This is a genomic window from Rhizobium sp. Root491 (assembly GCF_001427205.1).
Classification (GTDB): domain Bacteria; phylum Pseudomonadota; class Alphaproteobacteria; order Rhizobiales; family Rhizobiaceae; genus Agrobacterium; species Agrobacterium tumefaciens.
On the sequence record NZ_LMFF01000015.1, the window covers coordinates 55,583 to 284,929 of the forward strand.

Consider the following 229,347-nt stretch of genomic DNA (forward strand, 5'->3'; position numbering starts at 1 on the left):
CCTCCGGTCATGGCAATTATCCGGTGCTGGCGAAGTTCCGTTCTGCGACGCTGCTTTCGCAGAAGGGCGATGCGGCCGGCGCCATCGCTGCCTTCACCGCGATCGGCAACGACACGTCTGCCCCGCAGGTCTTCCGCGATACGGCGAAGGTGCGCGCGGCGTGGCTGCTGGTTGACAACGGCACGTATGATCAGGTCGTTGCACTTGCGGAGCCGTTGAGCGGCGAAGGCCAGACCATGCGTGCATCGGCTCGCGAAGCCCTTGGTCTTGCCGCCTACAAGGCTGGCGATTTCACCAAGGCCAAACAATGGTTCGAGCAGATCGTCAGCGACGCGCAGGCGCCACGCAATGTGACGAACCGCGCACAGATCATGCTCGACAATATCACTGCTTCGGGCAAAGCTGTCTAACACGGCTTTCCCACCTCCAAGGATTAACAATCAATGAGCTTCACCGTCGCCATAGTCGGGCGCCCCAATGTCGGCAAGTCCACGCTTTTCAACCGTCTGGTCGGAAAGAAGCTGGCGCTTGTCGACGATACGCCGGGCGTAACCCGTGACCGCCGCCCCGGCGACGCGAAGCTTGTCGACCTTCGTTTCACCATCATCGATACTGCCGGTCTGGAGCAATCCGGGCCGGAGACGCTTCAGGGCCGCATGTGGGCGCAGACCGAAGCGGCGATCGACGAAGCCGATGTGACGCTTTTTGTCGTTGACGCCAAGGCAGGCCTGACGCCCGCCGATGAAACGCTGGCCGAAATGCTGCGCCGTCGTGGCAAGCCGGTGGTTCTGGTGGCCAACAAGTCCGAGGCGCGTGGTTCCGATGCGGGGTTCTACGATGCCTTTACGCTTGGTCTTGGCGATCCGTGCGCCATCTCGGCCGAACATGGCCAGGGCATGATCGACCTGCGCGACGCCATCGTCGAGGCGATTGGCGAAGACGTTGCCTTCCCGCCTGAAGTGGATGAGGCGGAGACCGATATCGTTCTTCCGCGCACTGAGCCAGGCAGCGAAGAAGAGGAAGAAGAAGAGCCTGTTTATGATGAGACCAAGCCGCTGCGCGTCGCCATCATCGGCCGACCGAATGCGGGCAAGTCCACCCTCATCAACCGTTTCCTTGGTGAAGACCGCCTGCTAACCGGCCCGGAAGCGGGCATTACCCGCGACAGTATTTCCGTCGAGTGGGACTGGCGCGGCCGCACCATCAAGATGTTCGACACGGCCGGCATGCGCCGCAAGGCCAGGGTAACGGAAAAGCTGGAGAAGCTCTCTGTCGCGGATTCCCTGCGCTCCATTCGTTTCGCCGAAACGGTGGTGATCGTGTTCGACAGCACCATTCCGTTCGAAAAGCAGGACCTGCAGCTGGTCGATCTCGTTATCCGCGAAGGCCGCGCCGCCGTGCTTGCCTTCAACAAATGGGACCTGGTTGAAGATCCGCAGGCGTTTCTGGCCGATCTGCGTGAAAAGACCGAGCGGCTTCTGCCGCAGGCCCGCGGCATTCGTGCCGTGCCGATGTCCGGCCAGACGGGCTATGGCCTTGACCGGCTGATGCAGAACATCATCGATACCGACAAGATCTGGAACCGCCGCATCTCGACCGCCAAGCTCAACCGCTGGCTCGATGCGCAGACCACGCAGCATCCGCCGCCGGCCGTTTCCGGCCGCCGCCTCAAGCTGAAATACATGACGCAGGTAAAGGCGCGCCCGCCGGCCTTCATGATTTCCTGCACCCGACCGGAAGCCATTCCGGAGAGCTACACGCGCTACCTCGTGAACGGTCTGCGCAAGGATTTCGACATGCCGGGCGTGCCGCTCCGCGTGCATTATCGTGGCTCGGAGAATCCATTCGAGAGCAAGGCGAAGAAGAGGCGGTAATCGGCTGCTGAAAACCTCTCCTCCGTTATTCTCGCGCTAGTCCCGAGAATCTGCAAACTTTCGATTTTGCGACACGGGAGGTAGATCCTCGGGACAAGCCCGAGGATGACGTTGCGTGGGGCAGAGGTCTCACCAATATCGAGATCGACGGTGAACCGGTCTCTCCCGTTGCCTTCCGATAACCATAAAACCGGCGAGTAAAAAACCATGTTGATCAAGCAGACCGACTATCACCGGATTTACCGCGTCATCAACAGCCTGCTCGTCAACGACAATGCCGACCCGGCTACGGCCTGCATGTATTTCAGCACCTTCGTCGCCTTCATCCTTCAGCAGCATTACAAGGTGAAAGCTGTGCCGAAGGGCGGGCTTGCCGCTTATAATCTGGGTGGAACGGTCATGCTTTTTGCGGACCATCGTGACGATGGTTACGTAACGGGCGCTGGCGATAATTTCCATTGCTGGGTCGAAGCGGACGGATGGGCTATCGATTTCATGGCGCCCGCTTTTTCGCAGAGCGCACGCGAACTTTCCGTGCCCCCGAAGATGTTTCAGCGTCCGCTATCGGCCATGGCGGCTTCCATCAACGATCTCGATCAATCCGGCGATTTCTTCTACCGCTCCGAGCCGGAAGCCACCGCGCGGCGTTTTGCCGACTGGCATAAACAGGCGATGATTGGCGATCTGGCGAGCGTCGCCGCAAACTGGTTCCGCAAGTCGCCGAAACAGATGTCCCCGTCGCTTTCGGTCACGGAGCGGAACGGCAAGGCGCGGACGGTGCCGCTTTCCGGCCAGGCGCTCGTCGGCGCGTGGTGATCTGAGACGGGATAAGTCTTTGTGAAATTAGGACGGCCAGCGTGATCTCGCGGCAGCCGCCTGACGTCAATCAGCAGCCCGACCCCGTTCTAAAGATAACGGCGGTCGCGTCCAGATCGTCTTGTGACACTCCTGCTTTGTTTCGTCCACCGTTCCCCGATAAAATGTCGGGGATCAATGTGTCTCCACGTCAGGCAAGTCGTGAGCGGGACAAAAGCGGCAGGGATTTTCCGGCGGCGTGAATGACGTTGTCGAGGAATTGCCGCGATGCCTTTTCCCAGCTGTAGCTTTTGGAAAGCGCCAGGGCCTCCTGCGATGAACAATGGAGCGCTGCAAGACACGCGTCGCGAAGATTGTCATTCAGCGCGCCTGCCCCGGGATTGCCGCCGAGAATATCGATCGGCCCGGTAACGGGGAAGGCGGCCACCGGCACACCGCTCGCCAGCGCTTCTAGAATGGTGTTGCCGAATGTGTCGGTCTTGGACGGGAAAACGAAGACATCGGCCTGCGCATAGGCAGCCGCGAGTTCTTCCCCGGTCTTGATGCCGGTAAACAGCACGTCCGGATATTTTTCCTGCAATTCATGGCGGGCCGGGCCATCGCCGATCACGACCTTCGATCCGGGCAGCTCGAGGTCGAGGAATTCAGGCAGGTTCTTTTCCACCGCCACACGACCGACCGTCATGAAGATCGGTCTTGGCAGATCGAAAGGCAGCGACGTTTTCGGACGTGGATGGAACAGTTCGGCATCGATGCCGCGGCTCCAGCGCTTCAAGTTGCGAACCCCGCGGGCCTCAAGCTCGGTCTCGAGGCTTGGCGTCGCCACCATGCAGGTGTTGCCGCCATTGTGAAACCAGCGCACGAAAGCGTAAAGCCAGCTTTCCGGGATGGGGAAGCGCGCCGCGACATATTCGGGAAAGCGGGTGTGATAGCTGGTGGAAAAACGCATCCTGTTCTTCACGCACCAGCGCCGCGCCATGAAACCCAGCGGACCCTCGGTGGCGATGTGCACGAAGGAGGGCTGGCTTTTTTCAATCTCCGCCGCGACACGGCGATAGCCGGCGACTGACAGGCGGATTTCCGGATAGGTCGGGCAGGGGATGCTGTAGAAACTCTGCGGTGTCACCATGTGCACATCCACGCCCAGCCGCGCGAGTTCCGTATTGGTATTTTCGATGGAACGAACCACGCCGTTGACCTGCGGGTGCCAGGCATCTGTGACAATCGTGATTCTCGTCATGAAACACCGATCCTGCTCGACTGCGCGCGGGCGATTCCCCACCACCCGGCTTCCGCCCGTATATGCGGCGTGCGTGTTACAGGATCATGTCAGGGCGGATAAGGGTAGAGAAGTGTCCTTTGCACACACAAGCTTGCTCTGTCCGTAATACCCGCTCCTGGTCATCCCTGTGACAAGCACAGGTGTCAAGAAGCCGGTTCCGTCTGGCATCATCCGACCAGCGGAAGAAGCTCGGGGCTGATCAGCGCGCCGTGATGGCCGATGACGGTTGCCGCTGCCCGTGCGGCAAAGACGGCGGCGTCATGCGGCGAACTGCCGGTTACATATCGGGCGAGAAACGCGCCGTTGAAACTGTCGCCTGCACTTGTCGTATCCACCACATCCACGGCTTCTACCGCCGGAGCGTGGCTGCGTGCGCCGCTGAAATCGAGTGTCGCACCCTTTGCGCCATCCTTGACGACGATGTTGGCGACGCCGAGCGCACGGTAACGCTCGATTGTGGCCTCGACAGATGTGTCACCGAAATGGCTGGCTTCGTCATCGAAACTTGGCATTACCAGCGTTGCGGCGCGTGCGCCGTTGGTAATCGTCTCCAGCATCGTGTCCTTGTCGGACCAGAGGCGCGGGCGGATGTTCGGGTCGAAGACCACGGGCTTGCCCGCTGCCTTGGCGCGGCGCAGTTCCGCAAGGAAAGTATCTACATCGTGCGGCGAGGCGAGAATGGCGAGCGTGATGCCAGAAAAATAGATGACGTCGGCGCTTTCCACCGTCTTGCGCAGGTGGTCCGCATCTGCTGCGAGTTGCCTTGCTGCGGCGGCGTTGCGCCAATAGCTGAAGGTGCGCTCACCATCCTTGAGGTTGATGAGGTAAAGGCCGGGTGTGCCGCCCTTGATGCGGCGGATTTTTTCCGTGCCGATACCGGCATCTGCAATGAAGGCCAGCATGTCCTGCGAAAGAGGATCGTCGCCGAGTGCCGTGAAATAATCGACGGACCAGTCTTCTGGCAGACAGGCACGTGCATACCATGCCGTATTGAAGGTATCACCGGCAAAACCCTTGCGCAGCAGCCCGTTTCCGGCCTGCGACAGTTCCACCATACATTCGCCAATCGACAGAAACCGTCCGCCCACGCCGTCATCCTCCACTTGCTTTACCTTCGGGATTACGACGACAGGAGGTGCCTGACAAGCCCGCTTCGAGGTGATTTTGGGCATTTGCGAAGTTCCGGTTTACGCAGGGACAGCTGCTTTATATTCTCGGACCAACCCTCATCAGGAGATCGCTCATGCCGACAACCCATGCCCCGGTCCACAAATCCCAAGCGCAATCGGACTGGTGGAAGGGGGCGGTGATCTATCAGGTATATCCGCGATCCTTTCAGGACACGACCGGCGACGGTTACGGCGATCTTGCCGGGGTGACGAAGCGGCTGTCCTACATCGCCTCGCTCGGCGTCGATGCCATCTGGCTCTCGCCTTTCTTCACCTCTCCCATGGCCGATATGGGCTATGACGTATCCGATTATTGCAATGTCGATCCGATGTTCGGCACGCTTGCCGATTTCGATGCATTGATGGCCGAGGCGCACCGGCTGGGGCTGAAAGTCATCATCGACCAGGTGATTTCGCATACATCCGATAAGCATCCCTGGTTCGTGGACAGCCGTGCAAGCCGCATCAACAGCAAGGCGGACTGGTATGTCTGGGCCAATCCCAAACCGGATGGCACGGCGCCCACCAACTGGCTTTCCGTTTTCGGCGGGCCGGCATGGGAATGGGATGGCGTGCGCAAGCAATATTACATGCACAGCTTTCTCGCCTCGCAGCCGGATCTCAATTTTCACAATCCGGATGTTCAGGATGCGCTTTTGGAAACCGTACGGTTCTGGCTCGATCGCGGCGTGGACGGTTTTCGTCTCGATACCGTCAATCACTATTTCCACGACAAGCTGTTGCGCGACAACCCGCCGCTTTTGGACGACGAAAGCTTTGGTCTCGATGCGTCCGACGTCAATCCTTACGGCATGCAGGATCATCTCTACGACAAGACGCGGCCGGAAAACGTGGCCTTCCTCCAGCGCTTCCGCGCGCTTCTCGATGAATATGAGGGCCGCGCCACCGTGGGCGAGGTGGGGGACGGCGCACGCTCGCTGAAGACGGTCGCGGCCTACACATCCGGCAACGACAAACTCAACATGTGCTATACCTTCGATCTGCTTGGCCCGGATTTCAGCGCAAAACACCTGCGGGGCTCGGTCGAGACCTTTGGCAAGGTGGTGACGGATGGCTGGGTGTGCTGGGCTTTTTCCAACCACGATGTGGTGCGCCATCTGAGCCGGTTTTCCGAAGGCTCCGAGGAGCAGACGCGGGTTGCGAAGCTCGCCATCTGCGTTCTCGCCAGCCTGCGCGGCTCGATATGTCTGTATCAGGGTGAGGAGCTGGGCCTGACCGAGGCCGAACTGGCCTTCGAGGATTTGCGTGACCCCTACGGCATTCGCTTCTGGCCCGCCTTCAAGGGGCGTGACGGGTGCCGCACGCCGATGGTGTGGGAAACCGGCAAGCCGAATGCGGGTTTTTCAAGCGCGGAAAAGCCGTGGCTGCCGGTGCCCTATGCCCACGCCATGCAGGCGGCGGATGCGCAGGAGCGCAAGCCGGACTCGGTTCTTAACCACTACCGCGCGGTCTTGTCCTTCCGCAAAACCCATGGAGCATTGCGCGACGGCGATATGGACTTCATCAAGACCAATCTCGATCTGCTGGCCTTCACGCGCCACAAGGGTGACGAAAAACTGCTGTTCGTTTTCAACCTGACCCGTGAGGCGGTTGAATTTCCTGTCCCGAAGGGTATGGAGGTCACGGATATCCTGCCGATGCCGGGTTTTGAGCCGCTGTTCGACGCCGGGATCGTGAAGCTTGAGGGGTTGGACGTGTTTTGCGGGGTCGTCGCTTGAGCCTGCAATTTTCCATCAGGGACGCCGCAGCATTTCTGGACGACTGGTCCCTTTTGCGCCACCGTTTATGGCCCGATGCCTCTGTTGCCGAACACAGGGCGGAATTGCAGAACCTCTCCGACAACGACGCCGGTTTCATTGCCTATGATCTGGTCGGAATGGCCATCGGTTTCGCCGACATCAGCCTCCGGCGGGATTATGTCAACGGATGCGATACCTCGCCTGTTGCGTTTCTCGAAGGCGTTTATGTGGAAGAAGAATTCCGCGGTCAGGGCGTTGCCGCGGCATTGATCGCCGAGGTCACCCGCTGGGCGATCAGCAGGGGCGTGAGCGAGCTTGCCTCCGATGCCGATATTGCCAATGTCGATTCACACCGTATGCATGCGGCGCTGGGGTTTGAGGAGACCGAACGGGTGGTTTATTTCCGCAAGCTGCTGCCATCGCATTCATGACTTGCCGATGCTGTAAGTCAGCCGATTTAGCAATCCGTCCGTTTCGCCTTGTCTGAACCGGCATTTTCATGCGGACGTCGCTCGGCTCTTTTATGCTTATTCTGGGAACTTGCGCCACGCCTATTTTGGCAGGGTCGCGGGCAAATATTATTACGTGACCTGGCCTGCAGAAACGAAAACCTGAGACGGCTCGCGCCGTCTCAGAAACGCGGCATAAGCAGATTACGCTGTTTCCGGCCGATAAACTCCATCGTCAGATCAGTGCAAACCGATCCACATCCACCATGCCCATGTCGGAAATCTTCAGGTGCGGGATGACGGGTAGCGGCAGGAAAGCCACCTGCAGGAAGGGCTCCTCGAGCGTCGTGCCGAGCGCATAGGCTGCCTTTCGCAGGGTGTGGAGCGTGTCTCGCACCGTTTCGTAAGGTTCAAGGCTCATCAACCCGGCAACCGGGAGCGCAATCTCGCCCGTCACCTTGCCGTCTTCGACCACCACGAAACCGCCCTTGATTTCGCCGAGCCGGTTGGCGGCCAGCGCCATGTCGTCCTCGTTAACGCCGACAACGCAGATATTGTGGCTGTCATGACCGACAGTGGAGGCGATGGCGCCCTTCTTCAGCCCGAAGCCCTGCACGAAGCCGTTGGCGTGGTTGCCGTTCTTGCCATGGCGCTCGATGACGGCGACCTTGATGATGTCGTTTGCGAGATCGACAGTCGTCTGGTTGCCGTCCGTCGGCAGCGTGTAGCGGCGATGTTCGGTTATGATCTTGCCGGGGAGCACGCCCATCACCGGGGTCTCGCCTTGCGCGACCGGCACGCCGAAATGGGCGGCGAGCACGGGTCTTGCCTTGACGCTGTCAAGACCGACGGGCGCGACCGGCTTGCGGGTGGCAAACAGCGCGTCATCGACGATACGGCCGCCGGAGAAGACCATGCCGGCCTTGCAGTTCTGCAAGGTGTCGATCACCACGAGGTCGGCGCGCCAGCCCGGTGCGATAAGACCGCGATCGCGCAGGCCGAAGGCCTTTGCGGCGGAAATCGAGGCGGCGCGGTAGATGGCGAGCGGTTCCACGCCGTTGGCGATTGCAGTGCGGATCATATAATCGAGATGACCCTGTTCGGCGATGTCGAGTGGGTTGCGGTCATCGGTGCAAAGCGCAAGATAAGGCGACAGACGCTCGGTGATAACAGGCATCAGGGCGTGCAGGTCTTTTGAGACCGAGCCTTCGCGCACGAGAATATGCATGCCCTTACGGATCTTTTCCAAAGCCTCGGCAGCACTGGTGCACTCATGTTCGGTGCGGATGCCGGCTGCCAGATATCCGTTCAGCGCCGTTCCCGACAGAAGCGGCGCGTGTCCGTCGATATGCTGTCCCTGAAAGGCTTCGAGTTTTGCCATGCATACCGGGTCTTTGTGGATGACACCCGGAAAATTCATGAATTCGGCAAGGCCGATAACCTTCGGATGATCACGGAACGGCAGCAGTTTTTCGATCGGCAGATCGGCGCCCGAGGTTTCCAGATGGGTTGCGGGCACGCAGGACGAGAGCTGCACGCGGATGTCCATGATGGTTTCCATGGAACTGTCCAGGAAGAACCGAAGCCCCTCCGCGCCCAGAACATTGGCGATCTCATGCGGGTCGCAGATGGCGGTGGTAACGCCGTAGGGCAGAACGCAGCGGTCGAATTCGTGCGGCGTCACCAGCGATGATTCGATGTGGAGATGGGTATCGATGAAACCTGGAACGACGATTTTCCCCGAAATGTCGATTTCCCGGCGACCCTTGTAGCTTTCGCAAGTTCCAACGATGGTATCGCCGCAGATGGCGATGTCGGAGGCAACAAGTTCTCCAGTTACGAGGTCGAAGAATCGTCCGCCCTTGAGAACTATATCTGCCGGTTCACGGCCCGTACCCTGATCGATGCGCGTTTCAAGTTTCGAATTCATGCGGCTTTTCTTCGGCTCCTGGTTTACGTCGTTCGCGAGAATTTTCAGTATTTACATTCTTAGGTTGTTTCTTGGCTTAATCGAATTGATTCTTTGCGTTTTAAATATATCCAGAGTAAAAAATTTTCATATTCGTGCTATCTTATGTTTAAGTTCCAAAATTGAACAATGTTAGGAATGCGTAACTTACCCTTGGAGGGATACCGGTTGGTTCCGGTCTTTTCAGCAATTGCCAGTGCAGGTTACCATTCCCGGGAAGGAAAATAAAAGCGTCTGATGCTCAAACGAATTTCTACCCAGCAATTGACGGTTGGCATGTTTATCGAAGCGGTCGAGGGAGCGCTTTCGAACAGCGAATTTTTGCAGCGATATCGATTTCTTCTGCGCCATGAAGAGTTGATGCGTCAATTGAAATTGAGCGGCGCTGAAAGCATCATCATCAATACGGCCAAGGGAAACGATATCGAGGGTAGGCCGTACTCTGGAACCGTCCCGCCGCGATTAAACAATGGCCCCGAAACCATGGCTGCCATCACCCATGCCGTGCGCTCCGCCGCCGATGCCATTGCCGAGACATTTGCCGTTGCCGAAGCCGGTGGCTGCGTGTCGCTCAAGGGCATGACAGCGGCGGCCGGCAAGATTTCCGATGCGGTCCAGTCGAACCCGGCGATTTTCATCGGCGTTACCCGGTTGAAGTCGAAGGACGAGACGACCTTCGTGCATTCGGTTTCGGTCAGCGGGTTGATGATCCATTTTGGCAATTATCTCGGGCTGGACAAGGGAACGGTCGATCTGCTCGGCATCAGCGGCCTGCTGCACGATATCGGCAAGGTGGAAATTCCTTCGTCGATCCTCAACAAGGCGGAAGGTTTAAGCGCCACCGAGCGGGAAATCATCAATCTTCATCCAACGTTTGGCCGGGATATCTTGTCTCGCAACGAGCAGATGCCGGCCATGGTTCTGGATGTCTGCTTCAATCATCACGAGCGCATTGATGGCGGCGGTTATCCCAGCGGCTGCGCCGGAAACGAGATCAGTCTTCACGCGCGCATTGCGGCGATCTGCGATGTCTATGACGCCGTAACCTCGGTTCGGCCCTACAAGAAGCCGTGGACGGCAAACGAAGCGCTGACGTGGATGTTGCGCCGGGAAGGCCACTTCGACATGCAACTTTTGAAGAAATTCGCGCTGTGCATTTCAACATCGCTGCCGCGTAGCTAGGCAGCAAGCGATCTCGAAGTCGCGCTGTTTGAGGCTTGCCCGGCGGCGCCGAAGTGACGCCGCCGATGCAGGATGTTTACGCTGCCTTGGTTTTCGCCTTGCGGGTCAGATGCACCACCACGTTCTCGATCATGCGCATGCCGGCATCCTGGCCGAGAGTCATGATCGATTCCGGGTGGAACTGAACGGCGGCTACCGGTTCCTTGGCGTGTTCGATGCCCATGATCGTGCCGTCTTCACTTTCCGCGGTGATGATGAAATCACGCGGAAGGGTGGAAGGGTCGGCGAAGATCGAGTGGTAGCGACCCACGGTCACTTCCTTGCCGAGACCGGAGAAGACCAGGCCTGGCTCCAGCACGCGGATGCGTGAGGGCTTGCCGTGCATTGGTACCGCAAGTTGGCGAAGTTCGCCGCCATAGGCTTCCGCCAGCGCCTGAAGACCGAGGCACACGCCGAAGATCGGCAGCTCGCGGGCGCGGGCGGCCTTGATCGTCGCCTTGCAGTCGAAATCCGTCGGGCTGCCCGGTCCGGGCGAAAGCACGACGAGATCGGGCTGGAAGCGGTCGAAGACCTCCGCTGCAACCGGCGTTCTGACGGTGGAAACCGTGGCGCCCGTCTGGCGGAAATAATTCGCCAGTGTGTGCACGAAACTGTCTTCGTGATCGACCAGCAGGATCTTGACGCCGGTGCCCACCTTGGCGGCATCGCGCTTGGTGGCGGCCGAGTTTGTAGCTTTTGCATCGCGAATGGCCGCGATCATGGCGGATGCCTTCAGTTCGGTTTCGGCTTCTTCTTCTTGCGGATTGGAATCATTGAGAAGCGTCGCACCGGCGCGGACTTCCGCGATGCCATCCTTGATACGGATGGTGCGCAGCGTAAGCCCGGTATTCATGTCGCCGTTGAAACCGACCATGCCGATTGCACCGCCATACCAGGCGCGCGGGCTCTTTTCATGACTTTCAATGAAGCGCATGGCCCAGAGCTTCGGTGCGCCGGTGACGGTGACGGCCCAGGCGTGGCTGAGGAAGCCATCGAAGGCATCCATGTCGTCGCGCAGACGGCCCTCGATGTGGTCGACCGTGTGGATGAGGCGCGAATACATCTCGATCTGGCGGCGGCCGATGACCTTTACCGAACCCGGCTCGCAGACGCGGCTCTTGTCATTGCGGTCCACATCCGAGCACATGGTCAGTTCGGACTCGTCCTTCTTCGAATTCAGCAGCTTCAGGATCTGCTCGCTGTCGGCAATCGGGTCGTCGCCACGCTTGATGGTGCCTGAAATCGGGCAGGTCTCAATGCGACGGCCGGAGACTCGCACGAACATTTCCGGCGAAGCACCGACCAGATATTCCTGATGACCGAGATTGATGAAGAAGGAATAGGGCGAAGGGTTGATCGCCTTCAGGCGGCGGGAGATCGCCGATGGATTGCTTTCGCAGCGCTCCATGAACTTCTGGCCGGGAACGACCTCGAACAGATCGCCGCGTCGGAAGCTTTCCTTGGCTTTCACCACCAGCTCGGAATATTCGCCGGGACGGTGATCGCCCTTGGGCGGGATCGTGTCGGTGGTCTTGAAGGGATCGGGCGCGATCTCTGAGGACTTGCCGTCCGTCGTTACACCGTCCTTCTCGAAATCGTAACGGTCGATCCAGGCCTTGGCGGAATAATGGTCCACGACGAGAATTTCGTCAGGCAGATAAAGCACCATGTCGCGCTGGTCTTCCGGGCGCGCGAGCGAAAGCTTGATCGCGTCGAACTGGAAAGCGAGATCGTAACCGAAGGCGCCGAACAGGCCGATGGCCGAATCCGCATTCGAATAGAACAGGTCGACGATGGCGCGCAGCGCCGTGAAGACGGTCGGGATTTTGGAGCGTTCTTCTTCTGTAAAGACGCGGTCCGGCTCGTTGACCGTGAGGTCGAGACGGCGGACGGAGGATGCGCCCAGCGTCAGATCGGGCGTCGCCTTCAGCTTTTCGGTGATGAAGTCGAGCAGCACTTCGCCGCGACCGTTATAGGCTTCGATCCACATCTGGCGACCGAAGCAGGAAATGCCGAGCGGCGGATCGATGATGGCCGTATCCCAGCGCGTGTAGCGGCCCGGATATTCGTAGTTGGACGAGAAAACCGCGCCGCGATGGGCATCGAGCTTTTCGATGTAGTTGTCGATGGCGCTGGCATATTCGGCGGCGCGACGCTTTCGGCTGACCTTTATGCCGCCTTTCGTCTCGTAGGTTTCCGCTCCGTCATCCTGAATGATCGTTACCATTTCTTTCGCACTTCCCGTTTTTCAGGCCCGATGACAGGCGGCAGAATAACAAAAAAGCCGCCTGAAAATTCGGGCGGCTTGGACTTTGTCTGAAGACATGACTGGTCAAGGCCGCGTAAAGCTGCTCCACCACCAGTTAGCAATGTTCATAGACACGATGTTCATGGGAAAATTGTTAGCCTGCACAATTCGCCTTGGCAAGCGGATTCCGGCGACGGAATGAACCTTACCGGCGCGAGTTGCGTTCCTGTCCTGCCGAAACAGTCAGGAGTGCCCCGGAAAATGCTTCATCGCCTGTGTCTTCTGATGACGAGTCTCGCCCTTATTTCCGCCTCCGAACCGCCGCCACAGGTGCCGGTGCCACAGCCGAAGCCTGGCGAACAGCAAGCACCCACCACAACGGAAAAGCCGGCCGATAAGGGCGCGCAAACGCCCGAAGACACACCGAAGCCGACCCCCAAGCCGCAACCACCTGAAGAAGGAAAATCCGACGCGGAAGGGAAGGGTGCCGAGGACAAGAAGAAAGACGACAAGGGGCAAAACGGCGGTGAGACGGTAGCTCCGGCTGTCGAAGCAACGAAACCCGAGGAAAAACCGCCGGAGCCTGTGAAGCCGGAAAACCCGGCAGAGCTTCAGGCCTGCCTTGGCGCATTGAAGGAAATCGGCGCGGAATTCAAAGAGCTCGAGCCGATCCGCGACGAAGAGCAGGGGTGCGGTATCGAAGCGCCGATCGAGCTTTCCGTGGTGCTGCCGGGCATCAAGCTTGAACCATCTGGCACCATGCGCTGCGAAACGGCCCTTGCGCTATCGCGCTGGACAAAGGAGATGATGCTGCCGGCTGCGGCTCTCGCCCTGCCGGACAAAAAGGTAACGGCGATTGCCAATGCCTCGGCCTATATTTGCCGCAACCGCAACAGTGCCGAAACCGGCAAGATTTCCGAACATGCCAAGGGCAATGCTGTCGATATTTCCACCATTTCCTTTGACAAGGGCGATCCGCTGGTGATGAAGCCGCGCGGCGAGGATGGAACGGTGGAAGGTGCCTTCCAGCGGACGATCACAGCCGCCGCCTGCCTGTTCTTCCGAACCGTTCTTTCCCCCGGCAGCGACGCGACTCATCAGGATCACCTGCATCTCGACGTGCTGGAGCGAAAGGGAGGTTATCTCTACTGCCGCTGATAAAAAGGGGGCGACCCGAAGGCCGCCCCGACTGGAGATGACGTTCCGACCGGGTTTAGAATTTCTGGGTCAGAGAGATTTTGAAGGTGCGTCCCGCTTCCGTATAGAAGTCGACAGGCTGGTTGACGGTACTGACGGCATTGGGGTTGACGTCACGAACGCCGACGGCGTTCCAGTATTGCTTGTCGAACAGGTTGTAGACGCCGGCCTGAATACGCAGGCCCTTGGTCTGTTCCGGCTCCCACCAGCCGGTCAGGTTGAATATGCCGTAACCGGGTGCGTCGTAGGTTGTGGCCACCTTGTCGTCACGCATATGCGAGGAGAAGATGCCGGTGAATTCCGTGCCCCACGTCTCCTGTGCGTAGCCTACGCCGAGGACGGACTTGAACGGCGCCACCGTGCGGATGAATTCGTTGCTGTCTGTATCTTTGCCATAAGCATAAGCAAGCGACGCATGGGCGAAGAAGCCGTTTGCGAGTTCCTTGCGGACCTTGGCTTCCACGCCGGAAATTTCAACATTGTTGCGGTTGCGATAGGTAAAGAGCGATCCGTTGCCCCTGCCGCCGAAGCCGGGGAACAGCGTCGTCGAGGTCGTGTATTGCTCGATGAAGTTCTTGTACTTGTTGTGGAACAGCGTCAGGCTCCCCGTCAGATCGCCGGATGCGTAATTGGCGCCGATTTCAAAGCCATTGCTGGTTTCGGGGTTGAGTGCGGAGTTGCCGACCACGGCATAACCCGAGCTGATATTCGAGAAGTTCAGATAAAGCTCGTTGATGGTCGGAGCGCGATAGGCCATCGACCATTGTGCGAAGAGCTGCAATTCCGGTGTCACGTCGTAGGTGGCGAGCAGCTTCGGCGAGAAGCGCGAACCGCTATTGCCGCTTGGCAGGCCAAAGGTGTTGTAACCGCTGTTGCTAGATACCGAGCCATCCGGATCGTAATCGTAGGAATCGAAGCGCAGTCCGGGGGTCAGCCTGAAACCGTTTCCAAACGCGATTTCGTCATCGAGATAGAGGCCAAGGCTCTTGCCGCTCACGTCAGGCATGTCCGACTGTGACGATGAGGTCACTCCGCCTGTGTTGGCATAAAGCGCCTGGCTGAAATCGGTTGTCATGGCGTTGCCGCCGAAGCGCACGGTGTGCTGCACGCCGCCGAGTTCGAAGCCGGATTCAAGGCCGCCGACGATGCCGAAAGCGCTGTTGCGCATGCTGTCTTCGCGGATATAGAGCGAGTTGTTGGTCAGCCGGTTGCCAGCGCCGGATTCCTTGGAGAGGCGCGTCCAGTAGAGCGACAGATTGGCTGCATCGATCAGGCTGTCTGTCGACGGCGCTTCATATTCGTAATCAAGCGATACGCGGTCGCGCTCCGTATCCTCGTAGCCGCTGTAGTCGCCAATGCGGTAAGTCGATCCCGATACGCTGACGCCTTGCAGGGTTCGCATGTCGCTGCGATCTCTCAATGAATAACGCTCGGCCGTAAGTCCGATGCGGTGGCCGCCTTCCAGATCCTGGCGGATCTTGAACATCAGGTTGCTTTCGTAGGTATCTGCCGGGTTGGGCTTGGTGCGGCGGGTTCCGTAGATATCGGCGAAGCCCTTATTGTCCGTTTCGTTGCCGCGCTTGTAGGAGCCCTGGAACAGAACCGAGGTGTTTTCGATCTTCTTTGCAACGGCGAGCGATCCGCCGACGCTTCTGTCCTCGCTGTCATAGGTGGTCTTGGCAACACCGCCCCAGTCCTTGCCTTCACCGATCAGGTCTTCCGGCTCAAGCGTGCGCAGAACGAGTGCGCCGCCAAGGGCGCCGGAACCGATGCGGCTGGAATCGGCGCCGCGTACAACGTCAACCGTGGAAAGCGATGAAAAATCAAAGCTCGAACTGGTATCACTCAGGGTCGTCGTGGCCTGTCCCTGACGGGCGAAATTGTTGAAGTAGGGAACGGGAATATTGTCGATCAGGGTCACGACACGGGCGCCGCCCAGACCGCGAATGAACAGGCCGCCGGGCCTGCCGGGCTTGGCATCCACATAATCGACGCCCGGCTCGGTGGAGTTTCCGAGGTCCTTGATGCTGCCGATGTCTTTCTTCCTGATGTCTTCCGCCGTCGTCTGGCTTGCAAGCGGTGTGTCGGCGGCTGCATTCGCGCTTTTGACGCGCTTGCCCTTGACCACGATCTTCTCCAGCGTGGTGGTGTCGTTCGTCTGCGACGCGGCATCCTGCGATTGCGCAGGTCCGGCAAAGGGCAGAAGAGACATGGCAGTGCACAAAAACAGCGCCGAATGTGTGCGCGAGATGGACATTAAATACCCCCGGATAAGGCGCGCGCAGAAGCTATGGCGCGCAAAAACGCGCCGCGCTTGCTGTCGCGGCTGAAACTGTTTTGATTTGTTACGGGCAAGCCGATTGCTGAGGACTAAAAAACATGATCATAACTGTCAACATATTATATATGACTTTTATCATCATGTTTTAAAGCATAACGGTGCGTGGCAAAAATGTGACGCTCCGTGAGACTGCATCCGGACCGGTGGAGAGGCCCGAAAATGCCGGGTTCCGGCCAAAGTCCCGACATTGACGCTTGCTAGGATATTCGCAGCCAGTTTAGATGGCGGAAGAATGCATGCTCCAACAATATACAAAAAAGTAATCGGATACGGAAATGAAGTCACTTGAACTGCTCGTCGAGCGGATCATTCTCTCCAGCCGCTGGCTGCTTGTCGTGTTTTATCTCGGGCTCGTTGCGGCGCTGGCGGTTTATGCATTTTCCTTCGTGCTGAAGTTCCTGAAGGTCGCCAAAAACGTTTTCACTTACGACGAATCGGACATGATCCTCGCCATGCTCGGGCTGATCGATGCGGCACTGGTCGCAAGCCTCATCGTCATGGTGATGATCTCCGGCTATGAGAATTTCGTCAGCCGTTTCGATGAGGCGGATGACGAGGTTTCATTTCTGGGCAAGCTTGATGCCGGCAGCCTGAAAATCAAGGTCGCATCGTCGATTGTGGCGATTTCGTCGATCCACCTGCTACAGATATTCCTCAACGCCAGTCAGTATACGGATAGCCAGTTGATGTGGTTCACCATCATCCATCTGGCCTTTGTCGTCTCGGCGGTCATGCTCGGTTTCCTGGAGAAACTGATGGCCAAGCCGAAGGATAAACCCGAAAAACCGGCACTTTAGTCAAGGTGGTCCGCCCGATATGAAGGTTGCAACACTGTTTGCCCATGCCGCCTGGTCGTCGCTTCTGGGTGTCCTGCGCCCACCGCCGGGTGGCGCCTGAATGCCAAAGACGGAGCGCCAGGCCAGACTTTGCCGCGACCTTTCTGCTGCCATTGACAGACCCCAATGGCTGGCGGCGCTGCAGCAGGTGATGCAGGCGTTCAGTTATTCCTACGTGACCTTGCTGAAGCTGCCGAGCATTCGCAATGCCTATGCCCTGCCGATAGTGGTGGAAAGCAGCCTGCCGGTGTGGGTGGTGAATGCGATGACCCGGGACGGTGAACTTGCAGATTGCCCCGTCATAAAGCGCGGCGCTTCATCGATGATGCCGCAATACTGGTCTCTTGATGATAAGGACATCAACTCCGGCTCGCTGCTGGAAGTCTCAACCCTGCTGCGCGGCATGGGCATCACCTCCGGTCTTCTGGTGCCGGTGAACGGCATGGACGGAAACCGGCATCTGATGAATTTCGCAGGCGATTGCGATGTCCTGTCGCAGGGTTCGCTGAACGAGCTGTGCATGATCGCCCTTCACGCCCTGGAGGCCTATGATCGGCTTTGTCGTGCAGGCTCAAAACTCCCCTCACCACTGACGAAGCGGGAACTCGACGTGGTTCGCTGGACTGCGCAGGGCAAGACCTCCGTGGAGATTGCCGAGCTTCTGTCCATCTCGGAGCACACCGTCAATACCTATATGAACAACGCCATTCGCAAGCTGGATTGCGTCAACCGCGCGCAGCTGGTGGCCAAGACAATACGCCTTGGCCTGATAAGCTGATTTTCATGCCGGTCCAAGCCGTTGACTTACCTGTCGAGAACGGAGCGGAGCTCGACGAGGTTGGAGCGAACGCGCAGAACGTAAAATCCCATGGTGGCAAGGTGCGAGGGCATGATCCAACCGCTTTCGTCGCCGTTGGAAATGATTGCCGGCTGGATGCGTAGCGCCGCACGGGTCTGCCCCAGGGTGTCATTCCACAGATTGGTCAGATTGCGTTCGCGAATAACCTGCGCGAAGTCCGATCCGGCTGCCGACAGCACGCCGTAATAACCATAGAGCTGGCCATAGGCGAACCAGAAACGGTCGTCGGCGCGAGTGTCGAACCAGCCGCCATTATAGTTTTCCGAACGCTCGCGCAGAATGGCCGATGTCGAGCCGATATCGCCGGCAATGCGGTCGATGAACTGGATGAGGTTATCGGCGCGTGTATCGAAGACGGCCTTGCAGGCGGTCAGCTCACCGTTAAAGGCCTGGAAGCTGCGGATGGCGGCGCGATAGTAGCTCGGTGTCGGTGTTTTTGGGCCAAACGGATCGAGGCCGAAATACCAGGAATATTCGCTGAACTGCATGTTCCCGCGCGCTTCCTGGAGATTGTTGTTAATACCGGATGTTCCACGAACGCGACCGAGCGTATCCACCAGTTCCACCGCGGTGCGGCGCACCGCCTGGTTCACGCCGCGCTGGAAGGACGCCTTGTTGTCCAGGAATGGCGTGCTGTCCCAGTCCATGCCGAAAAGGCCGAGACGATAGAGCAGCATGGAGGAAATCCATGCATTCTGATTGACGTTGAAATCGGTGAGATCGGCGGCGGCATCGACGATAGCCGAGCGCTGGCATACCGGTGCGGAGGTGTTTGCCGCAGCACCGGTGGCGCCGGCGGCGGCCGTGGGTGTTGCAGCCGGCAATTCCTGCCCGGGCGGCACCGTGCGTTCGGCAAGCTTGTAACGGGAAATATAATCCGGGTCGAAATTCGTCCAGACCTGCGTTTGCCAGAAGAAGTATCCGTAAAAGCCGGCCAGAAGGATGAGCACGAGAGCGATCGGACCCTTGATGATCCAGTTGCGGTCGCGATACCAGCCGTGGGCGGCCATGAAAGGCCACAGAAGCCAGGCGACGACGAGACCGGCGGCCTTGCCGATGGCGTTGAAGGCTGCCTGAATCAAAGCGGTTATCCGGTCGATCATGTCGTCATAGTCTCCTCTGCCCGTGGGGCTGAACGCCGGAAGGAACAACCGCGGTTCGGCCATGCGCCTTTTGGCGCTTCGCAACAACCGCGGTCGTTTACTGTCTTCCAGATATGTCCCTACCCACCGGGATACAACACGATTGCGAAACTTTTCTCAACCTGCGGTCCGCGCGGGTCGTTCCCGTGTTCCGGAACTACGCGCGGAGCATGTATCGCCTGGACAAGGTGACAGGCGGTTACAGACCGAGCTTGGCAATTTCGGCGTCCAGCCGCTCCCGCGCCTTTTTCGGCAGCTTGCCGGTCTTTATGGCATCCAGATTGGCCGGTGCGGCATCGCCGACCACAACGAGGGCGACCATGCCCATGCCGAGATGCGGCGTGCATTTGACGACGTATGCGCCGTCCTTCTCGACGGTCAGTTTCACCGTCTCGTTCATCTTGCCCTTGAAGTCCGCAACGCCCTCGGGAAGCATTTCCTTGACGGCAGCCGCATCATGACCCTTGTCGACGGGCACGAAGGAAATGACGTCGCCGACAGCTGCCTTGACGGTTGCCGGTTCAAAGACCATCGCCTGGCCATCGCTGCCCTTGTTGAGCATCTTCACCTCGATTTCGGCCGACAGGGCGGGAAAGGCAAGGAGGGCAGCAGCGATGGCAAGGCTGGCGACGGTGGCAGTTTTGTTCTGCATATCTTTTGCTCCTGAGAGAAAGCACATCCACGCGAATGTGTCCGCATGGTCTTAGCGCAGGAGCAGGGGAGCCATCCTTGCGAAAAATCAAATGCGGCAACCGGCCGCAGACGATCAGTCGCCCTTGACCGTTTCTACCCAGTGGCGGCGGCAGAAGGAGACGTATTTTTCGTTGCCGCCGACATCGATCTGCGCGCCTTCCTTGACCACATTTCCTTCATTGTCGAAACGGGCGACCATCGTCGCCTTGCGGCCGCAATGGCAGATGGTGCGGATTTCGCGAAGCTCGTCGGCAATGGCGAGCAGTTCCCTGGAGGCCGGGAAAAGCTTGCCCTGAAAATCCGTGCGCAGGCCGTAGGCCATCACCGGAATGTTCAACCGGTCGGCAATACCGGCAAGCTGCCAGACATGGTGTTCGGACAGGAAGTTGGCTTCATCGATGAAAACGCAGGCAACGGGCGCTTCGGCATGCAGGGCCTCCACTTCGGAGAAGATATCGGTGTTTGCGTCGAAGGTCCGTGCGTCGGACGACAGGCCGATGCGCGACGCGACCCGGCCGAAGCCGGCCCGGTCGTCAAAGGCGGCCGTGAAAATCAACGTGCGCATGCCGCGCTCGTGATAATTATAGGATGCCTGTAACAACATGGTCGACTTGCCGGCGTTCATCGCCGCATAATTGAAATAGAGTTTTGCCATCGTCCACTCCCTGTACACCTTCGCGTCTTTTGACGGCGAAGGGCCGGGTTGAAAAGTGCCGCAACGGGAAAAACACAGATTTCCGCATCCCGCAGCTGTCCGTATCGCGGACTAAAAAGCCGGAGATTTTCATCGTCGTGTCGCAAACGGCGGGCCAAAGCACGCAAATGCACGCGAGTTGATTGTGTCCGGCAGATATTGATAATGGCAAGGGAACGAAAAAAAGGGAGCAAGCGATGTTTGCAAATAGAAGTCGCTGTCTGGCTTTGGCCGCAGCAATCTCCGTCATGACGTTCAATGCAGCCGGCGCTGCGGAGCCGGCAAGTTGTGGCAAGGTTCGTTTTTCCGATGTGGGCTGGACCGACATCACTGCCACCACAGCGACTGCCACGGTGCTGCTGAAGAGCCTCGGTTATGAAACCGACGTCAAGCTTCTCTCGGTGCCCGTTACCTATACATCCCTGAAAAACAAGGACATCGACGTCTTCCTCGGCAACTGGATGCCGACCATGGAAGGCGATATCGCGCCTTACCGCGACGACAAGTCGGTTGAAACGCTGCGTGAAAACCTGACCGGCGCGAAATACACGCTCGCGACCAATGCCAAGGGTGCTGAACTCGGCATCAAGGATTTCAAGGATATCGCGGCCCATAGCGGCGATCTCGGCGGCAAGATCTACGGCATCGAGCCCGGCAATGACGGCAACCGCCTGATCCTCGACATGGTCGCCAAGGACACCTTCGGGCTGAAGAGTTTCGAGGTGGTCGAATCCTCCGAACAGGGCATGCTGTCGCAGGTTGCCCGCGCGGGGAAATCCGGCGAACCGATCGTGTTCCTCGGCTGGGAACCGCATCCCATGAATACGAATTTCAAGCTGACCTATCTGACCGGCGGTGACGAGGTTTTCGGCCCCAATCTCGGCGGTGCGACAATCTACACCAATGTCCGCAAGGGTTACACCGAGGAATGCCCGAATGTTGGCGTCTTTCTCAAGAACCTGGAATTCTCCCTGCCCATGGAAAACGAGATCATGGGCAAGATCCTGAATGATGGCCTCGAGGGCGAAGCGGCGGCGACTGCCTGGCTGAAGGCCAACCCGGCCGCGATCGAACCCTGGCTTGCCAACGTCAAGACCAAGGATGGCAGCGCTGACGCCTTGCCCGCCGTCAAGAAGGCCTTGGGCCTCTAGGTTGCAGACAACGCATGTATCCGGCCTAACCTTTTAAACAGGCCGGATACTGCAGGAAATTACGATGTCCTTTGCATGATCTCGGTCCGCGAATTTTTCTCGCATCCGGGGTCACGCGCGATCCCGGTGTCCGGCAATGCTGTTGCCGGCCGTCGTTTCTGCATTAGCGGCATTTCCGGTGAAACGGGATCACCTTCAATGCCTGTTCTTCTTATTTTTTTGCAATTCCGGGCCCAAAACCGTTACGCATTTTTACTGGAATTGCTCTGGTTCACGAAAGGTCTTGTCTTACCGTGGAATGGCTCAGCGCTCCTGAAAACCGCCTGCCCGTCGGCCGATATGCCAAGGAGGCCATTGACTGGCTGACCGGCAATCTCGCTTTTTTTTTCGATTGGCTTTCTTTCATTTTCCAAAGCGTCATTAACGCCCTGCTTTACGTTTTGCAGGCGCCGCATCCGCTGGTCATCGTCGCGATTGTGACGGCTCTTTCAGCCTGGACGAGGCGGTCGGTCGGCATGCCGGTCTTTACGGCGCTTGGTCTGCTGTTCATCATCAATCTCGGGTACTGGAAGGCGACGACGGAAACGCTGGCGCTCGTTCTTGCCTCCAGCGCGGTCTGCATGATCATCGGCATACCGCTTGGAATACTGGCGGCGCGGCGCAAGTGGATCTATGCCGGCATGCGCCCGGTGCTGGATCTGATGCAGACCATTCCGACCTTCGTCTATCTCATTCCGGCGCTAGTGCTGTTCGGCCTCGGCATGGTTCCCGGACTTATCGCCACCGTCATCTTCGCAATTCCCGCGCCCGTGCGACTGACCCGTCTCGGCATCGTTTCGACGCCGCCGGCGCTGGTGGAAGCGGCCATCGCCTTCGGTGCCACGCCATCGCAGGTTCTGCGCAAGGTGGAGCTTCCCTTCGCTGCGCCGCAGATCATGGCGGGTCTTACCCAGACGATCATGCTTTCGCTTTCGATGGTGGTCATTTCCGCCCTCGTCGGCGCCAACGGCCTGGGGGTGCCGGTGGTACGCGCCTTGAACACCGTCAACATCGCCATGGGCTTCGAAGCTGGGTTGTGCATCGTCATATTGGCGATCGTTCTCGACCGACTTTTCCGCCTTCCCGGCACGGAGCATGATCTATGAGTGATGCAATCATCTTCGGAAATGTCGATATCGTCTTCGGCGACCGGCCCGAGGCGGCGCTGGCGCTGATCGACAAGGGCAGCACGCGTGACGAGATCAACGAGCAGACCGGACTGGTCCTCGGCGTTGCGAATGCCTCGCTTTCGGTAAATGAGGGCGAGATACTCGTGCTCATGGGGCTTTCGGGCTCCGGTAAATCGACGCTGCTCAGGGCCGTTAACGGCCTTGCGCCTGTGGTGCGCGGTAATGTCAGCGTGAAGACGGCGTCCGGTTTTGTCGATCCCTATCGGGCGACGGCGAAGGCGCTGCGCGATCTGCGCATGCATACTGTTTCGATGGTCTTCCAGCAATTCGGCCTGCTGCCCTGGCGAAACGTTGCCGACAATGTCGGTTTCGGGCTGGAGCTTTCCGGGACGCCGGAAGCGGAGCGCAAGCGCATGGTGGCCGAGCAGCTTGAGCTGGTGAACCTGTCCGCCTGGGCTGACCGCAAGGTGGGGGAGCTTTCCGGCGGCATGCAGCAGCGCGTGGGACTGGCGCGCGCCTTCGCGACCGGAGCGCCCATTCTCTTAATGGACGAGCCGTTCTCGGCGCTCGACCCGCTCATCAGAAGCCGCCTTCAGGACGAACTTCTGGAGTTCCAGAGCCGGTTGAAGAAAACCATCCTCTTCGTCAGTCACGATCTGGACGAGGCATTCCGCATCGGCAACCGCATCGCCATGATGGAGGGCGGGCGTATCATCCAGTGCGGCACGCCGCAGCAGATCGTCAAGCAACCGGCTACGCAATATGTCGCGGATTTCGTTCAGAACATGAACCCGATTTCCATGTTGACCGCCGCGGACGTGATGAAGCCAGGCGTGGACGAACAAAACGGCCGGTTGAATGTGGCCGCCACCGCCCGTCCGACATCGCCGCTTATCGATATCCTCGATGCGCTCTCGAAACATTCCGGCGCGATCGGTGTTGTCGATAATGGCGCAATTATAGGCACGATTTCCGCAGACGAAATTGTGACAGGCCTCACTCGCCACCGCAAGAAATGAGAAACACTCGCATTGGTCGAGAAAACGAAAGGCCTTCCTCCCCGGAAGGCCTTTTTGTATTACCTAATGCTGGTATAAAGAAAAAGAATACCCAAGACATTATAAGTTATGCATTAAAATAATTACGAATAAAAAGCATATTGCAAACTTTGAGAAAATTGCGCAAAGTAAAACTAGATTCTGTACCTCCTTGCTAAATTTAAGGTGGTGTAAGGTAGTGGTCACGAAGCCAGACATTGGAAGACAAGATTTGTGTGCTCAATTTTTGATTGTTTTTTGCTCCAAATACTACTGAGAATGTAGCAGTTTGTTGCTAAAATGACGAAAAACAGGCGAAAGTCTGAAAATTTGATCAAGATGTCCAGGTAAATGATCAATGAAGAATAGTCTTGGAGGGGGACACGATATAAGCAAGATTTAGGTATATACAACGTATCGACTGAATTATAAAAAACACCTTTTGGACCACCTATAATAGCCACCATGACGGTCTTTCCGACTGTCATCAGGAGACTTGAGCGTATGGATAACCAATCTCTGTCGGAACATAGCATCGCCGCTGCAGACTTGCTCTCAGCGATGGCAAATCCCAAGCGCCTGATGATCTTGTGCACGCTTGTGGATACGGAAGTGCCGGTCGGTGTTCTCGCCTCCCAAGTTGGTCTCAGCCAGTCCGCGCTCTCGCAACATCTTTCGAAATTGCGTGCCCAGCGGCTGGTGAAAACAAGACGGGATGCTCAGACCATCTATTATTCCAGCAATTCCGAATCCGTCAAAAAAATCCTCGCTTCCCTCGAGGAGATTTATTGCCAGGTGCAGAAGAGCAGCAAGACTGCTGCCGCTTGATCTAACGGCCATCCCACGGCCCGGCGGTGCCATTCCGTTGAAACCGGCGCAGGACGCCGGTTTTTTCTTTTTTTGGCGTCTGGCTCGCATGTAATGCGGTGAAAAGTCGCCCGCCCCACTCACGGCGAAGACGCAGCCTGTATCTGTTGCTTTAGCCGGCTTGCCGCAGCCGCATATCCACCGTCGGCACCATCGACGAAATGCATATGGTCCTTCGAAAGCGGGGAGGGCACGATACAGGTCATCAATGCGGCGTCCTGCTCGTGCAGGCCGAAATAGCAGGTGCCGGAGAGGCGCCCCTGCTCCAGCCGCGCGCGGATCTTTTCGAGCCTCTCGGCGTCGATATCAACCGTCATTTTCAGGCCATCGTCGAATTTCCTGAAATCGGTGTTGCTGGCAACCGAGCGCCGATAGCGATCCGCATTAAACCGTCCGAGCGACAATCCCGTCATGCCGAGGAAATTCACGAGGAAGCTCTCGCCGAGAATGCGGAGCGAACGGCGCACCTTGCCCCAGTTATCGTGATAGGCCGCACCTGCCCTGGCTTCCAGACCGAGGCCTTCCCGCACGAAGCCCAGTTTCGGCCCATCCTCCGGCACGGGGTGGCCTTGTCTTGCGTCCTGCGTGGCCAGATCGACGAGATCGATGACCAGCTGGCGGAATGCCGGCATATCCAGTGAGGGTCCCGGCATGGCGATGATCGACACCACCTTGCCATGGGTTGCCGGAATGGGGTTCCAGCGGCATGAAAGGCCGGTCAGGTCCGGCCGCCCGCCTGTCGCAACTGCGGGCAGGGCATATTGCCCCTCCTTCATCCGCGCCTCGGCCCAGCTGTTGCCACCGCCCGAAAACATGGCGTAGGAAACATCCTCGCTTGCCTGAAAGCGCGCGACGCGCACATCGAAACCGTTGTTGCGTATATCCTCCACCGGAACAAGCGCCACACGCATCGAAAGATCGAGATCGTCCTTCACCCAGCGCTGCACGTTCGAAAGGGCGGTGCGCGCAAGGGATATCCCGTTCGGTGGCACCGCAACGGCGGCTCCATCGCCACCGAACACGAAGGGCAGGTCGTGACGCCCGAGGCTGTTCGATATGCCTGAGATGACCGCAGCGCCCGCCATGTTGACGGACTTATATCTGCCGGTGCCGATCGCCCCTGTCGAATCGATGATATCGGCAATGGCCAGCGCCCATCCCGGCGGCAGGGCGCGATAAAGCGCCGGGTCGGCCACGTCTTCGAAATGTCGGAAGACGGGCAGACCCGTCAGAAATTCGTCATCTGCTGTTATCATGCCGCCATTATCCTCCTGCGGCGACCAAACGCCAAGCGTTTACGCCGTTGCGCTCGCCCGTTTCGATGACACGATCGAGGCTGGCCTGACGATAGATTTACCGCGAATAGACCTTATCCAGCAAAGGTGACTTGCATAAGCCATCAAACCTTCCGTATGAGTTGAAATGAAGGCTCGGAATTCAAAAATGGAACGGGTTTTCGCCGGGAGGCGTCCGCGAAGTTTCATTCGGTTGGCGCCCAAGGCGCTCATCGGGGCTGAGACCCCATTTCCAAGGAGACACCAGGATGAAACTGAAGACATTGACCAGCGTGACGCTTGCAGCGTCCTTCGCATTCGCACCGCTTGCCCATGCCGAAATCGTCATCGGCCTGATTGCGCCGCTTACCGGTCCCGTCGCCGCCTATGGCGACCAGGTCAAGAACGGCGCCCAGACGGCAGTCAATGAAATCAACAAGAAGGGCGGCATTCTCGGAGAGCAGGTCGTTCTAAAGCTTGCAGACGATGGCGGCGAGCCGAAGCAGGGTGTGTCGGCCGCAAACCAGCTGGTTGCCGAAGGCATCCATTTCGTCGTCGGTCCGGTCACGTCAGGCGTTGCCATTCCGGCATCGGACGTGTTTGCTGAAAACGGTGTCCTGATGATCACCCCCACGGCGACCTCGCCGGGCCTGACGAACCGTGGCCTTACCAATGTTTTCCGCACTTGCGGTCGGGACGACCAGCAGGCAGAAGTTGCGGCGAAATACGTTCTTGCCAAGCTTAAGGACAAGAAGGTCGCCATCATTCACGACAAGGGCGCTTACGGTAAGGGTCTGGCGGATGCCTTCAAGACCACGCTGAATGCCGGTGGCGTTACCGAAGTTCTCTATGACGCGCTGACACCAGGCGAAAAGGATCTCGGCGCGCTGACGGCCCGCCTGAAGTCTGAAAATGTCGATATCGTCTATTTCGGCGGTTACCATCCGGAAGCCGGTCTTCTGGTGCGCCAGTTGAACGATATCGGCGCCAAGGCTGCCGTTATCGGCGGTGACGGCCTGTCGAACAGCGAGTTCTGGAACATCGGTGCCAAGGCTGGTGAAGGCACGATCTTCACCAACGCCTCCGACGCCCTGAAGAACGAAGATTCCAAGGCTGCTGCCGAAGCTCTAAAGGCCGCCAACATTCCTGCGGAAGCCTTCACCCTTAACGCTTACGCTGCCGTCGAAGTGCTGAAGGCCGGCATCGAGAAGGCTGGAAGCGCAAAGGATTCCGAAGCGGTGATCACGGCTCTGAAGAGCGGTGACGCTTTTGCCACGGCGATCGGCAAGGTCACCTATGGCGAGAGTGGCGACCTGTCATCGCAGGCTTTCTCGCTCTACAAGTGGCAGGACGGCAAGATCGTCGCAGCCGAATAAGGATAAGGCGTACTGGCCGCATCCGTTGCGGCCGGTACCATCTCCGTTGCGTGACTAGGGGCAAGCAGAATGGGCAGTGACGTGGACGCCCGGGACGCAAGCGCGGCGGGTGGGGAAAACCTTCCTCACATTGGCTTTGCGCGGATATTCCCGATTCTCAGAATTTTCGATGAGGCCAAGGCGCGGGAATTCTATGTTGATTTTCTCGGTTTCAAGGTCGACTGGGAACACCGCTTCGGCGAAAACTTCCCGCTCTACATGCAGGTTTCGCGGGCCGGAATGGGGCTTCACCTCAGCGGCCATCATGGCGACGCGACGCCGGGCTCCAATATCTTCGCCACCATGCACGGCGTGCATGCCTTCCAAAAAGAGCTGGCGGGCAAAGACTACCGCTTCCTGAAGCCTGGTGTCGAAGAATTGCCCTGGGGCGATGTCATGGAAGTCATCGATCCATTCGGCAACCGTATCCGTTTCTGTGAGCAGAAAAGCGAGGGGTGACGTCTTCGACGTGACCTCATGGGTCTTGACCTCGGCTGCGGTTTGAACGATAGGAAGCGCAAATAACGAACCGCGTGCACGGAGACCCCGTGCGCGCGGTTCGTGCGTTTTGGCGGTTAGTTCTGCAATTCGTTCGCATCCGCACGGGGGCAAAAAATGAACACTGAAGGCAATGCACTGGTAAGGAAGCTCGCATTCTGGGGCATTCCACTTTCTTTCGGCGTGCTTGGCCTCAAGCTCGTGGCCTGGTGGGTCACAGGGTCGGTAGCGCTGCTGTCGGACGGTCTGGAATCGACCGTCAACGTTGTTTCGGCCTTCATTGCCTATTTCGTCATCCGTTATGCGCAGAAGCCCGCAGATGACGATCACCAGTTCGGCCATCACAAGGCGGAATATATCTCGGCTGTCGTCGAGGGCGTGCTGATCGTCGTCGCCGCACTTCTCATCGTGCAGGAAGCCTGGGGTGGTCTCTTCAACCCGAAGCTGCCGGAAGCGCCGGTTCTCGGTCTTGCCATCAACGCGTCAGCGGGCGTCATCAACGCCGTCTGGGCGACAATCCTCATCCGCGTCGGCCGGAAATACGCTTCTCCCGCCCTCAAGGCGGATGGTCATCATATCATGTCGGATGTCGTAACGTCGGCAGGCGTGCTGGTCGGCCTGGTTCTGGCGCTTCTGACGGGTTACGCCATTCTCGATCCGCTGCTCGCCATTCTGGTGGCCATCAACATCCTGTTCCAGGGATCGAAGGTCATTTTGCATTCGCTCGGCGGGTTGATGGACCGGGCGGTGGAACCGGAAGAAGACGAGGCGATCAAGAAGGCGATCGCCGAAAATTCCGTCGGCATCATCGGCGTGCATGATCTTAGAACCCGCCGCGCCGGTTCGGCCGCTTTCATCGATTTCCACGTGGTCGTTCCCGCCCCGATGACGGTGCGCGAGGCGCATGATATTTGCGACCGCCTTGAAGATGCCATAAGGGAAGTCATACCGGGTGCCAGCCTTGCCATTCACGTTGAGCCGGAAGGCGAAAAGGCGCATGGCGTCAAAGTGATCGTTTGAATAAGCAGGAGTTTTCCATGTCCGTGACGGATGTTTCCAGCCTGTCGCAGCTGGGCGCGAAGGTCGATACGCCCGAGAGCCCGGAAAAGGCCATTCTCGAAAAGGTGCCGAACGGCAATGCCGGTACCGATTACGTGGTGCGGTTCACAGCACCCGAATTCACCTCGCTTTGCCCGATGACCGGACAGCCGGATTTCGCCCATATCGTCATCGACTATATTGCTGGTGATTTTTTGGTGGAATCGAAGTCGCTGAAGCTGTTCCTGCAATCCTTCCGCAACCACGGCGCATTTCACGAGGATTGCTCGGTCTATATCGCCAGGCGGCTGGTGGAGCTGTTGCAGCCGAAATGGCTGCGCATCGGCGCTTACTGGTATCCACGCGGCGGTATTCCGATTGACGTTTTCTGGCAGACCGGACCGGTGCCCGAGGGCGTGTGGTTGCCGGATCAGGGTGTGCCGACCTATCGCGGCCGCGGCTGATCCGGCTTTTCACGGTTGAAAACGTTCAGGCGAACGACCCGTCGTCGCCTTGATCGAAATCGTCATCGGCGCTGTCGTCGTAGTCGGCCTGCTGGACATCGTTACTATTGTCCGGCTGGGAGGAACTGTCGCCGTAGTAGTTGTTGATGACGGTTTCTTCGACCGGTGCATTGTTGCCCAGCGGATTGCCGCCGCCGAATGGCGAGCCAATGCCGAGCGACGATGCGTGGTTCCCGAAAATACCGCTCAGCGAATTGGCGAGCAGCATGCCGCCGGCAACACCTGCAGCAGCGCCGAGCGCACCTTGCAGGAAACCGCCGCCGGAGCGTCCGGCTGCTGCGGGTTGCTGGCTCCAGAGGTCACCGGGCTGCTGATCAGGTGCGCGGCCGGCTGGTGAGCCCCAGGGACCGGTGGTCTGACCTGCGGTATCGTTGCGCCATGATGTCTGGGGCGGTGGCGAGACGGGCGCCGGAGCAGGTGATTGCTGTTGGCCGGTGCCGAAGATCGAACTCAGAAAACCACCCTGTGCGGCTGCTTGCGGGGCCGCATTACCGCTTTCCAGCGCATGGATGCGGTCTTCGAGCTGTTGGATGTGTGCTGCTGCCGCTTCCAGACCTTTTTCCTGAACAATCACCGCCTGGGCGAGATAATAGGGGGCTGCGGGCTGATCGCGCACGGCATCTGCGATCAATATTTCCGCCTCGCGGTCGCGCGGAGTGGCGGATGCGGCTTTTGTCCTGTCGAACAGGGCCTTGAGAAGTTGGCTTTCTTCCGGTGACATATGATGCCTCCTTACCGTGAAGCGGAAATCAACGATAAGGAGGTAGGTCCAAATTCAGGCTTTTCAAAGCGGCCGAAACTTTAAATTTCGGTAATGATCGTCACCCGCCGAAGGCAAGCGAAAGGCCCGCTATTGCCGTCAGCGCGCCGGCGGTACGGCTTGCGGCCGAGCCGAAACGGGCAATGCGCAGGCCAAGCACGATGCCTGCGAGATGCAGGATCGCGGTTGCTATCATGAAACCGATGCCGAATTGCAGGGCGCCGGCGCTCCCGAGTTCACCGCCATGGGCATGGCCGTGGAAAAGGGCAAAAGCGCCGACCACGGCCGCAGCGGCTGCCGTCGGCAGCTTTGCCGCAATCGTGACCAGCAGGCCGAGGCCGATGACGGAGGCCAGGATGGCCGGTTCAACAAACGGAAGGCCCATGCCATAAACGGCCATCAGGAAACCAATGGCCATGGTGCCGACGAAGGCGGCAGGCACGATCCACAGCGCCTTGCGGTCATTCTGCGCCATGGCGATCTGCGATGCCCAGAGACCGACGGCAACCATTGCCAGAATATGATCCGCACCGAAGAAGGGGTGGGAGACGCCAGCCATGAAGGAGCCGTGTTCTTCCGGGTTCAAATGGGCGAAAGCGGGCAGGGCGGTGGCGCCGAGCGCTGCGGCAGCAAGGCTTAGTCTTTTCAGCATGATTCCCTCTTTTGATTATCGCCGCCAGCAAGGGGATCTTGGGGTTCCCGCAATCGGCGGCACTGCAATGAGGACCTGACGATACCGCGAACCCGGAGAGGCTGTCCATGCGTCATCTGCCGGGGGCGATGTTTATTGTTGGGGCGCAAACCTTGCCTTTTTTGCTCATTGCCTTACGTAACAAGTCGCACTATGTCCGAAGGGCATGCATGAATTACGCTGGAGAGCCGCTGATGAACGAAGACGAAGACGACAAGAGCAAGGAACTGCCGATCGGCAAGGAAACGGAAGCGAATCTTTTCAAGTCGCGTTCGATCTTCATCTATGGTGGCATCACGCAGGAACTGGCGCAGAAGGTCTGCACGCAGCTCGTGGCACTTGCCGCCGCCAGCGACGACGACATTCGCGTTTACGTCAATTCGCCGGGCGGCCATGTCGAATCGGGTGATTCGATCCATGACATGATCAAGTTCATCAAGCCGAAGGTTTATATCATCGGTACGGGCTGGGTCGCTTCCGCTGGCGCGCTGATCTATGTTTCGGTGCCGAAGGAACGTCGCCTTTGCCTGCCGAACACCCGCTTCCTGCTGCACCAGCCCTCCGGCGGCACGCGCGGCATGGCATCCGACATCGAAATCCAGGCCCGCGAAATCATCAAGATGAACCAGCGCCTGATCAAGATCTTCGCCAAGGCCACCGGCCAGAGCGAAGAAAAGATCGCCAAGGACATCGATCGCGATTACTGGCTCGGCGCTGAAGAAGCCAAGGGCTACGGCCTCGTCGGCAAGATCGTTGAGAGCCAGTCGGAAGTTTAAGGTTTTGATTTGTAGTTGAGAGAGCCCGTGCCGGTGGAAACCGGCACGGGCTTTTTTCATTCAGGCCGGATGATACGTGCCGCTTCCGGTCATGTGCATTGAATGTTCGGCCGGCATCACTTCATCGTGTTGCAGGCCTTCATCATGTCGGCTTTTTTCATCTTGTTCATTTCCATGTCAGCCTTGTGCATGCAGTCCTTTTTGGATGCCATGGACATGTCGCTTTTTTTCATCGTCTGCGTCTTCATGGTGTCGTTGTGCATTTTCGTCATATCGGTTTTCATGCCGTCGGCATGGGCGATGCCTGCGAAAGAAAGAACAGACAGCATGGAAGCGGTGGCGATGGCGGTAAAAATGCGGGTCATGAAAAATCTCCTCTGGACGTCATTAAATGTCCGCCGGCGTTGCACCGGGGCTCACGATTGTCCATTCGGTGGGGATCCGTGTGTCGTTACACGCTCACGCGCTTGTGACATCATATTCGGGCGAGATTCTTTTCACGCCATTATGTAACAATATCCCGCCGATTGCGAATAACCCGATAGTGACGATGACAGGCAGCCTTTCGGAAGTGACATTAAAAATGCTGATGCTGCGTTCCCTCGATGGGGACGAGGGCGCTTACAGGCATTTGCTCTATGCCCTACGCAGGCTGCTGACAGCCTATTTCGACCGGCGCATGAGGGCCGCTTCACGGGGGGATGTGGAAGATCTCGTTCAGGAAACCCTGTTGTCGCTTCACGCCAAACGCGAGACCTATGATCGAGCAAGGCCTTTTACCGCCTGGTTCTTTTCGATAGCGCGCTACAAACTCATCGATCACTACAGGGGCAGGGGTGCGCGCCAGCTTTCGGAAGTGGAACTTGATGAGACGCTGGAAGCGGGATCGTCCGTCGATCAGGTCACGGCACGTATGGATGTGGAACGGTTGCTCGACGAGTTGCCGCAGCGGCAACGCGACCTCATTCGCAGGGTGAAACTCGAGGGTCAGTCAATCGCCGAAGCGGCCCAAAAATCCGGCCAGACCGAGCTTGCGGCGAGGGTCGGCATTCACAGGACGCTTAAGATGCTGGCGGCAAAGTTGCGAGGCGAAACGTGAGGAAGACGGAAGACATCATTGAACAACTGGCAAGCGGCCTCAAGCCCGTGCCTGCCTTGTCACTGGAGCGTCGGCTGGCGCTGGCCGTCCTGCCCGGCCTTGGCGTTTCGCTGTTGCTGATGCTTGCCATTCTCGGGCCACGGGTCGACATGCACGACGCTTTGACCGAGCTGGGTTTCTGGATCAAGTCCGCCTATAACGCCCTGCTGGCCATGACTGCGTTTTTCGCGGTCGGCCGCCTTACCCGCCCCGAGGGGAACAGCGGCTGCCTTTTCGTTTGGCTTGCGCTAATTTTCGTTGTGATGGCGGCGATAGCGCTCGTACAGCTGGGGTTTGCCTTTCCGGACAATTACAGGACGCTTGTTCTGGGGTCGTCCGCACTGCATTGCCCGTTTTTGATCGTCGCTTTCGCGCTTCCGGTATTCCTGGCGAATTTTTCAGTTCTCAAACGCTCAGCCCCGGCTGATCCAGCCCTGGCAGGTTTTGTGGCTGGCATTGCGGCGGGTGCAGCCGGAGCCTGGGTTTATTCCTGGTTCTGCACCGAAAACGGCATGGCTTTCGTGCTGATCTGGTATTCACTTGGCATTTTCATCACCGGCCTGATCGGCGCTTTTGCCGGTTCGCGTTTTCTGCGCTGGTAAAAGGCGTACCTGTTCAGCCTGCGGGCATCTTGCCAGCGGTTGGGTTTTTTGATCTTCAAGGGAAACAGAAGATCCGGGAACCGCCATGTTGATGAAAGACCTTTCCGTACAGAGCCTGTTCATGGGGTGCCTGACCGCCTTTGTCGGCTTTGCCAGTTCTTTCGCCGTGGTGTTGCAGGGCCTGAAGGCTGTCGGTGCTACGGATTTCGAGGCGGCGTCTGGGCTGATGGCGCTTTCGGTGGCGATGGGGGTTTGCGCGATAGCGCTTTCAGTCGCGACGCGGATGCCTGTCAGCATCGCATGGTCGACACCTGGTGCAGCCTTGCTGGCGACCACGGGCGTGATCGAGGGCGGTTTTCCGGCCGCCGTGGGCGGGTTCATCATCTGCGCCATATTGATCATCATTGCCGGCCTGTTCCGGCCGCTCGGAAAGGCGGTGGCCTCCATTCCAGCGCCACTTGCCAATGCCATGCTTTCCGGGGTCATCATCGGCCTGTGTTTTGCGCCGATCAAGGCGATCGGCTTTAACCCGGCGCTCGGATTGCCGATCATTCTTGCCTGGATCGTGGTGGGAGCCTTTAAACGACTTTTCGCCGTGCCTGCGGCACTTGCCGCTTTCGTGCTGGTGATGATCTTCGGTGTCGATATTCCGGCGGGGGCGCTTGACCGTGTGGCGCAATCGCTGACGCCTCCGATGGAGTGGGTGACGCCCGTCTTCAGCCTGCACGCCGTCATTTCCATCGCGCTGCCGCTCTTCATAGTCACTATGGCCTCGCAGAATATTCCCGGTATCGCAGTGCTGAAGGTCAATCACTACGATCCGCAGCCCGGACCGCTTTTCGCGGCGACCGGCTTCTTCTCACTGCTTTCCGCACCCTTCGGCGGCCATGCGGTCAATCTTGCCGCGATTACGGCGGCGATGTGCGCTGGCGAGGACGCCCATCCTGATCCGAAACGGCGCTATTGGGCGGCGATCATCGGCGGTGTGGGCTACATCGTCTTCGGCCTGCTGGCGGGCGCGGTCACGGCTTTCGTGGCACTGGCGCCGCCTGTCCTCATTCAGGCGGTGGCGGGGCTTGCACTGGTGGGCGCCTTTTCCGGCTCTGCCGTTGCGGCTTTCAAGGATCCGGAAACACGCGAGGCAGCGGCGATCACCTTCCTCATCACCGCCTCCGGCCTTTCCTTCGCCGGTGTCTCCGGTGCCTTCTGGGGGCTGATCGGTGGCGGGTTGATGATGGCTTTGACTGGTTTCGTAAAAGGATTGAAGAGACAATAGCCCTTGCATCCAAATATTTCGCCGATTATAAGCTTGCCCATGAGCAACAGCATCGCAACCATTTCCGGCATGAGCGCGCAGATTTCTGCGATTGCCTCTCCGTGCGGTGCACTCTCGCTTCTTAGCCTTGACCTTACACGCGGTTGCCGGGTCCAGTGAGGAGCGCCCGGCGGCCGAAAGCCCGCTGGCGCAAACGCTCCTCATCTCGAAATCTCATTTTATACTGGATTTAGGCCCTTGAGGGCCGCGCATCCGCCGATGGCTCGAGAAACCCGCGGAATGCGCAAGGAGGAAGCGAAATGGACGGAAAGATCACCAATATTTCCAAAGGCATGTCGGACGCGAACGTCAAGTATCGCCCTTACCCGACCATCAATATTCCTGACCGCACGTGGCCGGGCAAGACCATCACCAAGGCACCGATCTGGTGTTCGGTGGATCTGCGTGACGGCAACCAGTCGCTGGTCAACCCCATGGGCCACGACCGCAAGGCCCGCATGTTCAAGCTGCTGCTCGAAATGGGCTTCAAGGAAATCGAGATCGGTTTCCCTTCCGCTTCGCAGACGGACTTCGATTTTGCCCGCTGGTGCGTGGAGCAGGGCAATGTGCCTGAGGATGTTTCCCTGCAGGTGCTGGTGCAGTGCCGTCCGGAACTGATCACCCGCACCTTCGAAGCGCTGGAAGGCGCCAACAAGCCGATCATCCACTTCTACAACTCCACCTCGGAATTGCAGCGCCGCGTGGTATTCGGCAAGGACGTGCACGGCATCAAGCAGATTGCCGTCGATGCCGCCAAGATGATCACCGACATGGCGGCCAAGGCCGGCGGCGGTTTCCGCTTCGAATATTCTCCGGAAAGCTTTACCGGCACCGAGCTGGAAGTGGCGCTGGAAATCTGCAATGCCGTGGTCGAGGTGGTGAAGCCGACGGCGGATAACAAGCTGATCCTGAACCTGCCTTCCACTGTCGAAATGGCGACACCGAACATCTATGCCGACCAGATCGAATGGATGTGCCGCAATATCGACAATCGCGAAAACGTCATCATTTCGCTGCATCCGCACAACGACCGCGGCACTGGCATCGCTGCGACGGAGCTGGCTCTGATGGCCGGTGCGGACCGTGTCGAGGGCACGCTGTTCGGCAATGGCGAGCGCACCGGCAATGTCGACGTCGTGACGCTGGCGCTGAACATGTATACGCAGGGCGTCGATCCTGAGCTGGATTGCCGCGATATTGAGCGCATCAAGGCGGTCTACGAATATTCGAACGAGATGACGATCCCCGAGCGCCACCCTTATGTCGGCGAACTGGTCTATACGGCGTTTTCCGGCTCGCATCAGGATGCGATCAACAAGGGTATGAAGGCGATCAAGGTTGCCAATCACCCGGTATGGGAAGTGCCCTATCTGCCGATCGATCCGAAGGATGTCGGCCGCTCCTACGAAGCGATCATCCGCATCAATTCGCAGTCCGGCAAGGGCGGAATCGCCTATATTCTCCAGCAGGATTACGGCATCAACCTGCCGCGCAACCTGCAGGTGGAGTTTCGCGAAGACATCCAGCGCATCACCGATGAAGAGGGCGTGGAACTGCCGGCCAAGCGCATCTACGAGCGCTTCATGGAGCGTTACGTGACGCAGCCGAATGCGCGCATCAAGTTCGTCGATCACCACACCTATCCGGCGGGCGATTTCAAGGGCGTACGTATTGTCGCCGCCGAAATCACCGATAACGGTGAGGTGAAGCGCATCGAGGGCAAGGGCACCGGTCCTATCGACGGGTTCATCAATGCGCTGTCGGTCTATCTCGGCATCGATCTGTCGGTGAATGACTATTCCGAGCATTCGCTGCAACATGGGTCCAATGCTTCCGCCATTGCCTATGTTGAGATGGAGCATCCGGGCGGAAAATTGTTCGGCGCCGGGGTGAATACGAATATTGTTGGCGCTTCGCTGGAGGCGATTGTTTCGGCGGCCAATCGGGTGCTGGAAGAGCGAGCTAGGTAAGTGGGGGTTTGAGGGTGGGTTTACCCCCTCTGTCCTGCCGGACATCTCCCCCACAAGGGGGGAGATCGACCTGAGGCACGGTCTCGCCCATCTCAACGTTCAGAATGAATTGACGAAAGAGCGTCTTGCCGATCTCCCCCCTTGTGGGGGAGATGCCCGGCAGGGCAGAGGGGGGTGAGCCACAGACTCTAACCTCAACACTCCGGAGTTTATCCCCCCAGCCGCGAAAACCCCAACGGCCTACCATTCTCATAAAATACCCTGATATCTTCAAGCCCGATACCCATTCCGGTATCGTTGAGACTGTGGCGTTCGCAGGCGACGTTCCAGGTGCCGGGGCCACCGGAAATATGGAAGAGATTATAGGCCGCGCGCGGTTTTTCGCCGCCCGGTCCCTGGCTGGCGGAGGCGATGCCGACGACCGGGATGTGCTCTTGCCCGTGGTGAGTGTTCAGCCAGTATACGGTGTTCAAATGGGTGTGGCCATGCAGCACGAGCTCGGCGCCGCCAACGCCAAGCGCTGCCGCGAAACGGCGAATGCCGAACATGCGCTTGTGCGCAGCCGCCGCACCGCGGATCGGTGGGTGATGGATCATCACCACGCGGAACAGCCCCTGTTCACCGGCTTTTTTTAAGAGTTCCGCGGTTGCGCGTGCTTGACGGTTGCCGAAATAGCCGGTGGCAGAGAAGGGCGGCGTTGCAATCGAGGTGGAGCAGCCGATCAGTGCGACGGGACCGCGCACGCGCATGTAGGGGAAAATCTTGCGGTCATCGTCCCATTCCGCCGGGTCGCCATCGCCCCGCACATAAGGATACCAGGCGCGCATGGCCTTGTCGTGCGCGCCGGAAACATAGGCGTCATGATTACCGGGAACGACCGAGATCTTTTCAGGGTCGCCGACTTCTTCCAGCCAGTCGGCGGCGGCACGAATTTCAATGCCTGTCGCAAGATTGACGAGATCGCCGGTAATAGCCAAATGATCCGGCGATTTGGCTTCGAGATCATCGAGCAGCTTTTCCAGCGTGTCGGTGAAAAGGTGCTTGCGGCGGTTGCGGTGCCAGTTGACGAAACCGGTGATACGCTTGGATGCAAGTTCCCGGAAAGTGAGTTTTGGCAATGGCCCGAGATGGACGTCTGAAATATGCGCAAGTTTGAACATGGCGGCAGAGATAACCTATGATATGCGGCACGTCCAATAAAAGCCTGCCGGCAGGGAGAAACCAGGGTGAATGACGAGAGAACCGAGCGGCAGGCCCGTCCGTTCCACACGCGTATCCTTATCCGACTGCTTCATTTCGTTTTTCTGTTCACACGCGGTGCCACCCTCGGTGTGCGTGCGCTCTGCTTCGATGATGCGGGACGGATTTTTCTGGTGCGGCACACCTATCTGCCCGGCTGGTATCTGCCCGGCGGCGGGGTGGAACGCGGCGAAACGCTGCTGATGGCGCTCAACAAGGAAATCCGCGAGGAAGGCAATCTCGAGGCTGCGTCGATCCCCGAGCTTGTCCATGTCTACCTCAATCTGGAAGGCAGCAACCGCGATCATGTGGCGCTCTACCGGCTTCAGGTCACCCAGACCACGCCAAAAAAACCGGATCATGAAATCACCGAAAGCGGTTTTTTCGATCTCTCGGACCTGCCGGAAAATGTGACGCCCGCCACCCGCCGCCGCCTTGCCGAACTTTCCGGCAAAGTGGCGATTGCCGACTACTGGTAGCGGCTGCGTCTCTGCCGTCAGGCAAGCGTCTCACGGCCATGGGCCATGGTAAGGTCCAGTTCCGGGCCAACGGGCACGATACCTGTCGGGTTGATGGTGAGGTGGCTGCGGTAATAATGTTCCTTGATGTGGCGGATATCGACTGTGTCCGGCACGCCTGGTGTCTGGTAGAGGTCGCGGAGGTAACCCGTGAGATGCGGGTAATCGTGAATGCGGCGGATGTTGCACTTGAAGTGGCCGACATAAACAGGGTCGAATCGCACCAGCGTGGTGAAGAGACGCCAGTCTGCTTCCGTCTGTTCTGCACCGAACAGGAAACGGCGGTCCTCCAGCCGGTCTTCCAGCATATCAAGCGTTTCAAACACCTTCACGGCATTTTGCTGATAAGCATCCTGGGTGGTGGCGAAACCGGCCTTGTAGACGCCGTTGTTGACGGTGTCGTAGATAACGTCGTTCAGCGCATCGATGTCGGCGCGCAGTGCTTCGGGATAATAATCCGCCGCCGATCCGGTGAGGTCGTTGAAGGCCACGTTGAACATGCGGATGATTTCGGCCGATTCATTGGAGACGATGGTGCCGTGTTCTTTGTCCCACAGTACCGGCACGGTCACCCGTCCCGAATATTTGGCATCCGCTTTGGTATAGACCTGCCACAGTGTGGAGAAGCCGAAGAGGTGGTCCTCGGTTGCACCCGGAGTGCGTTCGCCTTCCGGTCTGAACTCCCAGCCGTTTTCCAGCATCAGCGGATCGACGACGGAGACGGAAATCAGGTCTTCCAGCTTTTTCAGTTTACGGAAAATCAGGATGCGATGCGCCCAGGGACAGGCGAGCGACACATAGAGGTGGTAGCGATCCTTCTCGGCCTTGAAGCCACCTTCGCCGGAAGGTCCGGGCGCGCCATCCACCGTTACCCAGTTGCGAAATTGCGAGGCGCTGCGCTTGAAGTGCCCTTTGGTTTCCTTGGTGTCGTACCAGACGTCTTTCCATACGCCTTCCACCAGCATGCCCATGATGATCTCCTTGATTGTTTCCTTGACCGCAATCCTAACCGTTTAGCGCGGTGCCGCGAACCCGTGGCGCATTGAACAATGCGTTTCCGGTCTCGCATGGGCTGAATGGGATAGTGCCGAGATTTGTTCTGGACGGGTGGGAATTTTCCTGATAATTGCGATTTTCACAAATCTGAGGAAATCGTAGATTATGATCGAAACACGGATGCTCCGACGACGCTGACGCTCCTGAACGCCTTTACCGGCGCAGCCGTCATCTATTGTCGCATCCGCATTTTGGAAGTTTCGGTCTCTTCATGTCCAAGCACGATCTTGTCTACCTCACCGAGGACGCGTCGCACGACGCCATCATCGAAATCATCAACGAAGAAGCATTCGGCCCCGGTCGGCACACCCGTGCCGCCGCGCGCATTCGCGAGCAGGGTCCGCATGATCGGTCGCTGTCCTTCGTCTGCGCCGATGATGGCGAGACGATCGCTTCGGTGCGCATGACGCCGGTTCTGGCCGGTGGGGTGAAAGGCCATATGCTCGGCCCGCTTGCCGTGCGGCCTTCGCACAAGAACATGGGCATCGGTCGTGAACTCGTCCGGATTGCCATCGCTGCCGCCCGGCGGAAGGGTTCGGAGGCCGTCATTCTGATCGGCGATCCGCCCTATTACATGCCGCTTGGTTTCGAAAAGGTCGCCTACGCCGCGCTTGATTTTCCAGGCCCGGTGGATCCGAACCGGGTGCTGGTCGTGCCTGTTGGTGACGACGTGCACCAGCGGCTGAAGGGCAAGATCGGCTGGCGCAAATGCGAGGCCGCCATGCCTGCAGCCCAGGCGGAAGACGACGGCTTCGAAGAGCCTCTTCGGGTTTACGGCTGACGGATTTCGTTACGTCGGATTTCCCGCCCTTCAGCAGTGCGCACTTTTTCCCTCATCAAATACGACTGACTTGATGAGGGACGGGGCGTTGAGTCGCCCATATACTGGCCGGTTATTTCGCTAAAGATGACGGGATGGTGTTCTGCCTTGAAACCACGCACCGTACTTCGCAAAATTCAATTCCGTTTCTTTCCCCTATGCGATAGCACTCGATAGTCGATTTCGGCACGGGGGCGAGCATATGACGGCAATCACCATGAACGATGCGCTGGAACGCGCCGGTGCGGGCGCCTATCAGCGGCGGTTGATGGGTATTTTCGGCCTCGTCTGGGCAGCGGATGCCATGCAGGTGCTGGCGGTCGGCTTCACTGCCGCCTCGATTGCCCTAACGTTTGGCCTGACTGTTCCGCAGGCCCTTCAAACCGGAACGGCCTTCTTCTTTGGTATGCTTTTAGGTGCTGCCGGTTTCGGGCGTCTGGCGGACCGTTACGGTCGCCGCCGTGTGTTGATCGTCACCGTGGCCTGCGATGCCGTGTTCGGTGTACTTTCCGTCTTTGCGCCGAACTTTGCCATTCTTCTTGTCCTACGCTTTTTGACGGGTGCGGCTGTCGGCGGCACCCTGCCGGTGGATTATGCGATGATGGCGGAATTCCTGCCCGCAAAAAACCGGGGGCGCTGGCTGGTTATGCTGGAAGGCTTCTGGGCCATCGGAACCCTGATCGTGGCGCTTGCAGCGTGGGGCGCCAGCCTTGCCGGTGTTGTCGATGCCTGGCGTTATATTTTCGCGGTTACGGCTTTCCCAGCCGTTGTGGGTCTGGGTTTACGGTTCATGGTGCCCGAATCGCCGCTTTACCTCGTGCGGAGAGGTCGATCGGACGAAGCCAAGGTCATCGTCAACCGCATGCTGGTGGTAAACGGCCGCGCGCCACTTGATGCCGGGACAGGGCTTTTTCAGCCCGAGGTTTCAAAAGGGCAGGGGATATTTTCGCCGGCGCTCAGACAGCGCAGCATCATGATCCTTGCCATCTGGTTCCTTGTCTCCGTTTCCTATTATGGGATCTTCACCTGGATGCCGGCAAAACTGGCGGGAGACGGTTTCGGCTTCGTGCGCGGTTATGGTTTCCTCGTGCTGGTGGCACTGGCGCAGATCCCCGGTTATGCGCTTGCGGCCTATGGCGTTGAAAAATGGGGCCGCAAGCCGACGCTGATCGGTTTCTGCCTGCTGTCCGCCCTCGGTTGCCTGCTCTTCACGCTCGCTACAGGCGGCGCAATGATCGCCACATCGCTTCTGATCATGAGCTTTGCGCTGCTTGGCACCTGGGGTGCGCTTTATGCCTTCACGCCCGAATTGTACCCGACGGAATCGCGTGCGACCGGCATGGGGGCTGCGGGCGCCATGGCAAGGCTGGGCGGCCTTCTGGCGCCATCGTTGCTGGGTTATGCCATCGCGCAGGGCTTCGGTTTCGCCATCGGCATTTTCGCTGGGCTGCTGGTGCTGGCTGCGATTGCCGCAACGATGATCAACGCGGAAACGCGGCGGGTGGCGCTCTCCTGACACTGCTGCGCCAACCGCTTTCTTTCGAACGGATTAGAAACGCTTTTCAAGCCATGTGATCGCCTGGCCGCTGGAGAGCGGGGCAAGCGAGCCGATCCTGGTGAAACCGCAGCGCTCATAAAGCCTCAGCGCATCCGGGTTCATCGTGTCGATGTAAGCGCCCATGCAGCCGCGCTTTTTCGCTTCCTCTTCCGCCATGCCGAGAAGCTTCGCGCCTGTGCCTTGACCGCGTAAGGTCTCGGGGATGAAGAGAAGCTGCACATAAAGCCAGCCGCGGCCGGTATAGCCGACAAGACCGCCGGTGACGGTGTTCTCATCGTCGCGGATTGTGATGATGAGTTCGCGTTTGTCGCTTTCGCCAAAACGGGCGAGATTATAGGCCACCAGGGGATCGCGGATGGCCTTTTCAGCTTCTGCATCCGCGATGTCGCTCAAAACGAAATTCATGATTATCTTTCCCAGGTCGCCGAGCGGCGGCCGTTTCTCGTTTCCACTGCGAGACGTGAAAGCGCCTGAGCTTCCACCGGAAAGTTCCTACCGGCCCTCACGCCACCAGAGCGCGGAGAAAGCAAGGAGCAGGGCGGCAAGCCCGGCAAAACCGGCAAACAGCGGTAGGGTGTTGACACCTTTCAGCACAGTCTCGTCGGTCATGCGTATCAGCATGCGATCCTCATCGGCAACCCTGATATTACCCCTGACAGGCAGGATATCGGGCAGTGCCACGCGGCCCGAATTGTCGGCGACACGGTGCACGCTGCCCTTGGTGGCGTCGGCAAGCGGCTTCAGCGTTTCGGTTGTCGAAATCATTGCCTTGAATTCCGGCGCATCCACCGCGCCGACATGGACGAGCGTAGTGAAATCGCCGTTCTTGATTTCGAACAGGCCGGTCTCGTCCATGCGACGCTCGATCTTGTAGAGACCGGGCTCGGTATTGTTGAAGGCCATGTTTTCGGTTTTGCCCGAGGGGAAATGCACGCTTGCCTGACCGGGGTCGTCGCCGATGGTCTGGCGGGTAATTTGCAATGTGCGGCCGTTGGCGCGCGCCGTCAGCGCCTCTTCCTCAAGCTCCGGTTCCTTCATCAGCCAGTGGGCGATGCGCCGGTAAAGTGCCACATGCGGGCCGCCGCCTTCGTAGCCACGCGCCCAAAGCCAGCCTTGATCGGAAAGCAGCATGGCGACACGGCCTTCACCCTGGCGGTTCAGCACCAGCAGCGGGTCCTGCCCGTCACCCAGCATCACGGTCTGGCCCTGCGGCGGCTCGACGCTGACGGTGCGGAACCAGCGGCCCCAATGCGGCGGCTCATCGCCCGACCCTTCCAGCCCACGGGTAACGGGGTGTTTCTTGCCCGCTTCCGAGAGGCGGGGATAAAAGGCGGACTGATGCACTTGGCCTGTCGGCTGGGCCGGCAGCACGGATGCAAGCGGCGTCATGGCGATCGAATCCTGACCGGCATGTTCCGGGCCAGCTGCGATCAATAGCGCGCCGCCCTTTTCGACATATTGCGCGATGTAATCGTAATAGAGGATCGGCAGCACGCCGCGATGCTGGTAGCGGTCAAAGATAATGAGGTCGAAATCCTCGATCTTTTCCACGAACAATTCGCGTGTGGGGAAGGCGATCAGCGACAGTTCGTTGATCGGCGTACCGTCCTGTTTTTCCGGCGGCCGCAGAATGGTGAAATGCACCAGATCAACCGAGGCGTCGGATTTCAGGAGGTTGCGCCAGGCGCGCTCGCCCGCATGCGGCTCGCCGGAGACCAGCAGCACGCGCAGGTTCTGGCGGATACCTTCTATCAGGTGAACCGCACGGTTGTTCGCGGCCGTCACTTCGCCGGGAAGCTCGGCGACGGAAAATTCCATGACATTGTTGCCGCCGCGCGGAACCTTGAAAGTAAAGGGTGTCGGCTGGCCGGGTGTGGCCTGCAAGGTGGCGATTTCTTCGCCGTTCATTTTCACGGTTACTTCCGCCGAACCACCGCCTGCGGCTGCACGGCCATCATCGAAGACGCGCAGCGTCAGTTGCTGTTCCTCGTTGACGATGCCAAAGCGGGGCGCGCGGACAATCTCGATACGGCGGTCGAATTCATCGGCCTTGCCGGTGATCAGCCCGTGGAGGGGAGCGCGGAAACCAAGCGCCTGTTCGGCATTGGGCAGAGCATTCGGAATATCGTGGATCTGGCCATCGCTGAGGAAAATCGCACCGCCGACGCGGGAGGGCGAAACATCGGAGACGGCGGAGGAGAGGGCCGAGAAAAGCTGCGTCGAAGGTGAATCGCTCTCACCATCATCACGCACTTCCACGATGCGCGGTTCGATGCGCGGGAAGCGGGACAGACGGTCTTTCAGCGCGGCAAGCGCCGTATCCGTCATTTGCGGTCGGTCCTGCACGTCCTGGCTCTGCGATCGATCGACGATAACGGGGACGATTGTGGAGAGAGGCTCGCGTTCCTCCTGCGTCAAAAGCGGATTGGCGATGGCGGCAAGCAGGGCGACAAGCGCCAGCCCGCGCAGCCATGCGCCGCGCACGCCGCGCCACAGGCCGATGAAGGAGAGAAGAAGGGCGGCGACGGCCAGAACGGCAATAACGATCCACGGCAGGAAGGGGGCGAATGTCAATGTCATGTCACTGCCCCAACCGTTCGAGAAGTGCGGGAACGTGTACCTGATCGGCCTTGTAGTTGCCGGTCAGCATATACATCATGATGTTGACGCCAGAGCGAAACGCATGTTCGCGCTGCAACTCGTCCGGCGGCACAGTGGGCAGCACCGGTGCGCCCTGCGCATCGACGGCCCATGCGCCGGCAAAATCATTGCCTGTTATCATGATCGGCGTCACGCCATCGCCGGAGGAAGAGAGGCCGGATGTCGTCTTTGCCGCCCCCTGGCGCGATTCCACCCAGAGCGGCGAGCCGTTGTAGCGGCCGGGGAAATTGGTGAGCAGGTAGAAAGACCGCGTCAGGACGTGGTCTTCCGGCACGGGCTCCAGCGGCGGAATATCGATATTGGCGAGGATCGCCTGCAAACGTTCGCCATTGGGGCTGGTCGCGCCGGTGTCGAGCGACGAAAACTGATCGCGCGTGTCGAACAGAACGGTGCCACCGGCGCGCATATAGGCATCGATACGCGATATGGCAGCGCTCGACGGCATGGGGGCGGAGGCCGACACCGGCCAGTAGATGATCGGGTAAAAGGATAATTCGTCCTTGGATATATCGAGGCCGACCGGCTGGCCGGGCTCCAGCGTCGTGCGCCAGGTCAGGAATTCGCTCAATCCCTGCAAACCCTGTTCGGAAATGCGGTCGACATCGTCCTCGCCGGTGCGGACATAAGCGAGATGCGTCGTGTCCAGCCGCTCGAAAATCTGCTCGTCACCGGGTTTGGGGTCGTCGGCGCGCGCATCGCTCGAGGACATTGCGGCGAAGGCGCCAATGGCCAGCAGCACGGTGGCAGCTGTGGCGCTGCGGGCTTTCGGCAGGCGTGCGAAGGCGCCGTTCATAAAGAGCACAATGAGACTGTCGGCAATCAACATCAGGAAGGCGGCGATGAACAAGGCCGGGCGCAGCGATTTCGCCGTTTCGCCGATCAGTGCTTCGCTGGTGGTGTTGACACCGGCGAGCGAGGTATCGAGCGGGCGAAGCGTGGCGCCAGCCGGTAGAAGATTGAGAGCCACGAAACCATCCTCTGTGCCATAAAGGCCGGGGGGATTGTCGAAACCGGTGCGGGGAGCCTGACCGGGGCGCATTTCCAACGGCCGGGCGGAGCCGACATCGGCTGACAAAGCACCTTCGGCCGTCAGTAGCCGGAAGGGCGGTAATGCTGCGGCCGGGGCATTCGCGGAGGTGGAAGCACCGCCTGCCTTGGACAATTGCACGATACGGCGCAACATATCGACGAAGTGGCCTGATATCGGCAGGTCGGACCAGCTTGCCTCGGCGCTGACATGGAACAGCACGATGCGGCCCGCTTCGACATTGCGGGTGGTGACGAGTGGCGTGCCGTCGGCAAGGCTCGCCCAGGTGCGCTCGGCGAGGTCCGGTGTCGGTTCGGCCAGAACCTGCCGTTTTACGAGCACGCCATCGGCCTTCGGCATTCCGGCAAAGGCGCCGAAATTCGGGAAATCGGCAAGCGGCTGGGGCTCGGCCCATGAGAGCGCGCCGCCAAGTGCGCGTTCACCCTGCCGCAACGTCACCGGCACCAGCGGATCATTGGTGGGGGCTGCGGCAAGGCGCGGTCCGGCAAAACGGATCAGCGTGCCGCCGGCGGCAAGCCAGCGCTGCATCGGCTCATAGGTCTCTTGCGGCAGACGTCCGATATCGGCCATGACGATAACGGAAGGATTGGATTGCAGGATTTCCGGGATTGCCTGCGCAAGATCTGCCTGTCGTTGCGGGATGAGATCGACAAAAGGCTGAAGGGCGCGGCTGATGTAATAAAGCGGCTGCAGCAGCGGCTGGAAATCATTTCCGGTTTCACCGGCCAGCAGCGCCACGCGGCGGCGGCGGAAACCGTCATCCAGAAGATGCACCGCGCCCGCCGTCGAAACTGCTTCGATGGAGAGGCGGGCGAAGTCGTTGCGCAATTCGAAAGGCGCTTCCACCGTCGCCGTCGTTTCCGCTTCGCCGGGAGCGAAACTGGCGGTGCCAGTGGCAAGGATGCGGCCCTGGCTGTCCTGCGCATTGACGGTCAACCGGCTGGGGGAGGCCGTGTCGAGCCGCGATAGCGTGACGCTCATCGCATCGGCATTGTTGGCGGCGCCGGTAATGGCGGCGATGGATTTCCCATCACCCGTCACGATGCGGAACTCGGCAGCTGAGAGGCTGGCCAGCGTTTTGAGTGCGCTTTCATCCTGCGCGGTGGCAACGCCGTCGGCAATATAGGCGAGCGTGCCGGGGGAGGTGCCGTTCAGCGCCTCGGTAATGGCTTCCGCAGTGCGCACGCGGTCCGGCGCAAGCGGCTTCGGCTTGGCGGCGGCGAGCTTGTCCAGCGCCACCGCCGTGGTGGCCGGCACGGCGTCATGTTCGGCATCTGCGGTGAAGCTGATGGAAACGGGGCGATCGGCCCTTTCCGCGTCGCCGATCAGGGCCTGAGCGGTTTCGACGCGTCTCTGCCAATCAGTTGCGGAGGCCCAGCTATTATCGACCACAAGCACCAGGGGACCAGTGCCGGCAATGCTGTTGTTGCGGGGGTTCACCACCGGATCGGCCAGCGCGAAAATCACGGCGGCGGCGAGCGCGATGCGCAGCAATGTCAGCCACCACGGGCTTTTCGAGGGCGTTTCCTCGCGCTTCAGCACGGTGGCCAGAATTTTCAGCGGCGGAAAAACCTCCGCCTTGGGGCGCGGCGGGGTGAGCCGCAGCAGCCACCAGATGGCTGGCAATGCCAGAAGGCCGAAGAGAATATAGGGGCTGGTGAAGACGAAGGGCAATGCGCTCATCGGTTGCCACCGCCTTGCGCGGGCGCACCGGACAAATACATGTGAACAGCCACAAGCGCCTCGGAGGCGAGATGATCGGTGCGGTGAAACACGAAATTCCAGCCTAGACGGCGCAGCGAAGAAGACAGCGCTTCGCGGCGGGCGAGATAGGCGCGGGTATAATCCTCGCGAATCGTTTCCGCGCGGCCGGAGACGAGTTTTTCACCGGTTTCCGGGTCGGTAAATTCGGTGCGGCCCGAATAGGGGAAGGTTTCTTCGGCCGGATCGGCGATTTCCACCACATGGCCGCGCAAGCCGCGCCGCGCGAGTGGCGAAATCCGCTCCATCACATTTTGCGCATCGTCGAGAAAATCGCCTATGAGGACGATGTCGCTTGCACCGCGGATCATGCCCGTTTCCGGCATGCCTGTGGTGAGCGGCGCGTGCATGATGGCGGCAGCCAGACGTTCGGCGGCGTTTCTGGCCGAGATGGGCTCCATGATACCGGGACAACCTATGCGCTCGCCCGAGCGCGCAAGGATTTCCGCCAGCGCCAGCATCAGCACCAATGCGCGGCTTTCCTTGGAAACGGAGCCGAGTGTGGATTTGAACATCATCGACGGCGACATGTCGGCCCACAGCCAGATGGTGTGGGCAGCTTCCCATTCCCGATCGCGCACATAGGTGTGGTCGTCGCGGGCCGAGCGTCGCCAGTCGATGCGCGACAGGCTCTCGCCTTCGGCATAGGGGCGGAACTGCCAGAAATTCTCGCCGATGCCACGCTTGCGGCGGCCGTGCCAGCCGGCGGTGACGGTGTTGGCGATGCGCTTGGCTTCGACCATGCAGTCCGGCACCAGTGCGGCACGCTGGCGCGCGCGCGCCAAAACTTCGCTACCCGGTGTCTTATCTACGATCTGGCCGATGGATGCCACAGGCACTCCTTTCGAGAAAGCTTAGGCAGATGTCAGAGCGGCGGGCCGCTCCGAGTTTTTGTCGAGCATCGGATTTTCCGAAAACAGCGTCACACTTTTCGGTTCGATGCCTTAGTTCTTCGCCTGCTCCACAAGGGCTGCGATGACATCGCGCACCGACATGCCTTCGGCGCGGGCGGCGAATGTCAGCGCCATGCGGTGCTCCAGCACCGGTTCGGCCAGCGCATAGACATCGTCCAGCGACGGCGCGAGCCTGCCTTCGTAAAGCGCGCGGGCGCGTGCCGTCAGCATCAGGGACTGGCCGGCGCGGGGACCCGGGCCCCAGACAACGTGTTTGTCGGTCAATTTGTTGCCGTGGCCGGGGCGGGCAGAGCGGACAAGTGAAAGGATCGCGTCCACCACCTTGTCGCTGACCGGCATCTGGCGGATGAGGGCCTGGATTTCCATCATGCGTTCGGCGTCGATAACCTTGCGTGCCTCGCCCGATGCGGTGCCTGTCGTGTCGAGCAATATCTGGCGTTCGGCGGCAAGCTCGGGATAGCCGACATCCACCTGCAGCAGGAAGCGGTCGAGCTGCGCTTCAGGCAGTGGATAGGTGCCTTCCTGTTCCAGCGGGTTCTGGGTTGCGAGAACGTGGAAGGGTTTCGGCAGATCGTAACGCTGGCCGGCCATGGTGATGTGATATTCCTGCATGGCCTGCAGCAGCGCGGACTGCGTGCGCGGGCTGGCGCGGTTGATTTCATCCGCCATCAGCAATTGCGCAAACACCGGACCTTTTATGAAGCGGAAGGAGCGCCGCCCGTTTTCATCCTGATCCATGACTTCGGAGCCGAGAATATCCGATGGCATGAGGTCCGGTGTGAACTGGATGCGGTTGGCATCGAGCCCGAGAACCGTTCCGAGCGTGGTGACGAGCTTGGTCTTGGCAAGCCCGGGAACGCCGACGAGCAACGCGTGGCCACCCGAGAGTATGGCGAGAAGCGTGTTCTGCACCACTTTTTCCTGGCCGAAGATGACCTTGGATACCTCCGCGCGGATCGCGGCAATATCCGAAAGCGCCTTTTCGGCCGAGGCGACGATGGCTTTTTCGTCGAGGGTTTCGCCGGTATTCATCACGCCCATGTCGCTCTCCTCATACCTTTGCCGCCGACCCATTCCTGCCCCAATCTTGATGGCCATTGGCCGGGGCGGATTTCGCGCTGCAACTAGCTTATTGCTCTCTTGGCCGCTGACAAGCGCCATTCGAATGACTATGTCGTGACTTAGTATTTCCTTATCGGCAAAGCGAGACTCGAATATGGCAGCGGAGACGATAAATTCGGCAAGCGATGCAGCAGGGCTTGCGGCGATGATTTCCCGCGCCGCCGAGCAGACCGGCGACGCCAAACGTGGACCTGCGCCGGTGGAGCGCTGGAATCCCCCCTTTTGCGGCGATCTCGACATGGAAATCCGCGCAGACGGCACCTGGTTCTATATGGGTACGCCCATTGGCCGGGCGCCGCTGGTGCGGCTGTTTTCCACGGTCCTGCGCAAGGATGACGACGGCAAGACCTATCTTGTAACTCCTGTGGAAAAAGTCGGCATCCGCGTGGTGGATGCTCCTTTCGTGGCCGTCGAGATGAAGGTGACGGCGGGCGAGAAGGATGGCGGGCCGCTGCTGACCTTCCGCACCAATGTCGGCGATGTGGTGGAGGCCGGGCCGGAGCATCCGCTACGCTTTACGATTTTCGGAGAAAACCGCGAATTGAAACCCTATATTCTGGTGCGCGGCAGGCTGGAGGCGCTCGTCTCGCGGGCGGTGATGTATGATCTCGTGGCACTCGGCGAGGTGATCGATGTGGACGGTGTCGAGATGTTTGCCGTGCGCTCGGGCGGGGTTGTCTTTCCCGTGATGCCCGCCAAAGAACTGGAACGGCTTTCGCAATGACAATGACGACAACCCGCCTTGAAACTTTTACCGCCGCCGATTTCCGCCGCCGGGTGCTGGAGGAAGGCGAGGGCGTGGCGGAACGCGAGGGCGTGGCGGAACGCGAGAATGGCGATCATCTGCTCAATCCGGGCGTGGTGCTTTCGGGAAACGGCATAAGGCTGAAGGACGCCGCCGTGCTGGTGCCTGTCATCGACGACGGCAACGAAGCGCGGGTGATCTTCACCCAGCGCACCGCAACCCTGCGCAAACATTCCGGCCAGATTTCCTTTCCGGGCGGTGGCATCGATGCCGGGGACCGCACACCGGAAGAGGCCGCCCTGCGCGAAACGGAAGAGGAGATCGGCCTCTCGCGATCTTTCGTGGAAACAGTCGGGCGTCTGCCGGATTATATTTCCGGTACCGGTTTTCGCATCAAGCCGGTGCTGTCGGTCGTTCGTCCCGGCTTTGACCTGACGCTCAATCCCACGGAAGTGGATGAGGTTTTCGAGGTGCCGCTGTCTTTCTTGATGGACCCCGCCAATCACGGGCGCGGCAGCCGCATCTTTCAGGGGAAGGAGCGGTTTTTCTACGAAATGCCCTATGGCGAGCGCTACATTTGGGGCATTACGGCGGGCATCGTACGGACGATTTACGAGAGGTTTTATTCATGAGCAGCCTTGTCGGGCGGGACTGGTTTGAAAAGCCGGCGCTGAAGCGCATCTTCGCGCTGTTGAACGCCGATGGCGGCGAGGTGCGGATCGTCGGCGGCGCCGTGCGCAATGCGCTGATGGAACAACCGGTCGTCGATGTCGATATGGCGACGACGCTTACCCCCGATGTGGTGGTTGAGCGCGCCAAGGCGGCGGGCATCAAGGCGGTACCGACCGGCATTGAACACGGCACGGTGACGCTGGTGATCGACGGCGAGGGTTTCGAGGTGACGACGCTGCGCCGCGATGTCGAGACCAATGGCCGCCATGCGCAGGTCGCTTTTGGCACAGACTGGCAGACCGATGCCGAGCGGCGCGATCTCACTATCAACGCACTTTACGCCGACGAGAAAGGCGAGATCATCGACCTCATCGATGGTCTGCCCGACATTGAAACCGGCACGGTGCGCTTCATCGGCGATGCGGCAATGCGGATTTCGGAAGATTATCTGCGGATTCTTCGCTTCTTCCGCTTTTTCGCCCATTATGGCTCCGGTCGTCCTGATGCCGATGGCTTGCGCGCCAGTGCGCGGGCCAAGGACAAGCTGGGGACGCTCTCGGCCGAGCGGGTGTGGAGCGAGCTGAAAAAGCTGCTTTCCGCGCGCGATCCCTCCCGCGCCTTGCTGTGGATGCGGCAATCCGGCGTGTTGGCGGAAATTCTTCCCGAAACGGAAAAATGGGGTATCGACGCCATTCACGGGCTGGTGGCAACCGAACAGGCGCTCGGCTGGACAGTTGACCCGATGCTGCGGCTTGCTGCCATAGTGCCGCCCGACAGGGAGAGGCTAACGGCGCTTGCTGCGCGGCTGCGGTTGTCGAAGGCTGAAGCTGCATATCTCGCCCACTGTGCTTCCGCGCCGGTGATCGATCCGGAGATGAAGGAGACGGCGCTCGACCGGCTGCTTTACCGGCAGGGCGTTGACGGTGTGAAGACGCGGCTGAAACTGGCGCTTGCCTCGGCCCGCGCCGACCTTTCGGGCGGTGAGGCGGCGATGCAGAAAGTCGCGCGGCTTTCGACGCTGCTGACGAGAGCGAACAAGTTCCACAAGCCCGGCTTTCCGCTGAGCGGCGCTGATGTGATGGCCGCGGGCGTGGAGTCCGGTCCGAAGGTAGGCGAGGTGCTGAAAAGCCTCGAAGAAAAGTGGATCGACGTCAATTTCTCGCTAGACCGGGCAGCGCTGACCGCCCGGCTGAAGGAAATGCTGGAGAATTGAGATCGCAGTGTCGGAGGCGTTGCGGCTCAGGCCGCATTTGCCTCGTCGCGGATGCGGGATTTGATGTTTTCGATCATGTTTTCGCGGATGATGGTTTCGCCGTGGGCCGATCGCATATGTTCCACGGTGCGGCGCACGACTTCCGCGTCGTCATCCGCGCGGGTGTGCCAGGCACAGCCGGGCACGAGCGTTCCACATTCAAACAGTCTCATGGTCTTGCCTCCCTGTTTTAGACAGAGGGACAGCCTGCAAATGCCTGCTGTCCCTCTGACAAGAAACGAACGGTCGCCGCTAATGTTCCAGAGCGGCGTCCGCTGACCCTGTTCAGGCCCTATTCGGGCATCGCCCAGCACTGGAAAACAGAGGATGTGCCGGCTGCCGGGATTTTCGTACGAGGCATTTCGTCATTGTCGGCCCGCGTCACCGCTTTTCCGGCAAGCGTGCGTTTTACTTGTTCGACATAAAAGGAATGCGGCAGTTCGCGATCGCCGGTGGCACGCATTTCCGCTGCCATGCGGTCGATCAAATCAGGGGTATCGATGGAATGCGAGGCTCCCTCAGCGGAAGCGGATATAGGCATGCTGTTCGAAGTAATCATGACGATAGCTCCTCCAGTACGTCTGCACGCAGGAGATTATCATTGCCTTTATTTTTCCATAAGTCCTAATTTGCGCGATTTGCGCCCAAATTCCTGACGGGCGTCAAATTTACGTGAGTATTTCAGGGCCACCGGACCACGGGTGGCAGGGAAGACAGAATCGATTCGACATTGCCGCCGGTCTTGAGGCCGAAGATCGTGCCGCGGTCGTAAAGCAGGTTGAATTCCACATAGCGGCCACGGCGAATGAGCTGCTCGTCGCGGTCCTCTTCCGTCCAGGGCTGGTTGAAATTGGATCGCACGATTTTTGGGTAGACCAGGTTGAAGGCGCGGCCAACATCCTGCACGAAGGCGAAATTGGCGTCCCAGCCGCCCTTTTCCTCTTCCGGGTGCAGCCAGTCGAAAAAGATGCCGCCGGTGCCGCGCGGCTCGTTGCGGTGCTTGAGGAAGAAGTACTCGTCGCACCACGACTTGTAGCGCGGATAGTCGGCCACGGGATGGCGGTTACAGGTGATCTCGAAGCCGCGGTGGAAAAGCTGGGTGTCCGGATCCTGTTCCGTCCGCCGGCGTCCAAGCACGGGCGTCAGGTCCGCGCCGCCGCCGAACCAGTGGCTGGTGGTGACGACCATGCGGGTATTCATATGAACAGCCGGCACATTGGGATTGACCGGATGGGCGATCAGCGAAATGCCCGAGGCCCAGAAGCTGGGGTCTTCTTCCGCACCCGGTATCTGCTGGCGGAATTCCGGCGAGAACTCACCATAGACGGTGGAGGTGTGGACGCCGACCTTTTCGAAGACGCGGCCCTCCATCATCGACATCTTGCCGCCGCCGCCCGCGCCATTGTCGCGCAGCCAGTCCTTCTGCACGAAGCGTCCCGGTTCCTGATCGGCGAGCGGGCCACTCAGCTCGTCTTCAAGGTTTTCGAAGGAGGTAACGATGGTGTCGCGCAGATGCTGGAACCAGGCCTGGGCGGCGGCCTTCTTGTCTTCTATGTCCTCGGGCAAGCCCTTCGGCAAAGATGGCCGTTCCATGCATGTTCTCCTTTGGTGAAGTCGATTCCCTGTCGCATCTAGCAGGTGCTGGCCTTGCGCACAAATTCGACTCGCCAAGTTCACATGCGGGCACTATCTTTAGCGATGTAGGTGCCAGAGGTGAATATCATGACGAAATTTGCCGGACCGCCGCCCCTGGACGGGCTGAAGCGCAGGATCGCCAATCACCGCAAGGCGCGTGAAAGTGACGGCGGCGATCCGATGCGCAACGGTATGTTCGTGCGGCAGACCTTTTGTCTCGACCGTGAAGAAGCCCGTGCCAAGGCGCGCGAGTGGTTCGACAGTTTTCCGAAGGCCGCCTATTGGACCGAAGTGGAAAGCTGGCGGCAGCTGGAAGGCGACCGCATCGAATTCACCATGCGGCGGCTTCCTTCGGCAGACTAAGCTTTAAGCACGCGGTTCGGCGTAACGCAGGCGGCTTTCGATCAAAACGCCGCTTTCATCCAGAATGGGATGGGCAACAGACACGATATGGGCGTTTATGCGCTTCAGGTCGCGCAGCATGTCGAGATGCAGTGAACTCGTCTGCATGCTTTCCGTCAGCCCATCGCGCAGCCGCTCCAGATGGCGGTTGGACGACTGTTTTTCGAGGCGGCGTATATCCACCTTACTTTCCATCAGCCGGCGGGCGAGATCGAAATCGCCGGTCACCAGAATGCTCTGGGCGGCCCGCAGATTTTCGATTGTCATGTCGAACAGCGTCTTCAGCTCCTCATAACCGTCGTCGGAAAATTTGAAGCTGTTCAGCACCTTCTTGCGGATTTGCTCGCAAATGCCTTTTTCGATGATGTCGCCGATATGTTCGAGATTGATCGCGTAATCGATGATGGCGATCGAACGGCGCGCTTCGTCGTCTGCAAGCCCTTTGCGCCCCAGTTGGGAAAGATAGACCTTCACCTCCTGCTGACGGCGATCGACCTTCTTTTCGAGTAGGGACACTTCCTGAAGGGGTGCCAGATCATTATGCTTGAAGGCGTTTTCGGCGCGGATCAGCATGCGCTCGATAGCATCGCCGACGCTCAAGACCTCACGCGTGGCATTGGCGAGCGCCACAACAGGCGTATCCAGCGCCTGCTGATCGAGGAAATTCGGGCCATCTTCGGTTTTCGGATCGCCCGGCACCAGCTTTGCCATCAGGTCGGATATGAGGGCTGAGAAGGGCCAGGCAACCGCTGCCAGAATGACATTGAAGATGAGATGCGCATCAACAGGCAATTTGGCGGGCGAAAGCGGCAATTGCTGCAAAAGCGTTGCGCCATAGGATGCGAGTGGCATGGCGATGAGGCAGCCGATGGTGCGCACCACAAGGTTGCCGATGGTGATGCGCCGCGCCGAGGCCGGGCCGGAGAGCGTGGCGATGACCGGCGGAATGGCGCCGCCGAGATTGGCGCCGAGAATGAGAACGATGATGAGACCGGCGGACAGCGTGCCGGTAGCAGCAAGCGACAGGATAAGCACCACGACAGCGAGGCTGGAGGAGGAGACGAAGGCCAGCACGGCGGAGAAGATCAACGCGACGGGCCATGCGCCATCAAGCAGACCGATGAAGACGCCAAGGGCTGGCGAGGCACGCATCGGTTCGGTCGCGCCGCTCAACAGATGCAATGACAGAAGCATCAGGCCGATGCCGATGACGGCGGTTCCGCCACCTTGTCGGGCGTTTGAGCTACCCTTTTTGAGCACGATACCGGAGAGGATCAGCAGCGGCGACAGCCACTCCACACCGGCCGCGACAATCCAGGCGGTGACGGCGGTGCCGACATTGGCGCCGAGCAGCACGACCTGCGCCATGCGCGGCTTTATGAGATCGCGTTCTGCGAAGGAGGCGACGGTAAGCGCGGTTGCCGTCGAGCTTTGCAGCGCGACAGTGGCGAAAAAGCCGGAAAAGAAGGAACGCGGGCCGCTCTGGGTGCCGGTCGCCAATACACTTCGCAGTTTCATGCCGAAGGCACGGGTAACCCCGTCCTTGACCTGGGCAAGACCAAAGAGCAGCAGCGCGACTGCGCCGAGAAGGTTGACGATGACAATGGTGGATTGCATGCGACGTCTCCTCACACCCGCCGGCGGATGGCTGCGGCGAGGGCGATTTTTGTTGTCCGGCTAATAAGTATAGGAGCCTGAAAGCCTTCGGTACAGGCCGGGTTGCGACAGTTTTGAAGCAAAAACGGTCAATTTTTGTATTTGCACGAAAAAATGGCGCTAAAAAAGGCGCTTAAGACCATGCAGTCTGGCGCAAAGCCTCGCCGGTGATCATCGCGGCGGACATTGCGACGTTGATGGAGCGCTGCCCCTCGACCATCGGGATGATGATTCGCTCCTGCGCCTTCTCATGCACGTGGTCCGGCACACCAGCACTTTCACGGCCGAAAAGCAGGATATCGTCGTGGCGATAGGCGATTTTCGTATAGGGCAGGGCGGCCTTGGTGGAGGCGAGAACGAGGCGGCGGCCGGTGGTTGCGCGCCACTCCTCAAACCGGTCCCAGCTGACGTGGCGTGTCAGCGCCGCCGCTGCGATATAATCCATGCCTGCCCTTTTCAGGTTTCGGTCGGAAATATCGAAACCTGCCGGCTCGATGATATCGACGCCGAGGCCGAGACAGGCCGCCAGCCGCAGGATCGTGCCGGTATTGCCGGGAATATCCGGCTGGTAGAGGGCAATCCTGATTTCGGGTCTGATGTCGCTCATTGTCTTCTCACCGCGTTTGGAATGCCGGAGCGCTTATCACGGGCGGCGGGTTTGTGACAGATGCAGCCCGAGAGGACCGTTTCGAAGAGTGCCGTATTCATTCGCGTGACAACACAGTCGGGCTACCCATTAACCATCGTGTCGTCAGGCCGATCCGGCATATCCGGTTGCGTCGGATCGGCGTTGTTTCGATCCGGATCCCGCGCAGCAAAAACAGGAAGATATCATGTCCGAACGGGCGAATTTCGTCCATTTGACCGACCTGCATGTGGGCAATCTGCAGGTGCAGGACGATGATCTTTATTCCGCCACCTCGGCCACGCTGGCCGATACTCTGGCGCAGATCAAGGCGCTCGGGCAGGCGCAGGAAGCCGCCGAGTAAGCTGTGCATCCAGGCATCACGACGGGCGGAGACCTTCGCGGGTCATCTCCGCCCGTTCGGCAGAATCGGTCGCAATCGAGAGCTTTTCTGACGCGTTCGGCATCTTTGCGGCTGGTCAACGATTAATTTTTGCGCTACAAGGCGACATCTTCAACACCAGCTAGGGAGGTTCTGATGCAAAATGACATTCGTATTCGCCTCCCGGCCCCAGTAGTGCTGCTGCTGGCCTAGGTGTTACCCCCGCGGTTCGACCGCGTTTCCCATAGTCTGATTCGTCATGTGGCTGTTGCGGCCATATCCAATACTTTTCTGTTCCGTCGTGAGCCATATTTGCGTTTGCTCACGTTTCACGATGGGGCGATTGCTTGCCGGAGCTTGGCCTATGTTTGGCTGGTTTGAAAAACGCCTTGATCCTTTTCCCTCTTCGGCGCCGTCTGTGCCGCCGAAGAAGCTTTTGCCGTTCGTGTGGCATTATGTGCAGCCCGCATGGCCGTGGCTCCTGCTGCTTGGCCTGATGTCCATGGGTATCGCCGTTGCGGAAGCCATGCTCTACAAATTCCTCGGCAGCATCGTTGACTGGCTTTCCACGGCCAATCGCGAGACGTTCTTTGCCGATGAGGGCTGGCATCTGATTGTCATGGCTGGGCTGGTGCTCTTCCTGCTGCCACTGATGGGCGCTATCCACACCATGACGATGCACCAGACGCTTGCCGGCAATTTCGGCATGATCGCGCGCTGGAAGATGCATCGTTTCCTGCTGCGCCACTCCATGAACTTTTTCGCCAACGAATTTGCAGGCCGGGTTTCGACCAAGGTGATGCAGACGGCGCTGGCGATCCGCGAAGTGGCGCTGAAGGTGATCGACGTGTTCGTCTACGCTATCAGCTTCGTCGTCTCGATGCTGTTCATGGTTGCGGCCGCAGACTGGCGGCTGGTCATTCCGCTGCTGGTGTGGCTCGGCATCTATATGGGTATCCTCACCTATTTCGTGCCGAAGCTCGGCCGGCTCGCACAGGAGCAGGCCGATGCGCGCTCGATGATGACGGGGCGTATCGTCGACAGCTATACAAACATCTCGACGATCAAGCTGTTTTCGCATGCGGGCCGCGAGGAAAGATATGCGCGTGAGGGCATGAACGTGTTTCTCGGAACCGTTCACCGCCAGATGCGCAAGATTTCCGGCTTCAACATCCTGATCGACCTCAACAATGCGGTTGTGCTGTTTTCCACGGCCTCGCTCGGTCTTTATTTCTGGATGCAGGGTTCGGTCACGGCCGGCTCGGTTGCCATTGCCATAAGCCTTGCCATGCGCGTCAACGGCATGTCGCAATGGATCATGTGGGAAGTCACCTCGCTGTTCGAAAACATCGGCACCGTCTATGACGGCATGTCGATGATGACGAAGCCGCACGATATCGTCGATGCTCCGAAGGCGCCGCAGCTTGCGGCACCGCAGGGCGCGATCCGTTATGATAACGTCCGCTTCCACTACGGCAAGAACAAGGGCGTTATCGACGGGCTGACGCTGGATATCAAGCCGGGCGAGAAGGTCGGACTGGTCGGGCGATCCGGTGCGGGCAAGACGACGCTGATGAACCTGCTCCTGCGTTTCTACGATCTGGAAGCGGGCAAGATCACCATCGACGGGCAGGACATCTCCAAGGTGTCGCAGGACAGCCTGCGCGAGTTGATTGGTGTGGTGACGCAGGATACTTCGCTGCTGCACCGTTCGATCCGCGACAACATCGCCTATGGCCATCCAGAGGCCACCGACGAGCAGGTGATCGCGGCTGCAAAGCGGGCGAATGCCTGGGACTTCGTGGAAACGCTTGTCGATATGCATGGCCGCCAGGGCCTTGATGCCCAGGTGGGCGAACGCGGTGTAAAGCTGTCCGGTGGCCAGCGTCAGCGTATCGCCATTGCCCGCGTGTTCCTCAAGAACGCGCCGATCCTGGTACTTGATGAGGCGACCTCGGCGCTCGACTCAGAAGTCGAGGCGGCGATTCAGGAAAATCTGTTCTCGCTGATGGAAGGCAAGACGGTTATCGCGATCGCCCACCGTCTGTCGACGCTGACCGAAATGGACCGGCTCATCATCCTCGACAAGGGCCAGATCGTGGAATCGGGCAGCCATGCGGAACTGGCGGCGATGGGCGGTATCTATGCCGATCTATGGCGGCGCCAGTCCGGCGGCTTCATAGCCGACCACGAGGCGGAAGTGGCTGCCGAGTAAGGAGAGCTCGAAGGGCGGGAAGCATGGTTTCCCGCCCTTTCGTTTGCGGTTCGCGTTTATCTATGTAGGCGAGTTAAACCTCTCCTCCGTCATGCCGGCCTTGAGCCGGTTTCCATTCACGGCGCGTCTGCGCCGTGAATGGAGTCTCCCGCGATCAAAGACTTGAATCGCGCTTTACCCCGGATCTAGTCCTTGGTGACGGAGTGAGGATGCTGCGAGTGCGCAAAATCCAAGTGGGTCTATCCAGAGCCCGGTGGAACATTCTTCGCCCTTTTTCATTTCCCGAACGTTACCGAAATATAATCTCTTCCCGAACGCTCTGCGGCTGTTCCCGCTCCGGGAATCCGCCTATATCCGGATCATGGTCATTACCCGCATCTTCGAGTTTTTCGAGAACTGGATAAAGCCCTTCGCCCGCAAGGACGATTTGCGGCCGCCGGAAAAGACGTCCGGTTTCGTCTGGTTCTATATCTCGCAGGCCAAGGCGCCGTTTCTTGCCATGCTGGTGCTGGGCGGGTTGACGGCTGCCATTGAGGCTGCGCTTTTCTGGTTCGTCGGGCGGCTGGTCGACATTCTCTCGACCGTCAAGCCGGAAGAGGGCTGGGATGGACTGCTGGCAGCCCATGGCGGCGAACTCGTCGGCATGCTGGTGTTGATCGGCATCGTGCGTTTTATCGTCACCATGGTAACCGCGCTGGTGGACCAACAGATCATCACGCCCGGCTTTTACAATTTGGTGCGCTGGCAATCCTATATGCATGTGGCGCGGCAATCGCTGACCTTTTTCCAGAATGATTTTTCCGGCCGCATCGTCACCAAGGTCTGGTCGGGCGGGCAGGCGGCAGGCGATCTTGTCACCTCGCTGATGGAAAGCGTCTGGTTCGTCGGCATCTACTCCGTCTCGATGCTGCTGCTGATCGGCGGGCTGGACTGGCGGCTTGCCGTCGTCGTCCTCGTCTGGGTGCTTATCTTCTCGCTGCTGGCGCGTTATTTCGTGCCGCGCATCCGCTCCCATTCGAAAGAAACGGCGGAGGCAGCCTCCATGCTTTCCGGCCGGATGGTGGATGCGTACAGCAATATCCAGACGCTCAGGCTGTTCGGGCGCGACGATGCCAATGACCGCTACATGCGGCAGGGCTTCGATATCTTCCAGAACGCCACGATGACGTTCACGCGGTTCATCACCGGTGTGCGCGCCTCCATGGCGCTGCTGTCGGGTGTGATGATCACGTCGATGGCGGCGCTGTGTATCGACCTTTGGCTGTCCGGCAAGATCAGTTCCGGCGCTGTCGCCTTCACGCTGGCACTGGTTCTGCGCCTCAACTTCCTGCTCGGGCGATTGATGACGCAGTTCAACGGCATCATGCGCAATTTCGGCACGGTGCAGAATGCGGCGGAGCTGATTTCGCAGCCGATCGGCCTTGTGGACGCGCCGGATGCGACAGTGCTGGACGTGAAAAGTCCAAGTATCCGCTTCGAAAACGTCAGCTTCCATTATGGGCGGGCGAACGGGGTCATCGACAATCTTAATCTCGATATCAAGGCGGGGGAGAAGGTTGGCATCGTCGGACGCTCCGGCGCGGGCAAATCCACCCTCGTCAATCTGCTGCTGCGGTTTTACGATGTTGAGAAAGGCCGCATCCTCATTGATGGGCAGGACATCGCCAAAGTCACCCAGGAATCACTGCGCGCCCATATCGGCATGGTCACGCAGGATACGTCGCTGCTGCACCGTTCTATCAGAGACAACATCATGTTCGGGCGCACGGATGCCACCGAAGCGCAATTGCTGGAGGCGACGCGCCGGGCCAAGGCGGATGAGTTCATTGCACGGCTGGAAGACCAGCGTGGACGCACGGGTTTCGACGCGCATGTCGGCGAACGCGGCGTGAAATTGTCCGGCGGCCAGCGCCAGCGCATCGCCATTGCCCGCGTGATGCTGAAGGATGCGCCGATCCTCGTCCTCGACGAGGCGACGTCTGCGCTTGATTCGGAAGTAGAAGCGGCGATCCAGAGCAATCTGGATGAGTTGATGCAGGGCAAGACAGTGCTGGCCATCGCCCACCGTCTTTCAACGATTGCTGCTCTCGACCGGCTGATCGTCATGGATCAGGGCCGTATCGTCGAGCAGGGCAGCCATTCAGATCTCGTCTCGCAGGGCAGACTTTATTCGGAACTCTGGGCGCGACAGTCGGGCGGCTTCCTTGCTGTGGACGAGGCGGCCCAATAGGGCCTGTCGCCAGCTATTTCCCGATCATGAAATCCGCCATCAGGCCGAAATGATTGGAACCGAGGCTGTCGGGCAGACGGGTGGTTTTCAAGAGCGTGGCCGGTTCGCGGGCGAAGATATGGTCGATGGCGATGCCGAAGCGACCTGCCTTCGTCGGCCATGTGGCGGGTTCCCATGGCGCTTTCTTCAGGTCGTTGGCGGCGAGGAAGTCGCGCATGTCGGGAGCGATGCTGGCCGAATTGAAATCTCCGGCCAGAATGAGCGGCCCGGTGACACGAAAGAGAATTTCGCTGACTTCGTCCAGCTCGTCCCGGTGATAGTCGTCGAAATAGGGTTTGGTGATGTGACCTGCAGCGAGCGTCAGCTTCGTGCCGTCGAAATCGATGCTGGCGATGGCGAAACGGTCGCGGCGCAGATCGCTGAGGCTATGGAAACGGCCCTCCAGCAGCGGCCGCTTCGATAGGATCAAAAGATCACACGTCGGTGTTCCCGCATAGCAGCCCAGCCTGTGGGGGTAGGTTTGCTGCAGACGCGGCAGAACCGATTCCAGCGCAGCCGCCTCAAACAGATAGACCGCATCCGCGTCTGATTCGAGAATCCTGTCGGCAATCGCATCCGCATTGGCGGCGTTATCCATCAATACGTTGAAGGACAACAGCCGGAAGGGTCTGGCGCCAGGTGCCGCATTGGCGCTTGTCGACAATTCCATGAGCATGGCGACGGCGTGGATGGCGAGTGCAAGCGACCAGATGATGAGGAAAGCGGAAATCGCGTCACGCGTCAGCCAAAATACCAGGCATGACAGCAGGATACAGACGAAGGCGATGTGAAGCTGGAAACTGGTGACGAAGGCTAAAAGCCAGAAATCCGTCACATAACGCAGGCTGGCGATGAAAAGTACGGCAGCCACGACCGTGGAGACCATGCACGAGAGCTTCGCTGTCATCCGAATCCCTGCTTTCCAAGCTCTCCCTTGATGTCTCGTAACATGCCGCAAGGGTGGGCACAATGTTGCCCGCTTGCCGGGGCTTAGGAAAAAATGAGAAACAAATCCGCCCCTTCTGGCAGAATTACGGCAGCTTTGTGTGCTTTGCTCTTGCCAAGTCAGTCAATATTTTGCGATCAAACAGAATGACGCGGTTTCTCAAACGCCGCGAGGATGACCGAGACGGTGGGACGGAGATTGTCTTGGATCAAATCATAGCGGGGGGACTCATGCGATTTACGGCAAAAACAGCGCAGAGGATGGTGTAGCGGTGAGCGAGCACGTAACCAATCACGACGCCTCGGGTGAACCGACCCGTCGCGATTTTCTTTATCTAGTAACCGGAATGACGGGCGCCGTTGGTGCCGCCGCAGTGGCGTGGCCCTTTATCGACCAGATGCGTCCAGACGCATCGACGCTGGCGCTTGCCTCCATCGAGGTAAACGTCGCGGCGGTCGAGCCGGGCATGTCGCTGACCGTGAAGTGGCGCGGCAAGCCGATTTTCATCCGTAACCGCACGGAAAAGGAAATCGGCGAAGCCAATGCGGTCGCTCTTGCCGATCTCAAGGATCCGGTGGCGCGCAACGCCAACATTGCCCCCGACGCGCAGGCGACGGACATTGACCGTTCCGCCGGTCAGGGCAAGGAAAACTGGATCGTCATGATCGGTTCCTGCACCCATCTCGGTTGCGTTCCGCTCGGCCAGGCCGGCGATTTCGGCGGTTGGTTCTGTCCCTGCCATGGCTCGCATTACGATACGGCGGGCCGCATACGTAAGGGTCCGGCGCCGCAGAACCTCGCCATCCCGACATTTGCATTCACATCCGATACCGTGATCAAGATCGGATAAGGGGACAGATATTTATGAGTGGTCATTCCAGTTATCAGCCGTCCACCGGCATCGAGAGGTGGATCGATTCGCGGCTTCCCTTGCCGCGCATGATCTATGACAGCTTCGTTGCCTATCCTGTCCCGCGTAATCTGAACTACGCCTACACATTCGGCGCGATGCTGGCTGTCATGCTGATCGTGCAGATCCTCACCGGCGTCGTGCTTGCCATGCATTACGCCGCTGAAACAACGGTTGCCTTCAATTCCGTCGAAAAGATCATGCGCGACGTCAACCACGGCTGGCTGTTGCGCTACATGCACGCCAACGGTGCGTCGTTCTTCTTCATCGCGGTTTACCTGCACATCGCCCGTGGACTTTATTACGGCTCCTACAAGGCGCCACGCGAAATCCTCTGGATTCTCGGCTGCGTGATCTACCTCCTGATGATGGCGACGGGCTTCATGGGCTACGTGCTGCCGTGGGGCCAGATGTCCTTCTGGGGCGCCACGGTCATCACCGGCTTCTTCTCGGCGTTCCCGGGCATAGGTGAGTGGATTCAGCAGTTCCTGCTCGGCGGCTTTGCGGTGGACAATCCGACGCTCAATCGCTTCTTCGCGCTCCACTACCTGCTGCCCTTCATGATTGCGGGTGTCGTCATCCTGCATATCTGGGCGCTGCATGTGACCGGCCAGACCAATCCGACCGGTGTGGAAGTGAAGAGCAAGACCGATACGGTGCCCTTCACGCCCTATGCGACGTTGAAGGATGCACTCGGTGTTTCGGTGTTCCTCATCGCTTATGCGTGGTTCGTCTTCTACATGCCGAACTTCCTCGGCCACCCTGATAACTACATCATGGCGGATCCGTTGAAGACACCGGCGCATATCGTGCCCGAATGGTACTATCTGCCGTTCTACGCGATGCTGCGCGCCATCACCTTCAATATCGGGCCGATCGATTCCAAGCTCGGTGGCGTTCTCGTCATGTTCGGCGCAATCATCGTGCTGTTCTTCCTGCCCTGGCTCGATACGTCGAAGGTTCGCTCCGCCGTCTATCGTCCCTGGTACAAGCTGTTCTTCTGGCTGTTCGTGGTCAACGCCATCCTGCTCGGCTGGCTGGGTTCGCGTCCGGCGGAAGGCCTTTATGTCATCATGTCGCAGATCGGCACGCTTTATTACTTCGGTTTCTTCCTCGTCATCATGCCGATCCTCGGTCTGGTCGAAACGCCGCGGCGTATTCCGAATTCGATTACCGAGGCCGTTCTGGAAAAGAACGCCGCCAAGAAGACTGCCGCGCCAGCGGCCGCCCAAGTCTGAGCGCGAAGGAAGGATGACGACAATGAAGAAGCTTGTAACGAGCATCGCGCTTATCGCTGCCATCGGCTGTTCCGCCGCCGCTTTTGCGGCGGAGGAGAGCCACGATCTCGCCACCAAGACCGAGCATGCGATCGCCGGCGGGCACTTCCCGGTCATCAAGCCCGAGGAGCAGAGCTGGTCTTTTGCCGGACCTTTCGGCAAATACGACAAGGGCCAGCTGCAGCGCGGCCTGAAGGTCTACAAGGAAGTCTGCTCTGCCTGCCATTCGATGAGCCTCGTTTCCTTCCGCACGCTGGGCGATCTCGGTTATTCGGAAGAGCAGGTGAAGGCCTTTGCTGCGGAATATGAAGTGCAGGACGGGCCGAACGCCGACGGCGAAATGTATAATCGCAAGGCTGTGCCTTCCGACCATTTCCCCTCGCCATTCCCGAACCACGAAGCGGCTGCTGCTGCCAATGGCGGAGCTGCACCACCGGACATGTCGCTGCTTGCCAAGGCGCGCGGCGTGGAGCGTGGCTTTCCGCAGTTCGTCATCGACATGATTCCGATCATCGGCGGTTATCAGGAAGGCGGCCCGGACTACATCCATGCCCTGCTGACCGGATACCAGGACGCGCCCGCCGGCGTTGAAGTGTCGGAAGGCACGCATTTCAACCCGTATTTCGCCAGTGCCGTGGCGCTGAAGATGGCGCCGCCGATCAGTGCCGATCAGGTGACTTACGACGACGGTGCGCCGCAGACGGTGGATCAATATTCCAAGGACGTGTCCGCTTTCCTGATGTGGGCCGCAGAACCGCATCTGGAAGCACGCAAGCGCACCGGCTTCATGGTCATGGTGTTCCTGTTCATCTTCACGGCGCTGATCTATCTCACCAAGAAATCGGTCTACGCCAACAAGGAACATTGAGCGGCTTCAAATGCCTGCAATCATTGGCCCCCATGGTCCTGCCCTGGGGGCCTTTTCATGTGTCGAAGGAGGATGAGAAATGGCGAAAGTCCGGAGCGGTGGCTGCCTGTGCGGTTCCGTCCGTTTCGAGGCCACGGGTGAACCCGGCAATCCGCACAGCTGCTCCTGCGATATCTGCCAGCGGCACTCCGGCGCTTCCAGCCTTGCCTGGGTGGAGTTTGCGAGCGATGCAGTGGTCTGGACGGGAGAGGGCGGTGCGCCCATGGTTTTCCGGTCTTCCGATTATTCCAGCCGTGCGTTTTGCGCAGTCTGCGGCAGCACGCTCGGCGCCATAGACGATGTACCGACTGTCGCCCTCGTTTCCGGCTCTTTTGACGACAGAAATGACGAGGCGCTACGGCCTCTGTCGCATTCCTTCGCGGATGTCTGCCCGGTCTGGGCGCGGATCGAGGGAATGTCGGGGCAGGAATGAGCGGCGGTCCTTTTTAGTTGGTCCGCAGCCACCAAGTTGATAGGGTGGCCCGAACCTTCTGATCCATTTCCCAATCTAACTGGAAATACCATGACCGTTATCGCTTCGGAGCTTTCCGCTGCCATCCGCTCCATTCCCGACTATCCGAAGCCGGGCATCATCTTCAGGGACATCACGACTCTGCTTGGCAATCCGCGCGCTTTCCGCCGTGCCGTGGACGAGCTTGTGCAGCCCTATGCGGGAACGAAGATCGACAAGATCGCCGGCATGGAAGCGCGTGGCTTCATTCTGGGCGGAGCGGTGGCGCACCAGCTTTCCGCCGGTTTCGTGCCTATCCGCAAGAAAGGCAAGCTGCCGCACACCACCGTGCGCGTGGCCTACAGCCTTGAATACGGCGTTGACGAGATGGAAATGCATGTGGATGCCGTGCAGCCGGGCGAAAAAGTCATTCTGGTCGACGACCTAATCGCGACCGGCGGCACCGCCGAAGGTGCGGTGAAACTCTTGCGGCAGATGGGCGCGGAAATCGTTTCGGCCTGCTTCGTCATCGATCTGCCCGATCTCGGCGGCCGCAGGAAGCTGGAGGACCTCGGTGTGGAAGTGCGGACACTGGTGGAGTTTTCAGGCCATTGAGGCCGGTTTCCGGCTAGGAATGTTGCGACAGGCCGGTGTTTTGTCCGGTCTTTCGTAGTGCGATCCATGTCCAGTGGACGCCCATGGCGCGATTACTCGCCTGAATGGAAGCAACTTCTACCTGTCGTATCAACGTGAACCCCAGACGGGCTGCATTGCCCGTCGTTTCCGCTGGTGAAATGGGAAAAGCACGGCGGCCTTCGGGTGCGGGGCCGTGACGCAGGGACATTATCAGCAATCCGCCCTCTGCCGTCATCTCCGAGAGGCTTTCCATGGCGGTCTGCCGTGCCTCGTCATCGATATGGTGCCAGACGCCGCACAGCGTAACCAGATCGAACGGGCCGTGACGGCGCGCTTTCATCAGATCGGGCAAACAGTCGTCAAGCCAGGTTATCTTGTACGAGAGGTGCAATCTCTTTCCGGGTTCACGCAGTTCCTTGACCGGCTCTATCGCCAGAACATCATGGTCGCATTCGGCAAACCAGGCGGCATCGCGACCGGTGCCGCTGCCAATATCCGCGACGCGGGCCGGTGTGACCGGCAACAGATCGATGACCGGTGCGTAGATTTCCCGGCAATCCAGTCCATCGAACCTGGCAATCAAGTCCGGCGTTGCCGCTTCAGCATAACCCTGTAGGATATCGTTCATTCTTGCCTTCCCGCCGCGACGCCGATTCCGAGGGTATCGCGCGCGGGCTATCTCGGCCAGCCGCTATTCGAACTCCAGAACCCCGCTCTGGAAGGTCATCACGGTTTCTCCGGACTGGTTCACGCCCTCGTTGAAGGTGGTGTTCAGCCAAACCCCGGCTCTTGATTCCAGCGGTCGGGCATCGAGCAAGGTGACGAAATAGGTCACGTCGTCTCCGGCGAAAACCGGCTTTTTCCATTTGAGTTCACGAAAGCCGGGGGAGGGGCCAAGTTTCGGCGGTTCAAGGCCAAGTTGTTTCAGCCTCTTCACTTCCTTGCCCCAATGGGAAAGGAAACATTTCATCCAGCCAGCGCCGGTGTGCCAACCGGAAGCGCAGAGCGCTCCGAAGACGCTGTTTTTCGCCGCTTCGGCATCGAGATGAAAGGGCTGCGGATCGAAATCGCGGGCGAAACGAACAATGTCTTCGGCGGAAAAATGCAATGTGTCGAGGGTGACGCGTTCGCCGATCGGGGAAAGTTCTGCCAGTCTCATGCCGCAAGGCCTCCGTCCGCACGCATCAGGAACATCACGGTGTTTTCGCCGTGCGATACCAGAACGCCGCGCTGGTTATAAAGCTCATGGCGAAACTTCACGAGGCCGATGCCGGGGCGTGAGCTGGAGGTGCGCTGTTCCAGAACAATGGATTTTCCCGAAAGCGTATCGCCAGCCAGAACCGGCTTTTTCCAGTCGACATAATCGATGCCGGGGCTGCCTTGCGATGTCGAATTGCTGATATAGCTCTCCGCCATCATTCGCATCAGCAGGGCGCAGGTGTGCCAGCCGGATGCCGCCAGCCCGCCGAGAATGCTCTGGCGGCCAGCCTCTTCGGACAGATGCATGGGCTGAGGATCGAACTCGCTGGCGAATTCGATGATTTGTGCTGCAGAAATCGATTGCGGTCCCAAGGGAAATTCCCGTCCAACGGAAAAATCCTCATAGGCATATGTCGCGACCGGCGCCATGGCTTCCTCCCTTGCCTAGTCGATGTCACCGGCATCTAAAATGATTTTTCCCTTTACGTAAAGGTCAAATCGAGAGTGCGTTTGCGGCGTAGGGAGATCCTATTGAGAGAGCGAGTGCGGCATGCTGCCTTCTCGCAGAGGAGGAGAAGGTCGCGATAGCGGAATGAGGGGCAAGGGTCGTGAGATTCGCCAGCCTTGCCTCCTCATCCGATCCTCCGGGCTATCTTCCCCCGCCGGGAGAAGAAACAAGCCATAGGTCTGTGTCACTTCGGTCAGCGCGTCAAAAGACGCGATGTGACCGCCGCCGCGCTCAAGACCAGATCAGGTATTAAAGCGGAAGTGGATGACGTCGCCGTCCTGGACGACATATTCCTTGCCTTCGTCGCGTCCCTTGCCGGCTTCCTTGGCACCAACTTCGCCCTTGTAGGCGATGTAGTCGTCATAGGCGATGGTGAAGGCGCGGATGAAGCCGCGTTCGAAATCGGTATGGATGACGCCGGCGGCAGCGGGCGCTTTGGTGCCGCGCACGATCGTCCAGGCGCGCGTTTCCTTCGGGCCGACGGTGAAATAGGTGATGAGGTCGAGCAGGTGATAGCCGGCGCGGATCAACCGGTCGAGACCGGCTTCGGTGAGCCCGAGGGCTGAGAGGAATTCTTCGGCTTCATCGGCCGGAAGCTGCGCGACTTCGGCCTCGATCGCCGCCGAGATGATTACGCATTCGGCGCCCTGTTGCTTTGCCATCTCCGCGACAGCCGCGGTGTGCTCGTTGCCGGTGGATGCGTCGGCTTCAGAGACGTTGCAGACATAAAGCACCGGGTGCGACGTCAGGAGATTGAGGCCCTTGAGGATTTCGATTTCCTCGTCCGCCAGTGTCTTCAAAAGCAGACGTGCCGGTTTTCCGTCGTTGAGCAGGGCAATTACGGCTTCCATCACCGGCAGTTGGGCCAAGGATTCCTTGTCCTTGCTGGTGGCGCGCTTGCGCGTCTGCTCGACACGGCGTTCCAGGCTTTCGAGGTCGGCGAGCATCAGTTCCGTCTCGATCGTGTCGGCATCGCCAACCGGATTGATGCGGCCTTCCACATGGGTGATGTCGTCGTCCTCGAAGCAGCGCAGCACATGTACGACGGCATCGACTTCGCGGATATTGGCGAGGAACTTGTTACCGAGACCTTCACCCTTCGATGCGCCGCGCACCAGGCCGGCAATGTCCACGAAGGAAATGCGGGTCGGAATGATTTCCTTCGATCCGGCAATGGCCGCGAGCTGCTGCATGCGGGGGTCCGGCACGGCAACTTCGCCGGTGTTGGGCTCGATGGTGCAGAAGGGATAGTTGGCGGCCTGCGCGGCCGCCGTTTTCGTCAGCGCGTTGAAGAGGGTGGACTTGCCGACATTCGGCAGCCCGACGATACCGCATTTGAAGCCCATGGCTTGAAACCTGTCCGTTTGAAAGAATTCGTTGAGGAGCCTTTTGCGGAAAGGGCAGGGCAAGGTCAAGCCCGGGGGCCGATTTGGGCGGGCAAAGCCCCGCGAATGGCGCGGAATTCTGCGCAAGTTCGGCGCTGGGGTTGTCGATGCTGCGGTTGCGGCGCAATATGCGCCGGTCGAGCAACCGATCTTTCGTCATCAACGGGGATTTTCCCCATGGGCTACAATTGAGTGACAATCACGGGCGACAATGATGAGTGACAGTCCTGTTGATCTCAAACCGAAACCGAAAGTCAAACCGAAGCTGGAGCGGCCTAAGCTCTACAAGGTCATTCTGCTGAATGACGACTATACGCCGCGCGACTTCGTCACCCTGGTGTTGAAGGTCGTCTTCCACATGGGCGAGGACACCGGCCACCGGGTGATGATGACGGCGCATCGCTTCGGAAGCGCGGTCGTCGTTGTCTGCGAGCGCGACATTGCCGAGACCAAGGCCAAGGAGGCGAACGATCTTGGCAAGGAGGCCGGGTTTCCGCTGATGTTCACCACCGAGCCGGAGGAGTGACGGTTTTATGCTCAATCCCGCCGGATCTGAAAACCCGTCTTGTTCTGAATGAAACCGCAGCTTTCGTAGAAGGCATGCACCTCAGGACGCTGCCGGCCGGTCAGCAGCATCACCTTGTAGCAATTTGCGGCAAAGGCGGTCTCGATGGCGTGGCGCACGACTGCGCGGCCATATCCCCGGCCGCGACGGGTTTCCAGCGTCACCACATTTTCGATGAAGGCATAGGGACGGGCAGCGCGCGTCAGGTTCGGGATGACGAGAAGCGTGGCGGTTGCAACGGGTTCCTGGTCTTCCATGGCAAAGAACACGGTGAGGCCGGGTTGGCCGAGCATGGCGGCGAAAACCGTGCTTGCCTCTTGCGCCGTCAGTTGCGGGTCGGAAGGGTTCAGCGCCTGGTAAAGTTCGAGCAGTTTCGGCAGATCGTCCGGGCCAGCTTCGCGAAGGCTCATGGTCTCTGAAGACATCTGCGCTCAATCCTTCTTGCCGAACATCCGCTTCAGCATCTCCGCCATCGGCCCGGTTTCCGGCAGTTTTTTCGGTTGGGCGTTGTTGCGCGCCTGATGGATGTGGGATTGCGCGGCGGGCTTGGCCGCCTTGGCCGGTTTTTCCGTTTCCGGCTTGCTGCCGGTGGCAAGCGCCAGCTTGTTCATCAGCTGCGAATCCTCTGATTTCACCAGCATGGCGGCATTGTCGGCAATGGCGTCCAGCAGCGGATCGAGCCAGACGCGGTCGGTCTTGGCGAAATCACCGAGAACGTGGCCATGCACCCGCTCCTTGTCGCCGGGATGGCCGATGCCGAGGCGCAGGCGGCGGTATTCCTTGCCGCAATGGGCGTCGATCGATTTCAGGCCATTATGGCCGCCATGGCCGCCGCCGGTCTTGATGCGCGCGCGGCCTGCAAGCAAATCGAGTTCATCATGGATGACGATAATGTCTGCCGGTGCAAGCTTGAAGAAACGCATGGCCTCGCCGACGGATTCACCCGACAGGTTCATGTAGGTGAGGGGCTTCATCAGCAGAACTTTCTCACCGCCTATTTCGCCTTCGGAAATCTCCGCCTTGAATTTCCGCGCCCAGGGCGAGAAGGAAGGCAGGCGCTGCAGCGCATCCACGGCCATGAAGCCGATGTTGTGACGGTTTCCCGCATATTGGGCGCCGGGGTTACCAAGGCCTGCGATGATCTTCATGGGGCATGTCCGCTTTTTTGCCTGACGATGCTGTTGTCACCACCCCGAAATGTTCCGGCTGTCAATCTTTTTATGGATTTTTTGATGTCGCGAGCGGGCGCTCAAGGGCTGACGAGTTTGTAGCGGTCGAATATGCTCTGTTGCGTTCCATCGGCGATCAGTCTGTCCAGGCGCGCCTGCAATTTTGCAATGACCTCGTCTGGAACGCTTTTGTTGCAGGCAAGACCCAGCTGTTGCCGCGCCAGCGTTATCACTTCCCTGAACTTGCCTGGGGGTTGGCTTTTGAAAGTGCTTTCCGACATGGGCATCAGGTCGATGCGGCCTGCGTTCAGCTTGTGAAGCGTGATCTGGAAATCAGCACCGACATCCACATGCTCGAAACCGAGGTTGCCAAGAAGGACCTCGGTGTAGTCGCCACGCTGGGTGCCGACCCGGTATTTTCTCGCGTCTTCCAGACTGGAGACGTTGATATCCGCATTCTGGCGCGCCACGAGGATGTTGCGGTCGCTATGGATCGGCGAGACCCATTTGAAAAGCTTTTCCCGTTCGGACGTTCTCGCCGTGGCAAAGACGCAATGCATGGCCTTCGTTGTGGCCAATGCGATCGCCCGCGCCCAGGGCATGACGGCGACCTCGTAATCGGTGCCGGTATCCTCAAGTACGATCCTGAGCTGGTCGATATAAACACCCGCCACGCTGCCGTCGTCGTTTTGCAGATTATAAGGTGGGTAAACCTCGGTGGTCAGGAAAAGCTTGGCTGCGCTGGCCGGGCCGGCAAGAGCAAGAAAGATCAGACAAAAGCGGATCAATCCCATGGCTGCTCCCACCCGTTTACGCCTGTCGCGCCGCGGCGCGGTCTGCGCCGTTATCCGCATTCAATGCGGCGATCAGCCGTTCAATGGGCTGCGGTCGCGCAAAATAATAGCCCTGTCCGTAATCCGCGCCTATCACTGTCAGAAGCTCCTTCTGCTCTTCCGTCTCGACGCCTTCGGCGATGACGGAGCAATTCATCTTGTGTGAGATTGCGGCGATACCCTCGACCAGCATGCGGCTGCGCTGCCTTATCTCCACCGTGTCGTCGCAGATCGAGCGCGTGAAGGACTGATCGATCTTGACGATGTCGACCGGAAAGCGGCTGAGATAGCTTAGCGACGAATAACCGGTGCCAAAATCGTCCAGCGCGATGCGGCAGCCCAGCTGGTGAATGGCATTGAGGATCGCCCGGATTTGCGGATCGTCCTTCATGATGACCGCCTCGGTTATCTCGATAATCAGCCGTTTGGGAAGAATGCCGTAGCGGTGAAGGACGCCGGCGATACGGGTCGGCAATCCCGGTTCGAACTGCAGCGGCGAAAAATTCACCGCCACATAGGATTGCTCCATGCCGGGCAGGTGCGACAGTCTGGCCAGATTGGCGATTGACTGGTCGAGGATGACATTGCCGATGCGATGGATGGTACCGTTTTCTTCCGCAAGGCTGATGATCGTGGCGGGAGAAAGCAATCCCTTTTCCGGATGGTTGAGACGCAACAGCGCCTCGAAACCCGCCGTCTGGCCCGTTGCAAGATCTTGAATCGGCTGGAAATAAGCCTCGAACCAATTGTCGGAAAGCGCCTGCGCGATATCCCGTTCCAGTTCCGCATGTTCGCGCGCCCGGTCCATGATCGAGCTGTCGAAGATCTGCGAGCCGTTCTTGCCCGTTCTCTTGCGGGTATACATGGCCATGTCGGCATTCTGCAAAAGTTCGGACGCGCTTGCGGCATGCAGCGGGTAGATCGCCATGCCGATGCTGGCGCTGAGACGGATGCTGTTGCCTTCGATCTCGAAGGGCGTGTCCAGCATGGTGCAAATCCGCTCGCAGAACAGCTGGGCGCGCTCCTCCACCTTGTCGCCGGCAAGCAGGATGGCGAATTCGTCGCCGCCCAGACGCGACGCGCTGTCCAGCGGTGTCAGCAGTGGTTCGATTTTCAGCGTGAATTCCCGCAGAACCGCATCGCCCGCCGCATGGCCGAGATTGTCGTTGATGGCCTTGAACCGGTCGAGGTCTATGAAAAGGCATGCCAGTTCGCTGCCGTTCCTGTCGGCGTCACGGATCTGCACGTCGAGAATGGCCTCGAAACCCTGGCGATTGAAGAGGCCGGTCAAATGGTCGGAAATAGCCTGCTGGCGGTTGCGCTTTTCCGACTGGCGCAACTCCGTCACGTCAGTCATGACGCAGAGATATGTGCCCTGATGTGCGTTGCCGGAATCAAGGGCTTTTTCAAGGATGAGGGCGTCCATAACGCTGCCATCCATGCAATGAAAACGCACCGTGATACCCGCCTGTGCGGCGTCGTGCGAATGTTGCGCCGCCTTGCGCTGCAGGAAAAGGGACCGGTCATCCGGGTGGATGAGGTCGGCGAAATTCAGGCCGAGTATTCTGGCCCGATCATAACCGGTCGCCTGCACCCAATAGTCGCTGACCGCGGCAATCCTGTCGTATCTGTCAAGCGAGAACAGCATGGCGGGTGTGCGATTGTAGATTTCCGTTTTCCGCTCATGGGCATGCTTGATTTCCAGCTCTTCCTTTTCAAGCTGGGTCTGCATTTCGTTGAAGCTTTTTGCCAGCCTGCCGATCTCGTCCTTCGAGCGCCAGTCGACATGGTGGCGGGAGCCGACGCGGCGTGTCGCTTCTATCGCTGCCGCCAGCCGCATCAGCGGGCGGATGACCATGAAGCGGTTGCCGGCGATGGCCGCAAGAACGGTGGTGAGAATGGCGAGAATGAAAATTGTGATGAAGGCCAGTTCGGTGCGGCTGAGAGAGGTCAGAAGACCGATATCGTCGTAATAGACTGTCAGTTGCCCGACGGTGACGACACCGTTTGTGGTTTTGTAGGTCACTTCGCGGGTCGTGGAGGCTGCATCCTGAATGATGTCGCTGCCGGCCGTCTGGATGATGTCCAGCTGGCCAGAGGTATCCTTGACCTCGACCATGCGGATCACGGGGTCGGAGACGAGGGTGCCGGTAATCTGATTTATGGTGTCGTCGTCGAGATCCCATAGCGGGCGGGCAAGCGCCTGCGCATTGGTTGACAGCAGAATCTCAAGGTGATTGCGCTGGCTACGGATAGCCTCGTGATAGGAGAGGGTCAGCAAAAGGGTGAAAAGCGGGGCGACCACTGTGAGAAGTGCACCGGAAACAATCGCGATAAAGCGACTTTCGACGGAATGAGCCATGTTCTATTGCAGTACCCTCTACCCCAGATAACTGCGCCCCGTTTCCGCCCCGTCCGGAGAGACATCCTTGAGGTTTTCGGCAACGGCCTTGTATCCTCACTGTATTTCTTCAACCCGTCCGGTGTTTTCACGATAACGCAATGGGCATCGTTTCATGGAATTGTTAATTCACGCTGAAACGGGACCGGCATCCTGCACGCGGCGAGAGGTTTTTGCTTTTAAAGTTCATAAAAACTAAAAGGCCCGTTCCGAAAAACGGAACGGGCCTTTTAGCTCAAATCTATCTGGCCTTATGGCCGCAGATTATTATTCAGAAGCTTCGCCGGCTTCTTCTTCTTCTTCAGCAACGCCGCCAGCCGGAGCAACGATCGTTGCGATCGTGAAGTCACGGTCGGCGATTACAGGGGTGATGTTCTTCGGCAGCTTGACATTCGAAATGTGAACGCTGTCGCCGATCTTCAGACCGGAGAGATCAACCGTGATGAATTCCGGAATGTCGTTGGCCGGGCAGTGGAATTCCACCGTGTGGCGAACGATGTTCAGAACGCCGCCGATCTTGATTTCCGACTTTTCTTCGTTTTCGAAGTGAACCGGAACTTCAACGTTGACGAGCGTGTTGCCCGAAACGCGCAGGAAGTCGACGTGCATGGTGAAGTCGCGGACCGGATCAAGCTGGTAGTCCTTCGGCAGGACCTTGATCTTCTTGCCGTCGACGTCGATTACCGCCACAGTCGTCATGAAGCCGCCAGCGTGGATACGCTTGGTTACTTCGTTGGTCGACAGAGCGATGGAAATGGGGGCCTGCTTGTCACCATAGATGACAGCGGGAATCAAACCGTTGCGGCGAAGTTCACGAGAGGACCCCTTACCAACTCGTTCGCGCGCCTCGGCCTTGAGCTCATACGATTCTTTGCTCATGGCAATTCCTTTCGAGGTTATATGGAGAGTTCATGCCCGCGGGCGCTGAACTGGAGAGGCTAAAAGCCATCTCGCCCGCGTTGCCTCCAAGGGTGTCTACACGGGTGCGGGCGCTATAATACAAACGGAAGACAAAGACAAGAGCGGCCGTTTTCCACGGATGCTATGCTGTGATTTTATTAGACTTGTCTAATTCACTCGTGCATTGCAACTTTTAATATATGCTTATCCATTCATATAAACCGGCTGCAAACTTGGCAAGTGATAAGGCTGCCTGGAATTCCAATTGCGTAGATGACAATGCTTAAAGTTCTCCAGTGCCTTACCGTCGATCATGACTTCCGATACACCACAGCAGCGGTCCTCGTCTGCATGTTGGGAAGCTTCGTCACGATGCGTCTTTTCTCGAGGGCGCGTCAGGCGAGGGGTTGGCAAAAGGTCAACTGGCTGTTTCTGGCTGGTGTCAATGGTGGGTCGGCGATATGGACCACCCATTTCGTGGCGATGCTGGGTTATGTCGCTGCCGGGGAGGTGGGGTACGATCCCTATCTGACCGGGCTTTCGCTTCTTATCGCCATTGCTACAACGACAACCGGCTTTGCCATTTCCGCCTATGGCGGACGCACAGCCCTGGTGGAAGCGGGTGGTGCGACAGTCGGTCTCGGTATTGCGGCCATGCATTATACCGGCATGGCTGCCTATCAGATCCAGGGCATGATTTTCTGGAACCAGACCTACGTCATCGCTTCGCTGGTGCTCGGGGCTGTATTCGGCGCGCTCGCGGTCAATCGCATCGCGCGCCCAGTCAACCGGTTTTGCCAATATAGCTCGGTTGCGTTCCTGATCCTGGCCATCGCCTCCATGCATTACACCGGCATGGCCTCGATGTTGTTCGAGTTCGATCCGCGCATCGTCATTTCGGAAAGTCTGCTGCCGCCCGCCATCATGGGTGGGGGCGCCATCGCCGTGACGCTTCTCCTGCTGGCGCTCGGGCTTTCCACCTATGTCATCGACGCCCAGTCCACCCAGCAGGCGGTCGCCCGCTATCGTCATCTTTCGCTCCACGATCCGCTGACGGGCATTCCGAACCGCGCGGCATTTATCGAACATCTCAACCGACGCACGCGCCATCTCTCCATGGGCGCACACACGGCGCTTTTGTCCATCGATCTCAACCGCTTCAAGGAAATCAACGACGTTCACGGCCATGCGGCGGGCGATGCCGTGCTGCGCGCCATTGCCGACCGCGCAAGTTCCGTTCTGAAAGCCGGGGAGTTTCTGGCGCGTATGGGCGGGGATGAATTCGTGGCGATGACCCATTCCTATTATACCCGCGCCGATGGTGCGGAATTCGCCCAGCGGCTGATCGAGCAGATCAGCAGGCCGGTCGAATGGAACGGGCAGACATTTTCGGTCGGCGCGAGTGTAGGCATATCGGTGCGCAATACCGGCGCCATCGACGCCGACACGCTGATGGCGCAGGCCGATGTCGCCATGTATCGGGCAAAAGGCGGGACTTCCGACACGATCTGCTTTTACGACAAGTCCATGGATGAAGCCGCACGCGAACGCAACGCGCTTGCCGTGGCCATGCGCAGCGGTCTCGCCAACAGCGAGTTCGAGCTTTATTACCAGCAGCAGAATGATACCAAGAGCGGCAGCATCGTCGGTTTCGAGGCACTGTTGCGCTGGAAACATCCGGAACGCGGTATGATCTCGCCCGTCGAATTCATTCCGATCGCGGAGCAGACCGGCTTTATCGTCGAATTGGGCGAATGGGTTCTGCGCGAAGCCTGCGCGCAGGCGGCTCTCTGGAAAAAATCGCTTTCCATCGCCGTCAATGTCGCCCCGCAGCAGCTTGCGGACAATGATTTCCCCGAGAAGGTCGAGAAGATTCTTAGGGAGACGGCGCTTGCGCCTGAGAGGCTTGAGCTTGAAATCACCGAAGGCAGCATCATCGCCGACCACCGCCACGCGTTGATCACGATCCGCAAACTCAAGGCGCTCGGCGTCAAGATCGCCATGGACGATTACGGCACGGGCTATTCCTCCCTCTCGACCCTGCAGAGCTTTCCCTTCGACAAGATCAAGATCGACCGGGCCTTTATCGATGGCCTGTCGACCAATGTTCAGTCGGAGGCGATCGTTCGCTCCACGCTCATTCTGGCGCATAGCCTCAATATTCCGGTGCTTGCGGAAGGTGTCGAGACGAAGGCCCATATCGAGTTCCTTCGCCGCGAAGGCTGCCTGCAGGTGCAGGGCTTCTTCTTCGGCAGGCCCGGTCCCTTGACCTCCATCGCCAATCTCGTCGACGACACGTTCCTCTCGACGGAGGACGAGCCGGAGGTCACCACCACCGGCCAACGCTATTTCAAGGCGGTATGATATCAGGCGCAGCCCGCGGTTGCGCTGACGGATGCGGGTCGCAAAGTTTTTAGTTGAAACGTGAACGCTTCCAGCGCACCATTGCCGAAAAGCTTTGGGAGGAGCGAATGCCGACAGACATCGCCCATGCGGACCGCGTGTATGAAACAGCGCGCCAACGTTCCGCAGCCGCAAGTTCTCCGATTATCGCCTCATGGCGCCGTTGCATGGTCACGCACCGTCTTGCGCCGGAGGAAAACCGCAAGCCGATCTTTCTCACCGACGTCGAATTCCGCCGCGCACGCGAAAGTGCGGCGGGCCTGATTGCCGAAAGCACGGATGAACTCGACCGCATTTTTCACAGTGTCGGCAAATCCGGCTGCTGCCTGCTTTTGACCGACGCCCAGGGCGTCGCGCTGGAGCGCCGGGGTGCTGCCGGCGACGATCGTGATTTCCGGGCGCTCGGTCTCTGGTCCGGCGCCGTCTGGAGCGAAGCGAGCGTCGGAACCAACGGTATTGGAACGGCACTTGCCGACGAGCGTTCGGTGGTGGTCTATCGCGACCAGCACTTCTTCACATCGAACACGGAACTCTGCTGCACCACGGCCCCGATCCGCGACCATACCGGCCGGGTGACGGGCGCTCTCGATATTTCCACGTGCCGCGACGACATCAACGAAATGACGTTTTCTTTCGTCACGCAGGCGGTGCGGGATGCCGCGCAGCGTATCGAGGGCAATCTCTTCCGCCGGGCCTTTCCCGGCGCGCGCATCGTCGTGGTGCCTACGGGTTTCAGTCCGGCACTTTCCTTGCTTGCCGTCGATCAGGACGATCTCGTGCTTGGGGCGACGCGCGCGGCGCGGCTTGCGCTGAAGCTCGATGACCATCGCATTGCGCAGGGGCTGCCCGCCGCCGATGTGTTGCAGGAACAGCGTCACGACGGCGGTTCCGATCTTGAGGAGGCGGAACGTTCGGCTTTGCGCCGGGTTCTGTCGCGCACCAATGGCAATGTCACGCAGGCCGCGTCCCTGCTCGGCATCAGCCGCGCCACGCTTCATCGCAAGATGAAGAAATTCGACGTGCATTGAGGCTATCCGAGACGATACCCGCTCAATTCAGCGGGATCGGAGCGGGTTTGTCGCAGATGTGAGACAATGTGCGCTGCGGAACCGCGCGGTGCCACTACCCGCCACGATCATCTAGGCCCACCTTCCTGTCATGCGGTCCGTCGCGGATCGTTTTCATCAGGGAGGATGAAATCATGAATATTCAGGTTCAGCACAAAGCTGGCGAAGCGCCCTTCAAGCTGAAATACGGAAATTTCATCGGCGGCAAATGGGTGGAGCCGAAATCCGGCCGCTACATGGACAATCTGTCACCGGTAACGGGTCACAAGATTTGTGAGGTTCCGCGCTCCGATGCGGCCGATATCGAACTCGCACTGGATGCCGCCCACCAGGCGCGGGAGAAGTGGGGCAAGACGAGTGTTACCGAACGTTCCAACATCCTGCTCAAGATCGCCCAGCGCATCGAGGACAATCTAGATCTCATCGCACGGGCCGAAACCTGGGATAACGGCAAGCCGCTACGCGAGACCACCAATGCCGATATTCCGCTGACGATCGACCATTTCCGCTATTTCGCGGGCTGCATCCGCGCGCAGGAAGGCACGATCGGCGAAATCGACAATGACACTGTCGCTTATCATTTCCATGAGCCTCTCGGCGTCGTCGGCCAGATTATTCCGTGGAACTTCCCGATCCTTATGGCCGCATGGAAACTTGCACCGGCACTCGCCGCCGGCAACTGCGTGGTACTGAAGCCGGCGGAACAGACGCCTGCTTCTATTCTGGTGGTGATGGAGCTTATCGAAGACCTGCTGCCGCCGGGCGTGCTCAACATCGTCAACGGCACTGGTGTTGAAGCGGGCAAGCCGCTGGCGCAGAGCAAGCGCATCGCCAAGATCGCCTTCACCGGCTCCACCCCGGTCGGCAAGGAAATCATGCGTTATGCGGCCGACAATGTCACAAACATCACGCTGGAACTGGGCGGCAAGTCGCCGAACATCTTCTTTGCCGATGTGATGAATGAAGACGACGCCTTCCTTGACAAGGCGCTTGAAGGTTTCGCCTTCTTCGCGCTCAACCAGGGCGAAGTCTGCACATGCCCGTCGCGTGCGCTGGTGCATGAATCGATCTACGACCGCTTTATGGAAAAGGCGATCAAGCGCGTTCAGGCCATCAGCCAGGACGACCCGCTCAATCCGTCGACCATGCTGGGTGCGCAGGCCTCGCAGGAACAGTTCGACAAGATCATGCGCTATCTGGATATCGGCAAGAAGGAAGGCGCAAAGGTTCTGACCGGCGGTGACCGCAAGACGCTCACGGGCGATCTTAAGGACGGTTATTACATTCAGCCGACGGTCTTCGAAGGCAACAACAAGATGCGGGTTTTCCAGGAGGAAATCTTCGGTCCTGTCGTTTCGGTCACCACCTTCAAGACGGTGGAAGAAGCGCTCGAAATCGCCAATGACACGGTTTACGGTCTTGGCGCTGGCGTCTGGAGCCGCGATACCAATATCGCCTATCGCGCTGGTCGTGGCATCGAAGCGGGCCGCGTGTGGACCAATTGCTACCACGTCTATCCGGCCGGTGCCGCCTTTGGCGGTTACAAACAGTCCGGCATCGGTCGCGAGACCCACAAGATGATGCTCGATCACTACCAGCAGACCAAGAACCTGCTCGTATCCTACAGCCCGAACAAGGTTGGCTTCTTCTGAGTTCCTCCCCGGAAGCCGGCGACGGATCGTCCTGATTTCCGGCCGCCGGCGAGTTCCCAGGGGCTTCGGTCCCTGGGAACCCGGATGAAGTTCAGCAAAATAAAAGGCCGGAGGTTTTGCCTCCGGCCTTTTTTTGCTGCGGACTATGCCGCGTAACGCTGGTCGCGGTTTCGGGTGGCACCTACGGAGAACTGGCCCACCTGTTCGGTCAGGCCATCAGCTTCGCTTGCGAGCGAGAAGGCCGCAGCCGTCGTTTCCTCCACCATCGCCGCGTTCTGCTGCGTCACATGGTCGAGTTCGTTGACGGAGGCGTTGATTTCGCCGAGGCGGCCGGATTGTTCGCGCGAAGCTGTGGCGATTTCGCCGATCTGATCGTTGACCGACTGGATGCGTTTCTGGATCTGCTCGAGGCTTTCTCCAGTTTTCAGCACCAGTGCCACGCCGCTTTCCACATCGCCCGCAGAGGTGGCGATTAGCGTCGTGATATCCCGTGCGGCAGCCGCCGATTTCTGCGCGAGTTCCCGCACTTCCTGTGCCACGACCGCAAAGCCCTTTCCGGCCTCACCGGCGCGGGCGGCCTCAACCCCGGCGTTCAGCGCCAGAAGATTGGTCTGGAAGGCAATCTGGTCGATGACGTCGATGATCTGGCGGATCTTGGACGACGACGTCTCGATACGCTCCATGGCGACGATTGCTTCTTTGACAACAGCGGTTGATTTATGGGCATCTTGCATGGTTTCCGCCGTCGTTCCGACTGCGACGTCGCAGCGGGAGAGGGAAACGTTGACGGCCTGCGTCATGTCTCCAAGTGCGGCGGCTGCTTCTTCGAGGGCGGCCGCCTGGCGTTCCGTGCGCCGCGACAGATCTTCCGATGCACTTTTCAGCTCGCCGGAGCCGGAGCGGATGGCATTGGCGCTTTCGCCGATGCTGGAGATAGTCGCATCCAGCCCCGCTATGGAGTTGTTGAAATCGACGCGCAGATGGTCGAGCGACGGCACGAAGGGTTTTTCAATGCGAAGATCGAGCCTGCCCGCAGCAAGATTGGCAAGGCCGGTCGCAAGCGCATCGACTGCTTCTTCCAGCTCCTTTGCACTTCTTGCCTTTTCCATCTCACGCTGTGCACGTTCCTCGTCCAGTTCCTCGCTTTTGCGATGGGACTCGGTTTCCATGCGCTGCTTGTCGAGAATGCCCTGGCGGAAGGATTCCAGTGCGCGCGCCATGGTGCCGATTTCGTCACCACGGGAAACGGCCTTGATCTCAATATTATGGTCACCACCGTTCAGACGTTCCATCAACCCGGCAAGGCCGGTCAGCGGCTTGGTCAGGCTGGCGGAAACGAAAATGCCGATGAGTGTCATGACGGCAAGCACCGCAAGTGTTGCAAGCGTTGCCCAGAAGGCGAGATCATTGGCCGCTGCCAGCACCTTGCTCTCCTGCTGGCCGATGGCCAGAAGATGCTTCTGTCCGAAAACGGAGACCGGACGATAGGCGTAGAAGATGCTGCCCGCAGGGGTCTTCGCCATGACCGTTCCGGCTTCGCTGGCACCTGTAAGTGCCGCGAGGCTTTCGGAAACGGCGACACCAGCCCCACCGGAGAGCACGCCCGCGCGAAGTTTGCCTTCAGCGCTCAGAAGAACGGCGTCGTCGATTGACTTGCCGGTTTCCTCAGGTGTTACCACCGCACCGATACGGTCTGCGGAAATGCGCATGATGACGGCGCCCTTGCGCTGCAACTGGCCCCAGTTCGAGACCGCGAGCGGCATGCCGATCAGGGCCGAGTCATTGGTGCCGCCATCGCTGAACCCAGTTGTGCTGATGACACCGTCCTTGCCGGCCTCGATGCGGTCGAACAATTCCTTGATCGTGCTGTTTTGCGGCTCCGTCACATTGGTCAGGAAGTTCTTGCCCTTGGTCACGGAATAGATAATGAGGCCTGCCTTGTCGATGACGTAGATGTCGCTGACCCGGGTGTTGCGCCAGACGCTGGCGATGGCCGCGTTGATCGTGGCGTGGCGAATAGCATAGAGCAGCCGCAAGCCTTCACCGTTGAAGGAGGCGCGCTCCTCTTCGGATACGCCCTCGCGGCGGAATGCCTGAATGATCGCATCCTTTTCCGTCGGTACGACCGTGGTCATGGTTTCCAGCGCCTGAGCGATCGCAGCGTTCTGCGACAGCTCGGAAATGCTTTGTTCGACGCGCAGCGTATAGGCATCAAGCTGTTTGGACTGGTTTCCCGCAACCGTCTCGAGCCTGATCTTGCTGGCGTCGATCAGGCCGGACTTGCCCATTTCGTATGACAGCAGCCCAACGGCCAGGCACGAAACCAGCGTCGCGCCCGTGACGAGCGCTGCGAATTTGGCCTTGATTGACAATGATTTAGCTTTGACAGCAGTCGGATTTGCACCCGGCATCCTGTTTCCTCCCCCCAAAAGAACGTTGCGGTACCGTCGCAACAATTGTTTACGGTCGCGTTAAGCTTGGTGGGGAATTGTATGATTATTTCCCGCATACCGTGAAAAAATCCAAGGCCCTGGCCGGCCATTCTCCGTAATAAAACTGCAATGGAACGGGCGCATACCGTGCGAAGTTCAACGGCTGTTCATATTCATGCAAGCTTTTCGCGCTCCTGCTCTTGCCACTATCGACGATGTTTGCGGAACACCCGCGGATGGATATGACGGAGCCCCTTTGAGATCTATTCCGGATTTCGCGGTTATCGTACCCATGCACAATGAGGAAGCGAGCGTTGAAACGCTTGTCGCTGAGATCGTTGCTGCCTGCCAGCCGGTCGGTCCGTTCGAGATTATCGTGGTGGACGACGCATCTTCCGATCGCACGGCGGATGTGGCGCTTTCGCTTGCCGGGCGTTATCCGATGTTGCGGCTGGTGCGGCATGACCGGCAGGGCGGGCAATCGGCTGCGATCCACAGCGGTGTGCAGGCAGCGCGCGCGCCGGTTGTCTGTATGCTTGACGGAGACGGGCAGAACCCGCCGGACAATCTGCCGGCGCTTCTTGCGCCGCTTCTTGCCTCGAACGCGCCGAGCCGGCTTGCGCTTGTGGCCGGGCAGCGCGTCGGCCGGCGCGATACGCTTGCAAAACGTCTTTCCTCCCGCTTCGCCAATGGCTTGCGGGCGCGGATATTGAAGGACGGCACGCGGGATACCGGCTGCGGCCTCAAGGCTTTCCGTCGCGACGCCTATCTCGCCTTGCCCTATTTCGATCACCACCACCGCTATTTTCCGGCGCTCTTCAATCGCGACGGCTGGCAGGTTGCCCATGTCGACGTCACGCACCGGGCGCGCCTGCATGGCAATTCCCATTACACCAATATCGGCCGCGCGCTTGTCGGCATCCACGATCTGATCGGCGTTGCCTGGCTGTTGCGGCGGCGCAAGCGGGCAAGTTGGGCCGAAACCTTCAAAACGGAGACATCGCCGTGAACGCACCGGCCTTATGGTCCATGCTGCATGTGAACAGCTGGAAGGAATTTCTCTGGGTCTGCACCGGCTTTATGGGCCAGATGCTGTTCACCATGCGTTTTCTGGTTCAATGGATTTCGTCGGAACGGGCGAACCGCTCGGTCATTCCGGTAGCCTTTTGGTATTTCTCCATCTTCGGCGGCCTTGTGCTGCTATTATACGCGATCTGGCGTCGCGATCCGGTTTTCATTCTGGGACAGGCTTCCGGCCTGTTCATTTATGCTCGAAATCTCTGGTTGATCCATGCAGAACGCCGCCAGCATGCATGAGGCCGCAGTTCTGCCTTACGCGCAGGCGAATGAGCAGCGCCAATGGATAACGTTTGCGCTTGCGGCAATCGTGCTCGTCACCGTGCTGCGCGTCCTCGGGCTTGCTTTCAACCGCACCGATCTTTTCGTTGATGAGGCGCAATATTGGCTGTGGGGCCGGGAGATGGCGTTCGGCGCCTATTCCAAGCCACCGCTGATCGGCTGGATCATTCGCGCCGCCACCACTCTGAGCGGCGCCGAGAGCACCTTCGACGTGCGGCTCGCCGCCCCGGTCATCCATGGCATAGCGGCCGCGGCGATCCTTGCGCTCGGGCGCATGATCTATGATGCGAAGCTCGCCTCGCTGGCTGCCGTCATCTATCTGACGCTGCCCGCCGTGACGCTCGGCAGTCTGCTGATCTCGACCGATACGCCGATGATGCTGTTCATCGTGCTGTCGATGATCTGCGTGCGCAAGCTTGCGGAAGCACGCGCTGCCGGTGTGTCCGCGATGCTCTGGAGCATTGCGCTCGGTCTAAGCTTCGGCCTCGGGCTGATGTCTAAATATGCGATGATCTATTTTCCGCCCTGCTTCATCGCTGCCGGCTGGCTGTGCAAGGGCTGGCGCGTCCGTTGGCGTGACGCCGGTATTGCTGTAGTTGTCTGCGCCGCCGTCATCGCTCCCAATCTCTGGTGGAATGCTGCGCATGATTTCATGACCGCGCGCCACACGGCGGACAATGCCAACTGGCATGGCGTTAAGCTGAAAATCGGTCCGGCGCTCGAGTTCTTCTTCTCGCAGGCGGGTGTTGTCGGGCCGTTCGTCTTCATCGGCATGATCGTCGCGACGTTCAGGGCGAAAACCGCTGAAACCCGGGCGCTTGTCGCCCTTTCGGTACCGATCGTGCTTCTGATCACGGGACAGGGGCTGATGTCGCGGGCGCTCGCCAACTGGGCGGTGGGGGCTTATGCCGCGGGCGTGCTTCTGGCGGTGCCTGTCCTGGCATCCCGGCGTTGGCTTGCCGTCGCCACCCTTGTGCTCGGCGGCATCGTTGCCATCGCACTGCCGTTGATGACGATCGCCGGAACGGAATTGCGCTTGCCGAATGGCGACCTGGCGATGAAGCGCTATCTCGGTAGCTCGGAGCTTGTGTCGACCGGCCTTTCAAGGGCGCGAGAGGCGGGGGCGGATGCAATCGTCGCTGCAGATCGCTCCATTCTGGCCGAGCTTTTTTATCAGCTGCGGGACGAAAAGCTGCTCATGCCGCGCGCTCTGCCTGAAACCGGCGTTCCTTCCAGCCACTACGCGCTTCTTTACCCGCTGAAAGCCGGAGAGGCGACAAATCCCGTCTATCTTGCGAGGGCGGACAGCCTGCCGGGCTGTCTCAATGGCGAGGCGCCGCTGTCGACATGGGTTGCCGGGCCGGGCTCGTTCGAGGGCAAGGAAATCGGTCTCTGGCGTCTGCCGCCACAATGCATCCCGAGGGTTGCCGATGGACAATGATCTTTCGCATATGCGGATCACGATCTGGGTTACATTGGCCACATTGGCGCTCGTCATCCTGTTCGCGACCTTCCCGTCCATCGACCTCGAGTTTTCTTCCCTGTTTTTCTCGCCCGAAGCGCGCCTGTGGGCTGGAAGCCTGCCGGTTCCGGAATGGTTTCGCGATACGTTGCGGGAGTTAACGGAACTGGCCGCACTTCTGGCCTTCATCGTTCTGGTCGGCAACATCAGGCTGGGGGCGCTGCAGCGCACGGGCTGGCGCGTCTGGGCCTTTCTCTGCGGGCCTGTGGTGCTCTGCGCCGGGCTTCTGGTAAACGGGGTGCTGAAGGCCAATATCGGCCGCGCCCGCCCGTTCAGCGTCAGCGATTTCGGTGGACATCAGCTTTTTACGCCGCCTTTCCAGTTCAGCACGCAATGTTATTCAAACTGTTCGTTTTCCTCCGGGGAAACGGCGCTCATAGCGAGCTTTTTCCTGCCGCTCTGCGCGCTTGTCTGGAACCGCCTGCAATGGGGCGGGCGTCTTTTCATGGGCAGCACTGCCGCCGGCGCCATCATCCTCATGTCCGGTCTGCGTATTGCAGCTGGCGGGCATTTTCTCAGCGATGTGGTGATGTCCGTGCTGTTTTCCGCACTGACGACGCTGTTCCTTTACCGGGCGCTGGCAATTGCCCGTCATCGTCATCTATTTACCGGCGATGCCGTTACGGCCGATGCCATAAGCCTTTGGCGCAATGGCAGCCATGCTGTTCGCACCCGCGCTCGGCGCTGGTGGCCGAAAATCAAGGCCGCCGCCACACGGCTGCAACGACCGCCGGATGCGGGCACGGCATCTTCCTGAGTGGTGCAGATGGAGTGCTGCGATCTGTGCGGATGCTGAGATAGCTGGCAAAATTGATAAGCTTTCTTCTCATCATGCCAATCTTTAACCAGCATCCAGCCACGGCGCGGACGCGCTGTAAGAAAGGGTCTCACGCGATCAAAGACTTGATCGCACTGGACCCCGGACTAAATCCGGGGTGACGGTATGCGGATGCAGTGATTTTGCAGATGTGCGAGAGAAACGATTGCTTCAGTCGAACAGGCCGGAAACCGACTGTTCCTGCGCGGTGCGGTTGATCGCTTCGCCCAGAAGGCCTGCAGTGCTGATCACGCGGATATTGTGCGCGGACTGGACGCTGGTGGTCGGCTGGATGCTGTCGGTGATGACGAGTTCGCGCAGCTTCGATGAGGCCACGCGGGCAACGGCGCCGCCGGAAAGCACGCCGTGCGTGATATAGGCGGTGACGCTGGTTGCGCCCTTTTTCAACAGCGCTTCGGCAGCATTGCAGAGCGTGCCGCCGGAATCGATGATATCGTCGATCAGGATGCAGTCCTTGCCGGATACGTCGCCGATGACGTTCATGACTTCGGATTCACCCGGACGGTCACGGCGTTTGTCGACGATGGCCAGCAGACAGTCCAGACGCTTCGACAGGGCACGGGCGCGCACCACACCGCCAACGTCAGGCGAAACGACCATGACGTTGTTGGTGTCGTAGTGGTCCTTGATATCGCGGGCCAGAATGGGCGCTGCGAAGAGGTTGTCGGTCGGAATATCGAAAAAGCCCTGGATCTGGCCGGCGTGAAGATCGAGCGTCAGAACGCGGTCGGCGCCGGCTTCGGTGATCAGGTTGGCGACGAGCTTGGCGGAAATCGGTGTGCGGGGGCCGGCTTTGCGATCCTGGCGGGCGTAACCGAAATAGGGAAGTACTGCCGTGATGCGTTTTGCCGAGGAGCGGCGCATGGCATCGATCATGATGAGCAGTTCCATCAGATGATCGTTTGCCGGAAACGAAGTGGACTGGACGAGAAAAACGTCCTCCCCGCGTACGTTTTCACTGATTTCTACGAAAATTTCCTGGTCAGCAAACCGCTTTACGGTGGCATTTCCCAAGGGAACGTTGAGATACTTGCAGATCGCTTCGGCAAGGTGCCGGTTCGAATTGCCTGCGAAAACCTTCATTGCGCCCGCCTGTTTCCATGCAATCGCCTTGCGCCACGGGAAAGTGTCTGCCGTAACCAAGCGTCGTTCAAGGGGAGGAACATCCGGCTGAAAAGCTCTTGCCGGATACGCCTTGTTGCCATGCGCGCCTTAATAGCGTTGTTGCTTCCGATTGCAAGAGGACTCCGTGCTTTCGCAATGATTTTCATGAAATCTCTGTGACTTCTCCCGCCGTTTCATCTCATCCCCTTTGAGACTGCTTCCATGACGAATACTCGTTGAGCGTTTTTGCGGCGATATCCTGCATGACCCTGTCGGTCGCGGCGGCCCAGGGATCGCTGCCCTTGGCTGCCACCGTTTCCTGCCCCTGCAGGCGATGGAGCCTGACACCATTGGCATCCAGAACGTCCCAGACGTAGATGATGTTGACCTTGCTGCCATCGGCGAAGGCGGAGAAATATCCCTTGAGGATGTTCTCTGCCGAATTGTCGTTGGAGGCGCGGATTGTCAGCCCCTTTGCCCGCGCCTCGGCGCCCAGTTGCCGCGAAAGCGGCGTGACGGCCTGAACGGGCGCGCCGATGATCGGCAGGAAGCGGATGGTATTGCCGGAAGCGGCGGGGGCAAGTGCGGCCGTCTGCTGTGGAGGCGGCGGCTGGGTGCTGGCGGGTGAGTGGCCTGCAGATTGTGCGGTAGACTGGGTCTGACCAAGAGGTTCGCCGTACTCATTGCCGTTGGAAAGCGCCTGTGCCTGCGCCTGCAGGGAGTTCTGCGGTGCGTAAGCGGGCACGGAAGAGGCGGTTGCCGGTGCGCCTGCGGGCGCGCGGTCGGCAGCGGCAGCCATCTGGTCGAGATCGCCCTGCGTCACCGGTGTCGATTGCGAGCTATTGTGGCCGACATTCACCTGCGGCGTCAGCGCCTCCGTGGTGTTGCAGGCCGACAGGGTCAACGCCAGCGCCGGAATGACGAGGACCGAAACGACAAACGTCTGGAAAGGGCGGGTAAACCCTGTCCGGCTCATGCGACGTTTCCTCTCATGTTCCGCTCCTTCTTGCCCAAGGTGGCGGCAATGTAGGGCCGGTTTTCCCGCTCTGTCAAACCCGGTGCAGATTTAAGCTGTGAGAAGATCGAGGCTATGGCGCGAGAGCGGTTCCGGCGCGCCTTCCGTGGTGAGGTAGGTCTGGCCGAGGGTCATGGCGGTGCCGGAATCAGAATCCATCACGATCATGTGCACGAACAGGGTCATGTCGCTGGCGATTTCCTGCGAGTTGCCGGCATGGAACATCTGATGCTCCATCCATGACGGTGAGAAACGCGCGCCCAGCGAATAACCGCAGGAGTTCAAACGATGGCGGGTCAGGCCACGCTCGTCCATGACGCGGGCGTGCACGTCGAAGACATCGCCGAAGGTCTTGCCGGGCCGCAGCACCTCTTCGATGTCGGTGAGGTTTTGCAGGCAGGCGCTGTAAAGCTCCTTCTGGCGGAAGTCCTGTTCGCCGATCACCACCGTGCGCATCATGGCGGCGTGGTAGTGGGCGCTGACACCCGCCCATTCCAGCGTCAACTGATCCTTGTCATCGAGCCTGCGGCGCCCGGCCTTGTAACGGCACAGCAGCGCGTCCGCGCCGGAGCCGATGATGAATTCATTGGCGGGATAGTCACCGCCGCCGGCCAGAACCGCTCCCTGCATTGCCGAGAGGATCGCGGCTTCGTCCGCACCGGGCTTGATGAGTTCCAGTGCAGCGTCCAGAGCCTCGTCCGCAAGTCTGCCTGCCTTCCTCGCATAGGCGATCTCGGCTGGGCTCTTGATGAGCCGCAAGCTGCTGACCAGATAGGAGGCGTCGATCATCTGGCAGAAGCTGGCAAGCTGGTTGTCCAGCAGGCGGGCGACGCGCCCGGTCATGCCGTGGGTGTCGTATTCCACGCCGATCTTGGCGCCAAGGAGATCGAGATCGCTGAGGAGGTTCTTAAGATCGAGCGTCGGGTCGGCATTGGGCCGGTCGACCCAGACGAGAATATTTTCGATCGTCGAAGTATTCCGGGCCTGCCGCATATCCGCCGAACGGGTCAGAAGCATCATGGAGCCGTCCGACTTGACCACCAGCGTCTGGAAGAAGCAGTAGCCGAAGGTGTCATAGCCGGTAAGCCAGTACATGCTTTCCTGGGCGAAAAGCAGAATGGCGTCCAGCTTCTCTTCCGCCATCTTCGCAATCAGCCGTTCGCGGCGGGCATCGAATTCCGAGAGCTCGAAGTGCAGGGCCATTTAGTCCTCCAGAATTGCGATTGCGGAAATCTGCCGCCCGTAGTCGGGCTCGGCACGGTGGGTCGTGCGGCGGTAGGAATAGAAGCGTTCTTCATCGGGATAGGTGCAGAGGCCGAGGTTTTCCGCTCTCACGCCCGCATTGACCAGCCGGTCCACCGTAAATTGCTTGAGGTCGAATAGCGCATGGCCGCCTTTGTCCGAAGCGGTGAAATAGGCCGCATAGGCAGGATCGAAATCGGTGAAGCGCGCCACATATTCAGGCCCGACCTCATAATTGGCCTGGCTGATGGAGGGGCCGAGGGAGGCGGAGATGCGTTCGCGGCTGGCGCCCAGCTTCCTCATGGTCTCGATCGTGTTTTCGAGCACGCCGAACAATGCACCCTTCCAGCCGGCATGGGCGGCACCCACAACGCCCGCTTCAGCGTCCGCAAAAAGGATCGGGCCGCAATCGGCGCTCAGAACGCCGAGCACGAAACCCGGTGTCGCCGTTACCATCGCATCGGCCTGCGGGCGGCTGCCGTCATAGCTTTCATCGACCACAAGGACATCAGGAGAATGGACCTGATGCACGGTGGCGAGACGTTCCGGAGACAAGCCGAACCATTGCGTGACGCGCCGGCGGTTTTCCTGCACCAGTTCCGGCTCGTCATTCGAACCGAGGCCGACATTGAGGCCCTGATAAAGCCCCTCGGAGACACCGCCTTGCCGGGTGAAGAAACCGTGACGGACACGGTTTTCACTCAAGGCGGCAAGCAGGGGGCTCTGGATGGGGAGCGGCAGCGTTTCGTTCTGCATGGTGCGGGAGTTCCTTGGAGAATGTCGCTGTTGGCCAGTGGGATGCGTTAAGCGAGATGTTTCCTGTTGCCGCGGCGTTGCGCGGCGTTTGTCTGGTGCAGTGTGTCTGCGTTCGCTTGTTTCGTTCTGGGCCGATGTTGGCCCAGAGGTGATTGCACTGTCAATCCACCGCGCGAAACGGCATGAGATGGAGCGCGGGACTTGAAACGGCGATGACCTTGAAAAGTTCCCCCATCCTTCCAGCCCCTTCGCCAGCGAGACGGTTGACCGCTTCGGCGATTTCAAGCGTCTGGTCGGGTGTAGCTTTTGCGGCAAGGGCGGTTGCCCGTTCCTTCAGGCCAAGACCATAAAGAAAGTCGCCCTGCCTGATGCCGCCGTTGACATGAACGCCGTTTGCCTCAGCCGTCCTGATGAGGCTTTCGAAATCGACATGGCTGGTCAGATCGGCTTGCCCGGGATGAGAAAGCGGCGGGTCGAAGGCATGGTTGCGCATGGCCTGCAATGTGTCGCCATATCCGGCGACCAGATGGCCGTAGTCGATCGCGAGTGCGGTGCCGCCATATGCGGACAGGCGCTGGCAGATTGCGGTCATTACGGCTTCGCGGGCGGGTGAGATCTCGAATATGCTGCCAATCGGCTGCCGTTCCGGGCCGGGCGGCAGCAGCGCCGGGTCGATGCCGGCAAGCCCGGTCGAGAAGACCAGTTCACCATCGGTACCAAGACTGACCACCCGTTCGCGGAAACCCTGCGGCGTCTTCACGAATTGCCGGATTGGGATGGCGTCGAAAAGCTCGTTGGCGACGAGGAGCAGGAAACCTTCCGGCACCGCATCGAAACTGTCATGCCATGTCAGCCGTTCGGCATGCGCAGCGAGCGTCTCTTTCTGGATGGCGCAAAGGCGAGGGCTGGTCTCCACCAGATGCACCCGCATCGTCTCGTAAAGCGGTGGGGCGATGCGGCGGATGACGCGCAGCATGTCAGACATCATGGTGCCACGGCCGGGGCCGATTTCCACCAGACGAATATCTGCGGGTGCGCCATGGCGCTGCCAGGCGTGAACCACGAAAACGCCGAGCATTTCGCCGAAAAGCTGACTGACTTCCGGAGCGGTGATGAAATCACCCGATCGGCCGAAAGGCTCGCGGCTCCGGTAATAACCGTGTTCAGGATCGGCAAGGCAAAGCGAGAAGAAATCGGTGACGCTGAGCGGGCCGTTCAGGCGGATGAGGGATTTGATGCGTTGCGCAAGCGGTGTCGTCATGGCAGGCCATTCCGCTTAAGCGCGTATTTTCGCGCGCCGCGCACGCAAGACGGCCCAGAGGCCAAGAAGGAACATCGGCGTGGAGAGTACCATGCCCATGGTCAGCCAGTTGCCCGCGAGATAACCGATCTGGGCGTCCGGCTCGCGGAAGAATTCCACGAAGATGCGCGACAGCGCGTAACCGCAAACGAAGATGCCGGTTACGATGCCAGGTGTCTTGAGCGCCCTGAAAACGTAGATTGTGACCGCCAGAATGACGAGGAGAACGAGGCCTTCAAGTCCCGCTTCGTAAAGCTGGCTGGGGTGACGCGCAAACGGCCCGCCGGTCGGGAACACGACGGCCCAGGGAACGTCGGCGATACGTCCCCACAATTCGCCATTGATGAAATTGGCGATGCGTCCGAACAGCAGGCCGACAGGTGCGACGGCTGCGATGATGTCGAACATGCTCCAGACAGGGATGCCGTTCTTGCGGGCGAAGAGGATCATGGCTATGGTCGTGCCGATCAGGCCGCCATGGAACGACATGCCGCCGTTCCATATCTCAAGTGCTCTTATAGGGTTTGCGGCGACGGCGCCAAGATCGTAAAACAGGATGTAGCCGATGCGCCCGCCAAGCACGATGCCGCCGGCTGCCCACAGGATGAAGTCGTCAAGATGCTGCGCCGAGATCGGCGATGTATCGTTTGGCCACAGGCGAGGCGTAAGCGCAAGGCGGCGGGCATAAAACCAGCCGAGCATGATGCCGGCGACATAGGCAATGCCGTACCAATGGATCGCCAGAGGCCCGAGAGACAGGGCAACCGGATCGATATTCGGAAATGGCATGATGGCAAGTTGGGTGGGAGCGGCTAACAATCCGTATATTCCGTCATCGTTGCTGGGCGGACAACAGAATGACCCATTGCCTCAAGGAGCCGGGCGATGATGCTCTCCGGTCTCTTTACGCGAGGAAAATGGCGATTGCCGCAGCGCCGGTCAAGATTATTCTTCAAGGGACGCTTTGCGATGCCGAAGGCCATTGCAAGCCATGTGGATTTTTCGATTTTGCTTGCAAGGCGGCTGTCGAGTGCCTACCTGAAAGGCATCAACAGCAGGGAACGGAACGCTCCCTGAACCGACGAAGGAACAGGGCCATGACCACGACAGGCACCAATCGTTTTCTGGATGAATTCGCCAAGCTGATGACCGATGCGGCGGGCGCTGCGCAGGGAATGCGCAAAGAGGCCGAGGCTGCCTTGCACGCACAGGCGGATCGCTGGCTGAACAGCCTCGACGTGGTCAAGCGCGAGGAATTCGACGCGGTGCGCGAGATGGCGATCAAGGCGCGCGATGAAAACGATGCGTTGCGCGCTCGCGTCGAGGCTCTGGAAGCAAAGCTTTCTGCTGCCAAGGATTGATTCTTTTCGCGCTTTTTCATCAAGAGGTCCCGGATCGCCTGCGATTCCGGGACTTTTTGTTTGCGGGCCATGCAACCCGAAATTATTCTCTGTCGATCCGGACCTGCCTCCATCGTTAATTTTTTGAGGCCTGTGGACACTTCCAAAAAACGCAATTGCCAGAGTCGCTTATGTATCTCGCCTGAGGTGATGGGGGAGAAGATATCCACTGTTCAAAAAGTAAAAATGCTGCCCGAGGGGTGGCAGCAGGACTCGGCCATTATACACTGATTTTAAATGATGATTCGAAACGAACCTGGTAAGCTCCACACAGGGTGAATGTGTAACTCTGTTGGTGTCGGGCAATCGTCTCAAGTGTTGAATCCGGTTTGTGTGTGCGTTTTGTGCCCGGCGTTCAAAACAGAACATCCATACCGGATGAGAAGGTGCCGCATGAGCCTGATAGAATTTGAAATTGAGCGCCAGTCCAATCCCGTGGACATGATCGAGATTGTCGCCGCCTCGAACGACTGGTCGTTCGAACGTTCCGGCGAAGACGAGATCGCCATGACGGTGGCGGGCCACTGGGCCGATTATCACGTCTCCTTTTCCTGGATGGAAGATTTCGAGGCACTGCATCTGGCCTGCGCCTTCGACATCAAGGTGCCCGATCAGCGCGTCAACGAAGTCATTCGCCTGTTGTCTCAGGTCAACGGCCAGGTACTGATGGGTCATTTCGATCTATGGCGGCAGGAAGATGTCGTGATCTTCCGCCAGTCGCTGCTTCTGGCTGGCGGTGCGGAGCCTAACAACCAGCAGGTGGAAGTGCTGCTTTCCAGCGCGCTTGAGGCATGCGAACAATATTATCAGGCATTCCAGTTCGTCGTATGGTCGGGGCTGGATGCGAAAAGTGCAATTGAAGCGGTCATGTTCGAGACCGTCGGAGAAGCTTGAAAATGGTCTACAGGGCTTCCGGTCCTCTCGTCCTCGTTGGGGCGGGCAATATGGGCGGCGCTTTGCTTTCGGGCTGGCTGAAAAAGGGCGTGCCGGGTTCGCAGGTGATCGTCATCGATCCGCGCCCCTCCGACGCCATGCGCACGACAATTGCGGAAGCGGGCGCCACGCATAGCGAAAGCGTGCCTGACGGCGTGAAGGCGGGCATTCTGTTTGTCGCGGTAAAACCGCAGATGATGGAAGCAGTGCTACCCTCCCTCAAGCCCTTGCTCGGACCCGAGACCGTCGTGGTTTCGATTGCGGCCGGCACCACCATCGGCACTTTCGTTTCGCATTTCGGCTCGGTCGCCGCCGTGCGGGCCATGCCGAACACGCCGGCCATGGTTGGCCGTGGCGTGACGGGCGCCTATGCCAACGAATTGGTGACGCCGGCACTTAAAGCCGTGGTGGATGGATTGCTGAAGGTCAGCGGTCCGGTCGAATGGGTGGAAACCGAAAGCGATATCGACGCGGTTACCGCGGTTTCGGGAAGCGGTCCGGCCTATGTCTTCTATCTGGTTGAATGCATGGCGGAAGCCGGTCGCAAGGCCGGTCTGCCGGCGGATATAGCCATGCGGCTGGCGCGTGAAACCGTGGCCGGTGCGGGCGAACTCCTGCATCAGTCCTCTGACGAGGCGGCGCGCCTGCGCCAGAACGTGACCTCGCCGGGCGGTACAACGGCCGCCGCACTTTCGGTGCTGATGGCCGAAGACGGCATGCAGCCCCTGTTTGACAAGGCGATCGCTGCGGCGAAAAATCGCGCCGAAGAACTGGCTGGTTGAAAACGAGCAGGCTGGCGGGAGCAGGGCATGAGCAGTGAAATTTCCTATGCCGATTTCGAGAAGGTCGATATCCGTGTCGGCACGATCGTTGAGGCAGAGCCATTTCCGGAAGCACGCAAGCCTGCGATCAAGGTGAAGATCGATTTCGGCCCCGAGATCGGCATCAAGAAATCCTCGGCGCAAATCACGGTGCATTATACCCCGGAAAGTCTGATCGGCCGGCAGGTGCTGGGTGTGGTGAATTTTCCGCCGCGCCAGATTGGCCCCTTCCGCTCCGAAGTTCTGACATTGGGGTTTGCCGATGGCAACGGCGACATCGTGCTTGCCGCGGTCGAGCGGCCTGTGCCGAACGGCGAGAAAATGTGCTGAGAAAGCGCAACAACACGCAACCCGAAGATTGCGCAGGCTGAACACTCTTTCTCCGTCATCCCGGTTCAAGGCTGGAATGACGGATGCGGGCGAGCCGCATCACATTTTTCTTTCCGCTGCTCTACGCCGGAATTTTGACGATTACCCGCAATCCGCCCATCGGGCTGTCGTCCAGCGATACGTCACCGCCATGGCTGCGGGCGATGTCGCGGACGATGGAGAGGCCGAGCCCGGTGCCAGAGGCGTTGAGGTTGCGTGCCTCGTCCAGCCGGAAGAACGGCTTGAAGACATCCTCCCTTGACGCTTCCGGAATACCCGGCCCGTCATCATCAAACGTCATGATGATGGAGCGTGGCGCCTTGCGGATGTCGATATGGAGCTTGCTGGCATAGCGCCGGGCATTCTCCGCGAGATTGGCGACGAGGCGGGAGAGGGCATTCGGGCGCGCGATGATCTGGTCGATATTATAAAGCTCGTAGCTGAATTTCTTGCCGTGCAGCTCGAAATCATAGTCGATTTTTTCCAGAAGTGCCGGAAGCTCCAGCGTGCCGACATCCTCCTCGACATCGGTGCGGGCAAAGGTGAGGTAGGCCTCCAGCATCGACTGCATATCCTCGACATCCTTGTCCAACCCTTCCAGATCAGGATTGTCGCCGGCAAGCGCGAGTTGCAGCTTGAAACGGGTGAGGATGGTGCGCAGGTCGTGGCTGACACCGTTCAGCATGGCAGTGCGCTGTTCCATCTGCCGCTCGATACGTTCGCGCATCAATATGAAGGCAAGACCCGCCCGCCGCACCTCGTCTGCGCCGCGTGGGGAATAGGCGCTGATCTTCTGGCCCCTGCCGAAATTTTCGGCCGCCTTGGCAAGCGCTTCGATAGGCTTGATCTGCCCGCGCAGGAACAGGATGGAAATGGCGATCAGGACCAGCGAAGCACCGACCATCCAGACAAGGAAGATATGCGTGTTGGAGGCATAAGCGGCGCTGCGACTGGTAAAGACGCGGAGCGTCTTGTCTTCGAGCTGGACACGTATTTCCACCAGGGAGCCGTTGCCATAAGTATCGATCCAGAATGGCCGGCCGATTTGCTGGGTCAGCTGATTGGCGAGGATCGTATCCAGAATGGAAAACAACGGTTCTGGTCTCGGGGCCGGCAAATCGGCCTTCGGCTCGATGTAGATGCTGAGACCCAGCTTCTCGCGAGCGATGCGGATGACGCGCTGATAGTCGTCTTCTTCCTCATCAGTTTGCAGAAGCTCGATGATCGCTGCGATATCGCGCGTTACGGCGGAGGAAAGGCGCTCGGTAACCAGCTGCCAGTGACGCTCCATGAAAACGGCCGCGACAACGCCCTGAAGCAGGATCATCGGCAGGATGATGATCAGCAGCGAGCGCGTATAAAGCCCGGTGGGCAGCCAGTGGCGAAGCCATCTGGTAAATGCGCGCCAGGTCTTCGCTACGCCGCTATTCCTGACAGTGATTAGAAAATCGAGGCTCGCCATGGCTGTGCGCCCGCCTTTCGTTTGTCCTTGTCAATCCACGCTCAGGCGGTAGCCGATACCACGCACCGTTTGCAGATAGACCGGGTTGGCAGGGTCGTCCTCGATCTTGCGGCGAAGGCGGTTGATCTGCACGTCGATTGTTCTTTCGCCCACTTCGGATTCCGCCTCGACCAGCTCGTGCCGTGGAATGGTATCGCCGGCGCGAAGTGCAAAGAGCAGCATGATCTCCTGTTCGCGATCCGTCAGGCGGATCGTTTCAGGGCCGCGCCGCAATTCCTTCCTGGGGATAGAGAAGCTGTAGGGGCCGAACATGATCTGTTCGATCTTGGGCGTATCCGGCGAAGTGTTGCGCCGCAGGATGTTGTTGATACGAAGGACAAGTTCGCGCGGATCGAAAGGCTTCGCGAGATAATCATCCGCGCCGGCTTCCAGCCCAGCAATTCGGGAATCCGCCTCCGAGCGGGCGGTCAGGAGAATGACCGGCACGGATTTGTTCTCATTCAGCGACCGGGTGAGCGAAAGCCCGTTTTCCCCCGGCATCATCACGTCGAGAATGAGAAGGTCGAAACGGATGCCGACCATCTTGCGCCGGGCTTCTGCCGCATCTGCTGCGACGGAGATGCGGTATCCCTTGTCGCCAAGGAAACGTTGCAGAAGATTGCGAATGCGGGCGTCGTCATCGACGATCAGAAGGTGGGCCGCATCGTCATCGGCGGGAGGGAGTTTTGTCGTTGCCGTGGCCATCGTCAGTCGCCTTCCCCCGGTGTCGGGCTGCGCATCTGCGCCAGAAACTTGCGAACGCTAGCGCGGGCGTCGGGTCCAAGCCCTTCCAGCGCACGGTCGATCCGGCGCGACTGCGGCTCGCTCAGCGCCAGCGCCAGTTCGCGCCCTGTCAGCGTCGGATAGAGCCTGCGCTGGCGGCGGTCTTCCGGGCCAGCCATCTGGCGGATATAACCGTCGTCGATCAATTGCTTGAGCACGCGGGCAAGGCTCTGCTTGGTTATCTGCAGGGTGTCGAGCAGATCCGCCACCGTCATGCCGGGCTGCCTGCTGACGAAATAGACCACCCGGTGATGCGCGCGCCCATATTCCAGTTTCGAAAGAATGACATCTGGATCGGAGACGAAATCGCGATACGCGAAGAACAGCGCCTCTATCGTATCGAAGTCGATCTTGCCGTCGTCAACCTTCGGGAGTGCCGGTGTCTGCCTGGCGGCTGCGGTTTTGAGCGATTGCGGTGGCACTGCGGTTCCTTCATATTCTGCGGCTGACATACGTCGATGCGCCAATATTCTGTAAACATAGCCGAAAATGCGTCCGCTCGGGAGGATGCCGCGATCATTTTCTGTTGCGGTGGATAATATGCTGCGGGTGCCGGTGCAACTGGAATCCTGACTGGCCTTTACCGGAAATAGAAAAGAGCGCGGAAAGCCCGCGCTCTTCATTGGTTTCATGCTGCCGGTATCGAGTTCGCGTCTACTGGTAGACGTAGACAATCCGGCGCGTCGATGGCTCCACCAGAACCGGCACGTCGTTCACCTGAACGTAGCGATACTGGTAATCAGGGATTTCCACGAGCCGGGTATCGGAGGGCAGGGTGCTGCCGACCGCTACCTCGCCATCAAAGGTGACAGTGTCCGCAGGGTGCTCGTCAATATAGGAGATGACGGTTTCGGGCGGATTGACTTCACCGACGCGGCCAAGGTTCGGATCGCCGGGGTTGGGTTCTGCCTGTACGCTCGAGGTCTTCTCGTAAGTCACGACCGGCACGCTGATATCGGAGCGGCGCTGTTCGAGAATGACGGGAGAGCCCTCATACATGACATTCAGATAATCCGCATGTGCCCAGCCGCGCAGGCCGTTGACTTCGATGCGGCACCAGCTGCTGCCGTCCATGCAGCCATCCAGAACCGCATTGCTGCCACGGGTCGCAAGGCCAAGCTCGGGATAATCCTCGCCTGGGCCCGAACGAACGGAAACGTCCGATGCTGTTGTGGCGACCATGGCGGCGTTAGCGTAACCGGCCATCAGTGCGAAAGCGCCGCCAGCCATGAGCATTTTAAGCGTCTTGTCCATGTGTCTCACTCCTTTTAAGACTGGACCTACAACGTCGCAGCCTTCAGGGCGTTCCACATTTTTCACAGATACCTCCCGTCTCGAGCGGGAAAATTTACGATATCTAGTTGAATTAACTCATAGTTTTGAAAGTGGCAAGGTCACCGGAAACCGTTGCTTTTTCCTCCGCCATTGTGCCGGAACCGGCCGCAGGCTATAGGAGGCGGGATTTGTCAGACAGGGAGACACGGGATATGGGAAAGTTGCAGGCGGGCATTATTCCGGTCACGCCGTTCGAGCAGAACTGCACCATTCTCTTCGATGAGGATACGAAGGAAGGCGTTGTCGTCGATCCCGGTGGGGATGTGGATGTCATTCTTCAGGTGGTTTCCGAAAACGGCATCGCGCTCAAGGAAATCTGGCTGACGCACGGCCATCTCGACCATGCCGGCGGCGCCAAGGAACTGCGCGAGAAGCTTTCCCTGCCGGTGATCGGCCCGCATGAGGACGATCGACCGCTGCTCGAGAGGATCGAGACCCAGGCCGAGAAATACGGCATCAGCGGCCTTCAGAACGTTTTGCCGGACAGGTGGCTGAATGAGGGCGACACGGTATCGTTCGGGGATCATGTCTTTGAAGTCTATCATTGCCCGGGTCACGCTCCAGGTCACGTCATCTATTATAATCGCGACCAGCAATTCGCCCATGTCGGCGATGTGCTGTTTGCGGGGTCGGTGGGGCGTACCGACCTGCCGGGCGGAAACCACGAGCAATTGATGGCGTCCATTCGCGACAAGCTGCTGCCGCTGGGTGATGATGTCGGATTTATCTGCGGCCATGGCCCCGGCGGGCGGCTTGGCGAGGAGCGGCGCACCAACCCCTATCTCAAGGGGATCTGAGTTTCCGGGCGCGTATTGGCGCCTCCGGATTGGGCATAAAAAAACCCGGCATTCCTGCCGGGCTTCAACTAGAAATGAAAGCCGTTTTACGGTTAGCCAGCAATCTGCAGATTGACTGCCTTCGGGCCCTTGCCGCGACGATCCGGTTCCGTGTCGAAGCTCACTTTCTGATTTTCTGAAAGTCCGGACAGGCCGGAAGCCTGTACGGCAGAGATATGAACAAAGATATCAGCGCCACCATTGTCTGGCTTGATGAAGCCGAAGCCTTTGTCTGTGTTGAAGAATTTTACGGTGCCAGTTTCGGCCATGCATCAGGTCCTTTTCGCTCTGCCCGCGTTCAGCTACAGGCAGCATTACAGTTTTGCCCCGCGAGGGCGTTGGCAGGCAGCTCTTGACTATTGAGAAAAAGGACCTTCACAGCGGGAAGTAATGGCGTTCTCATCCAACGTTTTTCGTCCCACCGCCCGAGGTTTATAGCGTCCCCAGTGCGCAAATTTATAGGCCTTCCCATGCTCGCAAATTGCCCGAACCGCAGTAGATTGCTGCGTTTATGGAAAATTGGCAAGCAAAACTTTTCACGGGCTTTTTGTCGGATAAAAACCTGCGGTAGAATTCCTGCGCGTAGTCGCACATTTTTTCCGCATATTTGATAATTGATGAAATAATTGCCGGTTGCCTTCGGTTTCCGGGCAAAATTTTGAATGCGGCGGTACGATTTTTTCTCGAAACAGAAAAATCAGTTCTTTCTGCCTCAGGCCGTTCCAACGACGGTTTTTTGCCGTTTACGCGTCAGTTCCGGCACCAGTTCGACGATCAATATAGCGGCGAAAATGATCACGCAGCCGATATAACCGGCGTTGGAAATGGTTTCCTTCAGGAAAATCGACGCCAGCAAGGCACCGAAAAGCGCCTCTGAAGAGAGAAATATCGCAGCCTGCGGCGCGGTCGTATACCGCTGGGCGACGACCTGCAAAACGAAGGCGAGGCCGGAGGATACGAGGCCGACGTATAGAATTTCCGCCAGCGACCCTTCTATGGACGCCATGCTGATGGGTTCTACCGCAAGGCCGATCATGCAACTCAAGAGAGAGCAAATCGCAAACTGAGTGCATGAGAGCGCAAGCGGCCGTCCGCTTTCGGAAACGAAACGTCCTGCAAGCGTAATCTGGATTGCCCAGAAGAAGGCGCAGATGATGCTGAGAATATCGCCCTGCGTCAGCGCCTCGAATGCGCCGCCCGAGAGCAGGAATATTCCGCCCAGCATCATCAGGGCGCCGGGCCAGACGATCCAGTGGGGATGGCGCCGGTAAAGAATGACGGCGATCACGGGCACGAAGATGACGTAAAGTCCCGTCAGGAAGCTGGAATTGGTGACGGTTGTAGTCAAAAGCCCGACCTGCTGCGTCGTCGCGCCGCCGAACAGGGCGAGGCCCACAAGGATGAAGCCGCCAATTTCCCTGCGACGTGGCGGCGATTTTTTCGAGCGGTTTTCCATCAGGGCGAATGGCAGCACGGCGATGGCGGCAATGGCGAAGCGCAGACCGACGAACCAGAATGGCCCGATCGAGGCCATGGCGGATGATTGTGCGACGAAACCGCCTCCCCAGATCGCCGCGGCGAGCAGAAGCAGCATGTTGGCCTGAATACGCGTCATTGATGGCACCAGCACAGCAGGGGCCCGAAGATCATTCCGTCGCGGCCTTGGCATTTCGGGGATTTTTGAAACGTCGTTCTGACGACTTCCCCTGTGCTTTAGCAGCAACACGCCGATGCCGCAAGTCGAGGAGAGGGCGGCTTACTTGTGGCGGCGGGCCTCGTCCTTCAGGCTTCGCCGGGTAAGCGCGAGGCCGCCTATGCCGAGGCTGATGAAGGCTGCGGCCGAGAAGATAACCAGCAACAGGTGGCCGCCCGCCCGCGCGGTTGCCGTCACCTGCGGAATAGAGGATGTCTGCAGGGTGTCGACTGCCTGAGGGGCTGCATTGGCCGAGGTTGCGATCCCGGCGGCCATGGTGACGACGACAAGAAAGGCGGCAATGGCCATCCAGAGCGAAAACAGCGTTCTCTGCGCCCTTAACCGTTCAACTGATGTCCTGTCGTTGGTAAACATGGCGATCGCCTCTTGTCCCTGTTCTCAAAGGATAAAAGAGGCTTCGAAATGGACGGCTTGGAGACCGAATTCAGGCGTTCCGCAGTATTTATTGTGGCAATATCGTGGCAAAGCCGATTTCGGGACAATTTCGCTGTCAACCGCCTCAAAGGCCGCGTTTTCCGAAGGTTCTGGTCTGGCGCAGGGTATGCGGCTCGGCGAGGCGGTCTTCACGCGGGAATGCCGGTGTCGCAGTACTTCTATCCGACCTTGGCGAGGGTGAAAAATATCCGCTGCCGAGTTCGGGAAAGCGCGCATCGAAGCTCGTCGGTGCTAGTTCGGGTTTTGCCAACACGTATCCCTGCATCAGCAGGACGCCGAGGTCCTCGCAGATATCCACCTGCCTGCCGGTTTCCAGTCCTTCGAACACCGGCTCTATCCCATCGTCGCGAAACTGGCTGACGATGACGCGCAGAAGGGCGGCCCCTGCCGAATTCTGCATGAAATCACGCACCCAGCCTGCCTCGAATTTCACATAGTCCGGCTTGATGAGTTTCACCCGGTCAATGTCGGAATCGCCCGCGCCATAATCGTCCAGCGCCACGCGAAAACCGATGTCATGCATATGATAGGCGAAGTCGGCGACCATCTGCGTATCGGAGACTTTTTTCTCGGAGATTTCGCAGACGATGCGGTCTGCCGTCATGCCGGCCTCGTGGGCGGTAAGGCGCATGCGCTCCACTTCCTGACGCATCTTGGCCGGGGTCTGGAACAGGCCCGGATGGAAGTTGACGAAAACGCGGGCGCGCGAACGATTGAGCCTGCCGGTATTGAGAATGTGGATCGTGCGCAGAATACTGTCGATATTCTCTATATCTTCTGGCGCCACCAGCGAGAAGAATTCACCGGGTGTCACAGGTTCGCCGTTGCGATGGGGACGCACCAGGCCCTCGAAGGAATCGATGTCGAGAGCGCCGTTCATCGTTCGGCGAAAAATGGGCTGCAGGGCTGATTTCAAGTTGAAGGTGCCATAGGCCGTGGACCATGTGCCATCGACCTCGCGGACAAGACTGGAAAAGATGCTTTTGGGCGCCATTTTTCAACCAGCTACAGAGACACGACCTCTAGCCGGAGAATATAGCGCATCAAGCGTTACTTCCGGGTTAAGGAAGGTTTAAATTCTTCCCCGTGTCACATATGCTGCTTTTGACCTTGAAAGAGCGCCTGTCTTTCGACATAGAAAATGCCGCAGAAGACAGGATTTTCCGCCTCTGCCGATGTCAACCACAACAGGACCGATTAAAAATGGCCTTCCTTGCCGACATTCTCTCCCGCGTAAAGCCATCCGCCACCATCGCTGTTACCCAGAAAGCCCGTGAGCTTAAAGCGAAGGGCCGCGATGTGATCAGCCTTGGCGCCGGCGAGCCGGATTTCGATACGCCCGAAAACATCAAGGAAGCCGCCATTGACGCCATTAAGCGCGGCGAAACGAAATACACGCCCGTTTCAGGTATTCCTGAACTGCGCAAGGCGATCGCCGACAAGTTCAAGCGCGAAAACGGTCTGGACTACAAGCCGGAGCAGACCATCGTCGGCACCGGTGGCAAGCAGATCCTTTTCAACGCCTTCATGGCCACCCTCAACCCGGGTGACGAAGTCGTCATTCCTGCACCTTACTGGGTCAGCTATCCGGAAATGGTGGCGATCTGCGGCGGTACGCCTGTCTTCGTCGACACGACGCTCGAAGACAATTTCAAGCTGAAGCCGGAAGCGCTGGAAAAGGCGATCACGCCGAAGACCAAGTGGTTCGTTTTCAACTCGCCGTCCAACCCTTCGGGCGCTGCCTATTCGCATGACGAGCTGAAGGCATTGACGGACGTGCTGGTCAAGCATCCGCACGTCTGGGTGCTGACTGATGACATGTACGAACACCTGACCTATGGCGACTTCAAATTCGTCACGCCGGTTGAGGTGGAGCCTTCGCTCTATGACCGCACGCTTACGATGAACGGCGTCTCCAAGGCCTATGCCATGACCGGCTGGCGTATCGGCTATGCAGCCGGCCCGCTGCCGCTCATCAAGGCCATGGATATGATCCAGGGCCAGCAGACCTCGGGCGCCAGCTCGATTGCTCAGTGGGCGGCTGTCGAAGCGCTGAACGGCACGCAGGATTTCATTCCGGCCAACAAGAAGATTTTTGAAGACCGCCGCGATCTCGTCGTCTCCATGCTCAACCAGGCGAAAGGCATCAATTGCCCGGCTCCGGAAGGCGCATTCTACGTCTATCCGTCCTGCGCCGGCATGATCGGCAAGACCGCGCCGTCCGGCAAGGTTATCGAGTCGGATGTGGATTTCGTCTCCGAGCTTCTGGAAGCCGAAGGTGTTGCCGTCGTGCAGGGATCGGCGTTTGGCCTCGGCCCGAACTTCCGCATTTCCTACGCCACGTCGGAAGCACTGCTGGAAGAGGCCTGCAAGCGCATCCAGCGCTTCTGCGCCGATTGCCGCTGATCGGTCTAGGATATTGAATAACAAAGCCCGGCAGCGATGCCGGGCTTTTTTTGTTGCGGCTAAAGCCCGAGAAACAACAGCATGATGAACGTGGCGAAGAGGATGAAATGCGTCATTCCCTCGATCGCGTTGGTTTCACCGTCATTGAGGTTGATGGCGGCGGCGATGAGGGTGATGAAGACCATGACCGTCTGAACCGGCGTCATCGCCATGATGAACGGCTGACCGGTGTAGAGTGCGATGCCCTCCATCACAGGGACGGTGAGGATGACCGTCGAAAGCGATGCGCCCATGGCGATATTGACCACGGCCTGCATGCGGTTGCGCAATGCGGACCTGAGCGCGGTCAAGATTTCCGGTGATGCTGAGATCGTCGCGACCACGACGGCCATCAGTGCCGGTGGCGCGCTTGTGCCCTCGAGGCTCTGGCTTAGGAAGGCCGCCATGAATTCCGCCAGCACGCCGATCAGCACGACGCCCGCGACGATGAGACCGATGGAGAGGGACACGCTGCCCTCATCCTCGTCCTCCGTGTGATCGCCGGATGGATGACCGCTGGGATGAGCCTTGCGGGGATAGGCGTAGCTGAAGAAATAGCTGTGCGGACCAACCTGCATTTTCAGGAACAGCGCATAAAGCGCGATCATTGCGACGATGGTGAAGGCGGAATAGACGTGCCAGCTTTCCTTGGGGATGAATTCCGGCACGATCATCGAGATGCCCATGGCAGTCAGGATCATGACGCCGTAGGTCTTGCCTGAATCGTCATTGTAGGGCTGCTCGCCGTGGCGAAGGCCTCCCAGCAGGGCGGCCAGTCCCAGAATGCCGTTGATGTCGATCATCACGGCGGAATAGATCGTGTCACGCACGAGCGTCGGCGAATTGGATTCGCTCATGATGATGGCAAGGATCAACACTTCCACCGCCACGGCAGACAGCGTCAGGATCATCGTGCCATAGGGGTCTCCGACCTTGGCGGCGAGGATTTCGGCGTGGTGGGCAACCCGCATCGACACCAGAACGATCATCCCGATCAGGGCGATCGCGGCAATCAGCGACGCCGTTTTGCCGGCCTCGAATATCGCATGTTCGGCCATATAGGCGACGACTGCCACCGGTATTGCCAGCAGCAACATGCGCTCCTGCTTTAAAATAGAACCCGCCATCGATTTCCCTTCCCCTGAGAGTGTGAGGCTGTGACGTATCGTCGTTAAGATCAAGCAGGATTTGCGCTTGAGTGCTTTTGGTAGGATAGTGTTACGGTCAAGGACATGCTGCTCATGCCGTGTTGTCCCCCGTCGGGTGCAATGCTTGAAGCGCGGTTGTGGTTGCGATGTCGCCTACTGAAACAGGAGGAACATGCATGACAAAAGTGGTATATGAAGTCGTGGAACATGACGGTGGCTTCGCCTACCGCATGAACGGCGCTTATTCCGAAACATTTCCTACCTATGCCGATGCGGTCGAGGCCGCGCGCATCGTTGCTGCCGAACAGCAGGTGGGCGGCGATGATGAGGAAATCAGCTATCAGGACGAACGCGGCCAGTGGCATGAGGAATACAGCCAGGGCGGCGACCGGCCGGAGGCGGAAGTGGTCGACAAGATTTCACCGCCGGCCAGACCGTTTTGATGGAGTGCGTCAACATTTCCGGTGAGAACAGCATCACCCTCCATGCTTCGCCGGTCTGTCTTGCGGATTTGCGGGCGCAAGGCCGTGCGGCATCGATGCTGCAATGGCGCTAGCGTCGTTGCGGCGGGGCGCCCGGATCGGTTTCCTTCAGGTGGGCCTTCAGGCCGTCGACAAGGGCGCTGAACACGGCACGGCATCGCGGCGAGGTCTTGAGATTTTCATGCATCGCGACCCATGCGTGCAGCGGGATGTCGGTTTTCGGAAGGACCTGGACAAGCCGCGGATCCTTGCGCGCCAGGCCGATCTGACAGACGCCGATGCCTGCGCTGGCGCGGATCATGGCAAGCTGGGCGAGGTTGCTGTCGGCGCGAATTTCGAAGGAAATTTCTTCGATATCGGGTATTTCCGGATCAAGCGAGCGCATGCGTTGGATCGCCGCCCTGATGAAAGGCGTCTTGCGGTCGAAACCGATCATACGGTGGTTGTTCAGTTCTTCCATGTTTTTCGGGATGCCGGCTCTTGCCAGATAATCGCGTGTGGCATGAAATCCCAGACGGAAATTGCCGATATAGCGCATGACGATGGCATCCTGCTGCGGTTCGGTCATGCGGATGGCGATATCAGCCTCGCGCCGCAAAAGGTCTTCCAGCGTGTCGGATAGTGAAAGTTCTATTTCAAGCCGGGGATGAATCTCCCGCATGGCAGCGATGATCGGCGGCAGCATTTCAACGCCGATGATGTCCGATGCGCTGATACGCACGGTTCCTTCGATCTTGCCGACCTCGCCGGAGGCCGCCCGCATAAGGGCTGCGGCCGTCGCCGCCAGATTTTCCGCATAGGGCCGGAGCGCCAGCGCCGCTTCCGTCGGCATCAGCCCGTGCGGCGAGCGGATGAACAGCGGAAAGCCGATGGCCTCTTCCAGCGCTCCGATATGGCGCCCAGCTGTCGGTTGGGTAATGCCGAGTTCGCGGGCGGCGGCGGAAAGCGAGCCGTCGCGCAGCACGCTGAGGAAGGTGCGGTAAAAATCCCAGCTGACATCGCGGCTTCTGATTATAAGATTTTGTATAGCGGCTCCACTCATTTGGACAATTTCGTATATCGCCTGATGGCCCGATACTCCAGCCCAGAAGAAGGAGTAATGGCAATGATATATGAAATCCACGCAAATACAGCAGAGAATAACCGGCCTCTGGCGCTGATTGTTGGGGCGAATGGTGGCGTCGGCAGCCATGTCTCAAAGATGTTGTTGCAGCGCGGCTGGCGGGTGCGGGCGATGACTCGCCGATCGGCACCAGTTGATGCCGTCGATGGCGTCGAGCGCGTGATTGGCGATGCCATGAACCGGGAGGATGTGGTGAAGGCGGCCAAAGGCGCCGGGCTCATCGTCCATGCGGTCAATCCTCCGGGGTATCGCAACTGGGACAGCCAAGTGCTGCCGATGCTCGACAATACCATAGCCGCTGCCGAGGCCTGCGGGGCAAGGATCGTGTTTCCAGGCAGCATCTATAATTTTGGCCCGGATGCCTTTCCGCTTCTGACGGAGGACAGTCCGCAAAAGCCTTTCACCCGCAAGGGCAACTTGCGCGTTGAAATGGAGCGGCGTTTGAAAATGGCGTCGATGCGCGGCGTGCCGGTCCTGATCGTCCGCACCGGTGATTTCTTTGGTCCTGACGCGAAGAACAACTGGTTTTCGCAGATGCTGGTGCGACCGGGCAAGCCGGTTCGCAGTGTTCAGAATCCAGCAGTACCGAATGCCGGGCATCAATGGGCCTATCTGCCGGATGTTGCGGAGATAATCGGACGGCTGCTCGATCGCTCGGACGAGCTTCAAACGTTTGCCGTCTACCACATGGAGGGTGTCTGGGATTTCGACGGGCTGCAACTGGTTGGGGCAATCGAGCGGGCCGTCGGCCATCCGGTCAAGATGCGGCGGCTTTCGTGGTTAGCCGTCGGGCTGGCTGCACCGTTCGTTCCCCTGTTCCGCGAAGTCATGGAAATGAAATATCTCTGGCAGATGCCGATCCGGATGAGCAACCGCAAGCTTGTCGAATTCCTCGGCGCGGAACCGCGAACGCCGATCGATGCGGCAGTATCGGAAACACTGGCGAGCCTTGGGTGTCTCACCGAGGTGCAGCAACCGGCGGGCCTTCATCATGCGACCGATGCCGGGGGTAGGGTGTGATGGTTACAGTGGCTAATGGATTTTCCCGGCGGCGCCGTATGTTCGCCGTGATTTCGGCAGGCGTGCCGGTGTTGATTTTCGCGCAGGTGCTGCTGGCCGGGCTGTCGATCTATTATGACGGATCGCTGCTTGTGGTTCACAAAGGGCTTGGCATGCTGATCGCCGTTCCCATTGTATCTCTAGTCGTGCTCGCCCTTCGTCATGATGACCTCCGGCCAAACCTTGGGCGCGCGCTCGTGCTGCTCGCTCTCTACTGCCTTCAGGTGGCGTTGATGAGCATCGGTCGGGAAACGGGCAGTGGCTTTCTGCAGGCGCTGCATGTGGCCAACGCCTTCGTAATGGGCGCATTTTCAGACTTTGCTGCGCGGCAGGCGCGAGGCCTGTCCTGAAACGGCAAAACGCCGCACCGCTGTGGAGCGGTGCGGCGTTTCAAGTTTAGCACTGATCAGCCAAGAGCCGGGTAGTCGGTATAGCCTTCAGCCCCGCCACCATAGAAGGTCGGCTGGTTCGGCTCGTTCAGCGGCGCGTTGTCCTTGAGACGGCGCACCAGATCCGGGTTGGCGATGAAGGCCTTGCCGAAGGCCACGGCATCAACCTTGCCGCTTTCCACCGCCTCGATGGCGCTCTCACGGTCGTAGCCATTGTTGGCGATCCACAGGCCCTTGCCGCCCGCATTGCGATAGGCGGCCTTGAAGGCTGCGTAATCGAAGGGCTTGTCGCCCTGCTTGAAGTCGCGCGGACCACCGGTCGCACCTTCAACAACATGGATGAAGGCGAGATTGCGTTTGCCGAGTTCTTCCGCAACGTAATTATAGAGTGGCTGCGGGTCGGCCTCGAAAATGTCGTTGGCGGGTGTGACGGGTGACAGGCGAATGCCGGTGCGGCCTGCGCCAATCTCTTCTGCAACCGCATCCACGACTTCCAGGAGGAAGCGGGCGCGGTTTTCGATCGAGCCGCCATATTCGTCGGTGCGCTGGTTGGTGCTGGATTTCAGGAACTGCTCGATCAGATAACCGTTGGCGGCATGGATTTCGACACCGTCGAAACCAGCCTCAAGTGCGGCGCGCGCGCCGGTCCGGTAATCTTCAAGGATAAGACCGATATCGTCGATGGTCAGTGCGCGTGGCTCGGAGGTTTCCGCAAACGCGCCGGTGCCGTCATCATTGATGATATAGGTCTTGGACTTGGCGATAATCGCGGAAGGGGCGACCGGCTGTCCGCCATGCGGCTGGAGCGAGGTGTGGGAAATGCGTCCCACGTGCCAAATCTGCGCGACGATCTTGCCGCCGGCGACATGCACGCCATCCGTGATCTTTTTCCAGCCCTCAACCGCTTCCTTCTTGTAGAGGCCCGGAACATCCGCGTAACCCTGGCCTTGCTGGGAAATCGGCGTGCCTTCGGTCACAATCAGCCCGGCTGTTGCGCGCTGCTCGTAATAGGTGGCGTTGAGATTATTGGGAATTGCCCCCGGCGAGCGGTTGCGGGTGAGGGGAGCCATGACGATACGGTTGGCGAGTGCGATATCGCCGGCCTGTGCCGGTTCGAAAAGACTTGTCATGCGACTTCACTTTCTGGTCGGTTGGCGAAATTGCGCGGCTGGCGCGCTTTCCTAATGTATGGGCATCGGAGAGAAAACCGCCTTGCAGTTTCCGGTCCGACGCCCCGGTCTTATAAGCTTGGGAGGCTCAAAGATTGGCTTGCAGATAATTGCGGAAGGCGTCGATGGTTTCCTCGTTGCGTTCGAAAAACACCCATTGCCCGACTTTCTTTGACCTTATCAGGCCAGCTGCCTGCAAAACCGCCAGATGTGAGGAGACCGTCGATTGCGACAGGCCGCTGATCTGGAACTGATTGGCGCATACGCCCATGCTGAGCGGATGGTCCTGACAGAAGTGACTTTCAGGGCTCTTCAGCCACTCGAGGAACTTCAGCCTTGCGGGGTGTGAAAGGGCTTTGAGGATTTCCTCCGGGTTCATCTGCGTTTCTCTAATATCTGACATGTTCGATATTTATATCGATATTTTCCGATATACAATTCACGTCTCTGTGAGGTAGTCACCCGGGCCGAGAACAGCGCGCAAAAAAATGGCCGCCGGATTTCTCCGCGGCCAATGAGTTTGAAGGTTAAAACCTCCAGAGGGGAACAGCTGTCGCGTGCATAGGCAGGCGTGACAGCTGATTGAAATATGGGAGGGGCAAGAATGCAAAACAAGGTTGCATCATGCGATATTTCGCCAAATTGGAGAAAATTCTTGCGGGTAAAAAAAGAGGGCCGCCGGATAAATCCAGGGCCCTTTAAGTGTGAAGGTCAAAAACCTCCAGAGGGGAACAGCTGATGCGGTGGAACTGGGAGGAAAAGCCACCGTGTGCATCAACTGAGAGCGATATGGTGCTTTTTTGTGCACGAAACAACTCTTTTTTGTGCAGGTCAGGCATGCGTACGGTGCAGGTCTAGATATTTCCGGTATAATTTATGTGCAAAGCTGAAGTGCGGCGCGTCTGGCGCGCCGCCATCTTGGGACGGCCAACCCCATGAATTAGTATGATATTTTGTGGCGCTGGCCTATTTAAACGTCAGAAGTTCCAGTTCCGTGCCTTAGCAACGACGAAGTCGCGGAAGGCTTTCAGTTTTGCAGCGTTTTTCATCTCGTCCGGGTAACAGAAGTAGGTGTCGAACGAGGGGATATCGGCGGCAAGTGACAACTGAATCAATCCCGGATCGCGCCCGACGATGTAATCCGGCAAACAGGCGATACCTATTCCCAGCAGGCAGGCGCGCTTGATCGAGGTCTGGCTGTTGATCTGAAGATGCGGAATGCGGGTGTTGTCCGACGAGCGTCCCGCATTTTCCAGCCAGTTGACATCAAGCAGATAGTTTGGTGCCGGTTCGCCGAAGGAGATGATGCGGTGGTTGTCCAGATCCTCGATCGACTGCGGCTCGCCGTGGCGGTTGATGTAGGACGGCGCCGCATAGACGTGCATGTGCACCGTGAACAGCTTGCGCTGGATAAGGTCGGACTGTTGCGGCTGGCGCAGGCGGATGGCGCAATCGGCGTGGCGCATGTTCACATCCAGCTCCTCATTGTCGAGGATGAGCTGGATCGACATTTCCGGATAGAGCTGCAGGAATTCCTGCACCTTGTCCGTCAGCCAGCCCTGGCCGAGACCAACAGTCGTCGTCACGCGTAGCTTGCCGCTCGGCTTCTCCGTCGTTTCGGTCAGTTGCATCTTGACGGTTTCGAGCTTCAGCAACACGTCGTGGGCGGTGCGATACAGCAGTTCGCCCTGCTCGGTGAGGATAAGACCTCTGGCGTGGCGGTGAAACAGCTTCACGCCAACATCCTGTTCCAGCGCGCTGACCTGGCGGCTGATGGCCGACTGGGACAAATGCAGCTTGTCGGCAGCGTGGGTGAAAGACCCCGCTTCGGCTGCGGCATGAAAAATGCGCAGTTTATCCCAGTCCAATGGCATTGCCATGCCTATCCTGCCTTTCGGTTATTCGGCTGCTACCGCAAGCGGCTGCTGCGCGGTGAGGTACCGTTCTGCTTCAAGGGCGGCCATACAGCCCATACCGGCGGCGGTGATGGCCTGACGGTATATGTCGTCGGTAACGTCGCCGGCGGCGAAAATACCTTCCACGTCGGTAGCGGTGGAATCGGGCGCGGTCCACATGTAGCCATTGTCCTTCAGCTTCACCTTGCCCTTGAACAGTTCGACGGCCGGCGCGTGGCCGATGGCGACGAAGACGCCGTCGATGGGCGTATCGCTGATCACACCGGTCTTGGTGTCACGCAGTCGCACACCCGAAACAGAGGGTGGCATTGGCGGCTTGGCGGGAGCGCCGGTGATTTCGGCGATTTCCGTGTTCCACAGAATCTTGACGTTTTCCTTGGCGAAGAGCCGTTCCTGAAGGATTTTCTCCGAGCGGAAACTGTCGCGGCGGTGCACGACGGTTACGGACTTGGCGATATGGGCGAGATAGAGCGCTTCCTCCACGGCAGAGTTGCCGCCGCCGACCACGATCACATCCTTGTTGCGATAGAAGAAACCGTCGCAGGTGGCGCAGGCGGAAACGCCGAAGCCCTGAAAGTGCTGCTCACTCTCGATACCGAGCCACTTGGCCTTTGCGCCTGTTGCGATGATCAGCGTGTCGGCGGTCCAGACCTGACCGGAATCGGTCTTGACCACGAAGGGGCGCGTGTTGGTTTCGACTTCGGTCACGAGGTCGCTGACGATTTCCGCACCCACATGCGTCGCCTGCTTCAGCATCTGGTCCATCAGCCAGGGGCCCTGGATCGGATCGGCAAAGCCCGGATAGTTTTCGACATCGGTGGTGATCATCAGCTGGCCACCCTGTTCCATGCCGGCAATCAGCACGGGTTTCAGCATTGCGCGGGCCGCGTAGATCGCCGCGGTATAACCGGCGGGACCAGAGCCAATGATCAATACCTTGGTATGGCGGGCAGACATGGAAACAATCCTTTTTAAAGTAGCGGGGCCTTTCGGCAGCAGAACATTCCAGCCGCAGCACGGTGGACAGGCCGCAACCCCTTCGTTGCCCGGTATTTAAGGTTGTCTAGTGCCTTTATTCAAGGGCAGCCTTGCGTTACCAACAAGGCAGTTGTGGATGCGCGCGCAATTTTGTGACCGGCCGGCGGCATATTGTTGCGAATCCTGCGCCTGGTAGTACAAGGAAGTTCTCCGGCTTAACGAGGAACCTCTCCGTGACCAGCGTCGAACTCGATGCCATCGATCTGAAAATCCTGCGCGAATTGCAGCGCGACGGGCGCATGACCAACGTGGAGCTGGCCGAACGGGTCGGTATTTCCGCGCCGCCGTGCCTCAGGCGCGTCCGCAAGCTGGAAGAAGCCGACGTGATCGAGGGTTATCACGCCATGTTGAACGCGCCGAAGCTCGGTTTCGATCTCGTTGCCTTCTGCATGGTCGGCCTCAAGCGCCAGTCGGACAGCAATCTGAAAGCCTTTGCAGCGGCGACGGCCGGATGGTCGCTGGTGCGCCAGGCCTGGATGGTATCCGGCGAAAGCGATTTCCTTCTGCATTGCATCGCCAGAAACCTGACCGAGTTTCAGGATTTCGTCATCGAGGTTCTGACAGCGGACGAAAACGTCGACACCGTGCGCACCATGCTCACCATCCGTCAGGTCAAGCGCGTCGGTCTGGTGGAAATCTGATCGGCGGACCTTTGAGTGATTGCGCCGGCGCTTACCCGCGCCGCAACGCGTCGTAGATATTGCCGAGGCTTGTCGCCTCTTTTTCCAGCGGAAATGCAGTGCGCACATGCGAAAGTCCGGCACGGGCATGGTCCCTGGCGAGAGCAGGATCGGCAAGATAGGTTTTAATGGCATCCCGCAGGGACGCGTAGTCGCCGGCCTCAACGACCATGCCTGTCTCGCCCTTGACGATCATTTCCTCATAAGCGCCGGCATTGCTGGCAACGACAGCCGTCTCGGACGCCATGGCTTCCAGTGGTGTCAGGCCAAAGCCCTCGTTGCGTGACGGTGCGACATAGAGGGTTAGCCGCCGATACCAGGGCTTGATGTCGTCCACCTCGCCCTGAAACGCGATGCGGTCCGCAAGGCCGGCTGCTGCGACATCGGCCACGAGCTTGTCGGCGAAGGCCTTGTGCTCTGCGGTCACGCGGCCGGAGATGACGGCCGTCCATTCGGGATAGTTGGGTAGAAGTTCGATCATGGCGCGCACGAAAAGGTCTGTTCCCTTCTGGTGGCGCACCCGTCCGAAACATCCGATGAGAAATTGCCCCGGCAGGCCGGTCGAAGCGATCGTATCCTCCGGGCCGGTTGCGGGATGAAACAGCTCGGTATCGACGCCATGCATGACGACGCTGTGTGGTACTTCCAGAAACGAGCCTGAGCGGCCGCTTGTCGCGACGACCGCATCCATTTTTGAAATCAGAAAGCGGGTATAGGCGGAATGTCGCCTTTGCGCCGCCGAGGTGAACATCAGCTTCACCTTCATGCGCAGCACGTCACGCATGAGAATACCCGGCAACATTTCGAGATTGCGGCGGGCGTGCCAGATGCGCGGACCGCTGAGCGGGCCGTTTTGCCAGAGCCGCCACAGATCACGGAAGCGCACATGTGGCAGATGCTGCGGCAGGCCGGGGCCGATGACGGCCACCTTCTGACCCAGCCGGTTTTGTACCGGAATAAGCTGAACGATGGTGGAGGTAACGCCGGAGAGCCTGCGCTTGAAGTTCGGCGCAAGCACCTGCACATCTTTCAGACTGGCGTGGGACAAGATGGGCTTCCGTCTTTGCGGCTAAGGCAGGATGTTCAGTTCAGGATATCAATGCAATGCGCCCGAGGGGCGCATTGCATGAAAGGGCAGATCAGCCCCACTGTACGGCGAGAATCTCGTAACCCTTGGCGCCGCCCGGTGCGTTGACTTCGATGCTGTCACCGACTTCCTTGCCGATGAGGGCGCGGGCGATGGGCGAGGAAATGGAAATGCGTCCAGCCTTCACATCGGCTTCCTGGTCGCCAACGATCTGATAGATTCTCTCCTCGTCGCTATCCTCGTCGATCAGCTTGACGGTGGCGCCGAACTTGATCTTGGAACCGGACATCTTGGAAAGGTCGATGACTTCCGCGCGTGCGGTCAAGTCTTCGAGTTCAGTGATGCGGCCTTCGTTATGGCTCTGGGCTTCCTTGGCAGCGTGGTATTCGGCATTTTCCGAAAGGTCGCCATGGGCGCGCGCCTCCGCAATTGCCTCGATGATACGGGGACGCTCCTCCTGCTGGCGAAAGCGCAGCTCCTCCTGCAGCTTGATGAATCCACCGTGCGTCATCGGTACTTTTTCTACCATTTTTTTATCCTTCGCAGTCCTGTCGCTTTACTTGCAGACACAAAAAGAAACAGGTTCCGGAGGGGAACTCCGGAACCATGCCAAAATCATAACTAAGCCGACTATATCAGAAGACGACAACGAAATGCCAGCAAATTTGAGACGGGCATTTTCTTGCATTCGTTCAGGGCTTTAACAGATGAGATTGACATTTTTCAATAGAACATATAGTGAACATAACCATGAAGAAGTCAATCAGGCAACGGCTGGCCATTCTTTCCGATGCGGCCAAATACGATGCGTCCTGTGCCGCCAGCGGCACGACGAAACGCAGCTCTGCTGCATCCGGCGGACTTGGCTCCACGGAGGGGTCGGGCATATGCCATGCCTATGCGCCGGACGGGCGCTGCATTTCGCTCCTGAAGATACTGCTCACCAATTTCTGTATCTATGATTGCGCCTATTGCATCAATCGTTCTTCGAGCAATGTCGAGCGGGCGCGGTTTACTGCCGAGGAGGTGGTGTGGCTGACGCTGGAGTTCTATCGGCGCAACTATATCGAGGGGCTGTTTCTCTCTTCCGGTATTATCCGCTCTTCCGATCATACGATGGAAGAGATGGTGCGGGTGGCGCGGGAACTGCGCGTCACGCATGGCTTTCGCGGCTACATCCATCTGAAATCCATTCCCGAAGCATCGCCAAAGCTTATTGAGGAAGCGGGGCTTTACGCCGACCGGCTGTCGATCAACATCGAATTGCCGACTGATAGCGGCGTCAGCCGTTTTGCGCCGGAAAAGCAGCCCGCCAATATTCGCCGCTCGATGGCTGATATCCGTCTGAAGATCGAGGAGGCGGGGGAGCCGACCGTCAGGACGCGAAAGACCAAACGTTTTGCGCCTGCAGGACAGAGCACGCAGATGATCGTTGGGGCGGATGGGGCTGATGACAGCACCATTCTGTCCACGAGCGCTCGACTTTATGGCAGCTATGGTTTGCGGCGCGTCTATTATTCGGCTTTCAGCCCCATTCCGGATTCGTCGAAGAACCTGCCGCTCATCAAGCCGCCTTTGATGCGGGAACACAGGCTTTATCAGGCCGACTGGCTTTATCGTTTTTATGGGTTCGACATTGGTGAAATAACCGCGATCGGCGGTAACGGAATGCTCGATCTCGATATAGATCCGAAGCTTGCCTGGGCGCTGAAAAATCGCGACCGTTTTCCAGTGGACGTGAACGTGGCGGATCGCGAAATATTGCTGCGCGTGCCCGGCTTCGGTACCAAGACGGTCGCCTCGATCCTGTCTTCACGCCGGTTTCGACGGTTGCGGTTGGAGGATATTGCCCGCTTCGGCGTTTCCCTGAAAAAGGTGAAGGCCTTCATCGTTGCCGACGGCTGGACGCCGGGCAAGCTGACCGAACGGCCGGATTTGCGAGCGATGTTTGCTCCGCAGCCCGAACAATTATCGCTGCTGTGATGTACGGCCCGGTTCTGGAAGGGCGGGGCGATTTCGGCGAGTGGCGTGATGCGGCGCGCGCGGCTCTCGCCGCCAATGTGCCGCCGGAGGCGATTGACTGGCGGTTGCGGGATGAGAAAGCCGGGCTTCTCGATTTTGCCGGAGAGCCTTTGCCGGCGGCCCGTGCGGATGACGTGCAGGTGTCCGCTCCAGCCTCCTTCGTGACTTTGGCGCAAGCGATTATCTGTCATAGCGATCCGGGTCGTTTCGCACTGCTTTACCGGTTGCTGTGGCGGCTGAAGCGGGATCGCGCCCTGTTGCAGTTCAAGTCCGATGCGGATGTTTCCGAAGCCCGGCAGCTTGAAAAATCGGTCCGCCGCGATTGTCACAAGATGACGGCCTTTGTTCGCTTCAAGGAATTATCCTTGCCGCAGGGGAAGGGTGGGCGGCGGCGCTTCGTCGCATGGTTCGAGCCGGATCACTTCATCGTCGAGCGCACGGCCCCGTTTTTCCAGCGGCGGTTCACGGATATGGACTGGCTGATCGCGACACCGAACGGCTCCGCGTGGTGGGACGGAAACGTGCTGGAGACATCGCGGCAGGCCGCGTCCAAGCCTGAGCTGACGGATGAAACGGACGAGCTGTGGCGAACCTATTATGCCAACATATTCAATCCGGCGCGTCTGAAGATAAAAGCGATGACGGCAGAGATGCCAAAGAAATACTGGAAAAATTTGCCGGAAGCCGAGCTTATTCCAGGTCTCGTTCTCGGTGCCGAGGCGCGGGTGCTGGAGATGGCGGCAAAGGCTGCGAGCCAGCCGCAACCATTCCATCACCGCCTGCAGGCCGCGGCCTCTGCGCGTGAAGAGCCGCCACCGGCGCCGGACGGTACGCTCGCTTCATTGGCGCGGGAGGCTGGCCAATGCACGCGCTGCGCCCTGCATTGCAAGGCAACGCAGACAGTATTCGGCATGGGACCTGAAGATGCGAAAGTGATGATCGTCGGGGAACAGCCGGGAGATCACGAGGATCTTGCCGGAAAACCTTTCGTCGGTCCCGCTGGTCAGCTGTTCGACCGGACGTTGGTTGACGCCGGTATTGACCGAAAAAAGCTTTATGTCACCAACGCCGTCAAACACTTCAAATACGAGGCCCGCGGCAAGCGGCGCATTCACCAGCGACCGGATGCGGGCGAGGTGCAGCAATGCCGCTGGTGGCTTAACAAGGAAATCGAGCTGGTACGGCCGAAGCTTATCGTTGCCATGGGTGCAACTGCGCTTTATGCGCTGACAGGCGGAAAGGAAAAGGTCTCGGAGGTTCGGGGTCGCCCGATACCGATGCAGGAAGGGCGGACGCTTTTTGTTACGGTGCATCCCTCCTATCTGCTGCGCCTGTCTGATTCGCGGCAGAAAGAGGACGAAATGCTGCGCTTCAGAAAGGATATTGCGTTTATAAGATAATTCTAATAGTCTTTCCTATGTATTTCTATATTATAATTTGTATTTATTTTAATTATCGTTGACATAATTTACCGTTTATTTGCTGGTTATTTTTATTGAAACTTTATACTTAATACTATAATCGCGCATATTGAATTTATTTATTATGTGGACAAATTATGCTAGGCGAACTTGATCTTGCGACAGTCATACTGATGCAAAAATGTTCTTACATTGTCGGGTTGCTGAGCTTTATGTATCTCCAGCTGACAAATGGCGGTTTGCGCGGTCCGGTTGCTCTCGCGGCCGGTTTTTCCGCCATGACGATAGGCTCCACGCTCGCGGGTTACGGTGAATGGGGGATAATGTCGCCGGCTTTCTGGCAGCTCGGCAGCATCGTCTTCGGTATTGTGGGTTATGCGCTGATCTGGCTCGGCCTGAAAATCCTGAGCGACGGGCGCTTTGTCGGCCCACGAACCCTATTCGTTGCCTGTCTCATTACCGTACTGGCGATTGTCCTCGCACAGCAAGTGGCCGACAATAACGCTTATCGTGCGGCCCTGTTCAATGGCTGCGCCGCTCTGGCCTATCTTGCGGGGGCGGGCGGGCTTTTCGCCAGGTGGCGCAAGGAGCCGCTTCTGTCCCGTCTGGCGCTTGGCGCGATCACCGGCATTTCCGGCCTGATTTCGTTGTCGGTGGTGAAAAGTATGCTTTTCCCCGACTACGCCACCATCAATCTGGTCAATGCGTTTTTCTTCATCATCATGTTGAACTTTGCCATCGCGCTGTTCGTGATGATGCTGGTGGCCGAGCGGTCAGAACGGAAACTGCTGGTTCTCGCCAACACCGATCCTCTGACGGGCGTCAAGAACCGCCGCTTCTTTTTCCAGGCCATGCCGGCGGTGCCCGATCCCACCGATGCGGCCATGCTGCTCGATATCGACCACTTCAAGTCGATCAACGATCGCTTCGGGCATGCCGTCGGCGATAGTGTTCTTCAGGAAGTGGCAAAGCGCATCGGCGGAAGCATACGCGGCGCTGATTTGCTGGCGCGTTATGGCGGCGAGGAATTCATCATATTTCTGCCGGGTGCCGGTGTGCAAAAGGCCTGCATGATCGGCGAGCGTATTCGTGATGCGGTTTCGGTAAACGAGGTCGATTGCGGCGGTTTGCGTGTCGGCGTGACGATCAGCATCGGCGTCGCAACCAGCGGCGATATGCGCTGCGATCTTCAGACCCTGGCGGAAATGGCGGACCGCGCCCTTTACCGCGCCAAGACGGATGGGCGCAATTGCGTGCGCGAAGCCCTGGCGGCGTGAGGCTTTTGAGCTTTTTGTGAGACAATGCAAAACGCCGCAGGCATGACCCGCGGCGTTTCCATGATCTTTGTTGTCGGCTGATTTTACAGGAAGTAGCTCTGCAAGGGCTTCACTTCCAGATTGCCGGCCTTAAGCGCCTTGATGGCAAGGGCTGCTGCTTCCGCACCGGCCATCGTCGTGTAGTAGGGCACCTTCTGCATCAGCGTTGCGCGGCGCAGCGACTTCGAGTCGGAAATCGCCTTGTTGCTGTCGGTGGTGTTGATGACCAGCTGGACCTGCCGGTTGCGGATGGCGTCTTCGATATGCGGACGACCTTCCTGCACCTTGTTGATCTTCTCGGCGTTGATGCCCTGTTCAGCAAGGAAACGCTGGGTGCCGCCGGTTGCCAGTACCCTGAAGCCGCTCTCGACCAGAATACGGATTGCGGGCAATACGCGGTCCTTGTCGTCGTCGCGCACCGAGACGAAGACGGTGCCGGAGCGCGGCAGGTCGACGCCGGCGCCGAGCTGGCTCTTGGCGAAGGCGAGTGCGAAATCCGTGTCGAGGCCGATGACTTCGCCGGTCGAGCGCATTTCCGGTCCGAGCAGAATGTCGACGCCGGGGAAGCGGGCGAACGGGAAAACGGCTTCCTTGACGGCGATGTGCTTCAGGTTGCGCGGATCGGGTTTCTTGCCGTAAGCGGCAATCGCCGCATCAAGCTTTTCGCCGGCCATGACGCGGGCAGCGATCTTGGCGATCGGCGCACCGATGGTTTTTGCAACGAAGGGCACCGTGCGCGAGGCGCGCGGGTTGACTTCGAGAACGTAGATCGTGCCGTCCTTGATCGCGTACTGAACGTTCATCAGGCCACCGACGTTGAGCGCCTTTGCAAGCGCCGTCGTCTGGCGTTCCAGCTCGTCGAGGGTTTCCTTGCTCAGCGAACGGGAAGGCAGCGAGCAGGCCGAGTCGCCCGAGTGGATACCGGCTTCTTCGATGTGCTCCATGATGCCCGACACGAAGACGTTTTCGCCGTCGCACAGTGCATCGACGTCGACTTCGACGGCGTTGGTCAGGTAGCTGTCGAACAGAAGCGGGTTCTTGCCGAGCAGGGTGTTGATCTGGCCGGTCTTGTCGTTCGGGTAACGCTGCTTGATGTCTTCTGGCACTAGGCCCGGAACCGTGTCGAGCAGATAGGTCTGGAGCTGGCCTTCCGAATGGATGATCTGCATGGCGCGGCCACCCAGAACATAGGACGGACGCACGACCAGCGGGAAGCCGATTTCCGAAGCGACGAGGCGCGCCTGTTCAACCGAATAGGCAATGCCGTTGTTCGGCTGGGCGAGGTCGAGCTTCATCAGCAGCTTCTGGAAGCGGTCGCGGTCTTCGGCAAGGTCGATCATGTCAGGCGCGGTGCCGAGGATCGGGATACCGTTCTTTTCCAGCGCTTCGGCCAGCTTCAGCGGCGTCTGGCCGCCGAACTGCACGATGACGCCGACCAGTTCGCCCTTTTCCTGTTCGGCGCGCATGATCTCGATCACGTCTTCGGCCGTCAGCGGTTCGAAATAGAGGCGGTCGGAAGTGTCGTAGTCGGTCGAAACCGTTTCCGGGTTGCAGTTGATCATGATCGCTTCGAAGCCTGCATCCTTCAGCGCGAAGGCAGCATGGCAGCAGCAATAGTCGAACTCGATGCCCTGGCCGATACGGTTCGGACCGCCGCCGAGGATGACGACCTTCTTGCGGTCGGAAACCTGCGCTTCAGAGCGGGCGGCGCCGACGAAGGGGATTTCATAGGTCGAATACATGTAGGCGGTGGGCGAGGCGAATTCTGCCGCGCAGGTATCGATGCGCTTGAAGACCGGGCGAACATTGAGGCTGTTGCGCAGCTCGGCCACTTCCTTCGGGCGCTTGCCCGTCAGAATTGCCAGGCGGGCGTCGGAAAAGCCCATGGCTTTGAGCATGCGCAGGTTCTCTGCGTCCTGCGGCAGGCCTTGCTCACGGACACGGGCTTCCATGTCCACAATTGCCTTGAACTGGGCGATGAACCAGGGGTCGATCTTCGAGTTTTCGTGGACTTCTTCTTCCGTCATTCCCATGCGCAGCGCCTGGGCGACCATGCGCAGGCGATCCGGCGTTGGCGTGCCGATGGCGGCGCGGATGGCGTTCTTGGAGCCTTCGCCCTCTTCAAAGCCGGGGATTTCGATTTCATCGAGACCGGTGAGGCCAGTTTCCATGCCGCGCAGCGCCTTTTGCAGCGATTCTGCGAAGGTGCGGCCGATGGCCATGACTTCACCGACGGACTTCATGGCCGTTGTGAGGATCGGGGAGGCGCCCGGGAACTTCTCAAAGGCGAAACGCGGGATCTTGGTGACGACGTAGTCGATCGACGGTTCGAACGAGGCAGGCGTCGCGCCGCCGGTGATATCGTTTTCCAGCTCGTCGAGCGTATAGCCGATGGCGAGCTTGGCGGCGATCTTGGCGATCGGGAAGCCGGTTGCCTTGGAGGCGAGAGCGGACGAGCGCGAAACGCGCGGGTTCATTTCGATGACGACGAGGCGGCCGTCTTTCGGGTTGACGGCGAACTGCACGTTCGAGCCGCCGGTTTCCACGCCGATCTCACGCAGCACCGCAATCGAGGCGTTGCGCATGATCTGGTATTCCTTGTCGGTCAGCGTCAGCGCTGGCGCAACGGTGATGGAGTCGCCGGTGTGGACGCCCATCGGATCGATGTTTTCGATGGAGCAGATGATGATGCAATTGTCCGCGGTGTCGCGGACCACTTCCATCTCATATTCCTTCCAGCCGAGAACCGATTCTTCGACCAGCACCTCGGTGGTCGGCGAAGCGTCGAGGCCGCCCGAGACGATGTCGAAGAATTCGGAGCGATTATAGGCAATGCCGCCGCCGGTGCCGCCGAGCGTGAAGGACGGGCGGATGATGGCTGGCAGGCCGACATGGTCGATCGCCTGGGCGGCGATTGCAATCGCATGCGCCATGTAACGCTGCTTGCGGTCGGTCTCGCCAAGGTTCCACTGGTTTTCCAGATCGTCCAGCGCCTTGTCCAGTTCCGCACCGGAAAGCTTCGCTTTGAGTTCGGCGCGGGCAGCTTCGTGCTTCTTGCGATCGGCGTCCTTGATTTCAGTGGCGTTGGCCAGCATGGACTTCGGCGTCTCAAGGCCGATGCGAGCCATGGCCTCGCGGAAGAGGGCGCGGTCTTCGGCCATGTCGATGGCTTCGGGCTTGGCGCCGATCATTTCCACATTGTAGCGGTCGAGAACGCCCATGCGCTTCAGGGACAGCGCGGTGTTGAGCGCGGTCTGGCCACCCATGGTGGGGAGCAGCGCGTCCGGGCGTTCCTTGGCGATGATCTTGGCAACGACTTCCGGGGTGATCGGCTCGACATAGGTTGCGTCGGCAAGGCCCGGATCGGTCATGATGGTGGCCGGGTTGGAGTTGACCAGAATGACCCGGTAACCCTCTTCCTTCAGCGCCTTGCAGGCCTGGGTGCCGGAATAGTCGAATTCACATGCTTGGCCGATGACGATCGGTCCTGCGCCAATGATGAGGATGGACTTGATATCTTGGCGCTTCGGCATGGCTCTCTCGTTCCGCGTTTTGGTTGCGCAAAACACCAGCCAGGGTGAAAGATCACCGGCCGGGGCGCGCAATTCAAAGTTTTCAGGCTAGAAGCGGCTTATAGGCAAATGTTTTTGAGAACGGAACCCCATAAATTCCGGAATCGACAGAAACTCTTAACCCGCCGGTGTATGCGCGGCGAAACGGGCCTGCACGGCCGCGCTATGGGAGCGGCTGACGGGTATTTCCGAGCCGTCTCTTGTAATGACGTGCAGACGGCCAGCCTGTTTACGCAACGAGACGACGTCGGAAATGGCAATCCAGTGGGAACGGTGCACCTGCAAGCCTTCCGTGAGGCCTATTTCTTTCAGCGCATCGGCAAAACGCAGCAGAACGAGCTGATGGCCGCGCGTGTTGACGATTTCGGTATAGTGGTCCTGCACCGACAGCCGCAGCAATTCTCCGCGCTTTTGCGGCGGCAGCCGCTCCAGCAGCGGCGCGATGCTTTTCACCTCACCTTTGGCATCTCCATTCGGGTCCGCAACGGCATCCGTTGCCGTTGCGCGTGACTGGCAGGCCGTGAGGTAGCTCAGCAGGCAAAAGATGGCGCAGAGCGGCAGGGCCGACAGGCTGCTTTTCAGAAAGGCAGCGAAACCCATTTCCCTGCCGGAAAAGATTTGGTTCATGATGGAAAGCAGCAGCCCGATGGGCAGGGCTGCCGTCAGCGAGCCGATCATCATGCGTGTCAGCATATTTTCAATGCTGCCGGCAAGGATGGTGTTGGCGAGGATGGAAAAGGATATTGCGAACGTCCATGCGCCAGCCTGAACGATTGTCCAGTAAAGCAGCCGGTCGGCGAAACTCATGGTCTCACTTGTCCCGAAAGGGCCGGTCAGAATGAAGATCGCCAATATGGCAAGGAAGGTCAGCCACAGTCTGCGCGATTGCAGGATGGCGTGCATTTCACGAAGCGTGGACTGCAAAGAGAGGTGATCCACGAAGTTTTCCTGCGGTTGACGCCAATGCGTTTTTCTTTCGCGCATGTTTTGCCGAAGTTAGCGATAATTTCAACCGGGTCAAAACGCTTCACCATGTCACTCCAGCCTTTGCTAGACGCACCGCTTGCCGTGCAATTCCATGTCGCCACCGTTGTTCCGGCCGCGATTCTCGGTGCCTTCATTTTCCTTCGCCCCAAAGGAACCGCCATCCACCGGCTCCTCGGCAGGATCTGGGTGACGCTGATGGTCATGACGTCCGTTTCGACCTTCTTCATTCATGAATTGAGGGTGTTTTACGGTTTCAGCCCGATCCATCTTTTATCGGTTCTCACCATATATGGCTGTCTGCAATCGGTCCTTTTTGCGCGCAGGGGCGAAATCAGGCGCCATATGAGGATCATGCAGAGTGTTTATCTCGGCGGTATCGTCATCGCAGGCGGTTTCACCTTCGTTCCGGGGCGGATCATTCACGAGGTTGCTTTCGGTGACGGTCAGCCGGGTCTTGTGGTGCTTTTCGCGGGCGTGTTCGTGTTTGCCCTGCTGTCTCTGACCGTCTTCACGCAAAGGCGGCGAGCCTCCTGAACGAATGCACCCACCTCCGCTTTCTTCCGGAACAAGATGTATTATAGTGCCGTTATAAGGTTGCCTGTTGAGGCGACGTTTGCGGAGAGAAAAGCATGGAGTGGAGAGGGCGCCGCCAGTCGGACAATATCGAGGATCGGCGCGGCATGTCGGCGGGATCGGGGCCATCCGGCAACGATCCTTTTTCGCGTGGCGGAATGCGCGTGCCGATCGGGCGCCGCGGCGGCGGCATCGGCATTGGCGGTCTTCTGCTGATCCTGCTGATAAGCTGGGTGCTTGGCATCAATCCGCTGACGCTGCTTTCGGGCGGAGACATTTCACTGGATGGGGGCGGTACCACGCAGCAATCCGGCCAGCAGGCGGGCACTCGGCCGCAGGGCCAATCGTCCGACGAGACGACGGCTTTCGTGCGCACCGTGCTGGCTGAGACGGAAGATACGTGGAGCGGCATTTTCCAGTCCGCCGGCGAGACCTATCAGAAACCGACCCTTGTGCTGTTTTCCGGGCAGGTTGCGTCTGCCTGCGGTTCTGCCTCTGCGGCCAGCGGCCCGTTTTATTGCCCTGGTGACCGCAAGGTCTATCTCGACACCAGTTTCTTCAGTGAACTGGACAAGCGTTTCGGCGCGTCTGGCGATTTCGCGCAGGCTTACGTTATTGCGCATGAGGTGGGCCACCACGTCCAGAACCTGACCGGTGTCCTGCCGGAGTTCAACCGCCGCCGCCAGTCCATGAGCCAGGTGGACGCCAACAAGATGTCGGTGCGTGTGGAGCTTCAGGCCGATTGTTATGCCGGTATCTGGGGCAAGTTCACCGAACAGAAGGGCATTCTGGAAACCGGTGACCTTGAGGAAGCGCTCAACGCTGCCCACCAGATCGGCGACGACACCCTGCAGAAGCAGACCCAAGGATATGTGGTGCCTGACAGTTTCAACCACGGCACGTCGGCGCAGCGCATGGAATGGTTCAAGCGCGGCTTCCAGAACGGACGCGTCGAGGACTGCGACACCTTCTCGGCGAATATCTGAGAATCAAATGAACAAGGGGGCTTTTCAGCCCCCTTTTTATTCAGCGCATCAACAGCGCCACGGCAAACATGCCAAGCGCGAAGATCGTATGGGCGACGAGGTTGAGAAAGCGAACCTTGTTCGGGTTCGGCGTCTTCGATGCCGCCCAGCCGATGCCGAGGCCAGGTTGCAGCAGGAACCAGCCCGCGCCGACCGTGACGATGCCCACGATCCAAGGCTGAATGAAGGAAGGCTCTGAAAACCACGAGGCCGGCACTATCAGGGCGAGAATGATGCCGTAGAGAATGCCGACGGCATAATGCGAGACCCAGCCGAGCGCCAATTCATGCTCGTAAGGTGCGGCCGTCGCGATAGAATCGTGGAATATCCTGCCCTTCGGCACATGCCAGAACCAGCGGCCGACCGGTGCCCAGTTCGGGGCGGACTGGCCGAAAAACCGGTGCAGCACAATCGCCCATATATCCATAAACACGGTGCCACCCACCCCCATGGCAATACCGCGCCAAATCAAATCCAGCATAGATCCCTCCGCAAATCATGATCGACCAAGCTCTAGCTGATCGTGTGAGTGGCGGGAACAGGGTTTTTCGCGTGCTGAGGGCGGACAAGAAAAATGGCCGGATCGCTCCGGCCATAATGAAGACTGAAACGTCTCCTCCGTCATGCCGGACGGGATCCGGGGTAACGGTGCGATTGTCTCACCAGTGAGCTATTTTCGGTCTACGCAGCACGCCCATATTCAGCCTGCCGCCGCGTTGCCGTGGCGAGCTGGAACTGCGCAAGCAATTCGTTGAGCGCCGCCGCTTCCGAGGCGAGGCCGTGGCTTGCCGCAGTCTGTTCTTCGACCATGGCGGCATTCTGCTGGGTGCCCTGATCGATGGTGTTGATGGCGGTGTTGATTTCCTGAAGTCCGGTGGACTGTTCGCGCGACGACGTTACGATGGCGTCGATGTGGCGGTTGATCTCCTGGACTTCGCGCACGATGGTTTCCAGCGCCTTGCCGGCATTGCCGACGAGATCGACACCGGATTGCACCTGTGATGTTGAGGCGTTGATCAGCGTCTTGATCTCCTTCGCGGCATTTGCCGAGCGCTGGGCGAGCTCGCGCACTTCCTGTGCGACGACGGCAAAACCCTTGCCTGCCTCACCGGCGCGGGCGGCTTCCACGCCGGCATTCAGCGCAAGCAGGTTCGTCTGGAAAGCGATTTCGTCGATCACGCCAATGATGTTGCTGATCTCCGACGACGATTTTTCGATGCCTTCCATGGCACGAACAGCGTCCTCGACGATGATGCCGGACTGCTCGGCATTGTTGCGCGTGCGGTCTACCAGACGGCCTACCTCTTCGGCACGGCGGGCGGAATCCTTGACCGTCGTGGTTATTTCCTCAAGCGCGGCCGCAGTCTCCTCGACAGAGGCGGCCTGCTGCTCGGTGCGCTTGGCCAGATCGTCGGCAGACTGGCGGATTTCTCCAGCACCGGCATCGATTGCGCGTGCATTCTGGCCGACTGTGCTCAAGGCAACGTTCAGCTTGGCGACGGAGTTGTTGAAGTCGTCGCGCAAGCGGTCGATGCGGGTCACGAAAGGTGTCTCGATCCGGTAGTTGAGGTCGCCGTTCGAAAGGTGCGTCAGTCCCTTTGCCAGCGAATCGACTGCGAACTGGATGTCGGCCGCGTCTTTCGCCGCCAGTCGTTCGCGGTCGTTGCGCTCCTGTTCGGAAAGCGTGCGGTTCTGTTCGGCGTCGCCCTCAAGACGCAGACGTTCCGTGGCGTTCGATTTGAATACGGCAACCGCCGCAGCCATCGAGCCGATCTGGTCACTGCGCTCCTGGCCGGGAATGGCGACATCGAGATTGCCGGCGGCAAGCCTTTCCATGGCAGCAGTCATCTGCGTGACGGGGCGAACAATGAAACGGCTGAGAACGGTTGCCAGCAGGGCGATCATGATCGCGGCGGCAAGGATTGTCGCGATGGTTGCCGCGAGGCGAAATTGGCCGATCGCGCTGTAGGCGACGTCGGAATCGACAACGAAACCGAGATACCAATCGACCGAGGGCAGACCGGCGACGGGAATGAAGCTGGTGATCTTGCCCTTGCCGTCGATCTCGGTTTGCGAAATCGCGGAAGAAATTGCCGGTGTATCAACCTTGAAGAGATCGGTCAGCGGCTTGTCGACGAATTTCGCATCGGGATGCATGAGGATCTTGCCGTCCTTGCTGACGAGGAAGGCGTATCCATCCTTGCCGGCATCCACCGACTTGATCATCGTTACCAGCGAATCCAGCGAGAAGTCGCTACCCGTCACGCCGGCCAGCTTGCCGTCGATGGACACGGGAATGGCGGCAGTGATGATAAGGCCGCCGGTCGACGCATCGCTATAGGGCTCGGTCAGTACTGGCTTGCCGGCCTTGACGGCGTCCAGATACCAGGGGCGCTTGCGCGGGTCGTAGCCTTCCGGCAATGGCAATTTCGGGAAAGTCGTGAAACTGCCGCTTTCGGCATTGCCGAAATAGGTGGACATGAACTGAGCCGTCAGCACGTCGTTCTGGAGGAACTGCAGTTTGGCGTCGTCATTTGGGAGCTTGGCGAGCGTCTTCGCAACCGTTTCGGTCAGCATGATGCGCCCGTTCAGCCAGTTGGCGATGCTTTGCGCTGCCTGCTTGCCGGACGAATCGATATTTTCCGCCACGGCTTGCGTTGTCACCTGGTGCTGAAGACTGTCGATATAGAAGGAAAAGCCGGCAAAAGCGGCGACGACAAGCGATGACGCCGCAAACAGAATGCGCGTCATGAGATTGGTTTTTTTGGGCAAGCTACACGTCCTTGGAACCAGATGTGCCCATTCGGCTCATCTTGGAAAATAATGGGAAAGACATGCCTCAATGGCGGGAATATTCTGCGTCATGCAGCTTATGGTTTGAAAGAACTTCGCGATATTCTAATGCGTAAAGTGAAATGGTAAAATTCGGCTAAATTTGTTTTATGTCACGCCGTTTCGGCCCAAGTGGACGTAAAATTGCCGTTCTGCGTAAATTTTGATCATTGATCCGCAAAGGTTGCGTGCAGGAAGGGAATATTTTATTCATCACCTGCTGCCATTGCGCAATTCGCGGGCAATGGCCAAAATTCAGGTGAATTACAATGTCTTCGTCGGTTGTTGCAGAAACCGTTCCCTCTGGATCGGGGTCGTGGCTTTCGCATTTCAAGGCTACGCTTGCGCTTGGAATTCCGCTTGTCGGTGCGCAGCTCGCGCAGCTTGGCATCCACACTACAGATATGGTCATCGTCGGTCAGCTCGGAGCTGAGAAGCTGGCGGCCATGGTGCTGGCCGGGCAGTTCTTCTTCGTTGTCTTCATTTTCGGTTCGGGATTTTCCGTGGCCGTGGTGCCAATGGTGGCGCAGGCTTACGGGCAGGGCGATGCGACAGCTGCCCGCCGCTCGCTGCGCATGGGCATGTGGGTGGCAATCGCCTACTGGATTCTTGCCTTGCCGATATTCTTCAACGCCGAGCGCATTCTGGTCTATCTCGGGCAAAACCCCGAAGTTGCGGCGTTGACCGGCCATTATCTCGCCATCGCCAAGTTCGGCCTTTTGCCGGCGCTGCTTTTTTACGTGCTGCGCGGGCTTGTCAGTGCCATCGGCCGTGCCGGTATCATTCTGTATGTCACCATCATCATGTTGGTGCTGAACGGCTTGATGGCCTATGCGCTGGTCTTCGGCCATTTCGGATTGCCGGTGATGGGCATGAACGGCGCGGCCGTCGTCGCCGTCATCGTCAATGCCTTCAGCTTCATCTTCATCGTCGCTTATGTGCAGACGCGTGAGGAAACCAGGAAATACGAGCTGTTCGTGCGCTTCTGGCGGCCGGACTGGCATGCGCTGTTCGAAGTGCTGCGCCTTGGCCTGCCTATCAGCATCACCATCCTTGCCGAAGTGACGCTGTTTGCGGCCGCTTCGATCCTGATGGGACAGATTGGCACCGTGCAGCTTGCGGCGCATGGCATCGCCCTGCAGCTTGCCTCCATCGCTTTCATGATCCCGCTCGGCCTGTCGCAGGCGGCGACCGTGAGGGTCGGTGTCGCGTTCGGTCAGGGTGATTTCAGGAACCTCGTGCGCGCCGCCATCATGGTCTACGCGATTGCCTGCGGCATTGCCGTTTGCGGCGGCATCCTGTTTGCGGCTGTTCCGGAATTTCTGGCGAAGTGGTTTCTTGACGCGAAGTTGCCGGAAGCGGCGGAAGTGCTTGCCTATGCCAGCAGCCTCGTGGTGATCGCCGGCATCTTCCAGCTGGTCGATGGTATCCAGGCCGTGACAGCAGGCTTGCTGCGCGGATTGAAGGATGCGCGCATTCCGGCGATGCTGGCGCTAATTTCCTATTGGCCGATCGGGCTGGCGCTGGCTTGGACCATGGCCTTTCCGCTCGGCTTTGGCGGACGCGGCGTCTGGTTCGGTTTCGTGATCGGCCTTTCGACGGCGGCCGTTCTCCTGACTATACGTTTCGTCATTCTGGTGAAGCGTGAAATGAAAACGGCCCGCTGAAAGCGGGCCGGATATCTTTCCTGATTTTCCGAAGATGTCTCAGCGCTCGGCGAGCGCTGCCTCACCTTGTCTCTCGCGCAGCAGGTTGACGAAGCGGCGGAAGAGATAGTGGCTGTCCTGCGGGCCGGGCGATGCTTCCGGATGGTGCTGGACGGAGAAGACCGGCTTGCCGACGATGCGCAGGCCGCAATTGGTGCCGTCGAACAGCGACGTGTGGGTTTCTTCGACGCCATCAGGCAGCGACTTGGCGTCAACCGCAAAACCGTGGTTCATGGACACGATTTCCACCTTGCCGGTGGTGAAATCCTTGACCGGATGGTTGGCGCCGTGGTGCCCCTGATGCATCTTTTCAGTCTTGGCGCCGACGGCCAGGCCAAGCATCTGGTGGCCGAGGCAGATGCCGAAGATCGGCAGGTCGCTGTTGATGAGGTTCTGAATGACCGGTACGGCATATTCGCCTGTCGCGGCCGGATCTCCCGGACCATTGGAAAGGAAAACGCCATCCGGCTTCAATGCCAGAATGTCTTCGGCGGATGTCTGGGCCGGAACCACCGTGACCTTGCAATCGAGACCGGCGAAGAGGCGCAGGATGTTGCGCTTGACGCCGAAATCCACGCAGACGACATGGTACTTCGCATCGGCTTCACTCAGCGTGCCGTAACCCTCGTTCCAAACCCAAGGCGTTTCCGTCCAGGTGGAGGATTGGCCGGATGTGGCTTCGATGGCGAGGTCGAGGCCGACGAGACCGCTCCATGCCTTGGCTTCCGCCTTTAGCGCCTCGATGTCGAACACGCCGTTGGGATCATGGGCGATCACCGCGTTCGGTGCACCGTTTTCGCGTATCCATGCCGTCAGCGCGCGCGTGTCGATGCCGCAAAGGCCGATGACGCCGCGGGCTTTCAGCCAGGCATCCAGATGTTTGGCGGCGCGGAAGTTCGAAGGGTCGGTGATGTCGGCCTTGAAGATGACGCCGACTGCGCCCCGGCGGGCGGCTGGCGTCAGGTCTTCGATGTCTTCCTCATTGGTGCCGACATTGCCGATGTGCGGGAAGGTGAAGGTGACGATCTGGCCGAGATAGGACGGATCGGTCAGGATTTCTTCGTAACCGGTCAGTGCGGTGTTGAAGCAGACTTCCGCCTGTACCTTGCCGGTTGCGCCGATCCCCGTTCCCTCGATCACTGTGCCATCGGCAAGAACAAGCATTGCGGTCGGTTTGCGGGTAGTCCAGGGCGCTGTCTCGGTCATCTCGTTCCGTTTCTGCCGCTTCGCACCCCGCCTCTTGAAAGGCAGGGGGAGAGGGGCCATTTTTTGTCGCAGGCTTCGTGACATAAAGGGGCGCGCGAAAAACTCGCGTTTTGACCCTTCGTTAAAATCTCGTGCAGGTGCCGGAAAATAACGAAAGCTGCTTAAACGGTCAACCGCAGGCTCGAGATTTACGCGGAATTAAACCTTCGCACATTCAAAGGCTTATGCATTTGATTTGCTAGAGCGGGTTTGCTCGGTTATGTCGTTTCGAAAAATAAGGTGGAAAGTTTCCGTGTCGAGAAGCTGCGGAATGCACTTTCCCAAGGAGAAGAAGAAATGATGCGCGACACGTTCGCTAATACTCTGAAAGACGCGCTGAAGGCTCGTGACGCCCGGCGTACATCGACCGTGCGTCTCATCCAGGCGGCCATCAAGGATCGCGATATTGCCAATCGCGGCGTGGGCAAGGACCCCGTCACCGACGACGAGATCATGCAGATCCTGACCAAGATGGTGAAGCAGCGGGAAGAGTCCGCCAGCATCTATGATGGCGCCGGTCGCGCCGAGCTTGCCGCTCAGGAGCGCGAGGAAATCGTCATCATCAAGGAATTCATGCCGGAAGAAATTCCGGTCGAAAAGGTGCGCGAATTGTGCCAGGCCGTCATCAGCGAAACCGGCGCCTCCGGCCTGCGTGACATGGGCAAGTGCATGAATGCGCTCAAGGAGCGCTATCCCGGCCAGATCGACTTCGCGAAAGCCTCCGGCGTCGTCAAGGATTTGCTGAAGTAGGTTTCGCCCGTTCGGAAAAAGTAAAGGCAGGGCAGCCATGGCTGCCCTGCCTTTTTGCTGCCGACGAAGGCGCATTTCGGCGGATCAAAATGCGGTCACGCGCAGGCGTTTTTCGGGGGACGTGCCTGCGGGCGTCAGCAGCTTTATAAGAATGTCCGGGCGCTGTCTTTGAATATGTTTTATACCTCGGCGACGGTTGGCTCAAATTACAAAAACATAATTTTTTGTGATGATGCGCTGCCATAAATTTGCCCGAAGCGGGCGACAGCGGCGATGCGGTTATAGTGCGATGGCCTGTGAATATCGGGTATTCCGGTTCTTTGGGTTTGGTACTGACCCCTTTCTGCGCTTATATGAAAGACTGGCCTCGAACAGGTAACCCATGCGATTTTCCAATTCTTTTCTCGATGAGATACGCGACCGCGTGAACATCTCCGATGTGATCGGCAGACGTGTGTCCTGGGATAAGAAGAAGACCAATACGCCGCGGGGCGATTATTGGGCCTGCTGCCCGTTCCATGGCGAAAAAAGCCCGAGTTTTCATTGCGAGGATCGCAAGGGGCGATACCATTGTTTCGGTTGCGGTGTTTCCGGCGATCATTTCCGGTTTCTCACCGATCTCGAGGGGTTGAGTTTCCCCGAAGCCGTTCAGCAGATCGCCGACATGGCCGGCATCTCCATGCCGCAGCCCGATCCGCAGGCTGAGAAGCGCGAGCGCGAGCGCACCTCGTTGCAGGACGTCATGGAAATGGCGACGCTGTTCTTTCAGGATCAGTTGCAGACCGCGCTAGGTGCACGGGCGCGGGCTTACCTGCGCGATCGCGGGCTGACTGGGCGCACCATCGAGACATTCAGGCTCGGTTTTGCACCAGATAGCCGCAATGCGCTGAAGGAGCATCTGGCGAGCAAGGGTGTGGCGCGCGAGCAGATGGAAGCCTGCGGGCTGGTGGTGCATGAAAACGTGCCGGTTTCCTATGACCGCTTCCGCGACCGCATCATGTTCCCGATCCTGTCGTCGCGCGAAAAGGTGATCGCTTTCGGCGGCCGCGCCATGGCGGCGGATGCAGTGGCCAAATATCTGAACTCCAACGAGACCGAGCTTTTTCACAAGGGCAACGTTCTCTACAATTTCGCCCGCGCGCGGCGCGCCTCGCAGGCTTCCGGTGGCACCGTCATTGCCGTCGAAGGTTATATGGATGTCATTGCGCTTTATCAGGCGGGTGTGGAAAATGCTGTCGCCCCGCTCGGCACGGCGCTGACGGAAAGCCAGCTTGAGCTCCTGTGGAAAATGTCGCCGCAGCCGATCCTCTGCTTTGATGGCGACGGCGCCGGCATTCGTGCCGCCAACCGCGCAGCCGATCTCGCCCTGCCGCATATCAAGCCTGATCGTTCGGTGAGCTTTGCGCTTTTGCCCGACGGAAAAGACCCTGATGATCTCGTGCGGCTGGAGGGGCGTGCGCCTTTTGACCGTGTGCTTTCCGAGGCAAAACCGCTCGCGGCGATGATCTGGAGCCGCGAGACGTCTTCGGTGACTTTCGATACGCCTGAAAAGCGTGCCCAGCTTGAAAGCCGGCTGCGGCAGATCGTTGCCGTGATCGGCGACGAGGCGGTGCGGCGTTTTTACCAGCAGGATATGCGCGACAGGCTGAATGCCTTCTTCCAGCCGCGTTTTCAGCAGGGCGGTTCGCAGGGTGGAAATTTCCGTCGCGATGGCCAGCAGGGTAATGGGCGCGGGTTCCAGAGGAACGCTTCCGGACGGGGTGGAGCCATGGCTGCGCCGGCCAGTAACATTTCCGACCGGCTTACCCAGTCGGGTCTGGTTAGGGGCCACCAGACCAAGCCTTCACTTCGTGAAAGCGTTCTCGCCATTACCATCGTCAACCATCCCGAACTGCTGCTTGAGGAATATGACGAGATCGCCGCGATCGATTACGAAAACCGCGATCTGCAACGCCTGTGGTCGACTGTGCTGACCTTTGCTGCGGAAAGTGCGGCCGAGATTTCGCGGGCAGGGCTGATCGAGCGCCTGTCGCAGCAGGGTTTCGAGGTGCTTTTGAAAACCATGGACCAGCAGGTGCGCAATGCGCGCCTGTGGACGGCCACGGAACAGGCGGCGCTGGAAGATGCGCGTGAGGGATATGTGCAGGCGCTTTCCCTGCACAAGAGGACTAAATCCCTGCTCTGGCAGAAGCGCGAGCTGGAGCGGGAAATAGGCGAGGCGACGGACGACGAACGCGGCACGCTTCTGGTGCGGGCGCTGGCCGAAGTTCAGCTGGAAATCGGCCGAATGGAAAATCAGGAAGCGATCATCGATGGTTTCGGCGTCATGTCCGGCCGGGTAAAGGGTCCGGCTGTCGGCCATGGCTGAGGACTGCGGCCAAGAATAGAAAGACGTGTGGGGTTGCCTTTTGCTGCAAGCGCCCTAAATAGGGGGTAGTCTGGTGATAACTCGCAAAATGCGGCCCTTTTTATGAATTTCCGTGGCTGTCTCGCCCTCAAAGGCTTGACGGGGCGGGAAATAGCGGGAATCACCAATTCAGGAATAGTAAGGTGGAATGAGCCTTGGCGGATAGAAATTGCATGAGCAAGCATTTTCGGGTGCACTGTCTTTGCATTCTGCCTGAGGCTGCCGTGGTTAATCGGCAATTAAAGATCACTCCGTTAGGTGTCTGACAGTGATTCGCTGTTATCAGCCGGATGCTCTCAAGGCGAACGGCGATGCGGCGGAACAGGTGTTAGCGTCAGGGAAAGCGACGAGATAGATGGCAACCAAAGTCAAAGAAAACGAAGAAGCAGAAAACGAACGCGACGGTGCGACGGACGGTCCGCTTCTCGATCTTTCGGATGACGCGGTCAAAAAGATGATCAAGGCCGCCAAGAAGCGCGGCTATGTGACGATGGACGAGCTGAATTCCGTCCTGCCGTCCGAAGAAGTGACGTCCGAGCAGATCGAAGACACGATGGCGATGCTGTCCGATATGGGCATCAACGTTATCGAGGACGAGGATGCCGAGGAAGCACCGGGCGAAGCCGAAAGCGACGATTCCGATAACGAAGAGTCCGAAGGCGGGGAACTGGCACCTTCCGGCGGTACCGCGCTTGCGACCGCGAAGAAAAAAGAACCGACCGACCGTACCGACGATCCTGTGCGCATGTATCTGCGCGAAATGGGTTCCGTAGAGCTTCTGTCGCGCGAAGGCGAAATCGCCATCGCCAAGCGCATCGAGGCCGGCCGCGAAACGATGATCTCCGGCCTTTGCGAAAGCCCGTTGACGTTCCAGGCGCTGATCATCTGGCGCGACGAACTCAACGAAGGCACGACGCTGCTGCGCGAGATTATCGATCTCGAAACCACTTATTCCGGCCCGGAAGCCAAGGCTGCCCCGCAGTTCCAGAGCCCGGAAAAGATCGAGGCGGACCGCAAGGCCGCCGAAGAGAAGGAAAAGACCCGCAGACTGCGTGCGCCCTCCGGTGACGAGGATGTGACTGACGTGGGTGGCGATGGCCTGCCGCCGGAAGAGGAAGAAGAGGACGACGACGAGTCCAACCTTTCGCTTGCCGCGATGGAAGCCGAGCTGCGTCCGCAGGTCATGGAAACGCTCGACACCATTGCCGACACCTATAAGAAGCTGCGCAAGCTTCAGGACCAGCAGGTCGAGGCTCGCCTTGCCTGCACGGGGACCCTGTCCTCCGGTCAGGAGCGCCGCTACAAGGATCTCAAGGACCAGTTGATCACGGCTGTGAAGTCGCTGTCGCTGAACCAGAACCGTGTCGACAGCCTTGTCGAGCAGCTTTACGATATTTCCAAGCGTCTGATGCAGAACGAAGGCCGGCTGCTGCGCCTTGCCGAATCCTATGGCGTAAAGCGCGACAGCTTCCTCGAGCAGTATCACGGTGCGGAACTCGATCCGAACTGGATGAAGTCGATTGCCAATCTGGCCGCCCGCGGCTGGAAGGAATTCGCCCGCGAGGAAAGCAACACGATCCGCGAGATCCGTCAGGAAATCCAGAATCTGTCGACGGAAACCGGTATTTCCATCGCCGAATTCCGCCGTATCGTTTCCATGGTACAGAAGGGTGAGCGCGAAGCGCGTATCGCCAAGAAGGAGATGGTCGAGGCCAACCTGCGTCTCGTGATCTCCATCGCCAAGAAATACACCAACCGCGGCCTGCAGTTCCTCGATCTCATTCAGGAAGGCAATATTGGCCTGATGAAGGCGGTGGACAAGTTCGAATATCGCCGTGGTTACAAGTTCTCGACCTATGCGACATGGTGGATCAGACAGGCGATCACCCGTTCGATCGCCGACCAGGCGCGCACGATCCGTATTCCGGTTCACATGATCGAGACGATCAACAAGATCGTTCGCACCTCGCGCCAGATGCTGCACGAGATCGGCCGCGAGCCGACCCCGGAAGAGCTGGCGGAAAAGCTGGCCATGCCGCTTGAAAAGGTGCGCAAGGTTCTGAAAATCGCCAAGGAGCCGATTTCGCTCGAAACCCCTGTGGGTGACGAAGAGGATTCGCATCTCGGCGACTTCATCGAGGACAAGAACGCGCTGCTGCCTATCGACGCCGCCATTCAGGCCAACTTGCGCGAGACGACGACCCGCGTTCTCGCCTCGCTGACGCCGCGTGAAGAACGTGTTCTGCGCATGCGTTTCGGCATCGGCATGAACACCGACCATACGCTGGAAGAAGTCGGCCAGCAGTTCTCGGTTACGCGCGAACGTATTCGCCAGATCGAGGCGAAGGCACTTCGCAAGCTGAAGCATCCGAGCCGCTCCAGAAAGCTCAGAAGCTTCCTCGACAGCTAAGCCTTTGCCTGCTTTAAAATTGAACCCGGTCAGTCACCTCTGGCCGGGTTTTTTGTTTCCCGCACTGGCGATCTCTGCGACAAGCCTTATGTGTGAAAACAAAGCGTTCCGCGTTTTCGGAAATGCTCAGGTTCGATTTGGCTCGATAACATGCAACAGGTTTCGGCAAGCAGATGGCGAGGGAAGGGATGGGCGGTGCCCGTCTCCGTGTTGCTGCATCTGGCTGTGGTCGCGATCTTTCTTTTCGAACTGCCCGAACGCATAGCCGAACCGCAGGAGCCGGAAAGCATCAGCGTCGATCTGGTGCCGCCGCCTGAGGAAAAGAAGCCGGAGGAAGCCAAGCCTCCCGCCGCCGAGCAGGCAAAGCAAGAAAAGCCGCAGCCTCCACCGCCGCCGCCCGCTCCGCCGGCAGAGGAGCCGAAACCTTCGCCGCCCTTGCAGGCGACGCTGCCGGCGATCGCCATGCGGCCGGAGGAGACGCAGGCGGACCCAGAGGACAAGCCAGGTAAGGCGGAGGAAGCGGACAAGGCCGAGCCTTCCAAGGAGCCTGAAAGCCAGCCTGAAAAGACGGCTGAGGACAAGCCCGCGCCATCTGCCGCCAACGGCGATCTCAAGGCGTCCGCCGAACAGGGAGAAATTGCGGTTTCACCCGTCAAGCAAGAGGCTGAGCCGGAAGAGGCGCCTGTGCCGCAGGAGAAACCGGCTGCCGAAAAACCTGCCGAGGTGGCAAAGGAGAAGCCCGCGAAACTTCCGGCCGCGAAACAATTATTGTCTTCGTCGCTGCTTTCTCCGGCCCAAAGACGCCAGATGTTTGGTGATCTGCCGCCCCGCCGCCGCATTGTTCAGCTTTGCAGCACGGAGGCTCTTGCGCAAATTCAGGGCGCGGGTTTTGCCGCCCGTGGCATGATACCCTATTCGGATACGGGCGGGAGGATATCGGGGAATTCGATTGATGCTTCCGGCGGCGCATTCAACACCGGCAATAGCTGGCACGATGTGTCTTTTCAGTGCGAGGTCGATCTGGATAACTACGCCGTGACGGCCTTCCGGTTCAAAATTGGGAACGCCTTAACACCGGATGAGGCGAAAAAGCGGGGCTTCACCCGATTTCAATGAAGGCTAGTTTTTTTAAACTTTCGGTTTGCTGACGAAGGTTTCCGTCCGCCACTCCGTCGTCCTCGGGCTTGTCCCGAGGATATGCAACCGACTGATTTCGTAGACGTGTTTAAATCCTTGGGACAAGCCCAAGGATGACGTCCAGTCTGGACATATCTCGGTCAGCAGGGCTGGGAGCTTACACCCTCTCCGTATCACCGACCAACAGCCCGATACCCGCCATCAGCGCATCCTCGTCGTACGGCTTCCTGATAACAGGCACGTTGCCGAAGTCGTCAGGCACCATGCTGGCATCGGCATAGCCGGTGGCGAACAGGAAGGGGATGCCGCGGCGGTGAAGCTCGCGTGCGACGGCGATGGAGGTGTCGGAACCGAGATTGATGTCGAGGATAGCCACATCCGGCACGTAGCTCTTCAGCTTCTCGATGGCCATTGCCGAGGAGGTCGCGGTTTCAATTGTCTTGATGCCGTTGTCTTCCAGCATGTTCTCCACATCCATGGCGATCAGCATCTGGTCTTCTACGAGCAATATTTTCAACGTTTCCTCCCGGTTGGACCGTCTGGGTTGTGGTACGGTGTCATCCTCCGTCTTCATCTCGGAAGCTGTCATGACTGCTGAGATATGGCGGGAGGGCAGGAGAATTTCCGCCTCCAGCCCATCAGGCAAATACCGGATGGTGCTGCGTCCACCCAGATCGTAGGGGATGCTGCGGCTGATGAGCGCCGTGCCGAACCCGGAGCGTGATGGTGTGGGCAGCTTGGTAGGCAGAGTTTCGCGCCAATGTATCAGGCAATCGCGGTTTTCGTCGACTTCCCAGCGCAGATCCAGTTTTCCGCCGGTCTGCGCAAGCGCGCCGTATTTGGCAGCATTCGTCGCCAGTTCATGCAGTACGAGGGCCATGACGGAAAATGCGCGCGAATCGAGCGTGACCTGTGGTCCGGCGAGATCAACAATAGCCTCGGCTGAACGGTGCGGCGACAATTCGGCGTCCAGCAGGTCGCGCAACGACCCGCCGCCTTCACCGCGAATGATCTGGTCATGGGCAAAGGACAGTGCCTGGATACGACCCTTCAGCGCACCGACATATTCCTGCAGGGTTTTACCCTCCTGCGAGGGATTGCCGACCAGCGATTTGATAATGGCGAGAACGTTCTTGACGCGGTGGTTGAGTTCCTCGTTCAGCATGCGCTGGCGCACTTCCGCGCGCTCCCTTTCGCCCGCCATCAGCTCGCTGTGATGGAATGCGACCTCGACCAACGCTATTCTTGCGGCTTCGGCAATTTCCCGGTCCGCATCTGACCATGGCTGCGCCTGCAGGCGCACGGTCTCCTTCCAGATCGCGAAGCTCTTGCGCGGCGTGAGACGATCGCCGAGCGGACCGGTCTCATAGGATTTTTCCGGGTTGCCGGCCCAGTTCAGGTTCTGCACGATCTCCCTGCGGAAAAACAGCAGATAGTCGTTTTTGACCTGCGACAGCGGAATGGCGAGCATTCCGGCTGCGATATCTGCATAAATCTCCGCTTCCGGTATGGCTTGCGAGATGGCATGGGTTGCCCAGACCCTTCCCTCACTGACAGAGGTTACGAAGCGCGCCAGCCTTGGAATGGCATCCGCGGGCGGCGTTGCGCCGTGGCCGTGCCAGTTGTTGTCCACCCAAAGCCCGACGCCGTCGCATGGCATCAGATCGGCAAAATCCTGGAAACTGTCGATCAGCAGTTCCTCGATGTGCGCGTGATGGGCGGCGAGCCGCAGGAAGCGGTCGAGAGCGGCATGGGCGTGGTTGACGGTATCGAGTTTGCGCTTCTGCTTAAGGACCTGCAAATGCATGGAGAAAAACTCTCCAAACATTTCTGCGGCGATCCTGACTGACATCGTCAGAACGCGTGGCGAATAATGGTGGCAGGCGATAAGACCCCACAGGGCGCCATCGACGATCACCGAAATCGACATGGAGGCACCAACGCCCATATTGCGAAGATATTCGCAATGGATGGGAGAAACGCTGCGCAAATGCGCGAATGACAGATCAAGCGGTTCACCAGACACATCGATGGCGGGCAATACGGGAACTCGTATTCCGCTGGCGTCGGAGATGATGCGCAGTGTGTTTTTAAGATAGAGCGTGCGGGCCTGCTGCGGTATGTCGCTTGCCGGAAAATATTGTCCGAGAAAGCTTTCCAGTTCCGGCTGCTTTGCCTCCGACACGACCTTGCCTGCACCGTCATCCTCGAAACGGTAGATCATCACCCGGTCGTAACCCAAGGTCGCCTTTACCAGCCGGGTTGTTCTCGAAATCAGGCTTTCGACCGTGTCTGCCTCGCGAATGCGGTCCACCATCTTGCGTGCGGTGCCAAGCGGCTGGGTCTCGCTCCCCGACGGTTCGAATTCGATGATCGTCGTGGATTTATAGCGGTGGAGCGCAATATCGAAGCTGCGACCATCGCGCAGTTCCATATTGGGCAGCATGGCAGGGCGGGTGGTTCTGCCAGTTACCGTGAGTGCGTTGCGAAGGTCATGGACGAGATTTTTACCAAGCACTTCTTCGGCGGTTCTGCCGTTGATATCGCCATCGACGCGCAAGATCTCGCGACAGTTTTCCGAATGTCGCAGGACCATGCGCATGGCGTTATCGCAAGCGATCAGGCAGCCGTGCGGTTGTATATAACCTGGAATGTGGATGGGTTCGCGGTCGCAATTTGTCAGGTCGACATTATAATCAGTGGATGCCATGAATCTATCTCTCGCACCCTCTGCCTGTCTTGCACTGAAAATAGTTTAGTCGTCCGCAGACGGGAAAGCCTGAATGGTTCATTCTGATAGTGCCAATCCTTCCCCGTTTTTTTGCAACCGTGACGCCGGTATTCCGTTCTATTAAAGGCAGCCGCCATGTCATGGAAGCACGCCTTTTCGCCATCAGTTACAATTCGACATGGTCCAACGTTTGCAGTGCCTAATTTGTTCCGAATTTTCTAAAGGAAATAACGTGCCGCAGAAGAAAATGACCATTACCACCACCCACGGGCAGGGGCTCTACGAATTTACGTCCGAGGCCGAGCGCTTTGCGAAGGAGGCAGGCGTGAACGAAGGCCTTTTGACCGTCTTCGTCAGGCACACATCCTGCTCCCTGCTTATCCAGGAAAATGCCGATCCGGATGTCCGGCGCGATCTGGCGGTATTTTTTTCCCGCCTCGTGCCACCTTCCGACGATGTCTCCATGCGCTGGGTCGTCCACACGCTCGAAGGCCCTGATGACATGCCTGCTCACATCAAATCGGCCTTGACCGCGGTTTCCATCGGAGTACCGATCAGCGATGGCAAGCTTACCCTTGGCACATGGCAGGGCCTTTATCTTTTCGAACATCGCGACCGGCCGCACCGCCGTGAAATCGTTCTGCATATCTCCCCATGATTCCCGTCAAAAGCCCCGACTTTTCCTTTCGTTTTCCCGTTAATGTCTCTGAACGTCTGCTGAACATGCGGTTCTGTCGGCGTTCAGGCGGGCGGGTCTAGGGTCTCGTCAATCGCCGGGGGACGTCCCTGCCGGCGCAGAAACAAACGGAGTGAGTTCATGTTCAGTACCTTCGCAAAAGCCGGCCTGGCTGCCCTCATCGCCCTCGGCGGAATTTCCGTCACCGCTCCAGCTGCTTCGGCTGGCCCGGATGTTCAGCTCAGAGTTCAGGTTCAGGATGGATACGGTCATGACAGAGGCCGCGGTCCGGGCTGGGATCGTCCCGATCGTCCTGGTCCGGGTTGGGGCCGTCCTGACCGCCCGCGTTACGGTTGCTCGCCGCGGCTTGCGGAGGAAAAGGCTAGCCGCATGGGTCTTCGCCGCGCGCGCGTTGTCGATGTATCGCCGCGCCGTGTCGTGGTTGCAGGCTTCGACCGTCGCGGCCCTGACCGCATCTTCTTCGCCAATGAGCGTGGTTGCCCGGTGATCCGTCGCTAAACGGCTGATATTGATCCGCGGAAATCCCCCGCCCTTCGCGCGGATCAAAAAAATGCCCCTCGCTTGTTCTTACAGGCGGGGGGCGTTTCTTTTTGTGGCCTCTCGGGTGGCGGTTGCGCGCAGCCGTTCGGCAAATGCGGGCGGCGGGCAATGCCGCCGCTCCGACTGTTTTATTCGCCCAGGGCGAAGGTGACGTTGACCACCACGCTGTAGCTGTTCTCACCCGAAGCGATCGGCACGCTGTCGGCCTCCTTCGCCATCGAAGCGCGCATCATGGTCTGCGGCACCGGCATGGGGCGCTGCATGTTCTCGCTGATCTGGATCACGCGTCCAAGCTTCACGCCCGCCGCTTCCGTCAGCGTTTTCGCTTTGGCCAGCGCATCGGCAACGGCTTGCTTGCGGGCCTCGGTCACGGTTGCTTCCGGCTTGTCATTGGTGAAGGTAATATCGCCGCCTTGGTTGATACCGAGCTTGACGGAGGTATCGAGTATCTCGCCCAGCTTCTTCAGGTCGCGTACGCGCACGGTCAGTCCGTTGGAAACTTGATAGCCGGTAATTTCCGGTGCGACGTAAACGCCGTCTTTCGGTTCATAATGCTTATAAAGCGGCTGCACGGAGAAATTGCTCGTCTGCAGGTCGCGGTCTTCGATGGCGGACGCCTTCAGCGATTTCAGAACCTCGGCGAGCGCCTTGGAATTCTCTGTCAGAGCCGCAGCCGCCGTTTCCGCCTGCTTTACGACACTGAATGACAGGATCGCCATATCGGGCGCGATTGCCGACTGGCCTTCGCCGGAAACACTGATGGTTGCTTCGCGCGGAGTGGCATCCTGCGCAAGAGCATTACCGGCAAGCGGCATCATTGCTGCTGCGGTCAATGCACTAAGTGCGAAAAGGCGGGCCTTTGTCGTCGTCATGGTGTTTCCTCGTTGATTGTGTCCCTTTGCAGGGTATTGCCTTAGATTGTGAAGCTAATACGGCAACGGCAGCTTGCGATAGCATCAATGGCTTGTCGGGCCGTAAAAATTACGTTAGAGCGTGACCCACCGGATTCGAACCATTGCGAAGCCGGTGTTTCGGATAATTTTTCCGAAAGGGCCTGTAGCTCAATGGTTAGAGCCGGCGGCTCATAACCGCTTGGTTGGGAGTTCGAGTCTCTCCGGGCCCACCATTTTTCTTATATTTTGAACGAGTTGGTGCGATTCCGTATAGCAAGTCGACACGTCATCGATCATTGCGCATTCCTTGGTTTTTGCTCATCGAACAAAAAATCCGACCAGCCATTTAGACTGATCGGATTGTTCATTACGGACTTTCAGCTATGGGGTCAGTCGCAGACCCGCATGCTTTCGGTGTGCCAGCCGCCATCATAGGAATTGGGAACGCGGCGGTCTTCGAACCAGCAGCGTGGGCGGGGCGGCGGCGGTGGCTCGTAGTAGCGGGGACCGCTGTTGCCGCCGTTAGCGATTGCGCCGCCGATCAGGCCGCCGATAACGCCTGCAGCCAGTCCGCCGGCAATCGCAGCACCATCATTGTGGCGGCGGTGTTCGCGATAGGGCGGTGGGGGCGGGCCGCCACGGTCGTAGCGCGGACGATAGGGATAGTCCTGCGCGGCAGCGGTGCCGTAGGACGCGAAGACGCTGCCGGTGGCAACCAGCGCGGCAAGGGTTGTAAGAATGATCTTTTTCATCGAGGGCTACTCCATAAGCCTGCTTCGGGAGATAGAGGCTCATTATGCCCGCATGATGGCACGGGCCGGCTGAACGGTCCGTAAATATCTCATTTTTGCGATGTTCACATTTCCACGTTTTTAGAGTCTCAGGGCGAAGCTGGTGCGGCGTTCCGACAAAGAAAAAGCCCGGCACTTGGCCGGGCTCTTTTGCTGACGTTTGTCGACGCTATCAGAACTTCACACCAAGGCCGACCTTGACGGTGCTCTGGTCGAAATCGGTGTTGACGCCGAAGATGTCCTTGTCGCCATAGTCATTGTAGCGATATTCAATCCTGCCGAACACATTGTCGGTGAAGGCATAGTCCAGGCCAGCGCCGACGGTGTAACCGTTGAACGTGGTGCTATCCTTGCCGGCGCCAGGCGTTTCGATGAAACCGCGCGTCGCTGTCCAGCCGGCGGTACCATAGATCAAGGCACGGTCGAAAGCGTAACCGACACGGCCACGAACAGAGCCCTGCCAGTCGGTGCCGATGTTCACGCCGGCATAGTCATTGTCGTTCCAGTTATAATCTACATCGCCTTCGATACCGAGGACGAAATTATTGTCGAACTGGTAATTGTAACCTGCAAAAGCGCCCAGAATGCCGCCATCGAAACTATCCGACGCGACGGGGCCGCCAGCCGAAAAATCGCCGTTCGCCCAGCCTGCGCCGCCTTGAATACCAAGATACGGACCAGACCAGGTAAATACCGGCAGGGTTTCCTGCGCGACTGGAGGCGCCGGGGTTTCGTAGACGGCATCCGCAGCCATCGCGGTGCTGGCGGACAGGGCCAAGAGTGACGTTACGATCAGCGTTTTCATCGTTTTTCTCCCTGAGCTGATTGACTTCTATAACATATATTAGGTGCATTTAATATGGGTTGGAGATCGGCGGTTCCAAGGGGCAGGTTGTTCCCTCGAGTTGCCGGCCTCCCTTGCCCAAATCGCGACGTTTTTTACCGCCCCGTCATGCTGTTCTGATGCGGCGAACGCCTTCAACGGCGTTTGGTTCCTTTCGCCGCCTTGTCAAAGCAACGGGAGCGGGGTCACGCTTGGTTGTCTTGACAGCGGGGGGCACGACCATAGAGTTGTGCCTGTCTGCGGCAACGCCGGTGCTTCGACACCTCGATAGGGCTGATGTTGCGGGCAGGAATGGGCAAGGGAGGACAGGATCGCATGCGGGTTAGTTTTCATGGGGGAGGGGCGACGTGATTGTCGGAGCCGTTCTCAGTGCCATTCTTCTTCTCACCCTCATCGCGTTTCCGCGGCACCTCAAACCGGTCGTCATCTGCCTGCTGTTGATCTGGGGAACCACTGCCGCCTTTGTCATTTACGACTGGCAGCGCGGTAGCCAGCGGCTCGACCATGTGATTGCGACGGCTAGCTTCGATGCGGCGTGCACGGATGCGGCATTGCCGATCCGCGTCAGCTTCCGCAACGACAATAATGTTGCCGTGCAGCGCCTGACCTATACGCTTGAAGGGTTCGAGCCTGCCTTCCGCGCCTCCGTCGCCTTCGATCCCTATCAGGTGAGTGAAAGGCGGATCGAGGCCGGGGAGACCTTTGCCGCGTGCCGCTCTTTCCGACTGCGCAACAATGAAACGGTAGATCCGCAACGGCTGGAATGGCGCGTCACCATCGTTTCTGCGGAATTCGATTGAACGGCTGTCGCTGCTTCCGACCCTCACGGTTTCTTGAACATTTTCGTGCTGTCGCCTGAACCCCTTGTTTCGCAAGGGGTTCGTAAAGGTGCCCGCGTCGTTGCCGGCCACGCCGAGGCCGCTTTCGCCGCTGCGGGACTTGTTTTCGCCGATTTGCAATGCCACCTGCCCACCCGTCCGATGAATGTTGCGGGTTTAGGTTTTGCGTATAGTTCTGAAGTTTCTGAAAATTGCCGCCATTGGCCTGGTGGCTCTGCCGGTTTTGGCCGGCGCGCATATGGGCATCGGCCAGCTGACCGGAAATTTTCACGAGGTCATTCCCGGCGAACTTTATCGTTCGGCCCAGCCGAGCGGCAAGGACATCACGGCCTATGCCAAGGCCTACGGCATCAAGACGATCATCAATCTGCGCGATGAAAAGCGTGAAGGCTGGTATGACGCCGAAAGCCAGGCTGCGAAAAACAACGGCGTCCGGCTGATCGATTATCCGCTGAGTTCAAGCGAGAAGGTCTCGGTGGAGGAAGCGGAAACGCTCGTCGCCGTGCTGCGCAACGCTGAAAAACCGATCCTCATCCATTGCGAACACGGCGCCAACCGAACCGGGCTCGCCTCCGCGATCTATGTGAGCGCCGTTGCCGGCAAAAGCGAGGCTGCCGCCGAGTTCCAGCTTTCACCCTATTACGGACATGTGCCGATCCCGGGTATCGGCCGTTATGAAATGTACCAGTCCTGGGATGATTTCGAGGAAACTATCGGATTTTGAGGCGCCTCGATATGCCGACACCCCGGATTTGATCCGGGGTCCAGCATGATCACGTCCGGCATGACGGAGCGTGTCAGATGCTTCATTCTTGAAGCGGCCTCAATAGGAGCCGCCGCCTTCCTTGATCACTTTCGTCAAACTTCCCGTTGCCGGAAATAGCGGGATCAGGCAGGCCTGAAGCGCGTGGTAGATGTCGCCCTTGCCGGGGAAAAGCGTGTTGGCTGGAACCAGATTTTCCGTCAGCTCCTCGTGCCAGCCGCCATTGTCGTGGTCGATGAAATTGTTGGCGATTGTGCTCCAGATGCGGCGGTAGCTGTCTTCGTAGAATTCGTCCGCCGGCAGATTTTCGTTGAGGAAGTGGGCTGCACCCGCCGCCTCGCACATGGGCCACCAGAGCTTTGCCGTCTTGTCGGGATTGTCGTGCCAGTCGAGCGTATAAAAGAAGCCGCCTTTTTCGCGGTCCCAGCCAAGCGCCATGGATTGCACGAAGAGCGATTTTGCCGCCACCGGCATCCAGTCATGGCTGCGTTCGCCCAGCACCCACAATTGCAGGATGAGGCGCGCCCATTCCAGCCAGTGGCCGGGAGTGGAGCCGGAGGGTCGGAACATTTCGTTGCCACGATACTCCTTGTCGAGCGTCCAGTTCTCGTCAAAATGCTCCGGCACGCGGAAATCCAGCTCACCGGCGCGGCGTCGGATGACGAGATCGGCGATGCGTTCGGCCTTTGTCAGGTAATTGCTGTCGCCGGTCGCCTCGTAGGCGGCCATCAGCGCTTCGGTCAGATGCATGTTGGAATTCTGGCCGCGATAATTGTCGATGGGTGACCAGTCGCGGTTGAATTCCTCGGCGATAGCGCCGTGTTTTTCTTCCCAGAAACGCGTTTCCAGAACCTCGGTGATGTCGGCCAACATCTTGTCAGCAAGCGGGTGGCCGACAGTTTTGGCGGAGGAAGCGGCCAGAAGCACGAAGGCGTGGCCATAACCCTGTTTGGTGGCGTCCACCGGGCCGCCATCGTTGACCTGCCAGAAATAACCGCCGTGCTCGCTGTCACGATGATTGTTCCAGAGGTAGGTCATGCCGTGGTCGACAATATCGCCGCAGCCCGGCCGTCCGAGCAGGTGGCCGATGGAGAAGCAATGCACCATGCGTGCGGAGGCATGGATGCCGCGCACGGGGTCGTTTTTCTGCAGCGGCGCACCCTTGGCATCGAGATCGAAGAAGCCGCCGGCCGGATTGACGGCGCGGTACTGGAAGAAGTCGAAAAGCCCATCGGCCTGTTTGACCAGCCACTGGCGATGCCATGGCAAGGTGTTCCAGTTCCGGTTGTTGTGGTCGTCCTCGGGCATTTCGTCCTCCATGCGGTTTGCTGCTTCGGCTTATATCCTTGCTGCATAAACCTGTCATCTGTCAGTGAAATTTCGTAGTCTGCCGCAACGACGCAAAGCCATACCTATACCTTGAAGATATATTGACATAAACATATCTTTATGTGACTTGACGGCTTGCGATCTTGCAAATCGAAATGAGGAGTGCGCCCGTGTTTGACGATCTGTTCGGCCCTGAAGGGGCAAAGCGCGACGGCGCGGAAATTTTGCGCGCGCTGCGCCAGGCCGCCAGCGAACGTATCCTCATTCTCGATGGCGCAATGGGCACGCAGATTCAAGGACTGGGGTTTGATGAAGATCATTTTCGCGGTGATCGTTTCATCGGCTGCGCCTGTCACCAGCAGGGCAATAACGACCTTCTGATCCTGACCCAGCCGGATGCCATCGAAGAAATCCACTATCGCTATGCGATGGCGGGCGCGGATATTCTTGAAACCAACACGTTTTCGTCGACGCGCATCGCGCAGGCGGACTACGAGATGGAAAATGCCGTCTACGATCTCAACCGCGAAGGGGCGCAGATCGTCCGCCGTGCTGCCCAGCGGGCTGAGCGCGAAGATGGCCGCCGCCGTTTCGTTGCGGGCGCTATCGGCCCGACCAACCGCACCGCCTCGATTTCGCCTGATGTCAACAATCCTGGTTACCGTGCCGTCAGTTTCGACGATCTGCGCATCGCCTATGGCGAGCAGATCGACGGTCTGATCGATGGCGGCGCGGATATCATCCTCATCGAGACGATCTTCGATACGCTGAACGCCAAGGCCGCAATCTTCGCCTGCGAGGAGCGCTTCGAGGCCAAGGGCATCCGTCTGCCGGTGATGATATCAGGCACGATCACGGACCTTTCCGGCCGCACACTGTCCGGCCAGACGCCGTCTGCTTTCTGGAACTCGGTGCGACACGCCAATCCCTTCACCATCGGCCTCAACTGCGCTCTTGGTGCAGATGCCATGCGTCCGCATCTGCAGGAGCTTTCGGATGTGGCCGACACCTTCGTCTGCGCCTATCCGAATGCCGGCCTGCCGAACGAATTCGGGCAATATGACGAAACACCCGAGATGATGGCGCGCCAGGTACAGGGTTTTGCCCGCGACGGTCTTGTCAACATCGTCGGCGGTTGCTGCGGCTCGACGCCCGAGCATATCCGGGCGATTGCCGAAGCCGTCAAGGATTACAAGCCGCGCCCCATTCCCGAGCACAAGCCCTTCATGTCGCTTTCGGGTCTCGAACCCTTCGTGCTGACCAAGGACATTCCCTTCGTCAACGTGGGCGAACGTACCAACGTCACCGGCTCGGCCCGCTTCCGCAAGCTGATCACCGCCGGCGATTACACGGCGGCGCTGGCTGTCGCCCGCGATCAGGTGGAAAACGGTGCGCAGATCATCGACATCAACATGGATGAGGGCCTGATCGACTCGCAAAAGGCTATGGTGGAGTTCCTGAACCTCATTGCCGCCGAGCCTGATATTGCCCGCGTGCCTGTGATGATCGACTCATCCAAGTTCGAAATCATCGAAGCCGGTCTGAAATGCGTGCAGGGCAAATCGATCGTCAATTCGATTTCGCTGAAGGAAGGCGAGGAGAAGTTTCTCCAGCAGGCGCGGCTCGTCCACAATTACGGTGCTGCGGTCGTGGTCATGGCATTTGACGAGGTCGGGCAGGCGGATACCTATCAGCGCAAGGTGGAAATCTGCACGCGCGCCTACAAGCTTTTGACCGAAAAGGCGGGCCTGTCGCCGGAAGACATCATCTTCGATCCAAACGTGTTTGCGGTGGCCACGGGTATCGAGGAGCACAATAATTACGGCGTGGACTTCATTGAAGCCACCAAGACTATCCGCGAAACCATGCCGCTGACGCATATTTCCGGTGGCGTTTCCAACCTGTCCTTCTCCTTCCGCGGCAATGAGCCGGTGCGTGAGGCGATGCATGCCGTGTTCCTCTACCACGCCATCCAGGTCGGCATGGATATGGGCATCGTCAATGCCGGGCAGCTTGCGGTTTACGACAACATCGATGCGGAATTGCGCGAGGCCTGTGAAGATGTGGTGCTGAACCGCCGCGACGACGCGACGGAGCGGCTGCTTGACGTGGCGGAGCGTTTCCGCGGCACGGGTGAAAAACAGGCGAAGGTGCAGGATCTTTCCTGGCGCGAGCTTTCCGTCGAAAAGCGGCTGCAACACGCCCTGGTCAACGGCATTACCGAATTCATCGAAGCCGATACGGAAGAGGCGCGCCAGCAGGCCGCCCGCCCGCTGCACGTTATCGAAGGGCCGCTGATGGCGGGCATGAACGTGGTCGGTGATCTGTTCGGTTCCGGCAAGATGTTTCTGCCGCAGGTGGTTAAATCCGCCCGCGTGATGAAGCAGGCCGTCGCCGTGCTGCTTCCTTACATGGAAGAGGAAAAGCGCCTGAATGGTGGCGAGCAGAACAAGGCCGCCGGCAAGGTGCTGATGGCGACCGTGAAGGGTGATGTGCACGATATCGGCAAGAACATCGTCGGCGTCGTTCTTGCCTGCAACAATTACGAGATCATCGATCTCGGCGTGATGGTGCCGACGACGAAGATCCTTGAAACGGCGATTGCCGAAAAGGTCGATGTGATCGGTCTTTCCGGCCTCATCACGCCATCGCTTGATGAAATGGTGCATGTGGCGGCGGAAATGGAGCGGCAGGGTTTCAACATCCCGCTGCTGATCGGCGGCGCAACGACGAGCCGCGTGCATACGGCGGTGAAAATCCATCCGCGTTACGAACAGGGCCAGGCGATCTATGTCACCGATGCCTCGCGTGCGGTGGGCGTCGTCTCCGCACTTCTCTCCGCCGAGCAGAAGCCAGCCTATATCGACGGCATCCGGGCTGAATATGCCAAGGTGGCGGAGGCGCACGCCCGCAATGAGCGCGAAAAGCAGCGTCTGCCGCTTTCCCGCGCCCGCGAGAATGCGCACAAGATCGACTGGTCGACCTATAGTGTCGTGAAGCCGCAATTCTTCGGCACCAAGGTGTTCGAGACCTATGACCTTGAGGAGCTGTCCCGTTACATCGACTGGACGCCGTTCTTCCAGACCTGGGAGCTAAAGGGCCGATATCCCGCTATCCTTGAAGACGAGAAACAGGGCGAGGCCGCGCGGCAGCTTTATGCCGATGCGCAGGCGATGCTGAAGAAGATCATCGAGGAAAAATGGTTCCGGCCGCGGGCTGTTATCGGCTTCTGGCCCGCCAATGCGGTGGGAGACGACATCAGGCTGTTCACGGATGAAAACCGCTCCGAAGAACTGGCGACCTTCTTCACGCTGCGCCAGCAGCTTTCCAAGCGTGACGGACGCCCCAATGTGGCGCTTTCCGATTTTGTCGCGCCTGTCGATAGCGGCGTTGCCGATTATGTCGGCGGCTTCGTCGTCACGGCGGGTATCGAGGAGGTGGCGATTGCTGAACGCTTCGAGCGGGCCAATGACGATTATTCGTCGATTCTCGTCAAGGCGCTGGCCGACCGTTTCGCGGAAGCCTTTGCCGAACGTATGCATGAGCGGGTGCGTAAGGAATTCTGGGGTTATGCGCCCGAAGAAGCTCTTGCCGGCGATGAGCTGATCGGCGAGGCCTATGCCGGTATCCGCCCTGCGCCGGGTTATCCGGCCCAGCCTGATCATACCGAAAAGAAAACCCTGTTCTCCCTGCTCGACGCCACCAACGCGGCGGGCGTGGAGCTGACGGAGAGTTATGCCATGTGGCCCGGCTCCTCCGTCTCCGGCCTCTATATCGGCCATCCCGAGAGCTATTATTTCGGTGTTGCCAAGGTGGAACGCGATCAGGTGCTGGACTATGCGCGTCGCAAGGACATGCCGTTGGTAGAAGTAGAGCGCTGGCTCGGACCGGTGCTCAACTACGTACCGGTAAACGGTGCCGAGGAGATCGACAGCGCGGCCTGACGTTTCGGCCACCGTTGTTGCAATAAAAAGCGCGGGTCCTGCCCGCGCTTTTTTGTGTCGTCGTTGGGCTTACGACCTTAAGGCCGCCAGTTCCTCTATGCCGACATGGCTTTCGATCTCGCTGCCGCGCAGATAGAGGTAAACGCCGATGCAGAAGGCGAGGGCGGCGATGAACACCAGATACCACGCATGCGCCATTGGATTGACGGCTAGCGCCATCGTTACGCCAATCGGTGTCAGCCCGCCGAAGATGGCATAGGAGACGTTGTAGGCGAAGGAGAGGCCCGAGAAGCGGACCGAGGCCGGGAAGGCGCGCACCATGACATAGGGCACTGCACCCGCCATGCCAACCGACAGGCCCATGACGCCGTAAAGCACGAACATGGTTTCTAGCGATGTGCCGGCATAGCTGTAGAAAGTAAAGGTGGCGATGCCGAAGAAGATGCTGGCGGCCATGAAGAAAATGCCGGAGCCGACACGATCGATCAATGCGCCGGCGATGATGACGCCGAAGATGAGGAACAGCGTGCCGAAGCTGGTGCCTGCCAGCGCCTGCGTCGGTGTGTAGCCATAGAGCTTCTGCAGGAAGGTTGCCGTCATCAGCGTGGTAACGACGATGGCTGCGGACAGAACCCAGGTCAGCAGCGCGGAAATGATCACGCCGCGCATATGGTGCTTCAGCACAAGGCCAAGCGGAAGCTTGTCCGTCAGCGACTTCGACTTTTTCATCTCCATGAAGATCGGAGTCTCTTCCAGCCAGCGGCGCAGATAGACGGCAATCAGGCCGAATATGCCGCCGAGCAGGAAGGGAATGCGCCATGCATAGGCCGCCACATCTTCTGCCGAGAAGAGGGAATTGATGGCAAAGGCAATCAGCGAACCGAGCATGATGCCGAAAGAGAGGCCGGACGTCAGAAAACCGCAGGCGAGCCCGACGCGGCGAAAGGGCACGTGCTCCGCAACGAAGGTCCAGGCACCCGGCACTTCGCCGCCGATGGCCGCACCCTGCAGCATGCGCAGGACGATGAGCAGGATGGGGGCCGCAACGCCGATGGTGGCATAGGTCGGCATCAGCGCCATGCCGAGCGTCGAAAGCGCCATGAGCAGGATGGAGAAGGCGAAGACGCGTTTGCGGCCATAACGATCGCCATAATGCGCGAGAACGATGCCGCCCAGCGGCCGCACCAGATAACCGGCGGCGAAGATGCCGAAGGTCTGGATCATCACCAGCCAATCGGGCATTTCCGGCGGGAAGAACAGATGGCCGATGACGGTGGCGAAAAACACGAAAATGATGAAATCGTAGAACTCCAGCGCGCCGCCGAGGGCCGAAAGGCCGAGAGTTCTGTAGTCCTGCCTGTTCAGGGGCCGGGCAGCTGCCGGTGTGGTGGTGGGAGACATAAGCCTGCTTCTTTTTCTAATTCACATGTTGCTAATGGGCATGAGGCAAGCGATGCGCGATTTCAAGCCTTATCAGCTCCTAATCGCTCATGAATTTTGATGGACGATCAAGAAAGCGCCGCAGGAAACTGATGTTTTCCAGCTCGTCATAAAGACGCTCGGTGATGCCGTTCTCGTCGAAGTAATAAATCGTCGCTTCTGGAATGGCCAAGAGCACTGGCGAATGGGTTGCGATGATCAACTGCCCACCACTATCTGCCGTGTGACGGACGAGGGCTGCAAGCTCCAGCTGCTTTTGCGGTGAAAGAGGACTTTCCGGTTCATCGAGAAAATAAAGGCCGGCGCCGTGCAGGCGCTGCTGCATGATATCGAGAAATCCCTCGCCATGCGAACGCCGGTCTATGCCGTTGCTTCTAACGATATGCCTGAAAGTGTCCGGTGTTTCCTCGGGAAAATCTTCGCCTCTTTTCAGGGCTTTTTCCCGCTCCCAGCGAAAGTCATCCAGGATCTCTTCATTCTGCTTGCGGATGTAGCCAAGCACGTCTTCGGCGCGCATGAACATGCGGATTTTCGGGTATTTCTTGCGGGCGAAATAGAATGCCTTCGCCACGGTTTCCGCATGCTGAAGATAGAGGTCGCCGGCAACCTGTCCATGATTGCCGATGGCATAGGCCGTCATTCCGGCCGCCAGCCCTTCCAGCAGCGTGGATTTGCCGGAGCCGTTATTGCCGGCGAAAAAGGTGATCGGCGTCTTGAATTCGAGGCGTTCCAGCTGGCGCAGCGCCGGAACGGTAAAGGGGTATTCGTCCCTTCGGTCCGAAGTTTCCTTCATGGTCACGCTGTCGAGAAACAGCATTTTCAATCCTCTTTATCGATGCTTCTTTTTCTGTGCGTCCGTTTGCGGCGGAAGAGGAGTATATTATATTGGTGTATATTATAAGTATCAAAATTACATCTGTGTATTTTCAAAGTAATCAAATGAATAGTCATCGATTAAATTTTATATTAAGGCGATTGTAGAAATATATCCCGATATTTTTGTATTGCGGGGAAGATATGAATCAGATTGCGCTGGTTTACGTCGCCATGATATTTTTGTTCGCGTCTGCTGTGGATGCCGATGCCAAGCGTTTTCGGTTTTTTGCGGCGCCTGGCTTCAGTCGCGGTGAGACGATCGACAGGGTCTACGACTTGCCCAATCAAACGACTTTCGTGGTGGAAGGGAAGTTCTTTGACCTCGGCTATCTGAACAGCAGTAGTGGCAACGCTTATGTTCTTTATAATGGCGACCAATACGTGAAGTTGGACGAGGTGGGCCTTAAGGGCATTTCCAGTATGCTTGGATTTGACCCTACCGTCGAGGACCGCAAAAAACGTGCGGCGGCTTCGGAGGCGGCTGAGCCTATAGGGAGACTGATAGGTGGGTTTGTGCTGCTCGTGGGCCTGTTCGTGCTCCTGCGCAGGGGTATTCGCTGGTACTATCGGTCGGGTAGCAGAAACGCTCGTCTCGAGCGGGAAGATATCGAGGCGGTCGTCGAATTACCGGAACCCCGTCCGCCAACCATACGTCAGCAACGTGCGGCAGTTACCCAGGATTATACGCCCGCTCTCAATGAGGTTGCACCGCCGACCAGAAGACCGGAGGCCGCGCCGAATCGCGCGGGGATGGCAGTCCGGCCGTTCGGACGCAGGAATGCCTGATGCCGTCTAGACAAACGGCATTTTCCGGGACGTTCCGGCTGTGACTGTTATTCGAACCGGTCGATGATGCTGATGCCACTTTCCTGGAAACGGTCCATGGCGGGAAGGGCGGTGATGGCATCGGAAAGGGTGATGTGGCGGCCGATCAGTTTTTCGGGCGCGAGCTTGCCGCTCTCGATCATCGCCAGCATGTCTTCGTAGCGCCATGCCTGCATGCCGTGGCTGCCGTAAATCTCCAGCTCGTGGGCAATCACCCGGGCCATGGGGATGGCTGGCATGGCGTGATCGGCCAGCATCAGCCCTACCTGAACGTGGCGCCCGCGCCGGCGCAGGTTGCTGATGGAATTGCAGCAGGTCTGCGGGTGGCCAAGCGCGTCGATAGAGACATGCGCGCCGCCGCCGGTCACTTCGCGCACCGCCTCCGTGACGTCGGCAACCGAGCGGCTGTTGATGGTAGCGGTTGCGCCGAGTTGGCGGGCAAGTTCGAGCTTGTCTTCCGCAATGTCGATGGCGACGACCTGAGCGCCGAGGCCTGCGCCAATCATGATGGCGGAGAGGCCGACGCCGCCGCAGCCATGTACCGCCAGCCACTCGCCGCCTTTCAGGCGACCCTGGTCCGTCACAGCCCGGAAGGACGTGGCGAAACGGCAGCCGAGACCGGCGGCAGTGGCGTAGCTCATCGTATCAGGCAGATGAACAAGGTTCTGGTCCGCGTAATCGATGGCGACATATTCGGCGAGAGAACCCCAATGGGTGAAGCCGGGCTGGAACTGCGTTTCACACACCTGTTGATTGCCGGAGCGGCATTCATGGCAACGGCCGCAGCCGGAAACGAAGGGAACGGTGACACGGTCGCCTGTCTTGAACCTGGTAACGTTCTTTCCGACCGCAGCGATAACGCCGGCGAATTCGTGGCCAGGGACATGCGGCAGGCGAATATCCGTATCGTGGCCCATCCAGCCATGCCAGTCGCTGCGGCAGAGGCCCGTCGCCTTCACCTCGATGACCACGCCGCCGTCGGTCGGTTCCGGATCAGGCAGGGATGCCACAATCGGGGTCTCGCCGAACAGTTCGTAAAAAAGCGCGCGCATCCTGGCCTCACATCGTCGGTAAGCAGATTTGAATTATACCTGCTCTATCTGCTTCCGACGCTGGAGAAAAGCCATTTAATCTTTGATCACCATAAGATCACCAGCCGCGAATTTAAGCGTTACTTGTTCGCCCAGGGCGGGCGGTGCGGTGCCGGGATCGTTGAACATGTCGAAAGACAAGGTCGAGCCGCCGAGATCAAGACGGGTTCGGATGACCGAACCCAGGAACTGGCTTGAGGTCACGATACCGGAAATAGCCACGTCTCCCTTCGCGTCAGCGCCGAGAGCTCCTGCTTCCGGGCGCAAGGCGAGGGTGATTTTTTCACCGTTTGCAACATCGACCGGCTTGTGGAGCGTCACGTTCTGCTCCCCGACACGGATTGTGCTGGTAGAGGAATCGACGACGGTTGCGTCGATCAGGTTCAGCGTGCCGACGAAGGAGGCGACAAACCGGGTCGCGGGCTTGTTGTAGATATCGAAGGGCGAACCGATCTGGTCGGCGCGGCCGGAATTCATGACAACGATACGGTCGGAGATCGACAGGGCCTCTTCCTGATCGTGGGTCACGAAAATTGTGGTGATGCCGAGCTTTCTCTGGATCTGGCGGATTTCTTCGCGCAGCGATACGCGGATCTTGGCATCGAGCGCGGAAAGCGGCTCGTCCAGCAGAAGCACTTCCGGCTTCGGGGCCAATGCGCGGGCAAGCGCCACGCGCTGCTGCTGGCCGCCTGACATCTGGTAGGGGTAACGATCCGCCAGATGCTCCAGATGGATGAGCTGAAGCATTTCCTTCACGCGTGCATCGATCTCGGCTTTCGGCTTGCCGGCGACTTTGAGCCCGAAGGCGACATTTTCGTAGACGTTCATGTTGGGGAACAGCGCATAGGCCTGAAACACCATGCCGATATTGCGCTGGTTCGGTCTGAGCGTCGTCTGGTCCTTGCCGTTGATGACGATCGATCCGCCGGTCGGGATTTCGAAACCGGCGATCATGCGCAGCACGGTGGTCTTGCCGCAGCCCGACGGGCCTAGAAAGGAGACGAACTCGCCCTTTTCGATGGCCATGTTGAAATCATGGACGACCTGTACGGAGCCGAAGGATTTCTTGATATTGCTAAGTGTCAAAAAGCTCATGAAAATCTTGTCCTCAGGCCTTGGGAGGCGCGCCCTTCTGGTAGCGTGAAACGAGTTGGATCAACCCAAGGCAACCCCAGGTGATGCCGAAGGAGATCACGGCAAGTGCAGCCGGTTCATAGGCGCGGTTGGCGCCAAGCAGCTGCATATAGGGGCCAAAGGCCGGGCGGTTCAAAAGGGCGGCCATGGTGAATTCACCGATGACGATGGCGAAGGTCAAAAACGCACCTGATAGCACGGCGACCAGAACATTGGGCAGGATGATGCGCGACAGAATGGTCGTCCACCCCGCGCCAAGGCTCTGCGCCGCTTCCGTCAGCGTCGAGACGTCGATGGTCCTCAGACCAGTATCGACGGCGCGGTACATGTAGGGCAAGGCGAGCGTGGCATAACCGAACATCAAAAGCAGGTTGGTGCCGAAGGTCGTGCCGGTCAGCGGAAGCCAGCTGGAGGTGTTGTAGAGCCTGATATAACCGAACACGATGACGATGGCCGGGATGACCAGCGGCAGGAGCGTGATGAATTCGATATAGGGGCGCAAGCCGGGCAGTTTGAGGCGGACCCAATAGGCCGTGGGCACCACCAGCAGCACACCGAAAACGATGGTGAAGAGAGCCATCACCACAGAATAGCTGAAGGTTTCCTGAAAACGCGGGTCGGTGAGCACCTTGCCATAGGCGTCGAATGAATATTCACCGCGGCGCATTTTCAGCGAGAAGTTGGTCATACCGATCAGCGGCAGGGCGAAATAGAGCAGGCCAAAGATCAGCGCGCCCCAGGCGAAGAACTTCTTCATTTGAGCCACCTTTCGCTACGGGCGCGCAGCCAGATGTAAAGCGCATTGGCAATGCCGGTGACGACGATCATGCCGAAGGCGAGAGCGTAACCCAGATGCGGATTGCCGAGAACGTCGCCGCGGATCTGCGCGAAAAGCAGAATGGGCACGATGTTGAGCGACGAGCCGGTAAGCGCGATCGCGGTGGCCACCGCACCGAAGGCATTGGCAAACAGCAGCGACATGGTGCCAAGCAACGATGGCAGGAGGATGGGGAAGGCCACCATGCGCCAATATTGCACGCCGGTCGCGCCAAGGATTTCCGCAGCTTCGCGCCACTCGCGCTTCAATCCGTCAAGCGCCGGCGTGATGATGAGGATCATCAGTGGAATCTGGAAGAACAGATAGGTGACGGTCAGGCCCCAGAAGGACAGGATGTTGAAGCCGAGGAGTCTCAGATCAATGCCGATCTGCGTCTTCAAAAACACGGTAAGTAGGCCGACAGGGCCGAGTGTGGCGATGAAGGCGAAGGCGAGCGGCACGCCGGCAAATTGCGATGCGACGCCCGAAAATGTCAGGAGTGGTCCGCGAATGCGCTGCGGCAGACCGCCCAGAACCACGGCGGCGGCGACGGCAAAACCAATCAGGCAGCCAAGAGCCGCCGAGGCGAGGCTGATCTTGATCGAAATCCAGTAGGCCGCGAGGATGGACGAGGTGAAAAGCCCGGCGACGTTTTCCAGCGTCAGGCTGCCATCGGGACGCTGGAACGCGCCGACCACGATTTTCATCGTCGGAAAAATCAGAAACAGCAGAACAAAAACAGCAAAAGGTACGACGCCTAACCAATGAAGCGGCAACTTTCTGCCCGCATCGGATGGTCCGCCGGTGTTGGTTGATGGCATGCCTGGTCCCCAAACGCCGTTTTCAAACGGTCTGTCTATAAAGTTCTTTATTATCGCACGTCCGGTAAAAACGGAATCGTCAGACGCACTTTCGATCTTTGTTTTGTGCAATTTCCGGGGTAAAACCTAGGGAGTTTTACCTGAAATGCTTTCAAAGAAGCACCCCGGCTTTTTGAAAAGCCGGGGTGTATTTTTCAAAGGTTACTTCACGTTCGCGCCGACGACGCTGTCCCAGCCGCCGGTAACGGCGGCCTTGTTGGCGTCGACATCTTCGAGCGTCGGGAAGATTGCCTTTTCATAGGCTGCTGCCGGCGGCAGGCTGTCGATCAGTTCCTGCGGAACCTTGCCGGCTTTGACCATCGCGTTGAAGCGGATCGGGTGGCAATAACCCTTCAGCCAGCCGAGCTGACCGTCGTCGGAATAAAGGTGTTCCATCCAGAGCTTGGCAGCGTTCGGATGCGGGGCGTAAGCGGAAATGCCCTGAACGTAAACGCCGGCCAGAACGCCTTTTTCCGGAACCACGACTTCCGTGGGCGGGTTGTCGTTCAGCGTCTTCTTCCAGGAGAGCGCGTTATAGTCCCAGGCGACGATGATCGGGGTAGCACCCTGTGCCAGCGTGCCAGCCTTGCCGATGACTGGCAGGAAGTTGCCAGCCTTGTTGAGCTCGGCGAAATATTTCAGGCCTGCCTCACCGGCTTCCTTGCCGGACTTCGCACCGCTGGCAAGACCGGCGGCGAGAACGCCGAGGATAGCCTGGTTGGAAGCGCGCGGATCGCCGGCAAGCGCTACCTGACCGGAATATTCCGGCTTCTGCAGGTCGGCCCAATCCTTCGGCACGTTCTTGACGAGGTCCTTGTTCACGAAGAAGGACATCACGCCGTAATAGTCGCCGTACCAGTAACCTTCCGGATCCTTGACGTTGTCAGGAATTTCGTCCCAGGTGGGGACCTTGTAAGGCTGCAGCAGGCCTTCGGCCTTCATCTGCGGGCCGAAAGCGAGACCGACGTCGACAACGTCAGGAGCCTGCGGGCCCTTGTTGTCCTTGTTCGCCTTTACCGCTTCGACTTCATCGGCAGAGCCGGCGTCGGGGTTGAGTTCGTTGACGGTGATTTCCGGATATTTCGCCTTGAAAGCGGCGATGACGTCGCCGTAACCACACCAGTCGTGCGGCAGCGCGACGGTGGTCAGCATGCCTTCCTTCTTGGCGGCAGCGATCAGTTCGGCGCTTGGCGCAGCGGCAGCGATCGCGGTGGAGGCCATTACCAGAGCGGTGGTGGCAGCAAGCAGTCGACGGCAATGAGAGATCACTTTTTTCTCCTCTTCGTGTTCTCGTATTACGGACGCTGATACGGATTCTGGATGAAGCTAATGTGACGGCTGGATTGCAATTTATTTATCCGGATTCCGTCACTTTACGCCCATTTTCCGCCATCACCCGGCTTTGTGCCTGCAATCGCGGGGTAATCCCATCATCATTCGTGTTGGACAGATATGTTCCCCAGCTTGTTTTTATCCCGCTTTATCGCGCTGGTAGCGATTTCGGGTATCCAATCAGCCGGCGGTTTCCGCGTCAAGCACTGTGCCGGCTACTAATGTTCATGTCCGGTCCGGCCTGCGGAACAGACGCGTCTGCTCGAACAGGCCTTCCAGCGCGTTCATGCGCTCCTTGGTTTCATCCCAGGTGCTGCTCTGCACCGCTTCGATCAGCGCTTCGACGACAAACAATGTAACGACCGATGAATCCCATGCCGAGGGGGCTTCGATCTTCACACGGAAGGTGTGCAGCGCGTGGCGCGCCACCGGCGATGTCCACTGATCCGTGAAAAGAATGATCTGTACGCCGTTTGCCTTCGCCACCTCGGCAAGCGTCGTCATGTCGTGCTCATAACGGCGGATGTCGAAGATCACCAGCACATCGCCGGCGCTCATATTCAACATATATTGAGGCCAGGCGCTGGAGTTGGACGACATCAGCGTCGTCTTCGGCCGGATCACCTGCATATGCGTGAAAAAATATTCGGCAATCGCGCCGGTGATGCGCCCGCCGACGAAATAGATGCTGCGTTTGCGGTCCGAGAGCAGCCTTGCGGCATTGTCGAAGACCGCGGTGTCGAGATCGCTCAAAGTGTCGCGCAGATTGCCCGTTATGGCGTCGGCGAAACGGTTGAGAATATGCAGACCCGGCGCATTGGTTGCCCAGCGGTCATGTTTGGCAACCGGGCCGGAGATCGTCGCTTCCAGTTCCTGGTGCAGATGGGCCTGAAACTCCGGGTAACCTTTGTATCCGAGCTTCTGCACCATGCGCGCCACCGTCGGCGTCGAAACACCGGCATTTTCGGCAATCGTGGTGATGCTGCCGAGACCCGAGACGGGGTAGTTGCCGAGAAGGCTCTCCGCCAGCCGTTTTTCCGAACGGGTCAGCGCGTCATAGTGGGCATGGATGACATCCGACACGGTGGCCGTCGTACTGCGCAAATCTTTCCCCTTCCGGTCTTTTTGCCGGTGTATGGGCGAATATAAGCATCTGTGCCAGCTATCGAGTCAATGGGGAAAATGAAGAGAAAATTTCAAAATTCCATTTGACACTCGCGATAATGTGAAGAATTCTTTTCGTCATCGGCGGGATGGCAGGTTTCGGGGCGGGATGCGTGCATGACGGTGCGTTCACGGTTTTTCACGGAAGCGGAAGGACAGGCTGTCGGCGTCGAGAACGCCGCAGCAAAGGGCGACGTCGTTCTCGTCTGCGAACATGCTTCAGCCACCATCCCGGAAAAACTCGGTACGCTCGGTCTTTCGCCGGACGTGCTTTCGAGCCATGCGGCCTGGGATCCGGGCGCCTTGGCGGTTGCGAGGCTGCTTTCGCAGAAGCTCGATGCCACGCTCGTCCATCAGCGGTTTTCGCGTTTGGTCTATGATTGCAACCGGCCGCCGGAATCGCCTTCTGCCATGCCGGTCAAAAGCGAGATTTACAATATTCCCGGCAATCTCGATCTGAGCGAGGCGGAACGGTTTGCCCGAACCTCGGCGCTTTACGTGCCGTTTCACGACCGTGTCAGTGGGATTATTGCCGAGCGGCAGGACCGTGGCCGCAAGGTGGTGGTGGTGACCATTCACAGTTTCACGCCGGTCTATCACGGTCAGTTCCGTGAAGTGCAGATCGGCATCCTGCACGATACTGACAGCCGGCTGGCCGATGCGATGCTGGTGGGCGCCGAGGGTTCTGCGCTCACGGTAAAGCGCAACGATCCCTACGGTCCGGAAGACGGTGTAACGCATACATTGCGGCTGCATGCGCTGCCGGACGGACTTTTGAACGTCATGATCGAGATCCGCAACGATCTGATCGCCAATGAAGGAGACCAATCGGCAATTGCCGATTTTCTCCACGAGCTTATGGGGAAGGCGCTCTCATCAATCGATGAGTGAGGGAGCAATGGGGCGGCTTATGGTGAAAACACCGCGGCCGACCGTCAATGAGACTGCCGCAATCGACAAAAGCCGGAACGGCATGAAGCGGCAAGGGAACAGCAGATGCGTGCGGCGCAGTGCGGGAAACCTCCCGGGCGATGCCGGAAACTGGGGGCACAATCGGCCAATAACGGCTGGCTGGCTTTTTTTTCTATTAAGGAGAGAAGGGCATGGACGGTTCATCATCAGGCGTCAGCTACAAGAAGGCTGATGCATCCTATTTCGAAAAACGCGGACTATCCCGATACGCTGGCGTGTGGTCGCTGTGGTCGCTTGGCGTCGGCGCGGTCATATCAGGGCATTTTTCCGGATGGAATTTCGGCTTTTCCACCGGCGGCTGGGGCGGCATGCTGGTGGCGGGCATCATTATCGCCATCATGTATCTCGGGCTGACATTCTCGATTGCGGAAATGAGCCCGGCGCTGCCGCACACGGGTGCCGCCTATTCCTTCGCCCGCACGGCCATGGGCCCGTGGGGCGGTTTCGTCACCGGACTTTGCGAGAATGTCGAATATGTGCTGACGCCGGCGGTCGTCGTTACCTTCATCACCGCCTATGTGAACTCCATTCTCGGCCTCGATCCGGCCTATTCACCCTTCGTGTGGATAGCCTTCTACGCGATCTTCCTTGCTCTCAACGTCTTCGGACTTGAGCTTTCCTTCAAGGTCACCCTTGTCATCACGCTGATTTCACTCGGCGTTCTGGTGTTTTTCTGGGTCAGCGCCATTCCGAACATGGATTTTTCACGTTACGCGCTTAATATCGGTGTCGGACCTGATGGCAAGGCTGTGGAGCTGCCGGAAGGCAACGGTTCCTTTTTCCCATTTGGTTTTTCGGGTGTTCTTGCCACGCTGCCTTTTGCGGTCTGGCTGTTCCTCGCCATCGAGCAGCTGCCGCTGGCGGCTGAAGAATCCGTTGATCCGAAACGCGATATGCCCAAGGGTATCATTCTCGGCGTCATCACGCTGATGGTTTCGGCCTTCATGATCGTGCTGCTGAACCCGTCACTACCGGGCGTCGGCGCCTTTCATCTCAGCTCGTCGCTTGAACCGCTGCTGGATGGCTTCAAGGCGATCTACGGCGATGGCGGCGTGGTGCTGCTCGGTCTCGTGGCATTGACCGGCCTGATTGCCAGCTTCCATACGATCCTCTATGCGCAGGGCCGCCAGATCTATTCGCTGTCGCGTGCGGGTTACTTCCCGACCGTGCTGTCGATCACTCATTCGAAATATCGGACGCCATACGTTGCCAATATTGCCGGCGCGCTCGTCGGCCTTGCGGTCATGCTCGTCATCTGGTTCTCGCTGGGTGCGGAACAGGGCGGCAGCATCATCGGCAGCGTGCTTTTGAACATGGCCGTGTTCGGTGCGATGTTCTCCTACATCCTGCAGGCGATTTCCTTCATCCTGCTCAGGAAAAATCTGCCGCATATCGAGCGGCCGTTCCGCTCGCCCTTCGGCATTCCGGGCGCGGTGTTGACAATCATCATCGCCATCGTGACGCTGCTCTATCAGATCCAGGATCCGAACTTCACCAAGGGTGTGCTGTGGGTAGCCGTATGGTTTGCGGTTGCCATTGCCTACTTCGCCTTTGTCGGACGCCATCGCCTCATCCTGTCGCCGGAAGAGGAGTTCGCGCTGGAGCACAAGCAGGCTGCCATGGCAGCGGCGGCTGCAAAGGCCTGATGCTCGAACTGACGGGCGGCCGCATACCGGCCGCCTGCTCGCCACATGAAAAGGGATGGACAAAATGACGAGCTATACATTCGACGCGCTGAAGATGGATGTGGCCGAAGGGCGCATCGACACGGTTCTGGCCTGCCTTGTCGACATGCAGGGGCGTCTGATGGGCAAACGGTTCCAGGCGGAGTTTTTCGTTGAAAGCGCCTTTGAGGAAACCCATAGCTGCAACTATGTGCTTGCCACCGACATGGAGATGGAAACCGTTCCCGGTTACAAATCCTCAAGCTGGGAAAAGGGCTATGGTGACTATACGCTGAAGCCCGACCTTTCGACGCTGCGGAAGGTGCCGTGGCTGGAAGGCACGGCGCTGGTTCTGTGCGATGTGCTCGATCACCACACCCATGAAGAAGTGCCGCATTCGCCGCGCGCGCTGCTGAAAAAGCAGGTGGCGCGGCTGGAGGCGATGGGGCTTAAGGCCTATATGGCCACCGAGCTCGAATTTTTCCTGTTCGACCAGACCTTCGATGCGGCACGCGCCAGCGGCTACAGGGACCTGAACCTCGCCAGCGGCTACAACGAAGACTATCATATCTTCCAGACGACCAAGGAAGAGGACGTCATGCGGGCGCTGCGCAAGGGCCTGCAAGGTGCGGGAATTCCGGTCGAGAATTCCAAGGGTGAGGCGTCTCCCGGTCAGGCGGAAATCAATGTGCGTTATGCCGAGGCGCTGACCATGGCCGACCGGCACGCCATCATCAAAAACGCCACCAAGGAGATCGCCTGGTCGAAGGGTAAGGCGGTGACGTTCCTTGCCAAGTGGAACTACAATGCCGCTGGCAGTTCCTCGCATATCCACCAGTCGCTTTGGAGCCTGGATGGCAAGCCGGCTTTCCTCGACAAGGATGGCGAACACGGCATGTCGGATGTGATGCGGCATTATGTTGCAGGGCTTCTGGCGCATGCCAGCGACATCACCTATTTCCTGGCGCCCTACATCAATTCCTACAAGCGGTTCATGGCTGGCACTTTTGCGCCGACCAAGGCGATATGGAGCCTCGACAACCGCACGGCAGGATACCGCCTTTGCGGCGCGGAAACCAAGGGCATCCGTATCGAGTGCCGTGTCGGCGGGTCGGATCTCAATCCCTATCTCGCCATGGCAGCTCTTCTTGCGGCGGGCATTGACGGCATTGAAAATAAACTCGAACTTGAGCCCGCTTTTGTCGGTGACGCCTATGGCGGGAAGGACGTGCGCGAGATACCCAAGACATTGCGCGACGCGACCGCCTTCCTGGACGGATCGAAAATGCTGCGTGAGGCCTTTGGCGACGACGTGGTCGATCACTATGTGCATGCCGCAAGGTGGGAGCAGGAAGAATACGACCGCCGCGTGACCGACTGGGAAGTGGCGCGCGGTTTCGAGAGAGCCTAATCATTACGGGAAAACATCATGACCATGATCCAGAATATCTCGCCCATCGACGGCTCGGTTTATGCCGAGCGGGAGGCGATGTCGCTGGAAGCGGCGCGCGCCGCCGTTTCGAAAGCGCGCAAGGCGCAGAAGGACTGGGCGCGACGTCCGCTTGAGGACCGCGTTCAGCTGGTTCTCAAAGGTGTGGCGCGCCTTAATGAAATGGTGGCCGAGGTGGTGCCGGAACTGGCGCATATGATGGGCCGCCCGGTTCGTTATGGCGGCGAGTTCAAGGGCTTCAACGAGCGCTCCAATTATGTCGCCTCCATTGCGGCGGATGCGCTGGCGCCGCTCGTCATCGAGGAAAGCGGCAATTTCGAACGCCGCATCGAGCGCGAAGCACATGGCGTGGTCTTCGTCATCGCGCCGTGGAACTATCCCTACATGACGGCGATCAATACCGTTGCCCCGGCTCTGATGGCCGGCAACACAGTCGTCATCAAACATGCGGCGCAAACGCTTCTCGTCGGCGAGCGGATGGTGCGGGCTTTCGTCGAGGCGGGCGTGCCTGACGATGTCTTCATCAATGTCTTCCTCGATCACGGCACGACCTCGGCGCTGATTTCCGAAGGCCTGTTCAATTTCGTCAACTTCACCGGTTCGGTGGAAGGCGGCCGAGCCATCGAGCGCGCTGCTGCCGGCACCTTCACCGGTCTAGGGCTTGAACTCGGCGGCAAGGACCCCGGCTATGTGATGGAGGATGCTGATCTCGACGCTGCCGTCGATACGCTGATGGATGGCGCGACCTATAACTCCGGGCAATGCTGCTGCGGCATCGAGCGTATCTACGTCAACGAAAACCTCTATGACGCATTCGTCGAGAAGTCCGTGGCGTGGGTGTCCAACTACAAGCTCGGCAATCCGCTGGAACAGGAAACGACACTGGGGCCGATGGCCAACAAGCGTTTCGCCAAGGTGGTGCGCGCACAGATCGCTGATGCCGTCTCAAAGGGCGCCAAGGCTTTGGTCGATCCCAAGCTTTTCCCTGCCGATGACGGCGAGAGCGCTTACGTCGCTCCGCAAGTGCTCGTCAATGTCGATCATTCCATGGAGTTCATGACCGAAGAAACCTTCGGCCCCGCTCTTGGCATCATGAAGGTGAAGAACGACGACGAGGCCATCGCCCTGATGAATGACAGTAAATATGGCCTCACCGCATCGCTCTGGACGCAGGATGCAGCGCGTGCCGGGCGTATCGGCCGTGAGATCGAAACCGGCACCGTGTTCATGAACCGTGCGGATTATCTCGATCCCGCGCTCTGCTGGACAGGTGTGAAGGAAACGGGCCGTGGCGGCTCGCTTTCCGTTCTCGGTTTCCAGAACCTGACCCGACCGAAATCCTACCATCTGAAGAAAGTCACGAAATGAATATCGTCGCCAACTGGAGCTATCCCACCGCCGTCAAGCTTGGCCGTGGCCGGATCAAGGAACTGGCGGAAGCCTGCAAGACGCTCGGCATCAAGAAGCCGCTTCTCGTCACGGATCGCGGCCTTGCCAATATGGCGATTACCGCGCATGCGCTCGATGTACTGGAAGAGGCTGGGCTCGGCCGGGCGATCTTCGCCGACGTCGATCCGAACCCCAACGAAATCAACATGGAAGCCGGCGTAAAAGCCTATCGCGATGGCGGCCATGACGGCGTCGTCGCCTTCGGCGGGGGTTCCGGCCTCGATCTTGGCAAGACCATCGCATTCATGGCCGGGCAGACGCGCCCGGTCTGGGATTTCGAGGATATCGGTGACTGGTGGACGCGGGCGGACGCCTCGAAGATTGCGCCCATCGTCGCGGTTCCGACGACGGCGGGCACCGGTTCGGAAGTTGGCCGCGCCAGCGTCATCACCAATTCGCAGACCCATGTGAAGAAGATCATCTTCCATCCGAAGCTTTTGCCCGGCGTCGTCATCTGCGATCCGGAGCTTACAGTCGGCATGCCGAAGGTCATCACGGCAGGCACGGGCATGGACGCCTTTGCCCATTGCCTCGAAGCCTATTCGTCGCCGTTCTTCCATCCGATGAGCGCCGGCGTTGCGCTTGAAGGCCTGCGTCTGGTCAAGGAATTCCTGCCACGCGCCTATAAGGACGGCACGGATATCGAAGCGCGCACCAATATGATGGCGGCGGCTGCGATGGGGGCGGTTGCCTTCCAGAAGGGTCTCGGCGCCATTCACTCGCTCTCGCATCCGATCGGCGCTGTCTATAACACCCATCACGGCATGACCAATGCCGTGGTCATGCCTGCCGTCCTGCGTTTCAACCGCCCGGCCATCGAAGACAAGATTGCCCGCGCTGCCGCATATCTCGGCATTTCGGGCGGTTTCGATGGTTTCTATGATTATGTGCTGGAGCTTCGCAAGGAACTCGGCGTGCCTGATAACCTGACCGCCATGGGCATTAAGCCTGACCGCATTGACGAACTGGCGGCAGAAGCGATCAAGGATCCGAGCTGCGGCGGCAATCCGGTGCCGATGACGCTGGAGAATACCAGGAAATTGTTTGAGGACTGCTTTTAAAGGGTAGTTATGGCAGCCATGAGATTTTCAGTTTTTTCGCCATTGCTCGCAGTGGCGTTTCTAAGCCTGCCCCTTGTGGCGCAGGCCGCTTCTTTCAGGGAACTTTCCGGTCAGGGTTACAAAGTCGGAGCTCTGTCGAGCACTAAGGCGGGAATCCGGGGATGGAATTTGTCCAGGGGTTCAGACCGCTATTTCTGTGAAATGCGCGCGACTATGGCGTATTCTGGAAAGAACGGCATGGTGTCCTTCACCAGCGCCGGACGCATGATTACGCTTGATCGTGCAACCGTTGAGAAAAGGCTGGGCAGTTCCCTGAACTTGCCGAAGTACGAGGATCTAAAAGCCGGCCGCCTGCGCGCGGACGATGTGGGTTCCTGCCGAAAGCTGGGGTGATCAATCAGATGGCAAAAGCCCGCGATTTATCGCGGGCTTTTTGTTGTCCACACAAACGATCTTAGTCTTTTCTTAACCATGTTCGTTAAGGTTATGGAAAGCACCATGATTGGTTCGGTGCATGAATGAGCATGAAACGGCTCTGATCATCAGGGGATATCATGCCTGTCATTACTTTTGCCAACACCAAGGGCGGCGCGGGAAAAACAACTGCCGTATTGGTTCTGGCAACCGAACTTGCCCGCAGCGGCCACCGTGTGACGGTTCTGGATGCCGATCCGCAATTGTGGATTTCCCGCTGGCACGAATTATCAGGCGAGATCGAAAATCTCTCGGTAATTTCGCATTTGACGATGGCGTCTCTCGAGGGGCATATCCGCGAAAACAATGCCAATACCGACTGTTTCATCATCGATCTGCCGGGAGCGAAAAACCCGCTTCTGACCATGGCGCTTGGTATTTCCGACCATGTGCTGATACCGGTCCAGGGCTGCGCCATGGATGCGCGCGGGGCTGCGGAGGTTCTTGACCATATCGAATTCCTGAACCGCAAGATGGGCAAGGCGATCGCCCACTCCATCGTGCTGACGCGGGTCAACGCCATGGTGGCGACCCGCTCGCTGCTGCTCGTCAAAATGCTGCTGGCCGAGAAGAACGTTTCGGTTCTGAATACGCCGATTGTCGAAAGAGCGGCCTATCGCGATATCTTCGATTATGGCGGCACGCTTCTCTGTCTCGACAAGGACAAGGTCAGCAATATCGACAAGGCGGTGGAGAATGCGAAAGCATTCGCGAGCGAGGTGCTAGGCCTTTTGCCGAAACGCCTGTCGCGGTTCGGCACCCAACCCGCACGCTTTTTCACCCGCAAGGCGGCTTGAAAACACTGCCAATGCCCGGACTGCTGGAGGTGCGGGCATTATTTTTGCTTGATTCGGAAATGATCATTTCCTATATTGTGAGCATGACCGATACCACCCACACCAATTCCCCGGAACAACGCCATCGCGGCAGGCCGCGCGAGTTCGATATTGACCGCGCGCTTGATGGAGCAATCCGTGTTTTTTCAAGGCGCGGGTATCACGCCACCTCTGTCGGTGATCTTACCGATGCGATGGAACTGGCGCAGGGCAGTCTCTACAAGGCTTTCAAGGACAAGAAATCCATCTTCATCGCGACGATGGAGCGCTACAGGACCTTGCAGACGGAGCGGTTTGAAGCCGCCGTTGCCGGTTACGATACCGGTTACGAGCGTTTGCGAGCCGGCCTGATGTTTTATGCGGAACGGTCGCACGGTGCCACCGGTTCGGATGGATGCCTCGTGGTTGGCGCCGCCGCCGATCTAGCCGCACTGGACGACGATATCGCTGTCGTGGTCGAGCGGGCGGTGAAGGCGAGGGAGCGGATCGTTGCCCGGCTGGTGGCTGAGGGGCAGAGGGACGGTTCAGTGCAGTCGAAGACCAATCCCGATGATCTCGCCAGAGCGATGTTGTGCATGATGTACGGCATGCGGGTGGTGGGAAAGACCGGGCGCAGTCTGGAAGAGATGACGGCCGTGGTGGATATCGCCCTGAAACTTGCCGAATGATTTTGTGGCTATTTAGGAAACATTCGTTTCCATATTGGAGAAAATGATGACGACGCGTGTAGTTGAAGGGGAGGATGTTTACGAAACATCCATTTCCCCGGCCCTGACTTTTCTGCTGGCTACCGCCTGCGGACTGATTGCGGCTAATCTTTATTATGGCCAGCCCCTTGCCGGCATCTTCGGGGCGGAGCTTGGCCTGTCTGCCGGCGCAACCGGTCTGATCGTGACCCTGACGCAGATCGGCTACGGCGTCGGCCTGCTGTTCGTCGTGCCGCTTGGCGATCTGGTCGAGAATCGCAGGCTGGTCGTCAGCACCGTTTCGATGGCGGTACTTGCGCTCCTCGCGGCGGCTTTTGCCCCGCATGCGGCACCTTTTCTGATTGCCGCCTTTCTGGTGGGTATCAGTTCGGTCGCGGTGCAGGTTATCGTTCCCTATGCGGCGCACATGGCGCCGCACGCTGTTCGAGGGCGGGTGGTCGGCAATGTCATGAGCGGATTGATGGCGGGTATCATGCTGGCGCGCCCGGTCTCCAGCCTCCTGTCGGAAGTGGTCTCCTGGCGCGGTGTGTTCCTGACGTCGGCTGGCGTCATGGCAATTCTCGCCGTTGTGCTCTATCGCCTTTTGCCCGTTCGTGTGCCTGAGGCAAGGCTGGGTTATGGGGCGTTGATGGCCTCCATGGGCAGGCTTGCCGCCCATACGCCTATCCTGCGGCGGCGGGCGATCTATCACGCCTTCCTGTTTGCTGCCTTCAGCCTGTTCTGGACAACGACGCCGCTTTATCTGAGCGGGCCGCATTTCAATCTCAGCCAGGGCCAGATTGCGCTGTTTGCCCTTGCCGGTGCAGCAGGCACCGTCGCCGCGCCGATTGCGGGGCGCATGGCTGACCGGGGCTGGACCTATGCCGCTACTTTTGCCGCGATGGTGGCAGCGGCGCTGTCATTCGCCGTCACGCATCTTGCACCCGAAGGATCGCATCTGGCACTCGGCATTCTCGTGGTCGCCGCCATCGTTCTCGATTTCGGCGTCACCACCAATCTGGTGCTCGGTCAGCGCGCCATCTTCACGCTCGGGGCGGAATTCCGCAGCCGTCTGAACGGCGTCTACATGGCGACATTTTTCATGGGCGGTGCGATCGGCTCTGCCGTCGGCGGCTGGGCCTATTCCGTCGGGGAATGGGGTGCTGCGTCCTGGGTCGGCTTTGCTTTACCAGCGGCGGCGCTGCTTTACTTCCTGACTGAAAAGCGCGGATAACATCCATCAACGAAAAAGCCCGGCGGAATGACATCCGCCGGGCTTTTGCAATTCGTCTTCGCGGTCAATCCTATTCCGCGAACTCAACCACGACGCCGGGACGTACCATTTTTGCCAGCTCCGTCGCATCCCAGTTGGTGAGTCGGATACAGCCGTGGCTGTTGGTCTTGCCGATCTTCGAGGGTTCCGGCGTGCCGTGGATACCGTAGGTCGGTTTGGACAGGGCAATCCAAACTGTGCCAACAGGGCCGTTTGGACCGGGCGGAATTTGCAGGATCTTGTCGTTCTGGCCCTGCCTGAAGTTGATCTTCGGATTGTAGGTGTAACCCGGATTAAGCGCGACGCGCTCGACGGTGTGCGTGCCGCTTGGCGAGGGCGTGTCGGTAGAACCGATGGTGGCGGGATAAGCGGCGATCAGAGCGCCATCCTCTCCGTAAGCGAAGACCTGCTTGATGCCCTTATGCGCGACGATGCGGGCCACCTGTCCCTTTTTGGGTTCCCCCGGATTGACCACCTTGATGATGGTGCCGGGCACGGAAAAATCGATGCCGGGGTTCAGTTCTTTCAGATAGGTCTCGTCCATGTGGAAGCGCTCGGCCAACGCCTCCGACGTGGAGGTGAAGGAGAGGGCGGGCAACTGCGACTTCTCCGCATAGTCATCCGGAATGGAGGCGACATAGGGGCCGGCTGCATCGGCTGCGGTGATCGTATAATCGACGATCGGCATGCCGCCGGAGGCGCGCAGACGCTCGAGAATGTCTTCGGAATTGTTCGGGTCGAGCTTTTCGCCGGTCATGTCCTGCCAGGCGGCAATCGCCTTGTTGACGTTGTCGCCCATCTTGCCATCGATCACGCCGGGCGAGATGCCTTCGCGGTCGAGGAAGGTCTGAAGTGCCACGATCTCCTGGCGAGACCTGTTGACCGGTGTGGTGACGGGCGTGTGGCGCTCGATCAGGTGCTGCGGCTGCGGAACGGCAGCCGTGGTGCTTTCTTCGGGCATCGGCTGGTCGAGCGGCGCGCTTTCGACAGCGCCCGGGCCGGGAACCGAGCCGGTATAGACATCGTCGCCGGAACCATTGCCGCGATATTCGCGGTAATCGCGCACGCTTCCATTATCCTGATAACCGTAATCGCGCTGCGGCTCACGATATTCACCGCCGGGGGCCGGGGGATAATAGGTGGTGTCGCGCTGTTGTACCTGTTGCCGCTGCTGGTAGCCTGACGGCATTTCAGTGGCCAGCAGGTTGCCGTACCGGTCATAAAATACCGTGCGGCCCATATTGTCGCGACTGATGACGATGTCGCCACGTTGGGGCACGAAATCGAGAACACGGCCATCCGGCGTCACCAGAACCGGCTGTTCCTGATAGCCATAACGCTGCTGCGCGCCAGCCTGTAGAGGCGCGCAAACCGCCGCCAAGGCAATCGCCAGACCCAGAGCTGCGTTAACAAACTGTTTCACGATTCTGCTATCCCTTACTTCGTTCACCGATAAACACACCGTAATCTTGACCCTATTGTGAAAAAGGTGAATTCACGGTTAAAGCAATCTTAATTTACGTCACGGTTAGTAGCGTTTCCGTGATTATTGCGCTTTTACTGCCACAGGGAGGTTGTCTTGCGTTCGTTTCAGGCCGGCAAATCGCCACGCATTTTCCTCGATGAAACCTCCGTTTTCGATATTGGCGCCTGTGTTGTCGATGGTATCGACATCGCGCCCGGCCGTGCCATTCCAGATGATGGCGATCCGCGCATCGACCATTCGCTGGAAGGTTTTCTGTTCACCTGCGGTCCCGATCATATCCGCCATCCCGAACCGATCGGCGGCGAGGGCGAGGGGCGTCGATATCCTTTGCATGGGGCCTTCTCCGCGCATCCCGCCAAGATAGTTGCCTTCGACGTTCATGGGTCCAATGCATTGGCGCGTGCCGAGGTTCCCGTGAACCTTGCCGATGGCGGCACGGCCCTTCTTGAGCGGACATGGCGCATCGATGGCGAAAGCGGAGAAGTGAGCCTCGATGACCGGATCGTCAATACGAGTTCGCGGCCGATCCCGGTCTTTCTGATGTACCACATGAATGTCGGCGCGCGGCTGTTTGACGAGGCCGTTCGGCTGGAAGGTGCCATGCTCGATGGCGGTGGTCATGGCTGGCGCTTTGGCGAGGAGCCGGGCACGGTGTTCTGTGTTTCCGCCGGTCAGGACGAATGGGCGGAACTTGCGCTCGGTCCGATTGCCGCAATTGGCGGCAAGACGCTGAAAGTACGTTTCGGCACGGAGACGTTGCCCTATCTGCAGATGTGGCGGAACCAGAAGGATCCGGCCAATGTGCTTGGCATCGAACCGGTTTCGCACCGCTGGGTGGGGCGCGGCGAGCTTGAGGCGGCCGGCGAGTTCAATATGCTGCAGCCGGGCGAAAGCCGCTCCTATGGTCTTCGCTTTTCCATCCTCTGAATAGGGGACTGAATGGCGTACCGAATGAAGGCGCCGTATCATTGACGCAAGAGTTTTGAGCCCTTACATCGGATGCGGATTTCAGACAGTGGCGACAGCGTGCCAGCGGCGCCAAGGCGCCGGTTTAAGCGGAGGCATTAATATGGATATCAGGCGCATAGACGACGAATATTCGGTCACGGGACAGATCAGCGTTGCCGATCTCGACGAGGTCAAGGCACTCGGCTTCAAGTCGATCGTCTGCCACCGCCCGGATGGCGAAGAAGAAGGCCAGCCGCTTTTCGCCGATATTGCCGAGCGTGCCGAACAGCTTGGCCTGACCATCGTGCATGTACCGGTTGGCCGCTACGGCGTCGATGCGGATGCGGTTACCGGCATGGTGGATGCGCTTGACGAATTGCAGCGCCCGATGCTCGGCTATTGCCGTTCCGGCGCGCGCTCGACCGCGATCTACGAAAAGACCCACCACCTGCGCGGCTGATTTTCCGCGGATAATTCGATTTTCTAAAGCCAATCAACAGGAGTTTTCCATGACCATCAAGCGTATCGAACCGGGCAAGCGCATGAGCGGCGCCGTCATCCACGGCAACACCGTTTATCTGGCCGGCCAGGTCGGTGAGGGCGTGTCCGTGACCGATCAGAGCAAGTCGGCGCTGGCTGAAGTCGATCGTCTGCTGGCCGCTGCCGGTTCCGACAAGTCGAAGATCCTGCAGACCATCATCTACCTCTCCGACATGTCCACCTTCGGCGAAATGAACGCCGTCTGGGAAGGCTGGATCGACCCGGCAAACCCGCCGGCCCGCGCGACCAGCGAAGCGGCGCTTGCTACTCCGGACTACAAGGTTGAGTTCATCGTTACCGCTGCTCTCTGAGTAACGCTTTGATTTTGACAAAGGCCGGGTTGCGGAATGCAGCCCGGCCTTTTTGTTGGGAAAATTCGAAACGCTCGTTTTGTCATCCTCGGGCTTGCCCCGAGGATCCAATCACGTATCGCAAATTGATAGGTAGCAGATGCTCGGGACAGGCCCGAGCATGACGGAGGAGAGGCGATTGTCCCAGGTTTGTGAATCGCTTGCGCCCATCACTTCACTGGCTGGGCGAGCGCCTTCTCAAGCTGCTTCAACGTCTTCACCCGTTCTGCAAACCACAGCCGTGCCAGGTCGTTGGCTGAGGCGAGGTCGATACCATCAGGGTCTATGGAAGTGATTTTCCAGCGTGCGGTTTTCGCACCCGCAAGAGCGGCCAGCCGTGATGCCTCACCCTTGATGGCGTTGAGGCGCGCGGCCTCGTCCGCTGCCGCAGCCATCAGCTGTTCCGCGCCGGAAAGGTCACTGCGCAGATCGGCAGGTGTGATGTTGCTGGCGTTACGGGCAGGGCCACCATTAATCTGCACGCCCTCTGTCCGCAGCCGGTAGAGCCTTGTATCGGGAAGAGAGAGGTAGAGTTTTGCCTTGGGATAGCGGTCGATGTAGCGCTGTCTGGCAAGCGGCACTTCTTCCGGATCGATCAGTTCCGCCTTGCCTACCAGTGTCAGCCGGGCCAGCGTCAGCGCGTCACCCTTGCCGAAGGGGGCAAGTGTCAACGAGATACGCGGGTCGGCCTCCATGTTTCGGGCATGCAGCGTCAGGCCCGCCGCGAAGAAGAACGGCGTACCATCCGGCTCTATGCCGATATTGGTGGCGGTCGTATAGGGATAACCGCTGACCGGATCGAGGGTCGCGAGCGCCGCTGTGCGGGATGTGTGCAGGACATCGCGTGCCACGCGCACGGCCTCGAATGGCGCACCAGCCGAAGGTTCGATCTTTGCGCCACGTGGGGTGATGACGGGAGGGGCTGCATCCGGCATGTCGTTTCCTAACCTGTATGTTCTAGTCAGGATTTACACCATGCCGGAGCCATGTCCATGCGCAATATCAGGTCCGGCTTCTGATCTGGGTCAGCGTGCGGGTTGGCGTGATCGCTTCGGCATCCAGCTTCACCTCGATGATGGCGGGCTTGCCGCTTGCCCGGGCGCGTTCGAAGGCCGCGGCGAAGTCTTGCGTCTTTTCGACCGTTTCGCCGTGGCCACCATAGGCCTTGGCGAAGGCCGCGAAATCCGGGTTGACGAGATCGGTGCCGCTGACGCGGCCGGGATATTCCCGTTCCTGATGCATGCGGATCGTGCCATAGGTGCCGTTATTGACCAGCACGGTGATGATCGGCAGTCCATACCGCACGGCGGTGATGAATTCCTGCCCATGCATCATGAAGCAGCCATCACCGGCAAAGCAGATCACCTCGCGCTCGGGAAACAGGTGTTTGGCGGCCACAGCCGCGGGCAGGCCGTACCCCATCGAGCCGGAGGTCGGCGCCGATTGAGTGTTGAAGCGGCGGAAGCGGTGGAAGCGGTGCACCCAGGTGGCATAGTTGCCCGCGCCATTGGTGAAGATGGCATCATCCGGCACGTTGGCCTCGATCCAGTCCATGATCGGACCCATCTGCACCGCGCCCGGACCGGTCTGCGGCGGTGTCGACCAGGTAAGGTAAGCCGAATGCATGGTGGCCGTGCGGTCCGCCCAGGCGGCGTTATCGGGGAGCGTTACGGAAGAAAGGGCGGCGACGAAATCATCCGGTGAGGCGCAGATTGCGAGATCGGGGCGATAGACGCGGCCAAGCTCTTCGGCTTCCGGGTAGATATGGACAAGTTTCTGCGACGGGTAGGGAATGTCGATCAGCGTGTAGCCGGAGGAAGGCATTTCCGAGAGGCGACCGCCGAGCAGCACCACGAGGTCGGCTTCCTTGATTTCCTTCGCCAAGGCCGGGTTGATGCCAATTCCGACATCGCCCGCGTAAGATGGGCTCAAGTGATCGAACAGCATCTGGCGACGGAAGGAACAGCCGACGGGCAGTTTGTTCCTTTCGGAAAAAGCCCTGAAGCTTGCGACGCTTTCTTCGGACCAGCGTGTGCCGCCTATGATGAAGATTGGCCGCTTGGCCTCGCCCAGCATTTTTGAGAAAGCGGCGATCTGCGACGGGCCGGGATGCGCTTCGACCGGCGTATAGGGCTTTGCCTCGGGGGCTTCAACCTCTTCAACCAGCATGTCTTCGGGTAACGTCAGCACCACGGGGCCGGGGCGGCCGGAGGTGGCGACGGCAAAGGCGCGTGTGACGAATTCCGGAATGCGGCGCGCATCGTCGATCTCGCCCACCCATTTGGCGAATTCGGTAAAGGCGCGGCGATATTCCACTTCCTGAAACGCCTCACGCTCGCGGGCTTCGCGCTGTACCTGGCCGATGAACAGGATCATCGGAATGGAATCCTGCCTTGCGATATGCAGGCCGGCCGAGGCGTTGGTTGCGCCGGGACCGCGCGTTACCATGCAGATGCCGGGTTCGCCGGTCAGCCTGCCCCAGGTGTCGGCCATCATGGCAGCGCCGCCTTCCTGGCGGCAGACCACGGTTTCAATGCCGCTTTCATAAAGCGCGTCCAGCACCGCCAGATAGCTTTCACCGGGAACGCAGGAAACGCGGGAGACGCCATTGGCTTTCAGCGCTTCGACGATCAGTTGTCCGCCTGTTCTTTTCATTCCGGTTGCTTTCATGGCGTCGTGGTCCTTTCGATGTTTTCCAGTTCGGCCAGCACTTGCGCCTGATGCTCGCCAAGCTTCGGGCTCGGGCGTTCGTAACGCAGCGGCGTCTGTGACATGATAATCGGTGTCCGCACACCGGGGATGACGGTGCCATCCTGCGCCTCGAGATCAACACGCAGGCCGCGTGCCTGAACCTGTGGATCGGCGAACATTTCCTCGATGGAGTTGATTGGCCCGGCCGGTACGGCGTTCTGCTCGCAGGCGGTCAGAAGATCGCGCTTCTGCCATTTCAGCGTTTCGGTGGAAACGATCCGCCGCACCTCTGCCTTATGCGCCACGCGCGCCTTGTTTGTCGCGTAACGCTCGTCATCGGCAATCGCGCCAATGCCGAGAATATTGCAGAGGCGGCGGAACTGGCCGTCATTGCCGACCGCGAGGATCAGGAAACCATCAGCCGTCGGCACCACCTCATAGGGGGAAATATTCGGATGGGCGTTGCCGAGCCTGACGGGGGCATTGCCGGAAATCAGGTAATTCATATTCTGGTTGGCGAGCACGGCCGACTGCACGTCCAGAAGCGCCATGTCGATATGCTGGCCTTCACCTGACCGCATGGCGTGGATCAGCGCGGCCTGAATGGCTGACACGGAATAGATGCCGGTGAAGATATCGGCAACGGCAACGCCCGCCTTCATAGGCTGACCGTCGGGTTCGCCGGTGATCGACATGAAGCCGGACATGCCCTGCACGATATAGTCGTATCCGGCGAAATCGGCATAGGGCCCGGTCTGGCCGAAGCCGGTGATGGAGCAGTAGATCAGCTTCGGATTGAGAACCCTGAGACTCTCATAGTCGAGGCCATATTTGGCAAGCCCGCCGCGTTTGAAATTCTCGATGACAACATCGGCGGTGCGCACGAGCCGCCGCACCAGCGCACAGCCTTCCGCCGTCTTGAGATCGGCGACGATGGAGCGTTTGCCGCGATTGGTGGCATGGTAATAGGCGGCGGAGAGGTTTTCACCATCGGCGCTTTCGACAAAGGGCGGACCCCATGCGCGGGTATCGTCTCCACCTTCAGGGTTCTCGACCTTGATGACATCCGCACCCATATCGGCCAGCATCTGCCCCGCCCAGGGACCGGCCAGAATACGCGCCAGTTCGATGACGCGAATGCCTGATAGTGGCGGTTTCCTGTTCGGCGTTTCGGTCATTTGTCCCCCGGTGTTTTCTGCTTGCCGGTTTATAGACGTCTCCCCGCATTGCCGCATGTGATTTTATCTCATGGACTTATTCCGTTTCGGCAAAGGCTCGTCAGTTGCCAACGACGCGGCCGCACCAGGCGGCGAAATCCGCAGCCACGGCATGCCAGCCGATCTCGTTCAGGGTTTCGTGGCGCATGCCCCGATAGATCGTGTGTTCGACATGGCCGAAACCCGCTTCGCGGAAGCGTTCGGCAAGCCAGACGATCTCCTTGCCGTCATTGGTCGCGGCATCCTGATCGCCGCTGACAAGCAAAATCGGAAGCGTCTTCGGCAGGCGTTCGATGAGCCTCGGCGCACGATAGGACAATTCAAAGACATCCTGCCACAGGGAGACGCTGGCCTCGAACTGGCAAAGCGGATCCTCCACATAAGCGTCCACCGCTACCCTGTCATGGCTCAGCCAGTCCGCATGAGTGCGTTTTTCCGGCATTCTGGCATTCCAGGCACGGAAGGTTGCTTTGGGCAGGATGGCGCTCGGCACATCAGAGCCTTTCAGCATCTTTTCAAGGCGCAGCACGATCTGTGCAAGACGGCCCATGACACCGGGATTGAGGTTAGAATTCCAGATGGACAGACCATCAAAGGCATCCGGATGGCTGACGGCGGTGTTGAGCGCCACGAGGCCGCCCATGGAATGGCCGAACAGGATGACCGGCAGGCCGGGATGTCTTTCGCCGACCATCCGGCGCATCGCCATGACATCGGCAACGACCTTGCTGGCTCCGTCCTTCCAGGCGAAGCGACCCAGAGGCGCATCGGCAGCCTTTGTGCGGCCATGGCCGCGATGATCGTGGGCGTATACCTCGAAACCCTGCTTTGCCATGACATCGGCAAAACGGCGGTAACGGCCGGCGTGCTCCACCAGGCCGTGGCAGATCATCAGCACGCCGCGTGCCGGAGAAAGGGCAGAGGGTTGGTGGCGAAAGGCGATGGATGCGCCTGATGGAGCGTCGAGCCTCTCAATCCGGCTGAACGTCAAGTCATCCGTCGTCTCATTCATGCTTTCACCCGTGCCTGCCATGGTATCCCTTGTCATAATCATGGGGTCATAATCGTGCCAGAGGTTGCCCCAAGGTCCTATTTACCCTACATAGCGGCAAATTTCCCGATACGTACTCTTTAAAATCCGATGTGGAGCATTCGCTACAATGGCACGTCAATTCATCTATCACATGGCCGGGCTGAACAAGTCCTATGGCGCGAAGAAGGTTCTTGAGAACGTCCATCTCTCCTTCTACCCCGATGCCAAGATCGGTATCCTCGGTCCGAACGGTGCCGGTAAGTCGACCGTTTTGAAGATCATGGCCGGTCTCGACAAGGAATATACCGGTGAGGCCTGGCTCGCTGAGGGTGCGACGCTCGGTTATCTCGAGCAGGAGCCGAAGCTCGACGAAAACAAGACCGTGATGGAAAACGTCATGGAAGGTGTGGCGAGCAAGACGGCAATCGTCGACCGCTACAACGAGCTGATGATGAACTATTCCGACGAAACGGCGGATGAGGGCGCAAAGCTTCAGGACATCATTGACAGCCAGAACCTGTGGGATCTGGAAAATCAGGTCGAAATGGCCATGGATGCGCTGCGTTGCCCGCCTGGCGACTCGGCAGTAACCGGCCTTTCGGGTGGTGAGCGTCGCCGCGTGGCGCTCTGCAAGCTGCTGCTTTCGCAGCCTGACCTGCTGCTGCTCGACGAACCGACCAACCATCTTGACGCTGAAACCATCGCCTGGCTCGAAAAGCACCTGCGCGACTATCCCGGCGCCGTGATGATGATCACCCACGATCGCTACTTCCTCGATAACGTCACCGGCTGGATTCTCGAACTCGACCGTGGCCGTGGTATTCCCTACGAAGGCAACTATTCCGCCTATCTGCAGGCAAAAGCCAAGCGCATGCAGCAGGAATCCCGCGAAGACGCCTCGCGCCAGAAGGCCATCAGCCGCGAACAGGAGTGGATCGCTTCCAGCCCCAAGGCTCGCCAGACGAAGTCCAAGGCGCGTATCCGCGCTTATGACGAACTGGTGGAAGCCGCTGAAAATCGCCGTCCCGGCGACGCGCAGATCGTCATTCCGGTCGCCGAGCGTCTGGGCCGCGTCGTTATCGAGGCGGAAAACCTCACAAAGTCCTATGGTGACCGGGTTCTGATCGAAAACCTCACCTTCAAGCTGCCTCCGGGCGGCATCGTCGGCGTCATCGGCCCTAACGGTGCGGGTAAAACCACGCTGTTTCGCATGATCACCGGTCAGGAAAAGCCCGATAGCGGTTCGGTGACCATTGGTGAGACCGTGCACCTTGGTTACGTCGACCAGAGCCGCGATACGCTGGCGGGTGACAAAACCGTCTGGGAGGAAATCTCCGGCGGCAACGACATCATCAAGCTCGGCAAGTTCGAAACGAACTCCCGCGCTTATTGCGGCGCCTTCAACTTCAAGGGCGGCGATCAGCAGCAGAAGGTCGGCAATCTCTCCGGTGGTCAGCGTAACCGCGTTCACCTTGCCAAGATGCTGAAGGCAGGCGGCAACGTGCTGCTGCTCGACGAACCGACCAACGACCTTGATACGGAAACGCTGGCAGCGCTCGAAGAAGCGCTGGAAGCCTTCGCCGGTTGCGCCGTTATCATCAGCCACGATCGCATGTTCCTCGACCGTCTGGCCACTCACATCCTCGCCTTCGAGGGTGACAGCCACGTGGAATGGTTCGAAGGCAACTTCGAAGACTATGAAAAGGACAAGGTCCGTCGTCTCGGCCCGGAAAGCATCAAGCCCGGCCGCGTCAGCTACAAGCGCCTGACGCGCTAATCCTGTTCTCGGATCACTTCAGAAAGGCCCGCCCAAAAGCGGGCCTTTTTTGATGCAATAAATGGGGCTTAAGGGGAGAGCGTGGCAAATTGCGCTTGCATCTCGTGTGACGCCGACATAAAGATATCTTTATATGTTGATTAGATTGCAAGGTGCGGCAAACGTGGCGTTCGGTTTGGATAAATTGGTGGATCTCTTGAAGGCGGCCGGCGAGCCGACGCGCTTTCGCTTGCTGGCGCTTCTGGCGGCCGGCGATCTGACCGTCACCGATCTCACCGAAATTCTCGGCCAGTCGCAGCCCCGTATTTCCCGTCATCTCAAGCTTTTGACGGAAGAAGGGTTGATCGAGCGCTATCAGGAAGGCGCCTGGGCCTATTTCCGCCTGCGGCAGGATGGCGAGCCCGCCATTGTTATCAGGCAGCTGCTGGGCGCCGCATCGCCCTCTGACGCCGTTCTCCAGCGCGACAGTGAACGCCTTGCCACCGTCAAGCGGGTAAGGGCGGAGCGGGCGCAGGATTATTTCAGCCGCAATGCCTCCGCCTGGGACGAGCTGCGCCGCCTGCATGTGAGCGACGAGGCCGTGGAAGGGGCATTGCTGAAGCTGGTCGGAACCACCCCGATCGACTCGCTGCTCGATCTCGGTACCGGCACGGGCCGCATCCTGCAGCTTCTGAGCGGCATCTATCGCCGGGCAATCGGTGTCGATGCCAGCCGCGACATGTTGTCGGTGGCGCGCTCCAATCTGGACAAGGCGGGCGTGGTCAATGCATCCGTTCGCCATGGCGATATTCTCAACCTGCCGCTGGAAGGCCAGGATTTCGATCTGATCGTCATCCATCAGGTTCTGCATTTTCTCGACCAGCCGGAGATCGCGCTTTCCGAAGCCGCCCGCATGTTGCGTCCCGGTGGCCGGCTGATCGTCATCGATCTTGCACCCCATTCCTTCGAGCATCTTCGTGATGAGCATGCGCATGTGCGGCTCGGCTTTTCGCATCCGCTTATGGATGAATGGCTGAAAAAGGCCGGGCTCGTGCTCGACCGCGCCGTCGATCTTCATTCTGAACGGGCGTCCGATGAATCCTTGGACGTCACGATATGGGTTGCCCGCGACCAGCGGCTGCTGATGGCAGACGATGTGGTGCAAGAGGCCGTTTTACTTGCTGCCGGGAGGGCATGATATGTTGAGGTCGGAAACCGCGCGCCACAATGGCGAAATCCGGGGCGATATCCGGTTATCTTTCGAGTTTTTCCCGCCCAAGAACCCCGAGATGGAGAACCAGCTCTGGGAAACGGTTGCCGAGCTGAAGAAATGGGATCCGGATTTCGTTTCCGTCACCTATGGCGCGGGCGGTTCCACCAAGGCGCCGACGCTGGATGCGGTGCGCCGGATGATCGGTGACAGTCATCTGCCGACCGCCGCGCACCTGACCTGCGTGGATGCCAGCCGTGACGACGTGCATCAGGTCGTTGAAGAGTTTCGCAATGCCGGCGTTCGCCATTTCGTGGCGCTGCGCGGCGATCCGTCGACCGGTATCGGCACGGATTACAGGCCGCATCCGCAAGGTTACGAGAATGCTGCCGCTCTGGTGAAGGGGCTACGCGATATCAGCGATTTCGAGGTTTCCGTTTCTGCCTATCCCGAAAAGCACCCGGAGAGCGCCAGCGATGCGGTCGATATCGATATGCTGAAGCGCAAGGCGGACAACGGCGCAACGCGGGCGCTGACGCAGTTCTTCTTCGATAATGACGTGTTCGAGCGCTACATGGAGCGGGTTACGGCTGCGGGCATCACCATTCCGGTCGTTCCGGGTATCATGCCGATCCAGAACCTGACCCAGCTCAAGCGTTTCGCCGGCCGCTGCGGTACCAGTGTGCCCAGTTTTCTGGATGAGCGTTTTGCAGGTTATGATGACGATCTCGAGGGACGCGCCCGCGTTGCGGCGGAAGTTGCTGCCGAGCAGATCGCCGATCTTCAACGGCGCGGTGTCAACGAGTTCCATCTCTACACCATGAACCGTGCGCCGCTGGTCGATGCGGTGCTTGAGAACCTCGGTCTTGAACGTTTGCGCCGCAGCGCCGCCTGATTTCAGATATCCCATTTACGACAGGAAAAAAGCGCAGGCCCGACAGGACCTGCGCTTTTCAAACTCGTGTCATCTACGGTTCTTTTCTGCGTTTGGTCTTCACGTCTCGTCAGATGAAAAGCATCATCGCTACGAACAAAAACGCCAAACCGACTGCCAAGGCATTGAGAGATTTTGTAAGTCCCATGGGTGCCTCCTGTTGTTGACAGGTTCGATAATATGACCGTTTTGTGGCACTTGAAAAGCGGTTTCTGTGATGCGGTGCAGCATGCTTCGTGGCCGCTTAAAAAAGTAAATTCTGTAATTTGTTGAAAATAAAAGATTATTTTCTCATCACGCAGTGCTTCATATCTTTAAAAAAAGTAAATGACCGGGGTGTTATCCCCAGTCATCCGGTCGAGATTAACAGTTTATGCCTTGATTCCGGCCGATAGATTAAAGGCTCGAAGGTGCGATTAACACAGGTTAAAGCGCCTGGAGAAGTGCCTGGGTCGGCCATCCATCCGCAGGGATTCCGAGACGCTGCTGTTCCTTCTGGATGGCGACGCGGGTGCCAGAACCGAGAATTCCATCCACCTTGCCAACATCGTGGCCGCGCGCTTCAAGCTTGGTCTGCAACTCTTTCATCGTCGCGTCATCGAAGCCCGGATCGGGATTGCCCTTGTTATAGACAGGGGCGCCCATCAGACGGTTGGCGAAATAGGCAGCCGAGGTCGTGTAGATGAACGACTGGTTCCATTCCAGATAGATGTTGAAGTTGGGATAGGTGAGGAAGGTCGGTCCCTTGCGGCCCTGCGGCATGATGAGGGCTGCGGGCAGGGAGGCGAAATTTTTGTTACCGTCGCGCGGGGTCACGCCAAGGGTAAACCAGTCACCGGCGGTAAGCGAACCGCCGAGGCCGGATTTCTCCCAGGGCAGGTTTTCCGGTACGGAAACTTCCTGCATCCAGGGTTCGCCCTTCTTGAAGCCGAGGTGCTGGATGAATTTCGCCGCCGTGAGGATCGCATCCGGTGCGCTGCTCTTGACGTTGACATGGCCATCGCCATCACCATCGATGCCGAAAGCGATGATGTCCTTGGGCAGCATCTGTACCTGGCCGATTTCACCGGCCCATGCACCCGTGTTGGACGTGGGGTCGAGATCGCCGTGCTGGACCATTTCGATGAGGGCCAGCAATTGCGGACGGAAGAGTTCCGGGCGGCGGCAATCGTGCGAGAGGGTCACCAGCGCGTTACGGGTGTTGAAATCGCCCTGGACGGCACCGAAATCGGTCTCCATGGCCCAGAAGGCGGCAATGACGCCAGCCGGTATGCCGAATTCGTTCTCGGCACGGGCAAAGGTTGATGAGAGCTCCTGCAGCTTCTTGCGGCCGATATCGAGACGGGCCTGGCTGACGGTGCGCTGGGAAAATTCGAGGAAGGTCTGGCGGAAGACGCCCTGTGCGCGGTCACGCGAAAGCACTTTGGGGTCTATCTGCGCGCCGGCCAGCGCCTTCTCGATGGCAGCCGCCGGAACACCCTTGGCAGCGGCCTCAGCCTTCACGCCCTCAAGAAATGCGCCTAGATCACCGCCGCACGCAACCTGCTTTGGATCGTCAGGCGAGGCCACAGGCGGTGTGGCAAGGGCGGAGCCGGTGGAGAGAAGCGACAGAGCGGCGGCAAAAATGATGCTGCGCGACCGAAAAGTGGGCATGGGAATTTCCTCGATAGGTTGTTAGCCCGCTTTACCCACATGTTTGCGACAAAAAAACGGGTCCAGCGATCTGCCGGTGCAGAAGAACGCCGATTTTTCGAATGTGTTGCTTCTTGGCCGTATTATTTGGCCGAAGCGATCCATTTCCGCCAGTTTTTCTCACTTCCGGCGAAGACATTGATGTCGGTTGGGCCGTTGACGCCGGGCACGACGCCGGTGGCCGTATATTGCCAGAAGGCCCACTGCCGGTCTTCGTAAATCTTGGCGGGATGCGCGGCGACGGAGCGCACCCAGAAATGGTAATTCTTGAACTGGCCAACGAGGTTGTCGCGGTGGAAGTCGACCGATGTGTAGATGATCGGGCGCTTGCCGTAGTGGGCCTCGAGGCGGTCGAGGAAACGCTGCATCTCGGCACGGACGATGCCAGGGGCCGGGCGCGTCTTGCAGGTGGGGGAGGAGGGGTTCCATTCAACATCGAGAACCGGCGGCAGGGTGACGGCTTCCTTTGGCACGTTGCTGATGAACCAGTCGGCCTGAGCGTCCGCCGTCGAGCAGAAATAATAGAAATGGTATGGCGCGTGCAGGATATCTGCCGCCGCCGCACTGCGCCAATGGTCGCCGAATTTCGGATCGATGCGGTCTGAGCCTTCGGTGGCCTTGATGAAGACGAAGGAAACGCCGGATTTGCGCACGGTCCGCCAGTCGACGTCGCCATTCCATTTGGACACATCGATACCATGCACCTCGTGGCGATGCGGGTTGTTCGTGCCAAAATCCTGTGGGTCGGTATCGGAGAATTTCGGCTTGGAAACAGAAGCCGTTTCAAGCAGGTCATAGCTCGTGGACGTACAGCCGCCGATCAACAACATAGCCGACAAAAGTGCCGATAGACGCAGCCGCATTGGAACCCTGATGAATTATTGTTGCCCATCCACGGCCGCAAAATGGCGCGCCGCGTCTCCCGATTTACCCATAACATGGTAAACAAGCCGTTATGGCAAGGGGCAGTGGCCTTTTTTCGGCTCGCAAGTCGCTGGATTCCAAGAGATTTGCGGTCTTTCAGTCCCAGTGGCGTATACTTGTAGGACCGCTGGCTGGCAGCGTCTTGCCCGGATTTGCAGAGGCGAGGCGCCTTGAACCTTGATGATCAGGCGTCTGCCAGAATTCGGCTGACTTTTGGCTGCACTTCGGCGACCGGAAGCGTGATGATGGCCCGCCAAGCGTAACCCCGGGCAATCTCCTCGAATTCGAGATTACCGTCAAAACGGCCTGCCATGTTGGCCAGAACGTAACGGAGATTGGCGCGGGGCGTGACGTGGAAGCGGGTGAGCCATGCCTGCAAAAGTGCGCGGAACCACTTGGGCAACTGTTCCTGCTGGCCGAAATCGACGATGTGCAGCGAGCCGCCGGGCTTGAGAGCTGTCAGCGCCTGTTCGATCGCCTTTTCCCAGTCCGGTATCATCGAAAGCGCATAGGGGATCATGACTCGGTCGAAACCGTCCGGCTGACCGAATTCTGCGGCGCGGAAAGCGGTGGCGTCGGCCACGCGCAGAACGGGGCGTTCCGTCTTTCCGGTAAAATTCTCGGATGCGGTCAGCAGCATTTCGGCGGAGATATCGAGACCGAACAGTCTTGCTTCCGGAAACTTGCGGCTGGCCAGCAGCAGGTTGCGGCCGGTACCGCAGCCGACTTCAAGCAGCGTGCCACCCTTGGGCACGTCGAGGCCGGAAATGGTCCTGTCGCGGCCCAGAAGGTAATATTTGCGGGTAATATCGTAGATATGCCGCTGGTGGCGATACATGCGGTCCATCAGGCTCGCATGCGCCTCATCCGCAAGGCCGACATTCTCGCCGATGGTTTTCATGCCAGAGCCCTCTGATAGATATGGAAGCCGCCATAGATGGCCGAACGGTCCATGGCGTTGAGCTCATTGGAGCGTTCCTCGAGATAGATCCACTGGTTGCGGATATCGGCCGAGAGACGGCCTTCGATCACGCTCTTTTCGGCAGCGGTGCGGAAGATGACGCGGGCGCCGGGAGCGGCGGTGCGGCTGATCTGCGACCACAATTCGTTGAGCTGCACATCCGTCATCCAGTCCTGCGCATCGAGCAGAATGTAGCGATCGACGCCGTTTGCCGGCTTTTTGGAAAGCAGCTCGGTATAGGTGGCGTGGTGCACGGCAACGCGGGCGGTGTTGTCGCGGATCGTCTCGTAATATTCCCGCTTGAGATAAGCGGGAAGAGCACCCTCATGCGGCTCGGGATAACGGCGCGCGAAGGCCTGCCAGGCGAAATAATTGTCGCTGAGCGGAAAGTTGCAGGCAAGCTTTTGCAGCCGCTCCTTGAGGACGGAGGCGACCGTGCCGTCGCTGGAAAGGCTTGCCAGCTCGTCATATTGGCGGGGTGGAATGCCAAGGCCGAACAGCGAACTTTTTCGCTTCGTGAGCCAGCGCACCACCGGCTTGTCGAACAGCGGTGCGACCTTGCTGTCGAAGAATCGACGCTGTTCATCCAGCGTGCGGCTATTGGCCATTTCGGTCAGCTTGACGCCATGCAGGCGCGCCATAAGGTGGCCGGCGCCGATGAAACGGCCGAGCAGACCGGTGCGGTATATGTTCCTGTCGAATACCGAGATGCGGCGACGGCCGGATAGGGTGCGTTTCGACCAGTAGGCCTTGGTCGTGTCGTCGAGATGGTCGGCGATGAATCGGTCGTAGCCGTGACTATTGCTGCGCGTATTGGCGCGGCCGAACTGGCGAACCACATCCTGATGGGCCGGGAGATGGCGGAAGGCGGCAAGCTTCAGTTTGTTGAGGGCGATGTGATGCGGGTTAAGATCCACCACATCGATGCTGGCAGGGTTGCGGGAGAGGTAGGCCAGCATGTTGCAGCCACCCGAGCCGATGGTGACGATGCGGTGGCCTTCAGCAAGCTCCATCGCTTCCATATCGATTTCCGGGTCTTCCCAGATTTGCGGATAAACCAGACCGGAAAAGAGAACCCCGAAGAACCGCTCGGAAAAACCGCTTTTCGAGAGCGCCTTGTGCTGGAGCAATGCGGACTTCAGTTTCGTATTCTTGCTGAAGCCGGTCTTGGGTGCCGCACTCGTCATATGTTCACCTCTCAATAGATTGAGAGGCGTCTACAGTCACGACGCTACAGTTTGATGACAGGGGTTGTGGGCCGACGTAACGAATCGAAAAGGCGGTGTGAAACCAACTCAGGTCTCAAGCTTAGATTTGGATGCGACGTCATCCTCGGGCTTGTACCGAGGATCTAAGCACATATCGTAAAATCAAAAGCTTGCAGATCCCAGGGACAAGCCCGAGGATGACAAAAGTGACGTGCTCGACGTTTTTAAGAAAAGCTGCTTTGCTGCATTGCAGTCCCGGCGCTGCTCAAAGGCTTACTTGCGCAGAACGTGCAGCATGCCCTTGCGCTTGGCGTCGTAATAATAACCGCGTGCATAAAGCCTGACAGCATTGTCCCGGTTGTTGTCAGCAACAAGCCAGGCGCCGCTCAGATATTTGACGGCATATTTGAGGTTGGTTTCGGCATCGAACAGGCCAGAGGCGGGACCATCAAAGCCCATGGAGCGGGCCGTGGCGTGCTTGATCTGCATCAGGCCGAAGTGGCCGCCATTATAGGCGCCGGGATTGTATCTGCTTTCACGCTGCACCACGCGATGCACCAGATCTTCCGGCACATTATACATGACAGCGTATTTCGAAATAAGCCCGCTCAGCTTTTCACGTCCGGCCGGCGCGGATTTGTACGGCGCCGTCATCGTTTCGTTCTGCCGGATAGCGGCAAGGGCGGCGTTGGTCGGACCGGCCGCATAGGCCAGAACCGTGCTGTCCGGCTTGGGCAGGGGAATGACTTTGCGCTCCGCGGTCAGTTCGGTACCGATCGACGGCGTTCCGGGCGGCGGCGGTGCGGGCGGGAAGCTGCCCTTGACGGCAACCACCTGCGGCAGGTCGGCGGCAGAGTTGTGGGCCGCCGGTTTCGCGGCGGCACTTGCGGTTTCGATCGCTGCGGCTGCCGGCGTTGCGGCGTGCGGTGTAAGAGCCGCAGCCGTCGTCGGCGCGGCTGTCGTTACCGTTGCCTGCGCGACCTCTGTCTGTTGTTGCTGCGGCTGCATCTGGGTTGGGCTTGCCACTGCCGCTGCAATTTCGGCTGCCGGCGGCAGCGCCACGCGGCCACCCTTGACGGCGGCGACGGTTGGAAGCGATTCGGGCTGGGAAGAGGCTGCCACGTCAGTGGCATGTGCTGCCGGTGCGGCGGCATCAGCCGGGGTCCCAGCCGTTTCCGACTGTGCGGAGGCTTGTGCCGGTGCGGTTTGGTTGACTGCGGCTATTCTCGGGCCGTTCGGCCCTTCCTTTGCGGCATATTCGACGCTGGTGCATCCGGCCAAAGCCAGTGCAAGGCCCACCGTGGAAGACAGAAGAAGTGCGCTTCTTCCGCGGAATTTTGCCGAATTTCGCATGTTGCCGCCTTCGTTATGCCTGTCTGTCGATACCCCCGCGTCGAGCGAAGCAGGCAGTGTCCCATCGAGCCTTCATTAACCTATTGTAAGGATAGCGGCAAGCCGGGACGTGGCATCGCGGTTTTTCAGGCGGCGATGCGGCGGTATCCGGCGCTGACGGCACGGCCAGAAATGAAGTGAGTGCGGTATTTCGGCCGGATTTTTTTATTGCCGGACATGCGGCGCACCAGTGCCAGCGTGGAGCCGGCAAAGAGTGCCTGCGCTGCCAGAATGCCAAGTGCCAGCAACAGGATTGCGGCCTGCGCTACGGCCAGCGTTTCGACCGCATTGCCGGAGGTGGAAACGAATTGCGGCAACAGTGCCAGGAAGAACATGAAATAGCGCGGACGTAACGCTGCAATGGCGTAGCAATCACGGAAAATGCCGCTGGATGATTTGCCGGGCAGATTGTCATTGTCTGCATTGGCTGCCTGGGCGGCGGGGGTGGCAAAGGTCCATAACAGGAAAAGAATCAGCCAGCCGATACCAGTCCACTGAACGATTTCCACAAAGGCATGCGGCAGATAGGCAAGGCCAGCCGCTGGAATCGCAGATATCGTCATGGCTGTGACGATGCCAAGCGCGCCGCCAGTGACGGAGGCAAACACCGTTTTTCTGCCGCGGATAGCAGCATAGGAGGCGACAGAGAATACAAGGGGAGAGGGAAGTGCGAACACAACGGCACATGCTGCACAAAAAACCAGCCACGCCTGTCCAGACATTCTCTTCCTCCTTGCCCTCCCTGTCGCCGCTTTCTCCAGCCTATCGTAAAATTAGGCCGCTGTGAACGGTTGACCGACGTGTTCCATCACTTCGGTAAACCATTTTGCAGACAGGTCGAAATGCTTTCCGCCCTTGATACGCGGAAACTCGATGGTCCGCAATTTACCCTTTTGGTCTTCGTCGTGGCCGGTGACGCCCGAGACCTTGTTCAGCGCGCTTTCGACGGCAAGATCGACCATGCCCTGGATGAGGCGCAGATCGTCGCCATTGGCGGGAGCGGAGCGGGCGAAGTAACCGGATTTCTGGACCATGGAGCGTTCCGCGCCGATGAGGCCGGCGAATTGCTTCTGGAACCAGCCGCCGACATTGATGGTGTCGATCTTCACATGGCCGAAGGCATCGCGCTTGACGGCCTCACCGGCGGCTTCGCGTTCGGCAACGATGGAATCGAGCCCCGCACCTTCGGAAACGAACAACGTGACGTAGCCGTGTTTGTCCATGATCGCCTTCAGCCGTTCGGCTTCCGCTTCGATGTCGAACGCCATTTCCGGCAGGTAGATGCCGTCTATGTTCTTCATCTGCGTGTTCATCATCAGTCCTTCGACATATTCATTGCCGTTGGTCTTCTGGATGTAGGCGCGGGCGGTCGCAGCCGTCAGCCAGCCGCAATGGCGGCCCATGACTTCGTGGATGACAAAGGTCTTCGGCGCAGCACTCTGCTCGTTGCTGACATTGTCGAAGAAGGAAGCGCCCACTTCGGCCGCGGTCCATGCGCCGAGCGACTGCCTGATCGGAACCACGTCGTTATCCACGGTCTTCGGCAGCCCGACGACGGTCAGATCGTAACCGTTGGCGCCGAGATAGGCGGCAAGGTCGGCGGCCGTGGTGTTGGTGTCGTCGCCGCCGATGGTGTGGAGAATGGTGATGCCGTCGGCAGCCAGCCGTTCGGCGGCAACGCGCAGCGGATTTTCACCCTCTTTCACCAGCCCGCGCTTGGCGCAATCGGCAGCGTTGGTGAGCTTTACGCGGCTGTTGCCGATCGGCGATCCGCCATAACGGTGCAGCAGATGCGCCTTTTCGCGCATGTCCTTGTTGATCTCGATCCGGTCGCCCAGAAGCACGCCCTGATAGCCGGAACGATAGGCCACAATGTCAATATCAGGCGCGACGTCGCTATAACGCTCGATCAGGCCGCCAACGGCTGAAGAGAGACAGGGAGCAAGGCCACCCGCGGTCAGCATTGCGACTTTCTGTTTGGCCATTGTGGCTCTCCTTTGCTTGGATAGAAAGATATGTCTGGCAAATGGATGCGACAGCCACGTGTAGGTGTAAAGTGAATTTATCACGAAAAATGCCGATTTCTCGCGGTTTTTCAGCAGCTTGGGCAAAGAAGCCGAATATAATCGTTTCAATCGCCTCCAACCTTGCACCAGGCTTCGCCGTCTGTGGAAAACCGTTGCTCTCCCGTTTGCCGCCCCCTTGCTCCTGAAGAAAAACTGTCGCAAAAATGAATAAAAGTTAATGCCGCAGCGGCGCCGCGCATATTGCATTCACGGCGATATGCCGTCATGCTTGGCGTCATGATGTTCGATTTCGCCTGTTTGCATATTTCATCCCTGTGGGAACGGCTGCTCGGCGCGATCGGTGACGCGGCAGGCAGCACGCTCGGTCGCGTGGTAGAGGCGATCCGTACCCTTTTCGAGGGAGATCCGGAGACCCGCCGCAAGGTTTCTTTTTCCGTGGCCATTATCGCGCTGTCGGCAAAGATGGCAAAGGCCGACGGTGTCGTGAACGATGCCGAAGTGCGCGCCTTCCGGCAGATTTTCGATTTTCCTGAAGAAGAAGCCAGAAACGTTGCCCGCCTTTATAATCTCGCACGCCAGGACGTTGCGGGATACGAGGCCTATGCCGAACGTCTTGCCGGTCTTTGCGGCTCCGGCCATGACAATTGCGAGATGCTGGAAAGCGTCATCGATGGCCTGTTCCACATCGCCAAGGCAGACGGCTTGATACACGAGCGGGAACTGGCGTTTCTCGGCCGTATCGCGGAAATCTTCCATATTACCGAAGATCATTTCGAAACGATCATGGCACGGCACGTTCATATGGATGGGCGCGATCCCTATCGCGTGCTTGGCGTTTCGCCCTCGGACGACTTTCTGGATATTCGCAAGCGTTACCGTTCGCTGGTTGCCGAGCACCACCCGGACAAGCTCATCGCGCGCGGTGTGCCGATGGAATTGCACGCTGCCGCGAATGAGCGTATGGCGGCTCTCAATGCCGCCTATGAGGCCATCGAGAAAGAACGCCGCGTCGCATGAGTGAATTTCTGCCGGATTTCAACCCGGATTTCGGGGGCGCAACCGTTGCGCCTTCTCCCAACCATGGCGAAAGACAGGGCGTGGCGGGCCCGGATATCATTCTCCTGCACTATACCGGCATGACGACCGCCGATGGCGCCCTTTCTTGGCTCTGCAATCCCGAAAGCCAGGTCTCCAGCCACTATTTCGTTTTTGAAGACGGGCGTGTCATGCAGCTTGTTGCGGAAACTCGCCGCGCCTGGCATGCGGGCAAAAGCAGCTGGGCGGGGGAGGCGGACATCAATTCCCGCTCCATCGGGATTGAAATCGCCAATCAGGGCCATCCGGGCGGCCTGCCGGAATTTCCGGAAAAACAGGTAGCTGCCGTCATCGAATTGTGTCGCGATTGCGGCCAGCGGTGGTCTATCGCCCCTGAAAGGGTGCTTGCGCATTCCGATGTGGCGCCGATCCGCAAGGTTGATCCGGGTGAAAAATTCCCATGGGACATCCTGTCGCGGCACGGTGTCGGTCATTGGGTAGAGCCAGCGCCGATCCGCGGCGGACGTTTTTTTCAGCGCGGCGATCACGGCCAGCCGGTGGAAGCACTCCAGTCCATGCTATCCATTTACGGATATGGCGTTGAAATAACAGGCGCATATTGCGAAAAAACAGAAGGTGCCGTGGCCGCCTTTCAGCGGCATTTCCGCCCGGCGCTGGTGGATGGTATCGCGGATTTTTCCACGATCGACACGCTGCATCGGCTGATTGCCAGCCTTCCGAAATTTTCGGCCGTTTGAACGCCGTTTCTGGAAAAGCCTTCCCCGTTTCCCGGTCGCGCAAGTCGATTTTTTTGTTGTGCCACAGTTAATCCGCATTGAGGAAGTCTAAGAGCCGCAGTGGACGCGGTGCTGTTCTTCAGGGGAGCTTGCCGTCAATATCAATCAAGGAGACTGGACGGTAGAAGGTCGTAATCGACTTTCCGCGCGCTGGACGTTTTTATCGTTTCATTGTTCCGGTTATCCGATCTGGAGACTATTTCAACAGATGAACAGAGTTTTTGTTGCTGTCGCAGCGGGCGTTGCTATGCTCGTTTCGCAGGCGGGGATTGCTTTTGCCAAAGACGAGGACGTCAAGACCAAAACCGTGACGCTGGGGACCTTCTTCCGTACGCCCGGTTATCCCGTTCCCGAAAAGAGCCTGCCTTCGTCGCTCAAGAACGACTATTCCGATCTGATCGTCAAATATGCCAAGCGTTACGGCGTCCCCACCAATCTGGCCCATGCCGTCGTTTCTGTAGAAAGCAAGTTCAACCCTAGGGCTCGCGGCAGCGCGGGCGAGGTCGGGCTGATGCAGATCAAGCCGGCAACGGCGCGCATGATGGGCTTTCGCGGCACGACCAAAGCCCTCTTCGACCCCGAGACCAATATTCGCTGGGGCATGCAATATCTGGCAACCGCCCACCAGCTTGGCGGCGGTGAGGTTTGCAGCACGATCCTGCGTTACAATGCCGGCCACGCCGCCACCCGCATGAACCCGGTGTCCAAGCGTTATTGCGGCAAGGTCCAGGCGCTTCTGGCCAGCTGAGGTCTTTTGCTCAAGCGTGTCGTGATGTTTCAGATTGGCGATAAGCTTTAAGTCCTTGTTTTAACGCATCTCGTTATTGCAAAACCGCTGCACGCTCTTGCGCGGCATGTTTCGGACGTCACGAAAATCGATTCCGGTTTATGCGTGCATGCTGTAGTCAGGAGCAAACCTGATGCGGAGCATGACATGCCGGATTTCAAATATATCGTGGTCGGTGCCGGAATGATGGGTGCGGCGGCAGCGAGGCACCTTTCGGCGCAAACGGATGGCGTGGCGCTGATCGGGCCGGATGAACCCGCCGATCGCAAGACCCATACCGGTGTGTTTTCAAGTCACTATGACGAGGCGCGCATCACCCGTGGTTTCGATGGCGATCCCGTCTGGGCGGAGCTGGCGCAACGCTCCATCCGGCGCTATGCCGAGATCGAAGCAAAAAGCGGCATCCGTTTCTTCACCGAAGCGGGCTGTCTGTTTACCGGAAACGGCAAGGGGCTTGCTGGAGACTACGTTTCGCGAGCCTTGGTCTCGACTGACCGCCTTGGTCTTGGCGTGGAAACGATCGGCGGCGATGCGCTGGCTGGCCGGTTCCCGATGTTTTCCCTGCCGTCGGATCACGACGGTTACTTCGAGGCGCACGATGCCGGCCACGTCAATCCGCGTGCGCTTGTGAGGGCGCAATGCACGATTGCTGCTGCGCAGGGCGCGCGACTGTTCCGCGAGACGGCGGCGCATGTTCGCGATACCTCCCAAGGTGTGGAAGTTTCCACCAGGGAAGGGGCCGTACACACCGCGGAAAAGGTCATAGTGGCCGCTGGCGGTTTCACCAACATGGCTGATCTTCTGCCTTCTCCGGTCGATATGGCGGCAACGGGCCGCACCATCGTGTTTTTCGAACTCGACGAAGCAAGGCAGGCCCTCTTCGGCTCCATGCCCTCGACCATCGTGCTGGCGGAGACCGAGGACGATATCGTCTATATTCTGCCGCCTGTGCGTTACCCCGACGGCAAGGTCTATCTGAAGATCGGCGGTGAGAGCGAAAAGGGCAGGCTGGAAACGCTGGCCGAAGCAGTCGGTTGGTTCCATTCCGACGGCACGCCGGGCGAAGTGGAATTCCTGACGAAGCGGGCGCTATCGCTCATGCCGGAACTTGCGGGCTGCCCCGTGACCTCTGGTTCCTGCGTCGCATCCATTACCCGTAGCGGTTATCCATATATCGGCTATACGCAATCTTCCAATATCGCGGTTCTGACCGGTGGCAATTTCGTTTCCGCCAAGTCTTCCGACGAAATCGGGCGGCTAGGCGCGGTGCTGCTTCTGGATGGCCAGCTGACCGAGAGTGATTTTGCCGCCGAAATGTCGCCGGTTTTTATCTGACATTCAGCAGCGAAGCGGCTACAAAATCGCAGCTGTACTAGAGTGGGTTGAGGCGAAGAGGGCGGCATGTGGGGACATTTCAAATATATCGTTGTCGGTCGTGGCATGATGGGTGCTGCCGCTGCCCGTCATCTGGCGGAAAATACCGAAGGTGTGGCCCTGATCGGCCCCGGTGAACCTGCCGACACCAAGTCACATCCGGGTGTTTTCGCCAGCCATTATGATGAGGCGCGCATTACCCGCACCATTGATGGCGATGCGGACTGGGCACTGCTCGCCAACCGCTCGATCGCGCGCTACACCGACATCGCGGCAAGGAGCGGCGTGGAATTTTATGCTCCCGTCGGCTGTCTGATGGTTGGGCCTGAACGCGGTGGCGACAATCCCTTTGTCGACAATGTCTGTGAGGCAGCGGCGCGTCTGCGGGTTTCCACGGAAATGCTTGACGACGCAGGTCTGAAAAGCGCTTTTCCCTATTTCTCCTTCGAGCCGGGCTGCGAGGGCGTGTTCGAAAAGGACAATGCCGGTTACGTCAATCCGCGCGCGCTGGTGAAGGCGCAGAGCGTTCTGGCAGACAAAGCCGGCGTTACGCTCATCGACGATATAGTCGTCTCGACGCGGGAAGAGGCTGGCCGTGCACGCGTCGAGACGGCCTCGGGCGCGGTTTATACGGCAGACCGGGTGCTGGTCGCTGCGGGTGGCTTCTCGATCACGAAGGATTTGTTGCCGCAGCCCGTCGCTCTCAATGTCTATGCGCGCACCGTCGCCTTCTTCGAGGTAGACGAGGCGGAGCTGGGACAATATGCGGGCATGCCGTCGCTGATTTACGAGCCGCGCGACACGACGAAACATATCTATCTCCTGCCGCCCGTCCGTTATCCCGATGGCAGGTTCTATCTGAAAATCGGCGGCGATCCCGATGATAAGAAGCTCGATAGCGATCCCGAAATCCGCGCATGGTTCCGTTCCGGCGGGCGCGAAAGCGTTCGCGACCATCTCTCCGCCATCGTCGGGACCTTGGTGCCATCCATCGACCGGTCGCGCATTTCCATGGCCGCCTGCGTGGTGTCCAAAACGCCGGGCGGTTATCCGGCCATCGGCTTTACGACGTCACCGCGCATTGCGGTTCTGACTGGCGGCAACGGTACGGCGGCCAAGAGTTCCGACGAGATCGGGCGGTTAGGCGCCCTGTTGCTGCGGGATGGAAAAATTGGCAACGACGCCTACGCAACGGATTTCAAGCCTGCATTTCTTTGATCTTCCGTTACGCTTTTCGGTGGCTTTCGCCAAAGAACATGGGTATTGACGCCATGCCAGTTGGCTGGGCAGCCGCGCTTTACCAATGTCGAAAGACGGTAAGGTGAGGAAAGTCCGGGCTCCACGGAAATACGGTGCCGGATAACGTCCGGCGGGGGCGACCCCAGGGAAAGTGCCACAGAGAGCAAACCGCCATGCCTGGCATGGTAAGGGTGAAAGGGTGGGGTAAGAGCCCACCGCGCCGCTGGTGACAGTGGTGGCAAGGTAAACCCCACCGGGAGCAAGACCGAATAGGGATGACACGGGGCGCGGGCGAAAGCCTTCGTCTACAGCCGGTTTCCGGGCCCGTCATCCGGGTGGGTTGCGAGAGGCGGCATGCAAATGCCGTCCCAGATGAATGGCTGCCACGTTCCGGGTCAAACCGGAGCCATACAGAACCCGGCTTACAGGCCAACTGGCGATTTTCTTTTCCATTCCGCAGGCGAGCGCCGCGGCAGGAAATATCTATTTCATTGTTTTAAAACAGAAAAACGGTGGTCTTACCGAGCCTTCGTGTGCCGTGAAAAAGCATCATGGGGTGCGAAGTAAACCATTCGTTAAACTTAACGGCCTATGAATTTCCGATGCGGAGTCGGTATCGTGCCGGCTTCTCCCATTGACGCCCATAGTGTCCCATGGTATCCCAAATGCACACCACACTGGGTCGTGTTTTTGACCCGCAATCGCTGAAACGAGTGAGGAGCCTGCAACGGGCTGCTGCAGGGCATGTCGCCCTGACGCTTGGCGATGTGTCGTGCGTACCGGTGTTGTCTGTGGGGCGGATGATTCGCTTTGCGGAATGCGGTTTTGGCGAGTTGAGTAATGGACCGCTTTTTATCGAACGTAACGAACAGGATCGACGCCAAGGGGCGCGTTTCGGTTCCGTCTCCGTTTCGTTCGGTGCTGGCACAGCGTGGGATTCAGGAGCTTTATTGTCTTCAGGATTTCGCGTTTCCGGCAATCAGTGTCGGCGGTCCGGATTTGCTGGAGCGCTACGAGCGGCAGATCGCGTCCATGGATGCCTTCTCGCCGGAGGCAAACGCAATGTCGCTGCTGGTACACGGCGGCGGCGTTTTCATGAAGCTCGATCAGGAAGGTCGGTTGATGGTGACGGATTTCGTCCGGGAATTTACCGGCATATCCACGGATGTCACCTTCGTTGGACGAGCGGATCATTTTCAGCTTTGGCAACCGCAGGCGTTTTTGGCGGCGCAGGCGGCAGCAAGAGCGGGGCGCGGTTTTTCGGCTGCACGCCCCGCATAGGACGGGGACACGGAATGGCGGCGAATTCTGGCGGGCGATCTTCTGATGCCGGTGAGGGACCTCAGCGTCACATCCCGGTCCTGCTTCGCGAAGTGATCGCTGCGCTCGAACCCGCATCTGGCAAGGTCATCCTCGACGGCACTTTCGGCGCCGGTGGCTACACCCAGGCAATTCTCGATCAAGGTGCCAATGTCATCGCGCTTGACCGCGATCCGAACGCGATCGCCGGCGGCCAGGCCATGGTTGCTGCAAATGGCGGCAGGCTTACCCTCATTCAATCGCAATTTTCCGATCTGGCAAGGCACGCGCCGGAAGGCGGTCTTGACGGCGTGGTTCTCGATATCGGCGTTTCCTCCATGCAGATAGACGAGGCCGAGCGCGGTTTTTCCTTCCAGAAGAACGGTCCTCTCGACATGCGCATGTCCAGCTCTGGCGTTTCGGCGGCGGATGTCGTCAATCGCGCCAAGGTCGGCGATCTCATCCGCATCTTCGGTTTTCTCGGCGAGGAAAAGCAGCCGGGCCGCATCGCCCGCGCCATTGAAAAGAGGAGGGCGGAAGAGCCCTTCCGCACGACGCGTGATCTGGCGGGCCTCATTGAAATCGTTACGCCGCGCAAGGCTAAAGACAAGATCCATCCCGCAACACGGGTGTTTCAGGCGCTTCGCGTTTTCGTCAATGACGAACTCGGCGAATTGGCGCAAGCCCTGTTTGCTGCCGAGCGGGCTTTGAAGCCCGGCGGCCGGCTGGTTGTCGTCACGTTCCATTCGCTCGAAGACCGCATCGTCAAGAAATTCTTCTCGGAACGTTCCGGAAAGGCGGCGGGTTCCCGCCATCTGCCGATGGTGGAGGACAAGCCCGCCATTTTCGAAAATATCGGCAAGCCGATGGTCGCTGCAAGCGACGAGGAGGCAGAGATCAATCCGCGGGCCCGTTCGGCCAAGCTGCGCGCCGGCCTGCGCACGGCGGCACCTGCCCGGGCGGCAGATTTTTCGATTTTCGAACTTCCCGATCTCGCCAGCCTTGAAAAGATGGGAGGCTGATATGCTGCGCACATTCGATGTCGTGTTGATGGGGGTCATGGTCGCTGCGGCGGTGGTGACCTATTCGATCAAGCACAAGACCGATCTCAAGCTGGAACAGGTCCGCAAGCTCGAGACCGAAATCAAGCTCGAAAAAGACACGATCGATCTTTTGCGGGCCGACTGGGCACTGCTGACGCAGCCGAACCGCCTCCATCGTCTCGTGAATGCCTATCAGGACGAGCTTGGCCTTTCGCCGACGCTGCCGACACAATTGGCGCAGCCGCGCGAATTGCCGATGCTGCGCTCGCAATTGCCGCAGCCGCCCGAGCCGGAAGGCATGAGCGTTGCGGATGTCATCGCCGCTGCCGTCAACGGCTCCAAGCCGGGCGCTACGCTGGGGGGAGCTGCCAAGAAGAAATCACCGCCCGCCGGCCAGATTGCCGCCAATGGCGCTCCTGTTCCAACACCGCGGGCGCGTGTTTCCCGTCCCACGGCGGCTTCGGCTCCTGCCGTGGCCGCTGTCGCAGGCGATGAAGATGGCGAAATGGATGAAACCATAACTGGATCGGTGGACCGCTGATGTCTTTTCTCTCCCGCGTCATGGTTCTGAAGAGCAAGGCCCACTTTTCCGCCAGCACCACCGGCATTCACACTGACCATGCTGCTTTCGAGGGCGCTCGCAAGAAGAGGGCGGCCCAGGCGAAAAGCCGCGTCGGTCTCATCATTTTCGGCTTCATCGCCTTTTACGGCGTCGTGGGCGGCCGTCTGGTGCAATATGGCCTTGCCGAGCAGGAAACGGTTTCGAGCATTGCCCCTGCCGACCGGCTGATGGCGTCGCGTCCCGATCTTCTTGATCGTAACGGCGAGGTTCTGGCGACCGATATCCGCACTGTCTCGCTGTTTGCAGAGCCGCATCGCATCGTCGATATCGACGAAGCCATCGAGAAGCTGCGCACTGTATTGCCAGATCTCGACCAGCGCGGCACCTATCAGAAGCTTTCCTCCAATTCGCGCTTTCAGTGGCTGCGCCGTCAGTTGACGCCGAAGCAGCAGAGCCAGATCCTGGCGCTCGGCATTCCCGGTGTCGGTTTCCGCCCGGAAAAACGCCGCTTTTACCCTGGCGGGCCAACAGCTGCCCATGTTGTCGGTCACGTCAATATCGACAATCGCGGTGTTGCCGGAATGGAACGTTACGTCGACAGCCAGGGACTGGCCGATCTGACGGCGCTCGGCATGACCAGCGATCAGCCGCTGGAGCCGGTGAAGCTTTCCATCGATCTACGCGTCCAGTCCATCGTGCGTGAAGTCGTGACCTCGGCCATTACCAAGTTCCAGGCGATCGGCGCGGGGGCTGTGGTTCTGGATGTGCATACCGGCGAAGTGCTCGCTATGGCCTCAGTGCCGGATTATGATCCGAACAACCCGGCAGAAGGCGCCAAGGAGGGATGGCTCAACCGCATGTCGAACGGCACGTTCGAAATGGGCTCCACCTTTAAATCCTTCACCATTGCCATGGGTCTCGATTCGGGTCGCGTCCGCCTGGGCGATATGTTCGACGCGCGTTATCCGATCCGCATCGGTGGCTTCACCATCAAGGACTTCCACGGCAAGGGCCGCATGCTCTCGGTGCCGGAAATCTTCCAGTATTCGTCGAACATCGGTACGGCAAAAATCGCCGACACCGTGGGGACCGAAGGACACAAGGAATTCCTGACGCGGCTTGGCCTTCTGACGCGCATGCAGACCGAACTGCCTGAAGTGGCGCTGCCTTCGCAGCCCCGCGAATGGAAGAAGATCAACTCGATCACCATTTCATTCGGCCACGGCGTTTCAACAACGCCGTTGCAGACAGCAGTTGCCGGTGCCGCGCTCGTCAATGGTGGGAAGTTGATCGAGCCGACATTCCTGCCGCGCACGCGCGAACAGGCGGATCAGGTCGCAAAACAGGTGCTGAAGCCCGGCGCCAGCAAGGATATGCGCTTCCTGTTCGAATGGAACGGTGTCAACGGTTCTGGCCGTAATGCGCGCGTCGACGGTTTCAATGTCGGCGGCAAGACCGGTACGGCTGACAAGGTCGTCAATGGCCGTTATGTGCATGACAAGAACTTCAATGCCTTCCTTTCGGCCTTCCCGATGGACGACCCGCAATATGTGGTGCTCTCCTTCATCGACGAACCGAAGACGGACAAGGGCAATGGCGCGGCACTTGCAGGCACCTCGGCTGCGCCGATGGTGCACGATATCATCAGCCGCACAGCGGCAGTGCTGGGCGTGAAGCCGAAGTTCGGCAAGGATGGCTCGGCCTTGCTCGTGTCTTATTGATTGTTAGAGCTTATGGTGTTCCGGCGAATCGCGCCGGGGGGACAAGACGGACACAGTCGATGAATTTGCGAGATATATCCGGGACGGCGTTTCCGGAATTGAATGAATTGCTCCTGTCTGAGATAGGGGCAATCGAAATCGGGGGAATTACCGCAGACAGCCGCAAGGCTGCGCCCGGCAGCCTGTTCGTGGCGGTTGCGGGAACCAAGGCGGATGGCGCGGCCTATGTGAAGGACGCGGTCGCCAAGGGTGCGGTTGCCGTCGTTTCCGGGCATGCGGTGGATGCCGATGTGCCGGTCCTTGCTGTCACTGACCCGCGCCTCTACCTTTCGCTCGCCGCTTCCCGTTTTTATGGAAAACAGCCGGAAACCATGGTCGCCGTTACCGGCACCGCGGGAAAGACCTCCGTTGCCTCCTTCGTGCGGCAAATCTGGGCTTTCGCTGGCCATGCCGCCGCCCAGATCGGTACGACGGGTGTCATCGCTCCCGGCCGCGAAGATTATGGCGCGCTTACCACACCGGATCCGGTGACGCTGCATGCGCTTCTCGCCGAGCTTGCTGCCGAAGGTGTGACCCATGCAGCCATGGAAGCTTCGAGCCACGGCCTCGACCAGCGTCGCCTTGATGGCGTGAAGCTCGCTGCGGCCGGCTTCACCAATCTCGGCCGTGATCACATGGATTATCACGCAACCATCGAGGACTACATGGCCGCGAAGATGCGGCTGTTTGACACGCTGATGGAAAAGGGCGCGCCAGCCGTCATTTTTGCCGACGACCCTTGGTCGGATAAGGCCATTCGCGCCGCCGCGGATGCAGGCCTCAATGTGCGCACCGTTGGCCGGAAGGGCGATTATCTGACGCTGAAGCGTGTAGAGCATTTCCGTCACAAGCAGCTGATTGAAGTGCATCATGACGGCGTGATCCACGAAGTCGACATTCCGCTGGCCGGCGATTTTCAGGTAGCCAATGCTCTCGTCGCCGCCGGTCTTGCCATGTCCACCGGCGTTTCCGCCGCAACGGCCATGAAGGCGCTTGAAAAGCTGATCGGTGCTGCCGGTCGCCTGGAACTTGTGGGCCAGACGAAGAACGGCGCGCTTGCCTATGTGGATTATGCCCACAAGCCGGATGCGCTTGAAAATGTTCTGACCTCGGTCAGGCCCTTCACCTCCGGCCGCATCATCACGGTCTTCGGCTGCGGCGGCGACCGTGACAAGGGCAAGCGCCCGATCATGGGCGAAGTGGCGACACGGCTTTCCGACATCGTCATCGTTACCGACGACAATCCACGCTCGGAAGACGCTGCAGCGATCCGTTCCGAAGTCATGGCGGCTGCGCCGGGTGCGTTGGAAATTGGCGACAGGGCAGAGGCGATCCGTCATGCGGTGTCGCTGCTTTCGAACGGCGATACGCTGATCGTCGCGGGCAAGGGGCATGAAGAGGGGCAGATCGTCGGTTCCGTGACGCTGCCGTTTTCCGATCATGAACAGGTGCGTACCGCGCTGGAAGGATTGAAGATTTGAATTGGTTATGGACAGTCGCCGACATGATCGCCATCACGGCAGGGCGTCCCGTCGGGAACCTGCCGACCGGTATCACCGGCATTTCCATCGACAGCCGGACTGTGAAGGCTGGTGAAGCATTTTTCGCCATCAAGGGCGATAGGGTCGACGGCCATGACTATACGAGTTTTGCTGTCGCCAATGGTGCGGGCCTGCTGGTAGTCGCCGAAGGCAAGCTGCCGGCCCTCGGCCGCCTGACCGTGCCCATGATCGTCGTGGAGGATGTCCTCGCGGCGCTTGGCAAGCTCGCCATTGCGGCGCGTGAAAGGACCACGGCGCGGATCATCGCGGTGACCGGTTCTGTAGGCAAGACGACGACGAAGGAAATGTTGCGGCAGGCTCTGGCGCCTTCGGGCCGGGTTCATGCGGCGGTGGCGTCCTTCAACAATCACTGGGGTGTGCCGCTGACGTTGGCGCGCATGCCCGCCGATACTGAATTCGGCGTTTTCGAAATCGGTATGAACCACTCCGGCGAGATCCGTCCGCTGGTCAAGATGGTACGTCCGCATGTCGCGATCATTACCACCATCGCGCCAGCTCATTTGGGCAATTTCAAGAACATAGAAGAGATCGCGAGCGCCAAGGCGGAGATATTCGAAGGGTTGGAGGAGGGCGGCTTCGTCATCCTCAACCGTGACAACGCCCAGTTCGAGCAACTTGAAGAAGCGGCGCAGGACCAGGGTATCGAGCATATCCTGACCTTCGGGCAGCATGCCAAGGCCGATTTCCGGCTGGCCGATTTCGAAAGCACGTCCACGGGCTCGACCATCTGGGCGATCCTGAACGGCGAAACGAGCGAATTGCACCTGAACATTCCCGGCAGGCATATTGCCGATAACGCCATGGCGGTGCTTGGCGCTGTTGCCGTCACCGGCGCCAATCTCGACCGCGCTTTCGAGGTGCTCGGAACGCTCGAGGCAGTCAAGGGGCGCGGCCAGCGCCATCGCCTGACGATTGAAAGCGGTTCCTTCCTGCTGATCGATGAGAGCTACAACGCCAACCCCGCCTCCATGCGGGCGGCGATTGCCGTGCTTGCGGAAACAGAAACGCAGGGTTATGGCCGTCGCGTTGCCGTTCTCGGCGACATGCTGGAGATGGGCGAATTCTCAGCCCAGCTGCACGAGGAACTGGCTGGACCGCTGCTGGCCGGTGGTATCGAACATGTCTGGCTGGCGGGGGAGGCGATGGCCGCCCTTCGCGATGCGCTTCCGGACAGTGTAACTGTCATCTGGTTCCCGACGACAGCTGAACTTGCCGATTTTGCCCTGCAATGGGTGCAACCGGGCGATGCGCTGATGGTAAAATCGTCACTTGGGCTGGGTTTCGGCAAGATTGTCGCGGCACTGCTTGACAAGTATCCGGCATTCCCCGAGACGGAACGCCAAGTCTGAAATAGCCTTTTGAAAGGGCAATTATGCTGATCTGGCTCGTCGAACTGTCGGATAAAATTCAAGTCTTCAACCTCTTCCGGTACATCACCTTCCGGGCGGGTGCGGCGATGTTCACCTCTGCGTTGATCGTCTTCCTTTTCGGACCGGCGATCATCAATTCGCTGCGCGTGCGCCAGGGCAAGGGCCAGCCAATCCGCGCCGACGGGCCGCAGACGCATTTCAAGAAGGCTGGCACGCCGACCATGGGCGGGCTGATGATCCTTGCCGGTATTCTCGGCGGTTCGCTGCTCTGGGGTGACCTGTCGAACGTCTACGTCGTCGCCGTTCTGATGGTGACGCTCGGCTTCGGGGCTATCGGCTTTTACGACGACTATCTCAAGGTGACGAAGCAGAGCGACAAGGGCTTTTCCGGCAAAGCCCGTCTCGGCATCGAATTCCTGATTGCGGCGATTGCCGTGTTCTTCATGATGAAGGTGGCGCTTGCTTCCGCACCGCATGGCGGCACGCTCGGAAGCTCCATCGCCTTTCCGTTCTTCAAGGAACTCGTGATCAATCTCGGCTATTTCTTCGTGCTGTTCGGTGCTTTCGTGATTGTCGGCGCCGGCAATGCGGTTAACCTGACCGACGGTCTCGATGGTCTCGCCATCGTGCCTGTCATGATTGCAGCCGCCACCTTCGGCGTGATTGCTTATCTCGCCGGTAACGCGGTTTTCGCCAATTATCTGCAGATCAACTTCGTGCCCGGAACGGGTGAGCTCGCTGTCATCGTCGGCGCGGTGGTCGGGGCTGGCCTCGGCTTCCTGTGGTTCAACGCGCCGCCCGCCGCCATCTTCATGGGTGACACGGGTTCGCTGGCGCTCGGCGGCCTCATCGGCTCCATCGCTGTCGCCACCAAGCACGAGATCGTCATGGTCATCGTCGGCGGCCTGTTCGTGATGGAAACGCTCTCGGTCATCATCCAGGTTTTCTGGTTCAAGCGCACCGGCAGGCGCGTTTTTCTGATGGCGCCCATCCACCATCATTTCGAGAAAAAAGGCTGGACGGAAAGCCAGGTGGTCATCCGTTTCTGGATCATTTCCGTCGGTCTGGCGCTGCTCGGCCTTGCTACGCTGAAGCTGAGGTGAGCGATGATCCCGGTCTCGTCGTTCAGAGGTAAGAAGGTCGCGCTTTTCGGGCTTGGCGGTTCGGGCCTCGTCACGGCCCGGGCACTGGTTGCCGGCGGGGCGGATGTTGTTGCTTTCGACGATAATCCCGACAGCGTCGCCAAGGCTGAGGCCGAAGGGATAACGACGGCTGATCTTCGAACGATAGACTGGCATTCCTTTTCGTCTTTCGTGCTCGCACCCGGCGTGCCGCTAACGCATCCGAAGCCGCACTGGTCGGTCGATCTTGCCCGGGCGGCGGGTGTCGAGATTATCGGCGATATCGAGCTTTTCATTCGCGAGCGCCGGGCGCATGCGCCGGATTGCCCCTTCATCGCCATCACCGGCACGAACGGCAAATCCACGACGACCGCACTGATTGCCCATATCCTCAAGGATTCGGGCCGCGATACACAACTCGGCGGCAATATCGGCACTGCCGTGCTGAGCCTCGATCCGCCGAAAGCGCAACGTTTCTATGTCGTTGAATGCTCGTCCTACCAGATCGATCTGGCGCCGACGATCAATCCGACGGCCGGCATTCTGCTCAATCTGACGCCCGACCATCTCGACCGGCACGGCACCATGCAGCATTATGCCGATGTCAAGGAACGGCTTGTGGCCGGCAGTGGCACGGCAATTGTCGGCGTTGATGACAGCTATTCCACGCTGATCGCCGACCGCATCGAGCGTGCCGGCGTGAAGGTGGAGCGCATTTCCAAGCGCAATGTCGTTTCCGAAGGTCTTTATGCCGAAGGCAGCCGCATCCTGCGGGCGCATGGGGGCAAGTCCTCGCCGCTGGTCGATCTCGACGGCATCCAGACGCTTCGCGGCAGCCACAATGCCCAGAATGCAGCGGCTGCAATTGCCGCATGCCTTGCCGTCGGCGTTTCCGAAGAGGACGTTCGCGCAGGTCTCAAGTCCTTCCCCGGCCTAAAACATCGCATGCAGCCGGTCGGTCGGCGCGGCAATGTCACTTTCGTCAATGACAGCAAGGCAACCAATGCCGATGCCGCAGCACCGGCCTTGTCGAGCTATGAGCGCATCTACTGGATCGCGGGCGGTCTGCCAAAGGCCGGCGGCATTGCCAGCCTTGCGCCCCTGTTTCCGCGCATCGCCAAGGCCTATCTGATCGGCGAGGCGGCGGCGGAATTTGCAGCGACGCTCGGCGAAGCCGTGCCTTACGAAATATCCGGCACGCTGGACAAGGCGGTGCAGCATGCGGCGGCGGATGCGGAAAAAGATGCGATGGCCGGCAATATCGTGATGTTATCCCCGGCTTGCGCAAGCTTCGACCAATATAAGAACTTTGAAATCAGAGGTGATTCGTTCGTCGCGCAGGTTGCGGCGCTCGATGGCATGACGATGCTCGTTCACTCTGGAAAAGGGGGCTGAGGCCATGGTAAGCCGAGTTGATCGCGGTCCGGTCGCGGAATGGTTCTGGACCATCGACCGTTTCTTTCTGGCGGCGTTCATCGCGCTGATGGGCATCGGCCTGATGCTGTCATTTGCGGCATCGCCGGCGGTTGCCGAACGCATCGGTCTCAACAGCTTCTTCTTCGTGGAACGTCAAGCGATGTTCATGGTGCCTTCGCTGGCGATCATGATCGGTCTTTCCTTCCTGTCGCCGCGTCAGGTCCGGCGCGTGGCGGTGATGATGCTGATCGCGTCGCTGCTGATGATGATTTTCGCGCTGTTCTTCGGTATCGAGGTCAAGGGCGCACGGCGCTGGATTTCCATCGGCAGCTTCTCTATCCAGCCATCGGAATTCATGAAGCCCGCCTTCGTCATTGTCTGCGCCTGGCTGTTTGCCGAACGCGCGCGTCACCCCGAAATTCCCGGCAACCTCTTCGCTATCATCACCTTCGGTATCGTGGCGGCACTTCTGATCGCCCAGCCCGACTTTGGCCAGACCATCCTGACATCGGTGGTGTGGGGCGGCATGTTCTTCATGGCCGGTGTTCCGTGGTTCTGGATCATCGTGCTCGGTGGCCTCGGCGTTCTCGGCATCGTCTCCGCCTATCTGCTCCTGCCGCACGTCGCCGGCCGTATCGACCGTTTCTGGACCGGTGAGGGGGATACCTTCCAGGTGGATACGGCGCGCGAGGCGATCATTCGTGGCGACTGGTTCGGTCGCGGCCCGGGTGAGGGCATCGTCAAGCGTATCATTCCCGACAGCCATACCGACTTCATCTTCTCGGTGGCGGCGGAAGAATTCGGCATTGTTTTCTGCATGTTCCTTGTGGCGATCTTCGCCTTCATCGTGTTGCGCGGCCTCTCGCACGCCTTCAGGGAAAAAGACGATTTCTGCCGCTTTGCCGTGGCCGGTCTGGTCCTGCAGATCGGCATGCAGTCGATGATCAATATCGGCGTTAATCTGGAGCTGATGCCCGCCAAGGGCATGACGCTGCCGCTGATTTCCTATGGTGGTTCGTCGATGATGGCGATCTGCGTCACGGCAGGCTTCCTTCTGGCGCTGACACGCCACAGGCCGGAAAAGAGGGCGCAGGAGCGCAGCTTCTTCCGCGTCGGTTCCGGCGTTCCTGCGGAGTAAATGATCATGAGCAAGGGTATTGTTCTGCTCGCCGCCGGGGGTACCGGCGGCCATGTCTTTCCAGCCGAGGCCTTGGCGCACACGCTGAAAGCGCGCGGTTATCAGGTGCATCTGGTCACCGACAGCCGCGCCGAGCGTTATGCGGGCAAGTTTCCGGCGGAAGAAATTCACGTCGTTCCATCCGCCACCATTGGTTCGAAAAACCCGATTTCCGTGGCGCGTTCGCTATGGAAGCTGTGGACAGGGCTGCGTTCAGCGCGCCGGCTGATCACGAAGCTCAAGCCGGTTGCGGTCGTCGGCTTTGGCGGTTATCCCACCGTGCCGCCGCTGCTTGCCTCGACCGGGCTTGGCGTGCCATCGATCATTCACGAGCAGAATGCGGTGATGGGTCGTGCCAACAAGGCGCTGGCGGCCCGTGTGAAGGCGATTGCCGGCGGTTTTCTGCCGCCCGCCAACGGCCAATATTCCGACAAGACGGTTGCGACCGGCAATCCCGTGCGCCCGGCGGTGCTGGCGGCGTCAGAGATACCCTATACGCCTTCGCAGACCGGCGAGACGTTCCAGCTCGTGGTTTTCGGCGGCAGCCAGGGAGCGCAGTTCTTTTCCAGCGCGGTTCCGGCGGCGATCTGCCTGTTGAAGGACGAACAGCGCAAGCGCATCGTCGTGACCCAGCAGGCGCGCCCCGAAGACAAGGACAGTGTGATCTCCTCGTATCAGAAGCTGGGCGTGAAGGCGGATGTCTCGCCTTTCTTCGGCGACATGGCCTCGCGCATCGGTGAGGCCGATCTGGTCATCAGCCGTTCGGGTGCATCGACGGTATCGGAGCTTTCGGTCATCGGCCGACCCTCGATCCTCGTGCCTTATCCGCATGCGCTGGATCACGATCAGGCGGCCAATGCGGCAGCGCTTTCGGCAGCCGGCGGTGCAAGCGTTATCAAGCAGTCGGAACTGTCGCCGCAGAAGCTCTCCGGCCTTCTGTCCTCGGCGCTGTCCGAGCCGGATCGGTTGTCCGCAACGGCGGCGGCGGCCAAGGCGACAGGAAAACCGCATGCGGCAGATGTACTGGCCGATCTGGTCGAGGCGATTGCGAGCGGAAAGTCCGTACAGGAATTCAAGAAGAACATTGAAGGAGTTGAGGCATGAAGATGCCGAAAGCCATAGGCCTTGTCCATTTCATCGGCATAGGCGGGATCGGCATGAGCGGCATTGCCGAAGTGCTTCACAATCTCGGTCATCGCGTACAGGGCTCCGACCAGGCCGACAGCGCCAATGTGCAGCGCCTGCGCGACAAGGGCATCGAGGTCTTCGTCGGCCACACGGCGGATAATCTCGGTGATGCCGAGGTCGTGGTCGTTTCCACCGCGATCAAGAAGAACAATCCGGAGCTGATCGCCGCGCGGGAAAAACACCTGCCGATCGTTCGCCGTGCCGAAATGCTGGCTGAACTCATGCGTTTCCGCAACGCCATTGCCATCGGTGGCACGCACGGCAAGACCACGACGACCTCGATGGTCGCGACCCTGCTGGAAGCCGGCAATCTCGACCCGACCGTCATCAACGGCGGTATCATCAACGCCTATGGCACCAACGCCCGCATGGGCGAGGGCGAGTGGATGGTGGTGGAGGCCGATGAATCCGATGGCACATTCCTGAAGCTTCCGGCCGATGTGGCCGTGATCACCAATATCGACCCGGAACATCTTGACCACTACGGCAATTTCGACGCCGTGCGCGCTGCTTTCCGGCAATTCGTGGAGAATGTTCCGTTTTACGGCTTTGGCGTCATGTGTCTCGACCATCCCGAGGTGCAGGCTCTGGTTGGGCGTATCGAAGACCGTAAGGTCATCACCTATGGTGAGAACCCACAGGCCGACGTGCGTTTTTCGAATGTGCGCATCGATGGCACACGGTCTATCTTCGATGTGGAAATTCGCCGGCGCCGCACCGGCAAGATATTCTCCTTCACGGACCTCGTCCTGCCGATGCCCGGTCGCCACAATGTTTCGAACGCAACGGCCGCGATTGCCGTCGCCAATCGTCTCGGTATTTCGGAAGCGGACATCAAGAAGGGCCTTGCCTCCTTTGCCGGCGTCAAGCGTCGTTTCACGCTGACGGGCGAAGCCAATGGCGTGCAGGTCTTCGACGATTACGGCCACCATCCGGTTGAGATCAAGGCTGTGCTCGCGGCTGCGCGCGAAGCCTGCAAGGGCCGCATCATCGCCGTGCACCAGCCGCACCGCTACAGCCGCCTTTCCAGCCTGTTCGATGATTTCGCGCATTGTTTTAACGATGCCGATACGATTATTCTTGCTCCGGTCTATGCAGCGGGCGAAGATCCGATCGAGGGCGCAAGCTCGGAAGCGCTGGTCTCCGCAATCAAGGCTGCCGGCCATCGCGATGCCCGTTTTCTCGAAAAACGGGAAGATCTCGCGTCAATGGTTGCAGGCATTGCGAATCCGGGCGATTTCGTGGTTCTCTTGGGGGCCGGAAATATCACGCAATGGGCGGCAGTGCTGCCTTCGGAATTGAAGAGCATATCAGGAAAGTCTGAATGAGACAGGTCGATGGGGTTAAATTGCTGGGGAGGCTCGGCGACGGGGTAAAGGAATTGCGGGGACGTCTGACACCGGATGCGCCCATGGACCGCGTGACGTGGTTCAGAGCCGGCGGTCTTGCGGAAGTCATGTTCCAGCCGCACGATACCGACGATCTGGTTACATTCCTGAAAATCCTTCCGGAGGACGTGCCGTTGACCGTGGTCGGTGTCGGCTCGAACCTTCTGGTGCGCGATGGCGGCATTCCAGGTGTCGTCGTCCGTCTTTCCGCCAAGGGTTTCGGCTCGGTGGAGCTTTCGGGTGAAAACCGCATCAAGGCAGGCGCGATCTGCCCGGACAAGCATATTGCCGCGATGGCCATGGATAATGGCATTGGCGGTTTCCATTTCTATTACGGTATTCCCGGCTCCATCGGCGGCGCGCTGCGCATGAATGCGGGCGCCAACGGCGGTGAAACGCGTGAGCGTGTCGTGGAGGTTTATGCGGTGGACCGTCAGGGCAACCAGCATGTGCTCTCCAATGCGGATATGGATTACAGCTATCGCCACTCCGGCGCCGATGCTGGTCTGATCTTCACCGGCGCCCTGTTTGAGGGTTATCCGGAAGACCGCGCGAAGATCCGCGCCGATATGGACGCCGTGCGTCACCACCGCGAAACCGTGCAGCCGATCCGTGAACAGACCGGTGGATCGACCTTCAAGAACCCCGAAGGTCATTCCGCCTGGGAGCTGATCGACGAAGCGGGCGGCCGCGGTCTGGTCATCGGCGGTGCGCAGATGTCATCGCTGCATTGCAATTTCATGATCAATACTGGCCATGCGACCGGTTACGATCTGGAATATCTGGGCGAGACCATTCGCAAGCGCGTGTTCGAGAAGTCGGGCATTCGGCTGGAATGGGAAATCAAACGGCTTGGGCTATTCATGCCGGGTCGTGAAGTGGAGCCCTTCCTCGGCGCCTGAAAATTGCGATGCCTCGCGATTGCCATGAGCAACTGCGTTAGCCGTTTCATATCTCTCCTGGCAGCACCAAGCGGCCAGGAGTTTTTGTTTCATATCACCCTTGGCGAAGGGTAACGGTCGATAAATAGTTTTTATCTATAAGCAGTATTTAGATTACGGGAGAGGCAGCGTTGCGCCACTCTACTGCTTGGGTGATATTTATGAGCATTTTCATTGCCGATCGCGTAAGCGGACACTTCTCACGTTTTTTAAGCGAACTCGTCGCGATAACGACTTTCACCGTGGCGACACCGGATGGATGGCGTCGGCTTGACCCGGTACAGTCATCATTTCGATTGGCTTGCCTGATCGCTTCCATAGCCGCCGTTATCTGTGTCGTTGCGATCCTGACGATGGCGCAGTTGGACCTGGTCTCGGACTTGAGCAATGGGCTCACAATCGGCCTGGTCCTTAGTACGACAATCTCTTTCACCGTCGGTTTTTTAATTTGCTGGCTCAATGCTAGGCAGATGCAGTTACTGATCCAGTCACACGAGCGTTTTGCGCAGCTCAGCCAGACTGATGCTCTGACAGGTCTTCACAACCGGCTAGGTCTTTATTCGAATTGCGTTCACCTGAGCACGCCGTATTGCGTCGCATTTATCGACATTGATCATTTTAAGTCCGTGAATGACAGGTACGGCCATTTGGCTGGTGACATGGTTATCTCCAGTGTTGCCAAGACAATTCGGGAAGGTTTCGATGAAGCCGCTCATGTGGCGCGGATGGGCGGTGAAGAGTTTGTCGTCGTCCACACCCTTGCCCCGGACCGGTTCCTGGAACAGTGCGAAGGCGTCCGTGAGAAGATCGCGACGACAACGGTTCATTTTCAGGATTTGCAGATCAGTACCACCATCTCGATAGGTGTGGCCTTGCGCGGGAACAGGGAGATTTTCGAGAAGGTCATGCACAATGCGGATATGGCGCTCTACGAGGCGAAACGTAGCGGGCGTAATCGCATCTGTTCGTCGGGCGCGAAAGGTGGCCGTCAAATTATCGCTTGAGGATCATCACAAACGAAAAAAGGCCGCGAAAGGTGATTTCGCGGCCCCGATCTTTTAGTGGCTTGTCGCTCAGACTTCATCCTTGCGGGACAGAAGAATGCAGGCGAGCGTGATGAGGGCGGATACGCAGAGGTAATATCCGACATATCCCATGCCGTAATTCACCTGCAGCCATGTGGCGATGTAGGGTGCCAGCGATGCGCCGAAGATGCCGGCCATGTTGAAGGTGATGGACGAGCCGGTGTAGCGCACCCTTGTCGGGAAGGGGGCGGCAAGCGCCGTTCCAATCAGGCCGTAGGTCATGCCCATCAGCGTCATCGCAAGAGCCGCGAAGATGAAGATCGAACCTTCGCCGCCTGTCATCAGGGTAGGCAGCAGGAACGAGAACAGGCCGATCAGCACCGTCGTCAGGATCAGGATTTCGCGACGGCCGAAGCGCTCAGCGAGCTTGCCGGCGATCGGGATGAAGATGCCGAAAACGATGGAGCCCATGATCTGCACTTCGAGTGCGTCGAGGAACGGGATTTTCAGAACCTTGACGTTGTAGGACAGCAGATAGGCGGTACCGATATAGAACAGCACGAAGGTAGCCAACGCTACGAAAGTGCCGAGCGCGAGGCTGCGCTTGTGGTTGCGGAACAGTTCCACGACCGGCACGGCAACACGTTCTTCCTTTTCGATCGCCTTCTGGAAGGCTGGCGTTTCGGTGATCGACAGACGAACCCACATGCCAACCGCGATCAGGATGATCGAAGCGACGAAGGGAATGCGCCAGCCCCAGCTCAGAAGCGCTTCCTGCGACATGAAGTGCAGCAGGATCCAGAAGACGCCGGAGGAGAGGAACAGACCGACGGGCGCGCCGAGCTGCGGAAACATCCCGTACCAGCTGCGCTTGCCGGGAGGAGCGTTTTCCGTGGCGAGCAGGACCGCGCCACCCCATTCTCCGCCAAGACCGAAGCCCTGACCGAAGCGGCAAAGCGCCAGCAACAGAGGTGCCAGAACACCGGCTGTCTCATAGGACGGCAGAAGGCCGATCACGACCGTCGATACGCCCATGGTCAGCAGAGCGGCGACAAGCGTAGCTTTACGGCCGACGCGGTCACCATAATGGCCGAAAACGACGGCGCCGAGCGGGCGGGCGAAAAAGGCGATGGAGAAGGTGGCGAAGGATGCCAGAAGTGCCGTCATCGGATCATTGTTCGGGAAGAACAATGTCGGAAACACGAGCACTGCGGCCGTGGCGTAAACGTAAAAATCGAAAAACTCGATGGTCGTGCCGACCAGGCTGGCAGTGAGAACTCGTGCAGGCGAATTTGTCTTTACAACGTTCGAATTGCCAGCTGTCGGCGATACCTGAGATACCGCGTCAGTCATGGTTTTGGTCCCATTTTTGGATGATTGCATGTCATGCCTTGGGAGGCATTGACTGCGTTAACGCAATTTTTGTTCTTTTGGAATGCTAAAAAAGAAATAATGCGGACAATGTGATCGGCTGGCGCGACAGGCACCGCAGCGTGTGCGAGGACGCAGTCTCAAGATTGAGAGACTGATTCAGGCGACGGATTTAAAATGCTGAAACGTCAGATAATTTTCGCTGGGGAAAAGCATCATCCGTTAACGTTTTCGCCTTGTCTTTATCAGGGATAGAAGTGTGCGGCACCCTCGTTCTATTTCCGATCATTGAAAACCTGCATGTTGCAATCCGTCCAACTCTCTGATTCCAAGGAGGTAATTCGGATCGATGCTGATTCTTTAATGGAACTGGCATGTTGGGCGCGGCGGTTAACGAAAGTAAACGATTCATTAACCTTAATGGCGTTTAACTGATCTCAAGGATCATGTGCCAGAATCACCGTTCGTCAAATTCGGTTGGTTCCGGTGCGGATCGTAGCGGAGATTTGGTGTCAGAGGTATCGATGGGCGGCAAGCACGTAGCTGTTCTTTTGGGTGGGTTTTCGTCGGAGCGGCCGGTCAGCCTCTCGTCCGGGAACGCTTGCGCGCTCGCCCTTGAGGGCGAGGGGTACAAGGTCACCCGGGTCGATGTGGGGCGCGATATCGCCGCCGTACTCGGCGAGCTGCGCCCGGATGTCGCCTTCAATGCGCTGCATGGCCCCTTCGGTGAAGACGGCACCATTCAAGGCATTCTCGAATATCTCGCCATTCCCTATACCCATTCCGGCGTGCTCGCTTCTGCACTTGCCATGGACAAGGCGCAGGCCAAGAAAGTGGCTGCGGCTGCTGGCATTCCGGTGGCTGACGAACGCGTCATGAACCGGTTCGAATTCACCAGCGAACATCCGCTTGCGCCGCCCTACGTCGTGAAGCCGGTGCGCGAAGGCTCGAGCTTCGGTGTGGTGATCGTCAAGGAAGACCAGTCGCATCCGCCGCAAATCCTTACCTCGTCCGAATGGCGTTACGGCGATCACGTCATGGTCGAGCGTTACATCCATGGTCGCGAACTGACCTGCGGCGTGCTCGACGGCGAGGCGCTAGGAGTGACGGAAGTGGTGCCGCTGGGTCACAATTTCTATGATTATGACGCTAAATACGCAGCCGGTGGCTCAAAGCATGTCATTCCGGCAGAAATTTCACCAAAAATTTACCAAAAAATTCAAACACTGGCGGTTATGGCGCATCGGGCGATCGGGTGCCGTGGCGTAAGCCGTTCAGACTTTCGTTACGACGACCGCTTCTCAGAAGATGGCGAAGTTATCTGGCTTGAAGTGAATACGCAGCCGGGCATGACGCCGACCTCCCTGGTGCCGGAAATGGCGGCCCATGCTGGCCGCTCCTTTGGTAACCTTGTCAGCTGGATGGTGGAGGACGCTTCGTGTTTGCGGTGACCGGCAAAAAGTCGACGGCAAAAAAGCGCGAGCAATTCGTGGCGACGGCAAATGCCGACGATCGCAGGGTGCTGCCGCGTCCGCTGCGTCGTTTCGTGCGTTTCGGCGTCAGCCTTGCGACCGGACGCATCCACATTCCCGCCCATACCGGCACGATTTCGGCTGTTGCCTTTTACGCGGTGATCGGGCTTTACGGCATGTCGCTTGGCGGACATACGAATATCGTCACCCAGACCACGACCTCGGCCGCCGGTTTTGCGGTTGAGGACGTCAAGGTATCCGGCAATTTGCAGACATCGGAAATCGAAGTCTTCCAGCTTCTCGGCCTTGACGGCAGCACCTCCCTGATTGCGCTTGATATCGATGCGGCACGCCGCAAGCTCGTCCAGCTTCCCTGGGTCGAAGATGTTGATATCCGCAAGGTCTACCCGAAGACGGTTGAGGTTCGCCTGAAGGAGCGTGAAGCTTTCGGCATCTGGCAGCATGGCACGGAACTGTCGCTGATCGAAAAAAGCGGCAGCGTGATCGCGCCGCTGCGTGACAATAAATTTGCCGCCCTGCCGCTGTTCGTCGGACGCGACGCGGAAACGGGTGCTGCCGGTTTCGTAGCGCAACTGGCCGATTGGCCGGAAATTCGCAATCGCGTTCGCGCCTATGTTCGCATTGCCGGCCGCCGCTGGGATCTGCATCTCGACAACGGCATCGTCGTCAAGCTGCCGGAAGAGAACCTGCCGCAGGCACTGCAATTGCTGGCACGGCTCGATCTCGAGGAAAAGGTTCTGTCGCGTGATGTCGCTGCCGTCGATCTGCGTCTGACGGACCGCACAACGATCCAGTTGACCGAAGGTGCAGCAGAGCGCCGCCAGACGGCGGTAGATGCACGCACGAAGGCACTCAAGAAAGCGGAGAAGAACACATGAGCTTTTTTGGTTCTTCCCATTTCGGCCTGCCTCGTCTGAAGCCGCTGTCTTCCAAGCGCAGCCACATCGTCTCGGTGCTCGACATCGGCTCGACCAAGGTCGTTTGCATGATCGGACGGCTGACGCCGCGCCAGGAAAGCGAAATCCTGCCGGGTCGCACCCACAAGGTGGAAATCATCGGCATTGGTCACCAGCGCTCGCGCGGTGTGAAATCCGGCGTGATCGCCGATCTTGACGCGCTCGAAGGCGTGATCCGTCTTTCGGTGGATGCGGCCGAGCGCATGGCAGGCCTGACCGTCGACAGCCTGATCGTCAATGTTTCCGCCGGCCGGCTGGCAAGCGACATCTATACCGCGAGCATCGATCTCGGCGGACAGGAAGTCGAAGCAAGCGACCTGCGCAAGGTTCTGGTGGCGGCGAGCCAGCAGTCCATGCGTCAGGACCGGGCGATCCTGCATTCGCTGCCAACAGGCTATTCGCTGGATGGCGAGCGAGGCATTCGTGATCCGCTGTCGATGTATGGCGATCTTCTCGGTGTCGACATGCATGTGGTGACTGTCGAACGCACGGCGCTGAAGAACCTCGAGCTTTGCGTCAATCGCGCGCATCTCTCGGTCGAGGGCATGGTGGCGACGCCCTATGCCAGCGGTCTTGCGGCATTGGTCGATGACGAGGTCGAGCTTGGCTGTGCGGCCATCGACATGGGCGGCGGCACCACGACGATATCGGTTTTCGCCGAAGGCCGTCTCATTCATACCGACGCGATCGGCCTTGGCGGTCATCACGTTACGACAGATCTTGCACGAGGCCTCTCGACACGAATCGAAGATGCGGAGAGACTGAAGGTGGTGCATGGTTCGGCTTTGCTGAATGGCGCGGATGAGCGCGACATGATTTCGATCCCGCCGATTGGCGAAGATGATCGCGATCAACCATCGCAAGTTTCAAGGGCACTTGTTACCCGCATCGTGCGGGCGCGTATCGAAGAGACGCTGGAATTGATCCGTGATCGTATCCAGAAGTCCGGCTTCAGCCCCATCGTCGGCAAACGTGTTGTCCTGACGGGCGGCGCGAGCCAGCTGACGGGGCTGCCGGAAACGGCACGGCGCATTCTTGCCCGCAACGTTCGTATCGGCCGCCCCATGGGGGTTGCGGGTCTTCCGGTTGCGGCAAAGGGACCGGCATTTTCAACCGCATGCGGACTGATGATCTATCCGCAGGTAGCGGACATCGAAATTCATGCGGCGCAAGGCGGAATGTTCTCGCCGTTTGGTACGGGTAGCGGCCGGATAGCCCGGGTAGGGCAATGGCTGAAAGAGAGTTTCTGAGTAGCCTCGTGGCGTGAGCCTGAGGTTTCCAAGTTGAGTTTTCAAGAATCGGCCAGCGGGGCGATGCGGCCAGAGAAAGAAGGAATGGTAAAATGACGATACAGCTGCAAAAGCCTGATATCACCGAGCTGAAGCCACGCATCACTGTTTTCGGTGTCGGCGGCGGTGGCGGTAACGCTGTCAACAACATGATCACGGCTGGCCTCCAGGGTGTCGATTTCGTCGTCGCCAACACGGATGCACAGGCTCTGACCATGACGAAGGCAGACCGGGTCATCCAGCTCGGCGTCAACGTCACCGAGGGTCTCGGTGCCGGTTCCCAGCCGGAAGTCGGACGCGCCGCCGCTGAAGAATGCATCGATGAGATCATCGATCACCTGAACGGCACCCACATGTGCTTCGTCACTGCCGGCATGGGTGGTGGTACAGGCACCGGTGCTGCACCTGTCGTTGCACAGGCTGCCCGCAACAAGGGCATCCTGACGGTCGGCGTCGTTACCAAGCCTTTCCATTTCGAAGGCGGTCGCCGCATGCGTCTTGCCGAACAGGGCATCGAGGAACTGCAGAAGTCCGTCGATACGCTGATCGTCATTCCGAACCAGAACCTCTTCCGCATTGCCAACGACAAGACGACCTTTGCCGATGCCTTCGCCATGGCTGACCAGGTTCTCTATTCCGGCGTTGCCTGCATTACCGATCTGATGGTGAAGGAAGGTCTCATCAACCTCGACTTCGCTGACGTTCGCTCGGTCATGCGTGAAATGGGCCGCGCAATGATGGGTACTGGCGAAGCTTCCGGTCCGGGCCGTGCGATGCAGGCTGCGGAAGCGGCAATCGCCAACCCGCTGCTCGACGAAACCTCGATGAAGGGCGCACAGGGCCTCCTGATCTCCATCACCGGCGGTCGCGATCTTACCCTGTTCGAAGTCGACGAAGCGGCTACCCGTATTCGCGAAGAAGTCGATCCGGATGCGAACATCATCCTCGGCGCAACCTTCGACGAGGCACTTGAAGGTCTCATCCGCGTCTCCGTCGTCGCGACCGGCATCGACCGCGTTGCGGGCGTTGGCGAACAGAACGTTGCCGATATGCGCGCCGCAGCCGCCAAGCCGCTTATCCGTCCTTCCGCGGCCGTTGCTCCCGCTCCGGCCGCAGTTCAGCCTGCACAAGCAGTATCGCAGGCACCAAAGACCGTAGACCAGATCGCCCAGACCATCCGTTCGGCGGAAGCCGAAATGGAACGTGAACTTGGTTTCGCAGCACACCAGCAGCCCTCTCAGGATTTCCGTCCGCAGAGCAAGCTGTTTGCATCCGCTCCGGCTGAAGCACCGGCAGCTCTCCGTCCGGCCCAGCCGGTTCAGCAGGCTGCTCCGGCACCTGTTGCCCCGGCACCGGTTTATCATGCGCCGGAACAGGTTGCCGCTCCGCGTCTGCAGCAGCCGCAGGCTCCGGTCTATCAGGAGCAGGCTCCTGTTGCCCGCCAGCCCGAGCCTGTCCGCATGCCGAAGGTTGAGGACTTTCCGCCGGTCGTGAAGGCCGAGATGGATCACCGTGCCCACGCAGCTCCTGCAGCCCAGGAAGAGCGTGGTCCGATGGGTCTTCTGAAGCGCATCACCAACTCGCTTGGCCGACGCGAAGAGGAAGAAGTTCCTTCCGAAATGATGGATGCGCCGAGCATGGCGCCGCAGCAGCGCCGCGCACTTTCGCCGGAAGCCAGCCTCTACGCTCCGCGTCGTGGCCAGCTTGACGATCACGGTCGTGCGACGCCTTCTTCGGCAAGCCACCATGACGACGACCAGCTGGAAATTCCGGCGTTCCTGCGTCGCCAGTCCAACTAACAGCGATTCCGTTCGCCTCTCCAAACGCCCGGGTCACACGACCCGGGCGTTTTGTTTTATTGTGCGTTATTAACAGTAAATTAATTCATCTTTTCAATGGCTTGTGCGTGTAACAATCCGAAACGAACAGTGATTTGTCCTGGCACTTTCATGTGCGTATGTATGAGGCTGGGTAAGGGAAAACATTGACCTCGCCGGTTGTTGAAACCGGCTTGAAAAACTTGAACGGCGCTGAATATACGGCGCGGTTTTCAAAACAAGGCATATACGCATGACTATCGGACTGCTCGGATTTCAGACGACTATCGCAAATGCTGTTCAGCTCAAGGGCATTGGCGTGCATTCCGGCAATCCGGCTTCGATGACGTTCCAGCCCGCAGAAGCCGGAACGGGCATCGTGTTTCAGCGCCTTCATGAAAATGGCAGCGTAACCGAGTTGAAGGCGGTGTCTTCCAATGTCGGCAATACCGATCTGTGCACCGTGCTCGGCCGCTCGCTATCCCAGTCAGTGGCAACGGTCGAGCACGTCATGGCCGCCATCTACGCCATGGGCCTCGATAACCTCGTCGTTGAGGTCGACGGTCCGGAAGTGCCGATCATGGACGGCAGCTCTGCGCCATTTATCGATGCGATCGAATCGGCTGGCATCAAGAACCTTGGTGTGAAGCGCCGCTATATCCGTGTCATCAAGCCGGTGCGCATCGATTCGGGTGCGTCCTGGGCGGAGTTCCGCCCTTACGACGGCACGCGGTTCGAGGTCGATATCGATTTCGACACGCCGCTAATCGGCAAGCAGTCCTGGAAGGGCGACCTGACGGCGGATACGTTCAAGAACGAGCTTTCGCGCGCCCGCACCTTCGGCTTCATGCGTGACGTGGAGCGCCTGTGGGCTGCTGGTTACGCACTCGGCTCCTCGCTTGAAAACTCTGTTGTCATTTCCGACGACAATAGCGTCATCAACATGGAAGGCCTGCGTTATGCCAAGGACGAATTCGTTCGCCATAAGACGCTGGACGCCGTGGGCGACCTGGCACTTGCCGGTGCGCAGTTCATCGGTTGCTATCGCTCCTATCGCGGCGGCCACAAGGTCAATGCCAACGCGCTGAAGGCTTTGCTGAGCGACCGCTCGGCCTATGAGATCGTGGAGGCTCCGGCCGCCCGCAACCAGGTACGTGCCCGCGAATTCGTTCCGGTCAACATGCCGGAATTTGCACCCTGGTCCGCTTGAGTTTGTTTGCAGGCTATTTATTGACAGGAAAAGCCGCTCCGTTTCGGGGCGGCTTTTTCACGATGAGGGGCGGGATGTTTTGTCATACCGCCTGATATTCATGCGATTGCATGGGCCGATGCCATAAAAATGCGTTAATGCATCATCATTGCGTTGCCCTGCAGATGCTTTTATGGCTAGAAACGCCAGTGCAAAGCCGATGCTTATGTATTTGCGCGGGAAGTGGGAACTGTCGAATGAAGCATGTAGGGTCTGGTGCAATGAAGGGTACGATGCGGGGGATCGCCGTTTCGTTGATGTTGGTCGGTGCGAGTGTTGCCGTCACGGCCTGCCAGTCCGATCCGGATATCGACATTACCAAGCTCGGCGTCGAGACCGATCCGCCAGACGTTCTGTACAAGCAGGGGCTTGCAAACATGAACGCCGGCAACATGACGGAAGCCTCACGCAAGTTCGAGGCGATCGACAAGCAATATCCCTTCACCGAATGGGGCCAGAAGGCGCTTGTGATGCAGACCTTCATCGCCACGCGCACCAACAAGAACGACGTGGCCATCGCGTCCGGCAGCCGCTTCCTGCGCCAATATCCGCGCTCCAAGGATGCCGCTTACGTTCAGTACATGATCGGTCTTGCCTATTCTAAGCAAATTTCCGACGTGACGCAGGACCAGCGCGCCGCGCAGCGCACGGTCGAGGCGATGAGCAAGGTGGTCAACGACTACCCTGATTCGGAATATGTCGCTGACGCGCAGGCCAAGATCCGTTTCGCCCGCGACCAGCTCGCTGGCCGCGAAATGCAGGTCGGCCGTTATTACCTTGAGCGCAAGGAATATCTCGCCGCCGTTTCGCGTTTCCGTATCGTCGTCGAGCAATACCAGAACACCAACCAGATCGAGGAAGCGCTGGCCCGTCTGACGGAATCCTATTATGCGATGGGTCTTTCCGACGAGGCGCAGACTGCTGCCGCCGTTCTCGGCAACAACTATCCCGACAGCCAATGGTATGCGGATTCCTACAAGCTGCTGAAGGGCGGTGGGTTGGAGCCGCGTGAAAACAAGGGGTCCTGGATTTCGCGCGCCGGCAAGAAGCTTATCGGCGCCTGAGACAGGGCATAGGCCATGCTGGTCCAGCTCTCGATTCGTGACATCGTTCTGATTGAAAGGCTCGACCTCGGCTTTGAGGCGGGCCTTTCCGTGTTGACAGGTGAGACGGGCGCGGGCAAATCCATTCTGCTTGACAGCCTGTCGCTGGCCCTCGGGGGCCGCGGCGATGGCGGTCTGGTGCGCCACGGGGAAGAGAAGGGGCAGGTCACTGCCACTTTCGAAGTTCCGAACAGCCACCCCACACGGCATCTCCTGCGCGAAAACGGTCTGGATGACGATGGCGACCTGATTTTCCGCCGCGTGCAATCCGCAGACGGACGCACCAAGGCCTATATCAACGATCAGGCCATCAGCGTGCAGATGATGCGTCAGCTGGGGCAGCTACTGGTCGAAATTCACGGCCAGCACGACGACCGCGCTCTTGTCGATACCGATGCCCACCGCACGCTGCTGGATGCTTTTGCCGGGCTGAGCGAAGATGCCCGTGCCGTTCAGGGTTTCTACCGCACATGGAAGGACGCCGAGCGGGCATTGAAAACCCATCGTGCCAAGGTTGAGGCTGCTGCCCGAGAGGCGGACTATCTGCGTTCCTCCGTCGAGGAGCTTGAGGTGCTCTCGCCGCGCGACGGCGAGGAGGAGGAGCTTGCCGAACGTCGGGCGGTGATGCAGAAATCCGAACGTATTGCCGGTGATATCGCCGAAGCGAGCGAGTTCCTGAACGGCAACGCCTCGCCAGTGCCCATGATCGCATCCATGATGCGGCGCCTGGAACGCAAGAGCCACGAGGCGCCGGGATTGCTGGAAGACACCGTGCAATTGCTGGATGCCGCGCTCGACAGCCTTTCCAACGCGCAGATGGAAGTGGAGGCCGCACTTCGCCGCACCGAGTTCGATCCACGCGAGCTGGAGCGGGTGGAGGAACGGCTGTTTGCGCTACGCGCCGCCGGACGCAAATATAATGTCGCGGTGCCTGATCTGCCGGCGCTTGCGGAAAAAATGGTCGCGGATCTTGCCGACCTCGATGCGGGCGAAGAAAAGCTCGGCAAACTTGAAGCCAATCTCGGCGTTGTGAAAGCCGATTTCGACCACGCGGCCAAATCGCTCTCCGAAAAACGCCACAATGCGGCGAACGCGCTTTCCGAAGCTGTCATGGCGGAGCTTCCGGCGCTCAAGTTGGAGCGGGCACGTTTTACCGTCGAAGTCAGCTCCGACCCGGAGCAAGCGACGGCTGACGGTATCGATATCGTGGAATTCCACGTTCAGACCAATCCTGGAACGCGGCCCGGCCCGATCATGAAAGTCGCTTCTGGCGGCGAATTGTCCCGTTTCCTGCTGGCGCTTAAAGTCGCGCTGGCGGATCGTGGTTCGGCACCGACACTGGTGTTCGACGAAATCGACACGGGCGTTGGCGGCGCTGTGGCAGATGCCATTGGCCAGAGGCTGCGTCGTCTGTCGAAAACCGTGCAGGTTCTGTCCGTCACCCATGCGCCCCAGGTGGCCGCGCGGGCGGCCACACATCTTCTCATTTCCAAAGGCCCCTCCGGCGACGGCACCGAGCGCATCGCCACGCGTGTCGCTACCATGGAGCCGAAACATCGCACCGAAGAAATCGCCCGCATGCTTGCCGGTGCCTCGGTGACAGATGAGGCGAGGGCTGCCGCCGCCCGCCTGCTTGCCGCCAAGGATTAACGGCTGACGGCCACCGCCACGCCGGAGCCGATCATGACGCCGCCCGCCGCCCGGTTCACCCTGCGGACGATTCTTGGCTCACGAAGCAGCTTTCTTGCCCGCACAGCCAGAACCACATGAGCGCCGATCACAACCGCCTCCACCACGACGATGACGGATGCCAGCGCCAGAAGGTGATCGACCGTCAGCGAGGCGCCGACAACGTTCGGTAACAATGCCACGTAAAAGAGCGGCATTTTCGGATTTCCGAGATTGAGTGCAGTTCCCGTGGCGAATATCGAAAGAAGGCTACTGCGGCCATTCATGGGTTGCAGATCGGGAACCACAGGTTCCGCTGTCCAGAGTTTGAATCCCATCCAGATGAGATAGGCCGCGCCGCCATAGCGCAGCACCGCCATCACCGTTCCCATTTCGGCGGCGAGGATCGACAGGCCGAAGGCTGCAAGCGTGAGGAATATCAATATTCCTGCCACGGTTCCGGCCCCATAGGCGAGGCCGGAGGCGGCACCATGGGTGATGGTGCGGGCGACGATCGTCATATTGTCCGGGCCGGGGCTGGCCGCGAACACGAAGAAGGCTGCTGCAAAGGCAATGAGGGTGGTGAGTTCCATGGGGGCTCCGGCTTCCGTTTCATCCGGATGCTCAGAATAGCGGATTCCCGCCTGTTGAAAAGCGAGGATGGTTTTGCGTTTGCCAATAATTCGCTAAAAGCATTGCAGATTCATCCGTGAGGCTTCTTCCATGTCGAAAGACCAGATTCCCGTCGAAAACCTGACCGAGCTTGAGGCCTCTTCCGAGCTGGCATTTTTGGCAGCCGAGCTTTCCCGCCACGATGCGCTTTATCATGGCAAGGACGCGCCGGAAATTTCGGACGCGGACTACGATGCGCTGAAGCGGCGCAACGACGCCATAGAGGCTGCTTTCCCGGCGCTGGTGCGGGCCGACAGCCCGTCGAAGAAAGTCGGCTTCACGCCGCTTCCCACCTTCGCGCCCATCGTGCATGCGCGGCCGATGCTGTCACTCGACAATACGTTTTCCGAAGAAGATCTGCGGGACTTCGTCAGTTCGGTCTATCGCTTCCTCGGGCATCTGCCGGATGATTCGATTGCCTTTACCGCCGAGCCGAAGATCGACGGACTTTCCATGTCCATCCGCTACGAGAACGGCAAGCTGAAGACGGCGGCAACACGTGGTGACGGCACGACGGGCGAGAACGTCACCGCCAATATCAAGACCATCAAGGAAATTCCGAACCAGCTGCCTGCCGATGTACCCGATGTGGTGGAGGTGCGCGGCGAGGTCTATATGGCCAAGAGCGACTTCATGGCGCTCAATGCCCAGATGGAGGCCGATGGCAAGCAGACCTACGTGAACCCGCGCAACACGGCCTCCGGTTCGCTGCGCCAGCTTGACGCCAAGGTGACGGCGAAACGCAAGCTGCGGTTCTTTGCCTATGCGCTTGGCGAGGTCTCCAATGGCGGCCAGCCGACGCGGATTGCCGACACGCAATATGGTATCGTCGAGAAATTCCGGGAATGGGGTTTCCCGGTCAATCCGCTGATGAAGCGATTCACGTCTGCCGAACAATTGCTTGAACATTATAATGAAATCGGCGTCGCGCGACCCGATCTCGATTATGATATCGACGGCGTGGTCTACAAGGTCGACCGGCTTGACCTTCAGGAACGGCTGGGTTTCCGTTCGCGCAGCCCGCGCTGGGCCACCGCACACAAGTTTCCGGCCGAGCAGGCCTTCACCACGGTCGAGAACATTGAAATCCAGGTAGGGCGCACCGGCGCGCTGACACCGGTTGCGCGTCTCACCCCGATTACGGTCGGCGGCGTCGTCGTCACCAATGCGACGCTACACAATGCCGATTACATCGAGGGTATCGGCAATAGCGGCGAGCGCATTCGGCCCGAGGATCATGATATCCGCATTGGCGATACTGTCATCGTGCAGCGTGCAGGCGATGTCATTCCGCAGGTGCTGGATGTGCTTCTGGAGAAGCGCCCGGCTGAGGCGGTGAAATATGCGTTTCCGGAGAAATGTCCTGTGTGCGGCAGCCATGCGGTGCGGGAGCGCAATGAAAAGACCGGTAAGCTCGATTCGGTCACGCGCTGCACCGGCGGTTTCGTCTGCCGGGCGCAGGCGGTCGAGCATCTGAAACATTTCGTTTCGCGCAATGCGTTCGATATCGAGGGCTTGGGTACCAAGCAGATCGATTTCTTCTTCGAAAGCGAGGATCCGGCCCTCTCCATCAAGACCGCGCCTGATATTTTTACGCTGAAGGCGCGGCAGGAGGCATCGCATCTTACCAAGCTCGAAAACATAGATGGTTTCGGCAAGGTCAGCGTCAAGAAACTGTTCGATGCCATCGATGCCCGCCGCGAGATCGATCTGCATCGGCTTATCTTCGCTCTCGGCATTCGTCATGTCGGTGAAACCACGGCGAAGCTCCTGGCGCGTTCCTATGGCACCTATGAGCATTTCGAGGAAGCCATGAAGGCGGCAGCCGACCCGGCGAGCGATGCCTGGGCCGAACTCAACAGTATCGATGGCATTGGCGAGGTCGTGGCGCGCGCCATCATCGAATTCTACAAGGAACCGCGCAATCTCGATGTCATCGACCGGCTGATACGGGAGCTGCGGCCGAAGGAGGCCGAGAAGCCCTCGACCGAAGGCAGCCCGGTGGCGGGCAAGACGGTGGTCTTTACCGGGTCTCTGGAAAAATTCACGCGCGACGAGGCCAAGGCCCGTGCGGAAAGTCTGGGCGCCAAGGTGGCCGGTTCCGTATCGAAGAAGACGGATATTCTGGTGGCCGGGCCGGGGGCAGGTTCCAAGCTTGCCAAGGCGGCGGAGCTGGGCGTTCAGACCATGGACGAGGACGAGTGGCTGGCGCTGATCGGTGGCTGAAGCACCGTCATCGCCTCGTTGTTTTGCGCCGCTATGGGTCTTATCCTGAAACGGGGAACGGGACATGGATGACCGCATCGTCATCTCTACGCAGCAGGTTCGAGCGCTGATCGCAAGCCAGTTTCCGCAATTGGCGGGGCTTGATGTCAGGCCGGTGGAACTGAGCGGCTGGGATAATCGCAGCTTCCGCCTTGGTGATGATATGCTCGTTCGCCTGCCGAGCGCTGGCCGCTATGTGGCACAGGTGGAGAAGGAGCATCGCTGGCTGCCGAAGCTTGCGCCTCTTTTGCCTCTTCCGATCCCAAAGCCATTGGCGATTGGTGCGCCGGGACAAGATTATCCGTTTCCATGGTCCGTTTATGGCTGGCTTGATGGCGAGCCTCTCGCCCGGCATCTTGGGCATATAAATCTCGCAACAATAGCCGTCGACGTAGCAGCGTTTTTGAAATCCCTGCAGGGCATCGATGCGACGGATGGTCCGCTTGCGGGCGAGCAAAATTTCCACCGCGGTGGGTCGCTTGCGGTCTATGACGGCGAGGCGAGGGCGGCGACGTTGCGCCTCGCCGATGAGGTCGATCAGACGCTGGCCACGGAAATATGGCAGCTTGCTCTTTCGAGCAGCTGGCAGGGCCAGGGCGTTTGGGTGCATGGCGATATTGCCGAAGGCAATCTGCTGGTGAGAGATGGCCGCCTCTCAGCCGTCATAGACTTCGGCAGTTCCGGCGTCGGAGACCCATCTTCCGATCTCATTCTGGCATGGAACGTGCTCGACGCCGAAAGCCGGAACGTCTTTCGCCTGGCGATGGATCTCGACAATGCCACATGGCAGCGCGGGCGCGGCTGGGCGCTGTGGAAGGCGTTGATCACGCTTGAGGCTCAACGTGGACGTGATGAGAAACTGGCCGAATGGTCACGTCGGACCATTCGGGAAGTGATGGCCGATCATTTGTCCGCCTGAAACATCAGCGCAGACGTGCCATGACGTAGGCATCCACATATTTGCCGTCGCGATAGGCATCGTTGCGCAAGGTGCCCTCGCGTTCGAAACCGAGTTTCTCATAGAGCCGGAGGGCGGCGAGATTGTCGGTGAAGACATTCAGTTCGATGCGACGGATATCATGCCAGTTATCGGCCGCGTCGATGAGTGCCGTCAGAAGCCTTGAACCGACGCCCTTTCCGGCGAAATCGTCGTGAACGGACATCGCAAGATCGGCGACATGGTACTGTCTGCCCGCTCTGCGATATAATCCGGCGTTACCAACGAGCTTTCCGTGCCACTCCGCGACGATGACGATGTCGGTAGGGGCTCTGTTTTCTATCGATTTTCTCGTCTTTTCAATCGTCTGGAAAGGCTGCCGAAGGGTGCCGTGCCGGACGCCGGGAAGGTTGAGCATTTCCGTCAAGGCTTCGACGTCTTCAAGCCGAGTGGCGCGCAGGACAACGTCCTTCAGATCAAATGGCTTGTTTGTAATATCCGCTGGTTTCATGTTCATGCCTGTCTCCTTGTGGCGCGTTCGGAGCAGGCGTGACACCCCTGCTCTTATCGGCAGGGGTGGATGTTGATCGCTCAGTGCGCGGACATGCCTTTCCCTGCCGGTTGACCGGTCATCGTCATATGGCGGGTGGTCGTCGTTTTGATAGCGATCATGATGGCGAGAATGCTTTTACGAACTGTCACTGTCAAGCGGGTGCCTTGCGCAGGAAATCTCTTAGTTTTGCCGGCAGCCTGCCGTCAATCGCGGCAAGGCCGGCGGCAATCATCGCCATTCCAGCGAAGTGCTTGATTTCCAGCTGTTCTCCGAGAATGAGCGAACCGAGAAGGATGGCGCTGACGGGAATGAGGAAGGTGACGAGCGCGAGATTGGTGGCGCCGGCAGTTGCAAGGATGCGAAAGAAGATGAGGTAGGCCAGGGCCGTGGACAAGAGCGCGATACCAATGAGTGCGCCCCAGGTGCCGAGGCTCGGCATGGCAAGCGTCCAAGGCTTGTCAATGAGGAGCGCGGCGGGGATCAGCATCAGTGTCGACGACGATATCTGGCCGGTGGCGGTCATCAGTGGCGGCACGCCCATGGCCTTGAAGCGGCGGCCGAATATGCCCGCGAAAGAATAGGAGATAGCTGCGCCGAGAATGGCAATCTGGCCCCAGAGACCGGAGATCGCACCGCCAAAGGCTGCCGGGCCGATCATCGTCGCCACGCCGGCAAAACCGATGAGAACACCCGCCAGCTTGTTGCCGGTCATCTTCTCGTCGGCTGTGAGGAAATGGGCGACGATGACGGTAAAGAGCGGCGTCGTCGCATTGAGGATCGAGGCTAACCCGCTGGCAATATGGGTCTGGCCCCAGACGATCAGGCAGAAGGGAATGATGTTGTTGAGGAGGCCCATGCCGAAAAAGGCGCGCCATACGGCCCATTGCCGTGGCAGATGAAGGCCCATGATGCGGCAGACGATCAGCAGTGCCGTGGCAGCGAGGCTGACACGGAGCGTGACGATGGTGACGGGCGGCAGTTCCTTGACGGCAATGCCGATGAAAAAGAACGATCCGCCCCACAGCAGCGAGAGCGCCACAAGCATCCCCCATTCGCTGGCATCCATCTGTTTTTGTATTGCCACCTTCGTCTCTCCCACCGCTGGAAAATTGAAATAGTCACAGAGAACGCCACGTTCAGCCACCCGATATCGGTTGAGTTTATCTCAATCAGTCGTCTGGCAATCTTGGTTCCGTCCGCGCCCGTTGCATCTATTTACTCCTCATATTATGCTGTTTTCAAACGATAGTTTCTCGTCGGATAATTGAGCTCAGCTAAACCATGGTTGCAGAACTCCCTTCCTTGAAAGGATTGCAGGCCTTTGAGGCTGCGGCGCGCTACCGCAGTGTCACGCTTGCCTCCAACGAGTTGAACGTCACCCCCGGCGCGGTCAGCCTGCAAATCCGGGAGCTGGAAGCCCGCCTTGGCGTGCAGCTGTTTGTCCGCAAGCCGCGCAGCATCCAGCTGACGAGGGAAGGGGAGCGGTATTACGGTTCCCTTCGCACCGCATTCCGAATGATGCGCGAGGCGACGGCGGAACTGACGGCGCGATCAGAGATTACGGTCTTGACGTTAAG

The 229,347-nt window shown here is 59.0% G+C and carries 205 protein-coding genes, 1 tRNA gene and 1 other RNA gene (2 of these 207 only partly in view); 116 read left to right on the plus strand and 91 right to left on the minus strand.

What is annotated here, in order from left to right; genetic code table 11:
* The 3 genes from ASD46_RS16960 to ASD46_RS16970 all read left to right on the plus strand — a co-directional run.
* Positions 1-410 carry the 3' portion of a tetratricopeptide repeat protein gene (locus tag ASD46_RS16960; protein ID WP_013636645.1) on the plus strand. The gene continues 262 nt to the left of window position 1, outside the view, so only the last 410 of its 672 coding nucleotides appear in the window; its start codon lies beyond the left edge, outside the window; its stop codon occupies positions 408-410.
* A gap of 33 nt (positions 411-443) precedes the next feature.
* Complete coding sequence (der, locus tag ASD46_RS16965) at positions 444-1,874, plus strand: ribosome biogenesis GTPase Der (RefSeq protein ID WP_013636644.1); 1,431 nt, start codon at positions 444-446, stop codon at positions 1,872-1,874.
* Positions 1,875-2,081: 207 nt separating this feature from the next.
* Positions 2,082-2,690, plus strand: a complete 609-nt coding sequence (locus ASD46_RS16970) for a DUF2026 family protein (RefSeq protein WP_060642534.1) — start codon at positions 2,082-2,084, stop codon at positions 2,688-2,690.
* Positions 2,691-2,880: 190 nt separating this feature from the next.
* Here ASD46_RS16970 and ASD46_RS16975 read toward each other — a convergent pair whose 3' ends face one another.
* On the minus strand, positions 2,881-3,930 hold the full coding sequence (locus ASD46_RS16975; RefSeq protein WP_013636642.1) for a bifunctional monoglucosyl/glucuronosyl diacylglycerol synthase: 1,050 nt from the start codon (positions 3,928-3,930) through the stop codon (positions 2,881-2,883).
* A 209-nt stretch (positions 3,931-4,139) separates the two neighbouring features.
* Positions 4,140-5,060: a sugar kinase gene (locus ASD46_RS16980; protein WP_003513625.1), complete on the minus strand. Its 921-nt coding sequence runs from the start codon at positions 5,058-5,060 to the stop codon at positions 4,140-4,142.
* A 155-nt stretch (positions 5,061-5,215) separates the two neighbouring features.
* Between ASD46_RS16980 and ASD46_RS16985 the strand changes: the two genes are divergently transcribed.
* Together ASD46_RS16985 and aac(6') are read left to right on the plus strand one after the other, a co-directional pair.
* The gene (locus tag ASD46_RS16985) at positions 5,216-6,880 is read left to right on the plus strand and encodes an alpha-glucosidase family protein (protein WP_025594206.1); all 1,665 of its coding nucleotides are present in this window, start codon (positions 5,216-5,218) and stop codon (positions 6,878-6,880) included.
* On the plus strand, positions 6,877-7,332 hold the full coding sequence (aac(6'), locus tag ASD46_RS16990; protein WP_025594205.1) for an aminoglycoside 6'-N-acetyltransferase: 456 nt from the start codon (positions 6,877-6,879) through the stop codon (positions 7,330-7,332). Before ASD46_RS16985 ends, aac(6') begins: the two co-directional genes overlap by 4 nt.
* 253 nt (positions 7,333-7,585) lie before the next feature.
* On the opposite strand, the gene ade is transcribed toward aac(6'), so the two are convergent.
* The gene (ade, locus tag ASD46_RS16995) at positions 7,586-9,280 is read right to left on the minus strand and encodes an adenine deaminase (protein ID WP_019565181.1); all 1,695 of its coding nucleotides are present in this window, start codon (positions 9,278-9,280) and stop codon (positions 7,586-7,588) included.
* Positions 9,281-9,556: 276 nt separating this feature from the next.
* On the opposite strand from ade, the gene ASD46_RS17000 reads away from it, so the two are divergent.
* The gene (locus ASD46_RS17000; protein WP_025594203.1) at positions 9,557-10,501 is read left to right on the plus strand and encodes an HD-GYP domain-containing protein; all 945 of its coding nucleotides are present in this window, start codon (positions 9,557-9,559) and stop codon (positions 10,499-10,501) included.
* 76 nt (positions 10,502-10,577) lie between these two features.
* On the opposite strand, the gene ASD46_RS17005 is transcribed toward ASD46_RS17000, so the two are convergent.
* On the minus strand, positions 10,578-12,767 hold the full coding sequence (locus ASD46_RS17005) for an anthranilate synthase (protein WP_003513614.1): 2,190 nt from the start codon (positions 12,765-12,767) through the stop codon (positions 10,578-10,580).
* Positions 12,768-13,049: 282 nt separating this feature from the next.
* On the opposite strand from ASD46_RS17005, the gene ASD46_RS17010 reads away from it, so the two are divergent.
* Complete coding sequence (locus tag ASD46_RS17010) at positions 13,050-13,946, plus strand: extensin family protein (RefSeq protein ID WP_060642535.1); 897 nt, start codon at positions 13,050-13,052, stop codon at positions 13,944-13,946.
* Positions 13,947-14,001: 55 nt separating this feature from the next.
* On the opposite strand, the gene ASD46_RS17015 is transcribed toward ASD46_RS17010, so the two are convergent.
* Entirely contained in the window at positions 14,002-16,242 is a 2,241-nt protein-coding gene (locus ASD46_RS17015) for a TonB-dependent hemoglobin/transferrin/lactoferrin family receptor (RefSeq protein WP_003513609.1), read from the minus strand.
* 359 nt (positions 16,243-16,601) lie between these two features.
* On the opposite strand from ASD46_RS17015, the gene ASD46_RS17020 reads away from it, so the two are divergent.
* Positions 16,602-17,123 (plus strand): TIGR00645 family protein, encoded by a 522-nt coding sequence (locus ASD46_RS17020; protein WP_013636634.1) that lies wholly within the window; start codon positions 16,602-16,604, stop codon positions 17,121-17,123.
* Between the two features lie 100 nt (positions 17,124-17,223).
* Complete coding sequence (locus ASD46_RS17025; protein ID WP_003513606.1) at positions 17,224-17,940, plus strand: helix-turn-helix transcriptional regulator; 717 nt, start codon at positions 17,224-17,226, stop codon at positions 17,938-17,940.
* A gap of 26 nt (positions 17,941-17,966) precedes the next feature.
* On the opposite strand, the gene ASD46_RS17030 is transcribed toward ASD46_RS17025, so the two are convergent.
* The 3 genes from ASD46_RS17030 to ASD46_RS17040 all read right to left on the minus strand — a co-directional run bounded on the left by ASD46_RS17030 (position 17,967) and on the right by ASD46_RS17040 (position 20,511).
* Positions 17,967-19,124, minus strand: a complete 1,158-nt coding sequence (locus tag ASD46_RS17030; RefSeq protein ID WP_013636632.1) for a DUF2333 family protein — start codon at positions 19,122-19,124, stop codon at positions 17,967-17,969.
* A gap of 238 nt (positions 19,125-19,362) precedes the next feature.
* On the minus strand, positions 19,363-19,815 hold the full coding sequence (locus ASD46_RS17035) for a pseudoazurin (protein WP_019565186.1): 453 nt from the start codon (positions 19,813-19,815) through the stop codon (positions 19,363-19,365).
* 114 nt (positions 19,816-19,929) lie between these two features.
* Entirely contained in the window at positions 19,930-20,511 is a 582-nt protein-coding gene (locus ASD46_RS17040; protein WP_003513599.1) for a thymidine kinase, read from the minus strand.
* Positions 20,512-20,798: 287 nt separating this feature from the next.
* Between ASD46_RS17040 and ASD46_RS17045 the strand changes: the two genes are divergently transcribed.
* The 4 genes from ASD46_RS17045 to ASD46_RS17060 all read left to right on the plus strand — a co-directional run bounded on the left by ASD46_RS17045 (position 20,799) and on the right by ASD46_RS17060 (position 24,735).
* Entirely contained in the window at positions 20,799-21,701 is a 903-nt protein-coding gene (locus tag ASD46_RS17045; RefSeq protein WP_233283658.1) for a choline ABC transporter substrate-binding protein, read from the plus strand.
* 293 nt (positions 21,702-21,994) lie between these two features.
* The gene (choW, locus tag ASD46_RS17050) at positions 21,995-22,846 is read left to right on the plus strand and encodes a choline ABC transporter permease subunit (RefSeq protein WP_003513593.1); all 852 of its coding nucleotides are present in this window, start codon (positions 21,995-21,997) and stop codon (positions 22,844-22,846) included.
* Positions 22,843-23,889: a choline ABC transporter ATP-binding protein gene (gene choV, locus ASD46_RS17055; RefSeq protein ID WP_003513591.1), complete on the plus strand. Its 1,047-nt coding sequence runs from the start codon at positions 22,843-22,845 to the stop codon at positions 23,887-23,889. Before choW ends, choV begins: the two co-directional genes overlap by 4 nt.
* A 522-nt stretch (positions 23,890-24,411) precedes the next feature.
* On the plus strand, positions 24,412-24,735 hold the full coding sequence (locus ASD46_RS17060; protein ID WP_003513586.1) for an ArsR/SmtB family transcription factor: 324 nt from the start codon (positions 24,412-24,414) through the stop codon (positions 24,733-24,735).
* A 119-nt stretch (positions 24,736-24,854) separates the two neighbouring features.
* On the opposite strand, the gene ASD46_RS17065 is transcribed toward ASD46_RS17060, so the two are convergent.
* The gene (locus tag ASD46_RS17065; protein WP_025594197.1) at positions 24,855-26,030 is read right to left on the minus strand and encodes a DUF3095 domain-containing protein; all 1,176 of its coding nucleotides are present in this window, start codon (positions 26,028-26,030) and stop codon (positions 24,855-24,857) included.
* Positions 26,031-26,317: 287 nt separating this feature from the next.
* Between ASD46_RS17065 and ASD46_RS17070 the strand changes: the two genes are divergently transcribed.
* The 4 genes from ASD46_RS17070 to queF all read left to right on the plus strand — a co-directional run bounded on the left by ASD46_RS17070 (position 26,318) and on the right by queF (position 29,463).
* Complete coding sequence (locus ASD46_RS17070) at positions 26,318-27,424, plus strand: branched-chain amino acid ABC transporter substrate-binding protein (RefSeq protein WP_003513582.1); 1,107 nt, start codon at positions 26,318-26,320, stop codon at positions 27,422-27,424.
* A gap of 69 nt (positions 27,425-27,493) precedes the next feature.
* Complete coding sequence (locus ASD46_RS17075; protein ID WP_013636628.1) at positions 27,494-27,922, plus strand: glyoxalase superfamily protein; 429 nt, start codon at positions 27,494-27,496, stop codon at positions 27,920-27,922.
* A 156-nt stretch (positions 27,923-28,078) separates the two neighbouring features.
* The gene (locus ASD46_RS17080; RefSeq protein WP_060642536.1) at positions 28,079-28,981 is read left to right on the plus strand and encodes a cation diffusion facilitator family transporter; all 903 of its coding nucleotides are present in this window, start codon (positions 28,079-28,081) and stop codon (positions 28,979-28,981) included.
* A gap of 17 nt (positions 28,982-28,998) precedes the next feature.
* A complete protein-coding gene (queF, locus tag ASD46_RS17085) occupies positions 28,999-29,463 on the plus strand; it encodes a preQ(1) synthase (protein WP_013636627.1) in 465 nt (154 codons plus the stop codon).
* Positions 29,464-29,488: 25 nt separating this feature from the next.
* On the opposite strand, the gene ASD46_RS17090 is transcribed toward queF, so the two are convergent.
* Both ASD46_RS17090 and ASD46_RS17095 read right to left on the minus strand, forming a co-directional pair.
* A complete protein-coding gene (locus tag ASD46_RS17090; protein WP_060642537.1) occupies positions 29,489-30,244 on the minus strand; it encodes a DUF2076 domain-containing protein in 756 nt (251 codons plus the stop codon).
* Between the two features lie 100 nt (positions 30,245-30,344).
* Complete coding sequence (locus ASD46_RS17095; RefSeq protein ID WP_025594193.1) at positions 30,345-30,935, minus strand: HupE/UreJ family protein; 591 nt, start codon at positions 30,933-30,935, stop codon at positions 30,345-30,347.
* Positions 30,936-31,168: 233 nt separating this feature from the next.
* On the opposite strand from ASD46_RS17095, the gene ASD46_RS17100 reads away from it, so the two are divergent.
* Positions 31,169-31,750 carry an ATP-dependent Clp protease proteolytic subunit gene (locus ASD46_RS17100; protein ID WP_003513567.1) on the plus strand — a complete coding sequence of 194 codons (582 nt, stop codon included), beginning with the start codon at positions 31,169-31,171 and terminating at the stop codon, positions 31,748-31,750.
* Positions 31,751-31,866: 116 nt separating this feature from the next.
* Here ASD46_RS17100 and ASD46_RS17105 read toward each other — a convergent pair whose 3' ends face one another.
* Complete coding sequence (locus ASD46_RS17105; RefSeq protein WP_025594191.1) at positions 31,867-32,115, minus strand: pentapeptide MXKDX repeat protein; 249 nt, start codon at positions 32,113-32,115, stop codon at positions 31,867-31,869.
* Positions 32,116-32,333: 218 nt separating this feature from the next.
* Here ASD46_RS17105 and ASD46_RS17110 point away from each other — a divergent pair, with 218 nt between their 5' ends.
* The 4 genes from ASD46_RS17110 (at position 32,334) to leuA (ending at position 36,775) form a co-directional block, all read left to right on the plus strand.
* Complete coding sequence (locus tag ASD46_RS17110; protein WP_025594189.1) at positions 32,334-32,849, plus strand: sigma-70 family RNA polymerase sigma factor; 516 nt, start codon at positions 32,334-32,336, stop codon at positions 32,847-32,849.
* The gene (locus tag ASD46_RS17115; RefSeq protein ID WP_025594188.1) at positions 32,846-33,490 is read left to right on the plus strand and encodes an NrsF family protein; all 645 of its coding nucleotides are present in this window, start codon (positions 32,846-32,848) and stop codon (positions 33,488-33,490) included. Before ASD46_RS17110 ends, ASD46_RS17115 begins: the two co-directional genes overlap by 4 nt.
* An 88-nt stretch (positions 33,491-33,578) precedes the next feature.
* Positions 33,579-34,766, plus strand: a complete 1,188-nt coding sequence (locus ASD46_RS17120) for a benzoate/H(+) symporter BenE family transporter (protein WP_025594186.1) — start codon at positions 33,579-33,581, stop codon at positions 34,764-34,766.
* 299 nt (positions 34,767-35,065) lie between these two features.
* On the plus strand, positions 35,066-36,775 hold the full coding sequence (gene leuA / locus ASD46_RS17125; protein ID WP_003513556.1) for a 2-isopropylmalate synthase: 1,710 nt from the start codon (positions 35,066-35,068) through the stop codon (positions 36,773-36,775).
* A gap of 209 nt (positions 36,776-36,984) precedes the next feature.
* Here leuA and ASD46_RS17130 read toward each other — a convergent pair whose 3' ends face one another.
* Positions 36,985-37,935 carry a metallophosphoesterase family protein gene (locus ASD46_RS17130; protein WP_025594184.1) on the minus strand — a complete coding sequence of 317 codons (951 nt, stop codon included), beginning with the start codon at positions 37,933-37,935 and terminating at the stop codon, positions 36,985-36,987.
* Positions 37,936-38,001: 66 nt separating this feature from the next.
* Here ASD46_RS17130 and ASD46_RS17135 point away from each other — a divergent pair, with 66 nt between their 5' ends.
* Entirely contained in the window at positions 38,002-38,493 is a 492-nt protein-coding gene (locus tag ASD46_RS17135; RefSeq protein ID WP_025594182.1) for an NUDIX domain-containing protein, read from the plus strand.
* Positions 38,494-38,510: 17 nt separating this feature from the next.
* On the opposite strand, the gene ASD46_RS17140 is transcribed toward ASD46_RS17135, so the two are convergent.
* The gene (locus ASD46_RS17140) at positions 38,511-39,503 is read right to left on the minus strand and encodes a glutathione S-transferase family protein (RefSeq protein ID WP_025594181.1); all 993 of its coding nucleotides are present in this window, start codon (positions 39,501-39,503) and stop codon (positions 38,511-38,513) included.
* Positions 39,504-39,799: 296 nt separating this feature from the next.
* Between ASD46_RS17140 and ASD46_RS17145 the strand changes: the two genes are divergently transcribed.
* Both ASD46_RS17145 and ASD46_RS17150 read left to right on the plus strand, forming a co-directional pair.
* A complete protein-coding gene (locus ASD46_RS17145) occupies positions 39,800-40,369 on the plus strand; it encodes a GNAT family N-acetyltransferase (protein WP_013636617.1) in 570 nt (189 codons plus the stop codon).
* Between the two features lie 241 nt (positions 40,370-40,610).
* Entirely contained in the window at positions 40,611-41,924 is a 1,314-nt protein-coding gene (locus ASD46_RS17150) for an MFS transporter (RefSeq protein ID WP_025594177.1), read from the plus strand.
* A 33-nt stretch (positions 41,925-41,957) separates the two neighbouring features.
* Here ASD46_RS17150 and ASD46_RS17155 read toward each other — a convergent pair whose 3' ends face one another.
* The 5 genes from ASD46_RS17155 to ASD46_RS17175 all read right to left on the minus strand — a co-directional run bounded on the left by ASD46_RS17155 (position 41,958) and on the right by ASD46_RS17175 (position 49,391).
* The gene (locus tag ASD46_RS17155) at positions 41,958-42,371 is read right to left on the minus strand and encodes a GNAT family N-acetyltransferase (RefSeq protein WP_019565197.1); all 414 of its coding nucleotides are present in this window, start codon (positions 42,369-42,371) and stop codon (positions 41,958-41,960) included.
* Positions 42,372-42,458: 87 nt separating this feature from the next.
* Complete coding sequence (locus ASD46_RS17160) at positions 42,459-44,546, minus strand: membrane protein (RefSeq protein WP_019565198.1); 2,088 nt, start codon at positions 44,544-44,546, stop codon at positions 42,459-42,461.
* 1 nt (position 44,547) lies between these two features.
* Positions 44,548-47,358, minus strand: coding sequence for a DUF4159 domain-containing protein (locus ASD46_RS17165; protein WP_025594173.1), 2,811 nt, complete (start codon positions 47,356-47,358; stop codon positions 44,548-44,550).
* A complete protein-coding gene (locus ASD46_RS17170) occupies positions 47,355-48,269 on the minus strand; it encodes a DUF58 domain-containing protein (protein ID WP_025594172.1) in 915 nt (304 codons plus the stop codon). The genes ASD46_RS17165 and ASD46_RS17170 overlap by 4 nt, the downstream gene beginning before the upstream one ends.
* Before the next feature lie 111 nt (positions 48,270-48,380).
* Entirely contained in the window at positions 48,381-49,391 is a 1,011-nt protein-coding gene (locus tag ASD46_RS17175) for an AAA family ATPase (RefSeq protein ID WP_003513541.1), read from the minus strand.
* A 175-nt stretch (positions 49,392-49,566) separates the two neighbouring features.
* On the opposite strand from ASD46_RS17175, the gene ASD46_RS17180 reads away from it, so the two are divergent.
* Genes ASD46_RS17180 through ASD46_RS17190 form a run of 3 tightly spaced genes read left to right on the plus strand, consistent with a single transcriptional unit; the run spans position 49,567 to position 52,102 of the window.
* Positions 49,567-50,196: a DUF1285 domain-containing protein gene (locus ASD46_RS17180; RefSeq protein WP_025594170.1), complete on the plus strand. Its 630-nt coding sequence runs from the start codon at positions 49,567-49,569 to the stop codon at positions 50,194-50,196.
* Complete coding sequence (locus ASD46_RS17185) at positions 50,193-50,849, plus strand: NUDIX hydrolase (RefSeq protein WP_025594168.1); 657 nt, start codon at positions 50,193-50,195, stop codon at positions 50,847-50,849. Before ASD46_RS17180 ends, ASD46_RS17185 begins: the two co-directional genes overlap by 4 nt.
* On the plus strand, positions 50,846-52,102 hold the full coding sequence (locus tag ASD46_RS17190; RefSeq protein ID WP_060642538.1) for a CCA tRNA nucleotidyltransferase: 1,257 nt from the start codon (positions 50,846-50,848) through the stop codon (positions 52,100-52,102). Before ASD46_RS17185 ends, ASD46_RS17190 begins: the two co-directional genes overlap by 4 nt.
* A 26-nt stretch (positions 52,103-52,128) precedes the next feature.
* Here ASD46_RS17190 and ASD46_RS17195 read toward each other — a convergent pair whose 3' ends face one another.
* The 3 genes from ASD46_RS17195 to hemF form a co-directional block, all read right to left on the minus strand.
* Positions 52,129-52,314, minus strand: coding sequence for a DUF1059 domain-containing protein (locus ASD46_RS17195; RefSeq protein WP_003513537.1), 186 nt, complete (start codon positions 52,312-52,314; stop codon positions 52,129-52,131).
* 119 nt (positions 52,315-52,433) lie between these two features.
* On the minus strand, positions 52,434-52,700 hold the full coding sequence (locus tag ASD46_RS17200; protein ID WP_003513532.1) for a hypothetical protein: 267 nt from the start codon (positions 52,698-52,700) through the stop codon (positions 52,434-52,436).
* A 122-nt stretch (positions 52,701-52,822) separates the two neighbouring features.
* Positions 52,823-53,734 carry an oxygen-dependent coproporphyrinogen oxidase gene (hemF, locus tag ASD46_RS17205; RefSeq protein ID WP_025594165.1) on the minus strand — a complete coding sequence of 304 codons (912 nt, stop codon included), beginning with the start codon at positions 53,732-53,734 and terminating at the stop codon, positions 52,823-52,825.
* A 129-nt stretch (positions 53,735-53,863) separates the two neighbouring features.
* Here hemF and ASD46_RS17210 point away from each other — a divergent pair, with 129 nt between their 5' ends.
* The gene (locus ASD46_RS17210) at positions 53,864-54,139 is read left to right on the plus strand and encodes a hypothetical protein (protein ID WP_013636608.1); all 276 of its coding nucleotides are present in this window, start codon (positions 53,864-53,866) and stop codon (positions 54,137-54,139) included.
* 3 nt (positions 54,140-54,142) lie between these two features.
* On the opposite strand, the gene ASD46_RS17215 is transcribed toward ASD46_RS17210, so the two are convergent.
* Together ASD46_RS17215 and ASD46_RS17220 are read right to left on the minus strand one after the other, a co-directional pair.
* Positions 54,143-55,795 carry a Na/Pi cotransporter family protein gene (locus tag ASD46_RS17215; protein WP_019565202.1) on the minus strand — a complete coding sequence of 551 codons (1,653 nt, stop codon included), beginning with the start codon at positions 55,793-55,795 and terminating at the stop codon, positions 54,143-54,145.
* Between the two features lie 172 nt (positions 55,796-55,967).
* Entirely contained in the window at positions 55,968-56,441 is a 474-nt protein-coding gene (locus ASD46_RS17220) for a tRNA (cytidine(34)-2'-O)-methyltransferase (protein WP_003513525.1), read from the minus strand.
* A 226-nt stretch (positions 56,442-56,667) separates the two neighbouring features.
* Here ASD46_RS17220 and ASD46_RS27485 point away from each other — a divergent pair, with 226 nt between their 5' ends.
* The 3 genes from ASD46_RS27485 (at position 56,668) to ASD46_RS17230 (ending at position 61,286) form a co-directional block, all read left to right on the plus strand.
* Positions 56,668-56,823, plus strand: coding sequence for a hypothetical protein (locus tag ASD46_RS27485; protein WP_174040987.1), 156 nt, complete (start codon positions 56,668-56,670; stop codon positions 56,821-56,823).
* A 382-nt stretch (positions 56,824-57,205) separates the two neighbouring features.
* On the plus strand, positions 57,206-59,056 hold the full coding sequence (locus ASD46_RS17225) for an ABC transporter ATP-binding protein (RefSeq protein WP_060642539.1): 1,851 nt from the start codon (positions 57,206-57,208) through the stop codon (positions 59,054-59,056).
* A 253-nt stretch (positions 59,057-59,309) separates the two neighbouring features.
* Positions 59,310-61,286 (plus strand): ABC transporter ATP-binding protein, encoded by a 1,977-nt coding sequence (locus tag ASD46_RS17230; protein ID WP_029658793.1) that lies wholly within the window; start codon positions 59,310-59,312, stop codon positions 61,284-61,286.
* A 13-nt stretch (positions 61,287-61,299) separates the two neighbouring features.
* On the opposite strand, the gene ASD46_RS17235 is transcribed toward ASD46_RS17230, so the two are convergent.
* Positions 61,300-62,232, minus strand: coding sequence for an endonuclease/exonuclease/phosphatase family protein (locus ASD46_RS17235; protein ID WP_025594160.1), 933 nt, complete (start codon positions 62,230-62,232; stop codon positions 61,300-61,302).
* A gap of 310 nt (positions 62,233-62,542) precedes the next feature.
* On the opposite strand from ASD46_RS17235, the gene petA reads away from it, so the two are divergent.
* The 5 genes from petA (at position 62,543) to ASD46_RS17265 (ending at position 66,431) form a co-directional block, all read left to right on the plus strand.
* Positions 62,543-63,121, plus strand: a complete 579-nt coding sequence (petA, locus tag ASD46_RS17245) for a ubiquinol-cytochrome c reductase iron-sulfur subunit (protein WP_003513514.1) — start codon at positions 62,543-62,545, stop codon at positions 63,119-63,121.
* Positions 63,122-63,135: 14 nt separating this feature from the next.
* Positions 63,136-64,419 (plus strand): cytochrome b, encoded by a 1,284-nt coding sequence (locus ASD46_RS17250; protein WP_019565206.1) that lies wholly within the window; start codon positions 63,136-63,138, stop codon positions 64,417-64,419.
* A gap of 22 nt (positions 64,420-64,441) precedes the next feature.
* Positions 64,442-65,326, plus strand: coding sequence for a cytochrome c1 (locus ASD46_RS17255; RefSeq protein ID WP_003513510.1), 885 nt, complete (start codon positions 64,442-64,444; stop codon positions 65,324-65,326).
* 79 nt (positions 65,327-65,405) lie between these two features.
* Entirely contained in the window at positions 65,406-65,798 is a 393-nt protein-coding gene (locus ASD46_RS17260; protein ID WP_025594158.1) for a GFA family protein, read from the plus strand.
* Positions 65,799-65,888: 90 nt separating this feature from the next.
* A complete protein-coding gene (locus ASD46_RS17265) occupies positions 65,889-66,431 on the plus strand; it encodes an adenine phosphoribosyltransferase (RefSeq protein WP_019565208.1) in 543 nt (180 codons plus the stop codon).
* Positions 66,432-66,444: 13 nt separating this feature from the next.
* On the opposite strand, the gene ASD46_RS17270 is transcribed toward ASD46_RS17265, so the two are convergent.
* From ASD46_RS17270 to ychF, 4 genes are all read right to left on the minus strand, one after another.
* Complete coding sequence (locus ASD46_RS17270) at positions 66,445-67,080, minus strand: class I SAM-dependent methyltransferase (protein ID WP_025594156.1); 636 nt, start codon at positions 67,078-67,080, stop codon at positions 66,445-66,447.
* Positions 67,081-67,143: 63 nt separating this feature from the next.
* Positions 67,144-67,611: a MaoC family dehydratase gene (locus tag ASD46_RS17275; RefSeq protein WP_003513502.1), complete on the minus strand. Its 468-nt coding sequence runs from the start codon at positions 67,609-67,611 to the stop codon at positions 67,144-67,146.
* Positions 67,608-68,081 carry a MaoC family dehydratase gene (locus ASD46_RS17280; protein WP_025594153.1) on the minus strand — a complete coding sequence of 158 codons (474 nt, stop codon included), beginning with the start codon at positions 68,079-68,081 and terminating at the stop codon, positions 67,608-67,610. The genes ASD46_RS17275 and ASD46_RS17280 overlap by 4 nt, the downstream gene beginning before the upstream one ends.
* 321 nt (positions 68,082-68,402) lie before the next feature.
* Positions 68,403-69,506, minus strand: a complete 1,104-nt coding sequence (gene ychF / locus ASD46_RS17285) for a redox-regulated ATPase YchF (RefSeq protein ID WP_003513497.1) — start codon at positions 69,504-69,506, stop codon at positions 68,403-68,405.
* 253 nt (positions 69,507-69,759) lie between these two features.
* Here ychF and clpS point away from each other — a divergent pair, with 253 nt between their 5' ends.
* Positions 69,760-70,071, plus strand: a complete 312-nt coding sequence (gene clpS, locus ASD46_RS17290) for an ATP-dependent Clp protease adapter ClpS (protein WP_003513495.1) — start codon at positions 69,760-69,762, stop codon at positions 70,069-70,071.
* A gap of 11 nt (positions 70,072-70,082) precedes the next feature.
* Here clpS and ASD46_RS17295 read toward each other — a convergent pair whose 3' ends face one another.
* From ASD46_RS17295 to ASD46_RS17315, 5 genes are all read right to left on the minus strand, one after another.
* Positions 70,083-70,535 (minus strand): GNAT family N-acetyltransferase, encoded by a 453-nt coding sequence (locus tag ASD46_RS17295; protein WP_025594151.1) that lies wholly within the window; start codon positions 70,533-70,535, stop codon positions 70,083-70,085.
* A 6-nt stretch (positions 70,536-70,541) separates the two neighbouring features.
* Positions 70,542-71,258 carry an aminoacyl-tRNA hydrolase gene (pth, locus tag ASD46_RS17300; protein ID WP_003513491.1) on the minus strand — a complete coding sequence of 239 codons (717 nt, stop codon included), beginning with the start codon at positions 71,256-71,258 and terminating at the stop codon, positions 70,542-70,544.
* 101 nt (positions 71,259-71,359) lie between these two features.
* On the minus strand, positions 71,360-72,073 hold the full coding sequence (locus ASD46_RS17305; protein ID WP_025594147.1) for a substrate-binding periplasmic protein: 714 nt from the start codon (positions 72,071-72,073) through the stop codon (positions 71,360-71,362).
* Positions 72,074-72,089: 16 nt separating this feature from the next.
* A complete protein-coding gene (locus ASD46_RS17310) occupies positions 72,090-74,474 on the minus strand; it encodes a bifunctional diguanylate cyclase/phosphodiesterase (RefSeq protein WP_025594146.1) in 2,385 nt (794 codons plus the stop codon).
* 306 nt (positions 74,475-74,780) lie between these two features.
* Complete coding sequence (locus ASD46_RS17315; protein ID WP_003513485.1) at positions 74,781-75,392, minus strand: 50S ribosomal protein L25/general stress protein Ctc; 612 nt, start codon at positions 75,390-75,392, stop codon at positions 74,781-74,783.
* A gap of 300 nt (positions 75,393-75,692) precedes the next feature.
* Between ASD46_RS17315 and ASD46_RS17320 the strand changes: the two genes are divergently transcribed.
* From ASD46_RS17320 to adh, 3 genes are all read left to right on the plus strand, one after another.
* Positions 75,693-77,777, plus strand: coding sequence for a putative bifunctional diguanylate cyclase/phosphodiesterase (locus ASD46_RS17320; protein WP_025594144.1), 2,085 nt, complete (start codon positions 75,693-75,695; stop codon positions 77,775-77,777).
* Between the two features lie 107 nt (positions 77,778-77,884).
* Positions 77,885-78,844: a helix-turn-helix domain-containing protein gene (locus ASD46_RS17325; protein WP_013636592.1), complete on the plus strand. Its 960-nt coding sequence runs from the start codon at positions 77,885-77,887 to the stop codon at positions 78,842-78,844.
* Between the two features lie 173 nt (positions 78,845-79,017).
* The gene (gene adh, locus ASD46_RS17330; protein WP_003513477.1) at positions 79,018-80,535 is read left to right on the plus strand and encodes an aldehyde dehydrogenase; all 1,518 of its coding nucleotides are present in this window, start codon (positions 79,018-79,020) and stop codon (positions 80,533-80,535) included.
* 143 nt (positions 80,536-80,678) lie between these two features.
* Here the strand turns inward: adh and ASD46_RS17335 are convergent, their stop codons facing one another.
* Entirely contained in the window at positions 80,679-82,946 is a 2,268-nt protein-coding gene (locus ASD46_RS17335; RefSeq protein ID WP_025594141.1) for a methyl-accepting chemotaxis protein, read from the minus strand.
* Between the two features lie 190 nt (positions 82,947-83,136).
* Here ASD46_RS17335 and ASD46_RS17340 point away from each other — a divergent pair, with 190 nt between their 5' ends.
* The 4 genes from ASD46_RS17340 to ASD46_RS17355 are packed head-to-tail and all read left to right on the plus strand — an operon-like array spanning position 83,137 to position 86,605.
* Positions 83,137-83,976 (plus strand): glycosyltransferase family 2 protein, encoded by an 840-nt coding sequence (locus ASD46_RS17340; protein WP_025594139.1) that lies wholly within the window; start codon positions 83,137-83,139, stop codon positions 83,974-83,976.
* 20 nt (positions 83,977-83,996) lie between these two features.
* Positions 83,997-84,284, plus strand: a complete 288-nt coding sequence (locus tag ASD46_RS17345) for a lipid-A-disaccharide synthase N-terminal domain-containing protein (RefSeq protein ID WP_029658792.1) — start codon at positions 83,997-83,999, stop codon at positions 84,282-84,284.
* Positions 84,259-85,767 (plus strand): ArnT family glycosyltransferase, encoded by a 1,509-nt coding sequence (locus ASD46_RS17350; protein WP_060642540.1) that lies wholly within the window; start codon positions 84,259-84,261, stop codon positions 85,765-85,767. The genes ASD46_RS17345 and ASD46_RS17350 overlap by 26 nt, the downstream gene beginning before the upstream one ends.
* The gene (locus ASD46_RS17355; protein ID WP_025594135.1) at positions 85,757-86,605 is read left to right on the plus strand and encodes a phosphatase PAP2 family protein; all 849 of its coding nucleotides are present in this window, start codon (positions 85,757-85,759) and stop codon (positions 86,603-86,605) included. The genes ASD46_RS17350 and ASD46_RS17355 overlap by 11 nt, the downstream gene beginning before the upstream one ends.
* Before the next feature lie 231 nt (positions 86,606-86,836).
* Here the strand turns inward: ASD46_RS17355 and ASD46_RS17360 are convergent, their stop codons facing one another.
* From ASD46_RS17360 to lgt, 6 genes are all read right to left on the minus strand, one after another.
* Complete coding sequence (locus ASD46_RS17360; RefSeq protein ID WP_003513466.1) at positions 86,837-87,769, minus strand: ribose-phosphate pyrophosphokinase; 933 nt, start codon at positions 87,767-87,769, stop codon at positions 86,837-86,839.
* A 220-nt stretch (positions 87,770-87,989) separates the two neighbouring features.
* Positions 87,990-88,766 (minus strand): hypothetical protein, encoded by a 777-nt coding sequence (locus tag ASD46_RS17370; protein WP_025594133.1) that lies wholly within the window; start codon positions 88,764-88,766, stop codon positions 87,990-87,992.
* A gap of 90 nt (positions 88,767-88,856) precedes the next feature.
* Positions 88,857-90,008: a M24 family metallopeptidase gene (locus ASD46_RS17375; RefSeq protein WP_025594132.1), complete on the minus strand. Its 1,152-nt coding sequence runs from the start codon at positions 90,006-90,008 to the stop codon at positions 88,857-88,859.
* The gene (gene pgeF, locus ASD46_RS17380) at positions 90,009-90,803 is read right to left on the minus strand and encodes a peptidoglycan editing factor PgeF (RefSeq protein ID WP_019565220.1); all 795 of its coding nucleotides are present in this window, start codon (positions 90,801-90,803) and stop codon (positions 90,009-90,011) included.
* Between the two features lie 160 nt (positions 90,804-90,963).
* The gene (locus ASD46_RS17385; RefSeq protein WP_025594131.1) at positions 90,964-92,064 is read right to left on the minus strand and encodes a class I SAM-dependent methyltransferase; all 1,101 of its coding nucleotides are present in this window, start codon (positions 92,062-92,064) and stop codon (positions 90,964-90,966) included.
* Positions 92,065-92,079: 15 nt separating this feature from the next.
* Entirely contained in the window at positions 92,080-92,892 is an 813-nt protein-coding gene (lgt, locus tag ASD46_RS17390) for a prolipoprotein diacylglyceryl transferase (RefSeq protein ID WP_029658791.1), read from the minus strand.
* Positions 92,893-93,200: 308 nt separating this feature from the next.
* On the opposite strand from lgt, the gene ASD46_RS17395 reads away from it, so the two are divergent.
* The 4 genes from ASD46_RS17395 (at position 93,201) to ASD46_RS17410 (ending at position 95,587) form a co-directional block, all read left to right on the plus strand.
* Positions 93,201-93,464, plus strand: a complete 264-nt coding sequence (locus ASD46_RS17395; protein ID WP_025594130.1) for an accessory factor UbiK family protein — start codon at positions 93,201-93,203, stop codon at positions 93,462-93,464.
* 432 nt (positions 93,465-93,896) lie between these two features.
* Complete coding sequence (locus ASD46_RS17400) at positions 93,897-94,397, plus strand: YbjN domain-containing protein (protein ID WP_006311131.1); 501 nt, start codon at positions 93,897-93,899, stop codon at positions 94,395-94,397.
* Between the two features lie 2 nt (positions 94,398-94,399).
* Positions 94,400-95,218 carry a pyrroline-5-carboxylate reductase gene (gene proC / locus ASD46_RS17405; protein WP_013636581.1) on the plus strand — a complete coding sequence of 273 codons (819 nt, stop codon included), beginning with the start codon at positions 94,400-94,402 and terminating at the stop codon, positions 95,216-95,218.
* A gap of 27 nt (positions 95,219-95,245) precedes the next feature.
* Complete coding sequence (locus ASD46_RS17410) at positions 95,246-95,587, plus strand: tRNA-binding protein (protein WP_003513443.1); 342 nt, start codon at positions 95,246-95,248, stop codon at positions 95,585-95,587.
* Positions 95,588-95,708: 121 nt separating this feature from the next.
* Here ASD46_RS17410 and ASD46_RS17415 read toward each other — a convergent pair whose 3' ends face one another.
* The 4 genes from ASD46_RS17415 to ASD46_RS17430 form a co-directional block, all read right to left on the minus strand.
* On the minus strand, positions 95,709-97,088 hold the full coding sequence (locus ASD46_RS17415) for an ATP-binding protein (RefSeq protein ID WP_003513442.1): 1,380 nt from the start codon (positions 97,086-97,088) through the stop codon (positions 95,709-95,711).
* Positions 97,089-97,118: 30 nt separating this feature from the next.
* Positions 97,119-97,832, minus strand: a complete 714-nt coding sequence (locus ASD46_RS17420; RefSeq protein WP_019565223.1) for a response regulator — start codon at positions 97,830-97,832, stop codon at positions 97,119-97,121.
* 2 nt (positions 97,833-97,834) lie between these two features.
* Complete coding sequence (locus ASD46_RS17425; RefSeq protein ID WP_029658790.1) at positions 97,835-98,362, minus strand: MarR family winged helix-turn-helix transcriptional regulator; 528 nt, start codon at positions 98,360-98,362, stop codon at positions 97,835-97,837.
* Between the two features lie 202 nt (positions 98,363-98,564).
* Complete coding sequence (locus tag ASD46_RS17430; protein WP_003513439.1) at positions 98,565-99,164, minus strand: DUF1236 domain-containing protein; 600 nt, start codon at positions 99,162-99,164, stop codon at positions 98,565-98,567.
* 233 nt (positions 99,165-99,397) lie between these two features.
* On the opposite strand from ASD46_RS17430, the gene ASD46_RS17435 reads away from it, so the two are divergent.
* A complete protein-coding gene (locus ASD46_RS17435) occupies positions 99,398-100,042 on the plus strand; it encodes an MBL fold metallo-hydrolase (RefSeq protein WP_025594124.1) in 645 nt (214 codons plus the stop codon).
* A gap of 92 nt (positions 100,043-100,134) precedes the next feature.
* On the opposite strand, the gene ASD46_RS17440 is transcribed toward ASD46_RS17435, so the two are convergent.
* From ASD46_RS17440 to ASD46_RS17460, 4 genes are all read right to left on the minus strand, one after another.
* Entirely contained in the window at positions 100,135-100,350 is a 216-nt protein-coding gene (locus ASD46_RS17440) for a cold-shock protein (protein ID WP_003494703.1), read from the minus strand.
* Positions 100,351-100,793: 443 nt separating this feature from the next.
* Positions 100,794-101,696, minus strand: a complete 903-nt coding sequence (locus ASD46_RS17450; protein WP_025594121.1) for a DMT family transporter — start codon at positions 101,694-101,696, stop codon at positions 100,794-100,796.
* A gap of 141 nt (positions 101,697-101,837) precedes the next feature.
* A complete protein-coding gene (locus ASD46_RS17455; RefSeq protein ID WP_075807739.1) occupies positions 101,838-102,149 on the minus strand; it encodes a hypothetical protein in 312 nt (103 codons plus the stop codon).
* Positions 102,150-102,294: 145 nt separating this feature from the next.
* On the minus strand, positions 102,295-103,224 hold the full coding sequence (locus ASD46_RS17460) for an EAL domain-containing protein (protein WP_035198647.1): 930 nt from the start codon (positions 103,222-103,224) through the stop codon (positions 102,295-102,297).
* A gap of 209 nt (positions 103,225-103,433) precedes the next feature.
* Here ASD46_RS17460 and ASD46_RS17465 point away from each other — a divergent pair, with 209 nt between their 5' ends.
* Positions 103,434-104,636 carry a pyridoxal phosphate-dependent aminotransferase gene (locus ASD46_RS17465; protein WP_060642556.1) on the plus strand — a complete coding sequence of 401 codons (1,203 nt, stop codon included), beginning with the start codon at positions 103,434-103,436 and terminating at the stop codon, positions 104,634-104,636.
* 59 nt (positions 104,637-104,695) lie between these two features.
* Here the strand turns inward: ASD46_RS17465 and ASD46_RS17470 are convergent, their stop codons facing one another.
* Positions 104,696-105,802 (minus strand): calcium:proton antiporter, encoded by a 1,107-nt coding sequence (locus tag ASD46_RS17470; RefSeq protein ID WP_025594117.1) that lies wholly within the window; start codon positions 105,800-105,802, stop codon positions 104,696-104,698.
* 197 nt (positions 105,803-105,999) lie between these two features.
* Between ASD46_RS17470 and ASD46_RS17475 the strand changes: the two genes are divergently transcribed.
* Positions 106,000-106,266: a DUF2188 domain-containing protein gene (locus tag ASD46_RS17475; protein ID WP_003513427.1), complete on the plus strand. Its 267-nt coding sequence runs from the start codon at positions 106,000-106,002 to the stop codon at positions 106,264-106,266.
* Between the two features lie 109 nt (positions 106,267-106,375).
* On the opposite strand, the gene ASD46_RS17480 is transcribed toward ASD46_RS17475, so the two are convergent.
* Positions 106,376-107,347, minus strand: a complete 972-nt coding sequence (locus ASD46_RS17480) for a LysR family transcriptional regulator (RefSeq protein ID WP_162995197.1) — start codon at positions 107,345-107,347, stop codon at positions 106,376-106,378.
* A 63-nt stretch (positions 107,348-107,410) separates the two neighbouring features.
* Between ASD46_RS17480 and ASD46_RS17485 the strand changes: the two genes are divergently transcribed.
* Positions 107,411-108,448, plus strand: a complete 1,038-nt coding sequence (locus ASD46_RS17485; RefSeq protein WP_025594113.1) for an NAD-dependent epimerase/dehydratase family protein — start codon at positions 107,411-107,413, stop codon at positions 108,446-108,448.
* Positions 108,448-108,837: a DUF6220 domain-containing protein gene (locus tag ASD46_RS17490; RefSeq protein WP_025594112.1), complete on the plus strand. Its 390-nt coding sequence runs from the start codon at positions 108,448-108,450 to the stop codon at positions 108,835-108,837. Before ASD46_RS17485 ends, ASD46_RS17490 begins: the two co-directional genes overlap by 1 nt.
* A 56-nt stretch (positions 108,838-108,893) precedes the next feature.
* On the opposite strand, the gene ASD46_RS17495 is transcribed toward ASD46_RS17490, so the two are convergent.
* From ASD46_RS17495 to trxB, 4 genes are all read right to left on the minus strand, one after another.
* Positions 108,894-110,006 carry an alkene reductase gene (locus ASD46_RS17495; protein ID WP_003513410.1) on the minus strand — a complete coding sequence of 371 codons (1,113 nt, stop codon included), beginning with the start codon at positions 110,004-110,006 and terminating at the stop codon, positions 108,894-108,896.
* A gap of 127 nt (positions 110,007-110,133) precedes the next feature.
* Positions 110,134-110,424, minus strand: a complete 291-nt coding sequence (locus ASD46_RS17500) for an ArsR/SmtB family transcription factor (protein WP_003513408.1) — start codon at positions 110,422-110,424, stop codon at positions 110,134-110,136.
* A gap of 598 nt (positions 110,425-111,022) precedes the next feature.
* The gene (locus ASD46_RS17505) at positions 111,023-111,919 is read right to left on the minus strand and encodes a LysR family transcriptional regulator VtlR (protein WP_003513405.1); all 897 of its coding nucleotides are present in this window, start codon (positions 111,917-111,919) and stop codon (positions 111,023-111,025) included.
* 24 nt (positions 111,920-111,943) lie between these two features.
* Positions 111,944-112,918: a thioredoxin-disulfide reductase gene (trxB, locus tag ASD46_RS17510; protein ID WP_003513403.1), complete on the minus strand. Its 975-nt coding sequence runs from the start codon at positions 112,916-112,918 to the stop codon at positions 111,944-111,946.
* Positions 112,919-113,172: 254 nt separating this feature from the next.
* On the opposite strand from trxB, the gene ASD46_RS17515 reads away from it, so the two are divergent.
* On the plus strand, positions 113,173-113,640 hold the full coding sequence (locus ASD46_RS17515; protein ID WP_003513401.1) for an Lrp/AsnC family transcriptional regulator: 468 nt from the start codon (positions 113,173-113,175) through the stop codon (positions 113,638-113,640).
* Positions 113,641-113,671: 31 nt separating this feature from the next.
* Here the strand turns inward: ASD46_RS17515 and ASD46_RS17520 are convergent, their stop codons facing one another.
* Positions 113,672-114,727, minus strand: coding sequence for a glycosyltransferase family 4 protein (locus tag ASD46_RS17520; protein WP_035198643.1), 1,056 nt, complete (start codon positions 114,725-114,727; stop codon positions 113,672-113,674).
* Positions 114,728-114,818: 91 nt separating this feature from the next.
* Entirely contained in the window at positions 114,819-115,295 is a 477-nt protein-coding gene (greA, locus tag ASD46_RS17525; protein WP_003513396.1) for a transcription elongation factor GreA, read from the minus strand.
* Positions 115,296-115,516: 221 nt separating this feature from the next.
* Between greA and ASD46_RS17530 the strand changes: the two genes are divergently transcribed.
* From ASD46_RS17530 to ASD46_RS17540, 3 genes are all read left to right on the plus strand, one after another.
* Positions 115,517-116,749, plus strand: a complete 1,233-nt coding sequence (locus ASD46_RS17530; RefSeq protein WP_025594107.1) for a putative DNA modification/repair radical SAM protein — start codon at positions 115,517-115,519, stop codon at positions 116,747-116,749.
* Positions 116,749-118,188 (plus strand): UdgX family uracil-DNA binding protein, encoded by a 1,440-nt coding sequence (locus ASD46_RS17535; RefSeq protein WP_029658789.1) that lies wholly within the window; start codon positions 116,749-116,751, stop codon positions 118,186-118,188. Before ASD46_RS17530 ends, ASD46_RS17535 begins: the two co-directional genes overlap by 1 nt.
* Before the next feature lie 158 nt (positions 118,189-118,346).
* On the plus strand, positions 118,347-119,486 hold the full coding sequence (locus ASD46_RS17540) for a GGDEF domain-containing protein (RefSeq protein WP_025594105.1): 1,140 nt from the start codon (positions 118,347-118,349) through the stop codon (positions 119,484-119,486).
* Positions 119,487-119,569: 83 nt separating this feature from the next.
* Here ASD46_RS17540 and carB read toward each other — a convergent pair whose 3' ends face one another.
* Both carB and ASD46_RS17550 read right to left on the minus strand, forming a co-directional pair.
* Positions 119,570-123,058 (minus strand): carbamoyl-phosphate synthase large subunit, encoded by a 3,489-nt coding sequence (gene carB / locus ASD46_RS17545; protein ID WP_003513392.1) that lies wholly within the window; start codon positions 123,056-123,058, stop codon positions 119,570-119,572.
* 156 nt (positions 123,059-123,214) lie between these two features.
* Positions 123,215-124,081 carry a LytTR family DNA-binding domain-containing protein gene (locus ASD46_RS17550; protein WP_025594103.1) on the minus strand — a complete coding sequence of 289 codons (867 nt, stop codon included), beginning with the start codon at positions 124,079-124,081 and terminating at the stop codon, positions 123,215-123,217.
* A gap of 48 nt (positions 124,082-124,129) precedes the next feature.
* On the opposite strand from ASD46_RS17550, the gene ASD46_RS17555 reads away from it, so the two are divergent.
* Together ASD46_RS17555 and ASD46_RS17560 are read left to right on the plus strand one after the other, a co-directional pair.
* Complete coding sequence (locus ASD46_RS17555) at positions 124,130-124,618, plus strand: DUF2306 domain-containing protein (RefSeq protein ID WP_003513390.1); 489 nt, start codon at positions 124,130-124,132, stop codon at positions 124,616-124,618.
* A gap of 95 nt (positions 124,619-124,713) precedes the next feature.
* Positions 124,714-125,643, plus strand: a complete 930-nt coding sequence (locus ASD46_RS17560; protein ID WP_003513383.1) for a neutral zinc metallopeptidase — start codon at positions 124,714-124,716, stop codon at positions 125,641-125,643.
* Between the two features lie 40 nt (positions 125,644-125,683).
* Here the strand turns inward: ASD46_RS17560 and ASD46_RS17565 are convergent, their stop codons facing one another.
* Together ASD46_RS17565 and ASD46_RS17570 are read right to left on the minus strand one after the other, a co-directional pair.
* Positions 125,684-126,163 carry a DUF2938 domain-containing protein gene (locus ASD46_RS17565; protein WP_025594101.1) on the minus strand — a complete coding sequence of 160 codons (480 nt, stop codon included), beginning with the start codon at positions 126,161-126,163 and terminating at the stop codon, positions 125,684-125,686.
* Positions 126,164-126,363: 200 nt separating this feature from the next.
* Positions 126,364-128,454, minus strand: coding sequence for a methyl-accepting chemotaxis protein (locus tag ASD46_RS17570; protein WP_025594099.1), 2,091 nt, complete (start codon positions 128,452-128,454; stop codon positions 126,364-126,366).
* Between the two features lie 329 nt (positions 128,455-128,783).
* Here ASD46_RS17570 and ASD46_RS17575 point away from each other — a divergent pair, with 329 nt between their 5' ends.
* The gene (locus tag ASD46_RS17575; protein WP_003513377.1) at positions 128,784-130,181 is read left to right on the plus strand and encodes an MATE family efflux transporter; all 1,398 of its coding nucleotides are present in this window, start codon (positions 128,784-128,786) and stop codon (positions 130,179-130,181) included.
* 39 nt (positions 130,182-130,220) lie between these two features.
* Here ASD46_RS17575 and carA read toward each other — a convergent pair whose 3' ends face one another.
* Positions 130,221-131,426: a glutamine-hydrolyzing carbamoyl-phosphate synthase small subunit gene (gene carA / locus ASD46_RS17580; protein WP_035198637.1), complete on the minus strand. Its 1,206-nt coding sequence runs from the start codon at positions 131,424-131,426 to the stop codon at positions 130,221-130,223.
* Positions 131,427-131,765: 339 nt separating this feature from the next.
* Between carA and ASD46_RS17585 the strand changes: the two genes are divergently transcribed.
* The 4 genes from ASD46_RS17585 to ASD46_RS17605 all read left to right on the plus strand — a co-directional run bounded on the left by ASD46_RS17585 (position 131,766) and on the right by ASD46_RS17605 (position 138,148).
* The gene (locus ASD46_RS17585) at positions 131,766-132,215 is read left to right on the plus strand and encodes a GatB/YqeY domain-containing protein (RefSeq protein ID WP_025594095.1); all 450 of its coding nucleotides are present in this window, start codon (positions 131,766-131,768) and stop codon (positions 132,213-132,215) included.
* 382 nt (positions 132,216-132,597) lie between these two features.
* Positions 132,598-134,583 carry a DNA primase gene (gene dnaG, locus ASD46_RS17595; protein WP_003513370.1) on the plus strand — a complete coding sequence of 662 codons (1,986 nt, stop codon included), beginning with the start codon at positions 132,598-132,600 and terminating at the stop codon, positions 134,581-134,583.
* 394 nt (positions 134,584-134,977) lie between these two features.
* A complete protein-coding gene (gene rpoD, locus ASD46_RS17600) occupies positions 134,978-137,032 on the plus strand; it encodes an RNA polymerase sigma factor RpoD (RefSeq protein ID WP_003513359.1) in 2,055 nt (684 codons plus the stop codon).
* Between the two features lie 195 nt (positions 137,033-137,227).
* Positions 137,228-138,148: a DUF930 domain-containing protein gene (locus ASD46_RS17605; RefSeq protein WP_025594092.1), complete on the plus strand. Its 921-nt coding sequence runs from the start codon at positions 137,228-137,230 to the stop codon at positions 138,146-138,148.
* A gap of 178 nt (positions 138,149-138,326) precedes the next feature.
* Here ASD46_RS17605 and ASD46_RS17610 read toward each other — a convergent pair whose 3' ends face one another.
* Positions 138,327-140,879, minus strand: a complete 2,553-nt coding sequence (locus ASD46_RS17610) for an HWE histidine kinase domain-containing protein (RefSeq protein ID WP_025594090.1) — start codon at positions 140,877-140,879, stop codon at positions 138,327-138,329.
* Between the two features lie 253 nt (positions 140,880-141,132).
* On the opposite strand from ASD46_RS17610, the gene ASD46_RS17615 reads away from it, so the two are divergent.
* Together ASD46_RS17615 and ASD46_RS17620 are read left to right on the plus strand one after the other, a co-directional pair.
* Positions 141,133-141,558, plus strand: a complete 426-nt coding sequence (locus ASD46_RS17615; RefSeq protein WP_025594088.1) for a secondary thiamine-phosphate synthase enzyme YjbQ — start codon at positions 141,133-141,135, stop codon at positions 141,556-141,558.
* A gap of 159 nt (positions 141,559-141,717) precedes the next feature.
* The gene (locus ASD46_RS17620) at positions 141,718-142,095 is read left to right on the plus strand and encodes a hypothetical protein (RefSeq protein WP_025594085.1); all 378 of its coding nucleotides are present in this window, start codon (positions 141,718-141,720) and stop codon (positions 142,093-142,095) included.
* 170 nt (positions 142,096-142,265) lie between these two features.
* Here the strand turns inward: ASD46_RS17620 and ASD46_RS17625 are convergent, their stop codons facing one another.
* Positions 142,266-143,009, minus strand: a complete 744-nt coding sequence (locus tag ASD46_RS17625) for an SIMPL domain-containing protein (protein ID WP_003513348.1) — start codon at positions 143,007-143,009, stop codon at positions 142,266-142,268.
* Positions 143,010-143,187: 178 nt separating this feature from the next.
* Between ASD46_RS17625 and ASD46_RS17630 the strand changes: the two genes are divergently transcribed.
* Positions 143,188-143,263, plus strand: a tRNA-Ile gene (locus ASD46_RS17630).
* 156 nt (positions 143,264-143,419) lie between these two features.
* Here the strand turns inward: ASD46_RS17630 and ASD46_RS17635 are convergent.
* Positions 143,420-143,782 (minus strand): hypothetical protein, encoded by a 363-nt coding sequence (locus ASD46_RS17635; RefSeq protein ID WP_003513347.1) that lies wholly within the window; start codon positions 143,780-143,782, stop codon positions 143,420-143,422.
* Positions 143,783-143,993: 211 nt separating this feature from the next.
* Entirely contained in the window at positions 143,994-144,626 is a 633-nt protein-coding gene (locus ASD46_RS17640) for an outer membrane protein (RefSeq protein ID WP_003513345.1), read from the minus strand.
* A gap of 386 nt (positions 144,627-145,012) precedes the next feature.
* Between ASD46_RS17640 and ASD46_RS17645 the strand changes: the two genes are divergently transcribed.
* Together ASD46_RS17645 and ASD46_RS17650 are read left to right on the plus strand one after the other, a co-directional pair.
* Entirely contained in the window at positions 145,013-145,465 is a 453-nt protein-coding gene (locus ASD46_RS17645) for a hypothetical protein (protein ID WP_003513344.1), read from the plus strand.
* A 202-nt stretch (positions 145,466-145,667) separates the two neighbouring features.
* Entirely contained in the window at positions 145,668-146,228 is a 561-nt protein-coding gene (locus ASD46_RS17650; RefSeq protein WP_025594084.1) for a dual specificity protein phosphatase family protein, read from the plus strand.
* A gap of 99 nt (positions 146,229-146,327) precedes the next feature.
* Here the strand turns inward: ASD46_RS17650 and ASD46_RS17655 are convergent, their stop codons facing one another.
* On the minus strand, positions 146,328-147,587 hold the full coding sequence (locus ASD46_RS17655; protein ID WP_025594082.1) for an AGE family epimerase/isomerase: 1,260 nt from the start codon (positions 147,585-147,587) through the stop codon (positions 146,328-146,330).
* Positions 147,588-147,766: 179 nt separating this feature from the next.
* Here ASD46_RS17655 and metH point away from each other — a divergent pair, with 179 nt between their 5' ends.
* Positions 147,767-151,540 (plus strand): methionine synthase, encoded by a 3,774-nt coding sequence (gene metH, locus ASD46_RS17660; protein ID WP_019565253.1) that lies wholly within the window; start codon positions 147,767-147,769, stop codon positions 151,538-151,540.
* Between the two features lie 69 nt (positions 151,541-151,609).
* Here the strand turns inward: metH and ASD46_RS17665 are convergent, their stop codons facing one another.
* Together ASD46_RS17665 and ASD46_RS17670 are read right to left on the minus strand one after the other, a co-directional pair.
* The gene (locus tag ASD46_RS17665; protein ID WP_035198632.1) at positions 151,610-152,941 is read right to left on the minus strand and encodes an MFS transporter; all 1,332 of its coding nucleotides are present in this window, start codon (positions 152,939-152,941) and stop codon (positions 151,610-151,612) included.
* A 79-nt stretch (positions 152,942-153,020) separates the two neighbouring features.
* Complete coding sequence (locus ASD46_RS17670; RefSeq protein ID WP_025594078.1) at positions 153,021-153,797, minus strand: AAA family ATPase; 777 nt, start codon at positions 153,795-153,797, stop codon at positions 153,021-153,023.
* A 200-nt stretch (positions 153,798-153,997) separates the two neighbouring features.
* Here ASD46_RS17670 and ASD46_RS17675 point away from each other — a divergent pair, with 200 nt between their 5' ends.
* Positions 153,998-154,642: a hypothetical protein gene (locus ASD46_RS17675; RefSeq protein WP_035198630.1), complete on the plus strand. Its 645-nt coding sequence runs from the start codon at positions 153,998-154,000 to the stop codon at positions 154,640-154,642.
* Positions 154,643-154,689: 47 nt separating this feature from the next.
* On the opposite strand, the gene ASD46_RS17680 is transcribed toward ASD46_RS17675, so the two are convergent.
* The 6 genes from ASD46_RS17680 to ASD46_RS17705 form a co-directional block, all read right to left on the minus strand.
* Entirely contained in the window at positions 154,690-155,733 is a 1,044-nt protein-coding gene (locus tag ASD46_RS17680) for a zinc-dependent alcohol dehydrogenase family protein (RefSeq protein ID WP_060642543.1), read from the minus strand.
* A 75-nt stretch (positions 155,734-155,808) separates the two neighbouring features.
* Complete coding sequence (locus ASD46_RS17685) at positions 155,809-156,867, minus strand: ABC transporter ATP-binding protein (protein ID WP_003513332.1); 1,059 nt, start codon at positions 156,865-156,867, stop codon at positions 155,809-155,811.
* Positions 156,868-156,880: 13 nt separating this feature from the next.
* Positions 156,881-157,663: an ABC transporter permease gene (locus ASD46_RS17690; RefSeq protein ID WP_003513330.1), complete on the minus strand. Its 783-nt coding sequence runs from the start codon at positions 157,661-157,663 to the stop codon at positions 156,881-156,883.
* The gene (locus ASD46_RS17695; RefSeq protein ID WP_003513327.1) at positions 157,660-158,544 is read right to left on the minus strand and encodes an ABC transporter permease; all 885 of its coding nucleotides are present in this window, start codon (positions 158,542-158,544) and stop codon (positions 157,660-157,662) included. Before ASD46_RS17695 ends, ASD46_RS17690 begins: the two co-directional genes overlap by 4 nt.
* 201 nt (positions 158,545-158,745) lie before the next feature.
* Entirely contained in the window at positions 158,746-159,852 is a 1,107-nt protein-coding gene (locus ASD46_RS17700) for an ABC transporter substrate-binding protein (RefSeq protein WP_060642544.1), read from the minus strand.
* Positions 159,853-160,140: 288 nt separating this feature from the next.
* The gene (locus tag ASD46_RS17705) at positions 160,141-161,019 is read right to left on the minus strand and encodes a MurR/RpiR family transcriptional regulator (RefSeq protein WP_003513323.1); all 879 of its coding nucleotides are present in this window, start codon (positions 161,017-161,019) and stop codon (positions 160,141-160,143) included.
* 177 nt (positions 161,020-161,196) lie between these two features.
* Between ASD46_RS17705 and ASD46_RS17710 the strand changes: the two genes are divergently transcribed.
* The 9 genes from ASD46_RS17710 (at position 161,197) to ASD46_RS17750 (ending at position 170,905) form a co-directional block, all read left to right on the plus strand.
* Entirely contained in the window at positions 161,197-161,970 is a 774-nt protein-coding gene (locus ASD46_RS17710) for an N-formylglutamate amidohydrolase (protein WP_025594075.1), read from the plus strand.
* A 212-nt stretch (positions 161,971-162,182) separates the two neighbouring features.
* A complete protein-coding gene (locus ASD46_RS17715; RefSeq protein WP_003513319.1) occupies positions 162,183-163,697 on the plus strand; it encodes an amino acid permease in 1,515 nt (504 codons plus the stop codon).
* Positions 163,698-163,761: 64 nt separating this feature from the next.
* A complete protein-coding gene (locus ASD46_RS17720) occupies positions 163,762-165,126 on the plus strand; it encodes a glutamine synthetase family protein (protein WP_013636540.1) in 1,365 nt (454 codons plus the stop codon).
* Between the two features lie 18 nt (positions 165,127-165,144).
* Complete coding sequence (locus ASD46_RS17725) at positions 165,145-166,533, plus strand: aldehyde dehydrogenase family protein (RefSeq protein ID WP_013636539.1); 1,389 nt, start codon at positions 165,145-165,147, stop codon at positions 166,531-166,533.
* Positions 166,530-167,675 carry an iron-containing alcohol dehydrogenase gene (locus ASD46_RS17730; protein ID WP_003513312.1) on the plus strand — a complete coding sequence of 382 codons (1,146 nt, stop codon included), beginning with the start codon at positions 166,530-166,532 and terminating at the stop codon, positions 167,673-167,675. The genes ASD46_RS17725 and ASD46_RS17730 overlap by 4 nt, the downstream gene beginning before the upstream one ends.
* A 9-nt stretch (positions 167,676-167,684) precedes the next feature.
* Complete coding sequence (locus tag ASD46_RS17735; RefSeq protein WP_025594073.1) at positions 167,685-168,068, plus strand: hypothetical protein; 384 nt, start codon at positions 167,685-167,687, stop codon at positions 168,066-168,068.
* A gap of 161 nt (positions 168,069-168,229) precedes the next feature.
* On the plus strand, positions 168,230-168,946 hold the full coding sequence (locus ASD46_RS17740) for a ParA family protein (RefSeq protein ID WP_060642545.1): 717 nt from the start codon (positions 168,230-168,232) through the stop codon (positions 168,944-168,946).
* Positions 168,947-169,005: 59 nt separating this feature from the next.
* Positions 169,006-169,653 carry a TetR/AcrR family transcriptional regulator gene (locus ASD46_RS17745; protein WP_029658788.1) on the plus strand — a complete coding sequence of 216 codons (648 nt, stop codon included), beginning with the start codon at positions 169,006-169,008 and terminating at the stop codon, positions 169,651-169,653.
* A gap of 46 nt (positions 169,654-169,699) precedes the next feature.
* A complete protein-coding gene (locus ASD46_RS17750; protein ID WP_060642547.1) occupies positions 169,700-170,905 on the plus strand; it encodes an MFS transporter in 1,206 nt (401 codons plus the stop codon).
* Between the two features lie 70 nt (positions 170,906-170,975).
* On the opposite strand, the gene ASD46_RS17755 is transcribed toward ASD46_RS17750, so the two are convergent.
* A complete protein-coding gene (locus tag ASD46_RS17755) occupies positions 170,976-172,367 on the minus strand; it encodes a L,D-transpeptidase family protein (RefSeq protein WP_025594070.1) in 1,392 nt (463 codons plus the stop codon).
* Positions 172,368-172,523: 156 nt separating this feature from the next.
* Here ASD46_RS17755 and ASD46_RS17760 point away from each other — a divergent pair, with 156 nt between their 5' ends.
* The 3 genes from ASD46_RS17760 (at position 172,524) to ASD46_RS17770 (ending at position 174,229) form a co-directional block, all read left to right on the plus strand.
* Entirely contained in the window at positions 172,524-173,357 is an 834-nt protein-coding gene (locus tag ASD46_RS17760; protein ID WP_025594068.1) for an aldose 1-epimerase family protein, read from the plus strand.
* A 142-nt stretch (positions 173,358-173,499) separates the two neighbouring features.
* The gene (locus ASD46_RS17765) at positions 173,500-173,838 is read left to right on the plus strand and encodes a TIGR01244 family sulfur transferase (protein WP_003513297.1); all 339 of its coding nucleotides are present in this window, start codon (positions 173,500-173,502) and stop codon (positions 173,836-173,838) included.
* 49 nt (positions 173,839-173,887) lie between these two features.
* Entirely contained in the window at positions 173,888-174,229 is a 342-nt protein-coding gene (locus tag ASD46_RS17770) for a RidA family protein (protein ID WP_003513295.1), read from the plus strand.
* A gap of 209 nt (positions 174,230-174,438) precedes the next feature.
* On the opposite strand, the gene ASD46_RS17775 is transcribed toward ASD46_RS17770, so the two are convergent.
* The 4 genes from ASD46_RS17775 to ASD46_RS17790 form a co-directional block, all read right to left on the minus strand.
* Positions 174,439-175,203, minus strand: coding sequence for a HugZ family protein (locus ASD46_RS17775; protein WP_025594065.1), 765 nt, complete (start codon positions 175,201-175,203; stop codon positions 174,439-174,441).
* A 67-nt stretch (positions 175,204-175,270) separates the two neighbouring features.
* A complete protein-coding gene (locus tag ASD46_RS17780) occupies positions 175,271-176,938 on the minus strand; it encodes a thiamine pyrophosphate-binding protein (protein ID WP_025594064.1) in 1,668 nt (555 codons plus the stop codon).
* Positions 176,935-178,137 carry a CaiB/BaiF CoA transferase family protein gene (locus ASD46_RS17785; protein ID WP_060642548.1) on the minus strand — a complete coding sequence of 401 codons (1,203 nt, stop codon included), beginning with the start codon at positions 178,135-178,137 and terminating at the stop codon, positions 176,935-176,937. Before ASD46_RS17785 ends, ASD46_RS17780 begins: the two co-directional genes overlap by 4 nt.
* A gap of 100 nt (positions 178,138-178,237) precedes the next feature.
* Complete coding sequence (locus ASD46_RS17790; RefSeq protein WP_174041015.1) at positions 178,238-179,209, minus strand: alpha/beta fold hydrolase; 972 nt, start codon at positions 179,207-179,209, stop codon at positions 178,238-178,240.
* Between the two features lie 127 nt (positions 179,210-179,336).
* Here ASD46_RS17790 and ettA point away from each other — a divergent pair, with 127 nt between their 5' ends.
* The 3 genes from ettA to metF all read left to right on the plus strand — a co-directional run bounded on the left by ettA (position 179,337) and on the right by metF (position 183,070).
* Positions 179,337-180,986 (plus strand): energy-dependent translational throttle protein EttA, encoded by a 1,650-nt coding sequence (gene ettA / locus ASD46_RS17795; protein ID WP_003513287.1) that lies wholly within the window; start codon positions 179,337-179,339, stop codon positions 180,984-180,986.
* A 163-nt stretch (positions 180,987-181,149) separates the two neighbouring features.
* The gene (locus ASD46_RS17800) at positions 181,150-182,163 is read left to right on the plus strand and encodes an ArsR/SmtB family transcription factor (RefSeq protein ID WP_060642549.1); all 1,014 of its coding nucleotides are present in this window, start codon (positions 181,150-181,152) and stop codon (positions 182,161-182,163) included.
* Position 182,164: 1 nt separating this feature from the next.
* Positions 182,165-183,070, plus strand: a complete 906-nt coding sequence (gene metF / locus ASD46_RS17805) for a methylenetetrahydrofolate reductase [NAD(P)H] (protein WP_013636527.1) — start codon at positions 182,165-182,167, stop codon at positions 183,068-183,070.
* Between the two features lie 465 nt (positions 183,071-183,535).
* Here the strand turns inward: metF and ASD46_RS17810 are convergent, their stop codons facing one another.
* The 7 genes from ASD46_RS17810 to ASD46_RS17840 all read right to left on the minus strand — a co-directional run bounded on the left by ASD46_RS17810 (position 183,536) and on the right by ASD46_RS17840 (position 191,271).
* Entirely contained in the window at positions 183,536-184,762 is a 1,227-nt protein-coding gene (locus tag ASD46_RS17810; protein ID WP_003513276.1) for a lytic murein transglycosylase, read from the minus strand.
* Positions 184,763-184,884: 122 nt separating this feature from the next.
* Positions 184,885-185,664, minus strand: a complete 780-nt coding sequence (locus ASD46_RS17815) for a GH25 family lysozyme (protein ID WP_013636525.1) — start codon at positions 185,662-185,664, stop codon at positions 184,885-184,887.
* Positions 185,665-185,909: 245 nt separating this feature from the next.
* Positions 185,910-186,626, minus strand: a complete 717-nt coding sequence (locus tag ASD46_RS17820) for a class I SAM-dependent methyltransferase (RefSeq protein WP_013636524.1) — start codon at positions 186,624-186,626, stop codon at positions 185,910-185,912.
* Positions 186,623-187,873, minus strand: coding sequence for a DUF3419 family protein (locus ASD46_RS17825; RefSeq protein ID WP_013636523.1), 1,251 nt, complete (start codon positions 187,871-187,873; stop codon positions 186,623-186,625). The genes ASD46_RS17820 and ASD46_RS17825 overlap by 4 nt, the downstream gene beginning before the upstream one ends.
* A gap of 294 nt (positions 187,874-188,167) precedes the next feature.
* Positions 188,168-189,247, minus strand: a complete 1,080-nt coding sequence (locus tag ASD46_RS17830) for a lytic transglycosylase domain-containing protein (protein ID WP_035198613.1) — start codon at positions 189,245-189,247, stop codon at positions 188,168-188,170.
* Positions 189,248-189,372: 125 nt separating this feature from the next.
* Entirely contained in the window at positions 189,373-190,008 is a 636-nt protein-coding gene (locus ASD46_RS17835; protein ID WP_025594056.1) for a LysE family translocator, read from the minus strand.
* Positions 190,009-190,059: 51 nt separating this feature from the next.
* The gene (locus ASD46_RS17840) at positions 190,060-191,271 is read right to left on the minus strand and encodes a pyrophosphate--fructose-6-phosphate 1-phosphotransferase (protein ID WP_003513264.1); all 1,212 of its coding nucleotides are present in this window, start codon (positions 191,269-191,271) and stop codon (positions 190,060-190,062) included.
* A 318-nt stretch (positions 191,272-191,589) separates the two neighbouring features.
* Between ASD46_RS17840 and ASD46_RS17845 the strand changes: the two genes are divergently transcribed.
* From ASD46_RS17845 to ASD46_RS17935, 19 genes are all read left to right on the plus strand, one after another.
* A complete protein-coding gene (locus ASD46_RS17845; protein ID WP_013636520.1) occupies positions 191,590-192,330 on the plus strand; it encodes a J domain-containing protein in 741 nt (246 codons plus the stop codon).
* Positions 192,327-193,106: an N-acetylmuramoyl-L-alanine amidase gene (locus ASD46_RS17850; RefSeq protein ID WP_019565273.1), complete on the plus strand. Its 780-nt coding sequence runs from the start codon at positions 192,327-192,329 to the stop codon at positions 193,104-193,106. The genes ASD46_RS17845 and ASD46_RS17850 overlap by 4 nt, the downstream gene beginning before the upstream one ends.
* Positions 193,107-193,353: 247 nt before the next feature.
* Positions 193,354-193,893, plus strand: coding sequence for a lytic transglycosylase domain-containing protein (locus ASD46_RS17855; RefSeq protein ID WP_025594054.1), 540 nt, complete (start codon positions 193,354-193,356; stop codon positions 193,891-193,893).
* Positions 193,894-194,079: 186 nt separating this feature from the next.
* Positions 194,080-195,267 (plus strand): NAD(P)/FAD-dependent oxidoreductase, encoded by a 1,188-nt coding sequence (locus tag ASD46_RS17860; protein WP_025594053.1) that lies wholly within the window; start codon positions 194,080-194,082, stop codon positions 195,265-195,267.
* A 66-nt stretch (positions 195,268-195,333) separates the two neighbouring features.
* A complete protein-coding gene (locus tag ASD46_RS17865; RefSeq protein WP_025594051.1) occupies positions 195,334-196,524 on the plus strand; it encodes an FAD-dependent oxidoreductase in 1,191 nt (396 codons plus the stop codon).
* Between the two features lie 56 nt (positions 196,525-196,580).
* Positions 196,581-196,986: RNase P RNA component class A (rnpB, locus tag ASD46_RS17870), an RNA gene on the plus strand.
* 399 nt (positions 196,987-197,385) lie between these two features.
* Positions 197,386-197,826, plus strand: coding sequence for a division/cell wall cluster transcriptional repressor MraZ (gene mraZ, locus ASD46_RS17875; protein ID WP_003513235.1), 441 nt, complete (start codon positions 197,386-197,388; stop codon positions 197,824-197,826).
* Positions 197,827-197,840: 14 nt separating this feature from the next.
* On the plus strand, positions 197,841-198,866 hold the full coding sequence (rsmH, locus tag ASD46_RS17880) for a 16S rRNA (cytosine(1402)-N(4))-methyltransferase RsmH (protein ID WP_013636514.1): 1,026 nt from the start codon (positions 197,841-197,843) through the stop codon (positions 198,864-198,866).
* Between the two features lies 1 nt (position 198,867).
* Entirely contained in the window at positions 198,868-199,428 is a 561-nt protein-coding gene (locus tag ASD46_RS17885; RefSeq protein WP_025594048.1) for a hypothetical protein, read from the plus strand.
* Positions 199,428-201,170: a peptidoglycan D,D-transpeptidase FtsI family protein gene (locus ASD46_RS17890; protein ID WP_003513230.1), complete on the plus strand. Its 1,743-nt coding sequence runs from the start codon at positions 199,428-199,430 to the stop codon at positions 201,168-201,170. Before ASD46_RS17885 ends, ASD46_RS17890 begins: the two co-directional genes overlap by 1 nt.
* A 59-nt stretch (positions 201,171-201,229) precedes the next feature.
* Positions 201,230-202,690: a UDP-N-acetylmuramoyl-L-alanyl-D-glutamate--2,6-diaminopimelate ligase gene (locus ASD46_RS17895; RefSeq protein ID WP_025594046.1), complete on the plus strand. Its 1,461-nt coding sequence runs from the start codon at positions 201,230-201,232 to the stop codon at positions 202,688-202,690.
* The gene (locus ASD46_RS17900) at positions 202,687-204,120 is read left to right on the plus strand and encodes a UDP-N-acetylmuramoylalanyl-D-glutamyl-2,6-diaminopimelate--D-alanyl-D-alanine ligase (protein ID WP_026330779.1); all 1,434 of its coding nucleotides are present in this window, start codon (positions 202,687-202,689) and stop codon (positions 204,118-204,120) included. The genes ASD46_RS17895 and ASD46_RS17900 overlap by 4 nt, the downstream gene beginning before the upstream one ends.
* 23 nt (positions 204,121-204,143) lie before the next feature.
* On the plus strand, positions 204,144-205,244 hold the full coding sequence (mraY, locus tag ASD46_RS17905; protein WP_003513226.1) for a phospho-N-acetylmuramoyl-pentapeptide-transferase: 1,101 nt from the start codon (positions 204,144-204,146) through the stop codon (positions 205,242-205,244).
* 3 nt (positions 205,245-205,247) lie between these two features.
* A complete protein-coding gene (gene murD / locus ASD46_RS17910) occupies positions 205,248-206,657 on the plus strand; it encodes a UDP-N-acetylmuramoyl-L-alanine--D-glutamate ligase (protein WP_025594043.1) in 1,410 nt (469 codons plus the stop codon).
* 4 nt (positions 206,658-206,661) lie between these two features.
* Positions 206,662-207,816, plus strand: coding sequence for a putative lipid II flippase FtsW (ftsW, locus tag ASD46_RS17915; protein ID WP_003513223.1), 1,155 nt, complete (start codon positions 206,662-206,664; stop codon positions 207,814-207,816).
* Positions 207,817-207,822: 6 nt separating this feature from the next.
* Positions 207,823-208,959 (plus strand): undecaprenyldiphospho-muramoylpentapeptide beta-N-acetylglucosaminyltransferase, encoded by a 1,137-nt coding sequence (murG, locus tag ASD46_RS17920; protein ID WP_013636510.1) that lies wholly within the window; start codon positions 207,823-207,825, stop codon positions 208,957-208,959.
* Entirely contained in the window at positions 208,956-210,371 is a 1,416-nt protein-coding gene (gene murC, locus ASD46_RS17925) for a UDP-N-acetylmuramate--L-alanine ligase (RefSeq protein ID WP_025594040.1), read from the plus strand. The genes murG and murC overlap by 4 nt, the downstream gene beginning before the upstream one ends.
* Positions 210,368-211,333, plus strand: coding sequence for a UDP-N-acetylmuramate dehydrogenase (gene murB, locus ASD46_RS17930; RefSeq protein ID WP_003513214.1), 966 nt, complete (start codon positions 210,368-210,370; stop codon positions 211,331-211,333). Before murC ends, murB begins: the two co-directional genes overlap by 4 nt.
* A 200-nt stretch (positions 211,334-211,533) precedes the next feature.
* Entirely contained in the window at positions 211,534-212,376 is an 843-nt protein-coding gene (locus tag ASD46_RS17935) for a GGDEF domain-containing protein (RefSeq protein WP_233283626.1), read from the plus strand.
* 69 nt (positions 212,377-212,445) lie between these two features.
* On the opposite strand, the gene ASD46_RS17940 is transcribed toward ASD46_RS17935, so the two are convergent.
* Positions 212,446-213,750 carry an MFS transporter gene (locus ASD46_RS17940; protein ID WP_025594039.1) on the minus strand — a complete coding sequence of 435 codons (1,305 nt, stop codon included), beginning with the start codon at positions 213,748-213,750 and terminating at the stop codon, positions 212,446-212,448.
* A 542-nt stretch (positions 213,751-214,292) separates the two neighbouring features.
* Here ASD46_RS17940 and ASD46_RS17945 point away from each other — a divergent pair.
* From ASD46_RS17945 to recN, 7 genes are all read left to right on the plus strand, one after another.
* Positions 214,293-215,219: a D-alanine--D-alanine ligase gene (locus ASD46_RS17945; RefSeq protein ID WP_003513211.1), complete on the plus strand. Its 927-nt coding sequence runs from the start codon at positions 214,293-214,295 to the stop codon at positions 215,217-215,219.
* A complete protein-coding gene (locus ASD46_RS17950; protein WP_003513210.1) occupies positions 215,207-216,139 on the plus strand; it encodes a cell division protein FtsQ/DivIB in 933 nt (310 codons plus the stop codon). Before ASD46_RS17945 ends, ASD46_RS17950 begins: the two co-directional genes overlap by 13 nt.
* Positions 216,136-217,467: a cell division protein FtsA gene (gene ftsA / locus ASD46_RS17955; protein WP_003513208.1), complete on the plus strand. Its 1,332-nt coding sequence runs from the start codon at positions 216,136-216,138 to the stop codon at positions 217,465-217,467. Before ASD46_RS17950 ends, ftsA begins: the two co-directional genes overlap by 4 nt.
* Before the next feature lie 92 nt (positions 217,468-217,559).
* Positions 217,560-219,305 (plus strand): cell division protein FtsZ, encoded by a 1,746-nt coding sequence (gene ftsZ, locus ASD46_RS17960; protein ID WP_003513206.1) that lies wholly within the window; start codon positions 217,560-217,562, stop codon positions 219,303-219,305.
* A gap of 271 nt (positions 219,306-219,576) precedes the next feature.
* A complete protein-coding gene (gene lpxC / locus ASD46_RS17965) occupies positions 219,577-220,533 on the plus strand; it encodes a UDP-3-O-acyl-N-acetylglucosamine deacetylase (RefSeq protein WP_003513204.1) in 957 nt (318 codons plus the stop codon).
* A 236-nt stretch (positions 220,534-220,769) separates the two neighbouring features.
* Positions 220,770-221,636 carry an outer membrane protein assembly factor BamD gene (locus ASD46_RS17970; protein ID WP_003513201.1) on the plus strand — a complete coding sequence of 289 codons (867 nt, stop codon included), beginning with the start codon at positions 220,770-220,772 and terminating at the stop codon, positions 221,634-221,636.
* Between the two features lie 15 nt (positions 221,637-221,651).
* Positions 221,652-223,325, plus strand: a complete 1,674-nt coding sequence (gene recN / locus ASD46_RS17975; RefSeq protein ID WP_025594037.1) for a DNA repair protein RecN — start codon at positions 221,652-221,654, stop codon at positions 223,323-223,325.
* On the opposite strand, the gene ASD46_RS17980 is transcribed toward recN, so the two are convergent.
* Complete coding sequence (locus ASD46_RS17980; protein WP_025594035.1) at positions 223,322-223,936, minus strand: LysE family translocator; 615 nt, start codon at positions 223,934-223,936, stop codon at positions 223,322-223,324. The two genes, recN and ASD46_RS17980, sit on opposite strands and share 4 nt — an antisense overlap.
* A 130-nt stretch (positions 223,937-224,066) precedes the next feature.
* On the opposite strand from ASD46_RS17980, the gene ligA reads away from it, so the two are divergent.
* Positions 224,067-226,241, plus strand: a complete 2,175-nt coding sequence (ligA, locus tag ASD46_RS17985) for an NAD-dependent DNA ligase LigA (RefSeq protein ID WP_025594034.1) — start codon at positions 224,067-224,069, stop codon at positions 226,239-226,241.
* 64 nt (positions 226,242-226,305) lie between these two features.
* Positions 226,306-227,199, plus strand: a complete 894-nt coding sequence (locus ASD46_RS17990) for an aminoglycoside phosphotransferase family protein (protein WP_060642550.1) — start codon at positions 226,306-226,308, stop codon at positions 227,197-227,199.
* 4 nt (positions 227,200-227,203) lie between these two features.
* Here the strand turns inward: ASD46_RS17990 and ASD46_RS17995 are convergent, their stop codons facing one another.
* Both ASD46_RS17995 and ASD46_RS18000 read right to left on the minus strand, forming a co-directional pair.
* Complete coding sequence (locus ASD46_RS17995; protein ID WP_013636501.1) at positions 227,204-227,734, minus strand: GNAT family N-acetyltransferase; 531 nt, start codon at positions 227,732-227,734, stop codon at positions 227,204-227,206.
* A 187-nt stretch (positions 227,735-227,921) separates the two neighbouring features.
* Complete coding sequence (locus ASD46_RS18000; protein ID WP_025594031.1) at positions 227,922-228,854, minus strand: DMT family transporter; 933 nt, start codon at positions 228,852-228,854, stop codon at positions 227,922-227,924.
* A gap of 197 nt (positions 228,855-229,051) precedes the next feature.
* Between ASD46_RS18000 and gcvA the strand changes: the two genes are divergently transcribed.
* Positions 229,052-229,347, plus strand: the 5' portion of a protein-coding gene (gcvA, locus tag ASD46_RS18005; RefSeq protein WP_060642551.1) for a transcriptional regulator GcvA. The gene runs 607 nt beyond the window's last position; only the first 296 of its 903 coding nucleotides appear in the window; the start codon lies at positions 229,052-229,054; the stop codon falls past the right edge of the window.

Bases quoted from the DNA above. Each gene is read 5' to 3' on its own strand.
- der (WP_013636644.1), top strand. From the start codon at position 444: ATGAGCTTCACCGTCGCCATAGTCGGGCGCCCCAATGTCGGCAAGTCC.
- ASD46_RS16970 (WP_060642534.1), top strand. From the start codon at position 2,082: ATGTTGATCAAGCAGACCGACTATCACCGGATTTACCGCGTCATCAAC.
- ASD46_RS16975 (WP_013636642.1), bottom strand. From the start codon at position 3,930: ATGACGAGAATCACGATTGTCACAGATGCCTGGCACCCGCAGGTCAAC.
- ASD46_RS16985 (WP_025594206.1), top strand. From the start codon at position 5,216: ATGCCGACAACCCATGCCCCGGTCCACAAATCCCAAGCGCAATCGGAC.
- ade (WP_019565181.1), bottom strand. From the start codon at position 9,280: ATGAATTCGAAACTTGAAACGCGCATCGATCAGGGTACGGGCCGTGAA.
- ASD46_RS17000 (WP_025594203.1), top strand. From the start codon at position 9,557: ATGCTCAAACGAATTTCTACCCAGCAATTGACGGTTGGCATGTTTATC.
- ASD46_RS17005 (WP_003513614.1), bottom strand. From the start codon at position 12,767: ATGGTAACGATCATTCAGGATGACGGAGCGGAAACCTACGAGACGAAA.
- ASD46_RS17010 (WP_060642535.1), top strand. From the start codon at position 13,050: ATGCTTCATCGCCTGTGTCTTCTGATGACGAGTCTCGCCCTTATTTCC.
- ASD46_RS17015 (WP_003513609.1), bottom strand. From the start codon at position 16,242: ATGTCCATCTCGCGCACACATTCGGCGCTGTTTTTGTGCACTGCCATG.
- ASD46_RS17020 (WP_013636634.1), top strand. From the start codon at position 16,602: ATGAAGTCACTTGAACTGCTCGTCGAGCGGATCATTCTCTCCAGCCGC.
- ASD46_RS17025 (WP_003513606.1), top strand. From the start codon at position 17,224: ATGCCAAAGACGGAGCGCCAGGCCAGACTTTGCCGCGACCTTTCTGCT.
- ASD46_RS17030 (WP_013636632.1), bottom strand. From the start codon at position 19,124: ATGATCGACCGGATAACCGCTTTGATTCAGGCAGCCTTCAACGCCATC.
- ASD46_RS17035 (WP_019565186.1), bottom strand. From the start codon at position 19,815: ATGCAGAACAAAACTGCCACCGTCGCCAGCCTTGCCATCGCTGCTGCC.
- ASD46_RS17040 (WP_003513599.1), bottom strand. From the start codon at position 20,511: ATGGCAAAACTCTATTTCAATTATGCGGCGATGAACGCCGGCAAGTCG.
- ASD46_RS17045 (WP_233283658.1), top strand. From the start codon at position 20,799: ATGACGTTCAATGCAGCCGGCGCTGCGGAGCCGGCAAGTTGTGGCAAG.
- choV (WP_003513591.1), top strand. From the start codon at position 22,843: ATGAGTGATGCAATCATCTTCGGAAATGTCGATATCGTCTTCGGCGAC.
- ASD46_RS17060 (WP_003513586.1), top strand. From the start codon at position 24,412: ATGGATAACCAATCTCTGTCGGAACATAGCATCGCCGCTGCAGACTTG.
- ASD46_RS17065 (WP_025594197.1), bottom strand. From the start codon at position 26,030: ATGATAACAGCAGATGACGAATTTCTGACGGGTCTGCCCGTCTTCCGA.
- ASD46_RS17070 (WP_003513582.1), top strand. From the start codon at position 26,318: ATGAAACTGAAGACATTGACCAGCGTGACGCTTGCAGCGTCCTTCGCA.
- ASD46_RS17075 (WP_013636628.1), top strand. From the start codon at position 27,494: ATGGGCAGTGACGTGGACGCCCGGGACGCAAGCGCGGCGGGTGGGGAA.
- ASD46_RS17080 (WP_060642536.1), top strand. From the start codon at position 28,079: ATGAACACTGAAGGCAATGCACTGGTAAGGAAGCTCGCATTCTGGGGC.
- queF (WP_013636627.1), top strand. From the start codon at position 28,999: ATGTCCGTGACGGATGTTTCCAGCCTGTCGCAGCTGGGCGCGAAGGTC.
- ASD46_RS17090 (WP_060642537.1), bottom strand. From the start codon at position 30,244: ATGTCACCGGAAGAAAGCCAACTTCTCAAGGCCCTGTTCGACAGGACA.
- ASD46_RS17095 (WP_025594193.1), bottom strand. From the start codon at position 30,935: ATGCTGAAAAGACTAAGCCTTGCTGCCGCAGCGCTCGGCGCCACCGCC.
- ASD46_RS17100 (WP_003513567.1), top strand. From the start codon at position 31,169: ATGAACGAAGACGAAGACGACAAGAGCAAGGAACTGCCGATCGGCAAG.
- ASD46_RS17105 (WP_025594191.1), bottom strand. From the start codon at position 32,115: ATGACCCGCATTTTTACCGCCATCGCCACCGCTTCCATGCTGTCTGTT.
- ASD46_RS17110 (WP_025594189.1), top strand. From the start codon at position 32,334: ATGCTGATGCTGCGTTCCCTCGATGGGGACGAGGGCGCTTACAGGCAT.
- leuA (WP_003513556.1), top strand. From the start codon at position 35,066: ATGGACGGAAAGATCACCAATATTTCCAAAGGCATGTCGGACGCGAAC.
- ASD46_RS17130 (WP_025594184.1), bottom strand. From the start codon at position 37,935: ATGTTCAAACTTGCGCATATTTCAGACGTCCATCTCGGGCCATTGCCA.
- ASD46_RS17140 (WP_025594181.1), bottom strand. From the start codon at position 39,503: ATGGGCATGCTGGTGGAAGGCGTATGGAAAGACGTCTGGTACGACACC.
- ASD46_RS17145 (WP_013636617.1), top strand. From the start codon at position 39,800: ATGTCCAAGCACGATCTTGTCTACCTCACCGAGGACGCGTCGCACGAC.
- ASD46_RS17150 (WP_025594177.1), top strand. From the start codon at position 40,611: ATGACGGCAATCACCATGAACGATGCGCTGGAACGCGCCGGTGCGGGC.
- ASD46_RS17155 (WP_019565197.1), bottom strand. From the start codon at position 42,371: ATGAATTTCGTTTTGAGCGACATCGCGGATGCAGAAGCTGAAAAGGCC.
- ASD46_RS17160 (WP_019565198.1), bottom strand. From the start codon at position 44,546: ATGACATTGACATTCGCCCCCTTCCTGCCGTGGATCGTTATTGCCGTT.
- ASD46_RS17165 (WP_025594173.1), bottom strand. From the start codon at position 47,358: ATGAGCGCATTGCCCTTCGTCTTCACCAGCCCCTATATTCTCTTCGGC.
- ASD46_RS17175 (WP_003513541.1), bottom strand. From the start codon at position 49,391: ATGGGCGTGATGAATACCGGCGAAACCCTCGACGAAAAAGCCATCGTC.
- ASD46_RS17180 (WP_025594170.1), top strand. From the start codon at position 49,567: ATGGCAGCGGAGACGATAAATTCGGCAAGCGATGCAGCAGGGCTTGCG.
- ASD46_RS17185 (WP_025594168.1), top strand. From the start codon at position 50,193: ATGACAATGACGACAACCCGCCTTGAAACTTTTACCGCCGCCGATTTC.
- ASD46_RS17190 (WP_060642538.1), top strand. From the start codon at position 50,846: ATGAGCAGCCTTGTCGGGCGGGACTGGTTTGAAAAGCCGGCGCTGAAG.
- ASD46_RS17195 (WP_003513537.1), bottom strand. From the start codon at position 52,314: ATGAGACTGTTTGAATGTGGAACGCTCGTGCCCGGCTGTGCCTGGCAC.
- ASD46_RS17200 (WP_003513532.1), bottom strand. From the start codon at position 52,700: ATGATTACTTCGAACAGCATGCCTATATCCGCTTCCGCTGAGGGAGCC.
- hemF (WP_025594165.1), bottom strand. From the start codon at position 53,734: ATGGAACGGCCATCTTTGCCGAAGGGCTTGCCCGAGGACATAGAAGAC.
- ASD46_RS17210 (WP_013636608.1), top strand. From the start codon at position 53,864: ATGACGAAATTTGCCGGACCGCCGCCCCTGGACGGGCTGAAGCGCAGG.
- ASD46_RS17215 (WP_019565202.1), bottom strand. From the start codon at position 55,795: ATGCAATCCACCATTGTCATCGTCAACCTTCTCGGCGCAGTCGCGCTG.
- ASD46_RS17220 (WP_003513525.1), bottom strand. From the start codon at position 56,441: ATGAGCGACATCAGACCCGAAATCAGGATTGCCCTCTACCAGCCGGAT.
- ASD46_RS27485 (WP_174040987.1), top strand. From the start codon at position 56,668: ATGTCCGAACGGGCGAATTTCGTCCATTTGACCGACCTGCATGTGGGC.
- ASD46_RS17225 (WP_060642539.1), top strand. From the start codon at position 57,206: ATGTTTGGCTGGTTTGAAAAACGCCTTGATCCTTTTCCCTCTTCGGCG.
- ASD46_RS17235 (WP_025594160.1), bottom strand. From the start codon at position 62,232: ATGACAGCGAAGCTCTCGTGCATGGTCTCCACGGTCGTGGCTGCCGTA.
- ASD46_RS17250 (WP_019565206.1), top strand. From the start codon at position 63,136: ATGAGTGGTCATTCCAGTTATCAGCCGTCCACCGGCATCGAGAGGTGG.
- ASD46_RS17255 (WP_003513510.1), top strand. From the start codon at position 64,442: ATGAAGAAGCTTGTAACGAGCATCGCGCTTATCGCTGCCATCGGCTGT.
- ASD46_RS17260 (WP_025594158.1), top strand. From the start codon at position 65,406: ATGGCGAAAGTCCGGAGCGGTGGCTGCCTGTGCGGTTCCGTCCGTTTC.
- ASD46_RS17265 (WP_019565208.1), top strand. From the start codon at position 65,889: ATGACCGTTATCGCTTCGGAGCTTTCCGCTGCCATCCGCTCCATTCCC.
- ASD46_RS17270 (WP_025594156.1), bottom strand. From the start codon at position 67,080: ATGAACGATATCCTACAGGGTTATGCTGAAGCGGCAACGCCGGACTTG.
- ASD46_RS17275 (WP_003513502.1), bottom strand. From the start codon at position 67,611: ATGAGACTGGCAGAACTTTCCCCGATCGGCGAACGCGTCACCCTCGAC.
- ASD46_RS17280 (WP_025594153.1), bottom strand. From the start codon at position 68,081: ATGGCGCCGGTCGCGACATATGCCTATGAGGATTTTTCCGTTGGACGG.
- ychF (WP_003513497.1), bottom strand. From the start codon at position 69,506: ATGGGCTTCAAATGCGGTATCGTCGGGCTGCCGAATGTCGGCAAGTCC.
- clpS (WP_003513495.1), top strand. From the start codon at position 69,760: ATGAGTGACAGTCCTGTTGATCTCAAACCGAAACCGAAAGTCAAACCG.
- ASD46_RS17295 (WP_025594151.1), bottom strand. From the start codon at position 70,535: ATGTCTTCAGAGACCATGAGCCTTCGCGAAGCTGGCCCGGACGATCTG.
- pth (WP_003513491.1), bottom strand. From the start codon at position 71,258: ATGAAGATCATCGCAGGCCTTGGTAACCCCGGCGCCCAATATGCGGGA.
- ASD46_RS17305 (WP_025594147.1), bottom strand. From the start codon at position 72,073: ATGGGATTGATCCGCTTTTGTCTGATCTTTCTTGCTCTTGCCGGCCCG.
- ASD46_RS17310 (WP_025594146.1), bottom strand. From the start codon at position 74,474: ATGGCTCATTCCGTCGAAAGTCGCTTTATCGCGATTGTTTCCGGTGCA.
- ASD46_RS17315 (WP_003513485.1), bottom strand. From the start codon at position 75,392: ATGAGCAAAGAATCGTATGAGCTCAAGGCCGAGGCGCGCGAACGAGTT.
- ASD46_RS17320 (WP_025594144.1), top strand. From the start codon at position 75,693: ATGCTTAAAGTTCTCCAGTGCCTTACCGTCGATCATGACTTCCGATAC.
- ASD46_RS17325 (WP_013636592.1), top strand. From the start codon at position 77,885: ATGCCGACAGACATCGCCCATGCGGACCGCGTGTATGAAACAGCGCGC.
- adh (WP_003513477.1), top strand. From the start codon at position 79,018: ATGAATATTCAGGTTCAGCACAAAGCTGGCGAAGCGCCCTTCAAGCTG.
- ASD46_RS17335 (WP_025594141.1), bottom strand. From the start codon at position 82,946: ATGCCGGGTGCAAATCCGACTGCTGTCAAAGCTAAATCATTGTCAATC.
- ASD46_RS17345 (WP_029658792.1), top strand. From the start codon at position 83,997: ATGCTGCATGTGAACAGCTGGAAGGAATTTCTCTGGGTCTGCACCGGC.
- ASD46_RS17350 (WP_060642540.1), top strand. From the start codon at position 84,259: ATGCAGAACGCCGCCAGCATGCATGAGGCCGCAGTTCTGCCTTACGCG.
- ASD46_RS17355 (WP_025594135.1), top strand. From the start codon at position 85,757: ATGGACAATGATCTTTCGCATATGCGGATCACGATCTGGGTTACATTG.
- ASD46_RS17360 (WP_003513466.1), bottom strand. From the start codon at position 87,769: ATGAAGGTTTTCGCAGGCAATTCGAACCGGCACCTTGCCGAAGCGATC.
- ASD46_RS17370 (WP_025594133.1), bottom strand. From the start codon at position 88,766: ATGAGCCGGACAGGGTTTACCCGCCCTTTCCAGACGTTTGTCGTTTCG.
- ASD46_RS17375 (WP_025594132.1), bottom strand. From the start codon at position 90,008: ATGGCCCTGCACTTCGAGCTCTCGGAATTCGATGCCCGCCGCGAACGG.
- pgeF (WP_019565220.1), bottom strand. From the start codon at position 90,803: ATGCAGAACGAAACGCTGCCGCTCCCCATCCAGAGCCCCCTGCTTGCC.
- ASD46_RS17385 (WP_025594131.1), bottom strand. From the start codon at position 92,064: ATGACGACACCGCTTGCGCAACGCATCAAATCCCTCATCCGCCTGAAC.
- lgt (WP_029658791.1), bottom strand. From the start codon at position 92,892: ATGCCATTTCCGAATATCGATCCGGTTGCCCTGTCTCTCGGGCCTCTG.
- ASD46_RS17395 (WP_025594130.1), top strand. From the start codon at position 93,201: ATGACCACGACAGGCACCAATCGTTTTCTGGATGAATTCGCCAAGCTG.
- ASD46_RS17400 (WP_006311131.1), top strand. From the start codon at position 93,897: ATGAGCCTGATAGAATTTGAAATTGAGCGCCAGTCCAATCCCGTGGAC.
- proC (WP_013636581.1), top strand. From the start codon at position 94,400: ATGGTCTACAGGGCTTCCGGTCCTCTCGTCCTCGTTGGGGCGGGCAAT.
- ASD46_RS17410 (WP_003513443.1), top strand. From the start codon at position 95,246: ATGAGCAGTGAAATTTCCTATGCCGATTTCGAGAAGGTCGATATCCGT.
- ASD46_RS17415 (WP_003513442.1), bottom strand. From the start codon at position 97,088: ATGGCGAGCCTCGATTTTCTAATCACTGTCAGGAATAGCGGCGTAGCG.
- ASD46_RS17420 (WP_019565223.1), bottom strand. From the start codon at position 97,832: ATGGCCACGGCAACGACAAAACTCCCTCCCGCCGATGACGATGCGGCC.
- ASD46_RS17425 (WP_029658790.1), bottom strand. From the start codon at position 98,362: ATGTCAGCCGCAGAATATGAAGGAACCGCAGTGCCACCGCAATCGCTC.
- ASD46_RS17430 (WP_003513439.1), bottom strand. From the start codon at position 99,164: ATGGACAAGACGCTTAAAATGCTCATGGCTGGCGGCGCTTTCGCACTG.
- ASD46_RS17435 (WP_025594124.1), top strand. From the start codon at position 99,398: ATGGGAAAGTTGCAGGCGGGCATTATTCCGGTCACGCCGTTCGAGCAG.
- ASD46_RS17440 (WP_003494703.1), bottom strand. From the start codon at position 100,350: ATGGCCGAAACTGGCACCGTAAAATTCTTCAACACAGACAAAGGCTTC.
- ASD46_RS17450 (WP_025594121.1), bottom strand. From the start codon at position 101,696: ATGACGCGTATTCAGGCCAACATGCTGCTTCTGCTCGCCGCGGCGATC.
- ASD46_RS17455 (WP_075807739.1), bottom strand. From the start codon at position 102,149: ATGTTTACCAACGACAGGACATCAGTTGAACGGTTAAGGGCGCAGAGA.
- ASD46_RS17460 (WP_035198647.1), bottom strand. From the start codon at position 103,224: ATGGCGCCCAAAAGCATCTTTTCCAGTCTTGTCCGCGAGGTCGATGGC.
- ASD46_RS17465 (WP_060642556.1), top strand. From the start codon at position 103,434: ATGGCCTTCCTTGCCGACATTCTCTCCCGCGTAAAGCCATCCGCCACC.
- ASD46_RS17470 (WP_025594117.1), bottom strand. From the start codon at position 105,802: ATGGCGGGTTCTATTTTAAAGCAGGAGCGCATGTTGCTGCTGGCAATA.
- ASD46_RS17475 (WP_003513427.1), top strand. From the start codon at position 106,000: ATGACAAAAGTGGTATATGAAGTCGTGGAACATGACGGTGGCTTCGCC.
- ASD46_RS17480 (WP_162995197.1), bottom strand. From the start codon at position 107,347: ATGAGTGGAGCCGCTATACAAAATCTTATAATCAGAAGCCGCGATGTC.
- ASD46_RS17485 (WP_025594113.1), top strand. From the start codon at position 107,411: ATGATATATGAAATCCACGCAAATACAGCAGAGAATAACCGGCCTCTG.
- ASD46_RS17490 (WP_025594112.1), top strand. From the start codon at position 108,448: ATGGTTACAGTGGCTAATGGATTTTCCCGGCGGCGCCGTATGTTCGCC.
- ASD46_RS17495 (WP_003513410.1), bottom strand. From the start codon at position 110,006: ATGACAAGTCTTTTCGAACCGGCACAGGCCGGCGATATCGCACTCGCC.
- ASD46_RS17500 (WP_003513408.1), bottom strand. From the start codon at position 110,424: ATGAACCCGGAGGAAATCCTCAAAGCCCTTTCACACCCCGCAAGGCTG.
- ASD46_RS17505 (WP_003513405.1), bottom strand. From the start codon at position 111,919: ATGCCATTGGACTGGGATAAACTGCGCATTTTTCATGCCGCAGCCGAA.
- trxB (WP_003513403.1), bottom strand. From the start codon at position 112,918: ATGTCTGCCCGCCATACCAAGGTATTGATCATTGGCTCTGGTCCCGCC.
- greA (WP_003513396.1), bottom strand. From the start codon at position 115,295: ATGGTAGAAAAAGTACCGATGACGCACGGTGGATTCATCAAGCTGCAG.
- ASD46_RS17530 (WP_025594107.1), top strand. From the start codon at position 115,517: ATGAAGAAGTCAATCAGGCAACGGCTGGCCATTCTTTCCGATGCGGCC.
- ASD46_RS17535 (WP_029658789.1), top strand. From the start codon at position 116,749: ATGTACGGCCCGGTTCTGGAAGGGCGGGGCGATTTCGGCGAGTGGCGT.
- ASD46_RS17540 (WP_025594105.1), top strand. From the start codon at position 118,347: ATGCTAGGCGAACTTGATCTTGCGACAGTCATACTGATGCAAAAATGT.
- carB (WP_003513392.1), bottom strand. From the start codon at position 123,058: ATGCCGAAGCGCCAAGATATCAAGTCCATCCTCATCATTGGCGCAGGA.
- ASD46_RS17550 (WP_025594103.1), bottom strand. From the start codon at position 124,081: ATGCGCGAAAGAAAAACGCATTGGCGTCAACCGCAGGAAAACTTCGTG.
- ASD46_RS17555 (WP_003513390.1), top strand. From the start codon at position 124,130: ATGTCACTCCAGCCTTTGCTAGACGCACCGCTTGCCGTGCAATTCCAT.
- ASD46_RS17560 (WP_003513383.1), top strand. From the start codon at position 124,714: ATGGAGTGGAGAGGGCGCCGCCAGTCGGACAATATCGAGGATCGGCGC.
- ASD46_RS17565 (WP_025594101.1), bottom strand. From the start codon at position 126,163: ATGCTGGATTTGATTTGGCGCGGTATTGCCATGGGGGTGGGTGGCACC.
- ASD46_RS17575 (WP_003513377.1), top strand. From the start codon at position 128,784: ATGTCTTCGTCGGTTGTTGCAGAAACCGTTCCCTCTGGATCGGGGTCG.
- carA (WP_035198637.1), bottom strand. From the start codon at position 131,426: ATGACCGAGACAGCGCCCTGGACTACCCGCAAACCGACCGCAATGCTT.
- ASD46_RS17585 (WP_025594095.1), top strand. From the start codon at position 131,766: ATGCGCGACACGTTCGCTAATACTCTGAAAGACGCGCTGAAGGCTCGT.
- dnaG (WP_003513370.1), top strand. From the start codon at position 132,598: ATGCGATTTTCCAATTCTTTTCTCGATGAGATACGCGACCGCGTGAAC.
- rpoD (WP_003513359.1), top strand. From the start codon at position 134,978: ATGGCAACCAAAGTCAAAGAAAACGAAGAAGCAGAAAACGAACGCGAC.
- ASD46_RS17610 (WP_025594090.1), bottom strand. From the start codon at position 140,879: ATGGCATCCACTGATTATAATGTCGACCTGACAAATTGCGACCGCGAA.
- ASD46_RS17620 (WP_025594085.1), top strand. From the start codon at position 141,718: ATGTTCAGTACCTTCGCAAAAGCCGGCCTGGCTGCCCTCATCGCCCTC.
- ASD46_RS17625 (WP_003513348.1), bottom strand. From the start codon at position 143,009: ATGACGACGACAAAGGCCCGCCTTTTCGCACTTAGTGCATTGACCGCA.
- ASD46_RS17635 (WP_003513347.1), bottom strand. From the start codon at position 143,782: ATGAAAAAGATCATTCTTACAACCCTTGCCGCGCTGGTTGCCACCGGC.
- ASD46_RS17640 (WP_003513345.1), bottom strand. From the start codon at position 144,626: ATGAAAACGCTGATCGTAACGTCACTCTTGGCCCTGTCCGCCAGCACC.
- ASD46_RS17655 (WP_025594082.1), bottom strand. From the start codon at position 147,587: ATGGAGGACGAAATGCCCGAGGACGACCACAACAACCGGAACTGGAAC.
- ASD46_RS17665 (WP_035198632.1), bottom strand. From the start codon at position 152,941: ATGTCTCCCACCACCACACCGGCAGCTGCCCGGCCCCTGAACAGGCAG.
- ASD46_RS17670 (WP_025594078.1), bottom strand. From the start codon at position 153,797: ATGCTGTTTCTCGACAGCGTGACCATGAAGGAAACTTCGGACCGAAGG.
- ASD46_RS17675 (WP_035198630.1), top strand. From the start codon at position 153,998: ATGAATCAGATTGCGCTGGTTTACGTCGCCATGATATTTTTGTTCGCG.
- ASD46_RS17680 (WP_060642543.1), bottom strand. From the start codon at position 155,733: ATGCGCGCGCTTTTTTACGAACTGTTCGGCGAGACCCCGATTGTGGCA.
- ASD46_RS17685 (WP_003513332.1), bottom strand. From the start codon at position 156,867: ATGAGCTTTTTGACACTTAGCAATATCAAGAAATCCTTCGGCTCCGTA.
- ASD46_RS17690 (WP_003513330.1), bottom strand. From the start codon at position 157,663: ATGAAGAAGTTCTTCGCCTGGGGCGCGCTGATCTTTGGCCTGCTCTAT.
- ASD46_RS17695 (WP_003513327.1), bottom strand. From the start codon at position 158,544: ATGCCATCAACCAACACCGGCGGACCATCCGATGCGGGCAGAAAGTTG.
- ASD46_RS17710 (WP_025594075.1), top strand. From the start codon at position 161,197: ATGACGGTGCGTTCACGGTTTTTCACGGAAGCGGAAGGACAGGCTGTC.
- ASD46_RS17715 (WP_003513319.1), top strand. From the start codon at position 162,183: ATGGACGGTTCATCATCAGGCGTCAGCTACAAGAAGGCTGATGCATCC.
- ASD46_RS17720 (WP_013636540.1), top strand. From the start codon at position 163,762: ATGACGAGCTATACATTCGACGCGCTGAAGATGGATGTGGCCGAAGGG.
- ASD46_RS17725 (WP_013636539.1), top strand. From the start codon at position 165,145: ATGACCATGATCCAGAATATCTCGCCCATCGACGGCTCGGTTTATGCC.
- ASD46_RS17730 (WP_003513312.1), top strand. From the start codon at position 166,530: ATGAATATCGTCGCCAACTGGAGCTATCCCACCGCCGTCAAGCTTGGC.
- ASD46_RS17735 (WP_025594073.1), top strand. From the start codon at position 167,685: ATGGCAGCCATGAGATTTTCAGTTTTTTCGCCATTGCTCGCAGTGGCG.
- ASD46_RS17740 (WP_060642545.1), top strand. From the start codon at position 168,230: ATGCCTGTCATTACTTTTGCCAACACCAAGGGCGGCGCGGGAAAAACA.
- ASD46_RS17745 (WP_029658788.1), top strand. From the start codon at position 169,006: ATGATCATTTCCTATATTGTGAGCATGACCGATACCACCCACACCAAT.
- ASD46_RS17750 (WP_060642547.1), top strand. From the start codon at position 169,700: ATGACGACGCGTGTAGTTGAAGGGGAGGATGTTTACGAAACATCCATT.
- ASD46_RS17765 (WP_003513297.1), top strand. From the start codon at position 173,500: ATGGATATCAGGCGCATAGACGACGAATATTCGGTCACGGGACAGATC.
- ASD46_RS17770 (WP_003513295.1), top strand. From the start codon at position 173,888: ATGACCATCAAGCGTATCGAACCGGGCAAGCGCATGAGCGGCGCCGTC.
- ASD46_RS17775 (WP_025594065.1), bottom strand. From the start codon at position 175,203: ATGCCGGATGCAGCCCCTCCCGTCATCACCCCACGTGGCGCAAAGATC.
- ASD46_RS17780 (WP_025594064.1), bottom strand. From the start codon at position 176,938: ATGAAAGCAACCGGAATGAAAAGAACAGGCGGACAACTGATCGTCGAA.
- ASD46_RS17785 (WP_060642548.1), bottom strand. From the start codon at position 178,137: ATGACCGAAACGCCGAACAGGAAACCGCCACTATCAGGCATTCGCGTC.
- ASD46_RS17790 (WP_174041015.1), bottom strand. From the start codon at position 179,209: ATGGCAGGCACGGGTGAAAGCATGAATGAGACGACGGATGACTTGACG.
- ettA (WP_003513287.1), top strand. From the start codon at position 179,337: ATGGCACGTCAATTCATCTATCACATGGCCGGGCTGAACAAGTCCTAT.
- metF (WP_013636527.1), top strand. From the start codon at position 182,165: ATGTTGAGGTCGGAAACCGCGCGCCACAATGGCGAAATCCGGGGCGAT.
- ASD46_RS17810 (WP_003513276.1), bottom strand. From the start codon at position 184,762: ATGCCCACTTTTCGGTCGCGCAGCATCATTTTTGCCGCCGCTCTGTCG.
- ASD46_RS17815 (WP_013636525.1), bottom strand. From the start codon at position 185,664: ATGCGGCTGCGTCTATCGGCACTTTTGTCGGCTATGTTGTTGATCGGC.
- ASD46_RS17820 (WP_013636524.1), bottom strand. From the start codon at position 186,626: ATGAAAACCATCGGCGAGAATGTCGGCCTTGCGGATGAGGCGCATGCG.
- ASD46_RS17825 (WP_013636523.1), bottom strand. From the start codon at position 187,873: ATGACGAGTGCGGCACCCAAGACCGGCTTCAGCAAGAATACGAAACTG.
- ASD46_RS17830 (WP_035198613.1), bottom strand. From the start codon at position 189,247: ATGCGAAATTCGGCAAAATTCCGCGGAAGAAGCGCACTTCTTCTGTCT.
- ASD46_RS17835 (WP_025594056.1), bottom strand. From the start codon at position 190,008: ATGTCTGGACAGGCGTGGCTGGTTTTTTGTGCAGCATGTGCCGTTGTG.
- ASD46_RS17840 (WP_003513264.1), bottom strand. From the start codon at position 191,271: ATGGCCAAACAGAAAGTCGCAATGCTGACCGCGGGTGGCCTTGCTCCC.
- ASD46_RS17845 (WP_013636520.1), top strand. From the start codon at position 191,590: ATGATGTTCGATTTCGCCTGTTTGCATATTTCATCCCTGTGGGAACGG.
- ASD46_RS17850 (WP_019565273.1), top strand. From the start codon at position 192,327: ATGAGTGAATTTCTGCCGGATTTCAACCCGGATTTCGGGGGCGCAACC.
- ASD46_RS17855 (WP_025594054.1), top strand. From the start codon at position 193,354: ATGAACAGAGTTTTTGTTGCTGTCGCAGCGGGCGTTGCTATGCTCGTT.
- ASD46_RS17860 (WP_025594053.1), top strand. From the start codon at position 194,080: ATGCCGGATTTCAAATATATCGTGGTCGGTGCCGGAATGATGGGTGCG.
- ASD46_RS17865 (WP_025594051.1), top strand. From the start codon at position 195,334: ATGTGGGGACATTTCAAATATATCGTTGTCGGTCGTGGCATGATGGGT.
- mraZ (WP_003513235.1), top strand. From the start codon at position 197,386: ATGGACCGCTTTTTATCGAACGTAACGAACAGGATCGACGCCAAGGGG.
- rsmH (WP_013636514.1), top strand. From the start codon at position 197,841: ATGGCGGCGAATTCTGGCGGGCGATCTTCTGATGCCGGTGAGGGACCT.
- ASD46_RS17885 (WP_025594048.1), top strand. From the start codon at position 198,868: ATGCTGCGCACATTCGATGTCGTGTTGATGGGGGTCATGGTCGCTGCG.
- ASD46_RS17890 (WP_003513230.1), top strand. From the start codon at position 199,428: ATGTCTTTTCTCTCCCGCGTCATGGTTCTGAAGAGCAAGGCCCACTTT.
- ASD46_RS17895 (WP_025594046.1), top strand. From the start codon at position 201,230: ATGAATTTGCGAGATATATCCGGGACGGCGTTTCCGGAATTGAATGAA.
- mraY (WP_003513226.1), top strand. From the start codon at position 204,144: ATGCTGATCTGGCTCGTCGAACTGTCGGATAAAATTCAAGTCTTCAAC.
- murD (WP_025594043.1), top strand. From the start codon at position 205,248: ATGATCCCGGTCTCGTCGTTCAGAGGTAAGAAGGTCGCGCTTTTCGGG.
- ftsW (WP_003513223.1), top strand. From the start codon at position 206,662: ATGGTAAGCCGAGTTGATCGCGGTCCGGTCGCGGAATGGTTCTGGACC.
- murG (WP_013636510.1), top strand. From the start codon at position 207,823: ATGAGCAAGGGTATTGTTCTGCTCGCCGCCGGGGGTACCGGCGGCCAT.
- murC (WP_025594040.1), top strand. From the start codon at position 208,956: ATGAAGATGCCGAAAGCCATAGGCCTTGTCCATTTCATCGGCATAGGC.
- murB (WP_003513214.1), top strand. From the start codon at position 210,368: ATGAGACAGGTCGATGGGGTTAAATTGCTGGGGAGGCTCGGCGACGGG.
- ASD46_RS17935 (WP_233283626.1), top strand. From the start codon at position 211,534: ATGAGCATTTTCATTGCCGATCGCGTAAGCGGACACTTCTCACGTTTT.
- ASD46_RS17940 (WP_025594039.1), bottom strand. From the start codon at position 213,750: ATGACTGACGCGGTATCTCAGGTATCGCCGACAGCTGGCAATTCGAAC.
- ASD46_RS17945 (WP_003513211.1), top strand. From the start codon at position 214,293: ATGGGCGGCAAGCACGTAGCTGTTCTTTTGGGTGGGTTTTCGTCGGAG.
- ftsA (WP_003513208.1), top strand. From the start codon at position 216,136: ATGAGCTTTTTTGGTTCTTCCCATTTCGGCCTGCCTCGTCTGAAGCCG.
- ftsZ (WP_003513206.1), top strand. From the start codon at position 217,560: ATGACGATACAGCTGCAAAAGCCTGATATCACCGAGCTGAAGCCACGC.
- lpxC (WP_003513204.1), top strand. From the start codon at position 219,577: ATGACTATCGGACTGCTCGGATTTCAGACGACTATCGCAAATGCTGTT.
- ASD46_RS17970 (WP_003513201.1), top strand. From the start codon at position 220,770: ATGAAGCATGTAGGGTCTGGTGCAATGAAGGGTACGATGCGGGGGATC.
- recN (WP_025594037.1), top strand. From the start codon at position 221,652: ATGCTGGTCCAGCTCTCGATTCGTGACATCGTTCTGATTGAAAGGCTC.
- ASD46_RS17980 (WP_025594035.1), bottom strand. From the start codon at position 223,936: ATGGAACTCACCACCCTCATTGCCTTTGCAGCAGCCTTCTTCGTGTTC.
- ligA (WP_025594034.1), top strand. From the start codon at position 224,067: ATGTCGAAAGACCAGATTCCCGTCGAAAACCTGACCGAGCTTGAGGCC.
- ASD46_RS17990 (WP_060642550.1), top strand. From the start codon at position 226,306: ATGGATGACCGCATCGTCATCTCTACGCAGCAGGTTCGAGCGCTGATC.
- ASD46_RS17995 (WP_013636501.1), bottom strand. From the start codon at position 227,734: ATGAACATGAAACCAGCGGATATTACAAACAAGCCATTTGATCTGAAG.